This window comes from Ochrobactrum sp. PL_is483 (genome assembly GCF_055816855.1).
The window spans coordinates 1-186,961 of sequence record NZ_JBVPGS010000029.1 but is presented as its reverse complement, the minus strand read 5'-3'; the positions used below and the strand labels follow the sequence as shown (position 1 = coordinate 186,961).

General features: G+C 56.8%; 174 protein-coding genes, 6 tRNA genes and 3 pseudogenes. 64 read left to right on the top strand and 119 right to left on the bottom strand.

Features of this window, described 5'->3' with window-relative positions:
- From AC0TNJ_RS06410 to AC0TNJ_RS06390, 5 genes and pseudogenes are all read right to left on the bottom strand, one after another.
- Nucleotides 1-284, bottom strand: a pseudogene (locus AC0TNJ_RS06410) (IS5/IS1182 family transposase); the annotation flags it as partial.
- 154 nt (nucleotides 285-438) lie between these two features.
- Nucleotides 439-714: a hypothetical protein gene (locus AC0TNJ_RS06405; protein WP_473770606.1), complete on the bottom strand. Its 276-nt coding sequence runs from the start codon at nucleotides 712-714 to the stop codon at nucleotides 439-441.
- Nucleotides 715-726: 12 nt separating this feature from the next.
- Nucleotides 727-975 (bottom strand): hypothetical protein, encoded by a 249-nt coding sequence (locus AC0TNJ_RS06400; RefSeq protein WP_473770605.1) that lies wholly within the window; start codon nucleotides 973-975, stop codon nucleotides 727-729.
- A gap of 123 nt (nucleotides 976-1,098) precedes the next feature.
- Nucleotides 1,099-2,733, bottom strand: a complete 1,635-nt coding sequence (locus AC0TNJ_RS06395) for a site-specific integrase (RefSeq protein ID WP_473770604.1) — start codon at nucleotides 2,731-2,733, stop codon at nucleotides 1,099-1,101.
- Between the two features lie 97 nt (nucleotides 2,734-2,830).
- Nucleotides 2,831-2,916 (bottom strand) — tRNA-Leu (locus AC0TNJ_RS06390).
- A 196-nt stretch (nucleotides 2,917-3,112) separates the two neighbouring features.
- On the opposite strand from AC0TNJ_RS06390, the gene ilvA reads away from it, so the two are divergent.
- The 6 genes from ilvA to AC0TNJ_RS06360 all read left to right on the top strand — a co-directional run bounded on the left by ilvA (nucleotide 3,113) and on the right by AC0TNJ_RS06360 (nucleotide 9,399).
- The gene (ilvA, locus tag AC0TNJ_RS06385; RefSeq protein ID WP_473770613.1) at nucleotides 3,113-4,372 is read left to right on the top strand and encodes a threonine ammonia-lyase IlvA; all 1,260 of its coding nucleotides are present in this window, start codon (nucleotides 3,113-3,115) and stop codon (nucleotides 4,370-4,372) included.
- 283 nt (nucleotides 4,373-4,655) lie between these two features.
- Nucleotides 4,656-6,053: a DEAD/DEAH box helicase gene (locus AC0TNJ_RS06380; protein WP_473770603.1), complete on the top strand. Its 1,398-nt coding sequence runs from the start codon at nucleotides 4,656-4,658 to the stop codon at nucleotides 6,051-6,053.
- A gap of 172 nt (nucleotides 6,054-6,225) precedes the next feature.
- Nucleotides 6,226-7,254 carry a cysteine synthase A gene (locus AC0TNJ_RS06375; protein ID WP_473770602.1) on the top strand — a complete coding sequence of 343 codons (1,029 nt, stop codon included), beginning with the start codon at nucleotides 6,226-6,228 and terminating at the stop codon, nucleotides 7,252-7,254.
- A 2-nt stretch (nucleotides 7,255-7,256) separates the two neighbouring features.
- Nucleotides 7,257-8,000, top strand: a complete 744-nt coding sequence (locus tag AC0TNJ_RS06370; RefSeq protein ID WP_473770601.1) for an alanyl-tRNA editing protein — start codon at nucleotides 7,257-7,259, stop codon at nucleotides 7,998-8,000.
- A 20-nt stretch (nucleotides 8,001-8,020) separates the two neighbouring features.
- Complete coding sequence (sseA, locus tag AC0TNJ_RS06365) at nucleotides 8,021-8,875, top strand: 3-mercaptopyruvate sulfurtransferase (RefSeq protein ID WP_473770600.1); 855 nt, start codon at nucleotides 8,021-8,023, stop codon at nucleotides 8,873-8,875.
- Nucleotides 8,876-8,877: 2 nt separating this feature from the next.
- Nucleotides 8,878-9,399, top strand: a complete 522-nt coding sequence (locus tag AC0TNJ_RS06360; RefSeq protein WP_122001724.1) for a GNAT family N-acetyltransferase — start codon at nucleotides 8,878-8,880, stop codon at nucleotides 9,397-9,399.
- 9 nt (nucleotides 9,400-9,408) lie between these two features.
- On the opposite strand, the gene AC0TNJ_RS06355 is transcribed toward AC0TNJ_RS06360, so the two are convergent.
- The 4 genes from AC0TNJ_RS06355 to AC0TNJ_RS06340 all read right to left on the bottom strand — a co-directional run bounded on the left by AC0TNJ_RS06355 (nucleotide 9,409) and on the right by AC0TNJ_RS06340 (nucleotide 13,731).
- The gene (locus tag AC0TNJ_RS06355; protein ID WP_122001725.1) at nucleotides 9,409-10,200 is read right to left on the bottom strand and encodes a GGDEF domain-containing protein; all 792 of its coding nucleotides are present in this window, start codon (nucleotides 10,198-10,200) and stop codon (nucleotides 9,409-9,411) included.
- A 359-nt stretch (nucleotides 10,201-10,559) separates the two neighbouring features.
- Nucleotides 10,560-10,721 (bottom strand): Thivi_2564 family membrane protein, encoded by a 162-nt coding sequence (locus AC0TNJ_RS06350; protein WP_010660091.1) that lies wholly within the window; start codon nucleotides 10,719-10,721, stop codon nucleotides 10,560-10,562.
- 234 nt (nucleotides 10,722-10,955) lie between these two features.
- Entirely contained in the window at nucleotides 10,956-12,446 is a 1,491-nt protein-coding gene (locus tag AC0TNJ_RS06345) for an acetyl-CoA hydrolase/transferase family protein (protein ID WP_473770599.1), read from the bottom strand.
- A 454-nt stretch (nucleotides 12,447-12,900) separates the two neighbouring features.
- Complete coding sequence (locus AC0TNJ_RS06340; RefSeq protein ID WP_473770598.1) at nucleotides 12,901-13,731, bottom strand: methyltransferase; 831 nt, start codon at nucleotides 13,729-13,731, stop codon at nucleotides 12,901-12,903.
- Between the two features lie 329 nt (nucleotides 13,732-14,060).
- On the opposite strand from AC0TNJ_RS06340, the gene AC0TNJ_RS06335 reads away from it, so the two are divergent.
- Nucleotides 14,061-14,861 (top strand): transporter family protein, encoded by an 801-nt coding sequence (locus AC0TNJ_RS06335; RefSeq protein WP_473770597.1) that lies wholly within the window; start codon nucleotides 14,061-14,063, stop codon nucleotides 14,859-14,861.
- Nucleotides 14,862-14,882: 21 nt separating this feature from the next.
- Here AC0TNJ_RS06335 and AC0TNJ_RS06330 read toward each other — a convergent pair whose 3' ends face one another.
- Nucleotides 14,883-15,869, bottom strand: coding sequence for a bile acid:sodium symporter family protein (locus AC0TNJ_RS06330; protein WP_473769140.1), 987 nt, complete (start codon nucleotides 15,867-15,869; stop codon nucleotides 14,883-14,885).
- A gap of 278 nt (nucleotides 15,870-16,147) precedes the next feature.
- The gene (galE, locus tag AC0TNJ_RS06325; protein ID WP_122003387.1) at nucleotides 16,148-17,155 is read right to left on the bottom strand and encodes a UDP-glucose 4-epimerase GalE; all 1,008 of its coding nucleotides are present in this window, start codon (nucleotides 17,153-17,155) and stop codon (nucleotides 16,148-16,150) included.
- 142 nt (nucleotides 17,156-17,297) lie between these two features.
- Between galE and mazG the strand changes: the two genes are divergently transcribed.
- Entirely contained in the window at nucleotides 17,298-18,122 is an 825-nt protein-coding gene (gene mazG / locus AC0TNJ_RS06320; RefSeq protein ID WP_473770596.1) for a nucleoside triphosphate pyrophosphohydrolase, read from the top strand.
- 8 nt (nucleotides 18,123-18,130) lie between these two features.
- Here mazG and AC0TNJ_RS06315 read toward each other — a convergent pair whose 3' ends face one another.
- Entirely contained in the window at nucleotides 18,131-18,742 is a 612-nt protein-coding gene (locus tag AC0TNJ_RS06315) for a flavin reductase family protein (protein ID WP_473770595.1), read from the bottom strand.
- Nucleotides 18,743-18,782: 40 nt separating this feature from the next.
- Nucleotides 18,783-19,370, bottom strand: a complete 588-nt coding sequence (locus AC0TNJ_RS06310; RefSeq protein ID WP_473770594.1) for a nitroreductase family protein — start codon at nucleotides 19,368-19,370, stop codon at nucleotides 18,783-18,785.
- Between the two features lie 188 nt (nucleotides 19,371-19,558).
- Between AC0TNJ_RS06310 and AC0TNJ_RS06305 the strand changes: the two genes are divergently transcribed.
- Nucleotides 19,559-20,596: a hypothetical protein gene (locus AC0TNJ_RS06305; RefSeq protein ID WP_473770593.1), complete on the top strand. Its 1,038-nt coding sequence runs from the start codon at nucleotides 19,559-19,561 to the stop codon at nucleotides 20,594-20,596.
- A gap of 104 nt (nucleotides 20,597-20,700) precedes the next feature.
- Here AC0TNJ_RS06305 and thrS read toward each other — a convergent pair whose 3' ends face one another.
- The 4 genes from thrS to AC0TNJ_RS06285 form a co-directional block, all read right to left on the bottom strand.
- Nucleotides 20,701-22,677, bottom strand: coding sequence for a threonine--tRNA ligase (gene thrS, locus AC0TNJ_RS06300; protein ID WP_473770592.1), 1,977 nt, complete (start codon nucleotides 22,675-22,677; stop codon nucleotides 20,701-20,703).
- A 146-nt stretch (nucleotides 22,678-22,823) separates the two neighbouring features.
- On the bottom strand, nucleotides 22,824-24,038 hold the full coding sequence (locus AC0TNJ_RS06295) for a D-alanyl-D-alanine carboxypeptidase (protein WP_473770591.1): 1,215 nt from the start codon (nucleotides 24,036-24,038) through the stop codon (nucleotides 22,824-22,826).
- 140 nt (nucleotides 24,039-24,178) lie between these two features.
- Nucleotides 24,179-24,550: a membrane protein insertion efficiency factor YidD gene (gene yidD, locus AC0TNJ_RS06290; RefSeq protein ID WP_473770590.1), complete on the bottom strand. Its 372-nt coding sequence runs from the start codon at nucleotides 24,548-24,550 to the stop codon at nucleotides 24,179-24,181.
- Nucleotides 24,550-24,990 (bottom strand): iron-sulfur cluster assembly scaffold protein, encoded by a 441-nt coding sequence (locus AC0TNJ_RS06285; protein ID WP_473770589.1) that lies wholly within the window; start codon nucleotides 24,988-24,990, stop codon nucleotides 24,550-24,552. Before AC0TNJ_RS06285 ends, yidD begins: the two co-directional genes overlap by 1 nt.
- A gap of 259 nt (nucleotides 24,991-25,249) precedes the next feature.
- Here AC0TNJ_RS06285 and folE point away from each other — a divergent pair, with 259 nt between their 5' ends.
- The 4 genes from folE to AC0TNJ_RS06265 all read left to right on the top strand — a co-directional run bounded on the left by folE (nucleotide 25,250) and on the right by AC0TNJ_RS06265 (nucleotide 27,900).
- Nucleotides 25,250-25,891, top strand: a complete 642-nt coding sequence (gene folE, locus AC0TNJ_RS06280) for a GTP cyclohydrolase I FolE (RefSeq protein ID WP_122003379.1) — start codon at nucleotides 25,250-25,252, stop codon at nucleotides 25,889-25,891.
- Between the two features lie 19 nt (nucleotides 25,892-25,910).
- Complete coding sequence (gene hisI / locus AC0TNJ_RS06275; protein ID WP_473770588.1) at nucleotides 25,911-26,336, top strand: phosphoribosyl-AMP cyclohydrolase; 426 nt, start codon at nucleotides 25,911-25,913, stop codon at nucleotides 26,334-26,336.
- 224 nt (nucleotides 26,337-26,560) lie between these two features.
- A complete protein-coding gene (locus tag AC0TNJ_RS06270; RefSeq protein ID WP_473770587.1) occupies nucleotides 26,561-27,508 on the top strand; it encodes a patatin-like phospholipase family protein in 948 nt (315 codons plus the stop codon).
- 307 nt (nucleotides 27,509-27,815) lie between these two features.
- Nucleotides 27,816-27,900: transfer RNA gene (locus tag AC0TNJ_RS06265), tRNA-Leu, on the top strand.
- Between the two features lie 146 nt (nucleotides 27,901-28,046).
- On the opposite strand, the gene AC0TNJ_RS06260 is transcribed toward AC0TNJ_RS06265, so the two are convergent.
- Together AC0TNJ_RS06260 and AC0TNJ_RS06255 are read right to left on the bottom strand one after the other, a co-directional pair.
- Nucleotides 28,047-29,192, bottom strand: coding sequence for a CaiB/BaiF CoA transferase family protein (locus AC0TNJ_RS06260; protein ID WP_473770586.1), 1,146 nt, complete (start codon nucleotides 29,190-29,192; stop codon nucleotides 28,047-28,049).
- Nucleotides 29,193-29,264: 72 nt separating this feature from the next.
- Nucleotides 29,265-30,449 carry an acyl-CoA dehydrogenase gene (locus tag AC0TNJ_RS06255; protein WP_162997393.1) on the bottom strand — a complete coding sequence of 395 codons (1,185 nt, stop codon included), beginning with the start codon at nucleotides 30,447-30,449 and terminating at the stop codon, nucleotides 29,265-29,267.
- 102 nt (nucleotides 30,450-30,551) lie between these two features.
- Between AC0TNJ_RS06255 and AC0TNJ_RS06250 the strand changes: the two genes are divergently transcribed.
- A complete protein-coding gene (locus AC0TNJ_RS06250) occupies nucleotides 30,552-31,460 on the top strand; it encodes a LysR family transcriptional regulator (protein ID WP_473770585.1) in 909 nt (302 codons plus the stop codon).
- Here the strand turns inward: AC0TNJ_RS06250 and AC0TNJ_RS06245 are convergent.
- From AC0TNJ_RS06245 to AC0TNJ_RS06235, 3 genes are all read right to left on the bottom strand, one after another.
- Nucleotides 31,449-32,432, bottom strand: coding sequence for an LLM class flavin-dependent oxidoreductase (locus AC0TNJ_RS06245; protein ID WP_473770584.1), 984 nt, complete (start codon nucleotides 32,430-32,432; stop codon nucleotides 31,449-31,451). The genes AC0TNJ_RS06250 and AC0TNJ_RS06245 overlap by 12 nt on opposite strands.
- A gap of 100 nt (nucleotides 32,433-32,532) precedes the next feature.
- A complete protein-coding gene (locus tag AC0TNJ_RS06240; protein ID WP_473770583.1) occupies nucleotides 32,533-35,622 on the bottom strand; it encodes an efflux RND transporter permease subunit in 3,090 nt (1,029 codons plus the stop codon).
- Nucleotides 35,623-35,631: 9 nt separating this feature from the next.
- Nucleotides 35,632-36,768 (bottom strand): efflux RND transporter periplasmic adaptor subunit, encoded by a 1,137-nt coding sequence (locus tag AC0TNJ_RS06235; RefSeq protein WP_473770582.1) that lies wholly within the window; start codon nucleotides 36,766-36,768, stop codon nucleotides 35,632-35,634.
- Between the two features lie 173 nt (nucleotides 36,769-36,941).
- Here AC0TNJ_RS06235 and AC0TNJ_RS06230 point away from each other — a divergent pair, with 173 nt between their 5' ends.
- On the top strand, nucleotides 36,942-37,487 hold the full coding sequence (locus AC0TNJ_RS06230; protein ID WP_473770581.1) for a TetR/AcrR family transcriptional regulator: 546 nt from the start codon (nucleotides 36,942-36,944) through the stop codon (nucleotides 37,485-37,487).
- Between the two features lie 61 nt (nucleotides 37,488-37,548).
- On the opposite strand, the gene AC0TNJ_RS06225 is transcribed toward AC0TNJ_RS06230, so the two are convergent.
- The 7 genes from AC0TNJ_RS06225 to coaD form a co-directional block, all read right to left on the bottom strand.
- Complete coding sequence (locus AC0TNJ_RS06225) at nucleotides 37,549-37,920, bottom strand: VOC family protein (RefSeq protein WP_473770580.1); 372 nt, start codon at nucleotides 37,918-37,920, stop codon at nucleotides 37,549-37,551.
- A 64-nt stretch (nucleotides 37,921-37,984) separates the two neighbouring features.
- Nucleotides 37,985-38,680 carry a helix-turn-helix transcriptional regulator gene (locus AC0TNJ_RS06220; RefSeq protein WP_473770579.1) on the bottom strand — a complete coding sequence of 232 codons (696 nt, stop codon included), beginning with the start codon at nucleotides 38,678-38,680 and terminating at the stop codon, nucleotides 37,985-37,987.
- A 27-nt stretch (nucleotides 38,681-38,707) separates the two neighbouring features.
- Nucleotides 38,708-39,844, bottom strand: coding sequence for a tRNA guanosine(34) transglycosylase Tgt (gene tgt, locus AC0TNJ_RS06215; protein ID WP_473770578.1), 1,137 nt, complete (start codon nucleotides 39,842-39,844; stop codon nucleotides 38,708-38,710).
- The gene (gene queA, locus AC0TNJ_RS06210; RefSeq protein ID WP_473770577.1) at nucleotides 39,841-40,932 is read right to left on the bottom strand and encodes a tRNA preQ1(34) S-adenosylmethionine ribosyltransferase-isomerase QueA; all 1,092 of its coding nucleotides are present in this window, start codon (nucleotides 40,930-40,932) and stop codon (nucleotides 39,841-39,843) included. Before queA ends, tgt begins: the two co-directional genes overlap by 4 nt.
- A 165-nt stretch (nucleotides 40,933-41,097) precedes the next feature.
- Nucleotides 41,098-41,604 (bottom strand): peptidylprolyl isomerase, encoded by a 507-nt coding sequence (locus AC0TNJ_RS06205; RefSeq protein ID WP_006466795.1) that lies wholly within the window; start codon nucleotides 41,602-41,604, stop codon nucleotides 41,098-41,100.
- Between the two features lie 18 nt (nucleotides 41,605-41,622).
- On the bottom strand, nucleotides 41,623-42,213 hold the full coding sequence (locus tag AC0TNJ_RS06200) for a peptidylprolyl isomerase (protein ID WP_473770576.1): 591 nt from the start codon (nucleotides 42,211-42,213) through the stop codon (nucleotides 41,623-41,625).
- 20 nt (nucleotides 42,214-42,233) lie between these two features.
- Entirely contained in the window at nucleotides 42,234-42,728 is a 495-nt protein-coding gene (coaD, locus tag AC0TNJ_RS06195; protein ID WP_122003363.1) for a pantetheine-phosphate adenylyltransferase, read from the bottom strand.
- Between the two features lie 194 nt (nucleotides 42,729-42,922).
- On the opposite strand from coaD, the gene AC0TNJ_RS06190 reads away from it, so the two are divergent.
- Nucleotides 42,923-43,072 carry a hypothetical protein gene (locus AC0TNJ_RS06190; RefSeq protein ID WP_162929761.1) on the top strand — a complete coding sequence of 50 codons (150 nt, stop codon included), beginning with the start codon at nucleotides 42,923-42,925 and terminating at the stop codon, nucleotides 43,070-43,072.
- A 154-nt stretch (nucleotides 43,073-43,226) separates the two neighbouring features.
- Here the strand turns inward: AC0TNJ_RS06190 and gyrA are convergent, their stop codons facing one another.
- Nucleotides 43,227-45,998, bottom strand: a complete 2,772-nt coding sequence (gene gyrA / locus AC0TNJ_RS06185; RefSeq protein WP_122003361.1) for a DNA gyrase subunit A — start codon at nucleotides 45,996-45,998, stop codon at nucleotides 43,227-43,229.
- 286 nt (nucleotides 45,999-46,284) lie between these two features.
- Between gyrA and AC0TNJ_RS06180 the strand changes: the two genes are divergently transcribed.
- Nucleotides 46,285-46,914 (top strand): MarC family protein, encoded by a 630-nt coding sequence (locus AC0TNJ_RS06180; protein ID WP_122003360.1) that lies wholly within the window; start codon nucleotides 46,285-46,287, stop codon nucleotides 46,912-46,914.
- Here the strand turns inward: AC0TNJ_RS06180 and phnE (AC0TNJ_RS06175) are convergent.
- The 13 genes from phnE (AC0TNJ_RS06175) to phnG all read right to left on the bottom strand — a co-directional run bounded on the left by phnE (AC0TNJ_RS06175) (nucleotide 46,911) and on the right by phnG (nucleotide 57,724).
- Nucleotides 46,911-47,783, bottom strand: coding sequence for a phosphonate ABC transporter, permease protein PhnE (gene phnE, locus AC0TNJ_RS06175; RefSeq protein ID WP_473770575.1), 873 nt, complete (start codon nucleotides 47,781-47,783; stop codon nucleotides 46,911-46,913). The two genes, AC0TNJ_RS06180 and phnE (AC0TNJ_RS06175), sit on opposite strands and share 4 nt — an antisense overlap.
- A gap of 31 nt (nucleotides 47,784-47,814) precedes the next feature.
- Nucleotides 47,815-48,687 carry a phosphonate ABC transporter, permease protein PhnE gene (phnE, locus tag AC0TNJ_RS06170; RefSeq protein WP_122003358.1) on the bottom strand — a complete coding sequence of 291 codons (873 nt, stop codon included), beginning with the start codon at nucleotides 48,685-48,687 and terminating at the stop codon, nucleotides 47,815-47,817.
- A 65-nt stretch (nucleotides 48,688-48,752) separates the two neighbouring features.
- Nucleotides 48,753-49,694 (bottom strand): phosphonate ABC transporter substrate-binding protein, encoded by a 942-nt coding sequence (gene phnD, locus AC0TNJ_RS06165; protein WP_122003357.1) that lies wholly within the window; start codon nucleotides 49,692-49,694, stop codon nucleotides 48,753-48,755.
- Between the two features lie 57 nt (nucleotides 49,695-49,751).
- Nucleotides 49,752-50,582: a phosphonate ABC transporter ATP-binding protein gene (phnC, locus tag AC0TNJ_RS06160; RefSeq protein ID WP_122003356.1), complete on the bottom strand. Its 831-nt coding sequence runs from the start codon at nucleotides 50,580-50,582 to the stop codon at nucleotides 49,752-49,754.
- A gap of 102 nt (nucleotides 50,583-50,684) precedes the next feature.
- Entirely contained in the window at nucleotides 50,685-51,263 is a 579-nt protein-coding gene (gene phnN / locus AC0TNJ_RS06155) for a phosphonate metabolism protein/1,5-bisphosphokinase (PRPP-forming) PhnN (RefSeq protein WP_473770612.1), read from the bottom strand.
- Nucleotides 51,264-51,268: 5 nt separating this feature from the next.
- Entirely contained in the window at nucleotides 51,269-52,408 is a 1,140-nt protein-coding gene (locus tag AC0TNJ_RS06150) for an alpha-D-ribose 1-methylphosphonate 5-triphosphate diphosphatase (protein ID WP_473770574.1), read from the bottom strand.
- Nucleotides 52,401-53,057, bottom strand: a complete 657-nt coding sequence (locus AC0TNJ_RS06145) for a DapH/DapD/GlmU-related protein (RefSeq protein WP_473770573.1) — start codon at nucleotides 53,055-53,057, stop codon at nucleotides 52,401-52,403. Before AC0TNJ_RS06145 ends, AC0TNJ_RS06150 begins: the two co-directional genes overlap by 8 nt.
- Nucleotides 53,054-53,767 (bottom strand): phosphonate C-P lyase system protein PhnL, encoded by a 714-nt coding sequence (phnL, locus tag AC0TNJ_RS06140; RefSeq protein ID WP_162997396.1) that lies wholly within the window; start codon nucleotides 53,765-53,767, stop codon nucleotides 53,054-53,056. Before phnL ends, AC0TNJ_RS06145 begins: the two co-directional genes overlap by 4 nt.
- A 73-nt stretch (nucleotides 53,768-53,840) precedes the next feature.
- Nucleotides 53,841-54,617, bottom strand: a complete 777-nt coding sequence (gene phnK / locus AC0TNJ_RS06135; RefSeq protein WP_113474744.1) for a phosphonate C-P lyase system protein PhnK — start codon at nucleotides 54,615-54,617, stop codon at nucleotides 53,841-53,843.
- Nucleotides 54,614-55,492 carry an alpha-D-ribose 1-methylphosphonate 5-phosphate C-P-lyase PhnJ gene (locus AC0TNJ_RS06130; protein ID WP_473770572.1) on the bottom strand — a complete coding sequence of 293 codons (879 nt, stop codon included), beginning with the start codon at nucleotides 55,490-55,492 and terminating at the stop codon, nucleotides 54,614-54,616. Before AC0TNJ_RS06130 ends, phnK begins: the two co-directional genes overlap by 4 nt.
- Nucleotides 55,489-56,598: a carbon-phosphorus lyase complex subunit gene (locus tag AC0TNJ_RS06125; protein WP_473770571.1), complete on the bottom strand. Its 1,110-nt coding sequence runs from the start codon at nucleotides 56,596-56,598 to the stop codon at nucleotides 55,489-55,491. The genes AC0TNJ_RS06130 and AC0TNJ_RS06125 overlap by 4 nt, the downstream gene beginning before the upstream one ends.
- Before the next feature lie 2 nt (nucleotides 56,599-56,600).
- The gene (phnH, locus tag AC0TNJ_RS06120) at nucleotides 56,601-57,209 is read right to left on the bottom strand and encodes a phosphonate C-P lyase system protein PhnH (RefSeq protein ID WP_473770570.1); all 609 of its coding nucleotides are present in this window, start codon (nucleotides 57,207-57,209) and stop codon (nucleotides 56,601-56,603) included.
- On the bottom strand, nucleotides 57,209-57,724 hold the full coding sequence (gene phnG, locus AC0TNJ_RS06115) for a phosphonate C-P lyase system protein PhnG (RefSeq protein ID WP_122003349.1): 516 nt from the start codon (nucleotides 57,722-57,724) through the stop codon (nucleotides 57,209-57,211). The genes phnH and phnG overlap by 1 nt, the downstream gene beginning before the upstream one ends.
- A 133-nt stretch (nucleotides 57,725-57,857) precedes the next feature.
- Between phnG and phnF the strand changes: the two genes are divergently transcribed.
- The 5 genes from phnF (at nucleotide 57,858) to arsH (ending at nucleotide 61,441) form a co-directional block, all read left to right on the top strand.
- Complete coding sequence (gene phnF, locus AC0TNJ_RS06110; protein ID WP_473770611.1) at nucleotides 57,858-58,607, top strand: phosphonate metabolism transcriptional regulator PhnF; 750 nt, start codon at nucleotides 57,858-57,860, stop codon at nucleotides 58,605-58,607.
- 151 nt (nucleotides 58,608-58,758) lie between these two features.
- A complete protein-coding gene (locus AC0TNJ_RS06105) occupies nucleotides 58,759-59,118 on the top strand; it encodes an ArsR/SmtB family transcription factor (protein WP_473770569.1) in 360 nt (119 codons plus the stop codon).
- Nucleotides 59,119-59,262: 144 nt separating this feature from the next.
- The gene (gene arsB, locus AC0TNJ_RS06100) at nucleotides 59,263-60,324 is read left to right on the top strand and encodes an ACR3 family arsenite efflux transporter (RefSeq protein WP_473770568.1); all 1,062 of its coding nucleotides are present in this window, start codon (nucleotides 59,263-59,265) and stop codon (nucleotides 60,322-60,324) included.
- Nucleotides 60,321-60,731 carry an arsenate reductase (glutaredoxin) gene (arsC, locus tag AC0TNJ_RS06095; RefSeq protein WP_473770567.1) on the top strand — a complete coding sequence of 137 codons (411 nt, stop codon included), beginning with the start codon at nucleotides 60,321-60,323 and terminating at the stop codon, nucleotides 60,729-60,731. The genes arsB and arsC overlap by 4 nt, the downstream gene beginning before the upstream one ends.
- Entirely contained in the window at nucleotides 60,728-61,441 is a 714-nt protein-coding gene (arsH, locus tag AC0TNJ_RS06090) for an arsenical resistance protein ArsH (protein ID WP_473770566.1), read from the top strand. Before arsC ends, arsH begins: the two co-directional genes overlap by 4 nt.
- A gap of 287 nt (nucleotides 61,442-61,728) precedes the next feature.
- Here the strand turns inward: arsH and ssb are convergent, their stop codons facing one another.
- A complete protein-coding gene (ssb, locus tag AC0TNJ_RS06085) occupies nucleotides 61,729-62,244 on the bottom strand; it encodes a single-stranded DNA-binding protein (RefSeq protein ID WP_006470425.1) in 516 nt (171 codons plus the stop codon).
- Nucleotides 62,245-63,234: 990 nt separating this feature from the next.
- Here ssb and uvrA point away from each other — a divergent pair.
- Nucleotides 63,235-66,159, top strand: a complete 2,925-nt coding sequence (gene uvrA, locus AC0TNJ_RS06080) for an excinuclease ABC subunit UvrA (protein WP_473770565.1) — start codon at nucleotides 63,235-63,237, stop codon at nucleotides 66,157-66,159.
- A gap of 120 nt (nucleotides 66,160-66,279) precedes the next feature.
- Nucleotides 66,280-66,861: a hypothetical protein gene (locus tag AC0TNJ_RS06075; protein WP_473770564.1), complete on the top strand. Its 582-nt coding sequence runs from the start codon at nucleotides 66,280-66,282 to the stop codon at nucleotides 66,859-66,861.
- Between the two features lie 43 nt (nucleotides 66,862-66,904).
- Here AC0TNJ_RS06075 and AC0TNJ_RS06070 read toward each other — a convergent pair whose 3' ends face one another.
- From AC0TNJ_RS06070 to AC0TNJ_RS06015, 12 genes and pseudogenes are all read right to left on the bottom strand, one after another.
- Nucleotides 66,905-67,225 carry a hypothetical protein gene (locus AC0TNJ_RS06070; RefSeq protein ID WP_473769111.1) on the bottom strand — a complete coding sequence of 107 codons (321 nt, stop codon included), beginning with the start codon at nucleotides 67,223-67,225 and terminating at the stop codon, nucleotides 66,905-66,907.
- Between the two features lie 200 nt (nucleotides 67,226-67,425).
- Complete coding sequence (locus tag AC0TNJ_RS06065; protein ID WP_006470422.1) at nucleotides 67,426-67,701, bottom strand: HU family DNA-binding protein; 276 nt, start codon at nucleotides 67,699-67,701, stop codon at nucleotides 67,426-67,428.
- Between the two features lie 70 nt (nucleotides 67,702-67,771).
- Nucleotides 67,772-67,927, bottom strand: a complete 156-nt coding sequence (locus AC0TNJ_RS06060; protein ID WP_473770563.1) for a hypothetical protein — start codon at nucleotides 67,925-67,927, stop codon at nucleotides 67,772-67,774.
- A gap of 51 nt (nucleotides 67,928-67,978) precedes the next feature.
- On the bottom strand, nucleotides 67,979-70,417 hold the full coding sequence (gene lon / locus AC0TNJ_RS06055; RefSeq protein WP_473770562.1) for an endopeptidase La: 2,439 nt from the start codon (nucleotides 70,415-70,417) through the stop codon (nucleotides 67,979-67,981).
- A gap of 306 nt (nucleotides 70,418-70,723) precedes the next feature.
- Complete coding sequence (gene clpX, locus AC0TNJ_RS06050) at nucleotides 70,724-71,998, bottom strand: ATP-dependent Clp protease ATP-binding subunit ClpX (RefSeq protein ID WP_121983125.1); 1,275 nt, start codon at nucleotides 71,996-71,998, stop codon at nucleotides 70,724-70,726.
- A 397-nt stretch (nucleotides 71,999-72,395) separates the two neighbouring features.
- Entirely contained in the window at nucleotides 72,396-73,025 is a 630-nt protein-coding gene (gene clpP / locus AC0TNJ_RS06045) for an ATP-dependent Clp endopeptidase proteolytic subunit ClpP (RefSeq protein WP_112588234.1), read from the bottom strand.
- A gap of 95 nt (nucleotides 73,026-73,120) precedes the next feature.
- Nucleotides 73,121-74,539: a GTPase HflX gene (gene hflX, locus AC0TNJ_RS06040; RefSeq protein WP_473770561.1), complete on the bottom strand. Its 1,419-nt coding sequence runs from the start codon at nucleotides 74,537-74,539 to the stop codon at nucleotides 73,121-73,123.
- Nucleotides 74,540-74,741: 202 nt separating this feature from the next.
- Nucleotides 74,742-74,978, bottom strand: coding sequence for an RNA chaperone Hfq (gene hfq, locus AC0TNJ_RS06035; protein WP_002964239.1), 237 nt, complete (start codon nucleotides 74,976-74,978; stop codon nucleotides 74,742-74,744).
- Between the two features lie 5 nt (nucleotides 74,979-74,983).
- Nucleotides 74,984-75,199: pseudogene (locus AC0TNJ_RS06030) on the bottom strand (hypothetical protein).
- Between the two features lie 59 nt (nucleotides 75,200-75,258).
- The gene (gene trkA / locus AC0TNJ_RS06025) at nucleotides 75,259-76,635 is read right to left on the bottom strand and encodes a Trk system potassium transporter TrkA (protein ID WP_122003337.1); all 1,377 of its coding nucleotides are present in this window, start codon (nucleotides 76,633-76,635) and stop codon (nucleotides 75,259-75,261) included.
- A gap of 31 nt (nucleotides 76,636-76,666) precedes the next feature.
- Nucleotides 76,667-78,028 carry a nitrogen assimilation response regulator NtrX gene (gene ntrX / locus AC0TNJ_RS06020; protein ID WP_122003336.1) on the bottom strand — a complete coding sequence of 454 codons (1,362 nt, stop codon included), beginning with the start codon at nucleotides 78,026-78,028 and terminating at the stop codon, nucleotides 76,667-76,669.
- A 1-nt stretch (nucleotide 78,029) separates the two neighbouring features.
- Nucleotides 78,030-80,387 (bottom strand): sensor histidine kinase NtrY-like, encoded by a 2,358-nt coding sequence (locus AC0TNJ_RS06015; RefSeq protein WP_473770560.1) that lies wholly within the window; start codon nucleotides 80,385-80,387, stop codon nucleotides 78,030-78,032.
- 265 nt (nucleotides 80,388-80,652) lie between these two features.
- Here AC0TNJ_RS06015 and AC0TNJ_RS06010 point away from each other — a divergent pair, with 265 nt between their 5' ends.
- Nucleotides 80,653-81,237 (top strand): class I SAM-dependent methyltransferase, encoded by a 585-nt coding sequence (locus AC0TNJ_RS06010; RefSeq protein ID WP_122003334.1) that lies wholly within the window; start codon nucleotides 80,653-80,655, stop codon nucleotides 81,235-81,237.
- Between the two features lie 16 nt (nucleotides 81,238-81,253).
- On the opposite strand, the gene AC0TNJ_RS06005 is transcribed toward AC0TNJ_RS06010, so the two are convergent.
- Together AC0TNJ_RS06005 and AC0TNJ_RS06000 are read right to left on the bottom strand one after the other, a co-directional pair.
- Entirely contained in the window at nucleotides 81,254-81,751 is a 498-nt protein-coding gene (locus AC0TNJ_RS06005) for a GNAT family N-acetyltransferase (RefSeq protein WP_473770559.1), read from the bottom strand.
- A gap of 617 nt (nucleotides 81,752-82,368) precedes the next feature.
- Nucleotides 82,369-83,175, bottom strand: a complete 807-nt coding sequence (locus AC0TNJ_RS06000) for an ABC transporter substrate-binding protein (protein ID WP_122003332.1) — start codon at nucleotides 83,173-83,175, stop codon at nucleotides 82,369-82,371.
- 140 nt (nucleotides 83,176-83,315) lie between these two features.
- Here AC0TNJ_RS06000 and AC0TNJ_RS05995 point away from each other — a divergent pair, with 140 nt between their 5' ends.
- Complete coding sequence (locus AC0TNJ_RS05995; RefSeq protein ID WP_473770558.1) at nucleotides 83,316-83,648, top strand: hypothetical protein; 333 nt, start codon at nucleotides 83,316-83,318, stop codon at nucleotides 83,646-83,648.
- 124 nt (nucleotides 83,649-83,772) lie between these two features.
- Here AC0TNJ_RS05995 and AC0TNJ_RS05990 read toward each other — a convergent pair whose 3' ends face one another.
- The 6 genes and pseudogenes from AC0TNJ_RS05990 to AC0TNJ_RS05965 form a co-directional block, all read right to left on the bottom strand.
- A complete protein-coding gene (locus AC0TNJ_RS05990) occupies nucleotides 83,773-84,180 on the bottom strand; it encodes an Imm63 family immunity protein (protein ID WP_473770557.1) in 408 nt (135 codons plus the stop codon).
- Nucleotides 84,181-84,300, bottom strand: a pseudogene (locus AC0TNJ_RS05985) (glycohydrolase toxin TNT-related protein); the annotation flags it as partial.
- Nucleotides 84,291-84,476 (bottom strand): tyrosine-type recombinase/integrase, encoded by a 186-nt coding sequence (locus AC0TNJ_RS05980; protein WP_473770610.1) that lies wholly within the window; start codon nucleotides 84,474-84,476, stop codon nucleotides 84,291-84,293. The gene AC0TNJ_RS05980 and the pseudogene AC0TNJ_RS05985, both read right to left, overlap by 10 nt.
- A 348-nt stretch (nucleotides 84,477-84,824) precedes the next feature.
- Nucleotides 84,825-84,901 (bottom strand) — tRNA-Arg (locus tag AC0TNJ_RS05975).
- A gap of 108 nt (nucleotides 84,902-85,009) precedes the next feature.
- Entirely contained in the window at nucleotides 85,010-86,632 is a 1,623-nt protein-coding gene (locus tag AC0TNJ_RS05970) for an ABC-F family ATP-binding cassette domain-containing protein (RefSeq protein ID WP_122003319.1), read from the bottom strand.
- A gap of 118 nt (nucleotides 86,633-86,750) precedes the next feature.
- A complete protein-coding gene (locus tag AC0TNJ_RS05965; protein ID WP_473770556.1) occupies nucleotides 86,751-87,800 on the bottom strand; it encodes a lipoate--protein ligase family protein in 1,050 nt (349 codons plus the stop codon).
- Nucleotides 87,801-88,199: 399 nt separating this feature from the next.
- Here AC0TNJ_RS05965 and AC0TNJ_RS05960 point away from each other — a divergent pair, with 399 nt between their 5' ends.
- Nucleotides 88,200-88,751, top strand: a complete 552-nt coding sequence (locus AC0TNJ_RS05960) for a hypothetical protein (RefSeq protein ID WP_473770609.1) — start codon at nucleotides 88,200-88,202, stop codon at nucleotides 88,749-88,751.
- Here AC0TNJ_RS05960 and AC0TNJ_RS05955 read toward each other — a convergent pair.
- The 3 genes from AC0TNJ_RS05955 to AC0TNJ_RS05945 form a co-directional block, all read right to left on the bottom strand.
- A complete protein-coding gene (locus tag AC0TNJ_RS05955; RefSeq protein ID WP_473770555.1) occupies nucleotides 88,748-89,038 on the bottom strand; it encodes a hypothetical protein in 291 nt (96 codons plus the stop codon). The two genes, AC0TNJ_RS05960 and AC0TNJ_RS05955, sit on opposite strands and share 4 nt — an antisense overlap.
- Nucleotides 89,039-89,092: 54 nt before the next feature.
- Nucleotides 89,093-89,167 (bottom strand) — tRNA-Val (locus AC0TNJ_RS05950).
- Nucleotides 89,168-89,343: 176 nt separating this feature from the next.
- Complete coding sequence (locus tag AC0TNJ_RS05945) at nucleotides 89,344-91,359, bottom strand: L,D-transpeptidase family protein (protein ID WP_473770554.1); 2,016 nt, start codon at nucleotides 91,357-91,359, stop codon at nucleotides 89,344-89,346.
- A 338-nt stretch (nucleotides 91,360-91,697) separates the two neighbouring features.
- Between AC0TNJ_RS05945 and AC0TNJ_RS05940 the strand changes: the two genes are divergently transcribed.
- Nucleotides 91,698-93,317 (top strand): fumarate hydratase, encoded by a 1,620-nt coding sequence (locus AC0TNJ_RS05940; RefSeq protein WP_121983836.1) that lies wholly within the window; start codon nucleotides 91,698-91,700, stop codon nucleotides 93,315-93,317.
- A 134-nt stretch (nucleotides 93,318-93,451) separates the two neighbouring features.
- Here AC0TNJ_RS05940 and AC0TNJ_RS05935 read toward each other — a convergent pair whose 3' ends face one another.
- Entirely contained in the window at nucleotides 93,452-94,198 is a 747-nt protein-coding gene (locus tag AC0TNJ_RS05935) for a 3-oxoacyl-ACP reductase family protein (protein WP_473770553.1), read from the bottom strand.
- A gap of 98 nt (nucleotides 94,199-94,296) precedes the next feature.
- Here AC0TNJ_RS05935 and AC0TNJ_RS05930 point away from each other — a divergent pair, with 98 nt between their 5' ends.
- Nucleotides 94,297-94,908, top strand: coding sequence for a TetR/AcrR family transcriptional regulator (locus tag AC0TNJ_RS05930; RefSeq protein ID WP_473770552.1), 612 nt, complete (start codon nucleotides 94,297-94,299; stop codon nucleotides 94,906-94,908).
- Here the strand turns inward: AC0TNJ_RS05930 and AC0TNJ_RS05925 are convergent, their stop codons facing one another.
- A complete protein-coding gene (locus tag AC0TNJ_RS05925) occupies nucleotides 94,909-95,814 on the bottom strand; it encodes an alpha/beta fold hydrolase (protein ID WP_473770551.1) in 906 nt (301 codons plus the stop codon).
- A gap of 47 nt (nucleotides 95,815-95,861) precedes the next feature.
- Between AC0TNJ_RS05925 and AC0TNJ_RS05920 the strand changes: the two genes are divergently transcribed.
- A complete protein-coding gene (locus tag AC0TNJ_RS05920) occupies nucleotides 95,862-96,326 on the top strand; it encodes a MarR family transcriptional regulator (protein ID WP_122000221.1) in 465 nt (154 codons plus the stop codon).
- A 1-nt stretch (nucleotide 96,327) separates the two neighbouring features.
- Here AC0TNJ_RS05920 and AC0TNJ_RS05915 read toward each other — a convergent pair whose 3' ends face one another.
- Nucleotides 96,328-96,687: a gamma-butyrobetaine hydroxylase family protein gene (locus AC0TNJ_RS05915; protein ID WP_473770550.1), complete on the bottom strand. Its 360-nt coding sequence runs from the start codon at nucleotides 96,685-96,687 to the stop codon at nucleotides 96,328-96,330.
- A gap of 181 nt (nucleotides 96,688-96,868) precedes the next feature.
- On the opposite strand from AC0TNJ_RS05915, the gene moaA reads away from it, so the two are divergent.
- From moaA to AC0TNJ_RS05870, 9 genes are all read left to right on the top strand, one after another.
- The gene (gene moaA, locus AC0TNJ_RS05910; RefSeq protein WP_473767668.1) at nucleotides 96,869-97,903 is read left to right on the top strand and encodes a GTP 3',8-cyclase MoaA; all 1,035 of its coding nucleotides are present in this window, start codon (nucleotides 96,869-96,871) and stop codon (nucleotides 97,901-97,903) included.
- Between the two features lie 152 nt (nucleotides 97,904-98,055).
- Entirely contained in the window at nucleotides 98,056-98,943 is an 888-nt protein-coding gene (locus AC0TNJ_RS05905) for a DMT family transporter (protein ID WP_473770549.1), read from the top strand.
- Nucleotides 98,940-99,569 (top strand): molybdenum cofactor guanylyltransferase MobA, encoded by a 630-nt coding sequence (gene mobA / locus AC0TNJ_RS05900; protein WP_473770548.1) that lies wholly within the window; start codon nucleotides 98,940-98,942, stop codon nucleotides 99,567-99,569. The genes AC0TNJ_RS05905 and mobA overlap by 4 nt, the downstream gene beginning before the upstream one ends.
- A complete protein-coding gene (gene mobB, locus AC0TNJ_RS05895) occupies nucleotides 99,566-100,069 on the top strand; it encodes a molybdopterin-guanine dinucleotide biosynthesis protein B (RefSeq protein ID WP_473770547.1) in 504 nt (167 codons plus the stop codon). Before mobA ends, mobB begins: the two co-directional genes overlap by 4 nt.
- A 343-nt stretch (nucleotides 100,070-100,412) precedes the next feature.
- Nucleotides 100,413-101,219, top strand: coding sequence for an ABC transporter substrate-binding protein (locus AC0TNJ_RS05890; RefSeq protein WP_473767534.1), 807 nt, complete (start codon nucleotides 100,413-100,415; stop codon nucleotides 101,217-101,219).
- A 143-nt stretch (nucleotides 101,220-101,362) separates the two neighbouring features.
- Entirely contained in the window at nucleotides 101,363-102,085 is a 723-nt protein-coding gene (locus AC0TNJ_RS05885) for an ABC transporter permease (RefSeq protein ID WP_122000214.1), read from the top strand.
- 1 nt (nucleotide 102,086) lies between these two features.
- Nucleotides 102,087-102,920 carry an ABC transporter permease gene (locus tag AC0TNJ_RS05880; RefSeq protein WP_122000258.1) on the top strand — a complete coding sequence of 278 codons (834 nt, stop codon included), beginning with the start codon at nucleotides 102,087-102,089 and terminating at the stop codon, nucleotides 102,918-102,920.
- A gap of 108 nt (nucleotides 102,921-103,028) precedes the next feature.
- Nucleotides 103,029-103,649, top strand: coding sequence for a glutathione S-transferase family protein (locus AC0TNJ_RS05875; RefSeq protein ID WP_473770546.1), 621 nt, complete (start codon nucleotides 103,029-103,031; stop codon nucleotides 103,647-103,649).
- Nucleotides 103,650-103,678: 29 nt separating this feature from the next.
- Complete coding sequence (locus AC0TNJ_RS05870; protein WP_473770545.1) at nucleotides 103,679-104,557, top strand: NAD(P)-dependent oxidoreductase; 879 nt, start codon at nucleotides 103,679-103,681, stop codon at nucleotides 104,555-104,557.
- Nucleotides 104,558-104,676: 119 nt separating this feature from the next.
- Here AC0TNJ_RS05870 and AC0TNJ_RS05865 read toward each other — a convergent pair whose 3' ends face one another.
- The 7 genes from AC0TNJ_RS05865 to AC0TNJ_RS05835 all read right to left on the bottom strand — a co-directional run bounded on the left by AC0TNJ_RS05865 (nucleotide 104,677) and on the right by AC0TNJ_RS05835 (nucleotide 113,767).
- Nucleotides 104,677-105,789 carry an OmpP1/FadL family transporter gene (locus tag AC0TNJ_RS05865; RefSeq protein WP_473770608.1) on the bottom strand — a complete coding sequence of 371 codons (1,113 nt, stop codon included), beginning with the start codon at nucleotides 105,787-105,789 and terminating at the stop codon, nucleotides 104,677-104,679.
- 547 nt (nucleotides 105,790-106,336) lie between these two features.
- A complete protein-coding gene (locus tag AC0TNJ_RS05860; protein WP_473770544.1) occupies nucleotides 106,337-109,069 on the bottom strand; it encodes a valine--tRNA ligase in 2,733 nt (910 codons plus the stop codon).
- A gap of 265 nt (nucleotides 109,070-109,334) precedes the next feature.
- Entirely contained in the window at nucleotides 109,335-110,108 is a 774-nt protein-coding gene (locus tag AC0TNJ_RS05855) for a PopZ family protein (RefSeq protein WP_473767539.1), read from the bottom strand.
- A 232-nt stretch (nucleotides 110,109-110,340) separates the two neighbouring features.
- Nucleotides 110,341-111,720, bottom strand: coding sequence for a TolC family outer membrane protein (locus tag AC0TNJ_RS05850; protein ID WP_473770543.1), 1,380 nt, complete (start codon nucleotides 111,718-111,720; stop codon nucleotides 110,341-110,343).
- 143 nt (nucleotides 111,721-111,863) lie between these two features.
- Nucleotides 111,864-112,532 carry a protein-L-isoaspartate O-methyltransferase family protein gene (locus AC0TNJ_RS05845; protein WP_122000208.1) on the bottom strand — a complete coding sequence of 223 codons (669 nt, stop codon included), beginning with the start codon at nucleotides 112,530-112,532 and terminating at the stop codon, nucleotides 111,864-111,866.
- Between the two features lie 329 nt (nucleotides 112,533-112,861).
- Complete coding sequence (locus tag AC0TNJ_RS05840; RefSeq protein WP_122000207.1) at nucleotides 112,862-113,062, bottom strand: heavy-metal-associated domain-containing protein; 201 nt, start codon at nucleotides 113,060-113,062, stop codon at nucleotides 112,862-112,864.
- A gap of 81 nt (nucleotides 113,063-113,143) precedes the next feature.
- Nucleotides 113,144-113,767 (bottom strand): hypothetical protein, encoded by a 624-nt coding sequence (locus AC0TNJ_RS05835; protein WP_122000206.1) that lies wholly within the window; start codon nucleotides 113,765-113,767, stop codon nucleotides 113,144-113,146.
- A gap of 187 nt (nucleotides 113,768-113,954) precedes the next feature.
- Here AC0TNJ_RS05835 and sufA point away from each other — a divergent pair, with 187 nt between their 5' ends.
- Nucleotides 113,955-114,335 (top strand): Fe-S cluster assembly scaffold SufA, encoded by a 381-nt coding sequence (gene sufA, locus AC0TNJ_RS05830; protein ID WP_122000205.1) that lies wholly within the window; start codon nucleotides 113,955-113,957, stop codon nucleotides 114,333-114,335.
- A 24-nt stretch (nucleotides 114,336-114,359) separates the two neighbouring features.
- Nucleotides 114,360-114,731, top strand: a complete 372-nt coding sequence (locus AC0TNJ_RS05825) for a TfoX/Sxy family protein (protein ID WP_473770542.1) — start codon at nucleotides 114,360-114,362, stop codon at nucleotides 114,729-114,731.
- Between the two features lie 21 nt (nucleotides 114,732-114,752).
- On the opposite strand, the gene AC0TNJ_RS05820 is transcribed toward AC0TNJ_RS05825, so the two are convergent.
- Together AC0TNJ_RS05820 and AC0TNJ_RS05815 are read right to left on the bottom strand one after the other, a co-directional pair.
- Entirely contained in the window at nucleotides 114,753-116,204 is a 1,452-nt protein-coding gene (locus AC0TNJ_RS05820) for a DEAD/DEAH box helicase (RefSeq protein WP_473770541.1), read from the bottom strand.
- A 297-nt stretch (nucleotides 116,205-116,501) separates the two neighbouring features.
- Nucleotides 116,502-117,275: an NAD kinase gene (locus AC0TNJ_RS05815; protein ID WP_122000202.1), complete on the bottom strand. Its 774-nt coding sequence runs from the start codon at nucleotides 117,273-117,275 to the stop codon at nucleotides 116,502-116,504.
- A gap of 152 nt (nucleotides 117,276-117,427) precedes the next feature.
- On the opposite strand from AC0TNJ_RS05815, the gene AC0TNJ_RS05810 reads away from it, so the two are divergent.
- A tRNA-Thr gene (locus AC0TNJ_RS05810) sits at nucleotides 117,428-117,503 on the top strand.
- Nucleotides 117,504-117,675: 172 nt separating this feature from the next.
- On the opposite strand, the gene AC0TNJ_RS05805 is transcribed toward AC0TNJ_RS05810, so the two are convergent.
- The 6 genes from AC0TNJ_RS05805 to AC0TNJ_RS05780 all read right to left on the bottom strand — a co-directional run bounded on the left by AC0TNJ_RS05805 (nucleotide 117,676) and on the right by AC0TNJ_RS05780 (nucleotide 124,451).
- Nucleotides 117,676-118,086, bottom strand: coding sequence for an SUF system Fe-S cluster assembly protein (locus AC0TNJ_RS05805; protein WP_122000201.1), 411 nt, complete (start codon nucleotides 118,084-118,086; stop codon nucleotides 117,676-117,678).
- Entirely contained in the window at nucleotides 118,083-119,327 is a 1,245-nt protein-coding gene (locus AC0TNJ_RS05800; RefSeq protein WP_473770540.1) for a cysteine desulfurase, read from the bottom strand. The genes AC0TNJ_RS05805 and AC0TNJ_RS05800 overlap by 4 nt, the downstream gene beginning before the upstream one ends.
- Nucleotides 119,328-119,392: 65 nt before the next feature.
- Nucleotides 119,393-120,670 (bottom strand): Fe-S cluster assembly protein SufD, encoded by a 1,278-nt coding sequence (gene sufD, locus AC0TNJ_RS05795; RefSeq protein ID WP_473767542.1) that lies wholly within the window; start codon nucleotides 120,668-120,670, stop codon nucleotides 119,393-119,395.
- Nucleotides 120,671-120,683: 13 nt separating this feature from the next.
- On the bottom strand, nucleotides 120,684-121,439 hold the full coding sequence (sufC, locus tag AC0TNJ_RS05790) for a Fe-S cluster assembly ATPase SufC (protein ID WP_006466709.1): 756 nt from the start codon (nucleotides 121,437-121,439) through the stop codon (nucleotides 120,684-120,686).
- A gap of 74 nt (nucleotides 121,440-121,513) precedes the next feature.
- Complete coding sequence (gene sufB, locus AC0TNJ_RS05785; protein WP_006466708.1) at nucleotides 121,514-123,037, bottom strand: Fe-S cluster assembly protein SufB; 1,524 nt, start codon at nucleotides 123,035-123,037, stop codon at nucleotides 121,514-121,516.
- 253 nt (nucleotides 123,038-123,290) lie between these two features.
- On the bottom strand, nucleotides 123,291-124,451 hold the full coding sequence (locus AC0TNJ_RS05780; RefSeq protein WP_473770539.1) for a cysteine desulfurase family protein: 1,161 nt from the start codon (nucleotides 124,449-124,451) through the stop codon (nucleotides 123,291-123,293).
- Between the two features lie 195 nt (nucleotides 124,452-124,646).
- Between AC0TNJ_RS05780 and AC0TNJ_RS05775 the strand changes: the two genes are divergently transcribed.
- The 3 genes from AC0TNJ_RS05775 (at nucleotide 124,647) to tyrS (ending at nucleotide 127,204) form a co-directional block, all read left to right on the top strand.
- On the top strand, nucleotides 124,647-125,321 hold the full coding sequence (locus AC0TNJ_RS05775; protein ID WP_122000196.1) for an alpha/beta hydrolase: 675 nt from the start codon (nucleotides 124,647-124,649) through the stop codon (nucleotides 125,319-125,321).
- Between the two features lie 137 nt (nucleotides 125,322-125,458).
- Nucleotides 125,459-125,791 (top strand): SMR family transporter, encoded by a 333-nt coding sequence (locus AC0TNJ_RS05770; protein WP_122000195.1) that lies wholly within the window; start codon nucleotides 125,459-125,461, stop codon nucleotides 125,789-125,791.
- Nucleotides 125,792-125,950: 159 nt separating this feature from the next.
- Nucleotides 125,951-127,204, top strand: coding sequence for a tyrosine--tRNA ligase (gene tyrS, locus AC0TNJ_RS05765; protein ID WP_473767544.1), 1,254 nt, complete (start codon nucleotides 125,951-125,953; stop codon nucleotides 127,202-127,204).
- A gap of 53 nt (nucleotides 127,205-127,257) precedes the next feature.
- On the opposite strand, the gene AC0TNJ_RS05760 is transcribed toward tyrS, so the two are convergent.
- Nucleotides 127,258-130,656 (bottom strand): RNA-binding protein, encoded by a 3,399-nt coding sequence (locus tag AC0TNJ_RS05760; protein WP_473770538.1) that lies wholly within the window; start codon nucleotides 130,654-130,656, stop codon nucleotides 127,258-127,260.
- Nucleotides 130,657-130,942: 286 nt separating this feature from the next.
- Here AC0TNJ_RS05760 and bcp point away from each other — a divergent pair, with 286 nt between their 5' ends.
- The 3 genes from bcp (at nucleotide 130,943) to AC0TNJ_RS05745 (ending at nucleotide 133,827) form a co-directional block, all read left to right on the top strand.
- The gene (gene bcp, locus AC0TNJ_RS05755; protein WP_473770537.1) at nucleotides 130,943-131,407 is read left to right on the top strand and encodes a thioredoxin-dependent thiol peroxidase; all 465 of its coding nucleotides are present in this window, start codon (nucleotides 130,943-130,945) and stop codon (nucleotides 131,405-131,407) included.
- A 3-nt stretch (nucleotides 131,408-131,410) separates the two neighbouring features.
- Nucleotides 131,411-132,238: a ferritin-like domain-containing protein gene (locus tag AC0TNJ_RS05750; protein ID WP_473770536.1), complete on the top strand. Its 828-nt coding sequence runs from the start codon at nucleotides 131,411-131,413 to the stop codon at nucleotides 132,236-132,238.
- 236 nt (nucleotides 132,239-132,474) lie between these two features.
- Nucleotides 132,475-133,827, top strand: a complete 1,353-nt coding sequence (locus AC0TNJ_RS05745) for a M23 family metallopeptidase (protein WP_473770535.1) — start codon at nucleotides 132,475-132,477, stop codon at nucleotides 133,825-133,827.
- Nucleotides 133,828-133,893: 66 nt separating this feature from the next.
- Here the strand turns inward: AC0TNJ_RS05745 and prfB are convergent.
- From prfB to AC0TNJ_RS05725, 4 genes are all read right to left on the bottom strand, one after another.
- A protein-coding gene (gene prfB, locus AC0TNJ_RS05740) for a peptide chain release factor 2 (protein WP_122000190.1) occupies nucleotides 133,894-135,022 on the bottom strand; the annotation gives its coding sequence in 2 pieces (ribosomal slippage) (nucleotides 133,894-134,952 and nucleotides 134,954-135,022; 1,128 coding nt in all).
- 152 nt (nucleotides 135,023-135,174) lie between these two features.
- Nucleotides 135,175-137,634, bottom strand: coding sequence for a penicillin-binding protein 1A (locus tag AC0TNJ_RS05735; RefSeq protein ID WP_122000189.1), 2,460 nt, complete (start codon nucleotides 137,632-137,634; stop codon nucleotides 135,175-135,177).
- Nucleotides 137,635-137,901: 267 nt separating this feature from the next.
- Nucleotides 137,902-139,164 carry an N-acetylmuramoyl-L-alanine amidase gene (locus AC0TNJ_RS05730; protein ID WP_473770534.1) on the bottom strand — a complete coding sequence of 421 codons (1,263 nt, stop codon included), beginning with the start codon at nucleotides 139,162-139,164 and terminating at the stop codon, nucleotides 137,902-137,904.
- A gap of 510 nt (nucleotides 139,165-139,674) precedes the next feature.
- Nucleotides 139,675-139,860 (bottom strand): hypothetical protein, encoded by a 186-nt coding sequence (locus AC0TNJ_RS05725; protein WP_122000187.1) that lies wholly within the window; start codon nucleotides 139,858-139,860, stop codon nucleotides 139,675-139,677.
- A 2-nt stretch (nucleotides 139,861-139,862) separates the two neighbouring features.
- Between AC0TNJ_RS05725 and AC0TNJ_RS05720 the strand changes: the two genes are divergently transcribed.
- A complete protein-coding gene (locus AC0TNJ_RS05720) occupies nucleotides 139,863-142,640 on the top strand; it encodes an Rne/Rng family ribonuclease (RefSeq protein WP_473770533.1) in 2,778 nt (925 codons plus the stop codon).
- Between the two features lie 89 nt (nucleotides 142,641-142,729).
- Here the strand turns inward: AC0TNJ_RS05720 and AC0TNJ_RS05715 are convergent, their stop codons facing one another.
- Entirely contained in the window at nucleotides 142,730-143,893 is a 1,164-nt protein-coding gene (locus AC0TNJ_RS05715; protein ID WP_473770532.1) for a pyridoxal phosphate-dependent aminotransferase, read from the bottom strand.
- Between the two features lie 191 nt (nucleotides 143,894-144,084).
- On the opposite strand from AC0TNJ_RS05715, the gene AC0TNJ_RS05710 reads away from it, so the two are divergent.
- The 6 genes from AC0TNJ_RS05710 to aat all read left to right on the top strand — a co-directional run bounded on the left by AC0TNJ_RS05710 (nucleotide 144,085) and on the right by aat (nucleotide 149,554).
- A complete protein-coding gene (locus AC0TNJ_RS05710; protein ID WP_122000185.1) occupies nucleotides 144,085-145,500 on the top strand; it encodes a tetratricopeptide repeat protein in 1,416 nt (471 codons plus the stop codon).
- A 49-nt stretch (nucleotides 145,501-145,549) separates the two neighbouring features.
- Entirely contained in the window at nucleotides 145,550-146,350 is an 801-nt protein-coding gene (locus tag AC0TNJ_RS05705) for a DsbA family protein (protein ID WP_473770531.1), read from the top strand.
- 244 nt (nucleotides 146,351-146,594) lie between these two features.
- Nucleotides 146,595-147,068, top strand: a complete 474-nt coding sequence (aroQ, locus tag AC0TNJ_RS05700) for a type II 3-dehydroquinate dehydratase (RefSeq protein WP_122000254.1) — start codon at nucleotides 146,595-146,597, stop codon at nucleotides 147,066-147,068.
- A gap of 1 nt (nucleotide 147,069) precedes the next feature.
- Nucleotides 147,070-147,531, top strand: a complete 462-nt coding sequence (gene accB, locus AC0TNJ_RS05695) for an acetyl-CoA carboxylase biotin carboxyl carrier protein (protein WP_122000182.1) — start codon at nucleotides 147,070-147,072, stop codon at nucleotides 147,529-147,531.
- Between the two features lie 44 nt (nucleotides 147,532-147,575).
- Nucleotides 147,576-148,934, top strand: coding sequence for an acetyl-CoA carboxylase biotin carboxylase subunit (gene accC, locus AC0TNJ_RS05690; RefSeq protein ID WP_473770530.1), 1,359 nt, complete (start codon nucleotides 147,576-147,578; stop codon nucleotides 148,932-148,934).
- Between the two features lie 50 nt (nucleotides 148,935-148,984).
- The gene (gene aat, locus AC0TNJ_RS05685) at nucleotides 148,985-149,554 is read left to right on the top strand and encodes a leucyl/phenylalanyl-tRNA--protein transferase (RefSeq protein ID WP_473770607.1); all 570 of its coding nucleotides are present in this window, start codon (nucleotides 148,985-148,987) and stop codon (nucleotides 149,552-149,554) included.
- A gap of 48 nt (nucleotides 149,555-149,602) precedes the next feature.
- Here the strand turns inward: aat and AC0TNJ_RS05680 are convergent, their stop codons facing one another.
- From AC0TNJ_RS05680 to AC0TNJ_RS05640, 9 genes are all read right to left on the bottom strand, one after another.
- Nucleotides 149,603-150,064 carry a DUF2155 domain-containing protein gene (locus tag AC0TNJ_RS05680; RefSeq protein WP_122000181.1) on the bottom strand — a complete coding sequence of 154 codons (462 nt, stop codon included), beginning with the start codon at nucleotides 150,062-150,064 and terminating at the stop codon, nucleotides 149,603-149,605.
- A gap of 194 nt (nucleotides 150,065-150,258) precedes the next feature.
- Nucleotides 150,259-150,669 carry an NADH:ubiquinone oxidoreductase subunit NDUFA12 gene (locus AC0TNJ_RS05675; protein WP_122000180.1) on the bottom strand — a complete coding sequence of 137 codons (411 nt, stop codon included), beginning with the start codon at nucleotides 150,667-150,669 and terminating at the stop codon, nucleotides 150,259-150,261.
- Between the two features lie 200 nt (nucleotides 150,670-150,869).
- Nucleotides 150,870-151,373, bottom strand: coding sequence for a GNAT family N-acetyltransferase (locus tag AC0TNJ_RS05670; protein WP_473770529.1), 504 nt, complete (start codon nucleotides 151,371-151,373; stop codon nucleotides 150,870-150,872).
- On the bottom strand, nucleotides 151,373-152,875 hold the full coding sequence (gatB, locus tag AC0TNJ_RS05665; RefSeq protein ID WP_473770528.1) for an Asp-tRNA(Asn)/Glu-tRNA(Gln) amidotransferase subunit GatB: 1,503 nt from the start codon (nucleotides 152,873-152,875) through the stop codon (nucleotides 151,373-151,375). The genes AC0TNJ_RS05670 and gatB overlap by 1 nt, the downstream gene beginning before the upstream one ends.
- A 143-nt stretch (nucleotides 152,876-153,018) precedes the next feature.
- Nucleotides 153,019-153,486 (bottom strand): GNAT family N-acetyltransferase, encoded by a 468-nt coding sequence (locus AC0TNJ_RS05660; RefSeq protein ID WP_473770527.1) that lies wholly within the window; start codon nucleotides 153,484-153,486, stop codon nucleotides 153,019-153,021.
- An 84-nt stretch (nucleotides 153,487-153,570) separates the two neighbouring features.
- Complete coding sequence (gene tig, locus AC0TNJ_RS05655) at nucleotides 153,571-155,004, bottom strand: trigger factor (RefSeq protein WP_473767671.1); 1,434 nt, start codon at nucleotides 155,002-155,004, stop codon at nucleotides 153,571-153,573.
- Nucleotides 155,005-155,092: 88 nt separating this feature from the next.
- Nucleotides 155,093-155,175 (bottom strand) — tRNA-Leu (locus AC0TNJ_RS05650).
- Nucleotides 155,176-155,400: 225 nt separating this feature from the next.
- The gene (locus AC0TNJ_RS05645) at nucleotides 155,401-155,970 is read right to left on the bottom strand and encodes a GDYXXLXY domain-containing protein (RefSeq protein WP_473770526.1); all 570 of its coding nucleotides are present in this window, start codon (nucleotides 155,968-155,970) and stop codon (nucleotides 155,401-155,403) included.
- Entirely contained in the window at nucleotides 155,967-157,097 is a 1,131-nt protein-coding gene (locus AC0TNJ_RS05640) for a DUF2157 domain-containing protein (protein WP_473770525.1), read from the bottom strand. The genes AC0TNJ_RS05645 and AC0TNJ_RS05640 overlap by 4 nt, the downstream gene beginning before the upstream one ends.
- 274 nt (nucleotides 157,098-157,371) lie before the next feature.
- Here AC0TNJ_RS05640 and AC0TNJ_RS05635 point away from each other — a divergent pair, with 274 nt between their 5' ends.
- On the top strand, nucleotides 157,372-157,518 hold the full coding sequence (locus AC0TNJ_RS05635; RefSeq protein ID WP_006466676.1) for a DUF1127 domain-containing protein: 147 nt from the start codon (nucleotides 157,372-157,374) through the stop codon (nucleotides 157,516-157,518).
- A gap of 265 nt (nucleotides 157,519-157,783) precedes the next feature.
- Nucleotides 157,784-159,187 carry a methylenetetrahydrofolate--tRNA-(uracil(54)-C(5))-methyltransferase (FADH(2)-oxidizing) TrmFO gene (gene trmFO, locus AC0TNJ_RS05630; RefSeq protein ID WP_473770524.1) on the top strand — a complete coding sequence of 468 codons (1,404 nt, stop codon included), beginning with the start codon at nucleotides 157,784-157,786 and terminating at the stop codon, nucleotides 159,185-159,187.
- A 52-nt stretch (nucleotides 159,188-159,239) separates the two neighbouring features.
- Here the strand turns inward: trmFO and AC0TNJ_RS05625 are convergent, their stop codons facing one another.
- The 4 genes from AC0TNJ_RS05625 to yajC all read right to left on the bottom strand — a co-directional run bounded on the left by AC0TNJ_RS05625 (nucleotide 159,240) and on the right by yajC (nucleotide 163,251).
- Nucleotides 159,240-160,073 carry a phytoene/squalene synthase family protein gene (locus AC0TNJ_RS05625; protein WP_473770523.1) on the bottom strand — a complete coding sequence of 278 codons (834 nt, stop codon included), beginning with the start codon at nucleotides 160,071-160,073 and terminating at the stop codon, nucleotides 159,240-159,242.
- A gap of 5 nt (nucleotides 160,074-160,078) precedes the next feature.
- Entirely contained in the window at nucleotides 160,079-160,468 is a 390-nt protein-coding gene (locus tag AC0TNJ_RS05620; RefSeq protein WP_122000173.1) for an Mth938-like domain-containing protein, read from the bottom strand.
- Nucleotides 160,469-160,470: 2 nt separating this feature from the next.
- Complete coding sequence (gene secDF / locus AC0TNJ_RS05615; RefSeq protein ID WP_473767559.1) at nucleotides 160,471-162,747, bottom strand: protein translocase subunit SecDF; 2,277 nt, start codon at nucleotides 162,745-162,747, stop codon at nucleotides 160,471-160,473.
- A gap of 162 nt (nucleotides 162,748-162,909) precedes the next feature.
- A complete protein-coding gene (gene yajC, locus AC0TNJ_RS05610) occupies nucleotides 162,910-163,251 on the bottom strand; it encodes a preprotein translocase subunit YajC (protein ID WP_006466672.1) in 342 nt (113 codons plus the stop codon).
- A gap of 159 nt (nucleotides 163,252-163,410) precedes the next feature.
- Between yajC and AC0TNJ_RS05605 the strand changes: the two genes are divergently transcribed.
- Entirely contained in the window at nucleotides 163,411-164,274 is an 864-nt protein-coding gene (locus AC0TNJ_RS05605) for an ATP-binding protein (RefSeq protein ID WP_473770522.1), read from the top strand.
- Nucleotides 164,275-164,346: 72 nt separating this feature from the next.
- Here AC0TNJ_RS05605 and dipM read toward each other — a convergent pair whose 3' ends face one another.
- From dipM to AC0TNJ_RS05540, 13 genes are all read right to left on the bottom strand, one after another.
- Complete coding sequence (gene dipM, locus AC0TNJ_RS05600; RefSeq protein WP_473770521.1) at nucleotides 164,347-165,666, bottom strand: cell division endopeptidase DipM; 1,320 nt, start codon at nucleotides 165,664-165,666, stop codon at nucleotides 164,347-164,349.
- Between the two features lie 181 nt (nucleotides 165,667-165,847).
- Nucleotides 165,848-166,516, bottom strand: coding sequence for a protein-L-isoaspartate(D-aspartate) O-methyltransferase (locus tag AC0TNJ_RS05595; RefSeq protein WP_122000170.1), 669 nt, complete (start codon nucleotides 166,514-166,516; stop codon nucleotides 165,848-165,850).
- On the bottom strand, nucleotides 166,513-167,280 hold the full coding sequence (gene surE / locus AC0TNJ_RS05590) for a 5'/3'-nucleotidase SurE (RefSeq protein ID WP_114215526.1): 768 nt from the start codon (nucleotides 167,278-167,280) through the stop codon (nucleotides 166,513-166,515). The genes AC0TNJ_RS05595 and surE overlap by 4 nt, the downstream gene beginning before the upstream one ends.
- Nucleotides 167,281-167,313: 33 nt before the next feature.
- Entirely contained in the window at nucleotides 167,314-168,597 is a 1,284-nt protein-coding gene (gene serS, locus AC0TNJ_RS05585; protein ID WP_473770520.1) for a serine--tRNA ligase, read from the bottom strand.
- A gap of 75 nt (nucleotides 168,598-168,672) precedes the next feature.
- Nucleotides 168,673-169,497 (bottom strand): twin-arginine translocase subunit TatC, encoded by an 825-nt coding sequence (gene tatC, locus AC0TNJ_RS05580; protein ID WP_122000168.1) that lies wholly within the window; start codon nucleotides 169,495-169,497, stop codon nucleotides 168,673-168,675.
- Nucleotides 169,494-170,084: a Sec-independent protein translocase protein TatB gene (gene tatB, locus AC0TNJ_RS05575; RefSeq protein ID WP_473770519.1), complete on the bottom strand. Its 591-nt coding sequence runs from the start codon at nucleotides 170,082-170,084 to the stop codon at nucleotides 169,494-169,496. The genes tatC and tatB overlap by 4 nt, the downstream gene beginning before the upstream one ends.
- Before the next feature lie 149 nt (nucleotides 170,085-170,233).
- Nucleotides 170,234-170,452 (bottom strand): twin-arginine translocase TatA/TatE family subunit, encoded by a 219-nt coding sequence (locus AC0TNJ_RS05570; RefSeq protein ID WP_121982592.1) that lies wholly within the window; start codon nucleotides 170,450-170,452, stop codon nucleotides 170,234-170,236.
- Nucleotides 170,453-170,595: 143 nt separating this feature from the next.
- Entirely contained in the window at nucleotides 170,596-171,324 is a 729-nt protein-coding gene (gene scpB / locus AC0TNJ_RS05565) for an SMC-Scp complex subunit ScpB (RefSeq protein ID WP_473770518.1), read from the bottom strand.
- A complete protein-coding gene (locus tag AC0TNJ_RS05560) occupies nucleotides 171,317-172,168 on the bottom strand; it encodes a segregation and condensation protein A (protein ID WP_122000166.1) in 852 nt (283 codons plus the stop codon). The genes scpB and AC0TNJ_RS05560 overlap by 8 nt, the downstream gene beginning before the upstream one ends.
- 73 nt (nucleotides 172,169-172,241) lie before the next feature.
- Complete coding sequence (gene nagZ, locus AC0TNJ_RS05555) at nucleotides 172,242-173,261, bottom strand: beta-N-acetylhexosaminidase (RefSeq protein WP_473767565.1); 1,020 nt, start codon at nucleotides 173,259-173,261, stop codon at nucleotides 172,242-172,244.
- Between the two features lie 138 nt (nucleotides 173,262-173,399).
- The gene (locus AC0TNJ_RS05550; protein ID WP_473770517.1) at nucleotides 173,400-176,375 is read right to left on the bottom strand and encodes an SPOR domain-containing protein; all 2,976 of its coding nucleotides are present in this window, start codon (nucleotides 176,373-176,375) and stop codon (nucleotides 173,400-173,402) included.
- Between the two features lie 313 nt (nucleotides 176,376-176,688).
- Nucleotides 176,689-178,446 carry an arginine--tRNA ligase gene (gene argS, locus AC0TNJ_RS05545; RefSeq protein WP_122000163.1) on the bottom strand — a complete coding sequence of 586 codons (1,758 nt, stop codon included), beginning with the start codon at nucleotides 178,444-178,446 and terminating at the stop codon, nucleotides 176,689-176,691.
- 252 nt (nucleotides 178,447-178,698) lie between these two features.
- The gene (locus AC0TNJ_RS05540; RefSeq protein ID WP_473770516.1) at nucleotides 178,699-179,907 is read right to left on the bottom strand and encodes a deoxyguanosinetriphosphate triphosphohydrolase; all 1,209 of its coding nucleotides are present in this window, start codon (nucleotides 179,905-179,907) and stop codon (nucleotides 178,699-178,701) included.
- Between the two features lie 178 nt (nucleotides 179,908-180,085).
- On the opposite strand from AC0TNJ_RS05540, the gene erpA reads away from it, so the two are divergent.
- Entirely contained in the window at nucleotides 180,086-180,412 is a 327-nt protein-coding gene (gene erpA, locus AC0TNJ_RS05535) for an iron-sulfur cluster insertion protein ErpA (RefSeq protein WP_112587952.1), read from the top strand.
- 72 nt (nucleotides 180,413-180,484) lie between these two features.
- Here the strand turns inward: erpA and AC0TNJ_RS05530 are convergent, their stop codons facing one another.
- Nucleotides 180,485-181,192, bottom strand: coding sequence for a tellurite resistance TerB family protein (locus tag AC0TNJ_RS05530; RefSeq protein ID WP_122000161.1), 708 nt, complete (start codon nucleotides 181,190-181,192; stop codon nucleotides 180,485-180,487).
- Between the two features lie 173 nt (nucleotides 181,193-181,365).
- On the opposite strand from AC0TNJ_RS05530, the gene xth reads away from it, so the two are divergent.
- Complete coding sequence (xth, locus tag AC0TNJ_RS05525; RefSeq protein ID WP_473770515.1) at nucleotides 181,366-182,148, top strand: exodeoxyribonuclease III; 783 nt, start codon at nucleotides 181,366-181,368, stop codon at nucleotides 182,146-182,148.
- 47 nt (nucleotides 182,149-182,195) lie between these two features.
- Here xth and AC0TNJ_RS05520 read toward each other — a convergent pair whose 3' ends face one another.
- The gene (locus AC0TNJ_RS05520) at nucleotides 182,196-182,987 is read right to left on the bottom strand and encodes a tetratricopeptide repeat protein (RefSeq protein WP_122000159.1); all 792 of its coding nucleotides are present in this window, start codon (nucleotides 182,985-182,987) and stop codon (nucleotides 182,196-182,198) included.
- 451 nt (nucleotides 182,988-183,438) lie between these two features.
- Between AC0TNJ_RS05520 and AC0TNJ_RS05515 the strand changes: the two genes are divergently transcribed.
- From AC0TNJ_RS05515 to AC0TNJ_RS05500, 4 genes are all read left to right on the top strand, one after another.
- Nucleotides 183,439-184,104, top strand: coding sequence for a thermonuclease family protein (locus AC0TNJ_RS05515; protein WP_473770514.1), 666 nt, complete (start codon nucleotides 183,439-183,441; stop codon nucleotides 184,102-184,104).
- The gene (locus tag AC0TNJ_RS05510; RefSeq protein WP_473770513.1) at nucleotides 184,104-184,745 is read left to right on the top strand and encodes a uracil-DNA glycosylase family protein; all 642 of its coding nucleotides are present in this window, start codon (nucleotides 184,104-184,106) and stop codon (nucleotides 184,743-184,745) included. Before AC0TNJ_RS05515 ends, AC0TNJ_RS05510 begins: the two co-directional genes overlap by 1 nt.
- Before the next feature lie 128 nt (nucleotides 184,746-184,873).
- Nucleotides 184,874-185,353: an Lrp/AsnC family transcriptional regulator gene (locus tag AC0TNJ_RS05505; protein WP_122000156.1), complete on the top strand. Its 480-nt coding sequence runs from the start codon at nucleotides 184,874-184,876 to the stop codon at nucleotides 185,351-185,353.
- Between the two features lie 131 nt (nucleotides 185,354-185,484).
- Nucleotides 185,485-186,855, top strand: a complete 1,371-nt coding sequence (locus AC0TNJ_RS05500; RefSeq protein ID WP_473770512.1) for an IS1182 family transposase — start codon at nucleotides 185,485-185,487, stop codon at nucleotides 186,853-186,855.
- Nucleotides 186,856-186,961: the final 106 nt, after the last annotated feature.

Here is a 186,961-nt window from a genome sequence, read left to right as displayed (position 1 = left end):
ATGGCCTTGGCGTTGGACGTGCAGGATGCGAGCAGCGGGCAGGTCCGGCAGATGGCCGGATCAGATACATAATGCTTGTAACCGTTGCGGTCGGTCGTGGCATAGGGGAGCAATTGGCCCTCAGGGCAGCGATAGCCATCGGCATCCGCTTCGAATGCGAACTTCGACTTGCGCATCATGCCATCCCTGGGCGGCGTTGGAGTGCGGTAGGCTTTCCCTCCGTCCCCACGAATGTTCGGGTTCAACTCGCTCTCTCCGAGGAGGTTGCCTAGGATGCCTGCTGTCTGCGCTGTGGAGTAGCCACGGCGCGAGAAGAAATCATAGGCAATCCTTACGTTCGGATTGTTCTTTGCCATTTGGGTGTCCTTAAAATGAGAAAAGGCCACCCGGAGGTGACCTAGTTATTGTCGATGGGAGGCTCGGCGCAGTGCGAGCCATCTATGGTGAGGGGTAATTCTCCACGAAGACGTTTGCTCGACGCATAGCCTTATGGTGGGGGTAATGCTCGGCGACCTTCACCGTACAGCGTTGAACGCTTGATATGCCGCGAACAACGCCACAGCCAAAGCCGACCACTTGAAACACAATGCTATATGGCGGCACTCGTGCAATCGCGAATGCCCGTACGTTCTCCCGAAGCGGAATGAATACGGCCAACAATATGAGAAGCGTGGTGAAATAAGCGGCGATGCCCGCGAGGATGGCGAGGAGCATAAACGGACCTCCTCAGCCACGTTCAACCGACAACACACCCTGCAAGCGGCCCGCGAAGAACTCAATGTCCTTCGTGTCCTGCCTCTGCCAGCCATAGCCCACCGAGCATTCCCGCCATTCAACCCAAAGGCTGAGCTTGGTCAACGGCAGGCGGAACCAGAAGCCGCGGTGCTGGAGGCTGAAAACTCCGCTGAGACTGTCACGGGCATCCAAAACGAGATTATAAGCAGACTGGGAAAGCGAAGAGATAAGAGCGTTCATCTTATACATATCCTGCATTTGAGTGATGGACATGGTGAGAAGCCACCAAGCAGACGCATGAGAATCCGAAGACATGCCGGTTGGAAGCCAGCATGAAGGACATGAGCCTGCCGCGAGGCTCCCCTAGTTTTCTTCGTCTTGTTTCAGAGAATATGCAGGGAACGATTTGATAGCACTTGCTAAATCCTCAATCGTTGGAAGCTCGTAAATGGCACCTACATGGTCAGCGGTATGTCCGCACATGCCATCCCGGATGCGTTGCTCTATGCCTGCTCGTGCCGCTCTGCGCTTGAAAGTATGTCGCCAGCTATGATTGGGACTGACGCGCTTGTCATCAATGCCAAGCTTTCGAACCCAGTCGCCAAGCTTCTGTCGCGCAATCACATACTGAGGGCGAGGAGGGTTGAGGGCATCAATTTTCTTGGTTTTCCGTTCGCCATTCGGGTCATAAAAAAGTGGTCCTTCCTTCGCCTTCTTCACGAAGTCAATGAAACCTTGACTGACCAAATCGTCGTGCAGCGGGACATGGCGCGGTTCTCCGCCTTTCACGGTTCCAGCTTCCGGCACGATGCGGAGCGTCCAGAAGCCGTCTTTGTGCTGTTCAATGTCCTGCTTGCGAACCTGAGTGATTTCTCCGGGCCTTGCTCCGGTATACGCACAAATCCACGGAACCCACCGGATTGCTGAGCGGCGATGGGGCTTCATATGGCGGGCCTGAGGTTTGAGGCTGGCTTTTAGAATGGTGATTGCATCGTCTGACTGAAACTCAGTCTTCGTATGCTTCACCTTTTTGGCAGAAACCTTAACGCCATCAAACGGATTGGCGGCTATCTTTTTCTGCGACTTGACCCAGCCGAATATCCGGTTTGCAGCGGTGATATAAACCTCATTGGCAGTGCGACCGCTAAGCTTCCCCGATGCCATGAGCTTGTCTTTCCACCTAACCGCATCGGCATCCGTCAGCAGGGCTACGTCTTTACCTTTGTGGAAAGAGTCCAAGTCTAGGAATACACCACGCCAGCGGTTGACGGTCGAAGGCGCGGGCTTGCGTTCATTATGCCATCCCTCGAATGCTTCCCAAACGCTCATCCCGGCAAGCCTAGGTGGTCTCCCTGTATGCCTAGCGAAAGCGCTTTCCGTTTGCGGAAACCGTTCCCGGTAAGAATCCGGACTGTAATCGCCTAAGGCTCGCCTGCGAAGAAGTGCAAGGGCCGCTGCGAAGTCGGGTTCTAGTGCGTCGATAAATGCACTATGCGCCTCTGTAGTGAGGGAAATACCTTCGTCCGCCAGAAACGTAGGAAGCCGACCAATTTCGATAATGACTGCCCGAACCTTAGCGGCGTGGACGGCTGTTCTCACATGATCATCGTGAGCGTCCTGAAAGGAGTCGCCAGCGGCCTCCAGCGCGTCTTGGTATTGGTCGTAGGCGAAATCCAAATCGGAGACGGGTGGGGTATTCTCGCCGTTCTGACCGATGAACCAATCATACCAGCGGCCAGCGAGTTCGCGCATCTGTCGATTGCTGAGCGCGGTCGTCAGGCCAGATTGTGCCGACCGTAGAAGTGAGATGCGACCTTCGATAGTCGCCAACCATTCCAGATGAGCAAGTTTGACTTCGCTCGAAGTCTTCTCTGTGGATGCTCGAAAACGTTCCTCTTGGCGAAGGCCGTAAGCTCGCTGATACGCATCTCGAATATCTGCTGGAATCATTTTCCGGGAAAGCCAGTCCCCGTTTTTAGCTCGTGTCAGTCCTGCCATAATGACTTGCATCTGTAGCGCCCTTTGTAGCGATAGGGCAACGACAAGTCCTTGTAATTCAACAACTATCTGAAACAAAAGAGCTTCTGGGAAGCTGTGGTGCGGTCGGCGGGACTTGAACCCGCAAGCCTAAAAGGCGACGGATTTTAAGTCCGTTGCGTATACCAATTTCGCCACGACCGCAGCAATTGCCTTTGTCTATGTCATGATTTGCATCACGAATTCAAGCCGCAAAGCCTGCTAACATCAACAGTTAGCATTGCTGAATATATGCGCACTCCAATTCGTTGATTTAGCAACCTGACGCCCTTCAACCTTGTCTGCGTTGTCAAAGCCATGTAGCGGTGGTCAAAATCCAGTTGGAAATGCAGAAAGTCGAATAATGACCGCCTTTGTCAAATCCGTATCCGAGGCCGAAAAGGCAATGCGTGCGCTGTTTCCCGAAACGCCGCTGCAGCTCAACGACTATTTGTCGCGGAAATACGGCGCGGAGATTTGGCTCAAGCGCGAAGACCTGACGCCCGTCCGCTCCTACAAGATTCGCGGCGCCTTCAATTTCATTTCCAAGGCCGTCGAAACGACCGACAAGAATGCGGTGTTTGTATGCGCTTCCGCAGGCAATCATGCACAGGGCTTTGCATTCGTCTGCCGTCATTTCGGTCGCAAGGGCGTGGTTTTCATGCCGGTGACGACGCCACAGCAGAAAATTGACAAAACGCGCGCTTTTGGCGGCGAGTTTATCGAAATCAGGCTGGTGGGCGATATTTTTGACGTTTGCTATGCCGCCTCGCAGGAGTTTGCCGCAAGCCATAAGGGCGTGATGGTGCCGCCTTTCGATCATCCCGGTATAGTCGAAGGACAGGCAACGGTAGCGCTGGAAATCGAACGGCAATTGCCTGACGACAGGAAGCCTGATTTTATCCTGTTGCCTGTCGGGGGCGGGGGACTTTCCGGCGGCGTCACGCACTATGTTTCTGATCTCGGCTGGAAGACGAGTTTCCGCTTTATCGAGCCAGAGGGCGCGGCGAGCCTGAAAGGAAGCCTTGAAGCAGGCAAGCGTATCAAGCTCAATCAGGTCGATACGTTCGTCGATGGTGCGGCTGTTGCAGAGATCGGCAAGGAAAACTTCAAGCTGCTCAAAGGGTTTGATCCGAAAACTGTCATAGCAGTTCCGGAAAACCGGCTTTGTGCGACCATCATCGAGATGCTCAATATCGAGGGCGTGGTGCTTGAACCCGCCGGCGCACTCGGCATCGATGCGCTCAAGGATTTCAAGAAGGGCGATATAAAGGGCAAGCGGATCGTCATTGTTGTTTCGGGCGGCAATTTCGATTTCGAGCGCCTGCCGGATGTGCGCGAGCGTGCGCTTCGTTTCGAAGGACTGAAGAAATATTTCATCTTCCGCTTTCCGCAGAGGCCTGGCGCGCTTCGTTCGTTCCTCGATCTTCTGGGACCCGAGGATGATATTGCGCGTTTCGAATATCTGAAGAAATCGGCGCGCAATTTCGGCTCGGTACTGATCGGTATCGAAACGAAGAATGCGTCGAACTTCAAGCTTCTGGAAAAGAAGTTCGCCGAAGCGGGTTGGGCCTATCAGGACATTACGGACAATCAGGTGCTTGCTGACTTCATCATCTGATTTTGGTGGCTTAAGCAAAATCAGTTGCTTTTTCGACGAAAACACCCCATATGCCGCGTCAGGCGCATGGGCCGACGTGTTCGTCGGCTTTCCCGGCATTGGACTTGTTGCGTCTCGCCTCTGTTTTTCGGAATGGTCCGAAGGCGGGGAGACCCGAGAAATGTTCGGGCACGGCAGCGCAAGTCGCCAGGAGATTAAAAGTTCCGGCGTCCCGTCGTTATCATTGAACAGATAGAGTTCGGCAAGTTGCGCTTGACCGGCATTGGATGTGGACCATGACAGCATGGTGCCACTGAGAGAGATTGAATTGACAAAAGAAATTACGGGCGGTTTTGCCGCTCTTGGCGTTACCGGCATTTTGCTCAAGGGCGTCGAAGCCGCTGGCATGACCGAACCGAAGCCGATCCAGTTGCAGGCGATCCCGCACCAGCTTGAAGGCCGCGATATTCTCGGTATCGCCCAGACGGGCTCCGGCAAGACGGCGGCTTTCAGCCTGCCTATCCTGCAAAAGATCATCGGCCTCGGCGACAAGCGCCGCCCGAAGACCGCGCGCGCGCTGATCCTGGCCCCAACGCGTGAACTCGCAGTGCAAATCGAGCAGACGATCCGCAATGTTTCCAAACACGCGCATATCTCGACGGCGCTTGTTCTTGGCGGCGTTTCCAAGCTTTCGCAGATCAAGCGTATTGCACCGGGCATCGACGTTCTGATCGCTACGCCGGGTCGTCTCACCGATCTGATGCGTGACGGTCTGGTAGACCTTTCGCAGACGCGCTGGCTCGTCCTCGATGAAGCCGACCGCATGCTGGACATGGGCTTCATCAACGATGTGAAACGCATTGCGAAGGCAACGCATGCCGATCGTCAGACAGCACTGTTTTCGGCCACCATGCCGAAGGAAATCGCATCACTGGCCGGGAGCCTGCTGCGCGATCCCGTCCGCGTTGAAGTTGCCCCGCAGGGAACGACGGCTGCTGAAATCACGCAGGTCGTGCACCCCGTGCATACCAAGGAGAAGCGTCGTCTTCTTTCTGCGCTACTGGGCGACAAGGCCATGCGTTCGGTCATCGTTTTTACGCGCACGAAGCATGGCGCCGATGCGGTTGTCCGCCATCTGGAGCGCGATGGATATGAAGTCGCCGCCATCCACGGCAACAAGTCGCAGAATGCCCGTCAGCGTGCGCTGAATGGTTTTCGTGATGGATCGCTGCGGATTTTGATCGCAACAGATATTGCTGCACGCGGTATCGACGTGCCGGGTATCAGCCATGTCGTGAACTACGATCTGCCGGACGAGCCGGAAACCTACGTTCATCGCATCGGTCGTACTGGCCGCAATGGAGCCAGCGGTGCTTCGATCACGCTCTATGATCCAGCGGCGGAAGAATCCAAGCTGAGGGCGGTTGAGCGTGTGACGCGCAGCAAGCTTCCGATCAAGGATGCCCCGGTGGAACTCGCACCGGCTCCGGCACCCCGCGCGGCAGCTCCAGGCGAACGCCCGCAGAAGACCCATCGCAAAGGTGCGACACCGCCGAAGCCGCGCCGCGCAGCCCCAAAGGCAGCCGATCATCGTGCAGGTGGTCATGCAACTGGCGAAGCCGCTCCGAAAGCAAAGCGTCCGTTCCGCCGCAAGCGCCGCAATGCCAACGGCAATGGCAATGGCGGTCAGCGCGCGGCATAACTCCGGTTCTCAAACATTTTTCCGAAAAGCCGCCCATTTCGGGCGGCTTTTCTATTTTTGATCCGGAAACGGGTTTTGCTTTGCGTATTGGCGGGGAAAAATATTCCCTGCTTGCTTGAAGGGCAGGGCTGTTCCTCATAGTTTCCTCTGCGAAACAGGAAGGACGGATGCCATGTTCCAATCGGTGCTCGACGCTATCGGCAATACGCCATTGATCCACTTGAAAAAGGCTTCCGAACTGACCGGCTGCGCCATTTACGGCAAGGCCGAGTTTCTCAACCCCGGTCAGTCTGTGAAGGACCGAGCCGCGCTCTACATTATTCGCGATGCGGAAAGGCGCGGCCTCCTGAAACCCGGCGGCGTCATCGTTGAAGGTACGGCTGGCAATACCGGCATTGGCCTCACCATGGTCGCGAAAGCGCTTGGCTATCGCACCGTCATCGTTATTCCCGAAACGCAGAGCCAGGAAAAGAAGGACGCCTTGCGTCTGCTTGGCGCCGAACTGATCGAAGTTCCGGCCGCGCCCTATCGCAACCCGAACAATTATGTGCGCCTTTCCGGACGGCTGGCCGAGCAACTCGCCAAAAGCGAGCCGAATGGTGCCGTGTGGGCCAACCAGTTCGATAATCCGATCAATCGGCAAGCCCATGTCGAAACCACCGCACAGGAAATCTGGCGCGATACCAGTGGAAAGGTCGATGGTTTTGTCGCAGCGGTTGGGTCGGGGGGAACGCTTGTCGGCACGGCATTCGGCCTGAAGGATCGTAATGCCGATATCAAGATCGCACTTGCCGATCCGTATGGAGCCGCACTCCATTCCTTCTACACGACAGGCGAACTGAAAGCCGAGGGCGACTCGATTACCGAAGGCATAGGGCAGGGGCGTATCACCGCCAATCTTGAGGGGTTCACCCCCGATTTTTCCTATCGCCTTTCCGATGCGGAGGCGCTCGATATCGTATTCGATCTCGTGGAAAATGAAGGGCTTTGCCTCGGCGGATCGTCGGGCATCAACATTGCAGGCGCAATCCGGCTTGCAAAAGATCTCGGGCCGGGCCACACAATTGTAACGGTGCTTTGCGACTATGGTAATCGCTATCAGTCCAAGCTGTTCAATCCTGCTTTCCTGCGCGGCAAGAACCTGCCTGTGCCCGGATGGCTGGAGAAGAAAACCGAGATAGACATACCGTTCGAGGGATAATCATGGCATACGAGACCGAAGCGCTTTTCCGCGAAGATTCCTATCTTTCAACGGCGGAGAGCACGGTGCTCGCCATTACCGAAAGCGGCGGGATTATTCTCGACCAAACCAATTTCTATGCCACCTCCGGCGGCCAGCCGGGGGATATAGGCTTTTTCGAACGCGCTGACGGCTCTCGCATCGAGATTGCGACCACCGTTACCGGCGAAAACAAAAACGAAATCATTCACGTTCCGGCAGAAGGGCAGGCTTCGCCTGCAGTCGGTGAAAAACTGGTCCTGCATGTCGACTGGCCGCGCCGCTACAAGCTGATGCGCATGCATACGGCCTGTCACCTGCTGTCCGTCGTCTGCCCGTTCCCGATTACCGGCGCTGCTGTCGGTGAGGATGAAAGCCGCGTTGATTTCGATCTTCCCGATCCGACCTACACCAAGGAATTCGTGACCGAAAAGCTCATGGAGCGGGTGAACGCCAATGACGCGGTTGCCATTCGCTGGATCAGCGATGAAGAGTTCCTTGCAAATCCGGATATCGTGAAATCAAAGAATGTGCGCCCGCCGGTGGGCCTTGGTCGTATACGCCTTGTTCTCATCGGTGAAAACGGCGCAGTGGATTCGCAACCTTGCGGCGGCACGCACGTTTCCGAGACGCAGGAAGTGGGTGAAATCCACATCGGCAAGATCGAAAAGAAGGGCAAGGAAAACCGCCGTTTCCGCATTCGTTTCGGCGCTTTGCCGGAATCTTGAACCATATGGGAGTGATTGTCATGGCTGAGAAGAGCGCTTTCGTCGTTTCACGCGACTGGTTGAAAGAACGGCTCGATAAGCCGGGCATCGCGATTGTCGATGCATCCTGGTATCTTCCCGCGGCTGGGCGCAATGGCGAGGGCGAATACAACGCTGCTCATATTCCGGGCGCGGTTTTCTTCGATCAGGATAAGATCGCCGACAAGGAATCCGGTTTGCCGCACACGCTGCCATCGCCAGAGCTTTTCGCCCAGCATGTCGGCGCGATGGGCATCACGGCCGATGAAACAGTCGTGGTCTACGATGGGCCGGGTATGTTTTCCGCGCCACGCGTCTGGTGGATGTTTCGTGTCATGGGCGTGAAGAATGTCTATGTTCTCGACGGTGGCTTCGATGGCTGGAAGAAGGCTGGTTATCCAGTAACCGATGAAGTTACGAAGATTGCACCCACCTTGTTCACGCCGTCCTTCAACGAGGCCGCAGTGGTCGATTTTGCGCAGATGCGGACGATTGTGGACGAACGCGGCTCGCAGATCGCCGATGCACGTGCCGCCGGGCGCTTCACAGGCCGCGATGCGGAACCGCGCGCTGGCATGCGATCCGGTCATATGCCTGGCGCACGCAACGTTCCCGTCGGTACTCTGTCGGAAAACGGTGAGTTGAAGGACCTGGACAGCCTGCGCAAAATTTTCGATGAGGCGGGGATCGATCTTTCCAGGCCGGTTGTTACGAGCTGTGGATCGGGCGTGACGGCTGCGGTCATTACGCTGGCCCTCACATCGCTCGGTCATACGGATAACCGTCTTTACGATGGCTCTTGGAGTGAATGGGGCAGCAGGCAGGACACTCCTGTCGTGACAGGTGAAGCCGAATAAGCATGTCGGAAAAACTGGTTGCCCGCATCACCCATCTGGAAATGTCTGCCCGTCAGACTGTCCCGGTGCCCGTACCTTCCGGTATCCGGCTGGCAATCATGCGCGCGGGCAATATGCCAGTGCATTATTACCGCTATCTCTATGAACGGGTGGGACGAAAGCATCACTGGATGATGCGTCGTGTCCAGACCGACGCGGAGGTTGCGGCCGCTATCCATGCGGACACGACCGAAATTCACGTCCTCTACGCGGAAGGGTGCCCGGCCGGATTTGTCGAACTGGACCTGTCGGCGTTACCCGCTACTGCGGAAATCCTGTATTTCGGTCTCGTTGATGATTTTCAGGGGCGGGGACTGGGCAAGTTCTTTTTGAGCGAGGCTATTTCAGCCGCTTGGGCGCATGGGCCGGAAAAGGTGATGATCCACACCAATACGCTCGACAGCCCGCGCGCATTGCAGCTTTACCAGAAAATGGGGTTTGTGCCGGTTGGATGGTCCGAAGAGGAAATCGAACCCTGGAAATGAGGTGCGGCGCTATCCGCGCGCCACTTCACGAGCGCTCGCGATGGAAACGACAGACGCGCTGGCCAGACGCCCGCTTTCCTCATCGAAGACCACACAATTGCGCCCGCGTTGCTTGGCCATATACAGGCAGCGGTCAGCGCGGCTTAGCACCTGCGAGTTCGTCTCGTTCTTCGGTGCAGAGGCGACACCGATACTGATCGTCAGCGGATAGACCTGATACTCGGTCGTGTGAAACGGGGTATTTTCTACTTCTGCGCGTATGCGCTGCGCCACGCGCATGCCGGTTTCGCCGCTCGCGCCCGGTAGAAACACACAAAACTCTTCTCCACCGATACGCCCCACGAGATCACCTTTTCTCGTCACGTTTTGAAGCGCGAAAGCGATCAGCTTTAGGGCACGGTCGCCAACGCCGTGGCCGAACGTATCGTTGATCGCCTTGAAGTGGTCGGCATCGATAACGAGCAGAGTACCCGTTTCGATGCGGGAACGGCTGATCTTCATGGCCTCAAACAGCGCTTCGCGGTTGAGAAGGCCAGTCATATGGTCGATCCGCGACCGCGCCTGTAGTTCAACATGGGCCTTTTCCAACTGAAGATAGGCATCTTTCAGCTTGCCGTGCTGGTGGAAAATATAGGCGAGGGAAGGGAAGGCCGTTGCCGCAGGAATGCCCGCGCTGAGGCCGAGCGCAACGAGGCCGGGAGTGGCACCAGCAGAAAAGGCCACTATCGATGTCGCCGCCAGCGAAAACGCAACGACAGACAGCGTTATCAGTGCTGCTTTCAAAAGAGCAGACTTCTTCATTCCCTCGAACTCCCAACCCTGAGTGAGGATGATTAACGACCCCGCCTGAACCCATCATGAATGGGCTTTATTTTGCGGGCCTTATAAAAGGAACGCCTGAGAGGGGAAAGGTATCACCATGCGCCCCTACAATTTTTTGTTGATGAGTGCCATTAATGACACAATCATAGGTAGCATGATGTTTATATATTACGAAGAAATGTAAATAAGCACAACTATGTTTAAAAGAACGATCGCGACAAGACATAAATCATCAGTAGCTAATATAAATATGTAGCGCCTTTAGCAAGGCATTTCGGAAAATCCCGGAGTAGCGCGGGGCCGGAAACTCCGGGATCGTAGCTGCTGAAGGCTTTTAATCAGAAGACCGCCAGATATTTCAGAAGTGAAATAATGCCGATAATGATCACGATAACTTGAGCGATCTGTTTGACCTTGGCATCCAAAGGCAGCATGTTGATCAGATAAAGTACGAGGAAGATAACGAGAATTGTTATCAGCAGGCTGATAAGGATGGACATGGGCGGTCTGATCCTTCCCGGAACTTGGGGTTGCGTTGCCCATCAGACGACCGTTCCTTCGCGCCGCCCGATTGAGCCCGTTTAAGCCGGAAGGAAGAGCAGGGCTCTTGCAGCCGGCACATCGTTTCCAATCCAAAAACAATGTGCCGGTTAACGTTCCAAGAAAAAGAAGGTTCCGCTTTATAAGCAAGAACTTAAAATAGTGCGCTGCTTATCTCTGGAGCTTGCAGATCGCTATCTGCGCATACTGCCCGTTTCGCGACGGCGCTGATGCCAGCTGAAAGCTTCTTCGATCAGGTGAGGGGTGTGCCCACCGCGTGCGCACGCCCGGTCGAAATAATCGTTGAGCTGGTCGCGATAGTCAGGATGCGCGCAGTTATCTATGATTGTCCGCGCGCGTTCACGAGGCGCGAGGCCGCGCAGGTCGGCAAGGCCTTGTTCAGTCACAAGAATATCCACGTCATGTTCGGTATGATCGACATGGGTCACCATCGGCACGACAGACGATATCGCACCATTTTTGGCTTCGGATTTGGTCACGAAAATGGAAATAAAGGCGTTGCGGGCAAAGTCGCCTGAACCGCCGATCCCGTTCATCATGTGGGTGCCATCGACATGCGTGGAGTTCACATTGCCATAAATGTCGAGTTCCAGCGCCGTATTGATGCCGATGATGCCGAGGCGGCGGATGACTTCCGGGTGATTGCTGATCTCCTGCGGACGCAGAATGAGTTTGTCGCGGTAACGGTCGATATTGTTGAAAACACGCTCTCCGCAGGTGGGGCTGAGCGTGATGGACGATCCCGATGCAAAGTCCAGTTTTCCGGCATCGAAGAGATCAAAAGTGCTGTCCTGCAGCACTTCGCTATACATGCGCAGATTATGGAACGGGCTGTCGGCAAAACCGTTCAATACCGCATTGGCGATTGTGCCTATACCGGCCTGAAGGGGGTTCAGCGTCAGGTCGAGACGCCCGGCAGCTACTTCCTGCATCAGAAACTCGATGAGATGGCCAGCGATGGCAATCGTTTCACTGTCAGCCGGTTCCACGGTTGATGCGCTGTCATTTTCCTTCGTGATGACTATGCCCGCGATCTTTTCCGGTGGGATCGGAATGTAGGGCAGGCCGACGCGGCTGTCGCATGCCGTGACCGGGATAGGATCGCGGGAAGGGCGCTTCGTAGGAATATAGATGTCGTGCAGCCCTTCAAGCGCCATAGGCTGATTGAGATTCACCTCCACGATGACCTTGTCGGCCAGAATGGCAAAGCTCGCCGAATTGCCGATTGATGTGGTGGGAATGATCCCGCCACTCTCGGTGATGGCAAGCGCTTCGACGACGGCATAATCGATCGGGCCGATCTGGTTCGAGCGCAATTGCTCGACGGTTTCGGAAAGATGCTGGTCGATGAACATCACTTCGCCGCGATTGATGGCGGCACGCAGGGTTCGGTCTACCTGGAACGGCATGCGCCGCGCGAGAACATGCGCTTCCGTGAGCAGCTTGTCGACATCGTGGCCAAGCGAGGCGCCGGTAATCAGCGTGATCTTGAACGGATCTTTCGCAGCGCGTGCGGCCATAGCGACCGGAACGGCCTTGGCGTCGCCAGCGCGCGTGAAACCGCTCATGCCGACTATCATGCCGTCTTGAATCAGGCCCGCAGCCTGTTCTGCGGTAATGATCTTGTTCCGAAGCGATGTGTTTCGAATACGTGCTTCCAACATCTGTAAATCTACCTTCCTTCCCATCCGGACCGTTTTTCTGGGGAGGTGATCCGGAAATGGTACTCGCTATTTCGAAAACGGAATGCCATTGCGTTCCCGCTCTCGAAAAATGGCGCCGCAGGGTAATAGCCCATATGGATCGACAGTACATGCATGCTTTGGTCTTAGATGCCAACACAGATTACCGTGATACGGAATCTGTTTCCCACGCGATGCATTTCTTCGAAATGATTGAAATCAACGAGTTGGAACGGCGACGCATATCGGTTTGACCGTAAAGGGCGCAAGCGTAGCCCATCCTGTCAGAGCAACACACGAAGGTCGCATAAGATAGATTATGGAACTAACGTATAGGTGCTGTATGAAGGTGACTGGGGCATTCCAGTAAAACTGTGAAACGGTTTTGCGTTAGGAAATGCGACACTCGCTGACGCATTTGCCATCAGCATGAATATCAACGGCGCTGCGCGATATAGAGATGTCCCGGAACTGGTGCTCCTTGTTCACTGCGAACAACAATATCTTCGCAACGCACACAATCCATTTCGTGGTTGTCGAGCATCGCTCGCACATAGGATTGGGCATGGGCGAAACGTTGATAGTCTCCCACCATGAATGCACGCCCGGCAAGTCGCGCATCGTCCAGCGTCTCGCTGGAAAAGCCAAAATGTCCGCCCGGTGACAAATGCGCGGCAATACCCGCGAAGAATTTGTCGAGTTCGCCCATGTAAGGCAGGACATCGGTGGCGACGATAAGGTCCCAACGCGGTTCGCTTGTGGTTTCGAGAAAACGCACGGCTTCGCCGACGAACAATGCCTGATAGTCGCCTTTCTCGTAGGCAACTTCGATCATGTTTTCAGATATGTCGACACCGGTTTTATGTCCGGCCATGTCATCGAGCGCGTCGGCGGACAGACCTGTGCCGCAGCCGAGATCAAGCATGCGCTCTGCAAAAAACTCTTCATTCATTTCAAGGAGCATTTCGCGCAGCTGCAGCGGAACGTCATAGCCTAGCTGGTCGACAAGGATCGTATCGAACATTTCGGCGTGCTGATCGAAAAGCGTGGAGACATAGGCATCCGGCGCCTTTAGCGGCACAGCGCCGCGTCCCATGCTCGCAAGCCGCACGGCAGCACCACCATGATCCTCGGGATCGATGCGCAACACATCTTCATATGCTCTGGCAGCGGCATCGAAATCACCAGCCTTTTCCAGTGCGAGCGCCCGGTTGTAGGCTTCTGCAAGCGCTTCCTGATCAAAAGCCCGGCTATCGTCCTCAGCCATTGATACCTGCCTTTCCCGTCTTGCACTGCAAATGTGCAAGGACAGCGCAAACCGCGCAAATCTCGTTAGAACATATTTCGATATGAGGACCAGAAACCCGCATCACGGGAGCAGGGCCCCTGCCCGTTCTCCTACGCCGATCCTCTTGTTCCCGCAAGCACCGTGAGGGATGCATGTTTTATTCAGGCCTTAAAAAAGATTATACTAATATTACTCTTATAGTTGTGAATAACAAAAGTATTCAATGAAAAAATACAAGCTGGATGGTAGCCTAAAGACGATATTCTGCTGCTTGAAAAAGTATATTATTCACCCCTAATGAGGCACCAATGTACAGTTCAACTTTGAAACCATTATTCTTTTTGATGGCAATGGTGGCTGGCATTGTGCATGCGCATGCCGATGACGATCAGGAACTGGCGAAAAAACTTGCGAATCCCATCTCCAGCCTTATCAGTGTTCCGTTGCAGAGCAACTACGACTGTTGTTTTGGCCCCAAAGACGCCTACCGATACACACTCAACCTTCAGCCAGTCGTGCCATTTTCACTGAACGAGGATTGGAATCTTATTGTTCGCACGATTGTTCCGATCGTTTACCAGCAGGCTCCGGCGGCTGGCTTCGACGATCGTTTCGGACTGAGCGACACAACGCAAAGCTTCTTCTTTTCGCCTGCCCAGACTGTAGACGGCATAACCTGGGGCGTCGGCCCGGTGTTTCTGTGGCCAACTGCTACCAATAGCGAACTTGGCACTGGCAAATGGGGCGCTGGCCCTACCGGTGTCGTGCTTAAACAACACGGCAGCTGGACCTACGGTGCATTGGCGAACCATATATGGTCCTATGCCGGGCACAGTGACCGCGATGCCGTTAGCCAGAGCTTTGTCCAGCCGTTTCTTACCTATACGTTTCCCGATACGACTGCGCTAAATTTCTCGTCGGAAATGACCTATGACTGGAATTCGGAACAATGGACCGTACCGATTAATGCGGGCATATCGAAGGTCTTCAAGTTTGGCGAACAACGGGTCAGCATTGGCGTATCAGCGCGATATTATGCAGAGGCACCGTCGAACGGCCCCAAATGGGGAGCTCGCTTCGTAACCACGTTCCTGTTTCCCGAAAAATAACGCAAGGCGCGGTTGGAGCCCCTACTCCGCCGCCGCTGTGACGCGCTCGTCATGGCCTTTATGGTCAGCGAGTTTTCGGGCAATCACTGCACAGGCCATAAGTTGGATCTGGTGAAAGAGCATCAGGGGCAGAACGATGCTGCCGACATTCGCACCGGCGAAAATCGCGCTTGCCATCGGGGCACCGCTGGCGAGGCTTTTTTTCGAACCGCAGAACATGATGGTGATGCGGTCCGGACGGTTGAAGCCAAGCCACTTGCTGCCGTACCATGTGGCAAGCAGCACGGCGACCAGCAGAACGATATTGACGCCGACCATCATGCCGAGGTCATCCCACGAAACAGTGCGCCAAAGGCCTTCCACGACCGCCTCGCTAAAAGCCAGATAAACGACCATCAGGATCGAGCCGCGATCAACGAAACCGAGCGCCTTGCCGTGACGACGCATGAAACTGCCAATCCATGGCTGCAAAATCTGGCCGAGCACGAATGGCGCCAGCAATTGGAGCAGGATGGATTCCAGCGCATCGACCGATATTCCGCCGCCGCCATTGACTGCGAACAAGAGGCCTACCAGCAACGGGGTGAGAAACATGCCGAAAATGTTCGAGGCCGAGGCGGATACAATGGCCGCCGAAACATTGCCTCCCGCTATCGATGTGAAGGCGATGGACGACTGGACGGTCGAAGGCAGAACGCAAAGATAGAGGAGACCTGTATAGAAGGCCGACTGCGACAAACCCGGGATGGTCCATCCCGCCGCCAGGCCAAGGATCGGAAACAGGATAAATGTCGACGAAAGCACCGCCAGATGCAGTCTCCAGTGGGTTATGCCCGCAATCACGGCCTCGCGGGAGAGCCGTGCGCCATGCAGAAAGAAAAGCAGACCGACAGCGAATTTCGTCGCCAGCGCAAACCAGTCTGCAAAATCACCGCGCACGGGCAGCACCGACGCGAGCAGAATGGTCACGATCAGCATGCTGGTGAATTTGTCAGGCAGGAAACGCATTATATCGTCCAATCTTGCCGGCATCGCGAAATGCGACGGCCGCTTCATTCTAAGGGCATTTCCAGCAAAAGTGAGAAACGGTTTTGCTTTGAAAATGCGACAAAACAAATAGTTGGAGCGGTTCCGGTGACTCAGTGAAAATAGGAACCGCTCCAAGTGCTAGCAGGCTTTTGCTCGTTCATAAAATTCGCGGGAGGGGTTTCAATCATCCCGAGGCCTAAACGATACGCAGCTTCGAGACAGGGCCTCGAATCGGGTGTCTCCGAAACCCTGTCAGGTCACTCGTAGCCGTTGGGGTTCTTGGACTGCCAATGCCACATGTCCTGACACATTTCCCGGAGGTTCTTCTCGGCTGACCATCCGAGGAAATCCCGCGCGAAAGTGGGGTCAGCGTAGCATTCCGCCACGTCGCCCGGACGGCGCGGTGCAAGCTCATATTTGATCTCGCGGTTCGAAACATGCTCGAAGGCCTTGACGACATCGAGAACGCTATAGCCCTGCCCTGTTCCCAGATTGACCGAAAAGCACTGCGGCTCATCCAGCTTCTTGAGAGCTTTCAGGTGACCTGCAGCCAGATCGACCACATGGATATAGTCGCGAACGCCGGTGCCGTCGGGTGTAGGATAATCATTACCCCACACATTCAGTTTTTCGCGGCGACCCGTGGCGACCTGGGCGATGATCGGCATCAGATTGTTGGGAATGCCCTTCGGGTCTTCACCGATCAAGCCGCTCTCATGCGCGCCAACCGGGTTGAAATAACGCAGGATGGCGATCTTCCAGCTATTGTCGCCATTGTAGATATCGCGAAGCATATCTTCGATGACGAGCTTGGTACGGCCATAGGGGTTTGTCGCCGTCAGCGGCTGATCCTCGGTGATCGGCAATTTCTGCGGGTCGCCATAGACCGTAGCCGATGAACTGAAAACCAGCGTCTTGACGCCCGTTGCTTCCATCGCTTGCAGCAGGCGAAGCGTGCCCACCACGTTGCAGTCATAATAGAGCATCGGTTTTTCGTTCGATTCGCCTACGGCTTTCAGGCCCGCAAAGTGAATGACGGCCGTGCATTTATGATGCCGGATAACCTGTTCGAGAAAAGCGCGATCCCGAATGTCACCCGCTTCGCGGCGTGGTGCCCGCCCGGTGATCTGTTCGATGCGATGCAGGGCTTCCGGGTGGCTGTTATCAAAATTGTCGACCACAACAACATCGTGGCCCGCTTCGATGAGCTGCACGCAAGTGTGGGAGCCTATATAACCAGCGCCGCCAGTCACAAGAATTGTCATCGTTTATGTATCCGCTTGTTGAACATGCCGCCCTGTTGTGCGATCCCGGCTGACTATGCAAAATCAGCAACAGACTTCAAGTCATCCGGCGCGATTCTCTGGCATTGACAGCCATGGATTAGCCAAGTTTGATGGAGCGAAGATGAAACCATCCCGCAATATCGATCGTCTGCTCGAAATCATGGCAGCGCTCCGCGATCCCGAAACCGGCTGTCCGTGGGACGTGGTACAGAATTTCCAGTCCATCATGCCCTATACGCTTGAGGAAACCTATGAAGTCCTCGATGCGATAGAGCGCAACGATATGGATGATCTGCGCGAAGAGCTTGGCGATCTGCTGTTGCAGGTGGTTTTCCACTCCCGCATGGCCGAGGAACAGGGCAGTTTTGCATTCGGCGATGTTGTCGAAGCCATAACCCGCAAGATGATACGTCGCCATCCGCATGTTTTTGGCGATGCCGAAGCCAGAAGCGCTGGCATGGCCAAGGGATCGTGGAATCGCATCAAGGCAGAAGAAAAAGCCGAACGGGCCGAACGACGCTCAAAACTCGGGCTTGAAACGACCGAGAAGAACGGTTTTCTGGATGATATTCCGCAAGCCTTCCCTGCCCTGCTGCGCGCGCTGAAGCTCCAGCAGAAAGCAGCGAAAGTCGGCTTTGACTGGTCTGAAGCTGCACCAATTCTCGACAAGATCGCCGAGGAAACCGCAGAGCTTAAGGAAGCTATGGCAGCGAAAGAACGTGCGGATATAGAAGAGGAATATGGCGACCTGCTGTTTGCCATGGTCAATCTCGGTCGCCATCTCGAAATAGACGCGGAAACCGCGCTTGTCGCCGCCAATGAGAAGTTCAGGCGGCGTTTCCATTTCATCGAAAAGACGCTCGGTGAAACCGGAAGCGATCTAGATGCCGCGACCCTTGACGAGATGGAAGCAATCTGGGGCGAAGCGAAGAAAAAGGGGCTGTAGTCAGGCCCTTATTTTGCGTCTTCCCATTTTGGGCGGAACATCTGATAGACGCTTTCCGTCGTGGCGAAATCCATATAGCCAAGCCTGCTGACGGGCTTCGCTTTCGCGATGTCGATGAGACCGTCGGTCAGGACCTGTTCATCAATATGAACACCGACGACTTCGCCAATCACCATATAATTATCGGTTAGCCTGCCCTCTTTGTCCTGCAATCGCTTGATTTCCACCGCCACACACTCAAGCGCGGCATAGGCTTCCCTGACGCGTGGAGCTGCAATAAGTTTGCTCGGTGCTCTGGTGAGGCCAGCATATTCAAACTCGCTGACGCCGCGCGGCGCATTGACGGACGATGCATTCATCGGTGTTTTCAAATGATCGCTCACCAGGCTGGCGGTGAACTCACCGGTTTGCTCGATGAACGAAACGCTGTCCTTCGCGCCGTTCGACGAAAACATGACCATGGGCGGCGTGTCGCAGATCGCGTTGAAGAAGGAATAGGGGGCGAGATTGACCGCCCCTTCCTTCGATTGCGTCCCTATCCAGCCGATAGGCCGTGGAGCCACGATTGCCTTGAACGGATTATGGGGCAGCGGGTGCCCTTCCCTCGGTTCGTAAAACATATGCTTATCCGTTGATTAGCAAGGATTGTTAAAGCTGAATCTAGGCTTGCTTCCATGGGCCGGAATATTCGGCAACAATCTTATCCATATCAGCTCTCGGGCGTTCGGGCATTTTGTTCGCTGCCGTTCCTATATGGACGAATCCGGCAACGCGTTCATTGGGAGCCAGCCCCAGAAAAGAACGGGCGGGCGCGTCGTCCGAGTACCAGTTGGTGATCCAGTTGGTGGCATATCCGAGCGCGTTAGCGGCGATGCAAAGGTTCATCGCGACAGCTCCGGCGGACAGGAATTGCTCCCATTCCGGAATGCGCTCATGGGCGACGGGCGACGAAACGACGCCGATAACGAGCGGTGCGCGTGAAAAGCGCGTCAGCTCTTTTTCTTTCCGCCCTTCCGGCATTGGACCTTCGATTTCTTCAGCACGTTGGGCCAGATACTCGCCGACTTTAAGCCGCGCGTCACCGCGATAAAGGATGAAGCGCCAGGGCGTCAGGCGTCCGTGGTCTGGTACGCGCGCGGCGACTTTCAGCAGTGCTGCAAGTTCCTCGCCCTCGGGGGCCGGTTCGGAAATAGCCGAAATCGGGGTGGAACTGCGCTGCGCCAGAAAATCGAACACCGGGTGGGTCACGGATAACCTCATCACTAAAAATGCTGCTTATATTGCTCCACTTATTTGGGGCTGCCTCTTCTCGCCCGTTGCATGCGAACTGTAAAGTCATAATTCAGGAATGGATCAATTGAGGGAAGTTGGAAAAATTGGGGTGACGGAAGCGATTTGGCCTTGAATTCGCCACCCGCATGGGCTCAAAAATAATCATGTCGGATCGCTTGAACCTGTTTTACCCGAAAAGAAAAATCGCCGTGCGTGGGGGATCGTTTTTGACAGCGGTCTTGCTTGCTGTCAGTGCAGTGCCATCGACGGCTCAGAGCCTCGATCCGCAGACACATATCCCGCAGTTGCAGACCACCACGACCGGTCTGCCCGACTTGCCGCAACCGGCGCTCAATCTTCCGACACTGAACAATTACGCTTCGCCCTCAAGTCCGGAGAACAATCCGCTTGTCCAGACGCGTGAACTCGATCTCAAGGCACGCTTGAGCGAAGATGGCGGAGACATTCCCGCAGGGCTTGTTTGGCGAGTGTTTTCGCCTGATGTCGGCCCTGACGGGCAGCTACCGCTTATCGCGAGCGCACAGGGCGGCAGCGCAGTTTTCAATCTGCCGGAAGGCAGCTATCTGGTGCATGTTGCCTATGGGCGTGCGGGTGCCACGAAGCGGATCACGGTTGGAAATGCGACGCGTCATGAAGTGATGATGCTGGATGCAGGCGGGATGAAGCTAAGCGCTATCTTGCCCGATGGCGGCAAGATCAACAACGAACTCCTGCGCTTCTCAATTTATGCCGACGAGGACAATAATGACCGTTCGCTGATCGTCCCCGACGTCAAGCCGAACACGATCATTCGTCTTAACAGTGGCACCTATCACGTTGTTTCCAATTATGGTTCCGCGAACGCCATCATTCGAGCAGATATTCGAGTGGAAGCGGGAAAATTGACCGAAGCGACCGTTCAGCATCGCGCCGCGGAAGTGACGTTGAAGCTTGTGCGCGAGCGCGGCGGCGAAGCACTTGCCGATACGTCATGGTCTGTCCTGAACGCTTCTGGTGACGTGGTGCGCGAAAGTGCGGGCGCTTATTCATCGATGGTTCTCATCGAGGGCGATTATGTTGCGGTCGCCAAGAACAAGGACCGGATTTATCAGCGGGATTTCAAGGTTTCATCCGGCAAGAATGACGAAGTCGAGGTCGTCGCCAATGGCGAGTCCGAGTCTGTTTCAGACAGCATGGATTGAGTTCTAATCATCCTCAAAGCAAAAGGCCGCGCATTGCGCGGCCTGATTGTTTCGTAGCGCGCACCCCGAAAACCGCTTCGCACTTTTCGGGATGCGCTCAAATATCAAGCACCATTCTTGAGGCGGAGAAGATCGGGCGGGGTCGCCTCTTCCACCAGCCGCGCGATGGCTTCATCCAGCGTCATGGATTCCTGATCCCGCGAACCGAGACGGCGCATATTGACGGTGTTTTCTTCCGCCTCACGCTTGCCGCAGACGAGGATCACCGGAACTTTCTGCAACGAATGTTCGCGAACCTTGTAGTTGATCTTCTCATTGCGCAGATCGGTGGCAACCTGAAGACCTGCCGCCTTCAACTTGGCTGCGGCCTCGGCTGCGTATTCATCTGCATCCGAAGTGATCGTGGCAACGACGACCTGCACCGGCGCAAACCACAAAGGCATGTGACCGGCGAAGTTCTCGATCAGGATGCCCAAAAAGCGTTCCATCGAACCGCAGATCGCACGGTGGATCATCACCGGCTGGCGCTTTTCCGAATCCTTGTCGATATAGAAAGCGCCGAAACGTTCCGGCAGGTTGAAGTCGACCTGCGTAGTGCCGCACTGCCATTCACGACCGATTGCGTCCTTCAGGGTATATTCGAACTTCGGCCCGTAAAACGCGCCCTCGCCCGGCAAAATGCCGGTCTTGATGTTGTTCGACTGCTGCTGGATTTTCTCCAGAACACCCATCATCACGCTTTCGGCACGATCCCACAGTTCATCCGAACCGACGCGCTTTTCAGGGCGGGTGGAAAGCTTGATGGTGATTTCTTCGAAACCGAAATCCTTGTAGACCGACAGGATCAGATCATTGATGCGCAGGCATTCGGCCGCCATCTGCTCTTCGGTGCAGAAGATATGCGCATCGTCCTGCGTGAAGCCGCGCACACGCATCAGCCCATGCAGCGCGCCCGAGGGTTCGTAGCGATGCACATTGCCGAATTCCGCAAGCTTGATCGGCAGGTCACGATAGGACTTGAGGCCATGCTTGAAGATCATCACATGGCCAGGGCAGTTCATCGGCTTTAGCGCAAACACGCGATCGTCGTCGGTTTCCTCGCCGGCGACGGTCACCTTGAACATGTTGTCGCGATACCAACCCCAGTGGCCCGAGGTTTCCCAGAGCGACTTGTCGAGCACCTGCGGCGCGTTCACTTCCTGATAGCCGTGGCTATCGAGGCGGCGACGCATATAGCTCACCAGATTCTGGAACATCTTCCAGCCCTTGGCGTGCCAGAACACGACGCCCGGCCCCTCTTCCTGGAAATGGAACAGGTCCATTTCGCGGCCAAGGCGGCGGTGATCACGCTTTTCGGCTTCTTCAAGCATATGGAGATAGGCCTGAAGATCGCTATCGTTCGCAAAGGCAGTGCCGTAGATGCGGGTCAGCATCGGATTGTTGGCATCGCCGCGCCAGTAAGCGCCGGCAACCTTCATAAGCTTGAAGGAGTTGCCGATCTGGCCGGTCGAGGCCATGTGCGGGCCGCGGCACAGGTCGAACCAGTCGCCCTGATAATAAATCTTGAGGTCCTGTCCAGCAGGAATGGCGTCCACCAGCTCGACCTTGTAGTACTCGCGCTTGTCGGCAAAAACCTGCTTGGCCTTTTCACGCGACCAGATTTCCTTGGTGAAAGGCTTGTTGCGCTGGATGATCTCGCGCATCTTCTTTTCGATCACCGGAAGATCGTCAGGCGTGAATGGCTCATTGCGCGCAAAGTCGTAATAGAAGCCGTTTTCGATGACCGGACCGATCGTAACCTGTGTGCCGGGAAAAAGCTCCTGCACGGCTTCGGCCAGAACGTGCGCCGTATCATGGCGGATGAGTTCAAGCGCGCGCGGGTCTTCGCGGGTCAAAATCTCAATCTTGCCGGAAGCGCCGAGAGGATCGGAAAGATCGCGCACGGTGCCATCAACGGCATAGGCAACAGCTTTTTTGGCAAGTGATTTGGAAATCGACTCCGCAAGCGCCGCGCCGGTCATCGACGCGTCGTATTCACGCACAGAGCCATCGGGAAATTGCATGGAAACGGTATTCGACATTCTGATCATCCTTATCCAGTCCCGCCAACGATTGCGGGTGGGTTCATGCGTATGAAAATGAAGTTTGGGTTCTAGTCTCTTTTCCCCAGCCAGTAAAGCGCGACAGACTTACCGCGTCTGATCGTGCTTTTGCCGGGAATAAGGAATCAGTTGTGAATTGGCAGGCAGTCGATCTTCTGCTGCTTCAACTGAACGCATGCCCTTTCGGCGGAGGCCGAATCCCTGAAACCGGAAAAACGCGCGCGATAAACCTTGCGACGCTTTTCTGTCGGAGAAATTTCAGCCTTCAAACCCGGTGCGACCTTGTCGACCGCAGGTCGATACTTGGCCAGCAGTTCCTTCGCTCCGGCCAGGGTCGGGGGAGCGCCGAGCTGGATTGTCCAGGCCGAGGCACCGGCGGCAGAGGCGATCAGGAAACCGCCATCGCCCTGCTCGATGCGGGAATCGTCGATGAGGTCGGCCACCAAATCAGCTTTCGGCTGAACGGCAGTTGCTCGTTTCGCGACAGGCTGCGGCTTGGCCATTGCAACGAGTTGCTCCTCGGTCTCAGCGCCTTCCTTGCTGAACCGTGTCAGCAGTTTTGCCATCTGGTCGTCGCGCTGCCGCGCCGATCCTGCGCCAAGAACAACGCCAACCAAGTGTTTGTCATTGATAATGGCGGACGAAACAAGATTGTAGCCGGATACATCCGTATAGCCGGTCTTGATACCATCCACACCCTGATAACGGTACATCAGGTTATTGTGGCCGTTCAGCACGCGGTCGCGAAAGGTGAAGGAGCGCGTGGAAAAAAGCGCATATTGATCAGGAAAATCACGGCGCAGCGCCATGCCGAGAACCGCCATGTCGCGAGCGGTGGTGAGCTGGGTCGCCTTTGCCGTCAGCCCCGATGGATTGACAAAGAAGGTGCTCTTCATGCCGATCTGGCGCGCGCGCTGGGTCATCAGTCGACCGAAAGCCGCTTCCGATCCTGCCATATATTCGCCCATCACCGTCGCCGCATCATTCGCGGATATCACAATCATGCCGTAGATGGCGTCGTGCACAGTGATCGTTTCGCCCGGCTTCAACCAGAGCTTCATGCGAACCTTCGAAGCGGCGTTCTTCGAAATCGGCATCGCATCATCCCAATGCAGCCTGCCGGTCTTGAGCGCTTCAAAAGCAAGGTAAAGCGTCATCATCTTCGCCAGCGAAGCAGGCGCGCGCTGCACATTTGCATCGTCCTGACCGAGAATCCGCCCGCTATCGGCATCGAAAACCACCCAGGAGGTGCTTGCCATCGCCGCAGACGTACAAAGCACACTCGCACCGAGTGCCAGGGATGCAATGAGACGCGAAAGACGGGACGATGATTTCAGCATATTAGCTCGCAGGAATAGGAACGCGCAGGGGTCATGCAGGCAAATTGCGGCCCGAAAAAGACCACAGCACTGCCTTAAATTCCAATTCTCAATGAAACGTTGATATCCTTAATGAATTATAATCAGCTAACAAAAAACTGTCAGAATTCACGGTTGGGCCGCGAGCAACGCCAATACCGCCAGGGCAGATACCATTTGAGATCATCGGCAAGTGTCCGGGGCACAGGATCGAATCCATGGGTTCCGAACGGCCCACAGCGCATGACGCGGAAAAGCCCCATCCAGCCACCGCTCCAAAGGCCGTGGCGGGCTATCGCTTCATAGGCATATTCCGAACAGGTCGGCAGATGCCGGCAGGAATTGCCGATCAGGGATGACAAGGTCACCTGATAGAATCGTACGAATGCCGTGCCGACTAGCCTCCCCGGCGTCTTGCGCCAGGCATCGGTGAAGTTTCGGCTGTAGCGCTTCCGCGCGCCCTCGCCCGCATGATCCTTGCCGCAGGCACACATCAGGCAGCTTTGGCCTTTTCCTCTATCTGCCGGATGCAATCGACAACCGCATCGAAGGTAAGCAGCGTGGAGGCATGGCGTGCCTTGTATTCGCGTACCGGCTCAAAATACTTCAGATCGGCAAAGCGTCCTTCCGGCGCCGGGCCTTCTTCCTTGAGCATCCTGTACATTTCCTCGCGAACCGCTTTCAGCTCCGCCACCGAGGCGCCGATGATACTACGTGCCATGACGGAGGACGAGGCCTGTCCAAGCGCGCAGGCTTTCACCTCATGCGCGAAATCCGTCACAATCCCGTCTGCCATCTTGAGGTAAACAGTGACCGTTGATCCGCACAGCTTGGAGTGCACCTTGGCGACCGCATCGGGCTCCGAAAGACGCCCCAGGCGCTCCATGTTTCCGGCGAATTCCAGGATACGTTTGTTATAAATGTCATCAATCATGGGCGAACCTTCCGCCGTGCCGGAGAAAAACATAATTTTGTCGCCCGGCTGCGGTTTGAAGTTGCAAATTATTGTCTATATAATAGGCAAGTAGCGTCTGCGCCATGGGTAACAATAGCACAGACCCCGGGGGCAGTCGCACGAAAACCTGTCCGGTGACCTTAAGCGCCGGATCAATACATCGCCCGCTCGCAAAGCGTATCGTTGTATTGTCCGTTTAACTCGTCTCCTCCTTGAAGGAGACTACTGGAGAATACTGATGGACGCTCGCATCCTCAAAGAAGATGACGAATCCGGCCTGCCGAACAAGCAGGCAGACGTAGCTCTTTTGCATGGCAAGCCGACGCAGGCCGATGCAGAAGCCGCTGTACGCACGCTTTTGCTCTGGGCCGGAGACGACCCGCAGCGCGAAGGCCTTCTGGAAACGCCAAAGCGCGTGGCCAAGGCCTATAAGGAACTGTTCGCAGGCTATACGGAAAGCCCGGAAGAAGTCCTCGGCACGGTGTTCGAGGAAGTCGGCGGCTATAATGATCTTGTTCTCGTGAAGGACATTTCGTTCCATTCGCATTGCGAGCACCATATGGTGCCGATCATCGGCAAGGCGCATGTCGCCTATCTGCCTGACCATAAGGTGGTTGGCCTTTCCAAGATTGCCCGCGTGGTGGATATCTTTGCGCGCCGCCTGCAAACGCAGGAAAGCATCACCGCCCAAATCGCCGACAGCATCCAACGCATTCTGAAGCCTCGCGGCGTTGCCGTCATGATCGAGGCGGAACATATGTGCATGGCCATGCGCGGCATCCGCAAACAGGGTTCGACGACCATCACCACCACATTTACAGGCGAAATGCAGGTGAATGCGGAGGAGCAGGTTCGATTCATGACCCTCACCCGCAGATAAGCGGCAGGCGATCAGGACAATGAGCTTTTTTCCAGCCCAGCCTTCCGACAAGAAGGTCATTGAAGAAGGTGCGGCATTCATGCCGCGCTTCGACGCATCGGGTCTCATCACCGCAGTCGTCACCGACGCGCGGGACGGCGAATTGCTGATGGTCGCCCATATGAACGAGGAAGCCCTACGCCTTACGCTTGAAACGGGAATAGCGCATTACTGGTCGCGTTCACGCGGAAAGCTCTGGAAGAAGGGCGAGACGTCAGGCAATCTGCAAAGCGTGGTTGAGTTGCGCACCGATTGCGATCAGGACGCGCTTTGGCTGAAAGTGCACGTCGCTGGCGACGGCCCGACCTGCCATACAGGCCGGCGTTCCTGCTTTTATCGGCAGGTTCTCGCCGAGAATGGCGATATATCGCTGGCCATGGAAGACACTTGCGATCACGAGCATTAACCTCGGTCAAAAGGATGTGATGGCGTGAATATGAGTCGCGCCATCAATTCGCAGCATTTATTCTTTGGATACTATGTTTCACTAATCTGAAACGGTTCCCGCCAAACGGAACTGTCGGAATCGTTTTAGCTATTTGCCTGTGCATTTTCTGACGCAAACCGTTTGCCCGCTTTCTGGGCGCTTTTGCCGGGTATGCTTCAGGCGGAAACGAAGAGGTGTCTATCGTGATGCTCGCGTGGGGGCAGAAGCGGAAGGCTGCGAATAGCGACCTTGCACCGCCCGCAGAAGAAACCGTTGAAACGCCTGAAACCAAGCGTGAGCCGCGCCGGATAGCCTTGGCGCTTGGCGGAGGCGCTGCACGGGGCTGGGCGCATATCGGCGTGCTGCGCGCGCTGGACGAAGCCAATATCGATATCGAGATGATCGCCGGAACCTCCATAGGTGCCCTTGTTGGCGGCTGTTATCTGGCCGGTAAGCTGGACGAACTGGAAGAGTTCGCCCGCAGTCTCACCCGACGGCGCATGTTCAATCTTCTCGACATCACATTTCGCGGTAGCGGACTGTTTGGCGGCATGAAGCTCGACGGACGTCTGCGTGAACATCTGGACGGGCTGCGCATTGAGGAGCTGGATCGCCCCTTCGTTGCCATCTGCACCGAATTGCGTACCGGTCACGAAATCTGGCTGTCCTCCGGCCCTCTGGTAGAGGCCATGCGCGCCTCCTACGCCCTGCCCGGCGTTTTCGAGCCAGTGCGCTGGCAGGAGCGCGTGCTGGTCGACGGCGCGCTGGTTAACCCGGTGCCCGTATCCGTATGCCGTGCCTATGAGCAACGCCTCGTTCTGGCGGTCAATCTCCATTATGACCAGTATGGCCGCGCTGCGGTCATCAAACATGCTCAATCACGCCAGGAAGGGCTTGCCGACGCCATTCATGGAGAAAAAGAAGCGCGTCTCGGCATTACCGGGGTGATGATGGAAGCGTTCAACATTATCCAGGACCGCATTTCGCGTGCCCGCATGGCGGGCGACCCGCCGGATGTCATGCTCATGCCGACTGTGGGGCAGATCGGGCTCGCCGATTTCCATCGCGCATCCGAAGCAATCGACGCGGGATATACAGAAACATTGAAGCGGCTGGAGGATATCAGGCGGCTGCAGGGCATCGCGAGCTGAGTTTTTCGGCAGCCCAAACGAATCCGATTGAATCGGATTCGCCGGATTCGCTTCATATTGCTCCCTCGCGCTCTTTCGTTGCTTGCCACACGTCCCTTCAACGAAGTTTTTTAGAAATTTTTCTGAATTATGGAAGTGTTTGAAAAAGCCCGGAAAATCGGGGTTTCGCCGTTGTCGGAGTTGAGTAAGCAGCAGCTTTTTCACATTCTTTTTCAAAAAGATTGCCGGAAGATGCAGATGGGGCTTGTGCACCCCAAAGTGATTTGCTAAATGCCCACTCGCCGACGGAGTTCGGCTCCTACCACGGGCGGTCGTGGCGGAATTGGTAGACGCGCAGCGTTGAGGTCGCTGTGGGGCAACCCGTGGAAGTTCGAGTCTTCTCGACCGCACCATCTTCTCTCAAGAACAATTTAAAATGCTTTCCCCGCAAGGGATTAAAGTTGTTTCTTGATTAGAGACTTTTACTTCTCATCAGTGCATACGAACAAAAACGCGCCCTTCGAGGAAGAGCGCGTCGATAGAGCGGCTGCCCGTTCAATCAGCCTTTGCCGATTTCCGAAAGGATCGCTTCGCTGTGTTCTCCAAGCTTTGGCGAACGCTTGTCGAGCTTCAATTCGGCATCCGAGAAGCGAATAGGCGTCCGCAAGCCTGGAACCCCTTGCGGGTCGATCTTCATTGCTCTCGCCTCAAACTGCGGGTCAGCGAATACATCGGCCACTGTGTTGATCGGGCCGGCAGGCACGCCGATTTTGGCAAGTTCAGCCAGCAGATCGTCACGCTTCCATGACTTGGTCTTTTCTTCCAGAAGTGTCGTCAGTGCCGCGCGGTTGGCGACGCGTGCCGAATTGCTGGCGAAACGTTCGTCGGTCGCAAGATCGCCGATGCCAAGCAATGAAGTCAGTTTCCCGAACTGTCCGTCATTGCCGCAGGCGATGATGAAATAGCCGTCGGAAACCGGCAGTGTCTGATAGGGCGCGATGTTCGGATGCGCATTTCCCATGCGCTTTGGCGAAACGCCCGACGCCAGATAGTTCATGGCCTGATTGGCAAGTACCGCCGACATGCAGTCGAACAGCGCCATATCGATATGCTGGCCGGTGCCGGTGCGCTCGCGCATGATGAGCGCCGACTGGATCGCAATCACGCTATAAAGCCCGGTAAAAATGTCGGCAAAGGCCACGCCGATCTTCTGCGGCTCGCCTTCAGGATCGCCGGTGAGATCCATGATTCCGCCCATGCCCTGGATCATGAAATCATAGCCTGCGCGCTCGGCGTAGGGGCCGGTATGGCCGAAACCGGTGATCGAGCAATAGATCAGGCGTGGATTGATGGCCTTCAGGCTCTCGTAATCGAGGCCGTATTTGTCGAGCCCGCCCAGCTTGAAGTTTTCGATGACGACATCGGCATCAGCGACAAGCTGGCGCACCAGTTCCCTGCCCTCGTCGGTGCGAAAATCCGCTGTAATCGAGCGCTTGCCGCGATTGCAGGCGTGGAAATAAGCGGCTGACCGTTCGCCTTCCACATCGATGAATGGCGGGCCCCATTTACGCGTATCGTCGCCTTCGGGGCTTTCCACCTTGATAACGTCAGCTCCAAGATCGGACAGCGTCTGCCCTACCCATGGCCCGGCAAGAATGCGCGCCAGTTCTACCACCTTGAGACCGTCAAGCGGTGTATTCTGCATGATGTAACCTTTGTAAAAAAGCCCGCCCGCGAACTGCGAACGGGCCTGAATGGAAGGCTGGCGGTACAGCGATCAGAAGAAAGCCTGAATACCGGTCTGGGCACGGCCCAGGATCAGCGCATGAACGTCATGCGTGCCTTCATAGGTGTTCACGGTTTCCAGATTCTGCGCGTGGCGCATGACGTGGTATTCGATCTGAATACCGTTGCCGCCATGCATGTCACGGGCCTGGCGCGCAATATCGAGCGCCTTGCCGCAATTGTTGCGCTTGACGATGGAAATCATTTCCGGCGCCATCTTGCCGTCGTCGAACAAACGACCGACGCGCAAGGATGCCTGAAGGCCGAGCGCAATCTCGGTCTGCATGTCGGCAAGCTTCTTCTGGTAAAGCTGCGTGCCGGCCAGCGGCTTGTCGAACTGCTTACGGTCAAGGCCGTACTGGCGGGCGCGGAACCAGCAATCTTCGGCGGCACCGAGCACGCCCCAGGAAATGCCGTAACGGGCGCGATTGAGGCAACCGAACGGCCCCTTGAGGCCGGAAACATTCGGCAGAAGCGCATCTTCCGAAACTTCGACACCATCCATGACGATTTCGCCGGTGATCGAGGCGCGCAGCGAAAGCTTGCCGCCGATCTTCGGTGCGGAAAGGCCCTTCATGCCCTTTTCAAGCACGAAGCCGCGGATGGCGTTGTCGTGCGCAGCAGATTTTGCCCAGACGACGAACACATCGGCGATCGGCGAGTTCGAGATCCACATCTTCGAGCCTGTGAGACGATAGCCGCCGTCGATCTTTTCGGCGCGAGTCTTCATGCCTGCCGGATCGGAGCCTGCATCAGGCTCGGTCAGGCCGAAGCAACCGATCAGTTCACCGGAGACGAGGCCCGGAAGATATTTCTTGCGCTGTTCGTCCGAGCCATAGGCATAGATCGGATACATCACGAGCGACGACTGCACGCTCATCATCGAACGATAACCGGAATCGACACGCTCGACCTCGCGCGCCACCAGACCATAGGCAACATAGCCTGCATTGGCCGCGCCGTACTCTTCAGGAAGCGTCACGCCCAGAAGACCAGCCTGCCCCATCAGGCGAAACAGTTCCGGATCGGTCGTTTCGTCCAGATAAGCCTTTTCAACGCGGGGCAGCAGAACATCCGTCGCGAAAGCCTTGGCCGAGTCGCGGATCATGCGCTCGTCTTCGGTCAGCTGGTCATCCAGCAGAAACGGGTCTTCCCAGCTAAAAGCCGCACGTGACATCAGTGTATTCTCCTCAATGAAAATTTGCAGGAAATATGAACTGTGCAGCCGTTCGGTGCAATCGACGTTTACTCATCGATCTATTCCATTTAGTAATGGATAATGACTTCAATATCGCGACGCCTGCTTCCCTCCACCAGTGCGCTTGCCGCCTTCGATGCGGTTGCGCGGCATGAGAGCTTTTCGGCGGCAGCCGAGGAACTGTCGCTGACGCAAGGCGCGGTGAGCCGACAGATTGCAGCGCTTGAAGAACAGCTGGGGACAGCGCTGTTCGACCGCACCAGCCGCCATGTGGTGCTGTCGGATGCCGGACGCGCCTATCTGAAGGCGGTGGGTCCGGCGCTGGCGTCGATCCGCGCCGCCTCGCTGCAAGTCATGTCGCAGATGCGCGGCACCACGCTCAATCTCGCTTTCCTTCCCACATTCGGGACGCGCTGGCTGATACCGCGCATTCCACGTTTCGTGGCGAAATACCCTGACATCATCCTCAATTTTGCGACCCGTATCGGCCAGTTCGATTTCGATCGCGAAGGATTGGATGCGGCGATCCATATCGGCCAGCCGGACTGGCCCAATGCCGATAGTGTGTTCTTGATGGATGAAACGGTGGCGCCTGTCTGCAGCCCCGCATTTCTTCAGCGAAACCCGGTGCATGCGCCGAGCGATCTTCTGCCACTTCCCCTGTTCAACATGGCCTCGCGCCCCGGTGCGTGGGACCACTGGTTCAAGAGCCTCGACATGGCCGCGCCGGTGTCTCCGGGCATGCGCTTCGAGCAGTTTTCCAATGTCTCGCAGGCCTGCATTGCCGGTCTCGGCGTTGCGCTGATGCCGCTCTTCCTCATTCGCGCCGAGATAGAGAGCGGCCAGCTTGTCGTTGCCTGCGCGCACACGGTCAAAAGCCCGAGCAGCTATTATTTCGTGACGCCGAAGGCTCGTTCGAGCACTCCGGCCGTGTCGTCTTTCCGGGACTGGCTTCTGGCAGAAATCAAAAGCGAGCCATCAGGCGATTGACCGGCTTGCGATCTCGTATGAATGCAGGCGCTTCTTGTGGTCATGGATCATGCCGGTCAGCATCAGCTCATCGGCGCCGGTGCTTTCCGCAAAGGCCTTGATACCCTTCGCCACAGTCTCCGGCCCGCCGACCACGCGGCATGACAGCATCTGGCGGACGAGCGCCTGTGCTGCCGGATCAAGGCGTTCAGCATAGCCGTCGACTGGCGCCGGAAGCTTGCCGGGGCGGCCGCTGCGCAAATTGACAAAAGCTTGCAGCTGCGAGGTGAAAAGATAGTTCGCCTCTTCATCGGTATCGGCAGCGATCACGTTGAGGCCCAGCATCACATAGGGCTTCTGCATATATTCAGAGGGTTCGAACCGCTCGCGATAAAGCGCGATGGCGCGTTCCATCTCCGCAGGCGCAAAATGCGACGCGAATGCGTATGGCAGGCCAAGCATGGCAGCAAGCTGCGCACCGAACAGGCTGGAGCCAAGAATCCAGACCGGCACATTCAATCCCTCGCCCGGCACCGCGCGCACGCGCTGGCCCGGTTCAGCCGGTTTGAAATAGTTCAGCAACTCGACCACATCCTGCGGAAAGGCGTTTGCATCGCTGTCGAGATTGCGACGCAGCGCATGGGCGGTGATCTGGTCGGTGCCGGGTGCGCGCCCAAGCCCGAGATCGATACGGCCTGGAAACAGGGAGGCCAGCGTACCGAACTGTTCCGCAATCACCAAAGGTGAATGATTGGGCAGCATGACGCCGCCCGCGCCGACGCGGATTTTCGAGGTGCCGTTGGCGACGTAACCAATGACCACGGATGTCGCGGCGCTGGCGATGCCCGGCATATTGTGGTGCTCGGCGAGCCAGTAACGGTGGAAGCCGAGCCGTTCGGCATGTTGCGCAAGTTCCAGCGTGTTGCGCAGCGACTGCGCTGCATCGCTACCTTCGGGAACGGGCGAAAGATCAAGAACGGATAAGGGAATCATACCGGCTCATATGGGTTGGAACGCAGCGTTTGCAACGTCGGGGAAACAAAAAGGGCGACCTATTTCTCTGCCGCCCTTTGTCATTGGTTCAACGCAAGTTTCAGTGATGTGGCGCGGGGGCCGGTTCGCCGCCCTCTTCGGAGGACGCCACATACTCGCCTTCCACATCCTTCTTCGCAATGAAGGTGTAGAACATCGGCACCACGAACAGCGTGAAGATGGTGCCGATCACGATGCCGGTGAAGATCACCAGACCCATCGAGTAACGAGCTGCAGCACCCGCACCCGTGGCGATGATGAGCGGCACAACGCCGAGCGCCATGGCCGCCGTGGTCATCAGGATCGGACGCAGGCGGGTTTCAGCCGCGACAATGATCGCCTCCCGGCGGGAAAGACCATGCAGGCGGCGTTGCTGATTGGCGAATTCCACCATCAGAATGCCGTGCTTGGTAATCAGTCCGACAAGAGTGATGAGACCGACCTGCGTATAGATGTTGAGCGTGCCAAGACCGATATTCAGCGGCACGATTGCGCCGAAGATCGACAGCGGAACCGACATCATGATGATGAACGGATCGCGGAAGCTTTCGAACTGCGCGGCAAGCACCAGATAGATCACGATCACCGCGAGGCCGAAGGCGATCAGGATCGTGTTGCCCTGCTCTACTTCCAGACGCGACTGGCCGGAATAATCCAGGAAGAAGCCTTCCGGCATCTTGGACTTGGCCAGATCAACCAGTGTTTGCAGGCCCTGCCCGGTGGTGACGCCCGGCAGAGGCAGCGCCGAAATCGTTGCCGAATTCAGCTGGTTGAACTGCTCGATAGCCGCAGGCGATGCGTTCTGGCCGACCTTGATAACCGAAGACAGCGGGATCATCGAGCCGGACACGCTGCGCACATAAAAGTCGCCCAGCTTTTCCGGGTTCGAACGATAGCTATCCGGCACCTGCGTAATGATGTCATAGCTGTTCGAATCGCGGTCGAACTTCGCGACCGATGCACCACCGGTCAGGAGACCCAGTGTCGAACCGATATCGCTGATCTGCACGCCCAGCGTCGCCGCGCGGTCACGGTCGATGGTGATCGTGACCTGCGGTGCGTTGAAGGAGAGCGAGTTCTGCACGATGATATACTGACCGGAAGCCTGCGCTTCGTTCTTGATTTCCTCGGCAAGTTCGAAAACCTGATCGGCCGGGCCGGTCGATTGCAGAGCAATCGAAATCGGCAGACCGCCGCCCGTTCCCGGCAGGGATGGAGGCGCGAAGATGAAGGCTTCGACACCTGCGACCTTGGAGATGCGTGCGGTCAGGTCTTCCTGAATCTGCTTCTGCGAACGGGTACGTTCGTTCCAGTCGTTCAGCACCCAAAGCGCAATACCCGATGTCGTGCCGCCATCCATGCCGACGATCTGGAAGCGGGTCTTCAGTTCAGGAAGATCCTTGGTCAGTTCGTCGATCTGTTCGGCGTAGAGATTGGTATAGGCCGAGGTTGCATATTGCGGAGCCTGGAACATCGAGAACAGCGCGCCGGAATCTTCTTCCGGTGCCAGTTCGCTCGACGTATTCATGAACAGGAAGCCCGTCAGGCCCATCAGCGCCACCACGATCATCAAAGTGATGCCGCGATAGTTGAGCGAGTTGGAAACGCGGCGGTGATACCACTTCTCGAAACGCGAGAAGGTCCGGTCGATGAACATCTGGAATCGGGTCTGGTCGCCGTGCTTGAGCATGCGTGCGCACATCATCGGCGAGATGGTCAAAGCTGCCACACCGGAAATGATAACCGCGCCAGCCAGCGTGAAGGCGAATTCGCGGAACAGAGCGCCCGTCAGGCCGCCTGTGAAGCCCAGCGGTGCGAACACCGCCGCCAGCGTGATCGTCATGGCGATGATCGAGCCGGTGATTTCCTTCATGCCCTTGAACGCGGCATCCATGGGGCGCAGGCCCTCTTCGATATGCCGGTGGATGTTCTCCAGAACCACAATCGCGTCATCGACCACAAGACCGATGGCGAGGACCATGGCGAGCAGCGACAGGAGATTGATCGAGAATCCGAGCACATAAAGGAAGAAGCACACGCCGATCAGCGAGATCGGGATCGTAACAATCGGAATCAGCACCGAGCGGAACGAGCCGAGGAAGACGATGATGACCAGAATGACGATAGCCACGGCTTCGCCGATGGTCGTGAAGACTTCCTTGATCGAAGAGCTGATCTGCTCGGTCGCGTCGTAAACCAGAACCAGCGACATGCCTTCCGGCAGCGAGGACTGGATGGACGGCAGTTCCTTGCGGACGGCAGCGGCCATGTCGATGGGGTTTGCCGCCGGTGTCGGAAAGACGCCGAGGAACGTACCAGCCGAGCCGTTGAACGAAACGATGGTGTCCGTGCTTTTCGCCGCCAGTTCGACCCGCGCCACATCGCGCAGACGAACCACGTCGTCACCGGAAGCCTTGATCGGCATGGCGCCAAAAGCTTCCGGGGTCTGCAAGGTTGATTTCAGCGTGATCGAAGACGCGACATACTCGTTCTTCGTCGTGCCCGGTGCCGACAGGAAGTTGGAGGCCTTGATTGCGGCCAGAACTTCCGGTGCAGTGATCTGACGGGCCGCAAGCTGGATCGGATCCAGCCAGACGCGCATCGAATAGACCTGACCGCCCAGAATTTCAGCCTTTGCAACGCCCTGAATAGTGGACATACGTGGCTGGATAACGCGCTCCAGGTACTCGGTGATCTGTTCGCTCGTCATGTTCGGGTTCTGCGCCGCCAGATACATGGTGGCGAAGTTCTGGCCCGTACCCTTCACGATGACCGGATCGTCGGATTCGTCCGGCAAGTCACCACGAACCTGATTGACCTTGGCGATGACTTCCGTCAGCGCCGCATCAGGGTTTGCGCCGAGCTTCATCTGCACGGTCACGGTGCTCGAAGACGGACGGCTTGAGGACGTCACATAGTCGATGTTTTCAGTGGTTGCGACCGCTTCGGCGATCGGCGCGGTGATGAAGCCCTGAATAAGATCGGCGCTCGCACCGGCATAGGTGGTTGTAACCGTAATGACGGTTTCGTCGACCTTCGGATATTCGCGCACCGTCAGCTGCGCGATACCCTGAAGGCCCAACAGAATGATCATGAGGGCAACCACCGTGGCAAGCACGGGGCGCCGGATGAAAATATCGGAAAAGCTCATCGGGGTCGCCTATTGCTTGTCAGCCGGCTGTCCGGCCGGGATCGGATTGACGGTGTTGTCGATTTTCACCGGCACACCGGGCGAAAGCCGGTTCTGGCCTGCCGTGATGACGATATCGCCAGCCTTGAGGCCGCTCGTCACTTCAACAAGACCGGAATAGCGGCGTCCAAGCTTGATGAAGACCTGCTGCGCGACCTGTTTTGTCTCTTCGCCAGCCTTTGCGCCTTCCTGCTTCTGTTCCGGACGAACCGCATAGACATAGTCGCCGTAGAGGCTGGAAATGATCGTGGTCTGCGGCAGGGCAACGACGTTGTTTTCTTCCGGCAGCTCCACGCGAACCTGCACAAACTGTCCCGGCGTCAGTTCATGATCGGGATTCTGCACTTCAGCGCGCACCGAAACGAGGCGGGTCGCGGGGTCGATCTTCGGGTCGATACCGACAATCTTGCCCGTAAAGTTCAGCGCTTCCGCGGTCGAGCCGATCTTCACCGTCTGTCCGAGCTTGATGGATGGCAGCGACTGTTCCGGAACGGTGAAGTCGATGCGCATTACATCGGTGTTTTGCAGCGTGGCGATGACCGTGCCGGGTGTCAAATATTGTCCGAGGTCAACCTTGGAAATGCCGATGACGCCGGAGAACGGAGCCTTGACCGACTTCTGCGCCAGCGTTGCGCGCATTTTTTCAACGCGTGCGCGCGCAGCATCAGAGGCCGAAGCTGTCGTATCGACATTCGACACAGCACCCACGCCACGGGTCCGCAACGTGTCTGCTCGCTTCAGGTTCTGCTGGGCAAGAACGGCTTCGGCTTCAGCGGCTGCGAGATCCGCCTTCTGAATGCTGTCTTCCATCTGAAGCAGCAGATCGCCTTCCTTGACTTCCTGATTGGCCTTGAAGTTGATCTTCTGCACGACGCCGTCGAGCTGTACGGTCAGGTCGACGCCATTGAGCGCGTTGGCCGTGCCGATGGCCTCGACACCCGGTTTCCAGACGCCCGGCTCCACCGTGACGGTAGAGACCGTCTGGGCGGGCTGCTGCATGTTGGCGAAAAAGTCTTTAATGGCCTGTGATCGGAACATATTAAAGCCAACGAGGCCTCCAACGACGATCACGAGGAATATTATTGCCAGAATAAGGCGCTTGATCATTGCGGATGCACTCCAGATGGCTCCCTGATCGATCAGGGTTGGGGGATGGACCGCGGCGCCCTCTTTCGCATTCACGCAAAGGTCGCGCGTATTTTACTTGAATGAAAGTGGCGAATAACTGTACCGTCCGGACGGTATTGTCAACACAGGAACTGTCAGGAGACACCGGTAAGTTGCTAACAAAAAAGAAAGCCTCGTCGCGCGAGCGTATTTTGCGCGCTGCTACCGAGCTTGCCCGTGAGATCGGACCCGCTCATCTCTCTCTCGATGCCGTAGCAGCCCGTGCGGGGCTTTCAAAAGGCGGATTGCTCTATTCTTTTCCGACAAAGGCCAAACTGCTCGAGGCAGTTGTCGAAGAATATATGAAAGAGCACGAACACGCCATGGAGGTTCAGGAAACACTCCAAAAGGGCGACAAAAATCGCGTGGCGCGGGCTTTTCTCGATGTTTACCGGGTTCAGGCCGATGACGAGCCGCCAGCTTGCGGTGTCCTTGCCGCACTTGCCGAGGACCCCGGCTTCATGGTGCCGGTCCGGCTATATCACAGGGCGTTTCTCGACCGGATGATCGAAGACACAACCGATCCCGACACGGCGCTGATTGTCTATCTTGCCGTCGCCGGCCTCGAATGCTCCAGATTGATGGAATGCGAAATCCTGAACGATGAGGAGCAGCGCTCCGTTCTCTGCCGTTTGGAGAACATGCTGACGGTCGGATAGGCTTTTGGCCGGGACGCATCGGCAAGATGTGTCCCGGCGACTTTCTTTCTTCTGATTCGCATTATCTTGCAGCTGGAGAAAATACGCGCAGGCGATGTCCGTCTGGATCGATTGCCACAAATGAGCGTCCGAACTCCAATGTTTGCGGCTTGGACAAAATGGACAGCCCACGCGCGGTCCAGTCTGCGTGCACCTTATCAACCTCTTCATAACTTGCGTAGCGGAAAGCAATTTCCCCGCCAAAAGCGCCGGGAGTAACCGGCGGCTCTACTGTGAGTCTGGACCATAGCCCCAGCAATAAACCATTGTTCAGCACAAACAGCACAAAAGTCGGGGAAGCCTCTATGGGTTCGATTCCCAGCAGATCAGCATAAAAGCGCCCGCTGGACAGGGGATTCTCCACGTAACAAATTGTGAAATTGGGATGTATCATCGTCGTCGCTCCTGCGTTGAATAGAAGCGACTTTATGGGAAACCACTGTCAGATTCTGGCAGTATCAATTCAAGTCCCGAACAATCCCTTGTCTGACTTTCCATTCTTTTAGAAGTTCTGAACGCCGTTTTGGGTAGCGGCTGGCTTCTACAGTCAGGCTGGCGATGCGATCCGTTCGGAAGTGCCGGAAATCCTGTCGCATTTCACACCATGCGAGAACCACACGAGCCTGCTCGAAGAATGACAGGGCGAAGGGCCAGATCAGACGTTCAGTGGGCGCGCCTGTCGCATCACTATAGAGAATATTGATTTTTCTTTCGGTGCGAATGGCACCGCGAAGAGCGGCAACATCCACCACATCGACCGTGCTGTTGCTACCCGGTCCGACAAGCAGGTTCACCGCTTCGAGGGCCGTGCGCAAATCTTCGGGCATAACTGCCGAGACTTTGGCCAGAACGTTGCGGGCTGCCAAGCCAAGTCCCGCATCGCCCCTATCCGCAACCCAGCGCGCGCCAAGAACCAGAGCTTCAATCTCCTCCTGACTGAACATGATGGGAGGCAACATGAAACCGGGGCGCAGCACATAACCAAATCCCGGCTCTCCCTCGATATCAGCTCCCTGCGCCTGAAGGCTGGCAATATCGCGATACAGCGTACGAATGCTGATACCGAGCTGCTGCGCCAGCGTCGCTCCGCTTACAGGACGACGATAGGTTCGAAGCAACTGCAAAAGTGCGAGGAGACGTTCGGAGCGAGACACCAGAACCCTCCCTTACTTAAACAGGTGTTACAGAAGCGCCGGAATATCGCCCCTCGCCCATCCTTCCGAGGTTTCGGCGGCGAAATCGGTGAAGCGGCCGTCAGCAATTGCCGCGCGGATACCCTTCATCAAATATTGATAGTAGGCAAGGTTGTTCCAGGTAAGCAGCATGGCGCCGAGCGCTTCACCCGATTTCACCAGATGATGCAGATAGGCGCGGCTGTAGTCGCGCGATGACGGGCAATCCGATTCCGGATCGAGCGGACGATGGTCGTCCGCATGTCGCGCATTGCGCAAGTTGACCTTGCCGAACCGCGTGAAAGCGAGACCGTGACGGCCTGCCCGCGTCGGCATAACGCAATCGAACATGTCTATGCCACGGGCGACCGACTTCAGGATATCGTCCGGCGTGCCGACGCCCATCAGATAGCGCGGCTTTTCCGATGGCAGGATCGGGCAGACCACTTCCAGCATGTCGAGCATGACCTGCTGGGGTTCGCCCACCGCAAGCCCGCCGACCGAATAGCCCTTGAGGTCCATGGCCTTCAGCGCTTCCGCCGATTTTTCGCGCAGGCGTGCCACGTCGCCGCCCTGGACGATGCCGAACATCGCCTTGCCCGGCTGATTGCCGAAAGCGACCTTGCAGCGCTCGGCCCAGCGCAGCGACAATTCCATCGCCCGCTCGGTATTCTTTTCCGGCGAAGGCAGCGCCACGCATTCGTCGAGCTGCATCTGAATATCGCTATCGAGCAACCCCTGAATCTCGATGGATCGCTCCGGCGTCATTTCATAAGGCTTGCCATCGATATGCGAGCGGAATGTGACACCGTTTTCGTCGAGCTTGCGCAATTGCGCGAGCGACATGACCTGAAAACCACCGGAATCGGTGAGGATCGGGCCTTTCCAGCCGCCGAACTCATGCAGGCCGCCGAGACGCGCCACGCGTTCGGCACCGGGCCGCAGCATCAGATGATAGGTATTGCCGAGGATAATATCCGCGCCAAGCTCTTTCACCTGGTCCATATACATGGCCTTGACCGTGCCAGCAGTGCCAACCGGCATGAAGGCAGGCGTGCGCACCACGCCGCGCGGCATGGAAATTTCGCCCTGACGAGCAGCGCCGTCCGTCGCCAGCACCTTGAATTCGAAGTTTTCCGTTGTCATGCCATGTCTCTAGCGTTGTCGGCACGTTCAAGCAAGCTGCCGTCGCCGTAGGAATAAAAGCGATAGCCGCTGGCGATTGCATGCCGATAAGCCGCATGCATCGTATCGAAACCGGCGAAGGCCGATACCAGCATGAACAGCGTCGAGCGCGGCAGGTGGAAATTGGTCATCAACAGATCGACTGCACGGAAGCGATAGCCGGGAGTTATAAAAATATCGGTCGCGCCGGACCACGGACGGATAATGCCGTCCTCATCAGCCGCACTTTCGATCAGGCGCAGGGAAGTCGTGCCGACGCAGACGATCCTGCCGCCCCGCGCGTGCACGGCATTGAGCGCATCGGCAGTGCGTTGCGACACATATCCGATTTCCGAATGCATCTTGTGGTCTGCCGTGTCGTCGGCCTTGACCGGCAGGAAAGTCCCCGCCCCCACATGCAGCGTTACGAAATGTTCTTCAACGCCCTTGGCCTTGATCTTTTCCAGAAGCTCTGGCGTGAAATGCAAACCGGCGGTTGGAGCCGCGACCGCGCCTTCTTCGCGCGCATAGACTGTCTGATAGTCCTTGCGGTCGCGCTCATCTTCGGCGCGCTTGGATGCGATGTAAGGCGGTAGCGGAATGTGCCCGACCGAGGCAATCGCCTCATCCAGCATGGCGCCGGAAAGATCAAACACCAGAAGCGCCTCTCCCGCATCGCCCTTTTCCGCCACGGTGGCATCGAGCGTTCCGAGGAAGCAGCTTGATCCCGAATGGCCGAAACGGATGCGGTCGCCCTCTTTCACACGCTTGGCCGGACGCAGGAATGCCTTCCAGCGGTCAGGGCCGGTGCGCATATGCAGGGTCGCGCTGATCTGGCTGATATTGCCCTCACGCTCGCGCATGCCTTCAAGCTGCGCGGGAATGACCTTTGTGTCGTTGAACACGAGCGCATCGCCCGGTTGCAGCAGATCAGGCAATTCGAATACCTGTCGATCCTCGAATGGCTGACCGGGACGGACACGCAACAGCTTGGCGTGGTCACGCGGCTCGACCGGACGCAGAGCGATGCTCTCTTCCGGCAAATCGAAATCAAAAAGATCAACACGCATGGAGAACCTCAAGAGCATTTCCAGCAAAAGTGCGAAGCGCCTACGCGGGGAAATCAGTTCACTGGACTGATTTCTGATCCCGCTTCGATGCGTTCGGAAATGCGGCAAACGAATCACGGCCCCAGCATGAACCGGAGCCGTAATTTCTCAATGGAATTGGCAGGATCAGATGTCGGCAGCGATACGCGCCGTCACGATCTGGTCCGGATCGGAGACCGGTTCGCCGCGCTTGATCTTGTCGACATTGTCCATGCCTTCGATGACCTGGCCCCAGACACTGTACTGGCGGTCGAGCCATGGAGCGTCGGCGAAGCAGATGAAGAACTGCGAGTTAGCCGAATTCGGGTTGGCGGAACGCGCCATCGAAGCCGTGCCGCGCTTGTGCGGCGTGTTGGAGAACTCGGCCTTCAGGTCCGGCTTGTCCGAACCGCCCATGCCAGCGCGCGAGCCGTTGAAATGAGCGCCGCCCGTCTTGCCGAACTTCACGTCGCCGGTCTGTGCCATGAAGCCGTCGATCACGCGGTGGAACACCACGCCATCATATGCGCCTTCGCGAGCCAGTTCCTTGATGCGCGCCACATGATCCGGCGCCAGGTCCGGATAGAGCTCCAGAACAACATTGCCCTTGGTGGTTTCGAGAACGAGCGTGTTTTCAGGGTCTTTGTAAGCCATTGGGCCTCTCCTTGTATTTTACTTCTTGTCGGCCTGAAGCGTGGCCTTGATGATCTTGTCCGGGTTTGTCACGGCGCCATTATCGGCTTCGCTGCCCTTCTTTATCTTGTCGACGACATCCATGCCGCTGACAACCTTGCCGACCACTGTATACTGGCCGTTGAGGAAGGAGCCGTCCGCAAACATGATGAAGAATTGCGAGTTGGCCGAGTTCGGATTCTGGCTGCGGGCCATGCCCACCGTGCCGCGAACGAAAGGTTCCTTGGAGAATTCTGCCGGAATATCCGGATAGTCAGAGCCGCCGGTGCCGACGCGTGATGCATCGAAGTTCTTGTCCATGTTGCCGAACTTTACATCGCCGGTCTGGGCCATGAAGCCCGGAAGGACACGGTGGAAGGCGACGCCGTTGTAAGCGCCCTCGCCGACCAGCTTTTCGATCTGCGCAACATGCTTTGGCGCAAGGTCGGGGCGAAGCTGGATGGCAACGTCGCCGTCTTTCAGCTTGAGAACCACGGTGTTTTCAGCATTGGCGGCAGAGGCCGTCTGGACAGCGCCCTGCGACAGCGCGAAAAAAGCAGCAGCGGCAAGCGCTGAACGAACGAAAGACATGATCGAAAAACTCCCTGTGGTCAGGATTTGAATTTGGCGTTCAGGGCGGCAGCGACAGCCGCAGGAACGAAAGGCTTTATATCGCCGCCCATGGAGGCAATCTGTCGAACCAATGTGGCGGTAATCGTGCGCACCGCCGGGTCCGCCGGGAGGAACACGGTCTGCAATTCCGGCGCCATTGTGCCGTTCATTCCTGCCATCTGCATTTCATAGTCGAGATCGGTGCCATCGCGCAAACCGCGCACCATTAATTGAGCGGCATGTTTGCGCGCCGCATCGATGACCAGCCCATCGAAGGAAATGACCGAAACCCGGCCTGCATCCGCGCCCAGACCAGCCTTACAGCTTTCACCGATAAGCGCCACGCGCTCCTCAAAGGTGAAGAGAGGCTTTTTGCCGGGGTGAACGCCAATCGCGACAATAACCTTGTCGGCAAGGCGCAGGGCACCTTTCAGGACATCCATATGGCCGTTTGTCACCGGGTCGAACGAGCCCGCATAGATCGCAATCGTCATTTCTTCCAGCTAGCCTTTTCTGACAGGATTTTCAACAAGAACCACTGCGATAAGAAAACAGAAACCAAGAAACCAGATGAACGCGATATGAACAGTGATTTCACGACAAGTTCACAACCGATTTACCAAGATGGGTGCAAGCTCGGTGCAACCTTTTCGCTTCCTGAGCGTATGTATGTCGAAAGGATAACACGATGATGATCTTTCTTCTGGCATTATCCATGATGGTCGCGATGGCTGCATCGGCAATCATACTGCTTCTTGAAGAGAATGAGGCCAAGCGTCAGCGCGTGCGCCAGGTGGCATTCGACATCAATAGCCTGCGCAACATGCGTTCGCGCTGAGTATTAACAGTCGAGTTCACGCAACAGCGTTGGAGCTTGCTGGAAAAAAGTTTGTGTGATCGCCAATTCCTCCAGTCTTGGCATCTGAAAAAGGCCGATGGTTCCCACCATCGGCCTTTTTCATTGTTCAGAACAAAGGGCCCCAGCCCTTTGATTATTCTTCGGTATCTGCGATTGGTGCTTCGCCTTCGGAAGCCGCTTCGCCACCATTGCCGTTTTCTTCTTCGCTATCCGTTTCAGATATGCGTTCGACCGAAACGACCTTTTCGCCGTCTGCGGTATTGAAGATCGTGACGCCCTTGGTGGAACGTCCGGCAATACGGATTCCATCCACCGGCACACGAATAAGCTGTCCGCCATCAGAAACGAGCAGAATCTGGTCGCTCGCCTCGACCGGGAACAGGGCAACCAGCTTGCCGATTTCGTCGGTTTTCGACGTATCGGTGGCGCGGATGCCCTTGCCGCCACGGCCCGAAACGCGGAATTCATAGGACGAAGACCGCTTGCCGTAACCATATTCGCTGACGGTCAGCACGGTCTGCTCGCGTGCTTTCAGCTCCTGATAGCGTTCGTCGTTGAGCTCGGTTTCGTTTCCGACTTCCTCGCCAACCACCACGATATCATCCGCGTCATCGGCGCCCTGCGCACGACGTTCGGCAATCGAACGCTTGAGATAGGCCGAGCGCTCGGCCGCGTCGGCGTCGACGTGATGCAGGATCGCCATGGAGATGACCTTGTCGCCATCGGCCAGATTGATGCCGCGCACGCCGATCGAATTGCGGCCTGCGAAGACGCGCACATCGGTAACGGGGAAGCGAATGCACTGGCCACCGGCGCAGGTCAGAAGCACGTCGTCGAATTCCGTACAGGTATCGACTGAGAGGATCTCATCGCCCTCGTCTTCGAGCTTCATGGCGATCTTGCCGTTGCGGTTGACCTGAACGAAGTCCGACAGCTTGTTGCGGCGAACCGTACCGCGCGTCGTGGAGAACATGACGTCGAGGTTTGCCCAGCTATCCTCATCTTCCGGCAGCGGCATGATGGTGGTGATGCGCTCGCCCTGCTGCAATGGCAGCATGTTGATGAGCGCCTTGCCACGCGACTGCGGTGTGCCAACCGGCAAGCGCCAGACTTTCTCCTTGTAGACAATGCCACGCGAGGAGAAGAACAGAACCGGCGTATGCGTGTTGGCCACGAACAGGCGCGTGACGAAATCCTCGTCCTTCGTGGCCATGCCGGAGCGGCCCTTGCCGCCACGGCGCTGCGCACGATAGGTCGTCAGCGGCACGCGCTTGATATAGCCTGCATGGCTGACGGTGACGACCATATCCTCACGGGCGATCAGGTCTTCGTCATCCATTTCCGCACCGCCGAAACCGATTTCGGTGCGGCGCGGGGTCGCGAATTCGTCGCGAACCGCGATCATCTCTTCCTTGACGATATTCATCACGCGCAGGCGCGAACCGAGAATGTCGAGATAGTCGCGGATTTCCTCGCCGATCTTGTTCAGCTCGTCAGCCACCTCGTCGCGACCAAGCGCGGTCAGGCGCTGCAGACGCAGATCGAGAATGGCACGCGCCTGTTCCTCGGAGAGATTATAGGTGTTGTCATCGTTCAGCGTGTGGCGCGGATCGTCAATCAGACGAATCAGCGGAGCCACATCGACTGCGGGCCAGCGGCGTTCCATCAACTGCTCGCGGGCCGTTGTCGGATCGGGTGCCCGGCGAATGAGCGCGATCACCTCATCGATATTGGCGACGGCAATCGCAAGACCGACCAACACATGCGCGCGGTCGCGCGCTTTGTTGAGCAGGAACTTGGTGCGGCGCGTCACGACTTCCTCGCGGAAGACGACGAAGGCGCGCAGCATGTCGAGCAGGTTGAGCTGTTCCGGCTTGCCGCCGTTCAGCGCCACCATGTTGCAGCCGAACGAGGTTTGCAGCGGCGTATAGCGGTAAAGCTGGTTCAGCACGACATCGGCAACGGCATCGCGCTTCAGTTCCACCACGACGCGATAGCCTTCGCGGTCGGATTCATCGCGCAGATCGGAAATGCCTTCGATGCGCTTGTCGCGCACCAGCTCGGCCATCTTCTCGATCATCGAAGCCTTGTTCACCTGATACGGGATCTCGGTGATGATGATGGCTTCGCGGTCGCCGCGCATCGGCTCGATGGTGGCGCGCCCGCGCATGACCACCGAACCGCGTCCGGTCGTGTAGGCGGAATTGATGCCAGAGCGTCCGAGGATGATGCCGCCCGTCGGGAAATCCGGCCCCGGAATGATTTCCATCAGTTCCGACAGTTCAATGGCCGGATTGTCGATCAGCGCAACGCAGCCGTCGATGACTTCGCCGAGATTGTGCGGCGGAATGTTGGTCGCCATGCCGACCGCAATACCGCCCGAACCATTGACGAGCAGGTTCGGAAAGCGCGCAGGCATGACCACCGGTTCCTGCTCGCGACCGTCATAATTGTCCTGGAAGTCGACCGTATCCTTGTCGATATCCGACAGGATGGTTTCTGTCAGCTTTTCCAGACGGCATTCGGTGTAACGCATCGCCGCCGGGGGATCGCCATCGATGGAACCGAAATTGCCCTGCCCGTCGACCAGCGGATCGCGCATGGAAAAATCCTGCGCCATACGCACGAGGGCGTCATAGATGGAAGCATCGCCATGGGGGTGATACTTACCCATAACCTCACCGACCACACCCGCCGACTTGCGGTACGGGCGGTTATAGGCGAGGCTCATCTCGTTCATGGCGTGGAGTATGCGGCGATGCACGGGCTTCAGGCCGTCGCGCACATCGGGCAGCGCACGGCTCACGATAACGCTCATCGCGTAATCGAGATAGGAGCGCTGCATCTCCTCGATGATGGAAATCGGTTCGATACCGCTAGGGCCGCCGTTTGGGCCACCATTCATATCGTCGGAACCGGGTGGAGGCGTTTGATCTGACACTATTCAGATTTCTTTCTCAACAGAATCGATAAAGTCACTTTATAACGGAAACCAGCAAAAAACGCCAATTTCACGGCCTTTTAGGCGGGTCATTTCCGCTCGTTAATTCAATGACTTAAAAGATATTCACATAAAGATTGAGCAACGATGTTGCCCGACCTCGCGCTTTGCATCGACCATCCGCTCGTGATCGTCTACAATCCGTGTATCCGATTGAGCATAACATGCCAACAAGAAGGGCGCGTGCAGTATGGGGTTCTACGATACGGTTTTCAGCGCGTTCGTCACCCTGCTTGTTACAATCGATCCGCCCGGACTGGCGCCGTTGTTCCTGGCGCTGACGCCAGGGATGGAGCGGCACCACCGCGGACAGGTGGCGCTTCGCGCCTCCATCATCGGTTTTATCGTAATGGCGCTCTTTGCCATTGCAGGCGCGCAGATACTCGGCATGTTCGGCATTACCATCGGCGCGTTCCGCGTGGCTGGCGGTCTTCTGCTGTTCTGGATCGCCTTCGAAATGATTTTCGAAAAGCGGACAGAGCGCAAGGAAAAAAGCGCCGAGGTTGCCATCACCAAGGACCATATCCGCAATATTGCCGCCTTCCCGCTCGCCATTCCGCTGATTGCCGGTCCGGGCGCGATTTCGGCTATTGTGCTGACCTCAAACTCCTTCGAAGGCGTGGGGCCTAAAGCAGCCCTCCTCGGCGTCATCTTCGTCTGCCTGTTCATCACCTATCTTGTGCTGCTGCTGGCGGAGCGCGTCGACCGGTTCCTTGGCGAAACCGGCCGTTCGATCCTGACCCGCCTCCTTGGCGTCATTCTGGCAGCGCTGGCCGTTCAGTTCGTGGCCGATGGCATCAAGACGCTCATTACCGGCTAGGCGGATTTCTGCGCCTTCTTGCCGATCATGGCGTGACGTAGTTTCGACGAGAACCAGTCGATCACCGCAACGGCAACCAGGATCATGATGATCAGGAACGAAACGTCCTGAAGATTCAGAACCTTGATCTGCTCGGCCAGATGCGCGCCAATGCCGCCTGCCCCGACAATGCCGATGATCGTCGCCGAACGGGTGTTCGACTCGAAGAAATAGAGCACCTGACTGCCAATCAGCGGCAGAACCTGCGGCAGCACACCGAAGCGATAACTGTGCAACTTGCCGCCGCCCGACGAGACAATGCCTTCGACGGGCTTTTTATCCGCGCCTTCAATAGCTTCTGAAAACAGTTTGCCGAATGCGCCGAAATCCGAGCAGGCGATGGCGAGAATACCGGCAAACGGCCCAAGCCCCACCACCGAGACCCAGATCAGGGCCCAGATCAGCGTGTCGACGCCGCGAATGGTATCGAGGAAGCGACGGATGCCAAAATGCAGGAACACATTCGGGATAATGTTCTTCGCTGCCAGAAAGCCGAACGGGAAAGCAAGGATCGCCGCCAGCAATGTGCCGAGATAGGCAATCGCCAGCGTTTCCATCATCGACCACAGATAAAGGCTGAAACGCCCGCCGGAGGATGGAGGCATCATCATCAAGGCGAAATCGCCAAGGCGACCGAGGCCATTCAGAATGCGCAGCAGCGAAAAATCCAGCCAGTAGAAGGCGAACCAGACTGAAGCGATAAGCGCTACGGTTAAAATCGCCAGATTGCGCCATGTGCGGCCATTGCCGAACAGATCGGCATATTCGGTCCTCAATTCCTTTTCGTGCGCATGTGCCTCACGCGAGAGAGTTTGTGCAATGTCGGTCATAATTCTCTCTTCTGTTTGAGCATGATCTTTCTCAACCAATGCGACCAAGCAGTGCATGTCGCACACGCTGCGTAATGAGATCGATGACGACAATGGTCACGATGATCAGAAGCAGGATGGCGCTGACATCGCTGTAATAGAACTGGCGGATCGAAGTGAGCAGTTCCTGCCCGATGCCGCCTGCCCCCACAAAGCCCATGACAGAGGCACCGCGCACATTGATTTCAAAGCGGAGCAGGCCATAGGAGGCGAAATTGGCAGCCACTTGCGGCAGCACGGCAAAGCGGATGACCTGCAGGCCGGAACCGCCGGATGCGCGAATACCTTCAACCGGACGCATGTCGATATTCTCGACCACTTCCGAGAACAGCTTGCCCAGCGCCCCTGTCGTGTGCAGCATCAGCGCCAGAACACCAGCCATCGGCCCAAGGCCAAAGGCGATGACGAAAAGCAGCGCGAAGACGATTTCCGGGACGGTACGCAACAATTCCAGTCCGCGACGGACGATGAAGCGCACCGTGGAATTGGGAGCCATGTTGGATGAGGCTGCAAAGGCCGCAGCGAAAGCAACGACTGCGCCGATCAATGTCGCCAGATAGGCAATCAGCAGCGTCTCGAACAGCATCTTCAGCCAGCCGCCGAGATTCCAGTACCAGGCAGCGAGATCGCCCCAGAAATTGGCAATGGTCAGATCCGGCAGAATGCGGCCGAGATAGCTTGTGAAGCGAAATAGATTTTCGACCAGTGTGCCGGGCCGAACATCGGCAACGACGGAGGCAGCAATGGCGACAAGGACAAGCGCAAGGAGAAGCGCGATACCGTAGAGCCGCCGTTTACCGACTTCCCTGCGATAATCGGCAAGCAGGCTCTTTGCACCACTGCCGTCGAGTGAGGATACCGTCATGCGAGATTCCCTAACAAAAGTGCCCGAAGCTTTTGCGGCTTCGGGCACTTTAATTGTTCTACGGATCAGGACTTGCGAGCCTTGTCGTTGAACTTGAGCATTTCGATGATCGGCTCGTAGTCCTTGGCTTCGGTGGCTACGAATTCCTGATCCTTGCCGTCGGAAAGAGCGTCAAAACCAGCCTTGTCCTTCTTCGGCATGTCGAGGAAGGCCTGCTTGATGTCGGCTTTCAGCTGGTCCGGCAGGGTGCTGAGAACGGCGAACGGGCCTTCAGGAAGGAAGTCCGATTTGAAGATGACGCGGAAATCGTCCTTCGTCATCGCCTTGCCGTTGGCATCCTTCAGAACGCCGCGGCTGACCATGCGGGTCAGGTTGGAATCGTCTTCCGAGTTCCAGGAGTTGGCAGCCGCATCGGCGGTGCCCTGTGCCAGAGCGAGAACTGCATTCTCATGGCTACCGGCGAAAAAGTTCTTACCGAAGAACGTATCGACGCTATAGCCCTCGCGATTGAGGAAGAAGCGCGGCGCATTGTTGCCCGAGGTCGAGTTCGGATCGACCAGAGCGATGGTCTTGCCCTTCAAGTCGTCCATTTTCTGGTAGGGGCTGTCGGCGCGAACGTAAACGACCGAATAATAGCCATTGACGCCGGTATCGTGACGCTGGTTGACGAGCGGCGTGGTTTCAACGCCGGTCATGACGGCGCGGGCATAGGACGCCGGGCCATAGAATGCGATCTGGATGTTACCGGCGCGCTGGCCTTCGATGACGGCTGCATAGTCGTTGGCAACGCGCAGCGTAACCTTGGTGCCGAGTTCCTTGCCGAGATAGGCAGCCAGAGGCGCATAGCGGTCGGAAGTGGTCGAGGCGTTTTCCGCCGGGATCACGCCCAGAACGATTTCCGGATAGTCCTTGCTCCAGTCAGCAGCCTGAGCGGTGGAAGCCATCATTGGCATGGTCAGCGTTGCGGTAAGCGCAGCAGCCGCCAGAAAGTTTCTACGGTTAAGCATAGGTATCTCCTGTTAATCCTGAGTTTGGAGCGTGTTTTTTTCCTGAGCTCTGTGCGCTCAGGCGGAAAGCTGACGCAGAACGGCTTCAGCCGACTGCGGAACTGGCATTGGCAATGGCTCATCCTGCTGCTCATCGGCATCGATGACGTCAGCGGCTTCCATGCCGTACAGGTCGCGGGCCGCCATTTCGGTCAGCATAGAAGGCGTGCCGCGGAATACGATCTTGCCGGCAGACATGCCGACCAGACGGTCGCAATAACTGCGCGCAATATCGAGCGAGTGCAGATTGCAGAGAACCGTAATGCCATATTCGCGATTGATGCGGCGCAGCGCGTCCATGACGCTGCGGGTGTTGCGCGGATCGAGCGATGCAATTGGCTCGTCGGCGAGAATGATGCGTGGTTGCTGAACAAGCGCGCGCGCAATCGCCACGCGCTGCTGCTGGCCACCCGAAAGCTCGTCGGCACGGTGCGCCGCAAGATGCGCTATGTCGAACTGCTGCAAGGCGGAAAGAGCGATCAGGCGTTCTTCATCGCTCCAAACACGCAGGAGCGATTTCGGCGTCGAAACATAGTTCAGGCGTCCCATCAGAACATTCGTCAGAACATCGAGACGGTCGACCAGATTGAAGTGCTGGAAAATCATGGCGCATTGCGCGCGCCAGTCGCGCAGCGCCGAACCTTTCAGCCCCGTAACGTCGCGACCATCCCAGTGGATGGTCCCTTCGGAAGGCTCGACAAGGCGATTGATCATGCGCAAAAGCGTCGACTTGCCCGCACCCGAGCGCCCGATAATTCCCACAAACGTGCCGGGTTCGATTTCGAGGTCTACGCCCGAAACCGCCACCTTGTCATTATAGCGGCGCGTTATGTTTTTCAGTTGAAGCATGAATTCTTCTCCATTCATGCTCACTCTGAATTGCTTCCATGACACTGCAATGAAAGCACAATGACGTTTGTGTAAATTTACACGTCACTATAGGAAATCTAATCAAGCGATTGTTTTAACGCTGATTTCTTGCAGATGGCGCAGGAAGGCTTTTGTGGACAGGCCGACTTCACCGGAATTGTCTATTGTGACAACGTCTCCCGCACCGTCATCGAAGCTGACTTCACGCGCTAGTCGCGCCACGATTTCCTCGCGGCTTTCGCGGCCGCGCGATGCGAGCCGCTCCGCCAGAACTTCCGGTCGGGCCGTTATCACGACCACCGAACGCGACGCATAGAGTCTGCGAATATCGCTGAGAACCCGGCGCGAAACATTGGCGATAACCACCGTTCCATCCGCGATTTCCCCCTCCAGCGATTTCGGCAATCCATAGCTCAAGCCATGCGCCTGCCAATGCAGGGCGAATGCACCCTCGCCCGCCGATTTCGCGAACGCCGCTTCGTCCAGACTGTCGTGATCCTCCGTTCCCGGCATTTGCGGGCGGGTGATGGTGCGACGCACGAAGTGAAAACGCGTGTCGCCCGCAAGAGCCACACGCGCCGCATCCATGATCGTATCCTTGCCGGCCCCGCTGGGGCCGACGACGGCGACGAAACAGCCTTTCGGCCTCTTGGATTGCATCTGCATCAAAGCACCCGTTCGCCTTCACGCCACACCGTGCGGACAACCGGAATCGCGCCTTTCGGACGGACACGGACCAGATCGGCGCGCTTGCCGATGGCGATCTCGCCGCGATCATCCATGGCCATCGCGTCGGCAGGATTCTTGGTCACAAGGCGGATGGCATCGGGAAGCGCAATCGGTCGTTCGCCGGAAGCCAGACCGAAAGCCGACTGAATGAGGCTGAAAGGAATGTAATCCGAAGAAAGAATGTCGAGGCTGCCATTGTCCATCAGATCGCGTGCGGCAATATTGCCGGAATGCGAGCCGCCGCGAACGATGTTCGGCGCGCCCATGAGGATCGAGAGGCCCGCGCCTTTCGACGCGTTGGCGGCTTCCATCGTGGTCGGGAACTCGGCGATCCGCACGCCATGATCGAGCGATTCATCGACATGCGCACTGGTCGCATCGTCGTGGCTCGCCAGAACGATGCCGCGCGTTGTCGCCAGTTCGGCGATGGCGCGCCGGTGTCTGGCGGAATAGGCGTCCGAATCCGCCATGCGCTTTTCACAATGCACCCGGAACTCCTCATCCGTGAGCTTCATCTTGCGCATGTAATAGGTGCGATAGGTCTCAAGATCAACGAATTGCCGCTGTCCGGGTGCGTGATCCATGAGCGAAGCAAGTTTTACGCGATCATCGTCTGCGAAAAGCTCGAATGTCTCGAGACAATCGGCAGAGGAAACTTCGCAGCGCAGATGCAGGAAATGGTCGGCACGCAGGCGGTTTTCGCGCACGCCGCTTTCAATCGCATCCGCGAGCATCCGCATATCCTTGCCGACGAAATCGCGATCATAGTCGGAGCCGACGCGCATCGCGTCGAATACCGTGGTGATGCCCGATGCCGCCACTTGCGCGTCATGCGCCTGCACGGCGGCATCGACATTCCAGCGCACCTTCGGGCGCGGCGCATAGTGGCTTTCAAGCTGGTCGGTGTGCAACTCGATCAATCCCGGAATGACATAATCGCCATCCATGTCATCGCCGCCATTGGCGTTGCCCTGATCGATGGCTGCGATCTTGCCGTCACGGATCAGGATGGAACCGGAAACAATCTCGTCAGAGAGCACGATCCGCGCGTTTTTCAGAACGATTTCATTAGCCATTGGATAGCTCTTTCATCACCGCATTTGTGTTGGCGGCTGTTTCATATTTCGAGAGGAAGGCTTCGATATCGAGCGCACGGAAATCATCGAGCGCCTGACGCAGGCGATCATGGCTCCAGTCCCACCAGGCCAGCCGGTCAAGGCGATTGCCGGTTGCGGCGTCGAACCGTTCGCGGATGAGACGCGCAGGCACGCCGCCCACGATGGTATAGGGCGCTACGTCCTTGCTCACCACGGCTCCGGCACCGACAACCGCACCATTGCCGACCGTCACACCCGGCAAAATGGTGGAACCATGGCCAAGCCAAGTGTCGTGGCCGATCTTCACGGCATTGCCGCGACGCCACTCGAAAAACTCCGTCTCATCCTTTTCTTCCGGCCAGTAATCCCCGGCACGATAGGTGAAATGATGCAGTGTCGGACGCCATGTCGGATGGTTGGTGGCATTGATGCGCACATGGCTGGCAATATTGGAAAACTTGCCAATCTCCGCGCACCAGATTTCGCAATCGACGCCAAGATAGGAGTAATCGCCCAGCACGGTTTCCGAGACGCGGCTGCGCTCGCCAATCTCGGTATAGCGCCCGAGTGTGCAGCCGTTGACGATGGCTGTTTCGTGAACCAGTGGTTCTACCGAGAGTTTGGTCATGCCAGCCCCCTTGGAGAGAAAGCCGTCACGTCAATGATCCGGTCAGCAACTACCGAGCGCACGTCTTCATCGTGGAAGATGCCGAGCATGGCGACGCCCTGCTCCTTCTTGGTCTTGATGAGATCGACCACGACCGCACGGTTCTTCGCATCGAGCGAAGCGGTCGGCTCGTCGAGCAGCAATACCGGATGATCCGTGATGAAGCCGCGTGCGATATTCACGCGCTGCTGTTCGCCGCCGGAGAAGGTGGCTGGCGGCAAGGCCCACAGCCTTTCCGGCAGATTGAGCTGCGCCAGAAGTTCGCGGGCGCGGTTCAGCGCCGCTTCACGATCAACGCCACGCGCAACGAGCGGTTCGGCAACCACATCGATTGCCGCAACGCGCGGCAGCGTGCGCAAAAACTGGCTGACATAGCCGATCGTATCGCGACGCACGGCCAGCACCTCACGCGGATCGGCTGTGGCAAGATCCACCGTGCGGTCTTCATGACGGATCAGGATCGAGCCGCCATTGACCGCATAATTACCGTAGACCATTTTCAGGATCGAGCTTTTGCCCGCACCCGAGGGTCCACCAAGCACGGCACATTCACCGGCACGGAGTTCGAAATTGACGCCGCGCACGACCGGAAGTTCGATGCCGCCCTGCAAATGCATGACGAAGGTTTTCGTCACATCGGTGACGGCAAGCGGGGCTGATGTTTGCAACATAGGCATTTTTCACCTCACGCATGAAGTTCGGCTAATTTAGGAACAACATGCAATAAACATCTGTTTTAATTTACTAAACTTGCAGGATCGACGACACGAGCAACTGCGTATAAGGCGCTTGCGGGTCGTCGAGCACGCGGTCGGTCAGGCCCTGCTCGACAATATGGCCGTCTTTCATGACCATGATGCGATGGGATAGAAGACGCGCCACGGCGAGATCATGCGTCACGATAATCACCGAAAGGCCGAGATCGCTGACAAGGCCGCGAAGGAGATCGAGAAGGCGCGCCTGCACCGACACATCAAGGCCGCCGGTCGGTTCATCCATGAAAACAAGACGCGGAGCGGTCACCAGATTGCGGGCAATCTGCAAGCGCTGGCGCATGCCGCCTGAAAAGGCGCGTGGCTGATCGTCAATGCGGTCAGAGGCAATTTCGACACGTCCGAGCCATTCGGTGGCCGTCGAGCGAATATTGCCGTAATGGCGCTCGCCAACCGCCATCAGGCGTTCGCCGACATTGGCGCCAGCCGAAACCGTCATGCGCAACCCGTCTGCCGGGTTCTGATGCACAAAACCCCAGTCCGTCCGCATCAGGAAGCGGCGTTCCGCCTCGCCAATCTTGTAAAGATCGCGAAATTCCCCGTCGCGCATCCGGTATTCAACGGTGCCGGAAGTCGGTTCCAGACGGGTGGCCAGACTGTTCAGCAGCGTCGTCTTGCCGGAACCGGATTCACCGACGATGGCCAGCACCTCGCCCGGCCACAGATTGAAGGAAATATCCGCGCAGCCACGGCGATTGCCATAGAATTTCGACAGGCTGTTCACTCTCAGTAGAGGTTGCTCGCTCATTCTGCGGCCTCCTTGTTCGCTGCCAGATGACCAAAATGCCCGTTGGCCTGCCGGTCCTCACAAAAATCGGTGTCGGAGCAGACGAACATCGAGCCGCCGCGATCATCCAGAACGACTTCATCGAGATAGACGCCCTTCGCCCCGCAAAGCGCGCATGGTTCCTTGAACTTCTGCACTTCGAACGGATGATCCTCGAAATCGAGGCTCACGACATCCGTATAGGGCGGCACGGCGTAGATGCGCTTTTCGCGGCCCGCGCCGAACAGCTGCAAGGCCGGAGACATATGCATTTTCGGATTGTCGAATTTCGGCGTCGGCGAAGGCGCCATCACATAGCGTCCTTCGATCATCACCGGATAATCATAGGTCTTGGCGATATGGCCGTGCCGCGCAATGTCCTCATAAAGCTTCACATGCATGAGGCCATATTCGGCAAGCGCATGCATCTTGCGCGTTTCGGTTTCACGCGGTTCCAGAAAACGCAGCGGTTCCGGGATCGGCACCTGATAAACGATCACCTGCCCTTCGGTCAGCGGATATTCCGGGATGCGGTGACGGGTCTGGATGATCGTCGCCTCGCCCGTATGTGTGGTGACGGCAACATTGGCCGTCTTCTGGAAGAAGGCGCGGATGGAGACGGCATTGGTCGTGTCGTCGGCACCCTGATCGATAACCTTCAGCACATCGTCCGGCCCGATGATCGAGGCTGTGACCTGCACGCCGCCGGTGCCCCAGCCATAGGGCATCGGCATTTCACGGCTGGCAAACGGCACCTGATAACCGGGGATCGCGATGGCCTTCAGAATGGCGCGGCGGATCATCCGCTTGGTCTGTTCGTCCAGATAGGCAAAATTGTAATTGGCCAGATCGCTCATTCTGCGGCCTCCTTTGCCAAACTTTCGGTATCGTTGTTCGCTTGCTCATATTCCGCGCGCATGCGGCGGATGAGTTCGAGTTCGGCTTGAAAATCAACGTAATGCGGCAGTTTCAGATGTTCGACAAAGCCGGTGGACTGCACATTGTCGGAATGGGAAATGACAAATTCCTCATCCTGCGCCGGCGCGGTCACATCCGTATCGAATTCGCGCACGCGCAGCGCACGGTCGCAGAGCGACATGGACATGGCCTTGCGCTCGCTCTGGCCGAACACCAGCCCATAACCGCGCGTAAACTGCGGCGGCTGCTTGGCAGAACCCTTGAACTGGTTGACCATCTGGCATTCGGTCAGCTGCACGCGGCCGAGCGAGACGGCAAAGCCCAGTTCCGGCACGTCGAACTCGACCTCCACCTCCCCAATGCGGATTTCGCCAACAAAAGGATGCGTGTTGCCATAGCCGCGCTGCGTGGAATAGCCGAGCGCTAGCAGAAAGCCTTCGTCGCCGCGCGCCAGCGCCTGCAAGCGCAGGTCGCGTTCCATCGGGAATGTCCACGGTTCGCGGGTCAGGTCGCCCGGCTCGTGCCCTTCCGGCAGCGAGCCGTCATCCTCGATCATGCCGTTGACGCCCAGAATATCGGTCACGCGTGGCGTTTCTTCCGGCTCCGCAGAGCGCGTTTCCGGTTCCGGCACAGCCACATCGCCAGCCAGATTGGGATCGAGAAGTCGATGCGTGTAGTCGAAGGTGGGGCCGAGCAACTGGCCACCCGGCAGATCCTTATAGGTCGCCGAAATGCGCCGCTCGATCAGCATTCGCGCGGTTTCCATGGGACGCGAATAGCCGAAGCGCGGCAAGGTGGTGCGATAGGCGCGCACCAAAAAGATCGCCTCGATCAGATCACCGCGCGACTGGCGAATGGCAAGGGCCGCCAGTTCACGGTCATAGAGCGAGCCTTCGGCCATGACGCGATCAACCGCCAGCGCCAGCTGTTCGGCAATCTGGTCAAGACGAAGTGCTGGAACTGCACGGTCGCCGCGACGGCGATCATCGAGAAGGCGGTGGGCATTGCGGATGGCCGTTTCGCCACCCTTTACGGCAACATACATTTTCAGCCCTCCAGAGCAGAAATTCTGGTTGTGCGGGGAAGTGCTGCAACGGCGCCGTCGCAGACCAGAACAAGATCAATGCCGAGCGGGTATTGCGCGCCGTTCTCGTGCCATTGCCGGATGAAATCCTGCGGCAGACCATCGACATGCAGCTTGCGCTCGCCATTGATGCCGGGGCCTTTCAGCACAAAACCCTGCCCGTCTGTCAGAGACGCAACGGCAAGAACCACCGTGGTCGAACGATCGGGGAACTCCGGTTCGCCTTGCGCAAAGGAAGAAAGCGCTGGCAGCGATTGCGCATTTGTCACGAGCGCGAACTGTGCCCTCGACTGCTCCTCAATGATTGGCGCGCCGGTATGGAAAGTCAGCCAGGCCGCTGCCTCCTGATTGGAGGCAATTTCAGCATCAACCCATATGCTGGCATCGTGATCGAGCAGAGTGGCTGCAATGACGCCCAGTTCCGGCGTCAGCGGCTGCGGCGGCGTGGCTGCACGCGCCAGCGGATTGATTTGGCCGGGATTGGCCATGGCGTGCATAACGCCATGAAAAGCCGACTGCGCCTCATTGACCGGATCGGCCAGTCCGCCTTCGAAAGCAGAAGATTGGAGCATTAGTTGTCTCCCCGAACCATTGTGAAGAAATCGACCTTGGTGGCGGCAGCTTCGCCGCGCAGCTTGTCATCAGCGGCATTCATGCGATGGCGCAGCACGTCCAGCACTTCGCTTTCAACGGCGCTGCGCTTTCCTTCGTCGAGCCAGATTGCGTCGAACAGGGCGGCAAGCTTTGCCTTCTCCTGATCGCGGCCCAGCGCGTAGGCATGGCCGACGGAACCGTTTGCCAGACGAACGGTCGCCCGCGTGACGGTCGCTTCACCGACGTTAAAAGGAGCGCCGCCGCCGCCGATGCGCCCGCGCAGCATGACCAGCCCGGTTTCAGGACCGCGCAAAACTTCAAATTGCGGCTTTTCCGTCCAGTTTTGCCAAAGCGCCTTAAGCTCTTCGCCACTCGCCTGCGCAAGCAGCGCCATGCTTGCCTGCCGTGCAATCTGCACCGCATCCGCTGTCGGCCTGCTTCCAGCGGCAGCGCGAGCTTCACTTTCGCCTGTGCTGTGTCGCGTTGTCTGCATGAGCTTTTTCCGCCCTATCTAATTCAGTTGACCTGATCGTCCTTATTGTCTAGTTATATAGACAACTATACAATACCAGAATGATTACACCCTGCCAATGACAGGACGATGACAGTTGATGACAAAGGCGCTGATGAAAAAGAGTGGACGAATTGAGAGAAACAGCGGCGTTGCCATCTGGCGGCAGATTGCCGACGAGATTCGCGGCGAGATCAGAGCCGGGAAGCTTCAGTCTGGCGCGCGCATGCCTGCCGAGATGGAGCTGGCCGACAGGTTCGGGGTCAATCGCCATACGGTGCGCAGCGCCATCGCCGCGCTGACGCAGGAAGGGGTGCTGCGTGCCGAACAGGGACGCGGCACTTTCGTCGCCAATGCAAAACGCCTCACCTACCAGATCGGGCGCCGCACCCGCATTTCTCAGTCGCTCGCCTCGCAGGTGCGGGAAATGCAGGGGATTTTGCTGGCTTCAGCCATCGAACCCGCCTTTCCGGATATCGCCCATGCGCTGGAACTGCATCCCGGCGAAGAGGTGATCCGGCTCGAAACGATGCACAATGCCGATGGCTACCCTGTTTCGACGGCCACCCACTGGATTAATGCAGCGCGGTTTCCTTCCTTTGTGAAGGATTATGCGGAAAGCGGGTCGATCACGGCTGCTTTCAAAGCTGCCGGTATTGCCGATTATCTGCGAAAATCGACGGTCATATCGGCCCGCCACGCCGACCCGGAAGACCTTAGAAACCTGAAACTGTCTCCCGGCGCCATCGTGCTTACGGCGCGGGCGGTGAATATCGATACGGAAGGAAAGCCGATCCAATATTCCTTGACCCGTTTTTCGGCAGACCGCATGGAATTCTCTATCGAGAATGACGAAAACGGCTGAGGAGTCTGCTTCATGCAGTTTGGCTGAGCCTCTGTGGCGGTTGGGCGTTTTGAGGGCTGTGGCAGCATCTCAACCCTGGCATAACCCATGGGCTGGATGGCCACACCAGATCGCAACTTGACGCACATGATATATCCATTATTCTGGATACATGGAAAAAGACTCGGCAATCTCGGCTCTGGCCGCCCTCGCCCAATCGACAAGGCTTGATACCTTTCGATTGCTGGTCCGACACGAACCTGCCGGGATCAAGGCGGGCGAGTTGGCCCGTATGTTGGACATTCCGCAAAATACGATGTCCGCCCATCTGGCTACCTTGTCACGGGCTGGCCTCGTCAAGAGCGAGCGGCACAGCCGCTCGATCATCTATCGCGCGGATCTGGATCAGTTTCGCGAACTGACGCTTTTCATGATCAAGGATTGTTGCGGCGGCAGCGCCGAACTCTGCGCGCCTCTGCTCCAAAGCCTGACACCTTGCTGCGAACCCAAGATGGCTGACGCCACTCAATAACCACGTTCTGGCGACGCCAGTTCACCTCAACGGACGTTAAAATGATAAATCGGTTTCACCTGGCGCCCGGCGTGCGCGCGGGCAGTCATTCGCCCATGAAAAACGGTCTGACGCGGACATGCAAAGGCACGTGGAGCAACGCTGATGTCTGTCTTTGAAAGGTATCTGACCGTCTGGGTTGCCCTTTGCATTGTCGCGGGCGTCGCTTTGGGGCATCTTTTTCCGACGCTATTCCACGCTATCGGCTCCGCCGAGATTGCCAAGGTCAATATTCCCGTCGCCGTTCTCATCTGGCTGATGATTATTCCCATGCTGTTGAAAATCGACTTCGCCGCACTTCGGCAAGTCGGTCGGCACTGGCGGGGCATCGGCGTCACGCTGTTTATCAACTGGGCCGTCAAGCCGTTCTCGATGGCGCTTCTTGCATGGCTGTTCATTGGCTGGTTTTTCCGCCCGAATCTGCCTGCCGATCAGATCGACTCTTACATTGCAGGCCTTATCATCCTTGCCGCAGCACCTTGCACGGCCATGGTCTTCATATGGTCCAGCCTGACAAAAGGGGAGCCGCACTTCACCTTGTCTCAGGTCGCATTGAATGACGCCATCATGGTCATAGCCTTTGCCCCGATCGTCGGGCTTCTGCTCGGGCTTTCGGCGATTACGGTTCCATGGGATACGCTCGTTCTTTCCGTTGTCCTCTATATCGTCATTCCGGTGATCCTTGCGCAAATCATCCGGCGAAGCCTGCTGGCGGGTGGCGGACAAGGCGCGCTCGACAGGCTGCTGAAGACGCTGCAACCGCTTTCTCTTGTCGCGCTGCTTGCCACTCTCGTTCTGCTCTTCGGTTTTCAGGGCGAGCAGATCATCGCGCAGCCGCTCATCATCGCCATGCTGGCAGTGCCGATCCTCATTCAGGTCTATTTCAATTCGGGGCTGGCCTATCTTCTCAACCGCCTGTCCGGCGAAAAACACAGCGTTGCCGGACCGTCGGCCCTGATCGGCGCGTCGAATTTCTTTGAACTCGCCGTCGCCGCTGCAATCAGCCTTTTCGGCTTTTCATCCGGCGCGGCCCTCGCGACCGTGGTCGGCGTTCTGGTGGAAGTGCCAGTCATGCTTTCCGTTGTCTGGATCGTGAACCGCTCCAAAGACTGGTATGAACGCGGCACCGATCAAAAGCCCGCTACACAGACAGGAAACTCCCGATGACCGTCACTATTTTTCACAACCCGAAATGCGGCACCTCGCGCAATACGCTGGCGATGATCCGCGCTAGCGGCGAAGAGCCTGTGATTGTCGAATATGTGCAGAATCCGCCCACGCGGGATCGTCTGCTCGGCTTGCTGGCGGCAATGAAGCTGACGCCGCGTGAACTGCTGCGCGAGAAAGGTACGCCCTATGGCGAACTCGGCCTGTCCGATCCGAAATGGACCGATGACGAGTTGATCGACTTCATGATGGCCCATCCGATTCTGATCAACCGGCCGATTGTTGAAACGCCGCGCGGCACCAGGCTATGCCGTCCCTCCGAACTGGTTCTGCCGCTCCTGGAAAACCCGGTTGCTTCCTTCACCAAGGAAGACGGTGAGCAGGTCATCTATGGAGAACGGAAATGACAGACGCGGACTTGCCCAACCTCGACCGGAAATCCTTTCTTCTGCCGGGTGAGAATGCTCTTCGCGCACCTTTTCCGGAACATAAGCCTCGTATCCTGCTGCTCTACGGATCGTTGCGCGAACGCTCCTATAGCCGTTTCCTGACGCTGGAAGCGCAGCGACTGCTTGATGCAATGGGCGCCGAAACCCGCATTTTCCATGCCGATGGCTTGCCTTTGCCGGACGATGGGGCGCCGGACCACCCGAAGGTTCAGGAATTGCGCGAGGCGATGCTTTGGTCGGAAGGCCAGGTCTGGACAAGCCCTGAACGCCATGGCGCGATGAGTGCCGTCATGAAATCGCAGATTGACTGGATTCCATTACCCGGCGGTGCCGTCCGTCCCACGCAAGGGCGAACACTGGCCCTGATGCAAGTTTCCGGCGGTTCGCAAAGCTTCAATGCTGTCAATCAGATGCGCATTCTGGGCCGGTGGATGCGGATGATTACCATTCCCAATCAGTCATCGGTTGCCAAGGCTTGGCAGGAATTCGATGATGCAGGCCGTATGAAGCCCTCCTCTTTCTACGATCGCGTAGTCGACGTCATGGAAGAACTGATGAAATTTACTCTACTGACACGTGGGATTTCAGAGCATCTGACAAATCGCTACAGCGAACGGAAAGAAGCCGCTGCCCAGCTTGAAAAGCGTGTTTCGCTACAGTCGATCTGACATTCGGGCAGTCTGGCGCTCAGGCAGCGGGATGCATTCAAGTTGAATCGCCATCCCGCCGCAAGCTATTGTTTGAGCATGGTTTCATCTGATCGAACCAGAACTTGAATTCAGTCCGTTGGACTGATTTCCCTGCGTAGGTGGTTCCCCTTTTCGGAATCATGCTCCGGTTTCAGGCGAGGGATTTCAGCCGATTTGGACGCCAGAACATCAATTCAACAAACAGAAAAGGCGCCGTAAAACAGCGCCTTATCGAATTTCACTAATGAATTGGATTATACTCGTTCTCAGAACGGAATTTCGTCGTCCAGATCGCGGGAGAAACCGCCGCCGCTGCCGCCGCCCGAAGATGGGCCGGACGACCCGAAATCACCGCCGCCACCGGAGTAATCCGACATCTGGTTGCGGTTGCCGCCGCCGCCAAACGAACGGCCCTCACCGCCGCCTTCGCCACGGCTGTCGAGCATCTGAAGTTCACCGCGGAACTTCTGCAGCACGACTTCCGTCGAGTAACGGTCATTGCCGTTCTGGTCCTGCCATTTGCGGGTCTGGAGCGCGCCTTCGATATAAACCTTGGCGCCCTTCTTCAGATACTGTTCCGCGACCTTGGCAAGGTTCTCGTTGAAAATGACGACGCTGTGCCATTCGGTGCGGTCCTTGCGTTCGCCGGTCTGACGGTCGCGCCAGCTTTCCGACGTTGCAATGCGCAGATTGGCAACCACATCGCCCGAGTTCAGGCGACGAATTTCCGGATCGGCACCAAGATTGCCGACCAGAATGACTTTGTTGACGCTACCAGCCATCGAAAAATTACTCCGGGTCTCGCACGCGCACCCTTTCCGCATGTCTTCGCACGGACAAGAGGCGCTTTCCAAATGAAGGCTCAGGCGCAATGATGCGCCATCACCAGAAACTCATATGTTCACCTTACAGGACTGGCTCAATGAGCGCTCAATCCGGCGCGGTGAATTTGTCAATGTCCACAGAGTTTATGTTCTTGTTTTGTTCAAATTGCAACCTTCAACACTAAAAAGACATGCGTTCGCCACAAATTTTCATGGGTTTTTGCACCATTTCCTGTACGGAAAATGCAGTTTTCCTTATTTCAGCGCGAAAAACCGCATCTGCCTTAATTTCAAAACAGCCTTCGCGTGCCTCAGGAATCGACAACCGCAGGGGCTCCGCGAGGCCGTTCAGATTTCCAAGGAAAAGCCCTGCCGCTCACTGTATCTTTGGCGCGCAGGGCTTGGGGTTGGAGCGATGCTCATGTGTCGGCAATAATTCGCCAACAGGTGGTTTCGGATCACAAAGGCGCACGGCCATTTGCATTCCGCGCAAATTCAAATTGTCGGCAATCGCACTTTCGATCAACGAGGCATCATTCCTTGCGAAATGATGCTGCCGCAACCGAAACGGATCGTGCTTTCATCCTTGTGAAAGCTAGGCAACGTAGTCAGGTGGACTCATGCTCCTTTACCTCCCTACTGGATCTCCCGCCTCCTGCGGACCTCTTGCCGATGCCGTGTCATCCCACCGCGGCACCTCTCCGCTATCAGCGAGTAAGGGTAGTCTGCTCCTGTCAGGAGTGACAGTCAACGCTCTTGCGTTCACATTTCGTATCGCCTATCAGAAGGCTGGTTGTTCGATATTTGTTCTAATGATAAGAGTGCACCGATGAATGACCCGAGACCCCTTCTTATTGGAGGGTTCCACCCCATATTAGGTACCGGCGCGACGTGTTTCACCATTCGGCGCCCGTTTATCCATGGCATAATGAGCAGGCAGGACGCGGAATGAGCGATCAGAAATTCATTTCCATACGTGGCGCGCGCGAACACAACTTGAAAAATGTCGATCTCGATCTGCCTCGCGACAAGCTGATCGTGATGACGGGTCTTTCCGGCTCGGGCAAATCCTCGCTTGCCTTCGATACGATCTATGCGGAAGGCCAGCGCCGCTATGTCGAAAGCCTTTCGGCCTATGCGCGCCAGTTCCTGGAAATGATGCAGAAGCCGGATGTCGACCAGATCGACGGCCTGTCGCCCGCCATTTCCATCGAGCAGAAGACGACGAGCCGCAATCCGCGTTCGACGGTCGGCACCGTCACCGAAATCTACGATTATATGCGCCTGCTCTTCGCGCGTGTCGGCGTGCCCTATTCGCCCGCGACCGGCCTGCCCATCGAAAGCCAGACCGTCAGCCAGATGGTTGATCGCGTCATGGCGCTTGAGGAAGGCACCCGCCTCTATATCCTCGCGCCCATCGTGCGCGGCCGCAAGGGCGAGTACAAGAAGGAATTGGCCGAGCTCCAGAAAAAGGGTTTTCAGCGCGTCAAGGTAGACGGCACCTTCTATGAAATCACCGACGTTCCGGCGCTGGACAAGAAGTACAAGCACGATATCGACGTGGTGGTTGACCGCGTCGTGGTGCGCGCGGACCTTTCAACCCGCCTCGCCGACAGCCTTGAAACCTGCCTCAAGCTTGCCGAAGGTCTGGCCGTTGCCGAATTTGCCGACAAGCCGCTGCCGCCCGAAGAAACGGCGGAAGGCGGCGCTGCCAACAAGTCGGCCAACGAAACCCACGAGCGGATTCTTTTCTCGGAAAAGTTCGCCTGCCCGGTTTCCGGCTTCACCATTCCCGAAATCGAGCCGCGCCTGTTCTCGTTCAACAATCCATTCGGCGCCTGCCCGACCTGTGACGGTCTCGGCACCCAGCAGGCCATCGATCCGAATCTGATCGTTCCCGACGAAACGGCAGTGTTGAAGGACGGCGCGATTGCCCCGTGGGCGCGATCCTCCTCGCCTTACTATAATCAAACGCTGGAAGCGCTCGGCAAAGCCTATGGCTTCAAGATCGGCGCAAAATGGGCTGATCTCTCGGAAGAAGCGCAGCAAGCCATTCTTTATGGCACCAAAGGCAAGGAAATCACCTTTCAGTATGATGACGGCTTGCGCTCTTACCAGACGACAAAGCCGTTCGAGGGTGTCATCCCCAATCTGGAACGCCGCTGGAAGGAGACCGATTCCGCCTGGTCGCGTGAAGATATCGAGCGCTTCATGGCCTCGACGCCCTGCCCTGCCTGTAATGGTTTCCGCCTGAAGCCGGAGGCGCTGGCGGTCAAGCTTGGCATGAAGCATATCGGTGAAATCACTGAAATGTCGATCCGCAAGGCCGATGCCTGGTTCCGTGACATTGATAGCAGCTTCAACGACAAGCAGCGCGAAATTGCCGCCCGCATCCTCAAGGAAATCCGCGAGCGCCTGCAATTCCTCAACGACGTCGGTCTCGATTACCTGACGCTGGCGCGCAATTCCGGCACATTGTCGGGCGGAGAAAGCCAGCGCATCCGTCTTGCCTCGCAGATCGGCTCCGGCCTGACCGGCGTGCTTTACGTGCTGGATGAACCGTCCATCGGCCTGCATCAGCGCGACAATGCCCGCCTTCTCGACACGCTGCGCCATCTGCGCGATCTCGGCAATACGGTCATCGTGGTCGAACATGATGAAGATGCGATCCTGACCGCCGATTATGTGGTCGATATCGGCCCGGCGGCTGGTGTCCACGGCGGCAAGATCATCGCTCAGGGGTCGCCGCAGGATGTGATGTCCAACGCAAACTCATTGACCGGCAAATATCTGTCAGGCGCGATGGAGGTTGCGGTTCCGGCGGAACGGCGTAAGATTGAGAAATCCAAGCGCATCCGGGTGGTGGGCGCGCGCGGCAACAACCTCAAAAATGTCTCTGCGGATATTCCGCTCGGCACGTTTACCGCCGTCACCGGCGTTTCAGGCGGCGGCAAGTCCACCTTCCTGATCGAAACGCTGTTCAAGGCCGCTTCGCGCCGCATCATGGGTTCGCGCGAGCATCCGGCAGAGCATGACCGTATCGAAGGGCTGGAATTCCTCGACAAGGTGATCGACATCGACCAGTCTCCGATTGGCCGCACCCCGCGCTCCAACCCGGCGACCTATACCGGCGCCTTCACGCCGATCCGCGACTGGTTCGCGGGTCTGCCGGAAGCCAAGGCACGCGGCTATCAGCCGGGCCGCTTCTCGTTCAACGTGAAGGGCGGGCGCTGCGAGGCCTGCCAGGGCGATGGCGTCATCAAGATCGAGATGCACTTCCTGCCGGATGTGTATGTGACTTGCGACGTCTGCCACGGCAAGCGTTACAATCGCGAAACGCTGGAAGTCCTGTTCAAAGGCAAGTCCATCGCCGATGTGCTGGATATGACGGTTGAGGAAGGCGCGGAGTTCTTCTCCGCCGTGCCCGCGGTGCGTGACAAGTTGGAAACGCTCGTCAAGGTGGGCCTCGGCTATATCAAGGTCGGCCAGCAGGCGACGACGCTTTCTGGCGGCGAAGCGCAGCGCGTGAAGCTTGCCAAGGAACTGTCGCGCCGCGCGACGGGCCGCACGCTCTATATTCTGGATGAGCCGACAACCGGCCTGCACTTCCATGACGTGGCGAAGCTTTTGGAAGTGCTGCACGAACTGGTTGAACAGGGCAATACGGTCGTGGTGATCGAGCATAATCTGGAAGTCATCAAGACCGCCGACTGGGTGATCGACCTTGGACCGGAAGGCGGCGATGGCGGCGGCGAAATCGTCGCCGTGGGCCGTCCGGAAGACATTGTGAAGGAGAAGCGCTCCTACACCGGCCACTTCCTCAAGGAACTGCTGGAACGCCGCCCCAAGCGCGATTCAGAGGCGGCGGAGTAGGAACGGCTCGCGTGTGTAGAGCCTCCAACATCCCTTGTTGATGCCTATCCCCACGGCTTTTTGCACTTTTATCGCCACTTGTGAGATAAGGTGCAAACAATCTGACCGATGGGGATAGACATGCGGCACAGCATTCTTAGCCTGGTCGTCTGTCCACTACTGGCGTTCACTGCTACGCCGGTTTTTGCTGACACGACCAACATTCTTGATCGCTACAAAGCCACCATGGAAACTCTGGTGAGCGACTTCACCAATCCAGAAGCATATCGCAAGAAGATTTTTGATGGTCTTGATGGAGACTGGTTTGCGATCAGCACTCTGGAGCCAGCTAAAATTGATCCAGCAAAACTTGATCTGTTTTGCAAACCCTCGAGTCTTGGAAGAATAGCTGTTCGGGTTCTGAACCCGTATTCATTCGAAGCGACCACGGCGCCCGCCAGCAAAAATCCGTCATCCACCATTTATACGGCCCGCTCTGAAAACCAGTTCGGTTCGTATACTGACGTTCAGCCGCTTGTGCGCAGGCTGGGGATTGCTGATGGCGACGCTGTTTCTCCGGCGGAGAAGAGAATGATATCCGCGATATTGCAAAGGAATAATGGTGTTGTGACCATTACGCGCCCCTATGACGATATGCTGCTCATTCGCTCTCCAGACACGGTTTTGATTATGGCGCGATGTCCAAAGCAGGACGCTCCGTGAGAGAGCCATATCCTTTTGGCTGCGAACAGTTTCCGGCTTTCGTCTATTTGAGCAGCTTTAATCGATAACGATCGATCATCCACAAGTGGAGGATCTGTACCGCAATCAATGCGATCAGCACTATGCCCACCGATTTTGCAGTGTATTTTTCGGGATCATGCTCCGCGGCCCAAATGAATATACCGGCCAGCACGGCGTAAAGCACCGGGGCAAAGGATAGAGCCAAGAGGCGCGGTGCCGTCCAGTTAATCTGGCCTGATAAACCCCACTGCATGGGAAGCCGCTCAAGTTCCCCAAACCGGCTGTTAGCGGCCACCGCCAGCAGCACGCTTATTGCAAAACCCATTAAACCAACGGCGAGCATAGACGCCTCCAAATCAGCCAACGATAATTGTCCACAAGGTGCCATGTTGCGACAGTATGTGGAAGCAGGTCCCCCACTTTAGCATACGAAAAAAGCCCGGATAAACCGGGCCTTCTCGACAGCCATTCGCGATCATGCCGCGAAGGCTGGAAATTTATCGTCACGATCCGTTCGAAGAGCTTTCACTCTCCAGATCATGATTAGCCGTTTACGGCGTCCTTCAGGCCCTTGCCAGCCGAGAACTTCGGCACGTTGCGAGCCGGAATAGCAACTTCCTTGCCGGTCGACGGGTTACGGCCGGTCGAGGCAGCGCGGTGCGAAACGGAGAAAACGCCGAAGCCAGGCAGACGGACTTCTTCACCAGCCTTCAGGGCGCCGGTAACAGCAGCGAGTACGGCGTCAACAGCAGTACCGGCATCAGCCTTCGTCAAACCGCCCTTTTCCGCAACTGCGGCAACCAATTCGTTCTTGTTCATTGGCATTTCCTTTCTTTATCTACCGGAACGGATAACGTGACCGGATTGGTCGGAGTTTATTCAAATCGTTTCACAAACCAAGCCTGTCAACGTGAAAAAACCCCGGAAAACCGGGGTTAAACACAGAAATGCCGGGCAATTTGCCCGGCATTTCGATTGTTGGTCCTGATAGACAGCTTCCGGCAGGACCTTCCGACTGAATCAGAATCGCCTGCCAGAAGTTCATTTCAGTGCATTCCCAAGAAGCAAACCCGTTCGAACGTTTGCCGGAAATGCCTTAATGGGGCATCGAGGCGCCAGCCTCTTCCTCGACCGAAGGGACCGGTGTCGCATTTGCGGGCTCGGTCCATTCAATCGGCTCGGGCTCGCGAACCAGAGCGTGCCTGAGCACCTCACCCACGCGGGACACCGGAACGATCTCAAGACTGTTCTTCACATTGTCCGGAATATCCGCCAGGTCCTTGGCGTTTTCTTCCGGGATCAGAACCTTCTTGATGCCGCCGCGCAGAGCCGCGAGGAGCTTTTCCTTGAGACCGCCGATTGGCAGAACGCGACCGCGCAGCGTGACTTCGCCCGTCATTGCGATGTCCTTGCGAACCGGAATGCCGGTCAGCACGGAAACGATCGCCGTGACCATGGCGATACCGGCGGACGGACCGTCCTTCGGCGTCGCGCCTTCCGGCACGTGCACGTGAATGTCGCGCTTGTCGAACAGCGGAGGCTCGATGCCGAAGTCGATTGCCCTGCTGCGGACATAAGATGCCGCCGCCGAGATCGATTCCTTCATCACGTCGCGGAGATTACCCGTGACGGTCATGCGGCCCTTGCCGGGCATCATGACGCCTTCGATGGTCAGCAACTCGCCGCCGACTTCCGTCCAGGCAAGGCCCGTCACGACGCCAACCTGATCTTCGCCGTCGATCTGGCCGAAGCGGAACCGCTCGACACCCAAATAGTCGGAGAGGTTCTTGTCGGTGACTTTCACCGACTTCTTCTTCGACTTCAGGATTTCGGTCACGGCCTTGCGCGCCAGCGTCATCAGTTCGCGTTCGAGGCTGCGCACACCTGCTTCCCGCGTGTAAAGGCGGATAACATTGCGCAGTGCTTCGTCCGTGACCGAAAACTCCTTCGGTTGCAGGGCGTGGTCCTTGATTGCCTTCGGCAGCAGGTGCCGCTTGGCGATCTCGAGCTTTTCATCCTCGGTGTAGCCGGCAATACGGATGATCTCCATACGATCCAGCAACGGACCCGGAATATTCAGCGTATTGGCCGTCGTCACGAACATGACGTTCGACAGGTCATATTCGACCTCAAGGTAGTGATCCATGAAGGTCGAGTTCTGTTCAGGGTCCAGCACCTCGAGCATGGCCGACGACGGATCGCCGCGGAAATCCTGGCCCATCTTGTCGATTTCATCGAGCAGGAAGAGAGGGTTGGACTTCTTCGCCTTCTTCATCGACTGGATGACCTTGCCGGGCATCGAGCCGATATAGGTGCGGCGGTGACCGCGGATTTCGGCCTCGTCGCGCACGCCGCCAAGCGACATGCGGACATATTCACGGCCTGTCGCCTTGGCGATCGAACGGGCGAGCGAGGTCTTGCCGACGCCGGGAGGTCCGACGAGGCAGAGGATCGGGCCCTTGATCTTGGTCGAGCGAGCCTGCACCGCGAGATATTCGACGATGCGCTCCTTGACCTTGTCGAGCCCGAAATGCTCGTCATCAAGCACTTCCTCGGCAAAATTCAGGTCCTGCTTGATCTTCGACTTCTTGCCCCACGGAATGGACAGCAGCCAGTCGAGATAGTTGCGCACGACCGTTGCCTCGGCAGACATCGGGCTCATGGAGCGCAGCTTCTTCAGCTCGGCCTGTGCCTTTTCGCGGGCTTCCTTGGAAAGCTTGGTCTTGTTGATGCGTTCTTCGAGTTCAGCCGCTTCGTCGCGACCGTCCTCGCCGTCGCCAAGCTCCTTCTGGATCGCCTTCATCTGCTCGTTGAGATAGTATTCGCGCTGCGTCTTCTCCATCTGGCGCTTGACGCGGCTGCGGATACGCTTCTCAACCTGCAGAACCGAGATTTCGGCTTCCATGAAGGAAAGTGCCTTCTCAAGGCGCTCGCGCACCGAGAGGATGGACAGCATTTCCTGCTTCTCGGGAATCTTGATCGCGAGATGCGAGGCCACCGTGTCGGCAAGCTTGGAATAATCGTCGATCTGGCTGGCGGCGCCAACCACTTCCGGCGAAATCTTCTTGTTCAGCTTGACGTAGTTTTCGAAGTCGGAAACCACCGAGCGGGCAAGCGCCTCGATCTCGACGGCATCTTCATCCGGCTCCGGCAGAGCCGCAGCATAGGCCTCGTGATAGTCCTCACGGTCGGTGAACTTGGAAACCTTGGCGCGCGCCGTTCCTTCGACCAGCACCTTGACGGTGCCGTCCGGCAGCTTCAAAAGCTGAAGCACATTGGCAATCGTGCCGATTTCATAAATCGCATCCGGTGCCGGATCGTCATCGGCGGCGTTCTTCTGGGTGGCAAGCAATATCTGCTTGTCCACGCCCATCACTTCCTCCAGCGCGCGAATGGACTTCTCGCGGCCGACAAAAAGCGGAACGATCATATGGGGGAAAACGACGATGTCACGCAACGGCAAAACGGCATAGAGCCCGTCCGCGCCGCCCGCTTCAGAGCCACCCAGTGGTGTCTTCTGTTCAGTACTCGTCATAGTTCAAGTCCTTTCTCAGGTTTTTCAACCTGACTGCCACATCCGCGCCCCCTTTCGTCATGAGGCAGGTCACGAATGTGCTTTGGTCCATACTTGGAGAGCCTAACCCGGCAATTCAATAGGCTTTATCGGGCCGACTTTCATAGAATCGTCATCTATCCTGCGCTGTGCGGTGCATTAGTACAATATCCAGCTTAGCATGTACCCTGATTGCTGTGCCCTGCAATAGTTGCAGGTTGAGCCCCACGCAAGCTCAGCACATGAAAAAGGCCGCTTGCGCGGCCTTTTGATCGGTCATCTTTCCGCTCAGGCGGAAACATTACCCTTTTCGTCCTGCCGCTCGGCATAGATATAGAGCGGACGGGCGCTGCCATCCACCACATCACCGGAAATAACCACCTCCTGCACGCCTTCCAGCGTCGGAAGCTCGAACATCGTATCGAGCAGGATCTTTTCCATGATCGAACGCAATCCGCGTGCACCCGTCTTGCGCTCGACCGCCTTGTTGGCAATCGCCCGCAGGGCATCGTCGTGGAAGCTCAGCTCGACATTTTCCATATCGAACAGGCGCTGATACTGCTTCACGAGCGCATTCTTCGGCTCGGTCAGGATTTGTACCAGAGCGTCGACATCGAGGTCTTCGAGCGTCGCGATTACCGGCAGACGGCCAACGAATTCCGGAATGAGGCCGAATTTCAGAAGATCTTCCGGCTCCAGTTCCTTGAACACGTCACCGATGCGGCGTTCATCGACCGACTTGACGGTTGCGCCGAAGCCGATGGAGGTCTTTTCACCGCGTGCGGAGATGATCTTGTCCAGACCGGCAAAAGCGCCGCCGCAGATGAAGAGAATGTTCGTCGTGTCCACCTGCAGGAATTCCTGCTGCGGATGTTTGCGGCCGCCCTGCGGCGGCACGGAAGCGACGGTGCCTTCCATGATCTTCAGAAGCGCCTGCTGGACGCCCTCGCCCGACACGTCGCGCGTGATGGACGGATTGTCCGACTTGCGGCTGATCTTGTCGACTTCGTCGATATAGACGATGCCGCGCTGTGCGCGTTCCACGTTGTAATCGGCAGCCTGAAGCAGCTTCAGGATGATGTTCTCGACATCTTCACCGACATAGCCTGCTTCCGTCAGCGTCGTCGCATCGGCCATGGTGAACGGCACATCGATGATGCGGGCGAGCGTCTGGGCAAGATAGGTCTTGCCGCAGCCCGTGGGACCCACGAGCAGAATGTTCGACTTCGCAAGCTCGATGTCGCTGTTCTTCGACTGATGGGCGAGACGCTTGTAGTGATTGTGTACCGCAACCGACAGAACGCGCTTGGCATCCTTCTGGCCGATGACGTAATCGTCAAGAACGGCCATGATTTCCTGCGGCGTCGGCACGCCCTCGCGCGACTTCACCATGGAGGATTTGTTTTCCTCGCGGATGATGTCCATGCAGAGTTCGACGCACTCGTCGCAGATGAAAACGGTCGGGCCTGCAATCAGCTTGCGCACTTCATGCTGGCTTTTGCCGCAGAACGAGCAATAAAGCGTATTCTTGGAATCGCCGCCGCTGTTGCTGACTTTGCTCATCGCAGTTTCCTTTCAATTGACCGAAATGAACGCAAGGCGTCCAGATCGATCGTTTCTTCCGGTTCGGACCCAGTGCTGGAGGAGAAACGCACCTCCCGCCGCTCATGACAGCAGCAGATACGCGCTTGCCGTCATCCAGGGCCTGTAGTCTCAGGATTCCTCTCACCGCATGGCTCCCCGACCGAAGGAGCCATATGGGGACTGTTGCAGAAGCTGCACCGCCGAACAAATGAAAAATATGTTCCCGGCAAAGATTCGGCATAATCCGGCCAAGTTTAGCGCCCCGAACCCCAACAGATGCTTAACGCGGCGCGTTAACCATCACGTAGTTGCAAGAAATGGGCCCCTTTTGTGGCAAAGGGCGCTAAAAACAGGCGCGAGCCGGAGATTCCGGCTCTTACTTCGATTCGTCCGCGCCAACGTCGCGCGCTTCGACCACCTTGTCGATGAGGCCGAATTCGAGCGCTTCCTGTGCGGTCATGAAGTGGTCGCGGTCGAGCGTGCGTTCGATCGTCTCGTAATCGCGGCCCGTGTGCTTGACGTAGATCTCGTTCAGGCGGCGCTTCATCTTGATGATGTCCTGCGCATGGCGCTCAATGTCCGAGGCCTGGCCCTGGAAGCCCCCCGATGGCTGGTGGACCATGATACGGGCATTCGGCAGCGCATAACGCTGACCGGTGGCGCCTGCCGTCAGAAGCAGCGAGCCCATCGAAGCAGCCTGCCCCATGCAAAGCGTGGAAACCGGCGGGCGGATGAACTGCATCGTATCATAGATCGCCATGCCGGACGTCACGACGCCGCCGGGCGAATTGATGTACATGTTGATCTCTTTCTTCGGGTTTTCCGCTTCGAGAAAGAGAAGCTGCGCGCATACCAGCATCGACATTCCGTCTTCAACCGGTCCGTTCACGAAGATGATGCGTTCCTTCAGAAGGCGCGAGAAAATATCATAGGCCCGTTCGCCACGGTTGGTCTGCTCAACCACCATCGGGACGAGGTTCATGACGGTTTCGATCGGATCTCTCATTATGGGCCTCTGGATAACTTTATGGCGAAGTGAATAATTCTGAATCGTACGTTTCCATACATAGGTCGTTGCGCCCCTGTTCCGCAAGTGGCGCTCTATTCCCAGTCGGTCTCCGGCTTTTCAGGCCGAATCCCGCGTTTCTCGTCCAGCGTCTTGCGGGCTACTTCCGTCAGTCGGGCCCTGATGCGAACGGAGCCGTCTTCCAGATTCTCGCGCTCGACATTGCTGCCATGCTGGTAAATCCAGTCGAGAAGATGAAGCTCGAAAGGAGACAGCAGCACATCGACCGCGCCGAGCGAACCCGCTATCCGGGTTTCGATCAGCGAAAGCAACCTGTCAACGCCTTCACCGGTAATGGCCGAAAGCGGAATGGGACGCCCCTCCTCGCTGCCGGCAGCAGCAAGACGCAAGGCGGCTTCGCGCCCGCTTTCATCGAGATTGTCGATCTTGTTCCAGATTTCGACGACGCGCTTGCGGTCCTGAGGCTCGATGCCCAGGCCCGCCAGAATGCTTTCCACGTCTTCGGCCTGCGCCGCATTGTCCGGATCGGAAATGTCGCGGACATGCAGGATCAGATCGGCTTCAACCACTTCTTCGAGCGTGGCGCGGAATGCGGCGACCAGATGGTGCGGGAGGTTCGAGATGAAACCCACCGTATCCGACAGGATAACCGTCTCGCCATGCGGCAGGCGAATGCGGCGCAATGTCGGGTCGAGCGTCGCGAAGAGCATGTCTTCTGCGAGCACTTCCGCACCCGTCATGCGATTGAAAAGCGTGGACTTTCCAGCATTGGTATAGCCGACGAGCGCGACAATCGGATGCGGCACCTTGCGCCGCTTCTGGCGATGCAGGGTGCGGGTTCGCACCACCGTTTCAAGCTCGCGCTTGATCTTCAGAATCTTGTCCTGCAGCAAACGACGGTCGGCTTCGATCTGGGTTTCACCCGGACCGCCGAGGAAGCCGCCACCGCCGCGCTGGCGTTCAAGGTGGGTCCAGCTTCGGACCAGACGGCCCTTCTGATAGTTCAGATGCGCCAGTTCGACCTGCAACGCGCCTTCCTTGGTGCGCGCGCGCTCGCCGAAAATTTCAAGGATAAGTCCCGTTCGGTCGATGACCTTGACGTTCCATTCCTTTTCGAGATTGCGCTGCTGCACCGGGGTCAGTGCGTGATCGACGATCACGAGCCCTATGGCCTTTTCTTTCACAACCTCGGCAATTGCTTCCACCTTGCCCGTGCCCAGAAGGGTCGCGGGGCGAGGATTGGCAACAATGGCTATTTCGGCATGTTCGATGTCGAGGCTGATCGCGCGGGCAAGTCCGACGGCTTCTTCAAGACGCGCCTCATTCGAGCGCTGGAATTCGGGGCGAGCCCCATCTTCCGCTGACGTACCCGTATTATACCGCTCTGGAAGGATGGGAACGATAACGGCTGCCCTTGTGGGCTCTGGTTCTGAAAATTCGAAACCCTTGTCTGCATCGGCAGATGTCGGCTTCTTATCCTTGAATTTGGACAATGTTCACTCCGGGGACGCGGAAACGCGCTTTATCTGCCCATGCAGATAAGTCACCGCGAAAGCTGTTTCAAATGAAAGACGCCCCGGACTGTTTAAACATGACGAGCCGGACAGGCAGTGCATGTCCGGCTATCATCCGCAGAAACAAAAAACTGGAGCGAAACAACGTCGGCCATTGCGCTCCAATGCCATTCGGAAAGCGTCAGGCTTCTTCGCCTTCGAACATCTGCACTGGCTGGCTTGGCATGATCGTCGAGATCGCATGCTTGTAGACAAGCTGCGAATGACCGTCACGGCGCAGAAGCACGCAGAAATTATCGAAAGACGTTACAATGCCGGTCAGTTTGACGCCATTGATAAGGAAAATCGTCAGGGAAATTTTCTGCTTGCGTACAGAGTTCAGAAAAAGGTCTTGCAGATTTTGCGATCGTTCAGCCATTGTTTTTATTCCTTTAATCGATCAGCAGCCAGCTCGCGATGCGTTAAACGAACACGCGCATGCACATAAATCAAGCACCGGTGCGTGCAAAACCGATGCCCGACTGCAATTGCTGTGGAAAGACAACTGCTTCGCTATTCAGCTTCGGTTAACAGGATGGGAATCTTTGTGCAACCGTCAATTTCATTAGCCTCCTGCCAAATTCTGACAGGGCCGACCATACAGGGACCTCAAATGTCACGCCAAACTTGGCGAAACCTCTTTGTCCCTGAGCCGTCGATCAGAAGAACTCCAGACTGACACGGAACATCTGCTCAACGTGTTTTACTGCGTCGGATGTTGCGAAAATGACGACGCGATCCTTCGGCTTGATGCGCACATCGCCATTCGGGCGGATCACCTGCCCGTCACGATAAATCGCACCGATTCGCAGGCCTTCCGGCAAGTCGAGATCGCGCAACGGCGCGCCGACGAGCGAGGATGTTTCCAGAGCCTCGGCTTCGATCAGTTCGGCCATGTCGCGATAAACGCTATAGACCGCACGGATTCGGCCTCGCCGGACATGCTGGAGGATTTTGGAAATCGTGACCGCCTTCGGGTTTATATAGGCGTCGATCCCCACCATGTGGGTGAAATCCTGATAGGCAACCGTATTGAGCAGGGCCATATTGGACTTGCAGCCCAACCGTTTCGCCATGATGCTCGACAGGATATTGACCTGATCCTGATTGGTCAGCGCGACCATGAGGTCGGCGTCCTGAATATCGGCCTCCTGGAGCAGGTTCTGGTCGAGCGCGCTGCCATGCAAGACCATGGTGCGCTTTAACTGATCGGCGATGGCGAAGGCGCGCTCGTGCTCGCTTTCGATCATCTTGACGCGCGTGTGCCATTTGCGGTCCTCAATGGCCTTGGCGACGTACAAGCCGATATTGCCGCCGCCCGCGATAACGATGCGGCTGGCTTCCGGTTTCTCATGCCCGAACAGACCCAATGTGCGGCGGACCTGCTCGCGCGTCGTCACCACATAAGCGAGGTCACCGGCATTCAGTTCGTCCGAAGAACGCGGGATGAAAAGGCTGTCATTGCGCACCACGCCGACGACGGTTGCCGCAAGATCGGGAAACAGATCGGTCAGCTGCTTCAGTGGCGTATTGATGACCGGACATTCCTCAAGACATTCGATGGCTAGGCCGATGATCTTGTCGTCGGCAAAGCGCAGCACGTCCGTCGCGCCCTGCAAGGCGATGCGCCGCAGGACCACCTCGCCCACTTCCACCTCTGGCGAGATGATGACGTCGATCGGCAGGTTTTCGCGCAGGAACAGGTCCTGATATTCGGCCTTGAGGTAAGACTGGGCGCGGATGCGGGCGATCTTGGTGGGCACGTTGAAGACCGAATGCGCCACCTGACAGGCCACCATATTGACCTCGTCGGACAAGGTGACGGCGATAATCATATCCGCTTCGTCGGCGCCAGCGGCAGCAAGCACGTCCGGTTGCGAGCCGTGCCCGACAAATCCGCGCACATCAAGCGTGTCGCGCACGATCTCGATATGGCGGGCCGAGGTGTCGATAACCGAGACATCGTTTTCCTCGGCGGCAAGCCGCTCGGCGATGCCGTATCCGACCTGCCCTGCTCCGCAAACGATTACCCGCATGACCGCTCCGCCTGCCCGAACCTTGATTTCATCATACGCCGAGAGATTTCAGTTTGCGATGAAGCGCCGAACGCTCCATGCCAACAAACTCCGCCGTGCGTGAAATATTGCCGCCAAACCGGTTGATCTGCGCGATCAGATATTCCTTCTCGAAACGCTCGCGCGCCTCACGCAGCGGAAGCGCCATGATGTGCTGGTCGGATTCCGTCGGCGCGCGCGGCAGCGTGTCGCCAATTTCAGCCGGAAGAAGATCGGCTGTCACTGGTGCTTCGGGATCATCGCCGCGCGCCAGAATCATCAGGCGTTCGACATTGTTGCGAAGCTGGCGAAGATTGCCGGGCCAGCTATGCGCCTGCAAAACCGCCATCGCATCGGAGCCGATCTTGCGCGGCTTGATGCCCGCCTGTTCGGCGATCTGCTTCATGAAATACTCGACCAGTGACGGAATATCCTCGCGTCGCGCGGCAAGTGGCGGCACCTGCACCGGCACCACCGAAAGACGGTGAAACAGGTCTTCGCGGAACGTGCCCTCGGCGATCATGCCTTCGAGGTTCTGCGCCGTCGAGGAGATGATGCGCACATCCACCTTCACGCGCTTGGTGCCGCCCACGCGCTCGAACTGCTGGTCCACAAGCACACGCAAAATCTTGTTCTGCGTCTCGCGCGGCATATCGGCAACTTCATCGAGATAGAGAATGCCGCCATGGGCTTCTTCCAGCGCGCCCACCTTGCGCTCGCCGCCGTCCATTTCGGTGCCGAAAAGCTCGATCTCCATGCGTTCCGGCGTGATGGTCGCGGCATTGACCGTCACAAACGGTCCGTTGGCACGGGTGGACTGCGCATGAATGGCACGCGCTGCCAGTTCCTTGCCTGCCCCCGACGGGCCGGTGATCATGATCCGGCTGTTGGTCGGCGCCACGCGCTCGATGGTCTGGCGCAACTGGCTCATGGCAAGCGACGAGCCGATCAGTTCCAGATGATCGCCGCTGCGCTTGCGCAGGTTCGAAACTTCACGCCTCAGCTTCGAGGTTTCGAGCGCCCGCTCCGCGACGAGAATGAGGCGGTCGGCCTTGAACGGCTTTTCGATGAAGTCATAAGCGCCGCGACGGATCGCCGACACTGCCGTTTCAATGTTGCCGTGACCGGAAATCATCACGACCGGCAGTTCGGGATGCTGCTTCTTGATTTCATCGAGCAGCGCCAGACCGTCCAGACGGCTGCCTTGCAGCCAGATATCCAGAAAAACCAGCCGGGGAACGCGATCATTGATCGCGGCGAGCGCGCTGTCCGCGTCGAAAGCCGTGCGGGTTTCGTGGCCTTCATCGCTCAGAATGCCTGCAACAAGTTCCCGGATATCCGCTTCGTCATCAACTACAAGAATATCGGCAGCCATATCAAATCACCTGTCCAGCTATGTTCTTTTCGTCATTATCCGCATTGGTGCCGGCTTCGTCGGCAGGTTCCGCGCTCGCGCCCGCTTCGCCAGTGGGCGCCTGCGGAAAGACCATACGTATCATCGCGCCCCGTCCTCCGTGGAAGTCCGGTGGCGCGTCATGCAATTCCAGATGCCCGCCATGATCCTCGACGATCTTGCGGACAATCGCGAGGCCAAGGCCGGTGCCCTTCTCTCGCGTCGTCATGTAAGGTTCCAGCAGCTTCTGGCGGTCGTCGCCCGGCAGGCCCTTGCCATTGTCGATCACATCGACAAACAATTGCCCATCCGCCTGATAGGAACGGATAAGGATGTGCCCGTCATCGCCTTCCCTGGCGCGATCTTCCTTCGGAAGTCCGTCAATGGCTTCGCTGGCGTTCTTGATGACATTGCCGAACGCCTGCCCGATCAGGCGGCTGTCAAACGAACCGACCAGCCTTTCGGAGCCAAAATCGTTCTGGAAACGAATATCGCTGCGGCTGACTTCGACCAGGAAGGAAGCCTCGCGCAATGCCTCGCGCATATCCATGAGCCGCATTTCCGGCTTCGGCATGCGGGCAAAGGCGGAGAATTCATCGACCATGCGCCCGATATCGCCAACCTGGCGAATGATCGTATCCGTGCACTGGTCGAAAACCTCGCGATCCTCGGTAATCACCTTGCCGTAGCGGCGACGAATGCGTTCTGCGGAAAGCTGGATCGGGGTGAGCGGGTTCTTGATCTCATGCGCAATGCGGCGCGCCACATCCGCCCAGGCGGACGAACGCTGCGCCTGCACCAGATCGGTAATGTCATCCACCGTCACCACATAGGAATGATCTTCGGATTCCGTATCCTCGACCGTCACCTGCACGTTGAAGGTACGCGCCACGCCGCCACGGGTCATGCTGACCTGCTCGCGGTGAACGGCACGTCCCGTCGAACGGGCAACCTCGAAAGCCTGCCCGATCTCCGGCGCGATGCTGGTGAGGTTCCTGCCGACAGCCTCTTCCGATGTGACGCCGAACATATGTTCGGCGGAACGGTTCAGAATGGAAATGCAGCCATCCGTCTCGATGCCGATGACGCCCGCCGTCACGCCTGAAAGCACGGCCTCGGAGAACCGGCGGCGCTCGTCAATCTGGTCCTTGGCGGAAAGCAGCTCATTACGCTGGCTCTTAAGTTCGGCGACCATGTTGTTGAAAGTACCGGACAATGCGCCGACGTCTCCATCGGAGGTGCGTACCGGCACCGAGACGTCGAGATTACCCGCCGCCACATCGTCGGACGCGCCGATCAGCAGCCGGATCGGACGCACCAGCCGGTCGGCCACGGCAATCCCGGTCCAGATCGCCGAAAGCAGCACGATCAGCGTCAGGCCGAAATAGAGCAGCGCGAAGGCGATCTGCGTCGGAATGCGGTTGGCATCCATCTCCTGATAGCGCTGGGTGTTGGCTTCCATCAGGCGCATGGCGTCGAGAATCTGGGAATCGACGGCGCGGACCGTATAGAGATAGACGTCCGGTATCTCGCGCATCTTGATGATCGCACCGACGAAATTACTGTTGCCCGGCGGAATGATGACGGGCTTGCCGTCCGGAGCGGTCTTCAATGCATCTTCGGTCGGCGGCGGCAGGCGATCCTCGACACCGGTATCGCTTTTGACGACCACAGCGCCGTTTTCACGCACCAGAAACGCGCCGAGCAGGCCGCGACCACGCGCCTGCAGCGTCATCAACTGGACGAAGCCGCCACGATCGAGACTGTAAATGGTGCGCTGCGCATCCAGATCCTGCAACATCGAATAGGATGTGCTTTGCAGGTTGAGCGCTGTTTCACGAATATAGGCAGTGGTAAGGCTTTGCGATGAACTGACAATGTCGCGCGTATTGGTATCGAACCAGCGGTCCAGACCGAGATTGAGCGTGACCGATGCCACGATGGCAACCACAATCGCGGGGACGGCTGCGATCAGCGAAAACAGCGCGACAATGCGGACATGCAGGCGCGAAGCGGCCTTTCCAAGCCGCCGCGCCATGACGATACGGTAAACTTCGCGGCAGATCAGCAGGATCAGGAACAGGATCAGCGCGACATTGATGATGACCAATGCCAGCGTGACAGTCCGGTCCGGCGTGATCGGCGTGATGCCAATCAGAATGGCAAAAGAAATCGATGCGGTGACAAGCGCCGAAATGACAGTGATAATGCCCGGAAGCGCCAGAAGCCTGCGCCCCTCGCCGCCTTGCGATGATTGTTTCTCGCCGTTCATGTCCGCCGTCAGATTCGCCGTGTTCATGTTAACCATGTTACCCAATAGCGTTGCATCTATGCAACGCATTGTGGCGAAAATGCAACGTTATTCTGCACGTCATCACCAATGATCCCGCGCAGAAGGCCGGGGAGACTGTTGAATAGCGGTTCCCAACGCCGTCAGGGCTTTCCATGCGGTGCGATTTCACCGCATAAGTGCCTGCTAGAGCATTTCCTATTTTTCATGAATCGTCGGAAATGCTCTATCTATTTTTTTAGCGCTCTAGGTTCGGGTATCCCGGACCCGGCAACCGCTTATCTTTCAAACATTTGGGCAGAGGGCCGTCAGGCACATGCAGGACAACACGCTGGGATTCTACAATTCAAATGCGACCGACTACGCAGCCGATGGCGGCACGCCCAATCCGAAACTTCCGGGTTTCCTGAAGCGCTGCAAGACAGGCGGCCGCATTCTGGAACTGGGGACTGGCTCGGGAACCGATGCTCAAGCTATTCTGAACGCCGGTTTCAAGCTTGATGCCACGGACGGCTCCGCCGAACTGGCGGCAATCGCCTCGAAACGACTGGGACAACCCGTCAGGACAATGATGTTCGACGAACTTTCGGCAGTCGAGGAATATGACGGCGTTTACGCTTCCGCGTCGCTTACCCATGTACCCAGAGGCGAACTCGCTCCCATCGTTGAAAAAATTCACTCGGCATTGGTGAAAGGCGGTGTCGTCTGGGCCAGTTTCAAGACCGGCACCGCTGAAGGCAATGACGCGCTTGGCCGCTATTACAATTATCTTTCGCCGCAAGAGCTTACGGATTACTGGCGCAATAACGGCCACTGGTCCCACATCGAAATAGAATGCTGGACCGGCAGCGCCTATGACAAACGTGTCACCGACTGGGCAGCAGTCGTGGCGGTGCGATAATTCCGAGAGAAATATATCAGAAATTGAGCCTCGCCATTGCCAGTGTGTCGACGAATTCTCCGGCCCGGAAGGCATCTTTCTTGCGAGTGCCTTCCGAAACAAAACCGAATTTTCCATAGAGGCGGATCGCTGCGGCATTATCGACATAAACGGTCAGCTCAAGCCGTTTCAGATCGAGCCAGTTGTCAGCAATATCGATCAGTTCGGTCATGAATGCCGTGCCGATCCCCTTGCCGACATATTCGTCATGTATGCCCATGATGAGTGACGCGCTATGGCTTCGCCGTCCTGCGTGCCGAAGCAAGCCAGCGTTTCCGACAATCTCCTCGTTGATTGTCGCGACAATAATGGTCGATTCCGGGCCAAGCGACTGAATCCATTTCTTTGTCGTATCGAGACGCTGGAACGGCATGCGCAATGTGCCAAACCGAAATCCCGGCATGTTTTGCAAACGGGTCAGACCCTCCGCATCCTTGTCTTCCACCGCACGAATGACGAGGTTTTCAGGTCGCATTTATCCTCCTTTATATTGCTGGATAGTCGTCAGTTTGCCCACTGGCAAACATCAAGACATGCAGAGACCGGCTCGCGATTCTTATCACAAATGCAGCCCTTTGAAGCAGCATAAGACAATGTCGGCATTTTCTCCCGGCTATGTGACGAAACAATAACGAGCGCGAAGCCGGAAACGGTCAGGCATAGCAGTCGATACATTTTGACCTCCCTTGCACCGAGATCAAACAGTGTCATTGCCAGTAAAAAAATGCGCAACCGCAACAAATATCTCATAATTATACAGACAATCTATTTTGTCCGTAATCATCACGAGATGGAGCAAACCCGCATAAGCTATTGTTTTTTATTTTTATTGCCCGAAAATCGGCTCCATCTTTCGATGGTGTATGCTTGTCTGGAGCGTTTCCGGTTAAAACGGAACGGCTCTAACCTTTTGTTTTTATCGCATTATCCAACGCATCGAAGCGGGATCAGAAATCAGTCCAGTGGATTGATTTCCCCGCGTAGGCGCTTCGCACTTTTGGCTCGAAAATACCCTAGCCCTATCGAAAGAATGCCGCCCAAATTGGGCGGCATGATAGATTGCAGTATAGTGAACGCCTGGCCTTTGCCCGTTCAGTTTTCAGCGCCATAGGCATCGAAGTCGAAATACTTGTCGTTGACTTCCTTGTATTTGCCGTTCGCGCGGATCGCCTTGATGGCGTTGTTGAACTTTTCAACCAGTTCAGGACGTCCCTTCTTCATGGCAACGCCAACGCCGACACCATGAATATTGTCATCCGGCGGATAGGTGCCGATCATCTTGCAGCATGCTCCGTCCGGGGTCTTCAGCCACTCGCTCAGCGTCACGCTGTCGTCATTGACGGCATCAAGGCGGCCATTGGCCATATCGAGCCGATATTCTTCGGCGGTCGGATAGGCCTTGATCGTGCTTTCGGTGAAGGCGTGCTCGGCATAATTGGCGTGTGTCGTGGACACCTGGACACCGATGGTCTTGCCGGCGAGATCTTCCTTGGTCACGCCCTTGATGTCGCTATCCTTGGGGACCGCGACGCCGGGAGGCGTGTTGTAATATTTATTGGAAAAATCGACCTGCTTCTTGCGTTCTTCCGTGATCGACATGGAGGAAACATAGGCGTCGAATTTTCCGGCCTGAAGTGCGGGAATAGTGCCATCCCATTCCTGCGTAATGAATGTGCACTCGGCCTTCATCTCCTCGCAAAGCGCCCTTGCGATATCGACATCGAAACCCGACAGGGAACCATCCGGATTGGTGAAATTGAACGGCGGATATGCGCCTTCTGTTCCGATAATCAGTTTCAGCGGCTCTTCGGCATTTGCAATGCCCATTGCCAAACCACTTGCCGTTGCAGCGATCCCCACAATCGAAGCTGCCACAGCGATACGCTTTAAAACGCGCATTCACATTCCTCCCATTTCATCTTGGCTGTTCCGAAATTCATCACCCGGTTCAGCCTCTCGCGAAGGGGAAGCTTTACGAAGGTCGTGCGAATAGCCGACTCGTTATTATTTCTCCCCCATCGCTATCAATAGATGGTTCGATGGAGCTTGCACACCATCTTTTCACTCAAGGCCGCAATGAGAAGGCCTGTGTTCGCTTGTGGCCTGTTTGCCATTGCGCCATTTTAATCGCCGGGCTCGACCCTCACGATCCGGCTGGTCCGCTGCCCATCGGCCGAACAACTGCGAAGCTCGACCGCATCCTTTACTGTGGTGGCGCGCACTTCCTGACGCGTGTTGTCAAGCTGGTAAGTGCCTTCAGCGGAATTTTTTGGCTGAGATGTCTGATCCGGCTGCTGTTCCTTACCGGTCAGGTCAATATTGGCCTGAATGTCAAAGCCTTCATATTCTTCTACCTTGAGGGACCGCTCTAAAAAGGAGTGAGTATTATCGATAGGTTGTGGTTCGGTCGAATTTCTAAGATTCGACGGAGATCAGGATACCCTAGCAATGGCTCACTCGCACTTGCGTTACAAGCTACGAGTTACGAGTTACGAGTTACGAATCTGAATAAGGACTTTCTTTGAGAATACTTTCGATTTCAACCTCCAACCAACGGTGCCAATCGGGTGAGAGCTGCTTCATAAGCTCCAGCTGTTTAGAAAAGATAGCTCTACGCGGGTCCCGCTGCAAATCGCGATGTTGCAGTTCATACTCTTGGGCCATTTGCGATGTTATCCCTTCAAATATCCAATACATTAGAATATCAATATCGTGTGTTTTCTTGTTTGCGAAAACGTATCCATTTTCCTCAAATACAAGTATAAATTCATCCCTGTTAATTTCTATATGCGGCCTACCATCTTGCGGAGATATATTAAATACTGCAGAAATAGATTTAGGTGCATGAATTATATTCCCCATATCGCTTACTTTTTTCTGGATACATTCAATTGAATTTTTCATTTAATGCACCTCTCGCAAGTATCCATTTCTAACTAACCAATCTACATTTACGTTTTTGGAAAGATTGGGCAGTATCTGTGCGCCACCGCCGGGTTGACCAAGAGCAGGAGCTACCTCTCCCGTCGTAACAGTACCGTGCGCTTTTCAAGATCAACATCTTTCCAATCCAGACGCAGGATCGAACCGCGACGAGCGCCGGATTCAAACGCGAACTCTACAACTGGCGCTAGCCATGGATTTCGAGCGTTGCGGCACTCATCAATCAGTTTGTCAATATCATCATGTTCAAGCCGCACGTCGCGCTCATCATTCACCGTGGGTCGCTTAGACTCTTATTAGATTGGCAAGCGTCTCGCGAGAACGATCAACGAAGACGCCTTTATCCATGCTGGATTCAACGTCACGCGGGCACGTTTCGGCTTCTACCTTCGTTCAAAACGTGCCTGTCTGGTTCGGCCAACCTTCGCGCCGAATTTGAACATGCCACTGTCCTAGACCCTTTTGTCGAATCGTGGCCACCTGAAATCACCGTAATCGCTAGTGTGCCAGGGTTTCAGCACTGTGCCAAAATTGTGCCAACAAATAGCCAGATTCCAATCGCCAGTTTCGCGACCTTCGTAATTACTTGATTTTATTGGAATTTATGGCGCACCCGACAGGATTCGAACCTGTGACCTCTGCCTTCGGAGGGCAGCACTCTATCCAGCTGAGCTACGGGTGCATTGCTGGCAGGCTCGAAGCCTTTTCATGCGCGTTTCTAACCGAACCGCGCATGTGCATCAATGACTTATTTCGAGAAATCAGAGCAAAGTTGCGACAGCGTCCGCTGTTACGAACGCAATCCCGGAGCTTCCTGCCCCGTCCGCTCGACATATTCCGTATAGCCGCCGCCGTATTGGTGGATGCCATCAGGCGTCAGTTCCAGAACCCGGTTCGATAATGCGCCGAGAAAATGCCGGTCGTGCGATACGAACAGCATCGTGCCTTCATAGGCAGCAAGAGCCTTGATAAGCATTTCCTTGGTATCGAGGTCGAGATGGTTGGTCGGTTCGTCCAGAACCAGGAAGTTCGGTGGGTCGAACAGCATCGCCGCCATCACCAGACGGGCCTTTTCCCCACCCGAAAGCACGCGGCATTTCTTTTCGATATCATCACCGGAAAAACCAAAGCAGCCGGCGAGTGCACGAAGCGGCGCCTGGCCTGCTTTTGGAAAACGTTCTTCCAACCATTCCAGTATGGTGGCGTCGCCGTCGAGCACGTCCATTGCATGCTGCGCGAAATAGCCGAGCTTGACGCTGGCGCCGATATTGACATTGCCCTTGTCCGGCTCTGCTGCACCTGCAACCAGTTTCAGCAGCGTCGACTTTCCCGCACCGTTGACACCCATGATGCACCAGCGTTCGCGGCGGCGGACCATGAAGTCGAAACCGTCATAGATCGTGCGGCTGCCATAGGTCTTGTGCACGCCTTTCAGGCTCACGACATCCTCACCCGAACGCGGCGCGGGCGCGAAGTCGAAGGCGACCGTCTGGCGGCGGCGGGGCGGCTCCACGCGGTCGATCTTCTCCAGCTTCTTCACGCGGCTTTGGACCTGCGAAGCATGCGAAGCACGCGCCTTGAAACGCTCGATGAACTTGATTTCCTTGGCAAGCATTGCCTGCTGGCGCTCAAACTGGGCCTGCTGCTGCTTTTCATTCAGCGCACGCTGGCCCTCGTAAAAAGCGTAATCGCCAGAATAGGTCGTCAGCGAGCCGCCGTCGATTTCGATGATCTTTGTGACGATGCGGTTCATGAATTCGCGGTCGTGCGAGGTCATCAGCAACGCGCCGTCATAATTCTTGAGAAACGCTTCCAGCCAAATCAGGCTTTCGAGATCGAGATGGTTGCTCGGCTCGTCGAGCAGCATCACATCCGGGCGCATTAGCAAGATGCGCGCCAGCGCAACGCGCATTTTCCAGCCGCCGGAAAGCTTGCCGACATCGCCGTCCATCATTTCCTGCGTGAAGCTCAAGCCCGCCAGAACCTCGCGCGCGCGGCCATCCAGACCGTAGCCGTCCAGTTCCTCGTATCGCGCCTGCACTTCACCATAACGCTCGATGATGGCATCCATCTCGTCCATGCGGTCTGGATCGACCATTGCGGCCTCCAGCTCGCGGAGCTCCGCCGCAACCACGCTGACAGGGCCCGCCCCCTCCATCACTTCCGCGACGGCAGAACGTCCGCCCATTTCACCGACATTCTGGTCGAAATAGCCAATCGTCACGCCTTTTTCGACGGAAACCTGTCCCTCGTCCGGCTGCTCATCACCGGTAATCATACGAAACAGGGTCGTCTTGCCCGCACCATTGGGCCCCACAAGTCCGATCTTTTCGCCCCGGTTCAGGGCGGCGGAAGCCTCGATAAAGAGAATGCGATGGCTGTTGGATTTGCTGATATTGTCGATGCGGATCATGAAACGGGCAGACTTTGCGAGATGGCGTTGGATGGAAGGCGGTCGCGTTGCGGCCTCCTATGCCACGACGGCACAGCCAAGTCACCCCGCTTTGCGGTTGGAAATTCTCTGCTTCAGATCATGGAATGTTGTGCAGCCATTGCTCGGTCGAGAATTTTTCGACCACCAGCTTTTCCGCAGCCGCATATTCCTCAGGCGTAATCGTGCTGCTGACGCCGCCATTGAGCGATACAAATGTGTCCTTCATGCGCTTGATGACTTCCTCGCGCGGCAGCCCTGTCTGGCTGCGAACAGGATCGACGCGCTTCACCGCGCTCGTCGTGCCCTTGTCGCTCAGCTTCTCGCGACCGATGCGCAGAACCTTCACCATTTTCTCGGCGTCCATGTCGTAGGCCATGGTCACATGATGGAGGACCGTTCCCTTGGAAAAGCGCTTCTGCGCCGCGCCGCCGATCTTGCCCCTGGAGCTCGAAATATCGTTGAGCGGCTTGTAAAATGCATCGATGCCCAGCGAATTGAGCGCTTTCAGCACCCAATCGTCCAGAAATGCATAGGAATCGGCAAAGCTCATATCGCGCACGAGTTCGCCGGGCGCATAGAGCGAATAGGTTATGGTGCTGCCGGGTTCAACGAACATCGCACCGCCGCCGGTTACGCGCCGAACGGTCTCCACGCCAAATTCGCGTGTCGCTTCCATATCCACTTCATTGCGCAGCGACTGGAACGCGCCGATGATGATGGCCGGGCGTTCCCATTCCCAGAAGCGCAGCGTCGGCGCGCGGCGTCCGGCGGCGACTTCCTTTGCCAGAACCTCGTCGAGCGCCAGATGCATCGCGGGCGAAACCGCTGGCATTTCAACGATCTGCCACTCAAAATCCCGCCATGTGCGTGCAACGCCCAGTGCTCGCCTGACGGCAATCGCCACCGCTTCCGGGCTGAAACCGAGCATCATGGCATCGGGGCGAAGGCCAGCCCTCACCGCGTCGGCAATCTGTTCCGACGGGGCATCGGCGGAGAGACCTTCAACAGCATTGCAGATATCCCCCAGAGCCTCATCCGGCTCCAGGAAAAAATCGCCCGCCACCTGCACGTCGCTCAAACGCCCGTCACGAACTTCCAGATCGACAACGACAAGTTTTCCGCCATGGACTTTGTATTCGCCGTGCATGTGTGCAGCCTCCCGAACAGTGAACGTGGGTGTTTCATTTCATGAAACTAGCGGGAAAGGAAGGAGGTCGGACGAAGGGCTGGACTATATTCCGGCTTCAGAGGGCGCAGAACGTTGAACAAGCGATGTCTGGCGCGCCTCTTTCGTTTTGTGGCCGACAAAAAAACCGACGGCGATCATACCCGCCAGAACAACGATGATCGATTTGAAACGAAAAGGCAGTCGGTGCATTTCAGAACCTCATTCTTGCCGTAGCAAACCAGAGCAGAAAATGTTTGTCGACCCCGCCTCCTGGAATTCTTAACCAACTGGCAAAATTCCCATTGGGCGCGCCCTATTCATCCTCTGTTCAAGCTACCGGAATTAAAGCATATTCCATCGATATCAGAGGGACTCATGATGATACCTGCACTCAAGACGACTGTTGCCTCCCTATGCCTTGGCGGCCTGGTGGCCATCCTCTCACCGCTCGTCACGCCGGCTTCAGCAGCCCAGTTGCAGCGCTGCGCAAGCGAAAACGGTGTTTGCCAGCTGCCCTACCCGGCTGAAGTGGTCTATGGCACCGGTGGACAGAATACATCGCGCTTCATCGACCGCCCGCAGGTCAGCTGCTCCAACCGTGTCTTTGGTGATCCCGCACCGGGTAAAAAGAAGAGCTGCTCCTTCGTCGTTCAGGATCGCTGGGACAGGCCAGATCGTCCGGGCCGTCCTGACCGCCCCGATCGTCCAAATCGGTATGATCCGTATGATCGCTACGATGACCGTGACCGCGACTGGAGCCGTTGCGCGAAGGAAGGCGGGTTCTGCGATTTCTACGGCCGCAAGCGCGTGCGCTATGGCGCCAATGGGCGCTTCACGGAAGGCGTGTTCCGCAACGGCGTCCGGTGTGACAACCGCACCTTCGGCGACCCGGCGCGCGGCAAGGTCAAGTCCTGTTACGTTCTCGATTAAGAACCGAGCATAAGAATACAGAAGCCCGGACCGAACAGTCCGGGCTTTGCTTTCGGCGAACCCAAATTTCCTCCCAAAGCCTTGAATCCTGCGCCGGACGCGAAACCGCGACTCGTCAATTCAAATACCTGGAATGTTGATTCGTCATTGTAGACCTGACGAAGTTGCTTTCGTCGGCCATTCTCCCGCTCCATAAAAGAAAACGAACGCAACAGGGGTAAAGCAATGGTTCTATTCTCTATTGTCATAGGCGTGCTGACATCCGCGGTGGTGATCGCCGCATGCATTATGCTTTGGAGATATGAACGTTCCTGAGACACATCAACCGGGAAGCGGACGGATGGTGGGCGTGACAGGGATTGAACCTGTGACCCCTCCCGTGTGAAGGGAGTGCTCTCCCGCTGAGCTACACGCCCGATGAGCGATGCTCAATCAAGGTGGTGCGGATATACTGGCCTGCAGCTGCATAAGTCAAGCATCTTGCGCGCCACTTCCCAAAGAGATTTTATCTTCTGCCGTCTGTCTTATCGGCAAAGAAAAACGGCAACCATCCAGCGATGATTGCCGTTCTGTTTTCATATGGCAACGGATTTCAGAGCGCGGCCAGACGCGAATCCGCAGTCTTGTCGAATGCCTTCTGCAAGCCGGAATCACGGTCATAAACATCGCCATAGTAGCGAATCTGCCCGCTCGCATCCGGCCATGCCGTGAAGTAGGAAATATAGACCGGAACCGGCTCCTTCACCTTGATGCCGCGCTCGTTCTTGCCGAAGTATTTTTCAAGGTCGGCCACCGATGTTCCCATGACCGCCGCCGCCATGTCACGCGGGCGTTCCAGACGGATACAGCCATGGCTGAGTGCGCGCATGTCGCGGCTGAAATAGGATTTGGCCGGAGTGTCATGCATGTAGATATCATGCGCGTTGGGAAACAGAATCTTGAGTTCGCCCAGCGCATTGTCGAGGCTCGGCTTCTGACGAATACCGACATGGGCCTTGCCTGCGGCAACGGCACTCCAATTGACGGCGCTGGCCGAAACCTTCTTGCCGTCCGCGTAGACCTCATAGCCGTTGCGGTCGAGATAGCTCGTATCGCGCATGACCTTCGGCAGCATCTCGTTCAGGATGATAGAGCGCGGCACGCCCCATGACGGGTTGAAAACCACCGTCTGGACCTTGTTATAGAAGAAATAGGTCTGGTGGCTCGGAGAGCCGATGACCACATTCATGGCCAGCTTTTCTTTACCGCCCTCGAAATATTCCGCGCGGTAAGCCGGCTGATTGACCATCACGTAACGGGTGCCGAAATCATGCGGCAGCCAGCGCAGGCGTTCCATGGAATAAAGGATGCGGTCGCGCTTGATGGAGGACTGCTCACCCTGAAGGGCGGAAAGTGTATTGCGGCCAATAACGCCATCCGGCGTGCTGCCAGAAAGCTTCTGGTAGTCCTTGATGGCTGCAACCAGTTCAGGATCGTAGACGTCGCCGCTCGCATGCCGGTCCAGCACTTGCTGGTGGTCTGCCAGATAGCTTGCGGGCGCGTGTCTCGATATCAGGGCAACGACCTTGCTGAGCTGATCATTCCTATCGCCCGGCTTGATAACGCCATTGAGCGAGATGCGGATCGGTTCGGCAGATGGCGGAGCGGCATTTGCCAGTTCGCGCTTCAAGGCTGCATATTGCGCATTGTCCGGCTGGAAGCCATGCAGGTAGGTCGCCGGATCGCTCTCTGACGCCAGCCGTTCAAGAACCGCCTTCGGATCGACGCGGTTGCGCGGCAGGTCGTGGAAACCGCTCAGCCGGTCGGCGATGACGCGCCCCTCACCTGCGTCGATAGCGTAACGCAGCGCGCGCGCCGACATGCGAATTTCAAATTCTGCAAGTTTCTGCTGGCGTTCGGCTCCCGCGGCAGCGTCGAAGGTGTCAGCCGGAATCGTGACCGCATATTCATCCGGGTTGAGCCCGTCCTCATCGGCTCGGGCGAAGAAGGCCGCGACGTTCTTGGCGCGGTCCAGCACCTTGTCATCAGCCGACCACATGAAGCTGCGCTTGCTGGAATAATAATCGACGATAGCCTGCGCTATCTCTTTTTCGGCCTTGACGTCGACGGACTTCAGATAGTCCACCGCCGCGTCGAATGCACGCTGGCCCGGTGTCTCCTCACGGGCCTGATGACGGATCGGCGACATGCCCGATGTCAGCGGGTCGACAGGGGCAGGTTCAGTTGCGGCAGTGACGCGCATATCGAGCGCGCTGAAATCGACATTGACCAGAGTATCGGGCTTATAATCGTAAATCTGCGGTCCCTTCACCGTCACGCGCTGCGCTGGCGGAACGCTGCGTGTCGCGGTCTTCGGGGTGGATGCGCGGGGAGCCGCGACCGCTTTTGGGGCAGCCGCTTTCGGAGGTTGAGGCTGCGGCGCAACCACCTGCGGCGCGGGTTGCTGGCGGCGCTGCTGAAAAAGCTCCAACAACGAATTCGCGGCCTGGGCCTGCGCTGTGGGGAGAAACACCGAAGCTGCCAGGGCCAGCGCCGCTGCGCGACGGATCGTTAGTCCGCGCCCAGCGCTGCTCTTCTCATCTGTCTGCGAGTGTCTGGGAAACTGCATTTCAAACCGCCCAAATTGATGCGTTCGCTAAACAAGCGAATCCGTCCGAATCTCGCGCGTAGAATTTACCAATCTCGTATAGAAACTTTTAACGCTAATGCTTCCTGAAGCAATTTCGCGTTCTGCACCTATCACAATTGTTTGAGGCGCCTTCTTGGGAGACGGACCCGGAATGCCTTGATGAACAAAGTGACGCAGTGGCATCCACTTCGCATCGCGCTAAAAGCCCCTCAGACTTTGGCTCCGGGCTCTCTTCGGGGCTTCGATCAATATATCGCGCGAGCCGGATTTACGACCATCTCCGGCTGGCGCAGCTGGCAAGCAAGCGAGGTACCGCGATGGCAGAAGCAAGCGCCGCCGATCTTTTCCCTCTTGGTGAAGACGACACCCCTTACCGCAAGCTGACTTCCGATCATGTCTCCGTCGATACGTTCAAGGGACAGGAAATCCTGACGGTCGATCCGGAAGGGCTTCGCCTGCTTTCGGAAGCGGCTTTTGCCGACATCAACCATCTGCTGCGCCCCGGCCATCTTCAGCAGCTTGCCAAAATTCTCGAAGACCCTGAAGCGACCGACAACGACCGTTTCGTTGCCTACGATCTTCTGAAAAACGCCAATATCGCCGCTGGCGGCGTGCTGCCCATGTGTCAGGATACCGGCACGGCGATCATCATGGGCAAGAAGGGCCGTCGCGTCTGGACCGAAGGCGGCGATGCCGATGCGCTGGGCGCAGGCGTTCTCGATGCCTACAACAAGAAGAACCTGCGTTATTCGCAGCTCGCCCCTCTGTCGATGTTCGAGGAAAAGAACACCAAGAACAATCTGCCCGCGCAGATCGACATTTATGAAGAAGGCGAAGATGCCTATAAATTCCTGTTCGTAGCCAAAGGCGGCGGTTCGGCGAACAAGACGTTTCTCTATCAGGGAACACCGTCACTGCTGACGCACGACCGCATGATCGACTTCCTCAAGGACAAGATCCTGAGCCTCGGCACTGCCGCCTGCCCGCCTTACCATCTGGCAATCGTCATTGGCGGCACCTCGGCCGAGATGAACCTGAAGACGGTCAAGCTTGCCTCGACGCGCTATCTGGACAGCCTGCCGACCAAGGGTTCGGAAACCGGCCACGCCTTCCGCGACCTCGAAATGGAAGCTGAAATCCATAAGCTGACGCAGTCGCTCGGCGTCGGCGCGCAGTTCGGCGGCAAATATTTCTGCCATGACGTGCGCGTCATTCGCCTGCCGCGCCACGGTGCTTCGCTGCCGATCGGCATCGGCGTTTCCTGCTCTGCGGACCGTCAGGCCAAGGGCAAGATCACCAAGGACGGCATCTTTCTGGAAAAGCTGGAAACCAATCCGGCCAAGTACATGCCGGACATCGACGAGGAAAAACTGTCGTCGCATGTGGTCAAGATCGACCTCAACCAGCCGATGCAGGACATTCTCAAGGAATTGTCGAAGCACCCGGTCAAGACCCGCCTGTCGCTCACCGGCCCCATCATCGTGGCGCGCGATCTGGCGCATGCCAAGATTCGCGAGCGGCTTGAAAACGGCGAAGCCATGCCGGATTATTTCAAGAACCATCCGATCTATTATGCAGGTCCTGCCAAAACGCCAGCCGGTTATGCTTCCGGCTCGTTCGGGCCAACCACGGCTGGCCGCATGGATTCCTATGTGGACCAGTTCCAGTCCTTCGGCGGTTCGATGGTGATGCTCGCCAAGGGCAACCGTTCGCGCCAGGTGCGTGAGGCCTGCGGCCAGCACGGCGGCTTCTATCTGGGCTCCATCGGCGGTCCGGCTGCCCGTCTGGCGCAGGATTGCATCAAGAAAGTCGAAGTCGTCGAATATCCAGAACTCGGCATGGAAGCGATCTGGCGCATCGAAGTGGAAGATTTCCCCGCCTTCATCGTCATCGATGACAAGGGCAATGATTTCTTCAAGGAGCTCAATCTGGGTTAAAGCATTTCCAGCAAAAGTGCGAAGCGGTTTTGCGTTGGATATTGCGACGAAACAAACGCTTAGAGCACAGATTTGATTGAATCAGATCTGTGCTCTAAGCAAATGAAAGGGCGGCGCGAGCCGCCCTTTTCGTTTCAGGCGTTTGCGCCGCCATCGACGGTAAGCGAGGCGCCCGACACGAAGCGTCCTTCGGGGCTTGCAAGCCAGGCCACCAGACTTGCAATATCGTCAGGAGAACCGAAGCTGCCCGTAGCGATGCGCTCGCGCTGCTGTTCGGCCTGATCCCCACCGGCCGGGTTCATGTCGGTATCGGTGGAACCGGGGTGAACGACATTGACCGTAACGCCCTTCGGACCAAGATCACGCGCCAGACCTTTCGTCAGACCGATCAAAGCCGCCTTGCTGGCCGCATAAAGGCTGATGCCCGGCCACGGCACGCTTTCCGCCAGATTGGAGCCGATGGTGATGACCCGCCCGCCAGCGCCAAGGTGCGGAGCGGCTGCGGAAACGGCGGCAAAGACGGCGCGGAAATTCACCGCCATCACATCATCGAAATCGGCAAGCGTGACGTCTTCCAACGGGGCCGCATGCCAGATACCGGCGCTATTGACCAATATATCCAGACGACCGAATTCCTTGACCGTTGCTTCGATGGCCGCAGCAATCTGGCTGGCGTCGCGGTTATCAGCCCTCAATGCCAGCGCCTTGCCGCCATTGGCCACGATTTCCGAAACCACGGCATCGGCTTTTTCCTTGCCATTCACATAAGTGATGACAACTGCCGCGCCATCTTTTGCGAGCCTGCGCGCAATCGCAGCGCCTATGCCGCGGCTTCCACCGGTGACGAAGGCAACCTTTCCGTTCAGAGATTCTGCTGGCATGCCATTCCCTTTCTGTATCGATTGATACATAATTGCTGACAGGCTTGCGCGGAACCGTCAAGCGATTTATTTAATGATCGATACAGAAAGGTTCAGACGTGGCAGAAAAAGGACGTCCCCGCAGCTTTGACCGTGAAACAGCGCTTCGGGCTGCGATGTTCATATTTTGGGAGAAAGGTTTCGACGGCGCATCGCTGGCCGATCTGACGACGGCCATGGGCATCAACGCTCCCAGCCTCTATGCTGCATTCAAAAGCAAGGAGGAGCTATATCTGGAAGCCCTTGCGCTTTATGCGGGAGAAATTGGCGTTGAAATCTGGTCTAGCCTTGATGAAACGCTGAATGTCCGCACGGCTTTCGAGCGTTTCCTGTTCGCAACGATAGATGCCTACTGCCAGGAAACCGTGCCCCGGGGCTGCATGATCACGCTGGACGCGCTGCATCGAACGCACTCAAGCGACAAGGTTTGCACCGTGCTGCGCAGCCGCCGCCAGTCCAATATTGAGACCCTGAAGAAGCGGCTGGAACGCGGCGTTCGCGACGGAGATATTCCGGCCTCCGTCAATTGCGAGGCAGTCGCTACCTTTTACGCGACGGTCCAGAACGGCATGTCTATTCTCGCGCGCGATGGCGGAACGCGCCAAGACCTCGCCGCAACAGCGATGGGCGCTATGGCAGCATGGGAGAAACTGGTTTTCTCCGAAGCATAATCAGGCAACCAGCCTCAATCTCGGACTGTCATCAAGGTATTCCGCCACCAATGACGCCACCTCAGCGCTCGCGATGATGCGGCGATGCCCAAGGCCATCCGCCCAATGCACCGTCACATGAGAGCCCGCCTTGCCAGCCGCTTCCGCGCAGATAGCAGGAACTTCCTTGTCGTCATGTGCATGGATGACAAGCGTCGGTATCGTCATGCGGCGCAGGAGCACATCGGTATCGAAGTCAGTAATCGGGCGCGCGGCGATGTGACGGACCTGTTCCTTCATGGCGTGACGCGCGTCGCGGCCAAGCCCCAGCACTTTGCCGAAACCGTCAAAAACCCCCGTCATCGAGTGCGGGGAAGCAATCGTCACCAGCTTCGCCGGGCGGTGTGAGCGGTAGCAACCGACAGAACCCGCAGCCGCATTGATGATGACCGCGCCACCGAATGAATGGCCGATCATCGCATCGAAGGGGCCATATTGACGCCAGGCCACATCGACGGCTGCGATTGCCTGGATCATGTTGAGCGTGTGCCCCGCCGATGCGCCATGACCCGGAAGATCGATCGCAACAACCCGCTCGCCCCGCGCGACAAGCTCGCGGATGATCGTCATCATATCGGCCGCGCGCGATCCCCATCCGTGGACGACAAGCGAAGTTCTTCCCACATAAACGTCGGGTTCGAACAGATAGGTTGCGATAAGTCCGCGGTCGATGATCAGATCGAGCCGCTTTGCCTGACCGAGTTCCATGTTCGCTTTTTGAAGACGCGCCGCATAGGCCTTGGTCTTCGGCTTGCGGCTTGGCGTTCGACAAAAAATCCTGAATGCGGCGCGGCCCGCTTTATCGGCATCAATGCGCCCGAGCACACCCAGGCCGAATCGCGTAACCTGCAAAGAGAACGATGTCATGACAGGGCCTCAATTATGTTCAATCCTGAACAAATAATTGTACAAGAATGAACAAAATGCAAGACGAAACGCAAAGACTGCCGTGGGATAATCCGCGCTTCAAGAACTGGATCGCCGTTGCGCGCGCAGGCAAGGCGGTGGAACGCGCCCTCGCCCAGGGGCTATCGACCTTCGATCTGAAGATCGCCGACCTCGATGTGCTGATGAATATTTATCGCCATCCCGGCGAATCCCAGCACGATCTTGCGCGCCGCATTCTTGTCGGGCGCTCCAACATCACCATGCTGTTGCCGAAGCTGGAAAAGCGCGGCCTGCTGGTGCGCGAGGGCGATCCGGCGGACAAGCGCGTGATGCGCCTGACCCTGACCGCCAAGGGGGAGAAGCTTCTTGGACACGCGCTGACAGTCTATACGGAACTGATTGACCGCGTCATGGCGCAATCGACAAATGCCCAGTGCAACGCGATGGGCGATGTGATGCGCCGCATCTGCGAAATGCTGGAGAAGGAATAGGTCAGCGGTCCCGCTTGAGCCCCTTCTGGGCAAGTTCATCGAGATAGGTTTGCCACAATGCGTCCTTCTCGGTGCCGAGCTTGTGGAGATAGGTCCATGAAAACAGGCCGGTGTCGTGCATGTCGTCGAAGGTTATTCGGACAGCATAATTGCCGACCGGTTCGACCTTCATGATTTCGACATTGCGCTTGCCGCCGACCGTCACGCGCTGTTCCGGTGAATGACCCTGCACTTCAGCCGAAGGCGACAGCACACGCAGCAATTCGGCGGTCAGCTCGAACTTCTGGCCGTCGTCAAACGCCACCGTCAGCAGCCTGCGGTCGTGCGAAACGCGCAATTCAGTCGGCCAGACCTCGCTCATAACCATTCTCCAGCTTGGATATTCGCCAGCTTTGATAGGCCCCGCGTTAAAATATCGCAATAGCCGCGATCATTATTGAAAGAGCTTCGTGCGCGCAAAACTGGACAATGCAGTCCGCAGGTCCTATTTCTAGGGAACGATGCGGACATTCCTCCGCACCAAGCGGAAACAACGGCTTATGATGTACACAAACCAAGTCCAGCCACTTGTTTCCCCGAATGGACCCATGATTGATCCTTTCGGGCGTGCCGTTACCTATCTTCGCGTTTCGGTGACGGATCGCTGCGATTTCCGCTGCACCTATTGCATGGCGGAACATATGACGTTCCTGCCCAAGAAGGACTTGTTGACGCTTGAGGAACTGGACCGCCTCTGCACCGCCTTTATCGACAAGGGCGTGCGGAAACTGCGTCTGACCGGCGGCGAGCCTTTGGTACGCAAGAATATCATGCATCTCATCCGGCAGCTTTCGCGCCATCTGAAATCCGGCGCGCTGGATGAGCTGACTCTCACCACGAACGGATCGCAGCTCGCGCGTTTTGCCGATGAGCTGGCGGATTGCGGCGTGCGGCGCATCAATGTCTCGCTGGACACACTCGATCCGGAAAAATTTCATCAGATCACCCGTTGGGGCGACCTGCCTCGGGTTCTGGAGGGAATTGAAGCCGCCCAGCGCGCCGGCATCCGCGTCAAGATCAATGCCGTCGCACTCAAGGATTTCAACGAGCACGAAATTCCTGAACTGATCCGCTGGGCGCATGGCCGCGGCATGGACATGACTCTCATCGAAACCATGCCGATGGGCGAGATAGAATTCGACCGTACAGACCAGTATCTGCCGCTCTCTGAAGTGCGCGAAGATCTGTCTCGGCAGTTCACCCTGTCCGACATCCCGTATCGCACGGGTGGCCCTGCCCGCTACGTGACGATTGAAGAAACGGGCGGACGGCTTGGCTTCATCACGCCGATGACCCACAATTTCTGCGAAAGCTGCAATCGCGTCCGCCTGACCTGCACCGGCATGCTTTATATGTGCCTTGGCCAGAACGACGATGCCGATCTGCGCAAGGCCCTGCGGGAAAGCGAAAGCGATCTGCTGCTCAGCCGGGCGATAGATGAGGCCATTTCGCGCAAGCCCAAGGGCCATGATTTCATCATCGACCGCGACCACAACCGTCCTGCCGTTGCCCGTCACATGAGCATGACCGGCGGTTAATCGATTTATACTTTACAGCGCCTTTTCGAGATGTGCTGTAAAGAGCGGACAAGCCGAAATAATTGTCGCCGGATCGACTTTAAAACGGTATGGAGTTCTAAACTGGATTCTGTATCGTGCCGCAGTCATCAAATTTTCGAGCAAGTATTTTCATGCTTCTCGCCATGGGGACTTTTACCATTGGCGATGCGATCACAAAGTACCTCCTGACTGAAATGAACAGCGGACAGTACATGCTGGTCCGGGGCGTGTTCGCGACAACACTCATCGGTCTGCTTGCCTGGCGTCATGGGGCGCTGCGCAATCTGTCCCTTGAAAAGATGACACTTCTGCGCGTGGCTGGCGAAGTGGTGGCGACGGTGACCTATATTTATTCTTTGGGCCACCTCTCCCAGGCATTCTGTTCAGCGGTTTTTCAGGCCACCCCGCTCGTGGTGACGCTGGGAGCAGCCTTGTTTCTCAAAGAGAAGGTCGGCTGGCGCCGCTGGTCCTGTGTCCTGGTCGGATTTGTCGGCGTCCTGATTATCATCCGGCCTGGAATGAACGATTCGGCCAGCCTTGCAGCCGTAGCTGTTCTTCTGGCGAGCGTCTGTTTTGCGGCCACGCGCGACCTCGCCACACGTCGGGTGCCTGCACATGTGCCAACGCTTTTCCTATCGACGCTGACAGCAGGAGCGATAACGCTGACCGGTGGCGCCCTGACTATTCCCATGGGCGGATGGCAACCTCTCAACATTTCGGCTGTCGGAGCTATGGCCATTGCTGCCGTCCTGCTGCTGGCCGGCTATCACTTCATCATTCTGGCCATGCGGGAGGGCGAAGTTTCGTTCGTTTCACCGTTCCGTTATTCCAGCCTGCTCTGGGCAATCGGGCTCAGCACATTTGTCTTCGGCGAAGCGCCTGACATATATACGATCTTGGGATCGGTGCTGGTGGTCGGGAGCGGCGTCTATATGGTCTATCGTGAGAATGTCTTGAAAAAGCGGGAACGCTACAAGAGCACGCTCGCGACGATCCCGACTGGCGTGGAACCTTCATGATCGCCGGAGCCATCATTGCCGGCGGGCTTTCCAGCCGCATGCAGGAAGGTGGCGTTGCGGGCGACAAGTTTCTTCAACCGCTCGGCACCGGCTCCGTTATTACCCATGTCATCAGACGGATCGAACCTCAGGTTCAAGCTCTGGTCGTCAACGCGAACAGCAATGATTCCCGCCTGACCGATCTCGGCATCCCCGTCATAAAAGACATCTCCGCTCAACATGGCGGCCCGCTAATCGGCATTCTGACGGCGTTGCTTCAGGCGCAAGCCTTTCCCTTGCTGCTGACAACAGCAGCCGATACGCCATTTCTGCCTCCCGATCTCGCGGACCGTCTTCTTTCGCGTCGGAAGGAGACCGGAGCGCGGGTTGTTCTCGCCAGTTCCCTGGAGCGGATTCATCCGATTTTCGGACTGTGGGAAACCGGCCTGGCAGATGAACTCTCCGCCTGGCTTGCAAGCACGAACAGGGCCAGCGTTCTGGCATTCGCTGAGCATATCGGCTTCGAGACAGTTGAATTTCCGCTTGCCTTGGCTGGCGATAGTTCGGAAACATATGATCCGTTTTTCAACATCAACCGGCCCGACGATCTTGTCGCCGCACGGAGACTGGCTGAGGGAATGGAATGAACCAGAAGCTTTTCGGCATTACCGGCTGGAAAAACTCCGGCAAGACGACAATGACCGAACGGCTGGTTACATGCCTCACTGCACGCGGATACCGTATCGCCACCATCAAGCACGCCCATCATGATTTCGACATCGATCATGAAGGAACTGATTCCTGGCGGCATCGAAAGGCGGGAGCGGCGGAAGTAGCGATAGTCTCGTCGCGGCGCTACGCGATCATGCATGAGAACATGGGCGAAAAAGAACCCTCCCTTTGGGAAATCGCCGCCAAGCTTGCGCCATGTGACCTGGTTCTGGTCGAAGGCTATAAGCTTGAAACGCACAAGAAAATCGAGCTGCGCCGCTCGGGCAGTCATGGAGGGCCGCCGCTTTCCGCCGAGGATCCGAGCATTGTCGCCATTGCCAGCGACCAGCCGCAGCCCCAGGAAACGGCGCCGGTATTCGATATCAACGATATCGAGAAAATAGCCGATTTTATCGCGCGCGAGATGGCCCTTTGAGCAAAACCCTATAGTTGACCTCCCTGATGGTGATTTTTATCACATTCAGGCGAAATTATGCGGAAATCACCGAGATATCCACGCCCGAGACACACAATTTAATTACTCAGACCATCTTGCCAACAGTCCAAAATTGGTGGGAATATCACTCGCAGAATGGATGGCCGAAACGGAAGCGCGAAAAAATATTGCGCATGATCGGCTCAACCATCTAATGATAGGGATAAGGGGAATCCGCCACCAAAAGTGCAATTTAAGGTTACATGGTCGTGCCTACCCCTTAAGCGGCTGAACCAGAAGAAATAATCAGGGAACCAGCCAGAACAAAACGAGAGGAACCAAAATGCGCGTATTGAAGCGTATCGCCACTGCTGCATCGGTTGCAGCCCTGGCAATCACGATCGGCACGATGACTGCCGGTACAGCTAATGCGGAAGAGCCGCTCAAGCTCAAGATCGGCACGGAAGGTGCCTATCCTCCTTTCAATTTCATCAAGCCGGACGGTACCCTCTCGGGCTTCGACGTCGATATCGCCAAGGCGCTTTGCGATGAAATGAAAGCGCAGTGCGAATTTGTCACCCAGGAATGGGATGGCGCAATTCCTGCCCTTCAGGCAGGCAAGTTCGATGCATTCATCGCCTCCATGTCCATCACCGAGGAGCGCAAGAAGCAGGTCGACTTCTCCAATAAATACTACAACACGCCTCCCGGCATTGCCGCTCCCAAAGACACAGACATCAAGGGCGTGACCAAGGAAGACCTCGCCGGAAAGACGATTGGCGTTCAGGTTTCCACCACACATTCCAACTATTCGGAAAAGACCTTCACCGACAGCACGATCAAGGCTTATCCCACGGCTGAAGAATATCGCCTTGATCTGGCCAATGGCCGTCTCGACGCCGCCAACGACGACAGCGTGACATTGGCCGAATGGCTGAAGTCGCCCGATGGCGCTTGCTGCAAGATGGTCGGCACTTTCCCGCCCGTTGTCGAAATCCACGGCCCGGGTGCTGGCGTTGCCTTCAAGAAGGGCCGTCCGGAACTGGTTGAGAAGTTCAACGCGGCCATCAAGGCGATCCGCGCGAACGGCAAGTACAAGGAAGTCAACGACAAGTACTTCGACTTCGATGCCTACGGCGCCGAAAACTAATCAGGACTGACACCTATGCGCCGATTTGCATTCCTGCAGATCGGCGCAAAACATTTGTACGGGCATGCCGCACAAGCCTGACCGGGTGAAATCCGGCAGGCGATAAAAACACAGGCAATTGCCTTTAGGAAAAGAATAGGCGCATGGAACATTACGCCACTCTGTTGAGTTTCGGCCCCGATGGTTGGGGAATCAGCATTGCCAACGGGCTTCTGGTAACTATCGCACTGGCTCTCGCGACGCTTCCTGTTGGGCTCGCACTTGGGTTTCTGGTGGCTGTCGGCAAACAATCCGCCGAACCATCGATACGGCTCGCAGCAAACATCTACACGACGATCTTTCGTGGCTTGCCCGAGCTTCTGACCCTCTTTCTCGTATATTTCGGGGCGTCGCTCGGGTTGCAACGGCTTTTGAGCCTGTTCGGTGTCGATGCCAATGTGGAAATCAATGCCTTCGGCGCCGGTATGGTCGCACTGGGCTTTGTCTTCTCGTCCTATTCGAGCGAAGTCTTCCTTTCGGCGTTCCGGGCGATCCCACGCGGTCAATATGAAGGCGGTTATGCTGTTGGCCTGTCTCACTGGCAGACGATGCGCAAGGTGATCCTGCCGCAGCTGATCCGCATTGCCCTGCCCGGCCTTGCCAATCTGTGGCTGGTGCTTCTCAAGGACACATCGCTGGTTTCGGTCATCACTCTCTCAGACATCCTGCGGCAAACCTCCATTGCGGCGCGCGTGACCAAGGAGCCGTTTCTGTTCTTCGGCATAGCCTGCCTGCTCTATCTGGCTCTCGCAATCATCTCGTCCTACTTTATCGACCGCATTGCCCGATGGGCTGATGCAGGCGCCAACCGTTCGCGAGGTGCGTGACATGACCCAGACGGTTTCCCACACGACAGTTCCGGTGATGGCTCCCCCACCAGTGGTAAAGCAATGGACGCGGATGCGCGTCGCCGGCCATATCATTGTGGCTCTCTGGCTTCTTCTCTTCGCCGGACTCGCGATTTATCTCTACAATTCCTGGCGTATCGACCTGTTCGAAACCTATGGCCCACGCTATTGGTCCGGGCTGCTGATAACGCTGAAACTGGTCGCACTATCCATCACCATAGGCGCGCTGCTTTCATTGCCTGTCACGGCTGCACGCATGTCAAACAATCGATGGCTGCGCGGCGTGGCTTTCGGTTACGTCTATTTCTTTCGCGGCACCCCGCTGCTCGCCCAGACGTTCCTTATCTATTATGGCTTCGGCACCTTCCGCCCGTTCCTCGAAAGCATCGGCCTATGGGTATTTTTCCGCGATGCGTGGAATTGTGCCATTCTGGCGTTTTCGCTCAACACGGCGGCTTATCAGGCTGAAATCCTGCGTGGCGCCATCCAGAGCGTGGCACCTGGCCAATGGGAAGGCGCCGCGGCGCTAGGTATTTCCAAACGGGTGACGTTCTGGAAGGTTATTCTTCCGCAGGCGCTCATCGTGGCGTTGCGTCCTTACGGCAATGAAATCATCCTGATGATCAAGGGGTCGGCCATTGTGGCCATCATCACCGTTCTGGATCTCATGGGCGAAACGCGCCGCGCCTATTCGCGCACGTTCGATTTCCAGACTTATCTGTGGGCGGCGGTGATTTATCTGCTGATCGTCGAATGTCTGCGACACATCTGGGATTACCTCGAACGGCGACTGACACGTCATCTTGTTCGCTAGAGATCACTAAATAGGCATAAGCCAAAATATCGTCCCCGGAAGTCTTGCGACTTTCGGGGACGATCTGTTTAGAATGCATTTTTCGACAGTAATGCAACAGGCTGAGTCATGCTGAAAATCTGGGGTCGTATCAATTCCACAAATGTGAAGAAGGCGCTCTGGATAGCGCATGAACTTGATCTTGAATATGAGCAGATCAATGTTGGTGGTCCATTCGGCGGGTTGAACGACCCGGCTTATCTGGCCCGCAACCCGAATGGCCTGATCCCCTTGCTGGAGGACGGCGACACTGTGCTTTGGGAATCCAACACCATTACGCGTTATCTCGCAGCCGCTTATGGTAAAGGCACGCTATGGATCGACGAACCGGCCAAGCGTGCCCAGGCCGAAAAATGGATGGATTGGGCGTCCGCGTCCTTCTACACCAATTTCAGCGACGTCATGAAGCACATGATACGGCTGCCAGAAGCGGAACGCGATCCAGCCATTTTGAAACGCGGTCTTGAGGGGCTGGCGCATTCGATGCGGATTGCCGACGAGGGCCTCAAGGAAACGCCCTGGTTCTCGGGCGAGAATTTCGGGATCGGCGATATTCCCATTGGCTGCTATGCCTATGCGTGGTTCGAGTTTTCGATTGAACGCCCCTCTCTTCCCCGTCTCGAAGAGTGGTATGGCCGTCTTAAGCAGCGCCCAGCCTATAAGGCGTCCGTTATGACGCCGCTCACCTGATTTTGGCAGTTATCCAAAGGAAGAAACGAATGACGACAGCGGCTAAAGTCGCCTTTCTAGGCTTAGGCGTTATGGGTTACCCCATGGCAGGGCATCTCAAGAACAAAGGCGGTCACGCCGTCACGGTTTATAACCGCACGACGGCCAAGGCCGAAAAGTGGGCCAAGGAGTTTGGTGGAAGCTTTGCCCCAACGCCTGCCGAAGCAGTGCGTGATGCGGACTTTGTTTTCGCCTGCGTTGGCAATGACGACGATCTTCGTTCTGTGACCATTGGGCCGGATGGCGCTTTCTCGGCCATGAGGAAGGATACGATTTTCATCGATAATACCACCGCATCCGCCGAGGTTGCCCGCGAACTGGACGCCGAAGCGCAAAAGCGCGGTTTTCATTTCATCGATGCACCTGTCTCCGGCGGACAGGCAGGAGCCGAAAACGGTGTACTCACGGTCATGGTCGGCGCATCAGAGGCAGTTTTCGAACGGGCCAAGCCGGTTATCGATGCCTATGCGCGCATGGTCGGCCTCATGGGACCGGTCGGCTCGGGCCAGCTTGCAAAGATGGTCAACCAGATATGCATTGCCGGTCTCGTTCAAGGGCTGGCAGAAGGTATCCATTTCGGCAAGAAGGCCGGTCTCGATATCGAAAAGCTGATCTCGGTGATCTCCAAGGGAGCAGCCGGCTCCTGGCAGATGGAAAACCGCTCCGGCACTATGAACCAAGGCAAATATGATTTCGGTTTTGCTGTCGATTGGATGCGCAAGGACCTTGGCATCTGCCTTGAGGAAGCTGACCGCAATGGTGCGCTTCTGCCGGTTACGGCTCTCGTGGACCAGTTCTACAAGGAAGTGCAGAAAATCGGCGGCAACCGCTGGGATACGTCTTCACTGCTTGCGCGGCTTGAACAGTAATCAAGACCACACCAAACGAAAAAAGCCCGGTAATGCCGGGCTTTTTCATGTCTCATACGTCAAGCCTGGAGCGGCTCCTGTTTTAACGGAACCGTTGGAACCGCTCGCTCGGAAGTACTCTAGAACTTGACCTTGGCAGTGAGTGACAAACCACCCACAAAGTCATTACCGAATCTGCCCTTGGAACCCGTAAGGCTCGCCTTGTTATCGACAACGGTATCATCAAGTTCACCGGAGGACAGCCAGCCAGCCGCGCCAGCAAGACGAACCTCGAACTGATCGTTCGGCTTGTAGTTGGTTCCCAGGCCGAACAGCCATACGTCAGTCTGCGATGTCAGGCCTGTGCTGGTACCACGGTCCCAGGTTACAGTACCGGCCAGGGACCATTGTTCGTTGAGCTTGTGGCCAACACCACCGCTCACCGTCCAGCCATCCTGATAATACAGGTTCAAACTGGTGATCGTTGTTCCCTTGCGAGCAATCTTGCTGTCGGATGTGTTGAAATCCACGTGGCTGATGGATGACCAGTCAGTCCACTTGACCGAACCGAAAGCAAGCCAGTCAGGAGCGATACCGGTCTGGAACTTGAATTCAACCGATTGCGGCGTCGCAACGTCACTTTCAACGTTGATCGGCAGCGCACGCCCACCGACAATCGCCAGATTATCAATCGTTCCTTCAAGATTGTACTTGACCTTGGACTGGTAAACGAGCGTCGCGCGCATCGCATATTCGGGGATTTCGTAGGCCGCACCGAGACGCCAGCCGATGGCTTCATCCTCTACGTCCAGAGACGCTACGCGGAACGGACCAGGGAACGGAAACTTCGTCGGATTATCGCGCGGGTCAATACCCGGGATCATTCGAGTTTGTTCACCCCGAAGCTCCTGATAGCTCACGCCGCCGAGAATGCGGAAATAGCTCTTCTCTCCGGCTGCAAAGCGATAGGAGCAATTCACGCCGTAATCGTTCGAGGAAATCTTCTGCTCGATCGCGGTATACATGCGGACCGTATCGACGCCAACGTCAGTGTGAATACCCCAAGGCTGCCGATACTGGGCAGCACAGGCAAAATCATCCGTCAGGTCGAACTTCGCAGATGCTTTCGGCACCCAATAGCTCTTGGCTTCGTCAACCTCGGTTTCATATGGCCGCTTGGTGATCGGGTTTATACCGCCCGTTTTCGCAGCGATTGGCGAACCTTGGATATTTTTCAGCTTTCGCTGCGGCATGATATAGGTGCCGGTGGTGTCGACAACGTTCCCTTTTTCGAAAAGGATATCGAAATCCTGCGAGCTACGCTCGAAACCACCTGCATTGGCTGCAACCGCGCTCCCGAGGAGAGCCGCGACCATTCCCGCCATTTTCACGCGCTGTACACTCATAAATGTCCTCCCACACAGCAACGATATTAACGTTGACGAAAACGTAAATCAGGAAGGTTTGAAGCCGCAATATCCATTAAATTGGATTAGCATCATACAATTTTCGCGGCATCTGTCGAAAATGGCCAAAACTTCGATCCTGAGGCCGTTCATTAGCAGTAATCGGTCACGCGAACGTCAAAATATGCGCAAATCGGCCAGTTTTTGACCTCTTTTTCGCCTTGTTGCGAAAGCGCAACATTAGTCAAAAACAATCGAAACGGCGGTTCGATCAATCGTTCCAGCGGTTGAATTGCGCCGAAATCCACCTCCGGCACAAAAAACACCCGGCAGCGAAATGCACTGCCGGGTGCTTGATTCGAAAAACGTGGGGTCGTTTTCAGGTCAGATCAAATCAGCTCGCATCACGAATGCGTGACTCCGCGGTCGCCACGCGCTGTGCTGCTTCCTTCAATTCGGCCAACCGCTCACGCTCGGCTTCAACGACCTCTTCGCGCGCATTGGCAACGAACTTCTCATTGGAGAGCTTCTTCTCGATGCGATCCATTTCAGCGGCAATCTTGCCAGCCTCCTTGGCAAGGCGCGCGGATTCGGCCTTGAGGTCGATCAGATTGCCAAGCGGGATGCAGATTGTCGCCTCACCCAGCAGCATCTGCGCCGACCCTTTTGGTGCTTGCGCTTCAAACGCAACGCTTTCCACGCGGGCAAGGCGCTTGATGGCCGCATCGTGGCGGGCAAACCGCTCCACGCTTGCCGAATTGGCATCAAGGACAACGACCGGAGCAATCGCGCCAGCAGGCACATTCATCTCGGCACGAACCGAACGAATTCCGGTGACAAGATCAACAAGCCAGTTGATGTCGGCAGCAGCCTCCTCATCCTCGAAGGACAGTTCCGGCCAGGCCGCAAGCGCCAGCACAGTGTCGCGCTTCTGTCCCTCGCCCGCCGTCAGGGTCCACAGCTCTTCCGTCATGAATGGCATGAATGGATGCAGGAGCTTGTAGATCTCGTCCAGGCAATAGGCCGCCGTGGCCTGAGCCTCTGCCTTCGCGGTTTCATCGTCACCCATGAAGATCGGCTTGAGCAGTTCCAGATACCAGTCGCAGAACTGGTTCCAGACAAAGCGATAGGCCGCGCCCGCCGCTTCGTTGAAACGATAGGTAGCGATGCCTTCGGTTACCGCGCGGGTCGCCTTGGTCAGTTCGGTCAAAATCCAGCGATTGACTGCAAGCTTGGCATTTTCGGGCTTGAAACCGGCGTCGAGCTTCACGCCGTTCATCTGGGCAAAGCGCGTTGCGTTCCACAGCTTGGTGCCGAAATTGCGATAGCCTGCGATACGTGCCGGATCGAGCTTCACGTCACGGCCCTGAGCGGCCATGATGGCAAGGGTGAACCGAAGCGCGTCGGCACCGTATTCATCCATCAGCTCCAGCGGATCAATGACATTGCCCTTCGACTTCGACATTTTCGCGCCGTTCTTGTCGCGAACCAAAGCATGCAGGTAGACCGTGTGGAACGGGATTTCCTCCATGAAGTGGAGGCCCATCATCATCATGCGGGCAACCCAGAAGAACAGGATGTCAAACCCCGTAACCAGAACACTGGTCGGATAATAGGTGGCAAGTTCCGGCGTTTTGTCCGGCCAGCCGAGCGTCGAGAACGGCCATAGGGCAGATGAGAACCACGTATCGAGAACGTCGGTGTCGCGTTCCAGTGCAACATCTTCACCGTAGTGCGCGCGTGCGGAGGCCTTGGCTTCCGCCTCGCTTTTTTCGACGAAGCATTTGCCATCGGGACCGTACCAGGCCGGAATCTGGTGTCCCCACCAGAGCTGGCGTGAGACGCACCATGGCTGGATGTTTTCCATCCAGTCGAAATAGGTCTTTTCCCAGTTCTTGGGCACGATCTGCGTGGTGCCATTGCGAACAGCAGCCATTGCTGGCTTGGCCAGTTCGGCAGCATTCACATACCACTGGTCGGTCAGGTAAGGTTCGATCGGCACGCCGCCACGATCACCGTGCGGAACGGCGTGCGTGTGGTCCTCGACCTTCTCCAGATAGCCGCGCTCGTCCATCAGTTCGACAATGCGCTTGCGAACCGCAAAACGATCCTGGCCGTCGAGCTCATTGATGAGCGCCTTCAGTTCAGGAGTCAGTTCGAGGCCTTCGAGGAAGTCGTTATTCCCCTTCAGGGTAATGGATGCCTCAGGCGTCAGGATGTTGATGGCGCGCAGGTCATTGCGCTTGCCGACCTCGAAATCGTTGAAATCGTGGGCAGGCGTGATCTTGACCGCACCAGAACCGGCTTCCGGATCGGCATAATCGTCCGCAACGATTGGAATGTGACGCCCGACGAGCGGCAAAACGACATCGTTGCCGACCAGTGCGTGGTAGCGCCCATCCTTGGGATTGACCGCAACGCCGGTATCACCAAGCATGGTTTCCGGGCGCGTGGTCGCAACGACGATATAGGTATGCGGGTTTTCCGGATCGAAAGGCACGTTCTCGAGCGGATAACGGAAATGCCACAGGTGGCCTTTCGTTTCACGCGATTCAACTTCGATATCGGAAATCGCCGTCAGCAGCTTCGGGTCCCAGTTGACCAGACGCTTGTCGCGATAAATCAGGCCCTGCTTGTAGAGCGTGACGAAAACTTCCAGAACCGCGCGCGAAAGCCCCTCGTCCATCGTGAAGCGTTCGCGCGACCAGTCGCACGAGGCGCCAAGGCGGCGAAGCTGATTGGAAATCATGCCGCCGGATTCAGCCTTCCACTGCCAGATGCGTTCAATGAACTTTTCGCGGCCCATGGCGTGACGGTTCGGCTCCTGCCGTTCGGCAAGCTGCCGTTCGACAACCATCTGGGTCGCAATGCCGGCGTGATCCATGCCGGGCTGCCACAGCACGTTCTTGCCGCGCATGCGCTCGAAGCGAACCATGATGTCCTGGATCGTGTTGTTGAGGGCGTGGCCCATATGCAGCGATCCCGTGACGTTCGGCGGCGGAATAACCACGGCGAACGGATCGGCTCCCGGCTTCGCGCCTGCACCCGCCTTGAATGCACCCGCTTCTTCCCAGCGTTCAGCAATTTTCGGCTCTATGGCCGCGGCGTCATAGGTCTTCTCAAGCATGGAATTATCCGGTCTTTATGCGCGATGAATGGATTGAGGGCTCAATAGCAACTAACAGCTGACAAATCACTTTAAAAGTGATGATGCCACCATTGGCCGCTTGAAAAGTGAAAACCCGCCTGCTGCACAGACGGGTAACACTTCGATAGATCGCTTTGATACCACTTAGAGCGCTTTTCGATCCAATGGATCATATCGGCGCTCTAACTGTTTGTTTTACAGCGCATCTTTTCCGAAAACCGTTTCACAGTTTTCGGGATGCGCTCTAACGTTCGCCGCGCACTACCCGCTCGATTTCTTCCCGAACGAGCCGCTCAACAAGCGTAGGCAGATTGTTGTCGAGCCAGTCTTGCAGCATCGGACGCAACAGTTCCGTAGCGATATCATCGAACGAACGACGCGGCTCAGCGCGAACGGCATGGTTCAAATCCTGAAATGCCGCTGCCACCTGACGTTCGGCGACCTGCGACAATATATGGGCAGCAGGCACTGTCTTTGCAACAGGTTCCGCGACCGGCGTCGCAGCCTCGGGCTGAACCGGAACCTCCTGTCCCGTAACGGTGGGTGCCGGTCCGATTTCTGCAGTGACGTCCGGTTTGAGCATGGCATCAAGTGCCTCGGCTATATCCGTCTCAACCGAAAGATCGATTTCTTCAAGAGATGTGGCAGCCTCGACCGACTGTTCCACGGATGACGTAGCCCCGACATTGGAGTGATCGTCATTCTCGGCATTGAGAACGACATCATCCTCATCGTCGGCCTCGGCTTCAGGTTCGGGAGCGGCTTTCAGCGGCTCGGCAATCGGACCGCGCAATGTCGGCTCGTCCTGGAACACGTTGCGCATCATGGCGGGTTTCTCCGGCTGGGTAACCGATTTTTCCTCGGCCGGACGGCGGAATTCCGCGACCTCACCACGAACCGGAGAACCGGCCAATGGCATGGGTTGGCGGGTGACATCGCTGTCTTCGATGATCCTGCGAATGGAAGCGAGTATCTCTTCCATTGACGGTTCCCGTGCTGCGCTGGATGTCTGTGCCATGACTGCTATCCGTTTTCCTGTATTGCGACATTGTCTGCAAAAGACAGAGAATCAATGGATTAAGGGTAGCGGACGATCCTGCGTTTGAGAATCCCCAGCCAAGGCTGGCGGGTTCAAACTCACAGCTTTATGGATTTGTTAATCTTTGCGATGCGGAAAACGTCGAATCGGCGGCAAAACAAAAGGCACCCGAAGGTGCCTTTTCAATTAATGGTCCTCTTGGGAAAACCGATCAGCGGCCGTCCGGCGTGCGCAGGCCGAACCACTTGTCCTTGACGGCCTTATAATGCTCTTCCGGCTTGTACTCGGCAACCTGCAGGCCCATCTGGCTCGCGGTCATGCGACCCGTTGCATTCAGAAGAGCATAGCTGGCGACGACGACATTGCGCTCGGACTCAACCAGTGCAATCTGCGCGGTGATGAGGTCGTTCTGCGCATTCAAGACGTCAAGCGTGGTGCGCTGTCCGACCTTGCGTTCTTCGATGACACCGTCGAGAGCAAGCTGTGCAGCGGCAATGCCGTCACGGTTTGCCTTGACCGATGCGCGGGCTGCTTCGAGCTGCGACCATGCCGAACTGATCGCCTGACGGACCTGATCGCGAACGACATCGACTTCGATACGCGCCTGGCCGAGCTGTTCCTTGGACTGGCGAACCTGCGCCGATGTGCGGCCACCAGTATAGATCGGAATGCTGACGCCGACACCAATCGAGGCCGAATTGCCATCAGTCTGCGAGCCGCCTTCACCAGAATAGGTATCGAGATGGCTGGCGCTTGCCTTGAGGCCGACGGACGGCAGCAAAGCGCCTTCCTTGGCTTTCACATTATATCCGGCGGCATTGACGGCATATTGGGTCGCAAGAATGCCGGGATGCCCGGCGGTCGCAATGGCAAATGCCTGGCTTGGCGAACTTGGCAGGTTTTTGGCTGCCGTAGCGGTTGCAAGCTTGCCCGGCTGAACGCCAACAACCTGCACATAGGTCGCTTCTGCCGACTTGACGTCCGCACGCGCCGAGTTCAGCGCCGCAACCGCAGTCGAACGGCTGGCATCGGCCTGCGCAACGTCGGTGCGCGTACCTTCACCCACATCGAGACGAGCCCTTGCAGCACGCACCTGCTCGTTCAAGGCCGCCAGGTTGCGCTCACGCAGAACTGCAATCTGGCGCGCTTTATAGACATCCATATAGGCGGTTACCGCCTCATAGAGTCTGTTCTGCTCTTCGTTGCGAAGGTTTTCCCGCTGGGCGAAGACCTGCGTTTCTGCGGCGGCGACATTGTTCTTGGTCTGAAACCCGTCGAACAGCATCTGGTTCAACTCGATGCCGAACGTGCCTGTCGTGCGATATCCCCGGCTTGAAGGCGTCTTGCCACGCCCTACGTCATAGCTTCCGGTGATCTGTGGACGATAGCCGGACTTGGCAATCGCCACACTTTCATCCGTAACACGAACGCCTGCACGCGAGTAATTCAGGTTAGCATTGTTCTTGTAGGCCTTTACGAGAGCGCCGGTCAGCGTTTCCGAGAACGCCGCCTGCCCCGTTAAAATGGTGCCAGACAACAATGCTGCGGCCGCTACCAGTCCTTTGCACGTTTTGAACACCGGGTACCTCATTATAAGAACAAACGAATCCAACTATCGAACCGATTGGTTCGGGCAAATCCTAATAACCTCTAAATTCGGTTATTTCCATTGCCCCCGCCAGAGCTTGCACAAACAAATTTCGTAGCGTTGCAGAATTGTACCATCCGCTAAAATTAAAATTCGAACTGCGGAACCCGTTCGAATCCCGGAAGCGGACGGACCGCAGTGTTGAACACACCGCGCCCCGATGCAACACCATTTTCCTTGACATAAATCCGCGCAACTCCGGCATTTCCGCGACCTTCGACGGCAACAAGGCGTCCGCCATCCTTCAGCTGGCCGAGCAATGCGTCCGGAACGAAATCGACGGCGCCTTCGATGACGATCACATCGTAAGGGGCTTCCGACGGGTAGCCAGCCTGCAGCTCACCTGAAACGATCACAACATTGTCATAGCCCAATTCAGCCAGACGGGCAGTCGCGGCAGCCGATAACACGGAATCACTTTCCAGACCGATGACCGAGCCTGCCAATCGGGAAAGAATAGCTGCGGAATAGCCGGTGCCGCAGCCGACATCGAGAACCACGTCCGTCTTCTTCACGCGTGCAAGCTGCACAAGCTTTGCGAAAGGCGAAGGCTCCATAAGGTAGCGAGGCTGCTTGCCTTCGCTTTCAAGGAGCTGGTCTTCATCGATATAGGCGAGCACCTGGCGGGCGGCGGGAACGAAAGCCTCGCGCGGCACGGCCAGGAAAGCATCGATAACCGCCAGATCGGTTACGTCCGTCGTACGGATCTGATTGTCGACCATCTTTGTGCGAAGATCCTGGAAATCGGCTGCCATAGCCCTAAACCCTTCCTTGTCGCGGAATGCGATGTTTCATGCCATTGGAGCGCCGCGCGTCCTTCGGGACGCACGCGGAGCACCATAAACGAGATTTGCCGTTGATGTGGCAAAAATCGCGGGTCCAGTCAATGAAACACAGCATTTGCGGCATTTATGCTCATTGATAACCGTTTGTTGCCAGCATCAGAATATGAAAATGCCGGAAAGCGCCTTGCTTCCCGGCATCATATCGCTGCCTGCAAGCACGCATCCCGAAACCGTTCCACAACTGTCGGGATGCGCTCTAGCTTTTGCGGCGCCCGGATACAAGCGCCCCTGAAATCACATTATTGAGTATTCGATGCAGGATAACCTGCTGCTGCCAGCGCCGAAAGCACGGCGTCCCGCGAAACCTTGCCGCCGAACTCCACCTCCTTGTTTTCGAGGTCGATTTCGACTGACGCTGCCGGATCAAGTTCACGCAGCGCGACGGTAATGTTATCTGCACAACCGCCGCACTTCATCTTGGGAATGGAAAATTTCATCAACTCGGTCACTCCTTTTTGGGAACTGACCACAAGATGGAGCTTCCCATCGTGGCAAGGTCAAGAGCTATTTTGTGTCGTTTCTTACGGTGCCTCACAGGTCTCCGGCACGCTCTTCTCCAGCTCAAGTGGTGATTTGGTGAGCGAACCCGTCATGATCTGCATAGGCTTGAAAGGCGGTTCTTCCTGCATAGCCGGATTTGTGAGATGGATCGTATAGCAGCCCGTAAAGACTTCTTTTTTTCCATCTGTCGTCTCCGCCTCGATAGCCAGAGGCTGGCTCCAATAAATCTGCCCTGCCCCCGGATCAGGATCGGTCTTGCGCAAGGCGACCTTGACGCTTTTGGTGTTTTCATAGCCCTTCACAAAGGTTTTGAAGTCGGGCTCTCGTCCCTCCTCGGAATAATAACCGTAAGCGCGGGCAAATTCCTTGCGATTGACCGCATTGTAGTAGGACTCAATCAGTGCCTGCGGCGTGGAACGATCATCGCGATAGTCCGGGACCGTCACGCCGCCCGCAGCCTCCTGCGTCTGCTCGGAAGGTTTGGTTTCCTCGATCGGCTGGGAAGCCTTGTCATGCTTTTCCTGCACGTTTCTGGGCGTTTCCTCAGGCGCGGCTTTAGGGGGATTTTGCGCCCAGGCCCCTCCGGCTGAAAGAAGGCCGATTACAGCAGCCAGCATGAGAGGTTTCATTCGGTCGTCTGACATTCGCTTCTCCTCTTCCTAGCAAACTTTTGTGAAGCGCCTGACACGCTTCCGATTTGGTGTATTGCAGTAAAGATGTTACAACACTAACTATAGTGAAAACGTGGCAATCGCAGAGGAAACTCAGCTTGTTGCGACGAGATTGGACGATTCTCCGTCCATATGCCAGCACCGTACCGGAAGAGAGAATATGGGCCGTTTCGCAGTCATGACGCTAACAGACAAGGCAGCTGATCGCGTTCGCGAGATCATCGCATCGCGGGATGGCGCGCTTGGTATCCGGGTGGGCGTGAAAAAAGGCGGCTGTGCCGGGATGGAATATACCATCGATCTGGTCACCGAAGCCAAGCCGGGCGACGATGTGATCGAGAAGGACGGGGCCAGGGTTTTTATCGCGCCTGAAGCGGTTCTTTTCCTGCTTGGCACCCAGATGGATTTCGAAGTGACGACGCTGCGCACGGGTTTTGTCTTCAACAACCCGAACCAGACCTCGGCTTGCGGCTGCGGCGAATCCGTTGAAATCAAAGCCGCCTCCCCTGAAAGCCTCCGCCAGATGCAGGGCGCAGCCTGAACCAACACAAAGGTCCACCAGCCAATGGATGACGAAGCTCTTCGCGATTTACTGCAGGACTTCGGCCCCATCAGCATCCGCCGTATGTTCGGCGGCAAGGGCATTTATCATCAAGGCGTCATTTTTGCGCTCGTCGTTCGCGACGAGCTTCTCTTCAAGGCCGACAACATCACCATTCCGGAGTTCGTAGAAGCTGGCGCGATCCAGTGGACCTATGAAGGACGCAAAGGCGGCGACCCAATAGCCATGCCTTACTGGAGCGTGCCGAGTGAAGCTTTCGACGATCCGGAAGTCATGACGCGCTGGGCGCGCCTCGCCTACGACGCCGCTTTGCGTAGCGAGAAAAACAAGCCAAAAAAGAAATCGGCTGCGAAGCGTCAGCTTGCAGCCGATTGAACCATTTCTGTACTGCTTCTGTCAGATTCCAGTCGGAATCAGCATGAATGCCGGAATGTCGTTGCCAAAGCCAACTGGTGTCGGACCATCATCATCCCGATCACGACGGCGCTTATGCTCGTGCTGCGGCTTGCCGCGGCGTTCATCATTTGAAGCACGGATCGCATCGCGACGATCACTGGCTTCTATTACCGGCTGCGGCAGTTCGGCAGGATCGAGAACTTCGGCAGGCTTGGTCTTTGCCTTGTCTTTCGGCTTGTCCTTGCCCTTTGCATCCTTGCCCTTGCCGCGCGCATTCTTGCCCTTGCGCTCGTCCGACTCGTCGGAAGGGGGGAGCGTCGACAGGTCACCGTCAAGCCATTCTATCTTTTCGCCTATCATGTCTTCGATCGCAGCCAGATATTTCGTATCCGAAGGCGTTACGATGGTGAAAGCCTTGCCGGAGCGTCCCGCGCGGCCAGTACGGCCAATGCGGTGGACATAGTCTTCAGAATGAATCGGGATATCAAAATTGAAAACGTGGCTCACATCGGGAATGTCGAGACCGCGGGCAGCTACGTCGGACGCGACCAGCAACTGCAACTTGCCGTCCTTGAAGTTCGACAGCATGGTCATGCGGGCGCGCTGGTCCATGTCGCCATGAAGAGCGCCAGCATTGAATTCGTGCCGCGTCAGCGAGCGGAACAGCTCCGACACATCCTTCTTGCGGTTGCAAAAGATGATCGCGTTCTTGAGCGTATCGCCTTCCGCGCGGATAAGGTCACGCAGCACGGCGCGCTTGTCCCAATCCTTCTTGCTGGATTTCACCAGACGCTGGGTCACGGTCTTGGCCGTGGAGGAAGCCTTTGCAACCTCGACGCGCGTGGGAGAATGCAGGAACTGTTCGGTCAGCTTGGTGATTTCCGGCGGCATGGTGGCCGAGAAGAAAAGTGTCTGACGCGTGAACGGGATGAGCTTGCAGATACGCTCGATGTCCGGAATGAAGCCCATGTCCAGCATGCGATCCGCCTCGTCGATGACGAGAATTTCAACGCCGGTCAGGAGCAGCTTGCCGCGCTCGAAATGATCGAGCAGACGACCCGGCGTAGCGATGAGCACATCTGCGCCGCGCTCAAGCTTGCGTTCCTGTTCGTCAAACGAAACGCCGCCAATCAGGAGCGCCACATTCAGCCGATGATTGATACCATATTTCGTGAAATTTTCCTCGACCTGAGCAGCCAGTTCCCGGGTCGGCTCCAGAATGAGCGTGCGCGGCATACGAGCCCGCGCCCTGCCCTTTTCCAAAAGCGTCAGCATTGGCAGCACGAAAGACGCAGTCTTGCCGGTTCCCGTCTGCGCGATACCGAGAACGTCCTTGCGTTCAAGGGCTGGAGGAATAGCTCCTGCCTGAATGGGTGTAGGCGCAGTATATCCCGCCGCGTCTACAGCGGCGATCACTTTCGGGGAAAGACCGAGTTCGGCAAATGTCGTCAATGGAGGCGCAGCTCTCTGGTTTGGAAGTGATTTCCACCCATCCTGTCGTTGCAGCCGCGTCATCGGGCGCAGGAACCAAGGCAGAATAAGGCGTCTGCAACGCAAAATGCGTTTTCTTGCAGCATCGCCTACGTCCACAGCGTGCAAAAGTCAACTAAAATACCATCGAAAGATATTAAATTGCTTCAAACATGCTGTTGCGACCGAAATCAACGTGGAACATGAACAAATTTATTCAAATTATCAAAAGCTAAAAAGCAATCGGCACTGCTCAAGTCGCACACCTTTTTGCTGACCCTAATGCCTGAACTGTTCCGTGAGAATGCGTTCATCCCATGAATGGTTTCGATCAAAAAGAATGGCGACCTGGCTGTTCGGCGCTTCCCGCACCGTGACGGAGCGGACCGATTTGACTTCATTATTGTCAGCGACTGCGTTGACAGGACGCTTTTCGGTTTCCAGCAGATCCATACGAACGGTCACATGCTTGGGCAACAGCGCCCCACCCCATCGACGCGGGCGAAACGGGCTGACCGGGGTCAGCGCCAGAAGCGGCGCCTCAAGGGGCAGAATGGGTCCTTGCGCTGAGAGATTGTAAGCGGTGGAACCTGCCGGGGTCGCCACCATAACGCCATCGCAAACGAGCTCATCCAGCCGCACCTTGCCGTCGATTGTTATCCTGACCTTGGCAGCCTGATAGGATTGACGGAACAAGGAAACTTCGTTGATCGCCAGGGCTTCGAACGATTGACCGGATTCCGTTTCCGCGACCATGACAAGCGGGCGAATGGTTTCCATCTGTGCGGCAAGAATGCGTTCGGGAAGATCGTCCACGCTGAATTCATTCATCAGAAAGCCGACCGAACCGCGGTTCATTCCGTAAATCGGCTTGCCACTGTTCATGAAATCGCGAAGCGCCTGCAGCATGGTTCCGTCACCGCCAAGCGCGACGATGATATCAGCATCTTCGGCGGCCACATGACCATAACGGGCCACGAGTTCCTTTTGGGCGACAAGTGATTCTTCGGTTCCTGATGACAGAAAATGAAGCGCGAGCGATTTATCTTCCATAGTAACAGTCCCGAATCCGGCCCACCTTGACAAGGTTGCCACTATTTCCCCAACTCGCTATTGGCTATCACATGAAAAACCCGGTTGCCATGACCTGCTGGCGATGAATTTTCGTTTTACAGTCGCTGCATTTGTGCTAATCGGACGCGAGTGCCCTTATAGCTCAGTTGGTAGAGCACCTGATTTGTAATCAGGGGGTCGGGAGTTCGAGTCTCTCTGGGGGCACCAAAATCATCCAAAAATCAAAGAACTAGCGTAATAACCTGACGCGATGGCCTGGTGTCGTCCGCAACTCATTGACCGGATTTCCAGAAGTTTGCAGGGATTCGGGTAAATCATGGATGGCGCATTTAGCGAGAATCAAAAATGCGGCCCGAAGAGCCGCATTTACATGGATTGATCAATACCAGCCGACAGCTACTTGCGCTTCTTCGGACATACGATCCGGCGTCCATGGCGGATCGAACGTCATCGTAACTTCCACCATCGAAACGCCTTCAACCGCACCGACCGCGTTCTCTACCCAGCCCGGCATCTCGCCCGCAACAGGGCAGCCAGGTGCAGTCAATGTCATTTCGATTTTCACAGTGCGATCGTCTTCAATATCAATCTTGTAGACAAGGCCGAGTTCGTAAATATCGGCTGGAATCTCGGGATCATATACCGTCTTCAACGCCGCAATGATGTCATCCGTCATGCGCAGAAGTTCTTCCTGCGGGATGGCAGACGCCGAAAATACCGAACCGGCTGCGGTCTGTTCCGCAACCTCTGTATCGGCTTTGTCCTGAACTTTCTGTTCCATATCGGTCATCCGAAAAACTTCCTTGCCTTTTCCAAGGCTTCCGCCAATGCATCCACTTCAGCGCGGGTATTATACAGGGCGAAGGATGCACGGCATGTAGAGGTGACGCCGAAGCGTTTCAAGAGCGGCTGCGCACAATGCGTTCCAGCACGAACCGCAACCCCGGCCCGGTCGATCACCATCGACACGTCATGGGCATGAATGCCCTCAAGCGCGAAAGAAATGATCGCTCCCTTGCCCGGCGCATTACCGAAAATGCGCAAGCTGTTGATGCGTCCGAGCTGTTCATGAGCATAATCGCGCAGGTCTTCCTCATGGGCGAGGATCGCGTGACGGCCGATCTTTTCCATATATTCAAGTGCAGCACCCAGCCCAATCGCCTGAACGATTGGTGGCGTACCGGCCTCGAAACGGTGCGGCGGATGATTATAGGTGACGTTTTCTTCCGTCACTTCTTCGATCATTTCACCGCCGCCCTGAAAGGGCCGCATCTTTTCCAGCATTTCCGCGCGACCATAGAGCACGCCGATGCCGGATGGGCCGTAGACCTTGTGGCCGGTAAAAACATACCAATCGCAACCCAGATCCTGCACATCGACAGGCAGGTGCACAGCGCCCTGACTGCCATCGACGAGCACCGGAATGCCGCGCGCATGGGCAAGTTCAACGATCTTCTTGATCGGCGTCACCGTTCCAAGCGCATTCGACATATGCGTGATCGCGACAAGCTTGGTCCGCTCCGTCAGGCGCTTCTCGAATTCTTCGATATGGAAGATGCCTTCATCGTCCACCGGCGCGAAGACGAGCTTCGCGCCCTGCCTTTCACGGATGAAATGCCACGGCACGATGTTGGAGTGATGCTCCATGATAGACAGGAGGATTTCATCCCCCTCACCGATATGCGGCATGCCATAGCCATAGGCGACAGTGTTGATCGCCTCCGTCGCATTCTTCGTGAAGACGATTTCGTCAACCGAACCGGCGTTCAGGAAACGGCGCACCGTCTCGCGCGATTTTTCATAAGCGTCCGTTGCCGCATTCGACAGGAAATGCAGGCCGCGATGAACATTGGCATATTCGTTGGAATAAGCGTGAGCAACCGCGTCGATGACGCTCTGTGGCTTCTGCGCCGATGCGCCATTGTCGAGATAGACGAGCGGCTTGCCGTGCACTTCTCGCGAAAGAATCGGAAAGTCCCGGCGGATCGCCTCGACGTCATAAGCCGCAATCAGCGGATTCTTCTGGTCCATGATCGTTCCTCTTGCCGTTCCGGCAGGAAAAGGCGGAGCGCATTCAAACGCTCCGCCTCAATCAATCAGGCATGGCTGGCGAGCCAGTTGGACAGCACTTCTTCCAGTGCCTCAACCAGCGTTTCGTCTTCCAGCTCTTCGATAATCTCGGCGATGAAAGCCTTGATCAGCAGGCCACGAGCCTCGTTTTCCGGAATACCGCGGGCCATCAGATAGAACAGATAGTCCTTCGACAGTTCCGTAACCGTCGCGCCATGGCCGCAGGCCACATCATCCGCGAAGATTTCGAGTTCCGGCTTGGCATCGAATTCGCCATCGTCCGATAGCAGCAACGTGTTGCAGGCCATGCGAGCATCGGTCTTCTGAGCGATCTGCGCAACGCGGATCATGCCCTGAAAGACACCGCGCGCACGGTCCTTGACCACATTGCGGACGATCTCGGTCGAACGGGTGTTCTCCACCAGATGGCCCACCGTCATGGTCACGTCGGTATGGCTGTCGTCAGCCAGCAGATTGAGGCCGCGAAGTTCGAAGTCGGAATCTTCTCCGGCAACGTTGACGTGGACTTCCTGACGCACCAGCTTGCCGCCCGCATTGATGACGTAAAGCGTCAGGCGGGAGCCCTTGCCCATCGTCGCATTGAACTGCGAAAGCTGCGTTGCCTGACCGAAATCACGCAGGATAACCCAGAGAATCTCGGCGCCGTCACCAACGGTCACGTGGTTGACAGACGTGGAGAAGGCATCGCCCTCGCCGCCATTCTGGCGTTCCACGATGGTCGCCTTGACATTAGCTCCAATGCGAACCGGGAAACGTGTGTGTCCCTGTCCGGCCTTCTGGATATTCTGGAGCTCCAGCGGAGCCTCCAGTTCGGTGCCATCGGCAATCGAAACCATCCAGCCATCGCTGACATAGGCAGCATTGATCTGGCCAATCGTATCGTCGAAGCCGCGCGACCGGAGCTGGGTAACGAGCGAGCCATCAGCCAGCGCTTCACGGACTGGCGTCAGCGACACGCCTTCAGGCGCATTCGCACCAAGCGCAACGCCGTTGCTTGCGGCAACGATCGACGACCCTGCGATGAGCGCAGGCAAGGCCTGCGTTCCCGCCGACGTGTCGAAGGGCGCCACGCCTTTCAGAAGCGTACGGAAATCCGTGTAGTGCCAGCTTTCGACGCGGCGTGACGGAATGCCGTTTTCCTTGAGCGATTCAAGCGCCGCATCACGTGCAACGACAACATCGCCATTGCCCGGCAGGTCGCCCATACGGTCGGCAAAGCTGTCGATCAGCGCGCTTTCAGCCGGCGTTCGCGGCTTGGAAGCTGGGGCGGTCTGGATATTCATGATCCAACCCTCCTCAGGCAGCTTCGCCGATTACGTCGGCATAACCATTTTCTTCAAGGTGCAGCGCGAGGCTCTTGTCGCCAGACTTGATGACCTGGCCCTTGTACAGCACGTGCACGCTGTCTGGAACGATGTGTTCGAGCAGACGCTGATAGTGCGTAATGACGACCACGGCACGATCCGGCGAACGCAGGGCGTTCACGCCTTCCGAAACGATCTTCAGCGCATCGATGTCGAGACCGGAATCGGTTTCGTCGAGGACGCAGAGGCTCGGTTCCAGAAGCTGCATCTGAAGAATTTCAGCGCGCTTCTTTTCGCCGCCGGAGAAGCCAACGTTAAGCGGGCGCTTGAGCATGTTCATGTCGATGTTAAGGCCGCCGGCGGCGTCCTTCACGCGCTTGATGAATTCCGGAATCTTCAGTTCCGGCTCGCCGCGCGCCTTGCGCTGGCTGTTCATCGCAACCTTCAGGAATTCCATCGTGGCAACGCCCGGAATTTCCATCGGGTACTGGAATGCCAGGAAGATGCCCTTGGCGGCGCGTTCTGCCGGGTCGAGCTCGAGGATCGACTCGCCGTTATAGAGAATGTCGCCTTCGGTGACTTCATAGTCTTCACGACCGGCGAGGATATAGGAAAGCGTCGACTTGCCCGAACCGTTCGGACCCATGATTGCTGCAACTTCACCCTTGTTCACGGTGAGGTTCAGGCCACGGATGATTTCGGTATCCGTGTCAGCGATCTTTGCATGGAGGTTCTTGATCTCAAGCATGAATGTAAACCTTGTTCTAATGCCAGGAAAAGGCTGGCCAGAAAATCTGATGCGAGATGGAAGGGGCGCGTCGGTTAACCGACGCTGCCCTCAAGCGAAATACCGATAAGCTTCTGGGCTTCCACGGCAAATTCCATCGGCAGTTCCTGTATGACTTCCTTCACGAAGCCATTGACGATGAGAGCGATGGCCTCCTCCTCCGGAATGCCGCGCTGCATCACGTAGAACAGCTGGTCTTCCGAAATCTTGGAGGTGGTCGCCTCGTGTTCGAACTGCGCCGTGGCGTTTTTCGCCTCGATATACGGCACCGTATGCGCGCCGCAGTCATTGCCGATCAGGAGCGAGTCGCACTGGGTAAAGTTACGCGCATTCTCGGCCTTGCGATGGGCCGAAACCTGTCCGCGATAGGTGTTGTTCGACTTGCCAGCCGAAATACCCTTCGAGATGATGCGGCTCGACGTGTTTTTGCCGAGGTGCAGCATCTTGGTGCCAGAGTCGATCTGCTGATGACCGTTCGAAACGGCAATCGAATAGAACTCGCCGCGCGAATTGTCGCCACGCAGGATGCAGGACGGATATTTCCAGGTGATTGCGGAGCCGGTTTCCACCTGCGTCCACGAAATCTTGGAATTATCGCCACGACAATCGCCACGCTTGGTGACGAAGTTGTAGATGCCGCCCTTGCCGTCCTTATCGCCTGGGAACCAGTTCTGGACCGTCGAGTACTTGATTTCGGCGTTTTCGAGGGCAATCAGCTCAACGACAGCCGCGTGCAACTGATTTTCGTCGCGCTGCGGCGCGGTGCAGCCTTCCAGATAGGAAACATAGGCGCCTTCATCGGCGATGATGAGCGTGCGCTCGAACTGGCCGGTGTTCTTCTCGTTGATGCGGAAGTAGGTCGAAAGCTCCATCGGGCAACGAACGCCCTTTGGAACATAGACAAACGACCCATCCGTGAAGACCGCCGAATTCAGCGTCGCATAATAGTTGTCCGAAACGGGAACCACAGAAGCCAGATACTTCTGCACCAGTTCAGGATGCTCGCGGATCGCTTCCGAAATCGAGCAGAAGATCACGCCAGCTTTGGCAAGTTCTTCCTTGAAGGTTGTCACAACCGACACGCTGTCGAACACGGCATCAACGGCGACACGACCGGACGCATAAACATTGTCCGACGGATTGCCGTCGATCTCGCTCGGCTCGCCCTGCTTGCGCACGCCAGCAAGAATTTCCTGCTCGCGCAGCGGAATGCCGAGTTTTTCGTAGGTCTTCAGCAGTTCGGGATCGACTTCATCGAGCGACTTCGGGCCAGACTGGTTTTTCGGGGCCGCGTAGTAATAGGCGTCCTGAAAATCGATCTTCGGATAATCCACACGCGCCCAGGTCGGCTCTTCCATGGTGAGCCAGCGTTCATAGGCCTTCAAACGCCATTCCAGCATCCATTCCGGCTCGTTCTTCTTGGCGGAAATGAAGCGAATGATGTCTTCGTTCAGGCCCTTGGGGGCTTTCTCGGCTTCGATCGTCGTTTCGAAGCCATACTTGTACTGGTCCACGTCAAGGCCGCGGACCTGATCAATGGTCTCCTGCACTGCAGGCATTGGCGTTCTCCATCCTCGTCGGGGTCAAGGCCCGACAGTTGCAAACGTCAAGGTGATATGTCTTGAACAATACCACCTCAATATAGTGTGCGTGCCCCTTCTTTAAAACCTCTCTAAACTGAATTTCAAGCACCGGGTTCAAATTTGCCCTAAAAAATGCCGATAAAAATAATCAACTTATAAAAAACGTCGTTGAAACAAGGTTTTCAGGAAAACAGCGTTCTCGCTCCGGAGCCGCTCCTTCAATTCGAGATCAAGCTTTTCCGGCGCGGCGCGCGATAATTTTACGGAACACCTCGAGAAACGCGTCGACCTCATCGGGCGTTGCCGTTGGTTCAAGCGATACGCGGATTGCTCCGAGACTGTCTGCGTACCCCATTGCCGACAGAACATGGCTGGGGCCGACTTTGCCAGACGAGCAGGCGGATCCGGCCGAAAGAGCTATTCCACCAAGATCAAAGGCTATTTGAACCGTTTCGGCCTTTTGTCCTTCAAGGGAAAAGAAAGTCGTGTTCGGCAGTCTGTCTACCGCCTTGCCATAGATCACCGCGTCCGGGGCGATTGCCTCCAGCCCCGATTCCAGCCTGCCCCGCATTGCCGGAGACCAGCCATCGCCGTCCAGCCGCGCTTTGGCGGCATCAGCAGCGGCCCCAAAACCGGCAATCAGCGGCAGGGCTTCGGTTCCCGCTCTATGTCCTTTCTCCTGACCGCCACCGCGAACAAGCGCACGCGGCATCATGAGATCGGAAATGGCGATTACAGCGCCGACACCCTTCGGCCCGCCAATCTTGTGCGAGGAGATTATGAGATAATCCCCGCAATTATTTGTAATATCTAATTTAATCCGCCCTGCTGCCTGAACCGCATCGACGATATAAACGCCTCCGGCAGCCTTCACAATGGCGGCGATTTCCGCTATCGGCTGGATAATGCCCGTTTCATTATTGGCCGCCTGTATCGCGACAAGCGGCAGCCCCTGACTTTTGTCGTGACCGGCAAGCGCGGATTTCAAGCTTTCGAATCGCACGATACCGTTTTCGTCCACAGGCAGAACGGTGACATCCTGTGCCGCAAACTGACCACCGGCCAACATGCAAGGGTGTTCCGTGCCGCTTACATAGAGATGCGAAAGGCGGACAGGGGAACGCCCCATCATGTAGTGCGGGGTCAGCAGCGTGGAAGCAGCTTCCGTTGCTCCAGATGTGAAGAAAACATGGTCCGGGCGTGCGTTGACAAGTGCCGCCACACTGCGGCGCGCAGCTTCAACGAGGGCGCGCGCGGCGCGGCCTTCACGATGCACGGAGGATGGATTGCCGGTAACGCCAAGCGCGTTGATGACTGCATCCCGCGCCTCGTCGAGCAACGGAGCGCTGGCATTATAATCCAGATAGAGCCTCTTGCCGCTCCCGTTCACCGTACCTATCTCCTAAACAAAATTCTGGAAGCGCAATTTTCTTGAATTTTCAATCAAGAAAAGCCTATTAAGCCCCCATAGGAACTGAAACTCGCTTTCAGTCTGTCGAAATTTCAAACCGGTTCTAGAAGCGGCATCCAAAGACGTCAAGTTTCGCCGCTGAAGTCCGGCCTTCCCGTTACGAGCGGAGTACACATGCCAGAAGTCATTTTCAACGGCCCAGCCGGACGCCTTGAAGGTCGCTATCAGCCTTCCAAAGAAAAGAATGCTCCGATCGCGCTCATCCTGCATCCGCATCCGCAGTTCGGCGGCACGATGAACAACAAGATCGTCTATGATCTTTTCTATATGTTCCAGCAGCGCGGCTTTACCACATTGCGCTTCAATTTCCGCGGGATCGGCCGCAGCCAGGGCGAATTCGACCATGGCGCTGGCGAATTGTCGGATGCAGCAAGCGCGCTCGATTGGGTACAGGCGCTTCACCCGGATTCCAAGAATTGCTGGGTTGCCGGTTATTCGTTCGGCGCCTGGATCGGCATGCAGCTTCTGATGCGCCGCCCGGAAATCGAAGGGTTCATTTCAGTCGCACCGCAGCCAAACACCTATGATTTCTCCTTCCTGGCTCCCTGCCCTTCGTCCGGTCTCATCATCCATGGCGATAACGACAAGGTTGCGCCGCCGAAGGACGTGCAGGCTCTGGTCGACAAGCTGAAGACACAGAAGGGCATCACGATCACCCAGACCACGATCGCCGGTGCGAACCACTTCTTCAGCGGTCAGGGCGATGAGCTGATTGAGGATTGCGCCGAATATCTGGATCGTCGCCTGGCTGGCGAACTGGTGGAAGCGCGTCCGAAGCGCCTGCGTTAAACCTTAAAAAGCCATCCGGTACGTCGTTTTCCAGATTTGCAGCGTCTTATCCGGCGGGTCTCCCGCCGGATTTTTCATGCGAAGCTGCTATTGCAATTTCATGATTCGATTTCCCTTTTTCACCCTACAGGCGTGACATGCCGGTTTATGCCATCCTTGCTATCGCCATCGTATCCGAAGTCATCGGAACACTCAGCCTCAAGGCGTCCGAAGGGTTTACACGGCTCGGACCGTCCCTGATTGTTATCGTCGCCTACGGGCTCGCCTTTTATTTCCTCTCCATGACATTGAAGAGCATTCCGGTCGGCATTGCCTATGCGGTCTGGTCCGGGATCGGGGTCACGCTCGTTGCCCTGATTGGCTGGCTGCTGTTCGGACAGAAGCTCGACTTGGCCGCTGTGCTCGGCATGGGATTGATTATTGCCGGTGTCATCGTGCTCAATCTGTTTTCAAACACAGCTCAACACTGATATCCCGACCGCGCCAGCAAATTACCGGTTCGCAACCCGTCAATGCGGGAGTTTTCTTGTTATTGTCGGTTGATTGGTGCTAAAGGCGGACATATCACATGGAAGCAAGCTATCGCTCGCGACCAGTTTCAACCTCGCCTTACCAGTCAGGGAAAAGGAATGTCCGGTTTCAAATCCGATTTTCTTCGCACGCTTTCCGAGCGTGGCTTCATTCATCAGATTTCCGATGAAAGCGGCCTCGACGAATTGTTGGCCAAGGAAACCGTGACAGCCTATATCGGCTTCGATCCTACGGCTCCGAGCCTGCATGTCGGCAGCCTCATCCAGATCATGATGCTGCACTGGCTCCAGCAGACCGGCCACAAGCCCGTTGCGCTGATGGGCGGCGGCACCGGCATGGTTGGCGACCCGTCCTTCAAGGACGAAGCCCGCAAGCTCATGACTGAGGATACGATTGCCGAGAACATTGCCGGCATCAAGCGCGTCTTCGCCAATTACCTGACTTTTGGAGATGGCGCGACCGACGCCCTCATGGTCAACAATGCCGACTGGTTGCGCAACATCAACTATCTCGAATTCCTGCGTGATGTGGGCCGTCACTTCTCGGTCAACCGCATGCTTTCATTCGATTCGGTAAAGATGCGCCTCGACCGCGAACAGTCGCTGTCATTCCTCGAATTCAACTACATGATCCTTCAGGCTTATGATTTCGTGGAGCTGAACCAGCGCCATGACATTCGCCTCCAGATGGGCGGATCGGATCAGTGGGGCAACATCATCAACGGCATTGATCTCGGTCACCGTATGGGAACCCCGCAGCTCTACGCCCTCACCTCGCCGTTGCTGACGACAGCATCCGGCCAGAAGATGGGCAAGTCGCTTGGCGGCGCGATCTGGCTGAATGCCGAAATGCTGAGCGCCTACGATTTCTGGCAATACTGGCGCAACACGGAAGATGCCGATGTTGAGCGCTTCCTGAAGCTCTACACGACGCTTCCGCTGGATGAAATCGCCAGGCTGGCAGCTCTAGAAGGCGTCGAAATCAACGAAGCGAAGAAAATCCTCGCAACGGAAGTCACCGCCATGCTGCATGGTCGCGATGCCGCCGAGGAATCCGCAGAAACGGCGCGCAAGACCTTTGAAGACGGCGAACTGTCTGAAAACCTTCCGACCGTCGGCGTCCACAAGGCAACGCTGAATAGCGGCATCGGTGTTCTGGCGCTGATGGTTCTCGCCGAACTGTGCGCGACCAATGGCGAAGCCCGTCGTCATGTGGAAGGCGGTGCAGTCCGCATCAATGATGAACCGGTGAGCGATCCGCGCATGACCATCGATGCAAACGCATTGAATGAACAGGGCGTCATCAAGCTCTCGCTTGGCAAGAAGCGCCACGTGCTGATCCGTCCTGCATAAGCTGGACGATGATCGAACAAACAAAGCCGGGCCTCGCGCCCGGCTTTTTTGTATCAAAACTCGAAGATTGAGCGAAAAATGCCCGGCGCTATGACCGAAATCGGATTGACGATCACCTGGGGCTGCTTGGCACTGCCAGCAAGCTTGTAGGTAATTCCGATCAGTCCCCGATCACGTCCGTTGCCAAGCAAGGCACCGACGATCGGGAGTTCGCCGAACAGCCGATTGACGCCATAGGCAGGCATGAATGTGCCGGTGATGGACATATTGCCTTGCTGGTCATAGAGCGTTCCCTGGAAAGTCGTACCGACAGCAGGCCCTCGCACCACTCCCCGCGACAGGTTCAGATAGCCATTGCCCTTTTCGATCAGCGAAAAACCACGCTCGACGTCAACCCGTGATACGTCGATATCGCGTTTCACGGCCTGATTGAGACTGGTGCCCCCCTCGGGTGGAGGGCTGGAAACGATCTTGGCGAGACGCGGTTCGTTGATAATCGCAAAGTTGCGTGCGTCGATCTGGCCGCGCAATGGACCATTGCCCTGTGCTGCAAGCCCGACAGTGATCTTGCCGCCGCGCATCTTGTCGTAGAAGTCGAAAAAGCGCAGAACAGCGCCAGCGTCATTCGACTGAAGCGAAATAGAGCGCGCATCGCCCTGATCGTTGTTCGTCGCCACGAATGATTCACCGGACGATGTAACGGCGTTGACCGATACACCCGAAACCTTGCTGCCAGCACTTTCATAGGAAACATTGACATTGCGCAGTGTTTCACCGTTGAAGCCGCCAACCTCATCGATCTGGGCGCTGACAACCACGCGCGGATTTCTGGATTTGCTGCCGCTTCCGCCTTTCTCTCCAAGGTCCGAAACCTGCTTGATCAGAGCGCGCGCATCGAACTGCGAGCCGCGCACGTTGACACGATAGCTGCCGCCGCTCTTGGTCGCCTTGACCGCGAGGCTATCGTTTCTGTTCAGGCGTATCTCGCTGAAATTTGCGGACTGGAAGTCGCCTTTCGCAATCGAGAGATCGCCCTTGGCGCCGAAAGCATCCCCGGAAAAAACGAGATTGCTGATATCCATCTTGCTCTTATCGTCCGGGCTCTGAACCAGATCAAATGTCGCTTTCGCCGGTATGCCAGCCCCTTTGCGCCATCCGAGCCAGGGAAGGTCAATCTGCGTCTTGCCAAGATCGGCGGAAACGTGGCGCTTGCCGCCGTCCTCCATTCCGAGATCAACCGACATAGGACCGGAGAAGATGGCGTTCAGCCCCGGAAAGACCGCATTACGAGTCTTGTCGTCGATATCCAGCCTGACTTTCTGCTCGCGTTTTACCGGACCGGACCGATCAACCGGCTCAATCAGACTGATCTTTGCGGGGACACCGTCAAGCATCGCATCGGCAGTAATTTTGGCGGCTGACTGGTCGACCTTGATGTTACCCGTCGCATCGCTTACGGACGAACCTGCTACCGGCTTCGAAATATTGAGGTCTGTGAAGCCGATGTCAGCGTTCCAGCGAAGCGTGCCGGGCGGCGGGTCCTTGGAAACGGCGAAGTTTACTTTGACGCGCGATTTCACATCGCCGGTCACGTCTCCGGGCTGAAAAGGCACACTCTTCAGAACGTCGATGGGCTTGTTCCCGGCAATTTCAGCAATGGCCGCAGCTTCACCGGAAACACCGAGATCCAGTTCAGCGATAACGGGACGCTGTGGTCCCCAAGGTATGATGAGCGTGCCGTCGGACACGTCAACTTTACGGTTGTTTGGCGTGTAGGCTATGCCCTTCAGAAGCTTGATAGTCGTATAGGCACCACGAACGGATATTTCACCTTGCGCGTCCCGCACTGGCGGCAGTTCTCCCACGACATCGAAGCGTGTGTCAAAAACCTTGAAATCAGCCTTGATTTCTTCACCCGTCAGGGGTGGAGGCAGGCCCGGTCCGTTGAAGCGACCGCCTGCGAGCGAAATATCGATGCGGCTATCCTTGAGCGTTCCACCGAATAGGTTCTTCAATACCCATTCGCGTGCGCCGTCTGCAACATCGATCGGCCAGAGATGCTTGGCATCGGCAACAGGCATATCGGGAATACGCAGCAAAAAAATCATTTCCGGCGAACCTGCGCCGAATGCCATGCTTCCCTGCCCGAAAAGCTGCCCATTTTCCGTCTGCACATCAAGATTTGCAAACTGGATGCGTTGCTGATCGGCCATATATCGCCCGGCTATCCGGGTTGCGAAGGATAGTGGCGGCTCTGTCGACTCCGACGGCATGCTCGTCGCCGAGGTGGTCAGGACCTCAAAACGGTATGTCGGCCCGCCTGTATTGTTTTCGGTTTCCGGTTCGGGGCCAAACGCCCCGTTGAACTGTGCTTGCATACCGCCAAGCTGCAGGCGGGATGACTTGATCTCGATCTTACGGCTGCCGACCGTATGTTCGAGGTTAAGGCGGACGCCCCCGCGCACGTCTTCAACCTTGCCAAGTTGCATGTCCAGGTCATCCACGGCAAGTTCGGCTGCGAGACGTTCCGGCCTGTCGTCTTCGGCTACCGATCCCATCAAGGACAAGCGTGCGGATGCCCCTAGTTCGAAGTGGGCCGGATTGACGCGATTGCCGTTTATGACAGGCGCAACTTCAGGCGGAGAACCCAATGTGACCGGAATGTCGCGGACGTTCAGTTCAAAGCCTGCAAGACTGTTGTCACTTGCATGCCGGTCAATCTTGCCATCCAGCGCAATTGTCTTGCCTTTCCAGATGACGCTGCCTGTGATGCCGATTTTTCTGCCATTTTCAATGAGGCGCGCCTGTTCAATATTCAGAACCTGCTGCTCATCGCCAACCTTGAATGTAACTACGCTGTTGAAAATGCCTATGACCTGCGTCTCCTGCGCGCGCAACAGATCAAGGCTACGGCGCATCGCAGCAAAGAGCTCACCTGAAACCGCGTCGAAATCCAGAAGGCCATGTTCGTCGTAAGGCAGGGATTTCCAGAAGCCTGGCCCCTTCGTTTCCGGCATGTCAAAGGAAACACCTTCGACTTCCAGCTGGGCCACGCGCACCTTTCCCGTCAAAAGGGGCAACGGCGCCAGTCCCAGACGCACGGATTTGATTCCACTGATTTCGACGCCCTGTTTGGGGTCGGCGATCGACACATCTCGGGCCTCAAGCGCGACATGGTTATCCTGATCCAGCGACAGCGCAGCGCTGCCTATTGCTGCGGATGCGCCTTCGCCAAGAATATGCGTCAGGCTTTTCTGTGCCTCGTCACGCAAGAGATTGCTGTCAACGCCACTGCGAAGAATGAGGAAACCGGCCCCGACAACGAGAAACAGAAGGATGCAGATCGACAAAAAGGCATGGGAACAGCGCGATAGAAAAGAACGGCGCGAACGGGCCGGGCCGGGCAAAAAGCCGTCCTCGCCATCGGCGGCAAGACGCTCGATTCTTTTCATCTCCCGCTTGCTGAAGCGGATTTTCTGCGGTTTCTCTGTCAACAACCCAGCCAGAACAAGAGTGCCATTCCATAGGACGCTTTAGAATTTACTTCATTAAGTGTCCGTAATCATTTGTTTTATAATTTCTTCCTACCCGTATCACACGCCTGAACCGGCAACCTTGCGCCCATCGCGAGTCCTTCAATGAAGCCTGCTTCAATGGTTGCACAAGCCCTGCCTGAATGCGATAGCTCAGACTGTAACAGGTGGTTTCCATCCTTATCCATAAAAGAAAGGCGCAGATATGGCTCATCCCCAAGTTGGCGATCCGGCACCCGATTTCACTCTGCCTTCGGATAATGGTGAAATCTCCCTGTCGTCCCTCAAAGGCAAGCCGGTCGTTATCTATTTCTATCCGAAGGACGACACGTCCGGCTGCACCAGGGAAGCAATTGCATTCTCGCAACTGAAACCGGAATTCGACAAGATTGGCGTTCGCATCATCGGCCTCTCTCCCGATAGCGCGACGAAACACGCGAAATTCCGCAAGAAGCATGACCTGACCGTCGACCTTGCCGCGGATGAGGACCGGTTAGCGCTTGAAGCCTATGGCGTATGGGTCGAAAAGAGCATGTACGGTCGCAAATATATGGGCGTGGAACGCACGACGTTTCTGATCGATGCGAAAGGAAACATCGCTCAGGTCTGGAACAAGGTAAAAGTGGACGGCCATGCCGATGCGGTTCTGGCGGCTGCACGCGCGCTTTGAACGATGACAAACAAGCCAACCTATGACCAGACGTTGCGCGGCAATGCCATCCGCGCCATATGCGCCAGCGATCTTGACGAAAAGGTCAGACTGACACGAGAAACTGCCGCTCGCTGGTTTGGCCGTACACTATCGGTTCGCAGTCCGCTCGACCCTCCTTTGCCAGATCGTCCCGGACGCCCTGAAAAACCTGAACTCGTGCCTCCCCGCATGTTGAAGAAGCGGTCACTCAACACGGAACACGGGCGTATCGCTTTGATGCATGCCCTCGCTCATATCGAGTTGAACGCCATCGATCTTGCGCTCGACATTGTTGCCCGTTTTGCCGCCAAACCCATACCGCGCAGCTTCTTCGACGGCTGGATGAAAGTGGCCGACGACGAAGCCCGACATTTCACGCTGCTGCGTGACCGCCTCAAGTCGTTGGGTGCGGATTACGGTGACATGCCCGCTCACGATGGGCTCTGGCAATCCGCTCACCAGACCCGCAACGACCTCGAAGCGCGTCTCGCGGTCGTGCCGCTTATTCTTGAAGCTCGCGGACTTGATGTGACACCATCGTTGCTTGAGAAAATGATCGAGACCGGCGACCATGAGACTGCTGCAATCCTCGACGTGATCTATAACGACGAGAAAACGCATGTCGCCGTGGGCGCCAAATGGTTTCGTTTCTTCTGTGCCCGGAACAAAATCGACCCGGTCGCCAGATTTCAGGAGCTGGTTCGTGCAAATTTCCGCGGCGATCTGAAGCCGCCGTTCAACGAACTGGCACGGGCCGAAGCTGGGTTGACCCCGTCCTTTTATCGCTCGCTGTCGCCAGTATCGATCTAGAGCATTTCCGAGCCAAAAGTGTGAAACGGTTTTGCGTTGGAAAAGGCCCAAAACAAATAGTTAGAGCGGTTCCCGGCGTTTCCTTTAAAACAGGAACCGCTCTTGCCCGCGCTTCTATAGCTCTCCGGTCAAAACAAACCTGCTCGCATGGCCCGCGCAAGCCTTAAATGTAAAGGTCTGTTAACCCTAATAAGTTGTAATCAGGCTAGGGAATCGAGAAGGGGCATGCGGCTGGCATGACTGGGAAGCAGGCGAAAACATCGACCAAGAAGGTGTTCGGGGAACGCAAGGAACCACCTGTCCTGATTATTGCGCGTGGCGAAAAAATCAATCATTTCACATTTCGCCCGTGGATGGCCGCTCTCGGCGGTGCAGCTTTCCTGGCGCTTTCTGTAGGATATCTTGGCGCAACTGCCTATCTGGTTCTTCGTGACGACCTGATGAGCGCCGGTATTGCGCGTCATGCCCGCAATCAGCAACTTTATGAAGACCGCATCTCCGCCCTTCGTACCGAGGTTGACCGTATTACCAGCCGACAGATGCTCGATCAGCAGGTGATGGAAAACAAAGTTGCCGAACTCATGCAGCGCCAGCAGACGCTGAGTGCGCGAGACGGCAAACTTGCGCCTTTGTTGGAACGCGCTTCGCAATTGCAGCCGATGCCGGACATGCCTGTGGAAAGCGCGCCGGATCTTGAGCAGCATAGCCAGCTTATCCCGGACGAAGCGCTGGCAGGACGCAATTTTCCGGGTATCGATCCGATCATCACCGGACCTGTACCGGGGAAACATCCAACGGCAAAGCCCGACCGTCGCGCCGATGCCGGTTCCATGGGCTTGCGTCTTTCTGGCGGGCTTTCGGGTGAATCGACACTTGAGACTTCGGACAAGATACTGGCCACCATCAACCAGAACCTTCATCGGATCGAAAGCGAGCAGAACGGCAAAGTGCGCGTGCTGGCTGACGCGGCTTATGAAAAAGCCGACAGTATCCTCGACACCTTGAACGCCGCAGGACTGCGCATCGAAACGCCTGCCAACGCGAATGTGGCGATGGGCGGGCCGCTTATCCCGGTTTCGTCGCCCGGTATGGTGCTCAATGATTTCGATATGCAATTGCGCAACCTCGACAGCGCGCTTGACCGGCTTGATCAGGTACGCAAACGGGCAAGCGCCCTGCCCCTGGCCAATCCGGCTCCCGGCAAGCCCGTTACCAGCCTGTTCGGTGTGCGCCGTGATCCGTTTCTCGGAACGGCTGCCTTTCATTCGGGGATCGACTTTCGTGCGGCATATGGCCAGGCAGTTAAGTCCACCGCGGCGGGCAAGGTCGTGAAGGCTGGTCGTTTCGGTGGATATGGCAATATGGTCGAGATCGACCACGGCAATGGATTTTCCACCCGCTTCGCCCATCTGAGCCGGGTTGTGGTGCGCGACGGGCAACAACTTGCAGCCGGGGCTATAGTCGGCGAGGCAGGAAGCTCCGGGCGCTCAACCGGCAGCCATCTCCATTACGAAGTTCGCGAAAATGGCCGTGCCGTCAATCCGGTCAACTTTCTGAAGGCTGGCAAACAGATAGAGCCACTGCTCTGAGTCTCCGAAACGACAAAACCCGGCCAGAAGCCGGGTTTTGTCGTGGATGTTGGAGATTGTGACCGATCAGTCGATGTCTTCGATCATCTCGCCGCCACCCTGAATACGGTGGGCAAGTGCGGCTTCCATGAACGGCGTAACGGAGCCATCCAGCACTTCCTGAGGATTGGTGCTTTCGACGCCGGTACGAAGGTCTTTCACGAGCTGATAAGGCTGCAAGACGTAAGAGCGAATCTGGTGCCCCCAACCAATGTCGGTCTTGGTGGCATTCGCCGCATCCGTCGCGGCTTCACGCTTTTTCAGCTCCTCTTCATAAAGACGAGCGCGCAGCATCGACCATGCCTTTTCGCGGTTCTTGTGCTGCGAGCGTTCCGCCTGGCACTGCACCACGATCCCGGTCGCGATATGCGTGATACGCACTGCCGAATCGGTCGTGTTGACGTGCTGGCCACCAGCACCCGAAGCGCGGTAGGTGTCGATGCGAACATCGGCTTCCGTAACCTGTACGTCGATATTGTCATCGATGACAGGATAGACCCAGATACTGGCAAAGGACGTGTGGCGACGGGCGTTGGAGTCATAAGGCGAAATGCGGACCAAACGATGAACGCCCGATTCGGTCTTCATCATGCCGTATGAATTGTGCCCCTTGACGAGAATAGTCGCGGACTTGATGCCCGCTTCTTCGCCTTCGTGCACTTCCATCACTTCGACTTTGCGACCGTTGCGTTCAGCCCAGCGCGTATACATGCGCAGCAGCATCGATGCCCAGTCCTGGCTTTCGGTACCACCGGCACCGGCATGCACTTCGACATAGGTGTCGTTCGCATCGGCTTCGCCCGAAAGCAGCATGTCGATCTGGCGTCGGTCGATCTCGGCCTTCAGGTCGCGGATGGTGGTTTCCGCGTCCTCGATGATCGACTTGTCACCTTCCTCTTCGCCCATGGCGATGAGTTCGATGCTGTCGTTCAGCGTCTGCGTCAGATGGTTGATTCCGTTGATGCTGTCCTCCAGCTGCTGGCGCTCGCGCATCAGCTTCTGGGCTTCCTGGGCATCATTCCAAAGCGTGGGATCTTCGGCTCTCTGGTTGAGATAGCCGAGACGTTTTATCGCCTGATCCCAGTCAAAGATGCCTCCTCAGCAGGCTTATGGCCTGCTGGATTTCGTCAACCAGCGTCTCGATTTCCGCGCGCATGGGCAAATCGTTCCTTCAATATCCGTATTTCATTTGAGAAGTCAGGCCGTTCGTTATCGGCTCAGACCTTCGAACGCGGACGCAACGTCCGGGCGCCGCGGACCATAGTCAGCACGCGACGCGGTGTAAAGGGCGAAGCCCTGCTTTTCCGATCAGTAAAGTCCGCCGGAACCCGAGTTGATGGCGCGTGTTGCCTGCGGCGACTGCGGCGCCACCGGAGAGCCTTCGCGGAAGGAATCCATGCCGATAACCGAATAGCTGTCCGATGGACCCGTACCCGGCTTGAAAGCTTCCATAATCACATTCGGATCGCCCTGGTTGGCGCGCATGCCGGTCTTGCGGTTGATCGCGATGACCGTCATGCCTTCAGGCACACGGAAATCCACTTTCGGCGTTCCGGCCAGCGCCTGTTCCATGAAAGACTTGAACACGGGAGCTGCCAGACCGCCGCCGGTGTTGCCGCGACCGAGCGGCGTGGGCGTATCGTAACCCATGAAAACGCCAACCACGAGATCGGGCGTGAAGCCCACGAACCATGCGTCCTTCTCATCGTTGGTCGTACCGGTCTTGCCAGCCATCGGACGGTCCAGGCTCTTCAAAATCTGCGCTGTACCGCGCTGAACGACGCCTTCCATCATCGAGGTGATCTGATATGCCGTCATTGGATCGAGCACCTGATCGCGATTATCGATCAGCGTTGGCTCGTCCTGATTTCCCCATTCCTGCGCATTACAGCCTTCGCACTGGCGTGCATCATGCTTGAATACAGTCTTGCCGTAGCGATCCTGAATGCGGTCGATCATCGATGGCGTTATGCTCTGACCGCCATTCGCCATAATGGAATAGGCTGTCACCATGCGCAGAACGGTCGTCTCACCGGCGCCGAGCGCCATGGAGAGGACGGGCAGCATCTTGTCGTAGATACCGAAGCGTTCCGCATATTCGGCGACGAGCTTCATGCCCATGTCCTGCGCGAGACGCACGGTCATGACGTTACGCGACTGTTCAATACCGTAGCGTAGCGTAGACGGACCGGAGAACTTGCCCGAATAATTCTTCGGTGCCCAGACACCCAGCGTACCGCCCTGATTGACTTCAAGCGGACCGTCCAGAACCACGGACGCAGGCGTGTACCCATTGTCGAGGGCCGCAGCATAGACGAACGGCTTGAACGACGAACCCGGCTGGCGATAGGCCTGCGTTGCGCGGTTGAACTCCGATTCCGCATAAGAGAAGCCGCCAACCATGGCCAGAACACGGCCCGTATGCGGGTCCATGGCAACGAGCGCACCTTCAAGCTTCGGCGGCTGCTGCAGACGGAAACGGGATTCGCCTTGCTTGGCGACATAGATAATGTCGCCCGCTTTCAGCACACCTTCCGGCGATTTGGCGCTGGAGCGCTTGCCATCGATATTGACGACGCGCATGGCCCATTTCATGTCGTCGGCAGCAATGAATGCGCGCTTGCGTTCCTTACTCCGCGAGCCTGACGCCTCAAGCGGCGGCTGCAGACCGATATCCGCACCGGCAGCAGAAACATTGAGCACGATCGCGAGCTGCCATTCGGGCACGTCGGTGTAGGATTCCATATCACCGAATGCCGTACCCCAGTCGTTGCCAAGCTCGACATTCTTCATGGGGCCGCGCCAGCCGCGCGCTTCGTCATAGCGGAGCAGCGCAGCCTGCAAGGACTTGCGTGCCTCAATCTGCAGTGTCGGGTTCAGCGTGGTGCGAACTGAAAGACCGCCTTCGTAAAGCGCATCGACACCATATTTCTGGATGATCTGGCGGCGTACTTCCTCGGTGAAATATTCCGATGCAAACACATAGTGAGCATCCGAACGTTCCTTCACGCCGAGCGGCTGCTTCTTGGCTTCCGTCGCTTCTTCGGCGGTGATGTAACCGTTCTCGCTCATCCGGTCGATAACCCAGTTGCGGCGCTCGATGGCGCGCTCTGGCTGGCGGAACGGATGATAATTATTGGGGCCTTTCGGCAGCGCTGCGAGATACGCGCTCTCTGCGATGGAAAGTTCGCCGACCGATTTATCGAAGTAAGTCAGCGCTGCACTGGCAATACCGTATGAGCCAAGGCCGAAGAAGATTTCGTTGAGATAGAGCTCAAGAATACGGTCCTTCGAGTATGCCTGCTCGATGCGCATCGCAAGGATGGCTTCCTTGATCTTGCGATCATAGGTTTGCTTCGAAGTCAGGAGGAAGTTCTTTGCAACCTGCTGCGTGATGGTGGACGCACCAACCGGGCGGCGGCCGGAACCCATATTCTTGACGTTTGTCAACATTGCGCGGGCAAGGCCGGCGAAATCGAGACCATGATGTTCGTAGAAGGTCTTGTCTTCAGCCGAGACGAAAGCCGCTTTCACGCGGTTGGGCACGGCCTGAATAGGAATATAGAGTCGGCGTTCGCGAGCGAACTCCGCCATCAGGCTACCATCGGAGGCATGAACGCGCGTCATTACGGGCGGCTCGTATTTTGCGAGCACCTCGTAATCTGGCAGATCCTTCGTGAGACTTCCGACGTAAAGGGCGACGCCACCTGCCACGAGGAGCATCAGCACCGTTCCGATTCCGAAGAAATATCCGATAAGCCTTACCATAAATGCGGAATCCTGCCTTCAGATTATTCATATGATAAGGGTCAAAGCACGCACAGCCAACCCTTTAGCCCAATTATGCCATATGGCAACCACTGGCTTAGTGACCAGCAAATGAGTCAAAGGCAAGATGGTTTACGTGTTTTTACCAAATTAACACGACTGCTTCCGTCTCCATCGCGAAAATCCGCAAAACTGTTGCAAGCCTGCATCTTATAAGATGTTGCGCATTTAAGAAACATCGCCACAGTTCTCCATATTTCAGGGTCGCTACCCCTTGCTCATGCTTGCAGGATGTTTCAGCGCTTCAAACGCCTTGATCGCAATCGCAAGCCTGTCCGCAAGTTTTTTGCGCCACTCGGGATTGCTGATAAGCTTTTCGTCCTCGGCGTTGGACAAATATCCGATTTCGATCAGCACGGACGGCACGTCGGGCGCACGCAACACCTGAAAACCGGCAAAGCGATGCGGATTGTTAATGAGATTCACCTGCCCTTGCAGGGAATGGATCACCTTTTCGGCAAAACTCAGCGAAAATGTGTGCGTTTCACGCCGGGTCAGATCGAGAAGAATATCGGTAACCTCGGGCTGCTCTTCGGGCGCGGCACCTGCAAGGGTATCAGACTTGTTTTCCCGCTCAGCCATGGCGCGCGCGACAGAGTCGGATGCCTTGTCGGAGATCGTATAAACGGTCGCACCGCGAATATCGTGCTGGTTGATCGTATCGGCATGGATGGAGATGAACAAATCCGCTTCGTGCTGGCGGGCGATCCGCACCCTTTCGGAAAGCCGCAAAAAAGTATCATCCTCGCGGGTCATGAGAACCTTGATATTGCTGTCTTGCGCCAGACGATCTTTGAGTTCCTGCCCAAAAGCGAGCGTCAGGTCTTTTTCCTTGATGCCGCTGAGACTTTCCGCACCACTGTCGATGCCACCGTGTCCGGGATCGATCATGATGGTGAACGGGCGAGCCGCCCCATTCTGCGAGGCAGCCTGAACTGGCCTTTCATCGCGATCAGTAGAACTGGTTATTTCCTTGCGGCCCTGCAACTGATCCGCAAATTCCCGGTCCGACGTCGCAACAATATCAGCCACAAGGCGATAGCCTGATGCACTCTCGTTTTTCAGTACACGCAAGTCCTCTACCTTGAAGGGACCTCGCAACGTCAGGATGAGACGGGAACGGCCCTTGCCGACCAGTCCGTAACGAACACGAGACACCAGACCTCGCGCTTCCATACTTTTTTCATCGAAACCAAACCGTGTTTCAGGCAGGTCGACAACGAGCCGATGCGGATTATCGAGAAGCAAGGTCGATAGCTTCGGTTCGCGGTCGAACATGACGACAATGCGCGTTCGCAGATCGTCACCAGCCATGCGGAAGGTCAGCGCAGCTAACGGGGAAGTCACGCGATCAGCAGCATAGACGGAGGCGGACTGAAACAACAGCGCCGACAAAAGGGCAAACAATGCCCACAGGCGTCGCCTGCTCGGCAATCGGGTCACAGCGTTTTCAGCGCTTCGAAAATGCATCGGCCGCCACAATCAAGAATCTCATTGAATGACTGGTATCAATAATTGCAATACCGGCACGCTTGCCCCTGCACCTTCTCGCCCAAATACCCATGAAACCACTCGTACAAAACTATAGTTAATGAACGATTTCCAGCCGTATTTCGACCGTGAACAGGGTCTATACTCAGCTTTCGGCAAAATTGCGATGCGAATGTCAATCGATATTCGCACTTGTCATCGTTCAAGCGACGCCATAAAAGCTATAACAGGTTATGGGTGAACTATCAGAATCGTTTGCCGGTTCTCAAAACGAACCGCAGGGAATGATAGTGAAATCAGCGGCATATTCATTCGCCGCCACTCGATAACCGGCACAGAATTCAGCGGAGATGTGGCTTCCCCGCCCTCCGTTTCTATCGGCCGACTGCGCATCATTATGCGCTGTCGCCATCGCTCGGAAAGAGCAAAGAGGTCGGCCCGGCTTTTCCGGGTCATATATGAGGTCGTTTCGTTCGGAACAGCTATGGGTCAAGCAAGACTGACCACTGCAAGCCTGAAGACCGTGATCGCCGCGAGGCCGTCGCGCGCGGAGGCAGCAGCTTTTATTCCGACGAACCCAGAACCATCCGGCAGATGCAGCGCAGTGAGCACGACAGCCCTCAGGGTTTCGTCCGGCGCACGCGTTTTGCGTCTTCGCGCCGGCAGGAAAGACAATAATGTCCAACAAAATGCTTATAGATGCCTCCCACCCGGAGGAGACCCGGGTTATCGTCACACGGGGCAACAAGATTGAAGAATTCGACTTCGAGTCGGAACACAAGAAGCAGCTGAAAGGCAACATATACCTCGCACGCGTCACCCGCGTCGAACCTTCGCTTCAGGCTGCATTCGTGGAATATGGCGGCAATCGCCATGGCTTCCTCGCATTCTCCGAGATTCATCCCGACTACTACCAGATCCCGGTAGCTGACCGTCTTGCGCTGCTCGAGGCGGAAGCCAAAGCCGCACGTGCGGAAGACGACGAAGACGAGCCGCGTGCCAAGAGCGAGCGCAACGAGCGGAATGATCGTTCGCGCCGCAATCGCCGCCGCGGTCGTCGAGATGGCCAGAACGGGGAAACGCAGGCCACTGCGTCAGACAAGGGCTTGCCGGCGGCAGAGCCTGTTGGTCCGGCATTTGAAAACTATGTGCCTGGAACACCTGCTATCGCCCTCTCTCAGACAAGCGATGTCATTTCCGAAGCTGTCGATCACGGCGACGATGACGATGTCGAACATGAAGAAGACATGGTCGAATCGGTCGGTTCGGAAGATGCGCTGGAAGAACTTCCGACGCATACCCGCACCAATCGCCGCCAGTACAACATTCAGGAAGTCATCAAGCGTCGCCAGATTCTTCTGGTGCAGGTGGTCAAGGAAGAGCGCGGCAACAAGGGCGCAGCTCTCACGACCTATCTTTCGCTTGCCGGACGCTATTCGGTTCTGATGCCGAACACGGCACGTGGCGGCGGCATTTCGCGCAAGATCACCAATCCGCAGGATCGCAAGCGTCTCAAGGAAATCGTCAAGGAACTCGAAGTGCCGCAGGGCATGGGCGTGATCCTGCGCACCGCTGGCGCGAACCGCACCAAGGCCGAAGTCAAGCGCGACTATGAATATCTGATGCGCCTTTGGGAAAATGTGCGCACGCTGACCCTGCAATCGACGGCGCCCGCCCTCGTCTACGAGGAAGGAAGCCTCATCAAGCGGTCGATCCGTGACCTTTACAATAAGGACATCTCGGAAATCCTCGTTTCCGGCGAAAACGGCTACCGCGAGGCCAAGGACTTCATGCGCATGCTCATGCCGAGCCATGCGAAGGTCGTTCAGCCATACCGCGAACAGGTTCCCATCTTTACGCGAAACGGTGTTGAGGCGCAGCTTGATCGCATGCTGCTGCCACAGGTCACGCTGAAGTCCGGCGGCTATCTGATCATCAACCAGACGGAAGCGCTGGTTGCCATCGACGTCAACTCGGGCCGTTCGACACGTGAACATTCGATTGAGGACACGGCGCTCCAGACCAATCTGGAAGCTGCCGAGGAAGTTGCGCGCCAGCTGCGCCTGCGCGACCTTGCCGGTCTGATCGTCGTCGACTTCATCGACATGGAAGAAAAGCGCAACAATCGCGCTGTCGAAAAGAAGATGAAGGACTGCCTGAAGGATGATCGTGCCCGCATTCAGGTTGGCCGCATCTCGCATTTCGGCCTTCTGGAAATGTCGCGCCAGCGCATCCGCGCATCCGTGCTGGAAAGCACGATGCAGGTTTGCCCGCATTGCGGCGGTACCGGGCATATCCGTTCCGATTCCTCCATGGCGCTGCATATTATTCGCGGCATCGAGGACTATCTCCTGCGTCACTCCGGCTTCGACATTCATGTTCGCACGCCGGCTGCGTCAGCGCTTTATGTTCTCAATCATAAGCGGCAGCTCCTGGCCGACCTGGAAGGACGCTTCGGTGTAGCAATCAGCATTGACGCTGATGAGAGCGTTGGCCACCAGCATTTCGTCATCGACAAGGGTGCGCTGTCGACACGTCCGGTTACCCAGCCTCCGGTTCAGCCAATGGCTTATATCGAGGATGATATCGAAGATCCGGAAATCCCGCTTGATGAGGACGAAGCAGAAGAAGCAGCAACGGCTGAGGTTCAGGGTCGGGAAGATCGGGGCGATGATGAAGGTGACCGCAAGCGCCGCCGTCGCCGCCGTCGTCGCGGTGGCCGTGATCGCGAAAACCAGGAACAGACCGTAAAGGCTGATTCTGTTTCGGACGAAGCCTCCGATGAAGATGAGGATGCCGAAGAAGCTCGGGAAACATCTTCCAATGCTTCGTCAAGCGAGGAAGATCGCCGCAAGAAGCGTCGTCGCGGTCGCCGGGGCGGACGTAAAAACCGTCGCGATGATGAGCCGCGTGCACGCAAGGTTCCTGATCCTGAATTCGTCGGATATACCCCGGTCCTGCCGGTAAAGACCGAGGAAGCTGTCGTGGAAGAGGCAGCGGCGGTGACAGTCGAACAAGCTGTTGAAGTCGCTGAAGCCCCTGCTCCCGAACCCGTAGCCGAGGAAAAGCCAGCAAAACCTGCCCGCAAGACCCGTGCTCGCAAGTCTGCAAAGACTGAAGAAGTTGCCGAGGAAGTGGTTGCTGCCGAGGCCGAAGAAAAGCCCGCCAAGCCTGCCCGCAAGACCCGGGCGCGCAAGAAGGCGGTCGAAGAGGCTCCTGCCGAACCGGTTGCAGCCGCTGACGAGCCTGAAGCAGAAACAGAGAAGCCGAAGCGGCGCACTCGCAGGGCTGCTGCAAAGCCCGCTGTCGAGGTCGAAGAGACGGCTGCGGTCGAGGCAGAGGTAACGACAATTGCCGAACCGCAAAAAAGTGCTGAACCTGTCGTGACCTCAAGCGAGGGCGAGGATCAGAAGCCCAAGCGCGCCGGCTGGTGGCAGAAGAAGGGTTTCTTCTGAGCCCCTCTTGACTGAAATAAAAAACCGGCGGAAACGCCGGTTTTTTTTTGTTTTTAAGATTGAGAATGGCATTTTCACAAGCCGAGCAATCAGGCTCTCTGTTGTGGCAGCCAGTCTTCCAGCCTGCGGACCGCCTCTTCCATTTCCTCAATCTTGCCAGCATAGGAAAAGCGCATCGTGCGATGCCCGTCCAGCGGGTCGAAATCACGTCCAGGTGTCGCGGCAATGTTGATTTCAGCAATCATCCGCCGGGCAAATTCCATGCTGTCATTGGTAAAGCGCGATACATCGCAATATGCATAGAATGCGCCATCCATTGGTGCGGCAAGGCTGAGGCCGATGCGGGGCAAATGATCCAGCAGGATCAACCGGTTCTGACGGTAGCGCTCCTTCACCCGCTCCAGTTCGGCGGTGGCATGAAAAGCTTCGATGGCGGCGCGCTGCGAGAGCTCCGGCGCGGAAATATAAAGGCTCTGGCTCAGCCGCTCGATTGCGCGAATATCGCCTTCGGGAAGAACCATCCAGCCGATCCGCCAGCCTGTCATGCAGTAATATTTGGAGAACGAGTTGATGACCGTTACATCGTTGGAAATCTCCAACGCCGTGACGTCATCGGTTTCATAGGAAAGCCTGTGGTAGATTTCATCTGAAATGACCCGGATACCCAGATCGCGCGCCGTTTCGATAATGGCTTTCAATTCCGGCTTGTCGATAACCGCGCCGGTTGGATTGGCCGGGCTGGCAAACAGCACGCCTTTCAAGGGTTTTTCAGCATGTGCCGCCGCCAGCGCTTCGGCAGTAAGCGATGCCGATGTTCCATTGCCGGTCGGTATTTCCACGACCTCAAGACCAAGAGCTGTCAATATATTGCGGTACGCAGGATAGCCGGGACGGGTAATCGCAACTCTGTCACCCGGATCGAAGTAGACCACGAAGGCCAGATTGAAGGCAGCAGATGAGCCGGTCGTGACCGCAATGCGCTCCGGTGAAACCGAAATACCGTAATGGTCGGCATAATGCGCGGCAATCGCCTCGCGCAGTTCAATCAGACCCAGAGCGTCGGTGTATCCGATGCGGCCGTCCTTCAAGGCGCGTTCGGCAGCCTGCCGGACAGCGGCGGGTGCGGGATCGGCAGGCTGGCCTACCGCCATGGAAATAATCGGATGCCCGGCGGCGCGACGGCGGTTAGCCTCTGCCAGAACGTCCATGGCGTGAAAGGGCTCAACTGCGCTGCGGCTGGAAAGAGTGACCACCATTACCTCCAGGAAATTGCGAATGACGCTTTACACACCCGCCGTATAATCGTCGGATTGGTAATGCAACAGCAGCGCTTGAGAAAATGCGATCAAATCCCGAGATGGAGATTATCCTGCACCTCCGCTATCGGTGATTGAATGCAAAGGCTATAAGATTCGAGCCAGTTTGAAGAAGGAAGAACAGCACGATGGGGATGATGACTTCACCTTTCCCAGCCAAGAGATTTTCTTTCCATAGTTTGGTTCGACGTTCGGTCGCCGTCTTGGCCGCGGCGTCCATAGCCGTCACAAGTGCCCTGCCCGCACTCGCGCAGTCGCGGGGCGGCGGCGTGCCTATCGTTCGAGACGCGGAAATCGAGGCACTCGTAGCTGATTATGCCGCGCCGATCCTCAAGGCGGCAGGTCTGGGTGGCCGCGGCATCCGGGTTATTCTCGTGAATTCCCAGAGCTTTAATGCCTTTGTCGATGGACGCCGTATCTTCATCAATACAGGCGCGATCATGCAGGCGGAAACGCCCAATGAAATCATTGGCGTGATCGCACACGAATCGGGGCATCTTGCCGGAGGGCATCAGGAGCGCTTGCGTGAACAGTTGAGCCGTGCTCGCAACATGGCGATTATAGGCATGCTGCTTGGTGTTGGAGCCGGTGTTGCGGGTGCTGCAAGCGGCAGCGGCAATGCAGCAGGAGCCGGTGCAGGTATTGCAATGGGCTCAAGCGAAATGGCCATGCGCAGTCTGCTCAACTATCAGCGTACAGAAGAAATGACAGCCGATCGGCTTGCCGTGAACTATCTCAATGCCACGGGCCAATCAACCAAGGGCATGCTCGATACTTTCGAGCGCTTTGCATCGGCATTGTCGCTTACGGGCACCCAGATCGACCAGTATCGCATCAGCCACCCTCTCCCGCGTGAGCGAATTGCCAATCTGGAAGAGCTTGCGAGAAAAAGCCCGTATTTCAACAAGAGCGATTCTCCGGCCTTGCAATTGCGCCACGATATGGCTCGCGCGAAGATTGCCGCCTATTCCGGCAATATGGGTGCGCTGCAACGCATGTTCCGTAGCAATCCCGGCGGTCTGGCTGCCCGTTACGGCAATGCAATCACGACATTCCTGAACGGCTCGGCCCGCGCTGCGCTGCCGAAGTTCGATGCATTGGTCAAGGAACAGCCGAAAAACCCATATTTCCAGGAAATGCGCGGCGAAGTCTTGCTGAAAGCCAATGATGCCGCAGGAGCGGCGAATGCTTTCCAGAAGGCCGTCTCGCTTGATCCGCGTAAATCGCCGCTGCTGCGCATGAGCTATGGGCGCGCGCTCATGCTCACCGGAGCAAAGACAAGCATGCCGACGGCAATCAAGGAGATCAAGGCAGGCATTGCTTCCGATCCGGAGTTCCCCGGAGGATACGGTTACCTGGCGCAAGCTTACGGTCAACAGGGCGATATGGCGCTCGCCGATCTTGCCACCGCCGACATGAATTATTATTCGGGCAAGCTTCAACAGGCCCAGATCTTCGCCATCCGGGCGCAAAAGCAGATGAAGCCCGGGACACCGGACTGGCTGCGAGCGCAGGACATCATCAATACCAAGAAAAGCAAGTAAGGCTGCATTCAAGCCTGACGCTGATATTCGAAACAGATTGGAATTTGGAATGAAGAACACAGTTTCCATCACGCTTGCCAGCGGCATAGTGGGCGTTGCAGCGCTGGCGGTGGGCTATTATGCAGGCACCGCCCGGCAGGCTCCTGCCCCAATCGAAAGCCCTGCTGCCGCTCCCATGGCAATGAACCAGCAGGCCATTGAAAATGTCGTCCGCAACTATCTCATCCAGAATCCAGAAATAATGCTGGAAGTGCAAAGTGCCCTTGAAACCAAGCAAGCACATGCGGCGCAGGAGCAGATCAAGCAGGTATTGGCCGCCAATCGCAGCACCCTTTACGATCCCAAGCACGACGCGGTCTTCGGCAATCCGGAAGGCGACGTGACGGTCTACGAGTTTTTTGACTACAATTGCGGTTACTGCAAGCGGGCCCTGCCGGATATGGAAGCCATCCTGAAAACCGACAAGAATGTGCGGTTCGTCATGAAGGAGTTTCCGATTCTAGGACCGGATTCCGCCAAGGCGCATATCGTGGCGCAGGCGTTCAGAGCGTTGATGCCGGAAAAATATGCTGAATTCCACGAAGTGCTGTTGGGCGCGCAAGAACGTGCGACGGAAGACTCCGCCATCGCCGATGCCGTGAAACTGGGAGCCGATGAAGCGCAGCTGCGCGAAAAGATGAAGGACCCGGCCATTACCGGCGCTTTCCAGCAGACTTATCAGCTGGCGCAGCAGCTCAACATCACTGGCACGCCATCCTACATCATCGGCGATGAACTGGTTCCCGGCGCGATCGGCGTTGACGGGCTTGTTGAGAGAATCGCAGCGGCACGCGCTGCATCAAGCAAATAAGCAATATGGCCATGGCTTGACGGACACCTTTGGTGAAACAGTTTAAGCTATGCCATTCAATATTCGTCTTGGATGAACAGAAATTGCCGTATTGCCTGCTCATTTTGCAAAGAATAGCGGGAAAAACCGGTTCGGCAAAACATCTGCGATGATTTAGAGGGTTTCGACTTGCGTCCAAGCCCTCTATATGAAATGCGAAGTGTACCGAAATTTCGTGGTAGTGCGTTATCAGTCGCGGACGGATATGGCAAAAACGGTTTTTGTTTTGAACGGCCCTAATCTCAATCTTCTCGGAAAACGGGAACCTGGGATATATGGTGTAGCAACGCTCGAAGATATCGAAGCGAGCTGCAAGCGTGAGGCTGGTCAACTCGGGCTTGATGTCGACTTCCGTCAGTCCAACTACGAAGGCGATCTGGTGAGCTGGATTCAGGAAGCAGGCGATAAAAGCGCCTATGTCCTCATCAATCCTGCCGCCTACAGCCACACTTCGGTTGCTATTCACGATGCAATCCGCTCGGCCAAGGTAACGGTCGTGGAAGTGCATCTTTCGAACATACATGCGCGTGAGGCTTTCCGGCATCACTCCTATGTATCCGCAGTCGCCAGAGGCGTTATTTGCGGCTTTGGCGCGGAAGGATACCTGCTCGGTCTGCGCGCGCTTGCGGCAATTGCCAAAGAAGAAGAAAACAACGGGCAAAGCGTTAAAGGGGCCTGATATGTCCAGCAAAAATTCCGTCATCGACAAGGAAACGATCCGCGACCTGGCGGATATTCTCAATGAAACCGACCTGACCGACATCGAAGTCGAACATGGCGACCTGCGTATCCGCGTTTCGCGCAAGGTTACGGTTCAGGCCGCAGCGACTGTTATGCCTGCCGCAGCACCTGTCGCAGCCGCTCCTGCGCCGGTTGCAGCCGCCGAACCGACAAAGGCCGACCTGTCGAAGAACGCAGTTCCGTCGCCGATGGTTGGCACCGCCTATCTCGCTCCGGCTCCCGGCGCCCGCAACTTCATCGAAGTCGGCGCGCAGGTGAAGGAAGGCCAGACCCTCCTCATCATCGAAGCCATGAAGACGATGAACCAGATTCCGGCCCCGCGCGCCGGTACTGTAAAGGCCATCCTCATCGAAGACGCTCAGCCGGTTGAATTCGGTGAGCCGCTCGTCGTAATCGAATAAGATAGCAGATTACGGCTTATTCAATGAACGGGCAGCAAAGCGCAATGTTTCAAAAGATACTCATAGCCAATCGTGGCGAAATCGCTCTTCGCGTGCTCAGGGCTTGTAAGGAACTGGGCATCAAGACCGTCGCCGTCCACTCCACGGCAGACGCCGATGCGATGCATGTGCGCCTGGCAGACGAAAGTGTGTGCATCGGCCCGCCGCCATCGCGCGACAGCTATCTGAACATACATCAGATCGTTGCGGCCTGCGAGATCACCGGCGCCGACGCTATCCATCCGGGCTACGGCTTTCTGTCGGAAAATGCCAAGTTTGCGGAAATCCTCGAAGCGCACGGCATCACCTTCATCGGCCCCACCGCTTCGCATATCCGCATCATGGGCGACAAGATCGAAGCCAAGCGCACCGCAAAGCGCCTCGGCATTCCGGTCGTTCCCGGTTCCGATGGCGGTGTGACGGACGATGTGGAAGCTGCCCGCATTGCCAAGGAGATCGGTTATCCGGTCATCATCAAGGCTTCGGCCGGTGGCGGCGGACGCGGCATGAAGGTCGCCCGCAGCGAGGAAGATCTTTCCATCGCTCTTGCAACCGCTCGCTCGGAAGCCGGTGCAGCCTTTGGCGATGACGCAGTCTATATCGAGAAGTATCTCGAAAAGCCGCGTCACATCGAAGTCCAGGTCATGGGTGATGGGGCTGGCAATGCCATTCATCTGGGCGAACGCGACTGCTCGTTGCAGCGCCGCCACCAGAAGGTATGGGAAGAAGCCAATTCACCGGCGCTCAATGCCGAGGCACGCGACAAGATCGGCATGGTCTGCGCCAATGCCTGCGCGGAACTGAGCTATCGCGGTGCGGGAACGATCGAGTTCCTTTACGAAGACGGCGAATTCTATTTCATTGAGATGAACACGCGTCTTCAGGTGGAGCACCCGATTACGGAAGCCATCACCGGCATCGATCTTGTTCACGAGCAGATTCGCGTTGCGGCCGGTCTCGGCCTGTCGGTCAAGCAGAAGGACATCCGCTTCTCCGGCCATGCAATCGAGTGCCGTATCAACGCGGAAGATCCGCTGACATTTGCGCCCTCGCCGGGCCTGATCACCCATTATCACACGCCGGGCGGCCTTGGCATCCGCGTGGATTCGGGCGTCTATTCCGGCTATCGCATTCCGCCTTACTACGACAGCCTTATCGGCAAGCTCATTGTGCACGGCCGCAACCGCGTGGAATGCATGATGCGTCTGCGCCGCGCGCTGGACGAGTTCGTGGTGGATGGCGTTAAAACCACCCTGCCTCTCTTCCAGGACCTGATTGCAAATCAGGACATTGCCAACGGCGACTACGACATTCATTGGCTGGAAAAATATCTGGCCAAGAAAACCAAGAGCGAAAGCGCCTGACGAAAGTGACCGCAGGAGTGTCCCCGGACGACTATTTAATCGAACCGGAACTGCTCCTGCGGGCCTATGCCACGGGAATATTTCCCATGGCCGAAGAAGCCGACGATCCGGAAGTCTTCTGGGTTCGTCCTGAGAAACGCGGCATTATCCCGCTAGATGGCTTCCACCTTCCCAAAAGCCTACAGAAGACCATTCGCCAGGGCATTTTCGACATAAAGCTCGACAGTGATTTTGACGGTGTGATCGATGGATGCGCCAGTGGCATCGGCGAACGCGCGCGCACGTGGATCAATGGACCAATCCGCCAGGCCTACAAAAAACTGTTTGAAATCGGACATTGCCATACGGTGGAAGCATGGCATGAGGGCAAGCTTGTGGGTGGGCTTTATGGGGTAACGCTCGGACGTGCCTTTTTTGGCGAGAGCATGTTCACGCGCAAGCGTGACGCATCAAAAGTCTGCCTTGCCTATCTGGTCCAGCATCTGGCCAGCCGAGGCTTCGTTCTTCTCGACACACAGTTCACCACGCCGCATCTTGAGAGATTCGGCGCCGTAGAAGTTCCAAGGAAGAAATACGAGAAACTGCTGGAAACTGCGCTTGACGAGATCGCGCGTTTTTAGAACACACCCCTCCGGTTACGGAGGATGATGTGCAAATAACAGGCCAAGTTATTTGCGCTGATCCGGCGGAGGCACTTCCGACTTCTGCTTGCAGTCCTTCAGCCAGACGTCATAGATCGGGTGTTCGACAGCATTGAGGCCGGGACTGTCGGCAAACATCCAGCCGGTGAAGATACGGCGTATTTTCCGATCGAGAGTAATTTCATCAACCTGAACGAATCCGTCCGTGCGCGGCGCTTCATTCTCCGTACGCGAATAACAGACTTTCGGCGTTACCTGGAGAGCGCCGAACTGAACGGTTTCATTGATGTAGACATCAAAGGTAGTAATGCGGCCCGTGATTTTGTCGAGACCCGAGAACTCCGCAACCGGATTGGTAATGCGTTCGGCCATCGCTGCCTGAAAGCAGCCGGCAGTCGCCATGAACGAGATCAGGGCAAGCTGAAAAGCCCTTTTGATCGAGTTTTTTCCGTTGCCGGGAGATTGCTTCGTCAAAACGGAGATCCGCATCCAAAGGGTTAAATTAAGCTGGAACAATTCCTAAGCATGAATTGTGACGATTCGTTGCCCTGTCGCAAGCCGCAATGCAGCCCCAGAGGGTGAAGCAAACCATCTATCCTCAGGCCTTTTCGCGATAGCGTCAAAAGTCGGACATAAGAAATCCGGCGCGGAATAACGCGCCGGACAAAGTCCGCAACAGATTATCAGTTGCCCGGTGTCCAGGCATCATATTCGCCGGTTACGCGCGGACGTTCCGCAGGCTCCGCACCCGGACGGGCAATGGCGCCCTTCGGACGATAAGCCAGCGGAGAACCAGTCAGGTTCTGCAGATGCGGCTTCTGCCAATCACGCGGCTTATAATCTTCCTTGGACGGCGGCGTGTCGACGCGATGATGCATCCAGCCATGCCAGCCCGGAGGAATGGCGCTGGCCTCGGCATAGCCATTGAAGATTACCCAGCGGCGCGTGCGACCTTCAGAGTCCTTGCCGCCCTGATAATAGATATTGCCGAACTCGTCCTCACCGACGCGCTCGCCCTTGCGCCACGTATGAAACCGTGTGCCGAGCGTCTGGCCGTTCCACCAGGTGAAAACTTGCGTAATAAATTTCTTCATGACCTATTCCAGATCCATCATTGCCACGGGTGATCAGAACCACCGGGTTTTCTTGCTTATGGCCCTATCGCCCGGCCATGGCAAGGGTCAAGTTGCCGCTGTCACAAGAGTATGAAGAGCCCAAAGCACTGCGCGCTTCACGCTTTTATGTTCCCGCATGTCTTGCTCCCCAAACCGGTCTCCACTTTGGGGGGCATGCTTTACATATTCCAGCCTTCGAGCGTCTTTTCCATGACCAGCACCGGCTCCTTGCAATTGGGATCGCCCCAATCTTCGTTGCGGCCGACCTTGCTATAGCCCTTGCGCTCATAGAAATTGACCGCCTTGGCGTTTCTCTCGATCACTTCGAGCTTCATCGTCTTCACATCGGGAAAAGCCATCTCGATTTCAGCGAGAAGCATTGTTCCGATGCCCTGAACCTGCGTATCAGGGCGGACATAAAGCTGATGCAGCGAAGCCTTGCCCTCTTCGGACTGGCTGGCAAAAGCCATTCCGTCGATGCCGCCATTGCCATTATCGGCAACGATGAACTCCGAGTAAGGCTTCTTGAGATTGGCCTTCAGTACAGCGATGCTGTGCCACTGGGCGGTAACGGCATTCACCATTTCCCGCCCGAGGAGGTCATCGAAGGTCGCGTGCCAAGTCGATACAAGCAGTTCATGCACTGCCTTGAGATCGGCTTCTGTCGCGCTTCTGACCCACATTATTCTTCGATCCCGAGCTTGGCCTTGACCAGTTCATTGACCGATTGCGGGTTGGCTTTGCCGCCCGTTGCCTTCATGACCTGACCGACGAACCAGCCAGCCAGTGTCGGCTTGGCTTTCGCCTGCTCGACCTTTTCCGGATTGGCGGCGATAACGTCATCCACGGCCTTCTCGATCGCGCCGGTATCCGTGACCTGCTTCATGCCCCGTTCTTCAACGAGAGTCTTCGGGTCACCGCCCTCATTCCAGACGATTTCGAAAAGATCCTTGGCGATTTTGCCGGAAATCGTGCCTTCCTTGATGAGATCGATGATCGCACCAAGCTGGTCAGGATTGATAGGCGATTCCTCGATATCCTTGCCCGCCTTGTTCAGCGCGCCGAGAAGATCGTTGATGACCCAGTTTGCGGCGGCCTTGCCGTCACGACCGGCAGCAACGGCTTCATAATAATCGGCAATGGCCTTCTCGGTCACAAGGATCGAGGCGTCATAAACGGAAATGCCCTGCTTTTCGACAAGACGCTGCTTCTTGACGTCCGGCAGCTCCGGCAGTTCTGCGGCCAACGCATCGACGAAGGCCTGATCGAACTCGAGCGGAAGCAGATCAGGATCAGGGAAATAGCGGTAATCGTGCGCTTCTTCCTTGGAGCGCATGGAGCGCGTTTCACCCTTTACCGGGTCGAACAGGCGCGTTTCCTGATCAATGGAGCCACCATCCTCAAGAATCGCAATCTGGCGGCGCGCTTCATATTCGATAGCCTGGCCGACAAAGCGGATCGAGTTGACGTTCTTGATTTCGCAACGCGTGCCGAACTCGCCACCGGGACGACGAACCGAAACGTTCACGTCGGCGCGCATCGAACCTTCATCCATGTTGCCATCGCAGGTGCCGAGATAGCGGACAATCGTGCGCAGCTTGGTCAGATAGGCGCGCGCTTCATCCGACGAGCGCAGGTCCGGCTTGGACACAATTTCCATCAAGGCGACGCCAGAACGGTTCAGGTCGACATAAGACATGGTTGGATGCTGGTCGTGCATGGACTTGCCTGCATCCTGCTCCAGATGCAGGCGCTCGATGCCGATTTCCACGTCTTCGAACTGGCCCTTATTGTCCGGGCCGACCGAAATCATGATCTTGCCTTCACCGACGATAGGCTGCTTGAACTGCGAAATCTGATAGCCCTGCGGCAGATCGGGATAGAAATAGTTCTTGCGATCGAAAACCGACTTCAGATTGATCTGCGCATTGAGCCCAATGCCCGTGCGAACCGCCTGCTTGACGCATTCGAGATTGATGACCGGCAACATGCCCGGCATGGCCGCATCAACAAGGGAAACATTGGAATTAGGCTCTGCACCGAACGAAGTGGAGGCACCTGAAAACAGCTTCGATTCCGACGTGACCTGCGCATGGACTTCCATGCCGATGACAACTTCCCAGTCGCCCGTGGCGCCGGAGATGAAGCGTTTCGGTTCTGGCGTGCGCGTATCAATAAGGGTCATAGTAACTCGTCTATCTCTTCCTGTGCGACGCAATGCGCAGCAAAAATTCTATCTGACTTTGGCTAAAACAAACGGCGAAGACTGGCAAGCCTTCTCTGCCCTTCAGCGTGATTTGCTCAAGCTTTCGTATGGAGCTTCCCAGCTCAGACTTCGCTAAAACCTATACGTCTGTAAAGCTTTTCGGCGCCGGAAGGGTTGTTCCGCTCCACTTTCAAACGAACCGTTGCCTGACCGCGGTGAAAGAAAAGTCGAAGCACATGAATCAAAAGTGCCTCTCCCAAACCTTCCCGCCGCCTGCCTGGATCGACAACCAGATCCTTTATGAAGGCACTATTCCAGCACTGCACAAATGCTACAGGCCGATGGGACTGATCGAGAACCAGAACGGCCAGTTCCGGATCGTACTCGCTATCGGCTATCAGCCCATTGTACCAGTTGTCGAAACCGGTGACCGAACCGCCACCACCGGCATAGGCACGAACCAGCAAATCATGGGTGGCTCGGGCATACTCGCTAGCAAACGGAACTATGCTGGCATCGGCTGGCCATGCAGGTTGGCGGGGCTCTTCGTGCATCGTCAGTTTCAGATGGAGATATGGCAATCCATTCATGTCACACCTCCAACGGCGAATTGAACTTGAAATGAAAAGGCCGCGCAATGCGCGGCCTTCTCGTATAGATCAACCTTGAAAGAATTAAGCCTCTTCGGACTTGTCTTCGTCGGCTTTCTTCTTGGGAGCGGCCTTCTTCTTCGCAGCTGCCTTCTTGGCAGGCTTTGCTTCCGAAGCTGCATCTTCGTCTTCAGCCGTCAGCTCTTCCTTCGAGACCTTCTTGTCGGTCACGTTGATGTTGGCGAGCAGATGGTCAACGACCTTTTCTTCAAAGATCGGGGCGCGCAGGTTGGCAACGGCATCCGGCGTCTTGCGCAGGAATTCGTAGATTTCCTTTTCCTGGCCCGGATAGCGACGAACCTGATCGTAAACCGCGCGCTGCAGTTCTTCTTCCGTTACTTCCACGCCTGCCTTCTCGCCGATTTCGGAGAGAACGAGGCCAAGACGAACGCGACGCTCGGCGAGCTTGCGATATTCTTCGCGAGCAGCTTCTTCGGTGGTTTCTTCGTCTTCGAAGGTGCGACCAGCCTGCTGCAGGTCGAAGTTGATCTGCTGCCAGATGTTGTTGAACTCGGCGTCAACAAGCTTCTGCGGCGTTTCGAACTGGTAGTCGCCGTCCAGAGCGTCGAGAATCTGACGCTTTACCTTCTGGCGGGTGATCTGGCCGTACTGGCTTTCGATCTGTTCGCGAACGACCTGGCGCAGACGCTCAAGCGATTCAATGCCGAGCTTCTTGGCGGTTTCGTCATCGAGAACGAGTTCGTTCGGCTTGGCAACTTCCTTGACCTTGATGTCGAAGGTAGCTTCCTTGCCAGCCAGATGAGCGGCGCCATATTCAGCAGGGAACGTAACGTTGATAACCTTCTCGTCACCAGCCTTGAGGCCAACGAGCTGCTCTTCGAAGCCCGGAATGAACTGGCCGGAACCGAGAACGAGCTGCGCATCGTTGTCGGCGCCACCTTCGAACGGCTCGCCGTCGAGCTTGCCGAGATAATCGATGGTAACGCGATCTTCGTTTTCTGCCTTGCCCTTCTTGGTTTCGAAGGTGCGGGTCGAAGAAGCGATGCGCTTCACCTGCTCATCGACTTCCTCATCGGAAATATCGACGACTTCACGGGTAACGGCGATCTTGGAGAAGTCCTTGACTTCGATTGCCGGCAGAACTTCGTAGTTCAGCGAGAAAACGAAATCGGCCTTTCCGTCGAGAACCTTTTCGGCCTCTTTCTCGTCTTCCGACATGATGACTTCGGGCTGGGTCGCCGACTTTTCGTTGCGGTCAGCGAGAATCGAGCGCGACGAATCGTTGAGGATTTCGTTGACGATCTCGGCCATGAAGGACTTGCCGTACATCTTGCGCAGATGACCTGCAGGAACCTTGCCCGGGCGGAAGCCGTTGATCTTGGCGCGACCGCGCGCAGTTTCGAGCCGCTCCGAGAGCTTGGCTTCGAGGTCCTTGGCCGGAACCACGACTTTAATCTCGCGCTTCAGCCCTTCATTGAGCGTTTCGGTAACCTGCATGTTCAAACCTTCACTTCTTGTCATTGTCCCGCCGTCACCGGCTTGCTTGCCTTGTCGCGGGAGAGAAATTCTTTTGCCTTATGGCAGTTGGTGCGGATGGAGGGACTCGAACCCCCACGGTCTCCCGCCAGAACCTAAATCTGGTGCGTCTACCAATTTCGCCACATCCGCTTCTGAACCGAAGCGCATTCCTCAGAACACACCATTATTCGTCTCAGATATTGAACCGCCCCTCGAAAGCGCGCGTCTCTATATCATCCAATTTTCCCGGTTCAAAGGAAAAAAGCCGCCTTCCCGTAGAGAATTACCGGGTTCGATCTAGCTACCCTTTTCCGTCTCTATATAGCGATCCTTCGCCGTCAGCCAACCCTTTTGAAACAAGGGGCGCTCTCGGCATCAATAAAGCGGCTCCTGATAGAGCTGCCTTCCGTCTTCCTGCAGGGCTTTTATGACCGGCATTCCTTTCGGATCGACGGCGACAACAGCGGTGATCCGACGCTCTTGCTGGCTGTCCTCGATCGCCCGTCCCTGCCCTTCGGGCACATAATATCGTTCGATGCCGAAATTGAGACGAACATTCGATTGCGGATCATCGGATATTGAATAGGCGGCTTCGCCGCGAATCTGCACTTCGCCCGCTGCAAGCTCCGAAAGAGGTGCGAATGAAGCGCGCGAAAACCGCGCTATGCCGTCCGCATCAGACTTCACTGCCACATAGACAGTGCGTGAACCGGCGGAAGGTGTGCCCGTTATGTCCTTTCTTGCCAGACTGGATATCTCGTAACCTAGCACAACATAGTCGCCACGCATCAAGTCGCGCGGATCGAAAGGTTCGGTCTGGAGTGTTACTTCCGCGCCTGAGCGCAGGACCGAGGCGCGTTTTTCGATGCCGGCATAAAGAATGCCGGTTTGCAGCAATGCGGTTATCGTCGCCCCGACATAGAGCCATTTGAACCGAGTGGTCATGGATGCACCTCCACACTGCTTTTCCTTCCGAAACGGTTCTCCATGCGCCGCACGAACGCAGCCAGCAACAAGACCAGAATGCCCGCAGTCAGAAAGAAACCGGAGGTCCCAATCATGGTGCCGACCGTCTCAAAAGCCAGATAGAGAACCTGAATCGAAAATGCGGCATAGGCGATGGAGCGCAGGCCGCCATTATTCCGTCCGGCAACAGCAATCGCTCCAATCGCAAGCGCCAGTATGAAGATGCTATATAATATGTCCCTATCCAGACTTGCGCCATCGCTGGAATAAGAGAGCGCTTGGTTGAGCTGAAGCGTGATGAGCGCCAGCAGCGCGAGAGCCAGACCGTATGCCGCCAGCGGATGTGCGAAGCGGGTCAATCTTTGCACCGTCGCATGAGCAAAACCGTCAGCAAGTATCAGGCCGTTTCCCACGACCAGCATAAGTACCAGCACCGTATTGCTCTCGTGCTCGGCATAAATGAGCAAAGCCCAACCGATGGAGAACATGGCCCACAGATGCGCCGCATGCCGCGAGCGTGTGAACAAGGCCGCCACTGCCCCGAACAGCAAAAGCAGCGGCCCGACCCAGCGATAAGTCATGTCGTCATAGGACGAGGTATCAAACACATAGGTGGAAAGATAAAAGCAGGCGACGCCAGCACCAAAAGCCGCCAACACTGGCGCGCGCAGAAGAAAGGCCGAAATCAAGACGCCAACGGACCAATAGATTGCGGCGGAATGGATGTCGCCGGACAAATGATACATCTGCCCCACAAGCGCCAGCCCTGCCCCGAAGGATGCGGCCCCTACAATATAGAGTGCCGCCGGGAACAGCTTGTCACCCCGAACTTGCCGCCACGCGCCACCGAGATAGCTTGTGCATATAAGAACGAATATGAGGCCGATGCGCATGAGGCGCGGCATTTCCTGCCAGTTAGCGGCAACGAGCATGATAACGGCTGCACCAAGAAGCAGCCCGCCAAGGGTGGCCAGAACGGAACCGAGACTGAAGACCGAAGCCCGCTTTTCAAGGTCGGCGTTCAATTTCGATGCAGTCTCCGCATCGATCAGGCCGTCCCGCTGCCATCGCTCTATCAGGCGCTCAACAGATATGGAAAATGACAAATTAGCTCCTGCTCATTCCGTCAGTTGTTGCTGCCGCAACCGTAAGCGATTGAGAACATATAGGAAACCGCGCTGGCGGCAAAGAGTGGATCAAATCGCTTTGCGGCAATTTTGTGCCCTACCAGTCTAATCGATTTAGAGTGACGTGCAGAACCCGCAGAGCAGCTATGCAAAGTCGGGTCTGCAACCTGCGAAAACAATAGCTTATATCATGGCCAACAAACGAGATGAATTGAACAGAACTCCAGTTCCTCAACGATGAAGGAATAGCACGATGAACCTGCTTCGCTCTTACAACAACTGGCGCCGTTACCGCGACACCGTCAATGAACTCAGCCAGCTCTCCACCCGCGAGCTGAACGATCTTGGCATCTCCCGCGCGGACATTCCGTTCGTGGCTCGCCAGACCAAGGCTCGCTAATTCAACGAGCCTCATAATTTTCCCGATACGGGTTTCTCCAAGTCTGGCTCCTCCTCCCACCAGACTTGGTTCATCGCAGAACCACCCTCCTCCCAGGTTCTGCGATAACAAGACCGGTTCTCCTCCTCCCAATGCCGGTCTTACCATAATGGCATCCGTCGCTCCTCCTCCCGCGACGGATGCCATTTCTTTTTGCGGCTCGATTCCTCTTTCCGGCGCGCCTTCTCCATTGAAGGCGTTCAGCAAAGGCGATAAGGGAATGGCCATGTCAAAAACACCCGATCTTTCTCCCGTTCACGTCGTCGGCGGCGGCCTTGCCGGTTCTGAAGCAGCATGGCAGCTCGCGCAGGCGGGCGTGCCCGTCATATTGCACGAAATGCGTCCAGTGCGCGGCACCGATGCGCACAAGACCGAGCAGCTGGCAGAGCTGGTCTGTTCCAACTCATTCCGCTCGGATGATGCTGAAACCAATGCCGTAGGCGTTCTTCATGCCGAGATGCGCCTTGCCGGTTCGCTCATCATGGCTTGCGCTGACGCCCATCAGGTTCCGGCTGGCGGTGCATTGGCTGTCGATCGCGAAGGTTTTTCGCAGGCCGTCACTGCCAGGCTTGAAGCCCATCCGCTGATTACCATCGTTCGGGAAGAAGTCACCGGCCTGCCGCCGGAGGAATGGGGAACGACCATCGTTGCCACCGGGCCTTTGACTGCACCCTCGCTGGCCGAGGCCATTCAGGCGCAAACCGGTGCGGATGCGCTGGCTTTCTTCGATGCGATTGCGCCGATCATCCATTTTGATTCGATCAATATGGATGTCTGCTGGTTCCAGTCACGCTATGACAAGGTGGGGCCCGGCGGCACCGGGAAAGACTACATCAACTGCCCTATGGACAAGGAGCAGTACGAAGCTTTTGTGGCTGCATTGGTCGAAGGCGACAAGACCGACTTCAAGGAATGGGAAGGCACACCCTATTTCGATGGCTGCCTGCCGATCGAGGTGATGGCCGAACGCGGAGCGGAAACCTTGCGCCATGGCCCCATGAAGCCGATGGGCCTTACCAATGCGCACAACCCGACCGTAAAGCCCTATGCTGTTGTGCAGCTTCGTCAGGACAATGCGCTTGGCACGCTCTACAATATGGTCGGCTTCCAGACGAAGCTCAAATACGGCTCGCAGACGGGCATCTTCAAGATGATTCCGGGGCTGGAGAACGCTGAATTTGCGCGTCTCGGCGGCCTTCACCGCAACACCTATCTGAATTCTCCCGTGCTGCTTGACGGCACGCTTCGGCTGAAATCACGCGAGACATTGCGCTTTGCCGGTCAGGTGACAGGCTGCGAAGGCTATGTCGAATCGTCTGCGATCGGCCTGCTGGCGGGCCGTTTCACAGCCGCCGAGAAGCTGGGGCAAACGTTGACGCCACCTCCCGGAACCACGGCATTCGGTGCCCTGCTTGGGCATATCACGGGCGGACATATTGTTGCAGACGACGAGCCGGGCAAACGTTCGTTCCAGCCGATGAATGTGAATTTCGGCCTGTTCCCGCCCGTCGATGTGCCGAAGCCCGAAGGCAAGCGTCTGCGCGGCAAGGAAAAGACGATTGCCAAAAAGCGTGCGCTTTCCGCGCGCGCTCTCGCTGATTGCCGCCAATGGCTGGGGCTGGCTGAGTGATATTGCGACAGGCTTCAGGTCGATTAAACTGAAGCCTATCCTTTTTGGCCGCTCAGAAGTTGGCTCTGAACATGAGCCATTGCTTTCGGATCGCGGATATGTCCGCGATCTTCTCGGTGGCCTGCGTGCCGAGGCGCTCGATTGCTCGCAGATAGGCCGGGACAAGCGCCAAGGACAGAAACGCCGGAGCAAGGCTCTTCGGCAGTTGCGACCTGTTCTTCTCGAAAATCGCCAGATGTTCCCGCGCGAAAGCCAGCATGATGCTGATGACGCGTTCGGTGGCCGCTTTGTCTTCCCCTGCGAGCAAGGTTTCTCGCGTCACACCGACCGCCTGCAACATGTCTGCCGGAACATAGAGTTGCCCACGCCGCCGATGAATGGGCATCAGGCGAAGCAAACCGGTCACGGCCTGCGCTACTCCCGCATGGCCCGTTATCTCGGTTTGTGCCTGCGCGGCGTCCCTATCGAGTATAAAACCGGCTAGCTGAATGATCGCCGACGCGGTTTCCCCACAATAACCTTCCAGATCATTGCGGCTCGGCATCGGGTCGTCATAAAGATCGAAAATGCGCGCTTCGCAGTAATTGTCGAAGGCGGCACGCGGCAGCTCATATTTTTCAATGGTGCCGATCAGCGCTGCGGCGACGGGATGCGCTTCTGCACTGCCCCTTGCTTCGCCGTTGATGAGATCGCGCCACCATTGCAAGCGCACCTCGCCCGGCAGCGGTTCGTGGACCAGATCGCGGATGCGCGCGATCTCGGCATTGAATGCGTATAATGCCGCCAGACCGCCGCGACGATCCTCCGGTGCGTAAAGCACTGAAAGATAGCGGTCCCGGTCCGCCTCGCGAAGCAATGCCAGGCAATGCGCCTCATTCTCGTTCATGGTAGTCAATCTACAGCAATCAGCGCCGCTGCAACCGCGCGATCTTCAGCCAGAAGCACATTATAGGTGCGGACCGCCGCACCCGTGCTCATGGGATCGGATGAAATGCCATGTTCGCGCAGGATGGCGCGCACGTCTTCCGGGATACGGCGCAGATCCATGCCCGTGCCCACCAGCAGAATTTCAATATCCGATGCCTGTTCAAGGATCATCTTGAGGTCAGCCTTGGCCAGTATCGGCGGCGTTGCGGGTGCCCAGCCATGAATGCCCGACGGCAAGCAAAGGACAGAACCGCGATGCGACATTTCCGCAAAGCGAAAGCCCCCATTGCCATAGGCATCAATGGGCGCACGACCCGGAAAATGGGCCTCTCTTATCTCTATCCCATGGGCCATTGTCAGCTTTCCAAATTCAGCGATTGCGCCAGTTCGTCATCCATCGCGTCACCTTCTTGCGGCCCGCGCGGTTTGAGCCCGAACTGAACCAGCAACGGAGCGGCGATGAAGATCGACGAATAGGTCGCAACAATAATGCCGACGCTGAGCGCCAGAGCAAACATACGGATTTCCGTGCCGCCAAACGCATAAAGCGGCATATGGGCGAGGAAGGTCACGAAGGATGTCGGCAGAGTGCGCGACAGGGTCTGATTGATCGAGGCATCGATGATGGCAGGCAGAGGCGCGCTTTTATAGACCCGCAGATTTTCGCGCACACGGTCATAGATCACCACCGTATCGTTGAGCGAATAGCCGATGATCGTGAGAATTGCGGCAACGCTCCACAGATTGAATTCCATGCGGAACACAATGAACATGCCCGCAAGAATGATGACGTCGTGCAAGGTCGACAACACCGCGCCAAGCGCGAGCTGCCAGCGGAACCGGACCCAGACATAAATGAAGATGCCGATCAGCGACAGGATTACTGCCAGAATGCCAGCACGCGAAAGCTGCTCCGAAACCGTCGGTCCGACCACTTCGACCCGCTGGAACGCGTAATCCTGCTCGAACTCCCCGCGCAGTTTCACCGCGACGGTCTGTTCTGCATCGTCGCCGACTTCCTGGCTTCCGATAATGACAAGGGCGGAGCGCGGTGACTTTGCCGGAAGTACACGGGCGCTGTCGATGTTGAGTTCAGCAAGCCGTTCGGTGATGTCTTCAAGATTGGCGTCGCCGCTGCGCGCCTGCAGTTCGACCATCGAGCCACCGCGGAAATCAATGCCGTAGTTGAAGCCGATATTGACGAACAGGGCGACGACGATGGCACAGGCCAGCACCGAGATGCCCAGCGTCACAAACTGGAGGCGCATGAACGGAATGTGCGTCACCGTCGGGACCAGTTTCAGGCGACGCTTCGGCACTTCCTTGGGCTTGGCCGTGCGCACCCACTGCGCGATCAGCAGGCGGGTGAAAGTAAGCGTGGTGAAAAGCGTCGTACCGATACCGACCGCCACCGTCAGCGCAAAGCCGTGGACCGTTCCTGATCCGAGCAAGAACAGAACGAGCGCTGCAATAAGCGTGGTGAGGTTCGCGTCGATAATGGTCGAAAGGGCGCGATAGAAGCCGGATTCCATCGCCTGAACGACGGAATAGCCCTTGCGGCGATCTTCGCGCACACGTTCGTAAATCAGGATGTGGGCGTCAACAGCCAGACCGATGGTCAACACCAGACCCGCAATGCTGGCCAGACTGATCGACGCACCGATCAGTGACAGTATTGCCGTCAGGATGATGATGTTGCCGGCCAGTGCGACCATGGCGATCACACCGAGGATACCGTAGGACAAGACCATGAACAGGCCGACGAGCAAGGCAGCAAGCAAGGCGGCCAGTGCGGCGGCGCTGGCATAGTCCTCGCCCAGAGCCGATGCTATCGTGCGTTCTTCCAGAACCGTGACATTCTGTGGCAGCGCGCCGGAGCGCAATACCACCGCCATGTTGTTGGCGGCCTGAAGATCGAAAGCACCTGAAATCTGCAACTCGTTGGTATCAAGCTTCTCATCGACGGCGGGCGCGGAAACGATCTGGTTGTCAACGACGATGGCAAAGCTTCCGCCAACCAGATGCGATGTTGCCTCGGCAAGGTTCTTGCGACCCGCATCGTCCAGCGTGAGCGTGATGACGGGTTCGCTATCGTCGTCCGAAAGCGTCGCCTTTGCGTCGGTCACATTTGCGCCGGTCAGGATCGGCTCCTTCTTCACGAGGTAACCGACCGGCGGGTCGTCATAAGAATAGATAACTTCACTGTCTGCGGGCGGCGTTCCACGAATGGCATCGTCCGGCCCCATGGTGCTGTCGACCGCACGGAAAGAGAAATTGCCGCGAACGCTGAGAATGTCCTTCAGAAGCTGCGCGTCATAAACGCCGGGAACTTCAACCCGAATCTGATTGCGGTTTTCCGCTTCGACCAGAGGCTTGCCATATCCCAGTTCTTCAAGGCGCTGGCGCATGATGTCAGCTGTGCGCTCAAGGCCCCCTCTTCCGGGATTTTGCACTTGCAGGACCAGGCGCGAGCCGCCGGAGAGATCAAGCCCAAGGGCGATCTGCTGTTTCGGCAGGAAATTTGGCAGCTTTGCCAGCGTTTCACGCGAGAAAAAGTTGGGGGATGCGATGACGAAACTCACGAGAACCGCGAGCCATATCAGGGCAGATTTCCAGCGTGAAAAATAGAGCATGGAGCAGCAATTCCGTATCGGCTTGGATAGAGCATGCCGGAGTTCACCTGTTGCGAACCGCTCTCCGGCGTCGTGGCACGCGCCTCCTATTTGGCGCTTGCCGAATAATGCACAGGCCCCGGTTATGGAAATCTTACCGGGGCCTGCGTGTCGTAAAAAGAATTACTTGTTCTTGTTGTCGGCGACAGGTTCGCCCTTGACGCGAACATCCATCAGCGTGCTGCGCATGACGCGGATGCGCACGCCTTCAGCGATTTCGACTTCCAGTTCGTTGTCGTCAACGACCTTCTGGACCTTGCCGACAATGCCGCCGCCGGTGACGACCGTATCGCCGCGACGAACCTGCGATAGCATTTCCTGACGCTTCTTCATCTGGGTCCGCTGCGGGCGGATGATGAGGAAGTACATGATCACGAAGATCAGGATGAACGGCAGAATGCTCATGAGCATGTCTGGTCCAGCAGCGCCGCCGGATGCTTGAGCGAAAGCCGGTGTTACGAACATTAGGAACTCCTCTGAGGTCTCGAAGACAAATTATTAACGGCATTACAATGGTTAGCGCGCCAAATGCAACCGACGATGACCCCGCCTGCGCCAAGGTCGCACACTTTTCGCCTCCGCTGTGGCATGTTAAGCCATTACCCCTATCATCAGGGGCATGAAATGACGACCGAAGACATACTCAGCCAGAAACTGGACCGTTTGATCGCCGCTCTGGAACGCATTGCGCCGCCAGAAGCCAAAACACCCGATCTTGATACCGCAGATTGCTTTGTCTGGGCTCCCGAACGACTGACCCTGGATCCGGTGAAGCGTGTTAACCGAGTGGATATCGAACTGATCCGTGGCGTAGATTTGGTACGTGACCAGCTTGTGGACAATACCCGGCGCTTCGCAAAAGGATTTCCGGCCAACAATGTGCTGCTCTGGGGCGCACGTGGCATGGGAAAATCCTCGCTCGTCAAAGCTGCGCAGGCAAGCGTCAATGCGGAAATGAAGGACCGTACCCCACTCAAGCTGATCGAAATTCATCGCGAGGACATTGATAGCCTTCCGACATTGATGAATCTCATCAAGGATACGGACTATCGCTTCATCCTGTTCTGCGATGACCTTTCCTTCGATCACGATGATACGTCCTATAAATCGCTCAAGGCGGCGCTCGAAGGTGGTGTGGAAGGCCGTCCCGGCAATGTGATTTTCTATGCAACGTCGAACCGACGCCATCTCATGCCGCGCGACATGATCGACAATGAGCGCTCGACGGCGATCAATCCTTCGGAGGCCATTGAGGAAAAGGTTTCGCTGTCAGACCGTTTTGGTCTCTGGCTCGGTTTCCATAAATGTAGCCAGGACGATTATCTCGCCATGGTTGACGGCTATGCGGCCTATTTCAAGCTGGCATACGATCCTGCCAAGATGCATGCAGAAGCACTGGAATGGTCCACAACGCGTGGAAACCGCTCCGGCCGTGTTGCATGGCAATATATACAGGATCTGGCGGGTCGCCTCGGCATTGCCATGTAAAACGCTTGAACGACGCATAAAAGAGAAAGGCGGACTTTTGGGGTCCGCCTTTCTTGTTGAGTCACATTCCGATCAGGATTCCAGATATTTGGAAGGATTGACCGGCGCGGAGTTCTTGCGCACTTCAAAGTGCAGCTTAGGCGATTTCGCGTTGCCGCTCATGCCCGACTTTGCAACTTCTTCGCCGCGACGGACTTTCTGTCCACGCTGAACCAGTATCTGGCTGTTGTGACCGTAAACGGTAACGAGGCCGTTGTCGTGGCGGATCAGAACCGTCTGGCCGAATTCCTTGAGGCCGTCACCGGCATAGATGACAACGCCATTTTCAGCGGCCTTCACCGAGGTGCCTTCAGGAACCATGATGTCGATGCCGTCGCTTACCGAAGTGCCGTCACGCTGGCCGAAGCTTGCGAGAATGCGGCCACGCACCGGCCAGCGCATCTGCGAAATGCCAGTGGAGGAAGGCGCTGCCGCCTGATCCTTTTCGGCATCCTCGATCACCTTGTTGCTCGCCTGGGGCGGCGTGTAAGGCTTCACATCGGCGTTGGCGGCTGGGGCGGACGCTGTCTTGGCCGGGTTTTCCGGCGGCTGCGAAACTGCGGCAACCTGCGTTGCATTGCCAGCAGCGGCAGAAGGAATGACAAGCGCCTGTCCGACGCGGATAGCGCCGTTCGACAGTCCGTTGGCCTTCTTCAACTGCTCGACAGGCACATTGTGCTTCTGCGCGATGGAGAAGAGTGAATCGCCGCTCTTAACCGTGTAGGTGCCGTTCGGCGCTGGCGGCGTGGTAGCATTTGCCCCCGCCGAGGCCATGTCGGTTGCCGAAGGCTTCTTGCCGTTGACGGCAGGCGCCTGCGGTACGACCGCGATATTATTGTCCGTTGGCCGTGGAACAGCCGGAGTCGCCGGAAGCTGACCCAGAACCTTTTCCTGCGCGCCGTTCACGGTATTGCGCGTAGCGGTGGCGGCACTGGCAACCTTGGTTTCGGCTGCATTGACCGTGCTGTTCACACGGTTTGCGGCCATGTCCTGTGCCTGACCAACCTGGTTCTGGATGTGATTGGATGCCGCTGCAACCGGAGCCTGAACGGACTGACGCGCTGCGGCGACCGGTGCCGCCATCGGCGCCGAGGACACCGGCGGCAGTGAATTACGCTGGACCGAACCGCTGGAAGCGGGAGCCACAGGAGCCGCGGATGCATAAAGATCGCCAGCCGGCTGCTGTGCGACACGCTGACTGGACGTAGAGCCCGTACTGATACCATCAGTGAAGCGCATCGTATCGGCACTGCACCCGGCACCAAAACCGGCAATCAGAACGATCGCGACATTCCGCAGGAGACGTTCAGACGTGTGCTGCAAAATTTGTAAACGCATGTTCAACTCGCCCATACTCGAAACTCAGTAAGGTGATTAAAACGCGTTAATGTTACTCTCTGGTTAAGAAGGGCCAATCTTCGAAAAAAGATTCACCAATTAAATACCATAAGCGCACAAAGCCGCCGAAAAGCCCTCCCCGGCAATGCTGGAAAGAGCCAAAGAGCCTTCTTTTTGACGAATCAATACGCCGCCGTCACAGAACCGACGAGACACCTTCGATGAAGGGCTGATAGCGGACCGCCATCAGGTCCTCCTGCTCGAATCGGCTGCCAACCTTGGCGACGCGCGTCATGACCTGCGGGCCATCGCCCGGACCGATGGGGGCAATCAACACGCCATGCGTCGCCAGAAGATCGACGAAATGACGCGGCACTTCATCGAAGGCGAGCCAGATCAGGATGCGGTCGAACGGGCCGCCCGGCATTCCATGACGACCATCGGCATGCTTGACCATGATGTTTTCGCGCTTCAGCGACACGAATTGCTGCAAGGCATGGTCGCAAAGCTTGCGATAGCGCTCGACAGTCGTGACGCGACCGGCAAGCGTCGACATGACGGCCGCCGTGAAGCCGGAGCCTGTTCCGATTTCGAGAACCCGATGACCGGGCTCCAATTTCAGCGCGGCGATGGCGCGGGCCTGTTCATCGATGCCCTCCATGTATTCACCGCAGTCGAGCGGCGCAGTCCGGGGGCTATAGGCGAGATGAGACCATGCGGACGCGAGAAAACTCTGGCGGGGCGTGGCCTCAATGGCTGCGAAGAGGCGCGGATCGTCAATACCGTATCCGCGCATCCGCATGACGAAGGATGCAAATCCTTCCCTGTCCGAAAGCCGTGGGCGCTCAGACGCTGCCTGCCTCATGCTTCAACCCCAAGTGCTGCGCTCAATTCTGCCCGAACCTTATGCGCGGTCAAATCAAGGTGCAACGGGGTTACCGAAATGCAGTCGGAACGAATGGCCGCAATGTCGCTGTCATCGGCGACAGGCGCCTTGCCGCGACCGAAGTGCAGCCAGAAATAAGGGAAGCCGCGTCCGTCGCGGCGCTCGTCGAGGCGCGCATCGTGGCTAAGCTTGCCCTGTGCCGTGACGCGCACGCCCTGCACTTCCTCCGGGCCGCAGTTCGGGAAATTCAGGTTCAGAAGAACCCCTTCCGGCCAGCCAGCCTCCATCAGCTTCTTGATAAGGTCCGGCGCGTGGGCTTCCGCCGTTTCCCACGGCACGATACGGCGGTCGCCTTCATATTCGTATTCCTGCGACAGCGCGATGGCTCGAACACCCAGCAAGGTCCCTTCCATTGCACCGGCAACGGTGCCCGAATAGGTCACGTCGTCGGCCATGTTGGCACCGGAATTGACGCCGGAAAGAACCAGATCGGGCGCGCCCGGCAGCACGTGGCGCACACCCATGATGACGCAATCGGTCGGCGTGCCGCGCAAGGCAAAATGACGTTCGTCAATCTGGCGAAGGCGAAGCGGTTCTGACAGCGTCAGCGAATGCGCAAGGCCGCTCTGATCGGTTTCGGGAGCGACCACCCAGACATCGTCGGAGAGTTTGCGTGCGATCCGCTCCAGAACTGCGAGGCCTTCAGCGTGGATACCATCATCGTTCGTCAGCAGAATTCGCACGTCATCACTCCTTCATCTATCAATGATTCTGATTCACGCAGCTTTCTCGATCCGCGTGAGGCCGCCCATGTATGGCTGCAATGCTTCAGGAATATGAATGCTGCCGTCTTCTTCCTGATAATTTTCCATCACGGCGATAAGGGCACGGCCGACGGCGACACCCGAACCGTTCAGCGTGTGCACGAAACGGGTCGTTTTCTCGCCTTCCGGACGATAGCGGGCATTCATGCGACGACCCTGGAAATCACCGCAGACCGAGCAGCTGGAAATTTCGCGATAGGTGTTCTGGCCCGGCAGCCACACTTCGATGTCGTAAGTCTTCTGCGCGCCGAAGCCCATGTCGCCGGTGCAGAGCACGACGGTGCGGAACGGCAGACCGAGGCGCTTCAGCACTTCCTCGGCGCAGGCAGTCATACGCTCATGTTCTTCGATCGAGCTGTCGGCATCGGTAATCGACACCATTTCCACTTTCAGGAACTGGTGCTGACGCAGCATGCCGCGCGTGTCGCGACCGGCGGAGCCCGCTTCCGAGCGGAAGCACGGCGTCAGTGCCGTATAACGCTGGGGAAGCGACTTCGCGTCGACGATTTCGTCGGCGACCAGATTGGTCAGCGGCACTTCGGCAGTTGGAATGAGCCAGCGGCCATCCGTGGTGCGGAAAAGGTCTTCCGAGAATTTCGGCAGCTGACCGGTTCCATAGACAGCTTCGTCGCGCACCATCAGCGGCGGCATTGTTTCGGTGTAGCCGTGCTCGGTCGTATGGAGATCGAGCATGAACTGACCGAGCGCGCGTTCAAGACGCGCAAGCGGCCCTTTCAGCACCGTGAAGCGCGAACCTGCGAGCTTGGCCGCACGTTCGAAATCCATGTAGCCGAGCGCCTCGCCCAGCTCGAAATGTTCCTTCGGCTGGAAAGCGAAGTTGCGCTGATTGCCGATGCGGCGGATTTCGACATTGTCGCTTTCGTCCTTGCCGAGCGGCACATCTTCGAGCGGAATATTGGGGATGGACGACAGCGCGTCGTTCAGTTCCTTGGTCAGGCGGCGTTCTTCGTCTTCGGCCTGAGCAAGAAAATCCTTCAACTCGGCAACTTCCGCCTTCAGCCTGTCAGCCGTTGCTGCATCCTTCGCAGCCATGGCCTTGCCGATTTCCTTCGAGGCGGCGTTGCGGCGCTCCTGCGCGGCCTGAACCTTGCCGACATATTCGCGGCGTTTTTCGTCCAGCGCCATCAGTTCGGACGACAGCGACTGAGCCCCACGCTTGGCGAGCGCTTTGTCGAGGGTTTCAGGGTTTTCGCGTATCCATTTGATGTCGAGCATGGGAAAAGCCGTTTCGTGAAATTGAACAGAAGCAAGGCCGCACAACCTGCGACCTTACGGAATTAACGTGACAAATCAGGATGATGAAGCGTTATTTTCAGCGTCGGTGCTTGCCTGCGCCTCATCCCGCTTCTTCTCGATCATGCGAGCCACGATGATTGAAATCTCGTAGAGAAGGATCGTCGGCAAGGCAAGGCCGATCTGGCTCGCCGGATCAGGCGGCGTCAGCACGGCAGCCACAATGAAAGCGATGACGATTGCGTATTTGCGCTTGTCCTTGAGGCCCGCCGACGTCACCAGCCCGACACGCGCCATCAGGCTCGTGACCACCGGCAGCTGGAAGACCAGGCCAAACGCAAAGATGAGCGTCATGATGAGGCTCAGATATTCCGATACTTTCGGCAGGAGGGAAATCTGCACTTCACCGCTGCCGCCGGTCTGCTGCATGGCGAGGAAGAACCACATCACCATCGGCGTGAAGAAGAAATAAACGAGCGCGCCGCCCATCAAAAACAGGATCGGCGAAGCGATCAGGAATGGCAGGAACGCCATGCGTTCATGCTTGTAGAGGCCGGGTGCCACGAATTTGTAAATCTGCGCGGCAATGATGGGAAATGCCAGCACGATGCCGCCGAACATGGCCACCTTCACCTGCGTGAAGAAGAATTCCTGCGGCGCAGTATAGATCAGTTCTGCCTTCGAGCGATCCATGCCCGCCCAGTCGAGCGCCCACTGATATGGCACGACAAGCAGGTTGAACAGCTGTTTGGCGAAAGCGAAACAGAAAACAAATGCCACGAAAAATGCCAGAATTGCCCAGATCAGGCGGCGGCGCAGTTCGATCAGGTGTTCAAGCAGAGGCGCTGCGCTCTGTTCGATTTCGTCCTCGTCGCGTGTCACGCTTTGGTTCCTGTCTTCTTCGTGGTCTTTTTGGCAGGTGCCGTGGCAGCAGCCTTTGCAGTTTCCGATTTCGTTGATGCCGACTTTCTGGAAGTTGGCTTTGCAACCGGCGCTGCCTTGGCATCGGTCGCCTTATTTTCTGCCTTCGGCGCAGCCTTGCGAGCAGGCTTTTTAGGCGCCGGGGCCTGTTCTACGGCAGGCTCCGCAGCAGGCGGCACCGGAGCGCCGCCAGCATCAACCGGCGTGGTCACTTCGGCTACTTTTTCAGGCGTCGCCGGCGACATGGAGGACGTGGTCTGGAGGCCAGCACGCAAATCCTCGCCCGCGCTTCGAATCGGATCGAACACCTGCGTGATCTTCGAACGTGGGTCGAGCTTGCGGGTCTCGTCGATGATGGTCTTTACATCGTCAAGCTCAGCCTCTTTCAAGGCTTCGTCGAACTGCTGCTTGAACTCGTTGGCGGTCGCGCGCATGCGCGCGGTCGCCTTACCGAATGCGCGCAGCATCTTCGGCAAATCCTTGGGACCGACCACTACGATCATGACGATCGCAATAATCAGAAGTTCAGACCAACCGATGTCGAACATATTCTTGATACCCCGCGCAATTCGCGCGCGCGTCCCGTCTTTCGGCGGAAAACCGCACTTGTAAATGGCAAAATATGCTGCGCGCTGTCCCGCCCGCAGCATGCTTTATCCGTTAAAGCGCTTCCCATTTTCGGGAAACATGCTCCAGATCAGGACTTGGTGGTTTTCTTGACGTCGTTGACCGTCTCGTCAGCCTTGGCGTCGATCGTGCGTGCATCATCCTTCGCATCGTCGTCGTTCATGCCCTGCTTGAAGTTCTTGATGCCCTTGGCAACGTCACCCATCAGCTCGGGAATCTTGCCGCGGCCAAACAGAAGAAGCACAACCGCCAGGACGATCAGCCAGTGCCAGATGGAAAAGCTACCCATTTTATTCCTCTCATTGCCGCGAGCGCGGCATGTTCCTGCAATGCCAGTTACGATTTAAGCGCTTTCAACAAATCTTTCAAACAGAAGTGTGACGGTGAACGGCTTTGCGACAAATAAAATTGGCTGCAAAGCCCAGACCGGGACTATTCACCGCGTGGGGCGAGCAAGCCAAGGCTTTCCAGATCGATATCTTCGAGCGGCTCTTCGTCTTCCGTCAATTCATCCGGGTCAAGGTTCGGCACGGGAACGGAGAAACTCGACGGCATGCGCGCAGAGAGAAGCCCTGCCCCGCGCAGCTCTTCCAATCCGGGCAGATCGCGGATCTCGGGAAGACCAAAATGGTCGAGAAACGCATCCGTCGTTCCATAGGTCACCGGGCGACCGGGCGTGCGGCGACGCCCGCGCAATTTGATCCAGCCGGTCTCCATCAGAACGTCCAGCGTGCCCTTCGAGGTCTCGACACCGCGAATATCTTCCAGTTCGGCGCGCGTGACGGGCTGATGATAGGCAATGATGGCCAGCACTTCCATCGCGGCGCGTGAGAGCTTGCGCTGCTGCACGGCTTCGCGGCTCATGAGAAAAGCGAGATCAGGCGCCGTACGAAACGCCCATGCGCCGCCGACCTGAACAAGATGCACGCCGCGCGTTTCATATATTTTCTGCAAATGTTTCAAAACCGGTGCAACGTCGACATTGGCAGGCAGGCGTTCCGCCAATGCCCGTTCGGAAACCGGCTCGGAGGACGCAAAAACAATGGCCTCGACGATGCGCGCAAGATCGGCAAGACCCTGCGACGAAACAGAATCTTGCGCTTCCAACTGATCCTCGTCGCTATCGATTTCAGCCAGATTTCGACGTTCCGCTTCAGACATCCTCGTCCTCATCCAATTCGCTGATATCCCCGGTCGCCCGAATATAGATCGGCTCGAAAGGAGCGTTTTGCCTGACTTCCAGCTTGCCCTCGCGCACGAGTTCGAGGCTGGCGGCGAAGGAACTGGCGAGTGCTGACGCTCTCTCGCGCGGCGAAAGCGCGTAATCGATCAGGAAACGATCCAGAGAAATCCAGTCGCCAACCGACCCCATCAAGCGCACAAGCGCCACCCGCGCTTCTTTCAGCGACCAGACAGCCCGCTTGGCGATCTGCACCTGAGAAACGGCCTGACGCTGTCGCTGGGAAGCATAGGCGGTGAGAAGGTCGTACAGCGTACCGGAAAACTGGCTGGTCCTGTCCACCATGACCATTTCCGGCATGCCGCGCGCAAAGACATCCCGTCCCAGCCGGTTGCGGTTGACGAGCTTTGCAGCGGCGTCACGCATGGCTTCCAGTCGCTTCAAGCGATAATGCAGCGAAGCTGCCAGTTCTTCACCGGTCGCGCCGTCATCGCCCTGCTGCTTCGGGATCAGCAGCTTCGACTTGAGGTAGGCCAGCCACGCCGCCATCACCAGATAGTCGGCCGCAAGTTCAAGGCGCAAGGCGCGCGCCTGCTCCACGAACACGAGATATTGCTCTGCGAGCGCCAGAACAGAGATGCGGGCAAGATCAACGCGCTGGCTCCGTGCAAGATGGAGCAGAAGATCCAGCGGCCCTTCAAACCCCTGCACATCGATGAGAAGCGACGGCTCGCTTTCGCTGCGTTCGGTTTCGCTCTGCCACAGCGCATCCATCGGCACGAGCGTGCCGTCTTTGCCGTCTGTGTCTGCTCCCGATGCTGCCAAGCCCGTTTCCCTGTCGATGGCATTCACCGGCAGACGAGCCCGCCGGTGATGTCAGTTTACCAAGTTTTGGCGATTACGCTATCAGTTCGAACATGGCGCTGAATTCTGCACGCAGTTCTTCCTCATCGGAAAGATCGGGATCGCCTGCATAGACTTCTGCCAGATCGGCGCGACGCTTTGCCTTGCCTTCAAGAACCGGCACACGCGCTGCAACTTCCTTCAATTCTTCCATCACGCCTGCGCAATAGAGAACCATATCGCAACCGGCACCGATAATGCCGTCTGCAATGTCGCCAAGGCTGCCCGAGAGCGCCTTCATGGAAATGTCGTCGCTCATCACAAGCCCATCGAACTGGATGACATCGCGAATGATGGTGTTTATGACGGTCGGCGACAATGTCGATGGGCGCTGCGGATCAATGCAATCAAAAACGACGTGAGCCGTCATAGCCATCGGCAGATCGTTGAGCGCCTTGAACGGCACGAAATCATGCGCGACCAGTTCATTCAGCGGAACGGTGACGCGCGCCAGTTCCTTGTGCGTGTCGGCAAAGGCACGGCCATGCCCCGGCATATGCTTGACAACCGGCAACAAACCACCGGCAAGCAAGCCTTCGGCAGCGGCTCGGCCCATTTCGGCAACCGCATGCGGATTCTTGGAATAGGCTCGTGCGCCGATGACGTCATGCGCGCCCTCCACAGGCACGTCCAGCACCGGCAGGCAGTCCACATTGACGCCGACCTTCAGCAAATCGAATGCATGGAGACGAGCGTGAAGCCATGCAGCGCGTAGCCCTGCCTCGCGATCACGCGCGTAGATCGCGCCGACTTCCGAGGCCGAGGGATAGTTCGGGACGAGCGGCGGGCGCAGGCGCTGCACGCGGCCACCTTCCTGATCGATGAAAACAGGTGTCTGGTCCCGCCCTGTCAGGTCACGCATATGCGCCGTCAATTCGGAAACCTGTTCCAGACTTTCGACATTTCGCGCGAAAAGAATGAAGCCCCAGGGCCTTTCATCACGGAAAAACGCGATTTCGTCTTCCGTCAGTTTCGTTCCCGACACACCGGCAATCCATGCCTTGCAGTCTTTCATGCGCTCTTCCCCAAAATTGTCTGGAAATGCTGTACTCAAACAAGCCCGTCCCGGTTTAACCGAAAAAATCAGAGCTTGGTAGTGGACCATGAAAAAGGGCGACCGAAGCCGCCCTTTCGATACTCAGTGTGTCGTCAATCACTGCGTGACGAAGCAGCTGCCGCCAGCGGACTTGAGCCGTGCGCAAAGCGCCGACGCATCTTCCTTGGAGCCGCCCTGAACGCGGACACGATAGTAAGTGCCCTTGCCCGGAATGTCGGCGCGCTTGATGTCAACACTGCGACCGCCGATCACGCTGCCAAACTTCTGGGCCATGTTCGCATAGGACTTCTGGGCCAGTTCAGCAGATGGCTGCGAAGCGATCTGAATGAAGTAACCGCCTGCTCCTGCCGCCGATGCAACCTGCGGCGCGGCCTGTGCGGGAGCCGGGTTGGCAGCAGCCGGAGCCTGCGTGCGCTGCGGCACGTTGCCGACGATATTGACCGGCTGTTCGGCGGGGCGCGACGGCACCACCGGAGCACGGACGGGAAGACGCGGCGCTTCCGCCGCAGGCTGTGGCTGCGGAGCCGGTGTTTGCGCAGCTGGTTCTGCTAGCGCATTGCCTGCTGCAAGCGCGGCGATTTCATCGCCACCCGCAGGCGCTGTTGCAGCCGGCGGCGCAGCGTTTACCGGTGGCAACTGCGAGGCAGTTTCCTCTGGAGCCGGAGACGGCTGGACGATAGAGCCATCCGGCCGCACGATCATGGTTTCCACTTCGCGCGGCTGAACCAGCGGCGCGTTATGGTCGGCGTTCTGATTCTCGACCGGAGCATTGTTTGCCACCGGCTGTTCGTCAGGCAGATTGCCCGCCATATTCTCGCTGTCATCCGTGCCGGAAATATCCACCGGTTCTTCGCCAGACGTGATCAGCGATTTTTGTTCCGGATTGTTCGGCAGCGTACCGGCAACGCGGTCATAAACAGCCTTGTCCTGGTTCGGCACCGTAGCGCCGCCGGGATTTTCCGGCTGCATCTTGATCGGCTGATTGTCGGCGCGAATCACGACCGGTTCACCGGCCCCGCTACCGCCGAGGAAATGATAGCCGATGCCGCCCAGCAGCACGGCCACACCAGCCACGCTTGCCAGGATAAGGCCGCGACGGCCACGAACCGGGCGATTGCGATAGGCCTCGGCAGCGCTGCCAAGGTCATCTTCCACCTGCATCGCGGCGCGCTCGCCATAGTCGCCAGCTTCGAGCGGCTGCGCACCCTGCGCCGCCCAATGGTTGTAGAAATCGTCCTCATTGCCCGGCTGGCCGGAGGTATTGTTCTGCACCGGAGCCTGAGCGGTCGCCTGCGAGCGGCCATAGCCCCCCGCAGCCGCGGCGGCACCAACGCCCATCGCTGCGGCACCCACAGCGGCACCGAGGCTCGCGCCGGAGTTCGGCAGATAGCTGGAAGCACTTTCGCGGAAAATATCCTCAAAAGCCCTGTCAGCTTCGCTCTGCGCGTCTGTCTTCGCAGTTTCGTCGACGCCGACGGTGTTGAAAACCTCGGCAAATTCCGCTTCGAGATCGGTCAATCCGGCGTTGGCTTCCTCTTCACCGTAATTGATTTCCGGCAGATCGAGAGAATGGGTCTGCTCGACCTTTTCTTCAGCCACGCTCAAGGTTTCAACCTCAGGCGCGGGCGCGCTGACAGGAGCGGAATGGATGCTGCCGAACGACGGGAATGGAACCGGGGAAGACCGGTAGTCATCGTCGGAACGCACAGCATGGGCATAAGCGGTGGCTTCTTCTTCAGGCTCCGGGTTCAGATCAAGATCTTCTTCGGTGAAGAAATCATCTTCGATGAAAGCGTTTTCGTCCTGAACGTTTGAAACATCACCGGATGGCTCGAAACCGAAATCGTCCTCCGACAGACTGATCTCATCAAGTTCCGAAAGATCATCCTCGGTACCTTCGGCAGCAACCGCCGTTGCCGCTTCCTCGACGTCGAACGAAAAGTCGTCGTCGAAGGAGAAATCGTCTTCGTCGCCCAGAGAAGGGGCTGCGGACGGATACTCAGCCTGCGGCGTAGTCGCTAGCGTGTCCTGCCCCGGAACGCCGGAAGAGAAATTGCTCCGCGTGTAGTAAGGATATCCGGCAGGAACGGCCTGCGGCGCGTAAGCCTGCGCCGGTGCGACGGGAGCGGCAGCCTGAGGCTCACTGTAAGGGGATTCATCAAGCTGCAAATCATCGAAATGAAGATCGTCCAGTTCCGGCTCATCCTGATAGCTGGAATTCTGCACCGGAACCGCATCGTGATGGGCATTTGGCGTTTCCGTCGGCGCAACATGCGAGAAGTAAGTCTCGTCATGAGAGACCGGCTTGGGCTCATCGCCGAACAGGAGGTTTTCCAGTTCATCCTCAAGCGAAACCGGCGTGGAAACGGCAGCATATGAAGGCTGCTCGGGCTCGACAGCCTGAACATTCCAGTCCTGAGTGTGCACAGGCCGGTAAGCCTCTTCATGCGGCTCTATGGCAGGCTGATAGATCGTCGGGTCGTAATTCGCTTGATCGATATGAATCGGCTCGACAGTTTCCCGTCGAACGTAGACAGACTGCTCCCTCTCGTCCGAATCACGCGCCACCGAATAGTCATCGTAGTCGAATTGCGGCACAGGCTCGGTGCGGTCGGCCTCTTCGAACTCAAGCGTTTCGAATGAAGGCGTTTCGAACGAAGGCGTTTCGAACGAAGCCGCTTCCATCGCGGGAGCCCGCTCATCCACTTCCATTTGAAGATCAAACTCGTCTTCCAGAGCAGAAGCAAGTTCTTCCTCATGCATCAGAGGTTCGCCAGACTGATAGGAATCATCGTGCGCCGGCGTGGCGAACTGTGACTGTTCCGCAGGCTGAGAATAATCGCTGAAGTCGCCCAGCAGCTCGCGTTCCAAATCCAGAGAGGGATCGAAGCCGGGATCGGTTCGGTCCTCAAAATGAGTATTCCCGAACTGAGTGGGGCGGCGCTCATTCCAAGCGACGTTGTCATCAGCAGGCGTGCCGAAGTCCATGATCCGCGACAGTTCCATCAGCGGGTCGTCTTCGTGCAACGGACGCTCGCCGTAATTACGGGGATTTGCACTGCTGTCCGTCATAGCGTGTTCCTAACTCAAACCCTGGACGCCGCAAGACGTCTCCATACATTGCTTTTTTAGCGAGGCAATGTGGGCAAAAGTTGACGGAAGTTTCCTGCGCCAGAAGGAAGACCAATGACTTGCGTTCATTATGGCCTTCCAACCGTTCGACTTGCCAACTTTTGCCTTCAATAAGTCTTTCGACCTGAAAAGCTTTGTGACAGCCGCCTGATCTCCGAGATCATCTCGAACCGCACAGCGCGGTCCGTAAACTGCGGAGACCATTCTTCGAGTATAATCCGTCTCAAAAGGCCTGCACCTTTCAAACTATACTCTAGCGCATTTCCGTTGGAGCATCCGCACCGATTATCGTCAATCCGGAGGTCAGCACATCGGAAACAACCTGTACCAGCCCTAGCCTGGCTAGCGACAAGTCTGGATCGTTAACCTTAATAAAACGTAAGTCCGGGTTCTCTGTGCCTCTATTCCATTGCGAATGGAACGTGCTGGCGAGGTCATAGAGGTAGAAAGCAAGCCTATGCGGCTCCTGATGAATGGCGGCGGCCTCGATCAGACGCGGATATTCTGCGAGCTTGCGAACGAGCGCAATTTCGCTCTCATCGGTCAGCTTGTCGAAATGCGCGGCCATGCCAACCCGGTCGAGATCGGCCAGGCCAAGCTGGTCCGCAGCCTGGCGGAAAACCGAATGGCAACGCGCGGACGCATATTGCACGTAGAAGACCGGATTATCCTTCGACTGTTCCGTCACCTTGGCAAAATCGAAGTCCAGCGGCGCGTCGTTCTTCCGGTAAAGCATCATGAAACGCACCGGATCGCGGCCCACTTCATCAACCACGTCGCGCAGCGTGATGAACTCGCCTGCCCGCTTCGACATGCGCACAGGCTCGCCGTCACGGAAAAGCTTGACCAGCTGGCAGAGCAGCACCGTCAGCTTCGCCTTGCCGTCGGAAACAGCCCTTGCTACCGCCTCCAGACGCTTGACGTAGCCGCCGTGATCGGCGCCCAGCACATAGATCATCTCGTTGAAACCGCGGTCGTACTTGTCCTTGAAATAGGCAACGTCGCCCGCAAAGTAAGTGAAAGCGCCATCGGATTTCATCAGCGGACGGTCGATATCGTCGCCCACTTCGGTCGAACGGAACAGGGTCTGCTCGCGATCTTCCCAGTCCTCGGGAAGCTGACCCTTCGGCGGCGGCAGCTTGCCCTTGTAGACATGGCCCTTGAGCGTCAGGTCGTTGATTGCATTGCGAATCGCCCGGGCGTGGTCGACATGCAGCTTCCGCTCGGAGAAGAACACATCATGGTGCACGTTGAGCGCATCAAGATCGGCGCGGATCATCGCCATCATGGCATCGATCGTGCGATCCTTCACCAGAGCGAGCGCTTCGGCTTCCGGCATTTCCAGAAGCTTCGTGCCGAATTCCTTTGCAAGTTCCTGGCCGACCGGAACGAGATAGTCACCCGGATAAAGGCCTGACGGGATTTCGCCGATGTTTTCGCCAAGCGCTTCGCGGTAACGCACCATGACGGACCGCGCCAGCACATCGATCTGCGCACCCGCATCATTGATGTAGTATTCCTTGACCACATCATAGCCCGCAAATTTCAGCAGATTGGCGAGAACGTCGCCCACGACCGCGCCACGGCAATGGCCGACATGCATCGGACCGGTGGGGTTTGCCGAAACATATTCGACATTGACCTTCGTTCCGGACCCAAGCGTTGAGCGACCGAAATCCGTCCCTTCGTTCAACATCGCCGCGAGTTCGCGCTGCCAGTAGGTAGCCTTGAGACGCAGATTGATGAAGCCCGGACCGGCGACATCGACGGTTTCTACATCCTCATCCGAGGCAAGAGCTTCAGCGATGCGGCTGGCAAGTTCACGCGGGTTCTGACCGACAGCCTTGGAGAGCACCATTGCAGCATTGGTTGCAATATCGCCATGGGAGGCGTCTCGCGGCGGCTCGACACCAATGCGCGAAAGATCTAGTTCGCCACCATCTTTCGGTTTCAGATCAATATCTTGCAACGTCTTTTTGATACGTGCGTCGAAATCTGCAAAGATATTCATGGTCTGTCCTGTCAGGCTTACGCCGGGCTTTGTTTTCTCGCATTATCCAACGCAAAACCGCTTCGCACTTTTGCTGGAAATGCTTTGTTTTCTGGCATTGTCCGACGCAAAACCGCTTCGCACTTTTGCTGGAAATGCTTTGTTTTCTGGCATTGTCCGACGCAAAACCGCTTCGCACTTTTGCTGGAAATGCTTTAAATTTCCTACGGAACCCGACCAGTCTGCCGGAATTGCCGCTTCGTTTGGCCCCGATTAAGCTAAATCGGGTGTGCGGTCAAACAATCGTCGGTGTTCTCGCACGGCATAATTGTCAGTCATCCCGGCAAGATAGTCGGCAACCCGCCGCGCCCGTGCCGCCTCATCCAGCCTCTCGCAGCCCGACTGCCACTCTGGCGGCATGTGCGACGGATCGGCGAAACAGGTATCAAAAAGGTCCTGTAATATCTTGTCGGCCGCATGCCGGCGCACCACGACGCTGTCGTGGAAATAGAGGTTCTTGAACAGAAACCGCTTCAGCACCTTCTCATCGCTTCTCATGGTATCGGAAAATGCCACCAGCGGGCCCGATTGACCATGCACGTCCTCCACGCTTTGCGGCTTTGCCACGGCCAGGCGACGTTGAGCTTCCTCGATCACGTCTTCCACCATGATGGTGATTTGCCTGCGCACGAGTTCATGCCCGGTGCGAACAGGATCGAGATCAGGATAGCGCGTCCGCACCAGATCGAGCAGGCGTTTCGTCAACGGCACCTCATCCAGCGCATCAAGACTTAGCAGCCCTGCCCGCAGACCGTCATCGATATCATGGGCGTTATAGGCGATATCGTCGGCAATGGCCGCGCATTGCGCTTCCAGACTGGCAAAGCGCGTCAATTCCAGATCATAGCGTTCGTTGAAATCGAGAATCGGCAACGGAACCGGGATATCCGGATGTGTCGCATGAGCGCCCAGCAGAGGGCCATTGTGCTTGACCAGTCCTTCCAGCGTTTCCCATGAAAGATTAAGGCCATCGAAATCGGCATAGCGATGCTCAAGCTTGGTCACGATTCGAAGCGACTGTGCATTGTGATCGAAGCCGCCGAAGGCTTTCATGCGTTCGTTGAGCGCCTCCTCGCCCGTATGGCCGAAGGGCGTGTGGCCGAAATCGTGGACGAGCGCCACTGCTTCCGCCAGATCTTCATCGAGCCGCAATGCGCGAGCCAAAGCGCGCGCAATCTGGGCGACCTCTATCGTGTGGGTGAGTCGGGTCCGGTAATGATCGCCCTCATGCGCGATGAAAACCTGCGTCTTGTGCTTCAGGCGGCGAAAGGCGGTGGAATGGATGATCCGGTCGCGATCCCGTTGGAATGGCGTGCGGGTCGGGCTCTCCGGCTCCGGCACCAGACGACCACGGCTCCGCGCAGGATCACAGGCATAGGGCGCGCGTTCGCGATAACCAAAGCCTATTCCTTCCAGCGACATTGCGATGCATCCCTCACTGTAATATGATTACACAAACCGGTGCGAACCCGGTACAGACATTGACTTCCGCTATTCGCGTTCATAGCTATCAGCTAATCATGAAGGCAAGTATGCGGCTATCGGAAATCTGGAGAAATAGTCCAGTTCGATATTCGCATTTGCAAACGGAACAAGGCAGATGACAGGCATTACCGTTTCAGACTCCGCAGCAAAGCGGATCGCCAAGATTCTCGGATCGGAACCGGGAAAGACTGCCCTTCGCGTTTCTGTCGAAGGCGGCGGGTGTTCCGGTTTCTCCTATAAGTACGATCTGGTCGATGAGCAGACCGACGACGACATCGTTATCGAGAAGCTCGGCGCCAAAGTGCTGATCGATTCCATTTCGGTTCCCTATATGGACGGTTCGGAAATCGATTTTGTCGATGACTTGATGGGGCAGTCGTTCCAGATACGCAATCCGAACGCCACCTCATCCTGCGGCTGCGGAACCAGCTTCGCCATCTGATCCGCGCTTGAAAGAGAAATTGGAAACCGGCTGTCGATAGGCAGCCGGTTTTTTCATGACTGCTAACCAGCCTCAAACCTTGACCGAAGCGACAGTCGCCTCGATATGGTCTACCAGAGCATCCGGCAGTCCGAGACGACCGGCCAGCATATCCAGATATCCGCGTTCAGCCCGGTTGTCGGGGTCGATTGCAAGACGCGACGCCGTATAAAGCTCGACCTTCTGCTCCTCTGTCTGTGCGGCGGAAACCAGAACCGCGATATCGACGGGTTCGGCCAGCTCTTTCTCAAGAAATGCTTCCGCTTCATCGTCGAGGCCGGAAATCTTCACCTTCTCCATGATGCGGGCACGCTCGGCGTCATCGATATGGCCGTCGGCTTTCGCAGCCGCAATCATCGCTTGCACCAGCGTCAGTGCAAAACTGTTGCTCATTGCCGGAGATTGCGGGTGGAACGGCGAGTCGGCCGGAGGCGGCGGGAGAAGTTCAGGTTCCTTGGCAACCGGCTGTTCCGCCGTTTGGGGAGCCTGACCGGATTTGTAATTCTTGTAGGCGAGATATCCCAATCCGGCGATGGCCGCGATGCCGCCGACAGTCGCCACATTGCCCGCGAGCTTGCGCCCCGTCTTCGTGCCAAGAATGGCGGCGGCAATGGCACCGGTCGCGAGCGGGTTCTTCTTTGCCAGATCGGTCACCTGCCCGGCCTTGTCGCGGACGCTTCCCGACGTACCGGGTATTTGTGATCCCAGAAACTGTTCGAGAAGTTTCTTGGCGTCGAACATTCGAATATCTCCTGTTTGGCTCCTGTCCAGAGCAAATAGGAATGCAAAACCGTCAATACAAAGGGTCCAGTGCCGAAATATGAGCGGAAATTGAAATTGCAGCCGATGAAAAGCTGTGACGCGCGATTGCGCGCTGCTTGCCCTCGCCTCCCCAAGCGCATAATCATAGCGACATGAAAATCGCGACCTGGAACATCAACGGCGTCAAAGCCCGTATCGACAACCTCCAGCATTGGCTGAAGGAGTCCTCGCCCGACATTGCCTGCCTGCAGGAAATCAAATCGGTCGATGAGCAGTTTCCACGGCTGGAGATCGAAGCGCTCGGCTATCATGTGGAAACACATGGACAGAAAGGCTTCAACGGCGTCGCGCTTCTGTCGAAAAAATCACCCGATGAGGTCAATCGCGGTCTTCCCGGCGACGATAGCGATGAACAGGCGCGCTTTATCGAGGGCGTCTATTCGACCGACAAGGGCGTCGTCCGTGTCGTTTCGCTTTACTTGCCGAATGGCAATCCGGTAGACACGGAGAAGTTTCCCTACAAGCTTTCCTGGATGCAGCGGCTGGAGCTTTGGGCCAAAGACCGCCTCGCCCTTGAAGAGCCGCTCGTGCTTGCCGGTGACTATAACGTCATTCCTGAACCAGAGGACGCCAGAAACCCCGGCCAGTGGGTTGGCGATGCGCTCTTCCAGCCGCGATCGCGCCAGGCATTCCGGAGACTGGAGAATCTGGGCTTTACCGATGCCATTCGCGCATCGACCGACGATGGCGGCATCTATTCGTTCTGGGATTATCAGGCCGGTGCATGGCAGAAGAACAACGGCATTCGCATCGATCACCTGATGCTGTCGCCGGAAGCTGCCAACCGCTTCATATCGAGTGATGTGGAGAAGCACGTCCGCGCCTGGGAAAAGCCATCCGACCATGTGCCGGTGACGATAACGCTTTCGATCTAAGGATCTGCTGCGCCCTGTGCAGACAGGCGCGATAAATCAGAAGAAGATCAGAAGTCATCCTTCGTGACATAGTCACTGGAGAGAGCGATCGCATTACGGCGATCCGCTTCACCGGCGATGGAGAACGCCTGCTCCTGCATATCGCGTATCCATGGGCAATCTTCCGTCGGGCAGCGTTCGAAAGCTGCGGTCATCATGGCAAGGCCACGGACAGTCTTGCCAGCCTGAAACAGCATGTTGCCCAGCATAGCCTGTGCGCCAACATTGCCTTTCTTGGCGGCAAGCTGGAACCAGCGCGCGGCCTGAACGGAATTGCGTTCTCCGCCATCACCGTCCAGCAGCATTTTTCCAAGTTCGAACTGAGCGGCGGAATCACCGAAATTCGAAGCGGCCTGCACATAGAGATTGCGCGCCATGCTCGGATTGGCATTGACCGGCGAGCCCGGAATGCCGCGCTTTACATAACCCGCAAGCGCCACGAGGGCATCAGCCACATAGGAGTCGTTTTCCGACCCCGGCTCCGAACCTTCGCGAACGATCTTTTCAAAAATCTTGTAGGCTTCGTAGTCATTCTCAGGCACGCCGTCACCGTCGGCATACATGCGAGCCAGTTTCCACTTCGCGCCCTGATGACCGCGATCCGCAGCATAACGCAGCGCCTTGATCGCCTCGTCCTTATGACCGTTCTTGTATGCGGAAAAGCCGAACTTGAAGAGTTCAAACGGGCTTCTCGACTTTTCTGAATCGTCATTGAGGTCGAAAGCAAAGGCGCTGTTACAGGCAATGGCGAAGCCGAGAGCCATGGCAAGGGCGCTATATGAAAAACTGCGGATACGCATCACAACGCTGGTCTTTCACACACAGTGGAGGAAACATTCATAGAGGACAGAATGCACGCTGTTTTCGTCAAGACTGAGACCCGATCTTGGCCGAAAAAAGCCTTACCATCATTGGAAAGAATAAAAGGTACGCGAACAGGGCTGATCCTGTTTCCAATTTGTTTGCCGTGCAACAAAGCGCCCTTCGTCATTTCTGCCTGTCCTGCCGGAGCTCGCGGCTCCCAATATTTTATAGGCTTCTGCCTTTCCGCTGATCGGTGACGCCTGTTTGTGGCGGGAAATGGGCAAAATGAGCCTTCGCTGTTTCTAGCCTAAAGCATCGGTAAAGACTGTTGCTAATTGACAACAAACTGACTGTTGTTGTGACCAACAACTTACCCAAGTTGACGCGAGCCACGCGAGCTCACACTCTGTCGCAAATGAAGGATGCCATGGAGCCGGAAAGCCACCTATGAGCAAATACCGCCGCCCCTACAGGCGTCCCTATCGCCAGCCCCGCAAAAGCAACGGCATAAGTTTTCGCAGTATCTTATTGACTATATTGCTTTTTTCTTTTTTAGCCCTGCTGATCGCCTATCTGCCGATCCAGTCGGCGCCCAGAGAGGCATTGACCGGCCCGGTCTATGTAATCGACGGCGACACAGTCATCCTTGGCAAGATCCATATACGCCTCAAGGGTATCGACGCGCCGGAGATGCAACAGCAATGCGTGCAGGCTGGCACCCCTTACGACTGTGGCAGGGAGGCTCGCAACATATTGCGATCCAGAATCGGCAAGTCCTCGATTCGCTGCGAGAAGGAAGGACGGGATCAGTATGGCCGCGAGCTGGCCCGCTGTTATCTTGCAGAAACCGATCTCAATGGCTGGATGGTCGAACAGGGATGGGCCGTCTCCTATGGCGATTATCAGCGTGAGGAAAGAGATGCGCGCCGCAGCCAGCGCGGCATATGGGCCGGAAAATTCGAGCAACCGTCCCTGTGGCGCAAGGAGCATCACAACCAGCACATTGAACAGCCAATCGAACACAAACCGCCTCTGGCTGTAATACGCGATGCGTTTACCTATATAAGGGAACACATTCGCAATCTCATTGAAGTGATTTATCCCCGGAGCTGATGGAATTCATGGAAAAACTGGACGAGCTCAAACACTCGATCCGGGCTTGCCGCATCTGCCGCGACACACCGCTGTTTCAGCCGCCCTTGCCGCACGAACCCAATCCGGTCTGCATCGTCTCCGATACAGCGAAAATAGCCATTTGCGGTCAAGCTCCAGGCGTCCGGGTGCACAATACTTCGCTGCCGTTCAACGATCCGTCCGGGGATCGGCTGCGGCAATGGCTCGGCGTGTCACGCGAAGAGTTTTACGATCCTGCACGCTTCGCCATCGTTCCGATGGGCTTCTGCTTCCCCGGCTATGACAAACATGGCGGCGATCTTCCGCCGCGCCGCGAATGCCGCCAGACGTGGCATGACCACGTTTTCGCTGCGATGCCGCAGCTGGAATTCATCCTTGTTGTCGGACAATACGCCCTTGCCTATCACCTGCCCGACTATCGGGGCCGCAACCTGACTGAAACCGTGAAGAACTGGCGGCACTTCATGGAGGCCCCCAATCAGGCCGGACGAATCGCGCTGCCCCTGCCTCACCCGTCCTGGCGCAACAGCGGCTGGCTCAAGCGAAATCCGTGGTTTGACGCTGAAGTCGTGCCTGTTCTTCAGGCAAAAGTCCGTCATCTGCTGAGTGGCGATAAATAATTTTTACTCAATTCGTTTTCATCAGAATATTTTTCCTGTAACTTCGGCTCATTGCGAACCATAAGGTATGACGTTTCACCTATTCGCAAAGTTCGGGAAACGATTTCTAAAACCGGGAACGGAAACGCATGGACAGGCTAGACAGGAAGATACTGCGCTTATTGCAGGAAGACGCGACACTTGCTGTGGCAGACGTTGCCAAGAAAGTTGGCCTTTCCACGACGCCATGCTGGCGCCGCATCCAGAAACTCGAGGAAGATGGCGTCATCAAGCGCCGCGTCGCCATTCTCGATCCCGCCCGCGTCAATGCGCGGGTCACGGTGTTCGTGTCGGTGCGCACAAGCTCGCACAGCCACGAATGGCTGAAGCGCTTTTCCGAAGTGGTTCAGGAATTTCCTGAAGTCATCGAATTCTACCGCATGAGCGGCGACGTCGATTATCTGCTGCGCGTGGCCGTGCCGGATATTGCCGCCTATGACGCCTTCTACAAGCGCCTGATCAGCAAGATCGAAATTCGCGACGTATCTTCATCCTTCGCCATGGAGCAGATCAAGTACACGACCGAACTGCCGCTCGATTACATGGTGCTCGACAAAGATAACAACTAGAGCGGCTCCAGTTAAAACGGAATCGTGGAACCGCTCTAAATATTTGTTTTAAAAGAAAAGCCCGCCAAATGGCGGGCTCAGGCTGCTGACAAACCCCTGGCTATGTCGGGGGTTTTGTGATTCTGTGGGTCATGTTGAAGAAACTCGCCGCCGAACAGACCGCGCTCGAGATGGTGACGCTCGATCAACTGGTCCCGAAAGATCATCTGCTTCGCAAGATCGACGCGGTGATCGATTTCTCTTTCATCCATGACCGGGTTGCCGGGCTTTATTGCCCCGACAACGGCCGTCCGCCGCTCGATCCGACCTTGATGTTCAAAGCGCTGTTCATCGGCTACCTGTTCGGCGTGCGCTCGGAGCGTCAGCTGGTGCGCGAGATCGAGGTCAATGTCGCCTATCGCTGGTTCCTGCGCCTGAAGCTGAGCGATGCGGTGTTCGACGCCTCGACACTGAGCCAGAACCGGCGGCGGCGCTTTAACGACACCTCGGTCGCCCAGGATATTTTCGACCACATCGTCGAACAGGCGATCCGGCACGGACTGGTCGATGGGACAGTGCTTTATACCGACAGCACGCATCTGAAGGCCAATGCCAACAAGGGCAAATACGACCTTGAGATGATCGCCAGATCCCGGGCCGACTATTGGGCCGATCTTGATCGGGCCATTGATGCGGAACGGGCACTGCACGGCCAGAAACCGATGACGGACAAGCCGCGTGAGCAGGAGGCGAAGGAAACCAAGGTCAGCCGCACCGATCCGGAAAGCGGCTATATGGTGCGCGACGGCAAGCCGAAGGGCTTCTACTATCTCGACCACCGCACGGTGGATGGAAAGCTGGCCATCATCACCGATATCCATGTCACGCCGGCCAATGTGCATGACAGTCGCGTCTATCTCGACCGTCTGGATCGGCAACGCCGGCGCTTTGACTTTGAGGTTGGCGCGGTCGGGCTGGATGCCGGCTATGCGACAGCGGCCATCGCCCGGGGGTTGGAAGATCGCCATATCCTCGGCGTTACCGGCTACCGCACTCCAACGCCGCCCAAGGACGGCATGATGCGCAAGTCGAAGTTCGCATTCGAAGCGGATGCCGATGGCTATCGCTGCCCCGAGGGCCAATTGCTCTCCTATGTCACGACCGACCGCAACGGTTACAAGCATTATGTATCTGATCCGGCCATCTGCCGGACCTGCCCGCTGCTCGCATCCTGCACGTCCAACGCCAAGGCCATCCGTACCATCACCCGCCATGTCTGGCAGGACGCCCGCGAACGCACTGACGCCCACCGGCTTACAGCTTGGGGAAAAGCGATCTACAAGCGGCGCAAGGAAACGGTGGAACGCTCCTTCGCCGACGCCAAGCAGCTGCACGGCCACCGCTATGCCCGCTTTCGAGGCCTTGTTCGCGTCGCCTGCCAATGCCTGCTGCAGGCCGCCGCACAGAACATCAAGAAGATCGCCATGGTCCTGACAAAGACGCCAAAGGCAGCCAGCGCATGAGCGGCTGCAGCCGTTTGCAACGCCTCGCCAGTACAGTCACAAAACGCGACCCCCTCCCAAAAACAAAACCCGCCGAAAAATATCGACGGGTTTGTCAGCGGCCTGA

Coding starts and splice junctions, on each gene's coding strand:
- AC0TNJ_RS06405 (WP_473770606.1), bottom strand. CDS start 714: ATGCTCCTCGCCATCCTCGCGGGCATCGCCGCTTATTTCACCACGCTT.
- AC0TNJ_RS06400 (WP_473770605.1), bottom strand. CDS start 975: ATGAACGCTCTTATCTCTTCGCTTTCCCAGTCTGCTTATAATCTCGTT.
- AC0TNJ_RS06395 (WP_473770604.1), bottom strand. CDS start 2,733: ATGGCAGGACTGACACGAGCTAAAAACGGGGACTGGCTTTCCCGGAAA.
- AC0TNJ_RS06380 (WP_473770603.1), top strand. CDS start 4,656: ATGGTGCCACTGAGAGAGATTGAATTGACAAAAGAAATTACGGGCGGT.
- AC0TNJ_RS06375 (WP_473770602.1), top strand. CDS start 6,226: ATGTTCCAATCGGTGCTCGACGCTATCGGCAATACGCCATTGATCCAC.
- AC0TNJ_RS06370 (WP_473770601.1), top strand. CDS start 7,257: ATGGCATACGAGACCGAAGCGCTTTTCCGCGAAGATTCCTATCTTTCA.
- sseA (WP_473770600.1), top strand. CDS start 8,021: ATGGCTGAGAAGAGCGCTTTCGTCGTTTCACGCGACTGGTTGAAAGAA.
- AC0TNJ_RS06360 (WP_122001724.1), top strand. CDS start 8,878: ATGTCGGAAAAACTGGTTGCCCGCATCACCCATCTGGAAATGTCTGCC.
- AC0TNJ_RS06355 (WP_122001725.1), bottom strand. CDS start 10,200: ATGAAGAAGTCTGCTCTTTTGAAAGCAGCACTGATAACGCTGTCTGTC.
- AC0TNJ_RS06350 (WP_010660091.1), bottom strand. CDS start 10,721: ATGTCCATCCTTATCAGCCTGCTGATAACAATTCTCGTTATCTTCCTC.
- AC0TNJ_RS06345 (WP_473770599.1), bottom strand. CDS start 12,446: ATGTTGGAAGCACGTATTCGAAACACATCGCTTCGGAACAAGATCATT.
- AC0TNJ_RS06340 (WP_473770598.1), bottom strand. CDS start 13,731: ATGGCTGAGGACGATAGCCGGGCTTTTGATCAGGAAGCGCTTGCAGAA.
- AC0TNJ_RS06335 (WP_473770597.1), top strand. CDS start 14,061: ATGTACAGTTCAACTTTGAAACCATTATTCTTTTTGATGGCAATGGTG.
- AC0TNJ_RS06330 (WP_473769140.1), bottom strand. CDS start 15,869: ATGCGTTTCCTGCCTGACAAATTCACCAGCATGCTGATCGTGACCATT.
- galE (WP_122003387.1), bottom strand. CDS start 17,155: ATGACAATTCTTGTGACTGGCGGCGCTGGTTATATAGGCTCCCACACT.
- mazG (WP_473770596.1), top strand. CDS start 17,298: ATGAAACCATCCCGCAATATCGATCGTCTGCTCGAAATCATGGCAGCG.
- AC0TNJ_RS06315 (WP_473770595.1), bottom strand. CDS start 18,742: ATGTTTTACGAACCGAGGGAAGGGCACCCGCTGCCCCATAATCCGTTC.
- AC0TNJ_RS06305 (WP_473770593.1), top strand. CDS start 19,559: ATGTCGGATCGCTTGAACCTGTTTTACCCGAAAAGAAAAATCGCCGTG.
- thrS (WP_473770592.1), bottom strand. CDS start 22,677: ATGTCGAATACCGTTTCCATGCAATTTCCCGATGGCTCTGTGCGTGAA.
- AC0TNJ_RS06295 (WP_473770591.1), bottom strand. CDS start 24,038: ATGCTGAAATCATCGTCCCGTCTTTCGCGTCTCATTGCATCCCTGGCA.
- yidD (WP_473770590.1), bottom strand. CDS start 24,550: ATGTGTGCCTGCGGCAAGGATCATGCGGGCGAGGGCGCGCGGAAGCGC.
- AC0TNJ_RS06285 (WP_473770589.1), bottom strand. CDS start 24,990: ATGATTGATGACATTTATAACAAACGTATCCTGGAATTCGCCGGAAAC.
- folE (WP_122003379.1), top strand. CDS start 25,250: ATGGACGCTCGCATCCTCAAAGAAGATGACGAATCCGGCCTGCCGAAC.
- hisI (WP_473770588.1), top strand. CDS start 25,911: ATGAGCTTTTTTCCAGCCCAGCCTTCCGACAAGAAGGTCATTGAAGAA.
- AC0TNJ_RS06260 (WP_473770586.1), bottom strand. CDS start 29,192: ATGCAGAATACACCGCTTGACGGTCTCAAGGTGGTAGAACTGGCGCGC.
- AC0TNJ_RS06255 (WP_162997393.1), bottom strand. CDS start 30,449: ATGTCACGTGCGGCTTTTAGCTGGGAAGACCCGTTTCTGCTGGATGAC.
- AC0TNJ_RS06250 (WP_473770585.1), top strand. CDS start 30,552: ATGACTTCAATATCGCGACGCCTGCTTCCCTCCACCAGTGCGCTTGCC.
- AC0TNJ_RS06245 (WP_473770584.1), bottom strand. CDS start 32,432: ATGATTCCCTTATCCGTTCTTGATCTTTCGCCCGTTCCCGAAGGTAGC.
- AC0TNJ_RS06240 (WP_473770583.1), bottom strand. CDS start 35,622: ATGAGCTTTTCCGATATTTTCATCCGGCGCCCCGTGCTTGCCACGGTG.
- AC0TNJ_RS06235 (WP_473770582.1), bottom strand. CDS start 36,768: ATGATCAAGCGCCTTATTCTGGCAATAATATTCCTCGTGATCGTCGTT.
- AC0TNJ_RS06225 (WP_473770580.1), bottom strand. CDS start 37,920: ATGATACATCCCAATTTCACAATTTGTTACGTGGAGAATCCCCTGTCC.
- tgt (WP_473770578.1), bottom strand. CDS start 39,844: ATGACAACGGAAAACTTCGAATTCAAGGTGCTGGCGACGGACGGCGCT.
- queA (WP_473770577.1), bottom strand. CDS start 40,932: ATGCGTGTTGATCTTTTTGATTTCGATTTGCCGGAAGAGAGCATCGCT.
- AC0TNJ_RS06205 (WP_006466795.1), bottom strand. CDS start 41,604: ATGGCTTACAAAGACCCTGAAAACACGCTCGTTCTCGAAACCACCAAG.
- AC0TNJ_RS06200 (WP_473770576.1), bottom strand. CDS start 42,213: ATGTCTTTCGTTCGTTCAGCGCTTGCCGCTGCTGCTTTTTTCGCGCTG.
- coaD (WP_122003363.1), bottom strand. CDS start 42,728: ATGACGATTGCGATCTATGCGGGCTCGTTCGACCCGGTGACAAACGGC.
- AC0TNJ_RS06190 (WP_162929761.1), top strand. CDS start 42,923: ATGATGATCTTTCTTCTGGCATTATCCATGATGGTCGCGATGGCTGCA.
- gyrA (WP_122003361.1), bottom strand. CDS start 45,998: ATGAATGGTGGCCCAAACGGCGGCCCTAGCGGTATCGAACCGATTTCC.
- AC0TNJ_RS06180 (WP_122003360.1), top strand. CDS start 46,285: ATGGGGTTCTACGATACGGTTTTCAGCGCGTTCGTCACCCTGCTTGTT.
- phnE (WP_473770575.1), bottom strand. CDS start 47,783: ATGACCGACATTGCACAAACTCTCTCGCGTGAGGCACATGCGCACGAA.
- phnE (WP_122003358.1), bottom strand. CDS start 48,687: ATGACGGTATCCTCACTCGACGGCAGTGGTGCAAAGAGCCTGCTTGCC.
- phnD (WP_122003357.1), bottom strand. CDS start 49,694: ATGCTTAACCGTAGAAACTTTCTGGCGGCTGCTGCGCTTACCGCAACG.
- phnC (WP_122003356.1), bottom strand. CDS start 50,582: ATGCTTCAACTGAAAAACATAACGCGCCGCTATAATGACAAGGTGGCG.
- phnN (WP_473770612.1), bottom strand. CDS start 51,263: ATGCAATCCAAGAGGCCGAAAGGCTGTTTCGTCGCCGTCGTCGGCCCC.
- AC0TNJ_RS06150 (WP_473770574.1), bottom strand. CDS start 52,408: ATGGCTAATGAAATCGTTCTGAAAAACGCGCGGATCGTGCTCTCTGAC.
- AC0TNJ_RS06145 (WP_473770573.1), bottom strand. CDS start 53,057: ATGACCAAACTCTCGGTAGAACCACTGGTTCACGAAACAGCCATCGTC.
- phnL (WP_162997396.1), bottom strand. CDS start 53,767: ATGTTGCAAACATCAGCCCCGCTTGCCGTCACCGATGTGACGAAAACC.
- phnK (WP_113474744.1), bottom strand. CDS start 54,617: ATGAGCGAGCAACCTCTACTGAGAGTGAACAGCCTGTCGAAATTCTAT.
- AC0TNJ_RS06130 (WP_473770572.1), bottom strand. CDS start 55,492: ATGAGCGATCTGGCCAATTACAATTTTGCCTATCTGGACGAACAGACC.
- AC0TNJ_RS06125 (WP_473770571.1), bottom strand. CDS start 56,598: ATGTATGTTGCCGTAAAGGGTGGCGAAACGGCCATCCGCAATGCCCAC.
- phnH (WP_473770570.1), bottom strand. CDS start 57,209: ATGCTCCAATCTTCTGCTTTCGAAGGCGGACTGGCCGATCCGGTCAAT.
- phnG (WP_122003349.1), bottom strand. CDS start 57,724: ATGCAGACAACGCGACACAGCACAGGCGAAAGTGAAGCTCGCGCTGCC.
- phnF (WP_473770611.1), top strand. CDS start 57,858: ATGAAAAAGAGTGGACGAATTGAGAGAAACAGCGGCGTTGCCATCTGG.
- AC0TNJ_RS06105 (WP_473770569.1), top strand. CDS start 58,759: ATGGAAAAAGACTCGGCAATCTCGGCTCTGGCCGCCCTCGCCCAATCG.
- arsB (WP_473770568.1), top strand. CDS start 59,263: ATGTCTGTCTTTGAAAGGTATCTGACCGTCTGGGTTGCCCTTTGCATT.
- arsC (WP_473770567.1), top strand. CDS start 60,321: ATGACCGTCACTATTTTTCACAACCCGAAATGCGGCACCTCGCGCAAT.
- arsH (WP_473770566.1), top strand. CDS start 60,728: ATGACAGACGCGGACTTGCCCAACCTCGACCGGAAATCCTTTCTTCTG.
- ssb (WP_006470425.1), bottom strand. CDS start 62,244: ATGGCTGGTAGCGTCAACAAAGTCATTCTGGTCGGCAATCTTGGTGCC.
- uvrA (WP_473770565.1), top strand. CDS start 63,235: ATGAGCGATCAGAAATTCATTTCCATACGTGGCGCGCGCGAACACAAC.
- AC0TNJ_RS06075 (WP_473770564.1), top strand. CDS start 66,280: ATGCGGCACAGCATTCTTAGCCTGGTCGTCTGTCCACTACTGGCGTTC.
- AC0TNJ_RS06070 (WP_473769111.1), bottom strand. CDS start 67,225: ATGCTCGCCGTTGGTTTAATGGGTTTTGCAATAAGCGTGCTGCTGGCG.
- AC0TNJ_RS06065 (WP_006470422.1), bottom strand. CDS start 67,701: ATGAACAAGAACGAATTGGTTGCCGCAGTTGCGGAAAAGGGCGGTTTG.
- AC0TNJ_RS06060 (WP_473770563.1), bottom strand. CDS start 67,927: ATGAACTTCTGGCAGGCGATTCTGATTCAGTCGGAAGGTCCTGCCGGA.
- lon (WP_473770562.1), bottom strand. CDS start 70,417: ATGACGAGTACTGAACAGAAGACACCACTGGGTGGCTCTGAAGCGGGC.
- clpX (WP_121983125.1), bottom strand. CDS start 71,998: ATGAGCAAAGTCAGCAACAGCGGCGGCGATTCCAAGAATACGCTTTAT.
- clpP (WP_112588234.1), bottom strand. CDS start 73,025: ATGAGAGATCCGATCGAAACCGTCATGAACCTCGTCCCGATGGTGGTT.
- hfq (WP_002964239.1), bottom strand. CDS start 74,978: ATGGCTGAACGATCGCAAAATCTGCAAGACCTTTTTCTGAACTCTGTA.
- trkA (WP_122003337.1), bottom strand. CDS start 76,635: ATGCGGGTAATCGTTTGCGGAGCAGGGCAGGTCGGATACGGCATCGCC.
- ntrX (WP_122003336.1), bottom strand. CDS start 78,028: ATGGCTGCCGATATTCTTGTAGTTGATGACGAAGCGGATATCCGGGAA.
- AC0TNJ_RS06015 (WP_473770560.1), bottom strand. CDS start 80,387: ATGCGTTGCATAGATGCAACGCTATTGGGTAACATGGTTAACATGAAC.
- AC0TNJ_RS06010 (WP_122003334.1), top strand. CDS start 80,653: ATGCAGGACAACACGCTGGGATTCTACAATTCAAATGCGACCGACTAC.
- AC0TNJ_RS06005 (WP_473770559.1), bottom strand. CDS start 81,751: ATGCGACCTGAAAACCTCGTCATTCGTGCGGTGGAAGACAAGGATGCG.
- AC0TNJ_RS06000 (WP_122003332.1), bottom strand. CDS start 83,175: ATGCGCGTTTTAAAGCGTATCGCTGTGGCAGCTTCGATTGTGGGGATC.
- AC0TNJ_RS05995 (WP_473770558.1), top strand. CDS start 83,316: ATGGAGCTTGCACACCATCTTTTCACTCAAGGCCGCAATGAGAAGGCC.
- AC0TNJ_RS05990 (WP_473770557.1), bottom strand. CDS start 84,180: ATGAAAAATTCAATTGAATGTATCCAGAAAAAAGTAAGCGATATGGGG.
- AC0TNJ_RS05970 (WP_122003319.1), bottom strand. CDS start 86,632: ATGATCCGCATCGACAATATCAGCAAATCCAACAGCCATCGCATTCTC.
- AC0TNJ_RS05965 (WP_473770556.1), bottom strand. CDS start 87,800: ATGCACGGCGAATACAAAGTCCATGGCGGAAAACTTGTCGTTGTCGAT.
- AC0TNJ_RS05960 (WP_473770609.1), top strand. CDS start 88,200: ATGATACCTGCACTCAAGACGACTGTTGCCTCCCTATGCCTTGGCGGC.
- AC0TNJ_RS05955 (WP_473770555.1), bottom strand. CDS start 89,038: ATGCATGCGGCGATCACCACCGCGGATGTCAGCACGCCTATGACAATA.
- AC0TNJ_RS05945 (WP_473770554.1), bottom strand. CDS start 91,359: ATGCAGTTTCCCAGACACTCGCAGACAGATGAGAAGAGCAGCGCTGGG.
- AC0TNJ_RS05940 (WP_121983836.1), top strand. CDS start 91,698: ATGGCAGAAGCAAGCGCCGCCGATCTTTTCCCTCTTGGTGAAGACGAC.
- AC0TNJ_RS05935 (WP_473770553.1), bottom strand. CDS start 94,198: ATGCCAGCAGAATCTCTGAACGGAAAGGTTGCCTTCGTCACCGGTGGA.
- AC0TNJ_RS05925 (WP_473770551.1), bottom strand. CDS start 95,814: ATGACATCGTTCTCTTTGCAGGTTACGCGATTCGGCCTGGGTGTGCTC.
- AC0TNJ_RS05920 (WP_122000221.1), top strand. CDS start 95,862: ATGAACAAAATGCAAGACGAAACGCAAAGACTGCCGTGGGATAATCCG.
- AC0TNJ_RS05915 (WP_473770550.1), bottom strand. CDS start 96,687: ATGAGCGAGGTCTGGCCGACTGAATTGCGCGTTTCGCACGACCGCAGG.
- moaA (WP_473767668.1), top strand. CDS start 96,869: ATGTACACAAACCAAGTCCAGCCACTTGTTTCCCCGAATGGACCCATG.
- AC0TNJ_RS05905 (WP_473770549.1), top strand. CDS start 98,056: ATGCTTCTCGCCATGGGGACTTTTACCATTGGCGATGCGATCACAAAG.
- mobA (WP_473770548.1), top strand. CDS start 98,940: ATGATCGCCGGAGCCATCATTGCCGGCGGGCTTTCCAGCCGCATGCAG.
- mobB (WP_473770547.1), top strand. CDS start 99,566: ATGAACCAGAAGCTTTTCGGCATTACCGGCTGGAAAAACTCCGGCAAG.
- AC0TNJ_RS05890 (WP_473767534.1), top strand. CDS start 100,413: ATGCGCGTATTGAAGCGTATCGCCACTGCTGCATCGGTTGCAGCCCTG.
- AC0TNJ_RS05885 (WP_122000214.1), top strand. CDS start 101,363: ATGGAACATTACGCCACTCTGTTGAGTTTCGGCCCCGATGGTTGGGGA.
- AC0TNJ_RS05880 (WP_122000258.1), top strand. CDS start 102,087: ATGACCCAGACGGTTTCCCACACGACAGTTCCGGTGATGGCTCCCCCA.
- AC0TNJ_RS05875 (WP_473770546.1), top strand. CDS start 103,029: ATGCTGAAAATCTGGGGTCGTATCAATTCCACAAATGTGAAGAAGGCG.
- AC0TNJ_RS05870 (WP_473770545.1), top strand. CDS start 103,679: ATGACGACAGCGGCTAAAGTCGCCTTTCTAGGCTTAGGCGTTATGGGT.
- AC0TNJ_RS05865 (WP_473770608.1), bottom strand. CDS start 105,789: ATGCCGCAGCGAAAGCTGAAAAATATCCAAGGTTCGCCAATCGCTGCG.
- AC0TNJ_RS05860 (WP_473770544.1), bottom strand. CDS start 109,069: ATGCTTGAGAAGACCTATGACGCCGCGGCCATAGAGCCGAAAATTGCT.
- AC0TNJ_RS05855 (WP_473767539.1), bottom strand. CDS start 110,108: ATGGCACAGACATCCAGCGCAGCACGGGAACCGTCAATGGAAGAGATA.
- AC0TNJ_RS05850 (WP_473770543.1), bottom strand. CDS start 111,720: ATGAGGTACCCGGTGTTCAAAACGTGCAAAGGACTGGTAGCGGCCGCA.
- AC0TNJ_RS05845 (WP_122000208.1), bottom strand. CDS start 112,532: ATGGCAGCCGATTTCCAGGATCTTCGCACAAAGATGGTCGACAATCAG.
- AC0TNJ_RS05835 (WP_122000206.1), bottom strand. CDS start 113,767: ATGTCAGACGACCGAATGAAACCTCTCATGCTGGCTGCTGTAATCGGC.
- sufA (WP_122000205.1), top strand. CDS start 113,955: ATGGGCCGTTTCGCAGTCATGACGCTAACAGACAAGGCAGCTGATCGC.
- AC0TNJ_RS05825 (WP_473770542.1), top strand. CDS start 114,360: ATGGATGACGAAGCTCTTCGCGATTTACTGCAGGACTTCGGCCCCATC.
- AC0TNJ_RS05815 (WP_122000202.1), bottom strand. CDS start 117,275: ATGGAAGATAAATCGCTCGCGCTTCATTTTCTGTCATCAGGAACCGAA.
- AC0TNJ_RS05805 (WP_122000201.1), bottom strand. CDS start 118,086: ATGACCGATATGGAACAGAAAGTTCAGGACAAAGCCGATACAGAGGTT.
- AC0TNJ_RS05800 (WP_473770540.1), bottom strand. CDS start 119,327: ATGGACCAGAAGAATCCGCTGATTGCGGCTTATGACGTCGAGGCGATC.
- sufD (WP_473767542.1), bottom strand. CDS start 120,670: ATGAATATCCAGACCGCCCCAGCTTCCAAGCCGCGAACGCCGGCTGAA.
- sufC (WP_006466709.1), bottom strand. CDS start 121,439: ATGCTTGAGATCAAGAACCTCCATGCAAAGATCGCTGACACGGATACC.
- sufB (WP_006466708.1), bottom strand. CDS start 123,037: ATGCCTGCAGTGCAGGAGACCATTGATCAGGTCCGCGGCCTTGACGTG.
- AC0TNJ_RS05775 (WP_122000196.1), top strand. CDS start 124,647: ATGCCAGAAGTCATTTTCAACGGCCCAGCCGGACGCCTTGAAGGTCGC.
- AC0TNJ_RS05770 (WP_122000195.1), top strand. CDS start 125,459: ATGCCGGTTTATGCCATCCTTGCTATCGCCATCGTATCCGAAGTCATC.
- tyrS (WP_473767544.1), top strand. CDS start 125,951: ATGTCCGGTTTCAAATCCGATTTTCTTCGCACGCTTTCCGAGCGTGGC.
- AC0TNJ_RS05760 (WP_473770538.1), bottom strand. CDS start 130,656: ATGAAAAGAATCGAGCGTCTTGCCGCCGATGGCGAGGACGGCTTTTTG.
- bcp (WP_473770537.1), top strand. CDS start 130,943: ATGGCTCATCCCCAAGTTGGCGATCCGGCACCCGATTTCACTCTGCCT.
- AC0TNJ_RS05750 (WP_473770536.1), top strand. CDS start 131,411: ATGACAAACAAGCCAACCTATGACCAGACGTTGCGCGGCAATGCCATC.
- AC0TNJ_RS05745 (WP_473770535.1), top strand. CDS start 132,475: ATGACTGGGAAGCAGGCGAAAACATCGACCAAGAAGGTGTTCGGGGAA.
- AC0TNJ_RS05735 (WP_122000189.1), bottom strand. CDS start 137,634: ATGGTAAGGCTTATCGGATATTTCTTCGGAATCGGAACGGTGCTGATG.
- AC0TNJ_RS05730 (WP_473770534.1), bottom strand. CDS start 139,164: ATGCATTTTCGAAGCGCTGAAAACGCTGTGACCCGATTGCCGAGCAGG.
- AC0TNJ_RS05720 (WP_473770533.1), top strand. CDS start 139,863: ATGTCCAACAAAATGCTTATAGATGCCTCCCACCCGGAGGAGACCCGG.
- AC0TNJ_RS05710 (WP_122000185.1), top strand. CDS start 144,085: ATGGGGATGATGACTTCACCTTTCCCAGCCAAGAGATTTTCTTTCCAT.
- AC0TNJ_RS05705 (WP_473770531.1), top strand. CDS start 145,550: ATGAAGAACACAGTTTCCATCACGCTTGCCAGCGGCATAGTGGGCGTT.
- aroQ (WP_122000254.1), top strand. CDS start 146,595: ATGGCAAAAACGGTTTTTGTTTTGAACGGCCCTAATCTCAATCTTCTC.
- accB (WP_122000182.1), top strand. CDS start 147,070: ATGTCCAGCAAAAATTCCGTCATCGACAAGGAAACGATCCGCGACCTG.
- accC (WP_473770530.1), top strand. CDS start 147,576: ATGTTTCAAAAGATACTCATAGCCAATCGTGGCGAAATCGCTCTTCGC.
- AC0TNJ_RS05680 (WP_122000181.1), bottom strand. CDS start 150,064: ATGCGGATCTCCGTTTTGACGAAGCAATCTCCCGGCAACGGAAAAAAC.
- AC0TNJ_RS05675 (WP_122000180.1), bottom strand. CDS start 150,669: ATGAAGAAATTTATTACGCAAGTTTTCACCTGGTGGAACGGCCAGACG.
- AC0TNJ_RS05670 (WP_473770529.1), bottom strand. CDS start 151,373: ATGTGGGTCAGAAGCGCGACAGAAGCCGATCTCAAGGCAGTGCATGAA.
- gatB (WP_473770528.1), bottom strand. CDS start 152,875: ATGACCCTTATTGATACGCGCACGCCAGAACCGAAACGCTTCATCTCC.
- AC0TNJ_RS05660 (WP_473770527.1), bottom strand. CDS start 153,486: ATGAATGGATTGCCATATCTCCATCTGAAACTGACGATGCACGAAGAG.
- tig (WP_473767671.1), bottom strand. CDS start 155,004: ATGCAGGTTACCGAAACGCTCAATGAAGGGCTGAAGCGCGAGATTAAA.
- AC0TNJ_RS05645 (WP_473770526.1), bottom strand. CDS start 155,970: ATGACCACTCGGTTCAAATGGCTCTATGTCGGGGCGACGATAACCGCA.
- AC0TNJ_RS05635 (WP_006466676.1), top strand. CDS start 157,372: ATGAACCTGCTTCGCTCTTACAACAACTGGCGCCGTTACCGCGACACC.
- trmFO (WP_473770524.1), top strand. CDS start 157,784: ATGTCAAAAACACCCGATCTTTCTCCCGTTCACGTCGTCGGCGGCGGC.
- AC0TNJ_RS05625 (WP_473770523.1), bottom strand. CDS start 160,073: ATGAACGAGAATGAGGCGCATTGCCTGGCATTGCTTCGCGAGGCGGAC.
- AC0TNJ_RS05620 (WP_122000173.1), bottom strand. CDS start 160,468: ATGGCCCATGGGATAGAGATAAGAGAGGCCCATTTTCCGGGTCGTGCG.
- secDF (WP_473767559.1), bottom strand. CDS start 162,747: ATGCTCTATTTTTCACGCTGGAAATCTGCCCTGATATGGCTCGCGGTT.
- yajC (WP_006466672.1), bottom strand. CDS start 163,251: ATGTTCGTAACACCGGCTTTCGCTCAAGCATCCGGCGGCGCTGCTGGA.
- AC0TNJ_RS05605 (WP_473770522.1), top strand. CDS start 163,411: ATGACGACCGAAGACATACTCAGCCAGAAACTGGACCGTTTGATCGCC.
- dipM (WP_473770521.1), bottom strand. CDS start 165,666: ATGGGCGAGTTGAACATGCGTTTACAAATTTTGCAGCACACGTCTGAA.
- AC0TNJ_RS05595 (WP_122000170.1), bottom strand. CDS start 166,516: ATGAGGCAGGCAGCGTCTGAGCGCCCACGGCTTTCGGACAGGGAAGGA.
- serS (WP_473770520.1), bottom strand. CDS start 168,597: ATGCTCGACATCAAATGGATACGCGAAAACCCTGAAACCCTCGACAAA.
- tatB (WP_473770519.1), bottom strand. CDS start 170,084: ATGTTCGACATCGGTTGGTCTGAACTTCTGATTATTGCGATCGTCATG.
- AC0TNJ_RS05570 (WP_121982592.1), bottom strand. CDS start 170,452: ATGGGTAGCTTTTCCATCTGGCACTGGCTGATCGTCCTGGCGGTTGTG.
- scpB (WP_473770518.1), bottom strand. CDS start 171,324: ATGTCTGAAGCGGAACGTCGAAATCTGGCTGAAATCGATAGCGACGAG.
- nagZ (WP_473767565.1), bottom strand. CDS start 173,261: ATGAAAGACTGCAAGGCATGGATTGCCGGTGTGTCGGGAACGAAACTG.
- AC0TNJ_RS05550 (WP_473770517.1), bottom strand. CDS start 176,375: ATGACGGACAGCAGTGCAAATCCCCGTAATTACGGCGAGCGTCCGTTG.
- argS (WP_122000163.1), bottom strand. CDS start 178,446: ATGAATATCTTTGCAGATTTCGACGCACGTATCAAAAAGACGTTGCAA.
- AC0TNJ_RS05540 (WP_473770516.1), bottom strand. CDS start 179,907: ATGTCGCTGGAAGGAATAGGCTTTGGTTATCGCGAACGCGCGCCCTAT.
- erpA (WP_112587952.1), top strand. CDS start 180,086: ATGACAGGCATTACCGTTTCAGACTCCGCAGCAAAGCGGATCGCCAAG.
- AC0TNJ_RS05530 (WP_122000161.1), bottom strand. CDS start 181,192: ATGTTCGACGCCAAGAAACTTCTCGAACAGTTTCTGGGATCACAAATA.
- xth (WP_473770515.1), top strand. CDS start 181,366: ATGAAAATCGCGACCTGGAACATCAACGGCGTCAAAGCCCGTATCGAC.
- AC0TNJ_RS05520 (WP_122000159.1), bottom strand. CDS start 182,987: ATGCGTATCCGCAGTTTTTCATATAGCGCCCTTGCCATGGCTCTCGGC.
- AC0TNJ_RS05515 (WP_473770514.1), top strand. CDS start 183,439: ATGAGCAAATACCGCCGCCCCTACAGGCGTCCCTATCGCCAGCCCCGC.
- AC0TNJ_RS05510 (WP_473770513.1), top strand. CDS start 184,104: ATGGAATTCATGGAAAAACTGGACGAGCTCAAACACTCGATCCGGGCT.
- AC0TNJ_RS05505 (WP_122000156.1), top strand. CDS start 184,874: ATGGACAGGCTAGACAGGAAGATACTGCGCTTATTGCAGGAAGACGCG.
- AC0TNJ_RS05500 (WP_473770512.1), top strand. CDS start 185,485: ATGTTGAAGAAACTCGCCGCCGAACAGACCGCGCTCGAGATGGTGACG.